199 protein-coding genes, 6 tRNA genes, 1 other RNA gene and 1 pseudogene (1 of these 207 running past the window's edge) are annotated in these 230,686 nt (G+C 37.6%); 95 read left to right on the top strand and 112 right to left on the bottom strand.

The features are described from left to right. Window positions 1–131: 131 nt before the first annotated feature. Complete coding sequence (locus CW736_RS01055) at window positions 132–1,025, bottom strand: hypothetical protein (RefSeq protein WP_101012154.1); 894 nt, start codon at window positions 1,023–1,025, stop codon at window positions 132–134. A 43-nt stretch (window positions 1,026–1,068) separates the two neighbouring features. Here CW736_RS01055 and CW736_RS01060 point away from each other — a divergent pair, with 43 nt between their 5' ends. After that, window positions 1,069–1,425: a TM2 domain-containing protein gene (locus CW736_RS01060; RefSeq protein ID WP_101012155.1), complete on the top strand. Its 357-nt coding sequence runs from the start codon at window positions 1,069–1,071 to the stop codon at window positions 1,423–1,425. A gap of 77 nt (window positions 1,426–1,502) precedes the next feature. Here CW736_RS01060 and aroQ read toward each other — a convergent pair whose 3' ends face one another. Together aroQ and CW736_RS01070 are read right to left on the bottom strand one after the other, a co-directional pair. Beyond that, a complete protein-coding gene (gene aroQ / locus CW736_RS01065) occupies window positions 1,503–1,919 on the bottom strand; it encodes a type II 3-dehydroquinate dehydratase (protein WP_101012156.1) in 417 nt (138 codons plus the stop codon). 97 nt (window positions 1,920–2,016) lie between these two features. Next, window positions 2,017–2,565: a hypothetical protein gene (locus CW736_RS01070; protein WP_101012157.1), complete on the bottom strand. Its 549-nt coding sequence runs from the start codon at window positions 2,563–2,565 to the stop codon at window positions 2,017–2,019. A 182-nt stretch (window positions 2,566–2,747) separates the two neighbouring features. Between CW736_RS01070 and xerD the strand changes: the two genes are divergently transcribed. Beyond that, a complete protein-coding gene (gene xerD, locus CW736_RS01075) occupies window positions 2,748–3,644 on the top strand; it encodes a site-specific tyrosine recombinase XerD (protein WP_101012158.1) in 897 nt (298 codons plus the stop codon). 143 nt (window positions 3,645–3,787) lie between these two features. Beyond that, on the top strand, window positions 3,788–4,735 hold the full coding sequence (locus tag CW736_RS01080; protein WP_101012159.1) for an aldo/keto reductase: 948 nt from the start codon (window positions 3,788–3,790) through the stop codon (window positions 4,733–4,735). Window positions 4,736–5,277: 542 nt separating this feature from the next. Here the strand turns inward: CW736_RS01080 and rny are convergent. The 4 genes from rny to CW736_RS01100 form a co-directional block, all read right to left on the bottom strand. After that, the gene (gene rny / locus CW736_RS01085) at window positions 5,278–6,849 is read right to left on the bottom strand and encodes a ribonuclease Y (protein ID WP_101014977.1); all 1,572 of its coding nucleotides are present in this window, start codon (window positions 6,847–6,849) and stop codon (window positions 5,278–5,280) included. A 46-nt stretch (window positions 6,850–6,895) separates the two neighbouring features. Further along, window positions 6,896–7,006, bottom strand: a non-coding RNA gene (gene ssrS / locus CW736_RS01090) — 6S RNA. A gap of 54 nt (window positions 7,007–7,060) precedes the next feature. Further along, window positions 7,061–7,351 (bottom strand): cell division protein ZapA, encoded by a 291-nt coding sequence (locus tag CW736_RS01095; RefSeq protein ID WP_101012160.1) that lies wholly within the window; start codon window positions 7,349–7,351, stop codon window positions 7,061–7,063. Between the two features lie 2 nt (window positions 7,352–7,353). Then, window positions 7,354–7,641, bottom strand: a complete 288-nt coding sequence (locus CW736_RS01100; RefSeq protein WP_101012161.1) for a hypothetical protein — start codon at window positions 7,639–7,641, stop codon at window positions 7,354–7,356. Between the two features lie 187 nt (window positions 7,642–7,828). Between CW736_RS01100 and CW736_RS01105 the strand changes: the two genes are divergently transcribed. Then, entirely contained in the window at window positions 7,829–9,469 is a 1,641-nt protein-coding gene (locus CW736_RS01105) for a M23 family metallopeptidase (protein ID WP_232735377.1), read from the top strand. A 9-nt stretch (window positions 9,470–9,478) separates the two neighbouring features. Continuing rightward, entirely contained in the window at window positions 9,479–11,971 is a 2,493-nt protein-coding gene (locus CW736_RS01110; protein WP_101012163.1) for a carboxypeptidase-like regulatory domain-containing protein, read from the top strand. A gap of 279 nt (window positions 11,972–12,250) precedes the next feature. On the opposite strand, the gene CW736_RS01115 is transcribed toward CW736_RS01110, so the two are convergent. Continuing rightward, window positions 12,251–13,408: a cysteine desulfurase family protein gene (locus CW736_RS01115; protein WP_101012164.1), complete on the bottom strand. Its 1,158-nt coding sequence runs from the start codon at window positions 13,406–13,408 to the stop codon at window positions 12,251–12,253. Window positions 13,409–13,481: 73 nt separating this feature from the next. Between CW736_RS01115 and CW736_RS01120 the strand changes: the two genes are divergently transcribed. After that, window positions 13,482–14,456: a hypothetical protein gene (locus CW736_RS01120; protein ID WP_101012165.1), complete on the top strand. Its 975-nt coding sequence runs from the start codon at window positions 13,482–13,484 to the stop codon at window positions 14,454–14,456. On the opposite strand, the gene CW736_RS01125 is transcribed toward CW736_RS01120, so the two are convergent. Together CW736_RS01125 and CW736_RS01130 are read right to left on the bottom strand one after the other, a co-directional pair. Continuing rightward, window positions 14,425–14,955, bottom strand: coding sequence for a Smr/MutS family protein (locus CW736_RS01125; protein ID WP_101012166.1), 531 nt, complete (start codon window positions 14,953–14,955; stop codon window positions 14,425–14,427). The two genes, CW736_RS01120 and CW736_RS01125, sit on opposite strands and share 32 nt — an antisense overlap. A 3-nt stretch (window positions 14,956–14,958) precedes the next feature. After that, a complete protein-coding gene (locus CW736_RS01130; protein WP_101012167.1) occupies window positions 14,959–15,174 on the bottom strand; it encodes a hypothetical protein in 216 nt (71 codons plus the stop codon). Window positions 15,175–15,278: 104 nt separating this feature from the next. Between CW736_RS01130 and CW736_RS01135 the strand changes: the two genes are divergently transcribed. The 3 genes from CW736_RS01135 to CW736_RS14240 are packed head-to-tail and all read left to right on the top strand — an operon-like array spanning window position 15,279 to window position 18,006. Beyond that, a complete protein-coding gene (locus CW736_RS01135) occupies window positions 15,279–17,285 on the top strand; it encodes a T9SS type A sorting domain-containing protein (RefSeq protein WP_101012168.1) in 2,007 nt (668 codons plus the stop codon). Between the two features lie 43 nt (window positions 17,286–17,328). Further along, window positions 17,329–17,583, top strand: coding sequence for a DUF2752 domain-containing protein (locus CW736_RS01140; protein WP_157810852.1), 255 nt, complete (start codon window positions 17,329–17,331; stop codon window positions 17,581–17,583). A 60-nt stretch (window positions 17,584–17,643) separates the two neighbouring features. After that, the gene (locus tag CW736_RS14240; protein WP_232735378.1) at window positions 17,644–18,006 is read left to right on the top strand and encodes a CCC motif membrane protein; all 363 of its coding nucleotides are present in this window, start codon (window positions 17,644–17,646) and stop codon (window positions 18,004–18,006) included. Between the two features lie 525 nt (window positions 18,007–18,531). Here CW736_RS14240 and CW736_RS01150 read toward each other — a convergent pair. From CW736_RS01150 to rocD, 3 genes are read right to left on the bottom strand one after another with little or no spacing between them, the layout of a single operon-like run. Continuing rightward, a complete protein-coding gene (locus CW736_RS01150; RefSeq protein ID WP_198519327.1) occupies window positions 18,532–18,870 on the bottom strand; it encodes a DUF2752 domain-containing protein in 339 nt (112 codons plus the stop codon). 34 nt (window positions 18,871–18,904) lie between these two features. Then, window positions 18,905–19,216, bottom strand: a complete 312-nt coding sequence (locus CW736_RS01155; protein ID WP_101012171.1) for a CD225/dispanin family protein — start codon at window positions 19,214–19,216, stop codon at window positions 18,905–18,907. Beyond that, the gene (gene rocD, locus CW736_RS01160; RefSeq protein WP_232735379.1) at window positions 19,217–20,512 is read right to left on the bottom strand and encodes an ornithine--oxo-acid transaminase; all 1,296 of its coding nucleotides are present in this window, start codon (window positions 20,510–20,512) and stop codon (window positions 19,217–19,219) included. 168 nt (window positions 20,513–20,680) lie between these two features. Between rocD and rlmD the strand changes: the two genes are divergently transcribed. The 4 genes from rlmD to CW736_RS01180 are packed head-to-tail and all read left to right on the top strand — an operon-like array spanning window position 20,681 to window position 24,796. Then, window positions 20,681–22,099 carry a 23S rRNA (uracil(1939)-C(5))-methyltransferase RlmD gene (rlmD, locus tag CW736_RS01165; RefSeq protein WP_101012172.1) on the top strand — a complete coding sequence of 473 codons (1,419 nt, stop codon included), beginning with the start codon at window positions 20,681–20,683 and terminating at the stop codon, window positions 22,097–22,099. A 6-nt stretch (window positions 22,100–22,105) separates the two neighbouring features. Then, the gene (locus CW736_RS01170) at window positions 22,106–23,602 is read left to right on the top strand and encodes a TlpA family protein disulfide reductase (RefSeq protein ID WP_101012173.1); all 1,497 of its coding nucleotides are present in this window, start codon (window positions 22,106–22,108) and stop codon (window positions 23,600–23,602) included. 5 nt (window positions 23,603–23,607) lie between these two features. Further along, the gene (locus CW736_RS01175) at window positions 23,608–24,120 is read left to right on the top strand and encodes a DUF6452 family protein (RefSeq protein WP_101012174.1); all 513 of its coding nucleotides are present in this window, start codon (window positions 23,608–23,610) and stop codon (window positions 24,118–24,120) included. Further along, a complete protein-coding gene (locus CW736_RS01180) occupies window positions 24,101–24,796 on the top strand; it encodes a DUF6048 family protein (protein WP_101012175.1) in 696 nt (231 codons plus the stop codon). The genes CW736_RS01175 and CW736_RS01180 overlap by 20 nt, the downstream gene beginning before the upstream one ends. 36 nt (window positions 24,797–24,832) lie before the next feature. Here the strand turns inward: CW736_RS01180 and CW736_RS01185 are convergent, their stop codons facing one another. From CW736_RS01185 to ruvX, 3 genes are all read right to left on the bottom strand, one after another. After that, window positions 24,833–25,228, bottom strand: a complete 396-nt coding sequence (locus CW736_RS01185) for a DUF5606 domain-containing protein (protein ID WP_101012176.1) — start codon at window positions 25,226–25,228, stop codon at window positions 24,833–24,835. Window positions 25,229–25,320: 92 nt separating this feature from the next. Next, window positions 25,321–25,914, bottom strand: coding sequence for a peptide deformylase (def, locus tag CW736_RS01190; protein ID WP_101012177.1), 594 nt, complete (start codon window positions 25,912–25,914; stop codon window positions 25,321–25,323). 123 nt (window positions 25,915–26,037) lie between these two features. Continuing rightward, on the bottom strand, window positions 26,038–26,451 hold the full coding sequence (gene ruvX, locus CW736_RS01195) for a Holliday junction resolvase RuvX (protein ID WP_101012178.1): 414 nt from the start codon (window positions 26,449–26,451) through the stop codon (window positions 26,038–26,040). 102 nt (window positions 26,452–26,553) lie between these two features. Between ruvX and CW736_RS01200 the strand changes: the two genes are divergently transcribed. Both CW736_RS01200 and CW736_RS01205 read left to right on the top strand, forming a co-directional pair. Next, the gene (locus tag CW736_RS01200; protein WP_101012179.1) at window positions 26,554–27,369 is read left to right on the top strand and encodes a 2,3,4,5-tetrahydropyridine-2,6-dicarboxylate N-succinyltransferase; all 816 of its coding nucleotides are present in this window, start codon (window positions 26,554–26,556) and stop codon (window positions 27,367–27,369) included. Then, on the top strand, window positions 27,369–28,433 hold the full coding sequence (locus tag CW736_RS01205; protein WP_232735380.1) for a glycosyltransferase family 9 protein: 1,065 nt from the start codon (window positions 27,369–27,371) through the stop codon (window positions 28,431–28,433). The genes CW736_RS01200 and CW736_RS01205 overlap by 1 nt, the downstream gene beginning before the upstream one ends. Before the next feature lie 65 nt (window positions 28,434–28,498). Here CW736_RS01205 and CW736_RS01210 read toward each other — a convergent pair whose 3' ends face one another. Beyond that, entirely contained in the window at window positions 28,499–29,329 is an 831-nt protein-coding gene (locus CW736_RS01210; RefSeq protein WP_101012180.1) for a glycosyltransferase family 2 protein, read from the bottom strand. Window positions 29,330–29,444: 115 nt separating this feature from the next. Here CW736_RS01210 and CW736_RS01215 point away from each other — a divergent pair, with 115 nt between their 5' ends. Further along, the gene (locus tag CW736_RS01215; RefSeq protein ID WP_101012181.1) at window positions 29,445–30,209 is read left to right on the top strand and encodes a glycosyltransferase family 2 protein; all 765 of its coding nucleotides are present in this window, start codon (window positions 29,445–29,447) and stop codon (window positions 30,207–30,209) included. Here the strand turns inward: CW736_RS01215 and CW736_RS01220 are convergent. Both CW736_RS01220 and CW736_RS01225 read right to left on the bottom strand, forming a co-directional pair. Further along, complete coding sequence (locus CW736_RS01220) at window positions 30,206–31,045, bottom strand: glycosyl transferase (RefSeq protein ID WP_232735381.1); 840 nt, start codon at window positions 31,043–31,045, stop codon at window positions 30,206–30,208. The two genes, CW736_RS01215 and CW736_RS01220, sit on opposite strands and share 4 nt — an antisense overlap. Window positions 31,046–31,198: 153 nt before the next feature. Next, the gene (locus tag CW736_RS01225; protein ID WP_101014981.1) at window positions 31,199–31,963 is read right to left on the bottom strand and encodes a lipopolysaccharide kinase InaA family protein; all 765 of its coding nucleotides are present in this window, start codon (window positions 31,961–31,963) and stop codon (window positions 31,199–31,201) included. 96 nt (window positions 31,964–32,059) lie between these two features. Between CW736_RS01225 and CW736_RS01230 the strand changes: the two genes are divergently transcribed. Further along, window positions 32,060–32,851, top strand: a complete 792-nt coding sequence (locus CW736_RS01230) for a glycosyltransferase family 2 protein (RefSeq protein WP_101012182.1) — start codon at window positions 32,060–32,062, stop codon at window positions 32,849–32,851. A 1-nt stretch (window position 32,852) separates the two neighbouring features. On the opposite strand, the gene CW736_RS01235 is transcribed toward CW736_RS01230, so the two are convergent. Beyond that, window positions 32,853–33,785, bottom strand: a complete 933-nt coding sequence (locus tag CW736_RS01235) for a glycosyltransferase (RefSeq protein WP_101012183.1) — start codon at window positions 33,783–33,785, stop codon at window positions 32,853–32,855. A 115-nt stretch (window positions 33,786–33,900) separates the two neighbouring features. Between CW736_RS01235 and CW736_RS01240 the strand changes: the two genes are divergently transcribed. The 7 genes from CW736_RS01240 (at window position 33,901) to CW736_RS01270 (ending at window position 39,919) form a co-directional block, all read left to right on the top strand. Next, window positions 33,901–34,548, top strand: a complete 648-nt coding sequence (locus CW736_RS01240) for an L-threonylcarbamoyladenylate synthase (RefSeq protein ID WP_232735382.1) — start codon at window positions 33,901–33,903, stop codon at window positions 34,546–34,548. 2 nt (window positions 34,549–34,550) lie between these two features. Then, window positions 34,551–35,978, top strand: coding sequence for a CCA tRNA nucleotidyltransferase (locus CW736_RS01245; protein WP_101012185.1), 1,428 nt, complete (start codon window positions 34,551–34,553; stop codon window positions 35,976–35,978). Window positions 35,979–36,199: 221 nt separating this feature from the next. Continuing rightward, window positions 36,200–36,646: a hypothetical protein gene (locus CW736_RS01250; protein ID WP_101012186.1), complete on the top strand. Its 447-nt coding sequence runs from the start codon at window positions 36,200–36,202 to the stop codon at window positions 36,644–36,646. Between the two features lie 131 nt (window positions 36,647–36,777). After that, complete coding sequence (gene pepT / locus CW736_RS01255; protein WP_101012187.1) at window positions 36,778–38,013, top strand: peptidase T; 1,236 nt, start codon at window positions 36,778–36,780, stop codon at window positions 38,011–38,013. After that, window positions 38,010–38,534, top strand: a complete 525-nt coding sequence (locus tag CW736_RS01260; protein ID WP_101012188.1) for a hypothetical protein — start codon at window positions 38,010–38,012, stop codon at window positions 38,532–38,534. The genes pepT and CW736_RS01260 overlap by 4 nt, the downstream gene beginning before the upstream one ends. A gap of 176 nt (window positions 38,535–38,710) precedes the next feature. Continuing rightward, window positions 38,711–39,319: a hypothetical protein gene (locus CW736_RS01265; protein WP_157810853.1), complete on the top strand. Its 609-nt coding sequence runs from the start codon at window positions 38,711–38,713 to the stop codon at window positions 39,317–39,319. Between the two features lie 108 nt (window positions 39,320–39,427). Next, window positions 39,428–39,919 carry an SRPBCC family protein gene (locus tag CW736_RS01270; protein ID WP_101012190.1) on the top strand — a complete coding sequence of 164 codons (492 nt, stop codon included), beginning with the start codon at window positions 39,428–39,430 and terminating at the stop codon, window positions 39,917–39,919. A gap of 147 nt (window positions 39,920–40,066) precedes the next feature. On the opposite strand, the gene yajC is transcribed toward CW736_RS01270, so the two are convergent. The 4 genes from yajC to CW736_RS01290 form a co-directional block, all read right to left on the bottom strand. Beyond that, a complete protein-coding gene (gene yajC, locus CW736_RS01275; protein WP_101012191.1) occupies window positions 40,067–40,369 on the bottom strand; it encodes a preprotein translocase subunit YajC in 303 nt (100 codons plus the stop codon). Between the two features lie 12 nt (window positions 40,370–40,381). Further along, window positions 40,382–40,855 (bottom strand): DUF1573 domain-containing protein, encoded by a 474-nt coding sequence (locus CW736_RS01280; protein ID WP_101012192.1) that lies wholly within the window; start codon window positions 40,853–40,855, stop codon window positions 40,382–40,384. 82 nt (window positions 40,856–40,937) lie between these two features. Beyond that, complete coding sequence (locus CW736_RS01285; RefSeq protein WP_101012193.1) at window positions 40,938–41,873, bottom strand: transcription antitermination protein NusB; 936 nt, start codon at window positions 41,871–41,873, stop codon at window positions 40,938–40,940. A gap of 130 nt (window positions 41,874–42,003) precedes the next feature. Beyond that, a complete protein-coding gene (locus CW736_RS01290) occupies window positions 42,004–43,107 on the bottom strand; it encodes a Glu/Leu/Phe/Val family dehydrogenase (RefSeq protein ID WP_101012194.1) in 1,104 nt (367 codons plus the stop codon). Window positions 43,108–43,245: 138 nt separating this feature from the next. On the opposite strand from CW736_RS01290, the gene CW736_RS01295 reads away from it, so the two are divergent. The 3 genes from CW736_RS01295 (at window position 43,246) to CW736_RS01305 (ending at window position 48,398) form a co-directional block, all read left to right on the top strand. Continuing rightward, window positions 43,246–45,009, top strand: coding sequence for an ABC transporter ATP-binding protein (locus CW736_RS01295; RefSeq protein WP_101012195.1), 1,764 nt, complete (start codon window positions 43,246–43,248; stop codon window positions 45,007–45,009). Window positions 45,010–45,397: 388 nt separating this feature from the next. After that, window positions 45,398–45,781: a PUR family DNA/RNA-binding protein gene (locus CW736_RS01300; protein WP_101012196.1), complete on the top strand. Its 384-nt coding sequence runs from the start codon at window positions 45,398–45,400 to the stop codon at window positions 45,779–45,781. Between the two features lie 82 nt (window positions 45,782–45,863). Continuing rightward, on the top strand, window positions 45,864–48,398 hold the full coding sequence (locus CW736_RS01305; RefSeq protein ID WP_101012197.1) for a M14 family metallopeptidase: 2,535 nt from the start codon (window positions 45,864–45,866) through the stop codon (window positions 48,396–48,398). Between the two features lie 952 nt (window positions 48,399–49,350). On the opposite strand, the gene CW736_RS01310 is transcribed toward CW736_RS01305, so the two are convergent. Then, window positions 49,351–49,683 carry a tRNA-binding protein gene (locus CW736_RS01310; protein ID WP_101012198.1) on the bottom strand — a complete coding sequence of 111 codons (333 nt, stop codon included), beginning with the start codon at window positions 49,681–49,683 and terminating at the stop codon, window positions 49,351–49,353. After that, on the bottom strand, window positions 49,684–49,983 hold the full coding sequence (locus CW736_RS01315; protein ID WP_101012199.1) for a phosphoribosylpyrophosphate synthetase: 300 nt from the start codon (window positions 49,981–49,983) through the stop codon (window positions 49,684–49,686). It abuts the gene before it with no gap. A gap of 181 nt (window positions 49,984–50,164) precedes the next feature. On the opposite strand from CW736_RS01315, the gene CW736_RS01320 reads away from it, so the two are divergent. The 3 genes from CW736_RS01320 to CW736_RS01330 all read left to right on the top strand — a co-directional run bounded on the left by CW736_RS01320 (window position 50,165) and on the right by CW736_RS01330 (window position 52,214). Continuing rightward, on the top strand, window positions 50,165–50,719 hold the full coding sequence (locus CW736_RS01320; RefSeq protein WP_101014982.1) for a thioredoxin family protein: 555 nt from the start codon (window positions 50,165–50,167) through the stop codon (window positions 50,717–50,719). 69 nt (window positions 50,720–50,788) lie between these two features. Continuing rightward, the gene (gene lgt, locus CW736_RS01325) at window positions 50,789–51,739 is read left to right on the top strand and encodes a prolipoprotein diacylglyceryl transferase (protein WP_101012200.1); all 951 of its coding nucleotides are present in this window, start codon (window positions 50,789–50,791) and stop codon (window positions 51,737–51,739) included. Then, on the top strand, window positions 51,732–52,214 hold the full coding sequence (locus tag CW736_RS01330; protein WP_157810854.1) for a DUF192 domain-containing protein: 483 nt from the start codon (window positions 51,732–51,734) through the stop codon (window positions 52,212–52,214). Before lgt ends, CW736_RS01330 begins: the two co-directional genes overlap by 8 nt. A 126-nt stretch (window positions 52,215–52,340) precedes the next feature. On the opposite strand, the gene CW736_RS01335 is transcribed toward CW736_RS01330, so the two are convergent. From CW736_RS01335 to gyrB, 7 genes are all read right to left on the bottom strand, one after another. After that, window positions 52,341–52,790 carry a hypothetical protein gene (locus CW736_RS01335; protein WP_101012202.1) on the bottom strand — a complete coding sequence of 150 codons (450 nt, stop codon included), beginning with the start codon at window positions 52,788–52,790 and terminating at the stop codon, window positions 52,341–52,343. A 622-nt stretch (window positions 52,791–53,412) separates the two neighbouring features. Then, window positions 53,413–55,806, bottom strand: a complete 2,394-nt coding sequence (locus CW736_RS01340; protein ID WP_101012203.1) for a gliding motility-associated C-terminal domain-containing protein — start codon at window positions 55,804–55,806, stop codon at window positions 53,413–53,415. 210 nt (window positions 55,807–56,016) lie between these two features. Beyond that, on the bottom strand, window positions 56,017–59,082 hold the full coding sequence (gene secDF, locus CW736_RS01345; protein ID WP_101012204.1) for a protein translocase subunit SecDF: 3,066 nt from the start codon (window positions 59,080–59,082) through the stop codon (window positions 56,017–56,019). A gap of 159 nt (window positions 59,083–59,241) precedes the next feature. Beyond that, complete coding sequence (locus tag CW736_RS01350; RefSeq protein WP_101012205.1) at window positions 59,242–59,853, bottom strand: hypothetical protein; 612 nt, start codon at window positions 59,851–59,853, stop codon at window positions 59,242–59,244. Between the two features lie 246 nt (window positions 59,854–60,099). Further along, complete coding sequence (gene mdh, locus CW736_RS01355) at window positions 60,100–61,020, bottom strand: malate dehydrogenase (RefSeq protein ID WP_101012206.1); 921 nt, start codon at window positions 61,018–61,020, stop codon at window positions 60,100–60,102. Between the two features lie 142 nt (window positions 61,021–61,162). After that, window positions 61,163–62,254: a DUF6588 family protein gene (locus CW736_RS01360; protein ID WP_157810855.1), complete on the bottom strand. Its 1,092-nt coding sequence runs from the start codon at window positions 62,252–62,254 to the stop codon at window positions 61,163–61,165. A gap of 150 nt (window positions 62,255–62,404) precedes the next feature. Further along, window positions 62,405–64,342: a DNA topoisomerase (ATP-hydrolyzing) subunit B gene (gene gyrB / locus CW736_RS01365; protein WP_101012208.1), complete on the bottom strand. Its 1,938-nt coding sequence runs from the start codon at window positions 64,340–64,342 to the stop codon at window positions 62,405–62,407. A 170-nt stretch (window positions 64,343–64,512) separates the two neighbouring features. Between gyrB and CW736_RS01370 the strand changes: the two genes are divergently transcribed. Then, window positions 64,513–65,061 (top strand): DUF2911 domain-containing protein, encoded by a 549-nt coding sequence (locus CW736_RS01370; protein ID WP_101012209.1) that lies wholly within the window; start codon window positions 64,513–64,515, stop codon window positions 65,059–65,061. Here the strand turns inward: CW736_RS01370 and CW736_RS01375 are convergent. Then, window positions 65,058–65,723: a 7-carboxy-7-deazaguanine synthase QueE gene (locus tag CW736_RS01375; RefSeq protein WP_232735383.1), complete on the bottom strand. Its 666-nt coding sequence runs from the start codon at window positions 65,721–65,723 to the stop codon at window positions 65,058–65,060. The two genes, CW736_RS01370 and CW736_RS01375, sit on opposite strands and share 4 nt — an antisense overlap. A 101-nt stretch (window positions 65,724–65,824) precedes the next feature. On the opposite strand from CW736_RS01375, the gene CW736_RS01380 reads away from it, so the two are divergent. The 7 genes from CW736_RS01380 (at window position 65,825) to CW736_RS01410 (ending at window position 71,646) form a co-directional block, all read left to right on the top strand. Further along, window positions 65,825–67,342: a helicase HerA-like domain-containing protein gene (locus tag CW736_RS01380; RefSeq protein ID WP_101012211.1), complete on the top strand. Its 1,518-nt coding sequence runs from the start codon at window positions 65,825–65,827 to the stop codon at window positions 67,340–67,342. Between the two features lie 80 nt (window positions 67,343–67,422). Next, window positions 67,423–67,971, top strand: coding sequence for a hypothetical protein (locus CW736_RS01385; protein ID WP_101012212.1), 549 nt, complete (start codon window positions 67,423–67,425; stop codon window positions 67,969–67,971). 10 nt (window positions 67,972–67,981) lie between these two features. After that, on the top strand, window positions 67,982–68,824 hold the full coding sequence (locus CW736_RS01390; RefSeq protein ID WP_232735384.1) for an alpha/beta fold hydrolase: 843 nt from the start codon (window positions 67,982–67,984) through the stop codon (window positions 68,822–68,824). A gap of 95 nt (window positions 68,825–68,919) precedes the next feature. After that, on the top strand, window positions 68,920–69,942 hold the full coding sequence (locus CW736_RS01395; protein WP_101012213.1) for an AI-2E family transporter: 1,023 nt from the start codon (window positions 68,920–68,922) through the stop codon (window positions 69,940–69,942). 62 nt (window positions 69,943–70,004) lie between these two features. After that, window positions 70,005–70,547, top strand: a complete 543-nt coding sequence (locus CW736_RS01400) for a ClpP family protease (protein ID WP_101012214.1) — start codon at window positions 70,005–70,007, stop codon at window positions 70,545–70,547. A 272-nt stretch (window positions 70,548–70,819) separates the two neighbouring features. Further along, window positions 70,820–71,236, top strand: coding sequence for a VOC family protein (locus CW736_RS01405; protein ID WP_101012215.1), 417 nt, complete (start codon window positions 70,820–70,822; stop codon window positions 71,234–71,236). Beyond that, window positions 71,233–71,646 carry a YkvA family protein gene (locus CW736_RS01410; RefSeq protein WP_101012216.1) on the top strand — a complete coding sequence of 138 codons (414 nt, stop codon included), beginning with the start codon at window positions 71,233–71,235 and terminating at the stop codon, window positions 71,644–71,646. Before CW736_RS01405 ends, CW736_RS01410 begins: the two co-directional genes overlap by 4 nt. A gap of 31 nt (window positions 71,647–71,677) precedes the next feature. On the opposite strand, the gene CW736_RS01415 is transcribed toward CW736_RS01410, so the two are convergent. From CW736_RS01415 to CW736_RS01425, 3 genes are all read right to left on the bottom strand, one after another. After that, on the bottom strand, window positions 71,678–73,318 hold the full coding sequence (locus tag CW736_RS01415; protein WP_101012217.1) for an amidohydrolase: 1,641 nt from the start codon (window positions 73,316–73,318) through the stop codon (window positions 71,678–71,680). Between the two features lie 333 nt (window positions 73,319–73,651). Continuing rightward, complete coding sequence (locus CW736_RS01420) at window positions 73,652–75,379, bottom strand: hypothetical protein (RefSeq protein WP_101012218.1); 1,728 nt, start codon at window positions 75,377–75,379, stop codon at window positions 73,652–73,654. A 6-nt stretch (window positions 75,380–75,385) separates the two neighbouring features. Beyond that, the gene (locus tag CW736_RS01425) at window positions 75,386–78,409 is read right to left on the bottom strand and encodes a tetratricopeptide repeat protein (RefSeq protein WP_198519328.1); all 3,024 of its coding nucleotides are present in this window, start codon (window positions 78,407–78,409) and stop codon (window positions 75,386–75,388) included. A gap of 125 nt (window positions 78,410–78,534) precedes the next feature. On the opposite strand from CW736_RS01425, the gene CW736_RS01430 reads away from it, so the two are divergent. From CW736_RS01430 to CW736_RS01440, 3 genes are read left to right on the top strand one after another with little or no spacing between them, the layout of a single operon-like run. Beyond that, entirely contained in the window at window positions 78,535–79,218 is a 684-nt protein-coding gene (locus CW736_RS01430; protein ID WP_101012219.1) for a cell division ATP-binding protein FtsE, read from the top strand. Next, window positions 79,215–80,336, top strand: a complete 1,122-nt coding sequence (locus tag CW736_RS01435) for a glycosyltransferase (protein ID WP_101012220.1) — start codon at window positions 79,215–79,217, stop codon at window positions 80,334–80,336. The genes CW736_RS01430 and CW736_RS01435 overlap by 4 nt, the downstream gene beginning before the upstream one ends. A 20-nt stretch (window positions 80,337–80,356) precedes the next feature. Further along, the gene (locus CW736_RS01440) at window positions 80,357–81,277 is read left to right on the top strand and encodes a glycosyltransferase family 2 protein (RefSeq protein ID WP_262493807.1); all 921 of its coding nucleotides are present in this window, start codon (window positions 80,357–80,359) and stop codon (window positions 81,275–81,277) included. A 17-nt stretch (window positions 81,278–81,294) separates the two neighbouring features. Here CW736_RS01440 and CW736_RS01445 read toward each other — a convergent pair whose 3' ends face one another. Further along, window positions 81,295–81,687 carry a sugar 3,4-ketoisomerase gene (locus CW736_RS01445; protein WP_101012222.1) on the bottom strand — a complete coding sequence of 131 codons (393 nt, stop codon included), beginning with the start codon at window positions 81,685–81,687 and terminating at the stop codon, window positions 81,295–81,297. 15 nt (window positions 81,688–81,702) lie between these two features. Further along, a complete protein-coding gene (locus CW736_RS01450) occupies window positions 81,703–82,518 on the bottom strand; it encodes a glycosyltransferase family 2 protein (RefSeq protein ID WP_101012223.1) in 816 nt (271 codons plus the stop codon). A gap of 31 nt (window positions 82,519–82,549) precedes the next feature. Between CW736_RS01450 and CW736_RS01455 the strand changes: the two genes are divergently transcribed. Next, entirely contained in the window at window positions 82,550–83,695 is a 1,146-nt protein-coding gene (locus CW736_RS01455) for a glycosyltransferase (protein ID WP_101012224.1), read from the top strand. Window positions 83,696–84,009: 314 nt separating this feature from the next. Here CW736_RS01455 and CW736_RS01460 read toward each other — a convergent pair whose 3' ends face one another. From CW736_RS01460 to recR, 4 genes are all read right to left on the bottom strand, one after another. Next, window positions 84,010–84,294 carry a hypothetical protein gene (locus tag CW736_RS01460; RefSeq protein WP_101012225.1) on the bottom strand — a complete coding sequence of 95 codons (285 nt, stop codon included), beginning with the start codon at window positions 84,292–84,294 and terminating at the stop codon, window positions 84,010–84,012. Window positions 84,295–84,538: 244 nt separating this feature from the next. Further along, a complete protein-coding gene (locus tag CW736_RS01465) occupies window positions 84,539–85,864 on the bottom strand; it encodes a dihydrolipoamide acetyltransferase family protein (protein ID WP_101012226.1) in 1,326 nt (441 codons plus the stop codon). Between the two features lie 130 nt (window positions 85,865–85,994). Continuing rightward, window positions 85,995–87,086 (bottom strand): glycosyltransferase family 2 protein, encoded by a 1,092-nt coding sequence (locus CW736_RS01470; protein ID WP_101012227.1) that lies wholly within the window; start codon window positions 87,084–87,086, stop codon window positions 85,995–85,997. Window positions 87,087–87,089: 3 nt separating this feature from the next. Then, the gene (recR, locus tag CW736_RS01475; protein ID WP_101012228.1) at window positions 87,090–87,707 is read right to left on the bottom strand and encodes a recombination mediator RecR; all 618 of its coding nucleotides are present in this window, start codon (window positions 87,705–87,707) and stop codon (window positions 87,090–87,092) included. Window positions 87,708–87,838: 131 nt separating this feature from the next. On the opposite strand from recR, the gene CW736_RS01480 reads away from it, so the two are divergent. Further along, entirely contained in the window at window positions 87,839–88,231 is a 393-nt protein-coding gene (locus tag CW736_RS01480) for a hypothetical protein (protein WP_157810857.1), read from the top strand. A 268-nt stretch (window positions 88,232–88,499) separates the two neighbouring features. On the opposite strand, the gene CW736_RS01485 is transcribed toward CW736_RS01480, so the two are convergent. Then, window positions 88,500–89,039, bottom strand: coding sequence for a DUF1599 domain-containing protein (locus CW736_RS01485; protein WP_101012230.1), 540 nt, complete (start codon window positions 89,037–89,039; stop codon window positions 88,500–88,502). Between the two features lie 218 nt (window positions 89,040–89,257). On the opposite strand from CW736_RS01485, the gene folP reads away from it, so the two are divergent. From folP to CW736_RS01500, 3 genes are read left to right on the top strand one after another with little or no spacing between them, the layout of a single operon-like run. After that, on the top strand, window positions 89,258–90,088 hold the full coding sequence (gene folP / locus CW736_RS01490) for a dihydropteroate synthase (protein ID WP_101012231.1): 831 nt from the start codon (window positions 89,258–89,260) through the stop codon (window positions 90,086–90,088). A gap of 15 nt (window positions 90,089–90,103) precedes the next feature. Next, window positions 90,104–90,880, top strand: a complete 777-nt coding sequence (gene cdaA / locus CW736_RS01495) for a diadenylate cyclase CdaA (protein WP_101012232.1) — start codon at window positions 90,104–90,106, stop codon at window positions 90,878–90,880. Beyond that, window positions 90,880–91,698 (top strand): DUF3667 domain-containing protein, encoded by an 819-nt coding sequence (locus CW736_RS01500; RefSeq protein WP_101012233.1) that lies wholly within the window; start codon window positions 90,880–90,882, stop codon window positions 91,696–91,698. The genes cdaA and CW736_RS01500 overlap by 1 nt, the downstream gene beginning before the upstream one ends. On the opposite strand, the gene CW736_RS01505 is transcribed toward CW736_RS01500, so the two are convergent. Genes CW736_RS01505 through truA form a run of 3 tightly spaced genes read right to left on the bottom strand, consistent with a single transcriptional unit; the run spans window position 91,695 to window position 94,718 of the window. Next, window positions 91,695–93,500, bottom strand: a complete 1,806-nt coding sequence (locus CW736_RS01505) for an ABC transporter ATP-binding protein (protein WP_101012234.1) — start codon at window positions 93,498–93,500, stop codon at window positions 91,695–91,697. The genes CW736_RS01500 and CW736_RS01505 overlap by 4 nt on opposite strands. A 1-nt stretch (window position 93,501) precedes the next feature. Further along, a complete protein-coding gene (locus CW736_RS01510; RefSeq protein WP_101012235.1) occupies window positions 93,502–93,966 on the bottom strand; it encodes a hypothetical protein in 465 nt (154 codons plus the stop codon). Continuing rightward, window positions 93,963–94,718, bottom strand: a complete 756-nt coding sequence (truA, locus tag CW736_RS01515; protein WP_101012236.1) for a tRNA pseudouridine(38-40) synthase TruA — start codon at window positions 94,716–94,718, stop codon at window positions 93,963–93,965. Before truA ends, CW736_RS01510 begins: the two co-directional genes overlap by 4 nt. A gap of 494 nt (window positions 94,719–95,212) precedes the next feature. On the opposite strand from truA, the gene CW736_RS01520 reads away from it, so the two are divergent. Continuing rightward, window positions 95,213–95,701: a metallophosphoesterase family protein gene (locus CW736_RS01520; RefSeq protein ID WP_101012237.1), complete on the top strand. Its 489-nt coding sequence runs from the start codon at window positions 95,213–95,215 to the stop codon at window positions 95,699–95,701. A 180-nt stretch (window positions 95,702–95,881) separates the two neighbouring features. Here CW736_RS01520 and CW736_RS01525 read toward each other — a convergent pair whose 3' ends face one another. Continuing rightward, window positions 95,882–96,292, bottom strand: a complete 411-nt coding sequence (locus CW736_RS01525) for a DUF4293 domain-containing protein (protein ID WP_101012238.1) — start codon at window positions 96,290–96,292, stop codon at window positions 95,882–95,884. Between the two features lie 383 nt (window positions 96,293–96,675). Between CW736_RS01525 and rho the strand changes: the two genes are divergently transcribed. From rho to CW736_RS01545, 4 genes are all read left to right on the top strand, one after another. Further along, on the top strand, window positions 96,676–98,430 hold the full coding sequence (rho, locus tag CW736_RS01530) for a transcription termination factor Rho (RefSeq protein ID WP_101012239.1): 1,755 nt from the start codon (window positions 96,676–96,678) through the stop codon (window positions 98,428–98,430). Between the two features lie 254 nt (window positions 98,431–98,684). Further along, window positions 98,685–99,275 carry a hypothetical protein gene (locus CW736_RS01535; protein ID WP_157810858.1) on the top strand — a complete coding sequence of 197 codons (591 nt, stop codon included), beginning with the start codon at window positions 98,685–98,687 and terminating at the stop codon, window positions 99,273–99,275. Between the two features lie 420 nt (window positions 99,276–99,695). Then, window positions 99,696–100,157 carry a ferritin-like domain-containing protein gene (locus tag CW736_RS01540; protein ID WP_101012241.1) on the top strand — a complete coding sequence of 154 codons (462 nt, stop codon included), beginning with the start codon at window positions 99,696–99,698 and terminating at the stop codon, window positions 100,155–100,157. A gap of 128 nt (window positions 100,158–100,285) precedes the next feature. Further along, entirely contained in the window at window positions 100,286–103,123 is a 2,838-nt protein-coding gene (locus tag CW736_RS01545) for a M16 family metallopeptidase (RefSeq protein WP_101012242.1), read from the top strand. 71 nt (window positions 103,124–103,194) lie between these two features. Here the strand turns inward: CW736_RS01545 and CW736_RS01550 are convergent, their stop codons facing one another. After that, a complete protein-coding gene (locus CW736_RS01550; protein WP_232735438.1) occupies window positions 103,195–103,713 on the bottom strand; it encodes a fasciclin domain-containing protein in 519 nt (172 codons plus the stop codon). 623 nt (window positions 103,714–104,336) lie between these two features. Between CW736_RS01550 and CW736_RS01555 the strand changes: the two genes are divergently transcribed. After that, window positions 104,337–108,527: a reprolysin-like metallopeptidase gene (locus CW736_RS01555; RefSeq protein ID WP_101012243.1), complete on the top strand. Its 4,191-nt coding sequence runs from the start codon at window positions 104,337–104,339 to the stop codon at window positions 108,525–108,527. 344 nt (window positions 108,528–108,871) lie between these two features. Here the strand turns inward: CW736_RS01555 and CW736_RS01560 are convergent, their stop codons facing one another. Beyond that, window positions 108,872–109,696: a hypothetical protein gene (locus tag CW736_RS01560; RefSeq protein ID WP_232735385.1), complete on the bottom strand. Its 825-nt coding sequence runs from the start codon at window positions 109,694–109,696 to the stop codon at window positions 108,872–108,874. Window positions 109,697–109,831: 135 nt separating this feature from the next. Here CW736_RS01560 and acs point away from each other — a divergent pair, with 135 nt between their 5' ends. From acs to CW736_RS01590, 6 genes are all read left to right on the top strand, one after another. Further along, window positions 109,832–111,739, top strand: coding sequence for an acetate--CoA ligase (gene acs / locus CW736_RS01565; protein WP_101012245.1), 1,908 nt, complete (start codon window positions 109,832–109,834; stop codon window positions 111,737–111,739). Window positions 111,740–112,145: 406 nt separating this feature from the next. Next, complete coding sequence (era, locus tag CW736_RS01570) at window positions 112,146–113,036, top strand: GTPase Era (RefSeq protein ID WP_101012246.1); 891 nt, start codon at window positions 112,146–112,148, stop codon at window positions 113,034–113,036. Between the two features lie 370 nt (window positions 113,037–113,406). Further along, on the top strand, window positions 113,407–113,970 hold the full coding sequence (locus tag CW736_RS01575) for an RNA polymerase sigma factor (RefSeq protein ID WP_317044408.1): 564 nt from the start codon (window positions 113,407–113,409) through the stop codon (window positions 113,968–113,970). Beyond that, a complete protein-coding gene (locus tag CW736_RS01580; protein ID WP_101012248.1) occupies window positions 113,960–114,739 on the top strand; it encodes a hypothetical protein in 780 nt (259 codons plus the stop codon). The genes CW736_RS01575 and CW736_RS01580 overlap by 11 nt, the downstream gene beginning before the upstream one ends. Before the next feature lie 77 nt (window positions 114,740–114,816). Beyond that, window positions 114,817–115,938 (top strand): hypothetical protein, encoded by a 1,122-nt coding sequence (locus CW736_RS01585; protein WP_101012249.1) that lies wholly within the window; start codon window positions 114,817–114,819, stop codon window positions 115,936–115,938. 116 nt (window positions 115,939–116,054) lie between these two features. Next, a complete protein-coding gene (locus CW736_RS01590) occupies window positions 116,055–116,828 on the top strand; it encodes a hypothetical protein (protein ID WP_101012250.1) in 774 nt (257 codons plus the stop codon). A gap of 207 nt (window positions 116,829–117,035) precedes the next feature. Here CW736_RS01590 and rpsT read toward each other — a convergent pair whose 3' ends face one another. From rpsT to proS, 3 genes are all read right to left on the bottom strand, one after another. Then, window positions 117,036–117,290, bottom strand: coding sequence for a 30S ribosomal protein S20 (rpsT, locus tag CW736_RS01595; protein ID WP_101012251.1), 255 nt, complete (start codon window positions 117,288–117,290; stop codon window positions 117,036–117,038). A 41-nt stretch (window positions 117,291–117,331) separates the two neighbouring features. After that, a tRNA-Glu gene (locus CW736_RS01600) sits at window positions 117,332–117,403 on the bottom strand. A gap of 83 nt (window positions 117,404–117,486) precedes the next feature. Beyond that, entirely contained in the window at window positions 117,487–118,965 is a 1,479-nt protein-coding gene (gene proS, locus CW736_RS01605) for a proline--tRNA ligase (RefSeq protein ID WP_101012252.1), read from the bottom strand. Between the two features lie 109 nt (window positions 118,966–119,074). Here proS and CW736_RS01610 point away from each other — a divergent pair, with 109 nt between their 5' ends. Together CW736_RS01610 and CW736_RS01615 are read left to right on the top strand one after the other, a co-directional pair. Next, window positions 119,075–120,211 (top strand): hypothetical protein, encoded by a 1,137-nt coding sequence (locus CW736_RS01610; protein ID WP_101014986.1) that lies wholly within the window; start codon window positions 119,075–119,077, stop codon window positions 120,209–120,211. A 22-nt stretch (window positions 120,212–120,233) separates the two neighbouring features. After that, window positions 120,234–121,751: an OmpP1/FadL family transporter gene (locus CW736_RS01615; RefSeq protein ID WP_101012253.1), complete on the top strand. Its 1,518-nt coding sequence runs from the start codon at window positions 120,234–120,236 to the stop codon at window positions 121,749–121,751. Between the two features lie 451 nt (window positions 121,752–122,202). Here the strand turns inward: CW736_RS01615 and CW736_RS01620 are convergent, their stop codons facing one another. After that, on the bottom strand, window positions 122,203–126,753 hold the full coding sequence (locus CW736_RS01620; RefSeq protein ID WP_232735386.1) for a T9SS type B sorting domain-containing protein: 4,551 nt from the start codon (window positions 126,751–126,753) through the stop codon (window positions 122,203–122,205). 182 nt (window positions 126,754–126,935) lie between these two features. On the opposite strand from CW736_RS01620, the gene folE reads away from it, so the two are divergent. The 4 genes from folE (at window position 126,936) to CW736_RS01640 (ending at window position 132,318) form a co-directional block, all read left to right on the top strand. After that, the gene (folE, locus tag CW736_RS01625) at window positions 126,936–127,607 is read left to right on the top strand and encodes a GTP cyclohydrolase I FolE (RefSeq protein ID WP_101014987.1); all 672 of its coding nucleotides are present in this window, start codon (window positions 126,936–126,938) and stop codon (window positions 127,605–127,607) included. A 167-nt stretch (window positions 127,608–127,774) separates the two neighbouring features. Further along, complete coding sequence (gene cysS / locus CW736_RS01630) at window positions 127,775–129,262, top strand: cysteine--tRNA ligase (protein ID WP_101012255.1); 1,488 nt, start codon at window positions 127,775–127,777, stop codon at window positions 129,260–129,262. A gap of 688 nt (window positions 129,263–129,950) precedes the next feature. After that, a complete protein-coding gene (gene yidD / locus CW736_RS01635; protein ID WP_101012256.1) occupies window positions 129,951–130,172 on the top strand; it encodes a membrane protein insertion efficiency factor YidD in 222 nt (73 codons plus the stop codon). A gap of 691 nt (window positions 130,173–130,863) precedes the next feature. Beyond that, complete coding sequence (locus CW736_RS01640; protein ID WP_101012257.1) at window positions 130,864–132,318, top strand: sodium:solute symporter; 1,455 nt, start codon at window positions 130,864–130,866, stop codon at window positions 132,316–132,318. A gap of 1 nt (window position 132,319) precedes the next feature. Here the strand turns inward: CW736_RS01640 and CW736_RS01645 are convergent, their stop codons facing one another. Then, window positions 132,320–132,682, bottom strand: coding sequence for a CoA-binding protein (locus tag CW736_RS01645; protein ID WP_101012258.1), 363 nt, complete (start codon window positions 132,680–132,682; stop codon window positions 132,320–132,322). 553 nt (window positions 132,683–133,235) lie between these two features. Next, window positions 133,236–134,243, bottom strand: a complete 1,008-nt coding sequence (locus tag CW736_RS01650) for a 3-oxoacyl-ACP synthase III family protein (protein WP_101012259.1) — start codon at window positions 134,241–134,243, stop codon at window positions 133,236–133,238. 75 nt (window positions 134,244–134,318) lie between these two features. Between CW736_RS01650 and CW736_RS01655 the strand changes: the two genes are divergently transcribed. The 5 genes from CW736_RS01655 (at window position 134,319) to CW736_RS01675 (ending at window position 138,966) form a co-directional block, all read left to right on the top strand. Then, window positions 134,319–134,921: an alpha-ketoglutarate-dependent dioxygenase AlkB family protein gene (locus CW736_RS01655; protein ID WP_101012260.1), complete on the top strand. Its 603-nt coding sequence runs from the start codon at window positions 134,319–134,321 to the stop codon at window positions 134,919–134,921. 364 nt (window positions 134,922–135,285) lie between these two features. Next, a complete protein-coding gene (locus tag CW736_RS01660) occupies window positions 135,286–135,579 on the top strand; it encodes a TIGR03643 family protein (RefSeq protein WP_101012261.1) in 294 nt (97 codons plus the stop codon). Window positions 135,580–135,784: 205 nt separating this feature from the next. After that, the gene (locus tag CW736_RS01665; protein WP_101012262.1) at window positions 135,785–136,738 is read left to right on the top strand and encodes a serine aminopeptidase domain-containing protein; all 954 of its coding nucleotides are present in this window, start codon (window positions 135,785–135,787) and stop codon (window positions 136,736–136,738) included. Window positions 136,739–136,866: 128 nt separating this feature from the next. Beyond that, complete coding sequence (locus tag CW736_RS01670; RefSeq protein ID WP_101012263.1) at window positions 136,867–138,195, top strand: DUF819 domain-containing protein; 1,329 nt, start codon at window positions 136,867–136,869, stop codon at window positions 138,193–138,195. 60 nt (window positions 138,196–138,255) lie between these two features. Then, on the top strand, window positions 138,256–138,966 hold the full coding sequence (locus CW736_RS01675; RefSeq protein WP_101012264.1) for a DUF4369 domain-containing protein: 711 nt from the start codon (window positions 138,256–138,258) through the stop codon (window positions 138,964–138,966). Here CW736_RS01675 and CW736_RS01680 read toward each other — a convergent pair. From CW736_RS01680 to CW736_RS01695, 4 genes are all read right to left on the bottom strand, one after another. Continuing rightward, complete coding sequence (locus CW736_RS01680; RefSeq protein ID WP_101012265.1) at window positions 138,961–139,224, bottom strand: hypothetical protein; 264 nt, start codon at window positions 139,222–139,224, stop codon at window positions 138,961–138,963. The genes CW736_RS01675 and CW736_RS01680 overlap by 6 nt on opposite strands. Before the next feature lie 191 nt (window positions 139,225–139,415). Next, a complete protein-coding gene (locus CW736_RS01685; protein WP_101012266.1) occupies window positions 139,416–139,826 on the bottom strand; it encodes a 6-pyruvoyl trahydropterin synthase family protein in 411 nt (136 codons plus the stop codon). Then, window positions 139,823–140,335 (bottom strand): isopentenyl-diphosphate Delta-isomerase, encoded by a 513-nt coding sequence (gene idi, locus CW736_RS01690; protein WP_198519362.1) that lies wholly within the window; start codon window positions 140,333–140,335, stop codon window positions 139,823–139,825. Before idi ends, CW736_RS01685 begins: the two co-directional genes overlap by 4 nt. Window positions 140,336–140,485: 150 nt before the next feature. Further along, window positions 140,486–141,502, bottom strand: coding sequence for a LacI family DNA-binding transcriptional regulator (locus CW736_RS01695; protein ID WP_101012268.1), 1,017 nt, complete (start codon window positions 141,500–141,502; stop codon window positions 140,486–140,488). Between the two features lie 45 nt (window positions 141,503–141,547). On the opposite strand from CW736_RS01695, the gene CW736_RS01700 reads away from it, so the two are divergent. Both CW736_RS01700 and CW736_RS01705 read left to right on the top strand, forming a co-directional pair. Then, window positions 141,548–141,772: a hypothetical protein gene (locus CW736_RS01700; RefSeq protein ID WP_157810860.1), complete on the top strand. Its 225-nt coding sequence runs from the start codon at window positions 141,548–141,550 to the stop codon at window positions 141,770–141,772. Window positions 141,773–141,885: 113 nt separating this feature from the next. After that, window positions 141,886–143,496 (top strand): peptide chain release factor 3, encoded by a 1,611-nt coding sequence (locus CW736_RS01705; protein ID WP_101012270.1) that lies wholly within the window; start codon window positions 141,886–141,888, stop codon window positions 143,494–143,496. 266 nt (window positions 143,497–143,762) lie between these two features. On the opposite strand, the gene CW736_RS01710 is transcribed toward CW736_RS01705, so the two are convergent. The 29 genes from CW736_RS01710 to CW736_RS01850 all read right to left on the bottom strand — a co-directional run bounded on the left by CW736_RS01710 (window position 143,763) and on the right by CW736_RS01850 (window position 172,677). After that, window positions 143,763–145,754, bottom strand: coding sequence for an OmpA family protein (locus CW736_RS01710; RefSeq protein WP_101012271.1), 1,992 nt, complete (start codon window positions 145,752–145,754; stop codon window positions 143,763–143,765). A gap of 21 nt (window positions 145,755–145,775) precedes the next feature. Next, window positions 145,776–146,711: a type IX secretion system membrane protein PorP/SprF gene (locus CW736_RS01715; protein ID WP_101012272.1), complete on the bottom strand. Its 936-nt coding sequence runs from the start codon at window positions 146,709–146,711 to the stop codon at window positions 145,776–145,778. A gap of 377 nt (window positions 146,712–147,088) precedes the next feature. Further along, a complete protein-coding gene (locus CW736_RS01720; protein WP_101012273.1) occupies window positions 147,089–147,400 on the bottom strand; it encodes a DUF3467 domain-containing protein in 312 nt (103 codons plus the stop codon). Between the two features lie 5 nt (window positions 147,401–147,405). Further along, on the bottom strand, window positions 147,406–151,713 hold the full coding sequence (gene rpoC / locus CW736_RS01725; RefSeq protein WP_101012274.1) for a DNA-directed RNA polymerase subunit beta': 4,308 nt from the start codon (window positions 151,711–151,713) through the stop codon (window positions 147,406–147,408). A 91-nt stretch (window positions 151,714–151,804) separates the two neighbouring features. Continuing rightward, complete coding sequence (gene rpoB / locus CW736_RS01730) at window positions 151,805–155,614, bottom strand: DNA-directed RNA polymerase subunit beta (RefSeq protein WP_101012275.1); 3,810 nt, start codon at window positions 155,612–155,614, stop codon at window positions 151,805–151,807. Window positions 155,615–155,738: 124 nt separating this feature from the next. Continuing rightward, complete coding sequence (gene rplL / locus CW736_RS01735) at window positions 155,739–156,113, bottom strand: 50S ribosomal protein L7/L12 (RefSeq protein WP_101012276.1); 375 nt, start codon at window positions 156,111–156,113, stop codon at window positions 155,739–155,741. Between the two features lie 55 nt (window positions 156,114–156,168). Continuing rightward, window positions 156,169–156,684, bottom strand: coding sequence for a 50S ribosomal protein L10 (gene rplJ / locus CW736_RS01740; protein ID WP_101012277.1), 516 nt, complete (start codon window positions 156,682–156,684; stop codon window positions 156,169–156,171). A gap of 11 nt (window positions 156,685–156,695) precedes the next feature. Continuing rightward, window positions 156,696–157,394 (bottom strand): 50S ribosomal protein L1, encoded by a 699-nt coding sequence (gene rplA, locus CW736_RS01745; RefSeq protein ID WP_101012278.1) that lies wholly within the window; start codon window positions 157,392–157,394, stop codon window positions 156,696–156,698. 11 nt (window positions 157,395–157,405) lie between these two features. Beyond that, the gene (rplK, locus tag CW736_RS01750; protein ID WP_101012279.1) at window positions 157,406–157,846 is read right to left on the bottom strand and encodes a 50S ribosomal protein L11; all 441 of its coding nucleotides are present in this window, start codon (window positions 157,844–157,846) and stop codon (window positions 157,406–157,408) included. Between the two features lie 70 nt (window positions 157,847–157,916). Next, on the bottom strand, window positions 157,917–158,471 hold the full coding sequence (gene nusG / locus CW736_RS01755) for a transcription termination/antitermination protein NusG (protein ID WP_101012280.1): 555 nt from the start codon (window positions 158,469–158,471) through the stop codon (window positions 157,917–157,919). Window positions 158,472–158,479: 8 nt separating this feature from the next. After that, window positions 158,480–158,677, bottom strand: coding sequence for a preprotein translocase subunit SecE (secE, locus tag CW736_RS01760; RefSeq protein ID WP_101012281.1), 198 nt, complete (start codon window positions 158,675–158,677; stop codon window positions 158,480–158,482). Window positions 158,678–158,753: 76 nt separating this feature from the next. Further along, a tRNA-Trp gene (locus tag CW736_RS01765) sits at window positions 158,754–158,826 on the bottom strand. 101 nt (window positions 158,827–158,927) lie between these two features. Beyond that, window positions 158,928–160,115, bottom strand: a complete 1,188-nt coding sequence (tuf, locus tag CW736_RS01770) for an elongation factor Tu (protein WP_101012282.1) — start codon at window positions 160,113–160,115, stop codon at window positions 158,928–158,930. Between the two features lie 117 nt (window positions 160,116–160,232). Further along, window positions 160,233–160,304 (bottom strand) — tRNA-Thr (locus CW736_RS01775). A 66-nt stretch (window positions 160,305–160,370) separates the two neighbouring features. After that, window positions 160,371–160,443 (bottom strand) — tRNA-Gly (locus tag CW736_RS01780). 64 nt (window positions 160,444–160,507) lie between these two features. Beyond that, window positions 160,508–160,588, bottom strand: a tRNA-Tyr gene (locus tag CW736_RS01785). A gap of 32 nt (window positions 160,589–160,620) precedes the next feature. Beyond that, a tRNA-Thr gene (locus CW736_RS01790) sits at window positions 160,621–160,694 on the bottom strand. A gap of 98 nt (window positions 160,695–160,792) precedes the next feature. Next, complete coding sequence (gene hpf / locus CW736_RS01795; RefSeq protein ID WP_101012283.1) at window positions 160,793–161,092, bottom strand: ribosome hibernation-promoting factor, HPF/YfiA family; 300 nt, start codon at window positions 161,090–161,092, stop codon at window positions 160,793–160,795. A gap of 20 nt (window positions 161,093–161,112) precedes the next feature. Beyond that, window positions 161,113–161,997, bottom strand: coding sequence for a tyrosine-type recombinase/integrase (locus tag CW736_RS01800; protein ID WP_101012284.1), 885 nt, complete (start codon window positions 161,995–161,997; stop codon window positions 161,113–161,115). Window positions 161,998–162,065: 68 nt separating this feature from the next. After that, window positions 162,066–162,260, bottom strand: coding sequence for a 30S ribosomal protein S21 (rpsU, locus tag CW736_RS01805; RefSeq protein ID WP_101012285.1), 195 nt, complete (start codon window positions 162,258–162,260; stop codon window positions 162,066–162,068). Between the two features lie 119 nt (window positions 162,261–162,379). After that, window positions 162,380–163,549, bottom strand: coding sequence for an acyl-CoA dehydrogenase family protein (locus CW736_RS01810; protein WP_101012286.1), 1,170 nt, complete (start codon window positions 163,547–163,549; stop codon window positions 162,380–162,382). A 79-nt stretch (window positions 163,550–163,628) separates the two neighbouring features. Further along, complete coding sequence (locus tag CW736_RS01815; RefSeq protein WP_101012287.1) at window positions 163,629–164,492, bottom strand: helix-hairpin-helix domain-containing protein; 864 nt, start codon at window positions 164,490–164,492, stop codon at window positions 163,629–163,631. A gap of 9 nt (window positions 164,493–164,501) precedes the next feature. Beyond that, window positions 164,502–166,481, bottom strand: a complete 1,980-nt coding sequence (locus tag CW736_RS01820) for an alanine/glycine:cation symporter family protein (protein ID WP_232735387.1) — start codon at window positions 166,479–166,481, stop codon at window positions 164,502–164,504. Between the two features lie 73 nt (window positions 166,482–166,554). Continuing rightward, window positions 166,555–167,565: a potassium channel family protein gene (locus CW736_RS01825; RefSeq protein ID WP_101012289.1), complete on the bottom strand. Its 1,011-nt coding sequence runs from the start codon at window positions 167,563–167,565 to the stop codon at window positions 166,555–166,557. An 11-nt stretch (window positions 167,566–167,576) separates the two neighbouring features. After that, window positions 167,577–167,804 (bottom strand): PspC family transcriptional regulator, encoded by a 228-nt coding sequence (locus tag CW736_RS01830; protein WP_101012290.1) that lies wholly within the window; start codon window positions 167,802–167,804, stop codon window positions 167,577–167,579. A 66-nt stretch (window positions 167,805–167,870) separates the two neighbouring features. Then, window positions 167,871–169,139: a DUF2851 family protein gene (locus CW736_RS01835; protein WP_101012291.1), complete on the bottom strand. Its 1,269-nt coding sequence runs from the start codon at window positions 169,137–169,139 to the stop codon at window positions 167,871–167,873. A gap of 270 nt (window positions 169,140–169,409) precedes the next feature. Next, window positions 169,410–170,426 (bottom strand): PLP-dependent cysteine synthase family protein, encoded by a 1,017-nt coding sequence (locus tag CW736_RS01840; RefSeq protein WP_101012292.1) that lies wholly within the window; start codon window positions 170,424–170,426, stop codon window positions 169,410–169,412. 254 nt (window positions 170,427–170,680) lie between these two features. Then, window positions 170,681–171,763 (bottom strand): amidohydrolase family protein, encoded by a 1,083-nt coding sequence (locus CW736_RS01845; RefSeq protein ID WP_101012293.1) that lies wholly within the window; start codon window positions 171,761–171,763, stop codon window positions 170,681–170,683. A 128-nt stretch (window positions 171,764–171,891) separates the two neighbouring features. Beyond that, window positions 171,892–172,677, bottom strand: coding sequence for an SDR family oxidoreductase (locus CW736_RS01850; RefSeq protein WP_101012294.1), 786 nt, complete (start codon window positions 172,675–172,677; stop codon window positions 171,892–171,894). Between the two features lie 311 nt (window positions 172,678–172,988). Between CW736_RS01850 and map the strand changes: the two genes are divergently transcribed. The 3 genes from map to tnpA all read left to right on the top strand — a co-directional run bounded on the left by map (window position 172,989) and on the right by tnpA (window position 175,268). After that, complete coding sequence (gene map / locus CW736_RS01855) at window positions 172,989–173,798, top strand: type I methionyl aminopeptidase (protein WP_101012295.1); 810 nt, start codon at window positions 172,989–172,991, stop codon at window positions 173,796–173,798. A gap of 166 nt (window positions 173,799–173,964) precedes the next feature. After that, window positions 173,965–174,729: a class I SAM-dependent methyltransferase gene (locus CW736_RS01860; protein WP_101012296.1), complete on the top strand. Its 765-nt coding sequence runs from the start codon at window positions 173,965–173,967 to the stop codon at window positions 174,727–174,729. Between the two features lie 137 nt (window positions 174,730–174,866). Further along, window positions 174,867–175,268, top strand: coding sequence for an IS200/IS605 family transposase (gene tnpA / locus CW736_RS01865; RefSeq protein ID WP_101012297.1), 402 nt, complete (start codon window positions 174,867–174,869; stop codon window positions 175,266–175,268). Window positions 175,269–175,356: 88 nt separating this feature from the next. Here tnpA and CW736_RS01870 read toward each other — a convergent pair whose 3' ends face one another. Continuing rightward, window positions 175,357–176,403: an FAD:protein FMN transferase gene (locus CW736_RS01870; RefSeq protein ID WP_101012298.1), complete on the bottom strand. Its 1,047-nt coding sequence runs from the start codon at window positions 176,401–176,403 to the stop codon at window positions 175,357–175,359. A gap of 131 nt (window positions 176,404–176,534) precedes the next feature. After that, window positions 176,535–176,897 (bottom strand): Na(+)-translocating NADH-quinone reductase subunit F, encoded by a 363-nt coding sequence (locus tag CW736_RS01875; protein ID WP_101012299.1) that lies wholly within the window; start codon window positions 176,895–176,897, stop codon window positions 176,535–176,537. A 123-nt stretch (window positions 176,898–177,020) separates the two neighbouring features. Here CW736_RS01875 and CW736_RS01880 point away from each other — a divergent pair, with 123 nt between their 5' ends. The 4 genes from CW736_RS01880 to CW736_RS01895 all read left to right on the top strand — a co-directional run bounded on the left by CW736_RS01880 (window position 177,021) and on the right by CW736_RS01895 (window position 183,602). Then, window positions 177,021–179,960: a GH92 family glycosyl hydrolase gene (locus CW736_RS01880; protein WP_101012300.1), complete on the top strand. Its 2,940-nt coding sequence runs from the start codon at window positions 177,021–177,023 to the stop codon at window positions 179,958–179,960. Between the two features lie 17 nt (window positions 179,961–179,977). Continuing rightward, window positions 179,978–181,423 (top strand): aldehyde dehydrogenase, encoded by a 1,446-nt coding sequence (locus CW736_RS01885; protein WP_101012301.1) that lies wholly within the window; start codon window positions 179,978–179,980, stop codon window positions 181,421–181,423. Between the two features lie 417 nt (window positions 181,424–181,840). Beyond that, on the top strand, window positions 181,841–182,401 hold the full coding sequence (locus CW736_RS01890) for a transposase (RefSeq protein WP_101012302.1): 561 nt from the start codon (window positions 181,841–181,843) through the stop codon (window positions 182,399–182,401). Next, window positions 182,388–183,602 (top strand): NAD(P)/FAD-dependent oxidoreductase, encoded by a 1,215-nt coding sequence (locus tag CW736_RS01895; protein ID WP_101012303.1) that lies wholly within the window; start codon window positions 182,388–182,390, stop codon window positions 183,600–183,602. The genes CW736_RS01890 and CW736_RS01895 overlap by 14 nt, the downstream gene beginning before the upstream one ends. On the opposite strand, the gene CW736_RS13990 is transcribed toward CW736_RS01895, so the two are convergent. After that, window positions 183,545–183,760, bottom strand: a complete 216-nt coding sequence (locus tag CW736_RS13990) for a hypothetical protein (RefSeq protein ID WP_157810861.1) — start codon at window positions 183,758–183,760, stop codon at window positions 183,545–183,547. The genes CW736_RS01895 and CW736_RS13990 overlap by 58 nt on opposite strands. Window positions 183,761–184,009: 249 nt before the next feature. Between CW736_RS13990 and gpmI the strand changes: the two genes are divergently transcribed. The 4 genes from gpmI to CW736_RS01915 all read left to right on the top strand — a co-directional run bounded on the left by gpmI (window position 184,010) and on the right by CW736_RS01915 (window position 187,647). Beyond that, window positions 184,010–185,524, top strand: a complete 1,515-nt coding sequence (gene gpmI / locus CW736_RS01900) for a 2,3-bisphosphoglycerate-independent phosphoglycerate mutase (protein ID WP_101012304.1) — start codon at window positions 184,010–184,012, stop codon at window positions 185,522–185,524. Between the two features lie 4 nt (window positions 185,525–185,528). Further along, window positions 185,529–186,143, top strand: coding sequence for a thioredoxin family protein (locus tag CW736_RS01905; RefSeq protein WP_101012305.1), 615 nt, complete (start codon window positions 185,529–185,531; stop codon window positions 186,141–186,143). A 77-nt stretch (window positions 186,144–186,220) separates the two neighbouring features. Beyond that, window positions 186,221–187,291 (top strand): hypothetical protein, encoded by a 1,071-nt coding sequence (locus tag CW736_RS01910; RefSeq protein ID WP_101012306.1) that lies wholly within the window; start codon window positions 186,221–186,223, stop codon window positions 187,289–187,291. Then, window positions 187,288–187,647: a cupin domain-containing protein gene (locus tag CW736_RS01915; protein WP_101012307.1), complete on the top strand. Its 360-nt coding sequence runs from the start codon at window positions 187,288–187,290 to the stop codon at window positions 187,645–187,647. Before CW736_RS01910 ends, CW736_RS01915 begins: the two co-directional genes overlap by 4 nt. A gap of 222 nt (window positions 187,648–187,869) precedes the next feature. On the opposite strand, the gene CW736_RS01920 is transcribed toward CW736_RS01915, so the two are convergent. Beyond that, a complete protein-coding gene (locus CW736_RS01920; protein WP_101012308.1) occupies window positions 187,870–189,177 on the bottom strand; it encodes a hydroxymethylglutaryl-CoA reductase, degradative in 1,308 nt (435 codons plus the stop codon). A gap of 131 nt (window positions 189,178–189,308) precedes the next feature. On the opposite strand from CW736_RS01920, the gene CW736_RS01925 reads away from it, so the two are divergent. The 3 genes from CW736_RS01925 to CW736_RS01935 all read left to right on the top strand — a co-directional run bounded on the left by CW736_RS01925 (window position 189,309) and on the right by CW736_RS01935 (window position 193,682). Next, window positions 189,309–191,462, top strand: coding sequence for a S9 family peptidase (locus CW736_RS01925; RefSeq protein ID WP_101012309.1), 2,154 nt, complete (start codon window positions 189,309–189,311; stop codon window positions 191,460–191,462). A gap of 27 nt (window positions 191,463–191,489) precedes the next feature. Beyond that, window positions 191,490–193,034: a peptide MFS transporter gene (locus CW736_RS01930; RefSeq protein WP_101012310.1), complete on the top strand. Its 1,545-nt coding sequence runs from the start codon at window positions 191,490–191,492 to the stop codon at window positions 193,032–193,034. A 123-nt stretch (window positions 193,035–193,157) separates the two neighbouring features. Further along, window positions 193,158–193,682, top strand: coding sequence for a thioredoxin family protein (locus CW736_RS01935; protein WP_101012311.1), 525 nt, complete (start codon window positions 193,158–193,160; stop codon window positions 193,680–193,682). On the opposite strand, the gene CW736_RS01940 is transcribed toward CW736_RS01935, so the two are convergent. From CW736_RS01940 to surE, 5 genes are all read right to left on the bottom strand, one after another. Further along, the gene (locus CW736_RS01940; protein ID WP_101012312.1) at window positions 193,679–195,745 is read right to left on the bottom strand and encodes a ComEC/Rec2 family competence protein; all 2,067 of its coding nucleotides are present in this window, start codon (window positions 195,743–195,745) and stop codon (window positions 193,679–193,681) included. The two genes, CW736_RS01935 and CW736_RS01940, sit on opposite strands and share 4 nt — an antisense overlap. A 22-nt stretch (window positions 195,746–195,767) precedes the next feature. Further along, window positions 195,768–196,487: a C40 family peptidase gene (locus CW736_RS01945; protein WP_232735388.1), complete on the bottom strand. Its 720-nt coding sequence runs from the start codon at window positions 196,485–196,487 to the stop codon at window positions 195,768–195,770. 153 nt (window positions 196,488–196,640) lie between these two features. Continuing rightward, a complete protein-coding gene (lpxB, locus tag CW736_RS01950; protein WP_101012313.1) occupies window positions 196,641–197,765 on the bottom strand; it encodes a lipid-A-disaccharide synthase in 1,125 nt (374 codons plus the stop codon). A 3-nt stretch (window positions 197,766–197,768) separates the two neighbouring features. Then, on the bottom strand, window positions 197,769–198,068 hold the full coding sequence (locus CW736_RS01955; protein WP_232735389.1) for a hypothetical protein: 300 nt from the start codon (window positions 198,066–198,068) through the stop codon (window positions 197,769–197,771). Continuing rightward, on the bottom strand, window positions 198,058–198,840 hold the full coding sequence (gene surE / locus CW736_RS01960; protein WP_101012315.1) for a 5'/3'-nucleotidase SurE: 783 nt from the start codon (window positions 198,838–198,840) through the stop codon (window positions 198,058–198,060). Before surE ends, CW736_RS01955 begins: the two co-directional genes overlap by 11 nt. A gap of 111 nt (window positions 198,841–198,951) precedes the next feature. Here surE and CW736_RS01965 point away from each other — a divergent pair, with 111 nt between their 5' ends. The 3 genes from CW736_RS01965 to CW736_RS01975 are packed head-to-tail and all read left to right on the top strand — an operon-like array spanning window position 198,952 to window position 203,033. Next, window positions 198,952–201,108, top strand: a complete 2,157-nt coding sequence (locus CW736_RS01965) for a carboxy terminal-processing peptidase (RefSeq protein WP_232735390.1) — start codon at window positions 198,952–198,954, stop codon at window positions 201,106–201,108. Further along, window positions 201,108–202,211 (top strand): ABC transporter permease, encoded by a 1,104-nt coding sequence (locus CW736_RS01970; protein WP_101012316.1) that lies wholly within the window; start codon window positions 201,108–201,110, stop codon window positions 202,209–202,211. The genes CW736_RS01965 and CW736_RS01970 overlap by 1 nt, the downstream gene beginning before the upstream one ends. Continuing rightward, a complete protein-coding gene (locus CW736_RS01975; RefSeq protein WP_101012317.1) occupies window positions 202,212–203,033 on the top strand; it encodes a DNA/RNA non-specific endonuclease in 822 nt (273 codons plus the stop codon). Window positions 203,034–203,125: 92 nt separating this feature from the next. On the opposite strand, the gene CW736_RS01980 is transcribed toward CW736_RS01975, so the two are convergent. Beyond that, complete coding sequence (locus CW736_RS01980) at window positions 203,126–204,391, bottom strand: ABC transporter permease (protein ID WP_232735391.1); 1,266 nt, start codon at window positions 204,389–204,391, stop codon at window positions 203,126–203,128. Between the two features lie 7 nt (window positions 204,392–204,398). On the opposite strand from CW736_RS01980, the gene CW736_RS01985 reads away from it, so the two are divergent. After that, window positions 204,399–205,664, top strand: coding sequence for an exo-beta-N-acetylmuramidase NamZ domain-containing protein (locus tag CW736_RS01985; RefSeq protein WP_101012318.1), 1,266 nt, complete (start codon window positions 204,399–204,401; stop codon window positions 205,662–205,664). A gap of 96 nt (window positions 205,665–205,760) precedes the next feature. Here the strand turns inward: CW736_RS01985 and obgE are convergent, their stop codons facing one another. Both obgE and CW736_RS01995 read right to left on the bottom strand, forming a co-directional pair. Continuing rightward, window positions 205,761–206,768, bottom strand: coding sequence for a GTPase ObgE (gene obgE, locus CW736_RS01990; protein ID WP_101012319.1), 1,008 nt, complete (start codon window positions 206,766–206,768; stop codon window positions 205,761–205,763). Window positions 206,769–206,924: 156 nt separating this feature from the next. Further along, entirely contained in the window at window positions 206,925–208,028 is a 1,104-nt protein-coding gene (locus CW736_RS01995; RefSeq protein ID WP_101012320.1) for an adenylate kinase, read from the bottom strand. Window positions 208,029–208,285: 257 nt separating this feature from the next. Here CW736_RS01995 and purK point away from each other — a divergent pair, with 257 nt between their 5' ends. Next, window positions 208,286–209,434 carry a 5-(carboxyamino)imidazole ribonucleotide synthase gene (purK, locus tag CW736_RS02000; protein WP_101012321.1) on the top strand — a complete coding sequence of 383 codons (1,149 nt, stop codon included), beginning with the start codon at window positions 208,286–208,288 and terminating at the stop codon, window positions 209,432–209,434. 427 nt (window positions 209,435–209,861) lie between these two features. Here purK and CW736_RS02005 read toward each other — a convergent pair whose 3' ends face one another. From CW736_RS02005 to CW736_RS02040, 8 genes and pseudogenes are all read right to left on the bottom strand, one after another. After that, window positions 209,862–210,560, bottom strand: coding sequence for a T9SS type A sorting domain-containing protein (locus CW736_RS02005; RefSeq protein ID WP_101012322.1), 699 nt, complete (start codon window positions 210,558–210,560; stop codon window positions 209,862–209,864). A gap of 371 nt (window positions 210,561–210,931) precedes the next feature. Beyond that, a pseudogene (locus CW736_RS14245) lies at window positions 210,932–211,063 on the bottom strand (cation-efflux pump); the annotation flags it as partial. A 71-nt stretch (window positions 211,064–211,134) separates the two neighbouring features. Next, window positions 211,135–211,596 (bottom strand): META domain-containing protein, encoded by a 462-nt coding sequence (locus tag CW736_RS02015; RefSeq protein ID WP_101012323.1) that lies wholly within the window; start codon window positions 211,594–211,596, stop codon window positions 211,135–211,137. A gap of 212 nt (window positions 211,597–211,808) precedes the next feature. After that, complete coding sequence (locus CW736_RS02020; protein ID WP_101012324.1) at window positions 211,809–212,339, bottom strand: acyl-CoA thioesterase; 531 nt, start codon at window positions 212,337–212,339, stop codon at window positions 211,809–211,811. Window positions 212,340–212,541: 202 nt separating this feature from the next. Further along, window positions 212,542–214,485, bottom strand: a complete 1,944-nt coding sequence (locus tag CW736_RS02025) for a S9 family peptidase (protein ID WP_101012325.1) — start codon at window positions 214,483–214,485, stop codon at window positions 212,542–212,544. A 292-nt stretch (window positions 214,486–214,777) separates the two neighbouring features. Next, window positions 214,778–216,121: an HlyD family efflux transporter periplasmic adaptor subunit gene (locus CW736_RS02030; protein ID WP_232735393.1), complete on the bottom strand. Its 1,344-nt coding sequence runs from the start codon at window positions 216,119–216,121 to the stop codon at window positions 214,778–214,780. Between the two features lie 204 nt (window positions 216,122–216,325). Beyond that, a complete protein-coding gene (locus tag CW736_RS02035) occupies window positions 216,326–218,557 on the bottom strand; it encodes a peptidase domain-containing ABC transporter (protein ID WP_101014992.1) in 2,232 nt (743 codons plus the stop codon). Between the two features lie 788 nt (window positions 218,558–219,345). After that, window positions 219,346–219,843, bottom strand: a complete 498-nt coding sequence (locus CW736_RS02040) for a hypothetical protein (protein ID WP_157810863.1) — start codon at window positions 219,841–219,843, stop codon at window positions 219,346–219,348. Window positions 219,844–220,066: 223 nt separating this feature from the next. Between CW736_RS02040 and CW736_RS02045 the strand changes: the two genes are divergently transcribed. The 5 genes from CW736_RS02045 (at window position 220,067) to CW736_RS02065 (ending at window position 226,953) form a co-directional block, all read left to right on the top strand. Next, complete coding sequence (locus CW736_RS02045) at window positions 220,067–222,307, top strand: lantibiotic dehydratase family protein (protein ID WP_101012327.1); 2,241 nt, start codon at window positions 220,067–220,069, stop codon at window positions 222,305–222,307. A gap of 91 nt (window positions 222,308–222,398) precedes the next feature. After that, window positions 222,399–223,241, top strand: a complete 843-nt coding sequence (locus tag CW736_RS02050) for a thiopeptide-type bacteriocin biosynthesis protein (protein ID WP_101012328.1) — start codon at window positions 222,399–222,401, stop codon at window positions 223,239–223,241. Continuing rightward, entirely contained in the window at window positions 223,228–224,940 is a 1,713-nt protein-coding gene (locus CW736_RS02055; protein ID WP_101012329.1) for a helix-turn-helix domain-containing protein, read from the top strand. The genes CW736_RS02050 and CW736_RS02055 overlap by 14 nt, the downstream gene beginning before the upstream one ends. Before the next feature lie 96 nt (window positions 224,941–225,036). After that, window positions 225,037–225,228 carry a hypothetical protein gene (locus tag CW736_RS02060; RefSeq protein ID WP_101012330.1) on the top strand — a complete coding sequence of 64 codons (192 nt, stop codon included), beginning with the start codon at window positions 225,037–225,039 and terminating at the stop codon, window positions 225,226–225,228. Window positions 225,229–225,309: 81 nt separating this feature from the next. After that, window positions 225,310–226,953, top strand: a complete 1,644-nt coding sequence (locus tag CW736_RS02065) for a S8 family serine peptidase (RefSeq protein WP_101012331.1) — start codon at window positions 225,310–225,312, stop codon at window positions 226,951–226,953. Window positions 226,954–227,064: 111 nt separating this feature from the next. On the opposite strand, the gene CW736_RS02070 is transcribed toward CW736_RS02065, so the two are convergent. The 3 genes from CW736_RS02070 to CW736_RS02085 all read right to left on the bottom strand — a co-directional run. Beyond that, window positions 227,065–227,382: a GIY-YIG nuclease family protein gene (locus tag CW736_RS02070; RefSeq protein ID WP_101012332.1), complete on the bottom strand. Its 318-nt coding sequence runs from the start codon at window positions 227,380–227,382 to the stop codon at window positions 227,065–227,067. A gap of 203 nt (window positions 227,383–227,585) precedes the next feature. Then, window positions 227,586–229,430 (bottom strand): hypothetical protein, encoded by a 1,845-nt coding sequence (locus tag CW736_RS02075; protein ID WP_101012333.1) that lies wholly within the window; start codon window positions 229,428–229,430, stop codon window positions 227,586–227,588. 589 nt (window positions 229,431–230,019) lie between these two features. Further along, window positions 230,020–230,686: the 3' portion of a hypothetical protein gene (locus tag CW736_RS02085; protein ID WP_101012335.1), read on the bottom strand. It continues 170 nt past the right edge of the window; 667 of the gene's 837 nt are visible here — the last part of the coding sequence; its start codon lies off the right edge, out of view; it ends in the stop codon at window positions 230,020–230,022.

Genomic DNA, 230,686 nt, shown 5'->3' on the forward strand with positions numbered 1-230,686 from the left:
AATAGGTTTTGTGCGCTATTTCAAAGAAAAGTGAACCTTAAGTAAAATTATAAATCCCCTTTGAAAGAAATTTTCAAAGGGGATTTTATTTGGCCTGATTAAAAGTTATTTCCAATAATTAGCCCTCTTAATTAGAACTTTTTAACCTTTGGCTTTTCCTTATAAAACACAAAAGTCACTTCCTCCCCTAACTGAAGGTTAGAGGCCAGATCAATGATTTCGCCATTTTTTTTCATCAATTGTATTTTGGCCGTGTTAGGTGGTTTTCTACCTAAACTTACCGCCTTAAGTGAAATGGTATTTACAGCATCTATTAAAGTCAGCTCCAATTCTTTCTTTTTTGCTACAGGGCTGTAAGCGCTTAATATCTTGTTTCCGTTAATGGTCAGGTCTATTTGATCACCGTCCACTTCTCCATCATCCCAAATAATTAATTTTAAATATTCTTCTTTCCAGAAAATGTTTAATCGCTCCCCACCTTTCAAATCGTTTTTCGCATACCTATTGAACATTTTATCCATATTGATTTTTTGCTTGACACTATCTGCAATGCGGTCCATACGGTTCACCCGTTTTTGAAATTTATCGGTGCGTTTCTGTATTTTCTCTGCTGCTGTCATGACCAACTGCCCATCAATACAGCTCGTCAAATCGTCGTAATAGCCTTTAAAGGTTCCTTCTATTTCTGAGCGCCCATTTAGTCTTCTCATATTACCGGTAAAATAAACATTGCAAAAATCCAACTGTTTGATATCTGACTTGGTATAGATGATATCCACCTCTCTAAATTCCATTAGGTTCTCTTTATCATCATACCTACCTACTATAGCAGCCTTAGTTTCATGTTGACCATTAAGGTCTGTATAAGAATAACCTTTGATCATTCCGTTCGTCTCTTTAAAGTCTAGTCTATAAGGGATCAAAGAACTATCTGGTAGTTTTAAAAGTCCTAAATATTCATAGGTCTGACCGTAAAGATTAGTCGCACAGAACATTAAATACACGACAAGTAGTTTATATTTCATAAAATAATATATATTTGGTTCAAATATAAACAACTAACTTCTTATGAAAACAAAATTAACTCTAGCTCTTATGAGCGTATTTATGATGGTAAGCAGCTTTGCTTTTGCATCATTTCCTGTAGAAAGACAAGTAACAACTCAAGTGGTCACACTAGAGAACGGTACGAGTATAGAAGAATCTACAGCTACATTAACTTCTCCGGCGGCTGTTGCTTGGTCAGAGGATCAGACTGTTGCTCTACTTTTATGGTTTTTCCTAGGAGGATTTGCAGCACACCGTTGGTTCCTAGGGAGTCCATGGTACTGGAATGTATTGTTCATTTTAACTTTCGGTTTCTTTTTTGTAGGATATGTCATCGATGGAATTGAAATTATAACAGGAAGTTACCCTGGTCTATAATTTTTAAACCATTAAAATTAAAAGCTCGTTTAGAATTTATTCTAAACGAGCTTTTTTTATGATCTCTCATCTGCGGATTAAATAAAACTCTTCAATGCTAGTTCATAACTCTTCAGTCCAAAACCACTGATCACACCCACAGCATGTTTAGAGATATAAGATAGGTGTCTAAATTCCTCTCTATCCATCACGTTAGAAATATGCACTTCTACCACAGGCGTCTTAATTCCAGCTACAGCATCTCCTATACCTACAGACGTATGCGTATAGGCACCGGCATTTAAGATCACAGCCTCAAAACCATCTTCCTCTGCTTGCTGAAGTTTATCGATGATCTCTCCTTCTATATTGGACTGGAAGTAACCCAGCTCTACCTCTTTAAATTGAAATTGTAGTTCTGTAAAATGATCTTCAAAAGTTTTAGAACCGTAAATTTCAGGTTCGCGCTTGCCCAGTAAATTTAAATTAGGACCGTTAAGGAGGAGTATTTTCATGGGTTAAAGATATTGGTTATTCCGCTTTCGCGAAAGCGAGACTTAAAAAAAGCAGCTCCGTTAAGAACTGCTTTTGTGTTATTGAATAAGAGTAGCCTTAGAAGTAAAGAGCAAATCCTACGTTAAATTGAAAAACACCTTGATCAGTGAAATCTTCATTTAATGAATAATTGTATCTTAAACCTGGCTCTATAGAAATAGTATCGCTAACAAACCATGCATAGCCAGCTCCTAAACCTAACCAAAGAGGAGTCTCTCCAATAAAATTCTCAGCACCATCACCAGAAGCTCCTGTGATGTCTAATGTTAATGGAATCAAACTTTTAATGTAATACTTGGCCCCTAAACGGTAAGAAAAAGAACTTGTAGCATCTCCTTGATCTGGACTAAAACCTCCATATCCTAAACCTGCTTTGATTGCAAGATCATCCATTATAAAGTAACCACCATCTAATCCAATATTGTAAGAAGAGCTTCCATCACTTGAAGCAAAATACAAGCCTGTAGTACCCAACATTGCATTTCCAGTGTTAGCTTCTATAAGCCATTTACCCTCACTAGTCGGCCCTCCTGTAGAGTCATCCTGAGCGTTAGACATTCCCAATCCAAAAGCTACAAATGCAGCACTTAATAATAATTTTTTCATAATAAGTTAAATTAGTTCAAAGTAAATTTAGAAAAGCTGTAGGACAATAAATGTTAATTATATCTTAATTTTGTTCCTGTTTATTATACAATCTACTCGTAAACAGCATATTGTATAAGACTTGACTTTTAATAAGAACTCAAGAGCCAAAAGTCTTACTTTATAAATTCTACCTTTACCTCATGAAGTGGAATCAAGCCATAAAAGACTTTGCTATCTATTCTCAGTTAGAAAGAGGATTATCTATCAATACGATAAAAGCTTATAAGAGGGATTTAAAAAAACTCTCCCTATGGCTGGAAGAAAATCAGATGGATGACCTTCCTATTTCTATTTCTCAAGACAGCCTGCGGACTTATATTTATGAATTGGCTAAAAGCGTACAACCCCGTTCTCAAGCCAGAGCTATCAGTAGCTTAAAAGTATTCTTTGAATACCTCATTTTAGAGCGTTACAGAGAAGATCAACCTATGGCGCTCATAGAATCTCCTAAAACAGGTCGCAAACTACCAGACACTCTAAGCACTACAGAAATAGACCTGTTGATCAACAGCATCGATCGCTCTACACCGGAAGGAGAACGCAATCGTGCCATGCTAGAAACTCTTTATGCCTGTGGTTTGCGCGTCAGCGAATTGATCACCCTTAAAATAAGCGATCTATTCTTTAACGAAGGCTTTTTAAAAGTGACGGGTAAAGGAGACAAGCAACGATTTGTTCCTATAGGGACCTACACGATTGAAATTATCGAACTCTACAAAAACGAAGTTCGTAATCATGTTCCCATAAAACCAGAGCATAGCGACACCCTTTTTCTCAATAGAAGAGGCGCTGGACTTACCAGGGCCATGATTTTTCATATCATCAAACAGCAAGCAATCCAAGCTGGAATCAAGAAATCCATAAGCCCGCATACGTTTAGACATAGTTTTGCGACCCATTTGTTAGAAAACGGTGCCGATTTAAGATCCATTCAAATGATGCTAGGTCACGAGAGCATCACTACAACAGAAATTTATATGCATGTGGATCGCGCACATCTTTCTAAAGTGATGCAAAAACACCACCCTAGAGCTTGATCATTGTAAATAGCTTTGTTGCTCGTTAAGAACTGGACACGCACTACTGCCTATTGATTCTACTAAAATTTTGATAAAAGGAGGGCTGTTTTTTGGTATCCGCTTTCGCGAAAGCTAACTTTAACACAAACAAATACGACAGCATGAAAACTTTAAAGTTTAAAAATGGCGACCAAATGGCCGCAATAGGATTAGGAACTTGGAAATCAAAGCCAGGCGAGGTGAAAGCAGCGGTCATCACAGCACTAGAATCTGGATACCGACATATAGACTGCGCAGCCGTCTACGGAAACGAAAAAGAAATAGGAGAAGCCTTTAATGAAGTGTTTTCTAAAGGAACCATCAAAAGAGAAGACGTCTGGATCACTTCTAAGCTTTGGAACAATGCGCATTTAAAACAAGACGTTGCCCCTGCTTTAGAACAGACACTGAATGACCTGCAATTGGATTATCTGGACTTATACCTCATCCACTGGCCAGTAGCTTTTAAACCTGAGGTATCTATGCCAGAAAAACCGGTAGATTATCTTTCTCCAGAAGAGGCGCCTGTTCATGAAACTTGGAATGCTATGCTAGCTCTTAAAAAGGAAGGCAAATCAAAACACATAGGAGTTTCTAATTTTTCTATTAAAAAACTAGACGACCTTCTTTCAAAAACAGATGAAGTTCCTGAAATGAATCAGGTAGAATTGCATCCGTTGTTGCAACAAAACGAACTTTTAGCATATTGCTCTAAAAAAGGAATTCACTTAACGGCTTATTCTCCTTTGGGAAGTGGTGACCGCAGTGAAGGTATGAAGCAAGAAAATGAACCTAATATGCTAGAAAATGACAGCATCAAGTCTATAGCAAACAAGCACAACGCCAGTCCCGGACAAGTATTGATCAACTGGAGTGTCAGCCGTGGCACAGCGGTTATTCCTAAGTCCACTAATGAAGGCCGCATCAAGGAAAACCTGGCATCAGATTCTATAGATTTTGACAAAGAAGATCTCAAACAATTAGCTGACATGGATCAACAGTACCGTTATGTGACTGGAAAGTTTTTTGAAGTTCCAGAAAAAGGCTATGATAATATATATGATGAATAAATGTTAGGCAGTAGGCAGTAGGCAGTAGGCAGTAGGCAGTAGGCAGTAGGCAGTAGGCAGTAGGCAAAAAAGCTCCAAATCAATAAATTGTTTTGGAGCTTTTTTTAATAGTTATATTGAGGTTAATAGGTGTGGTGTGAGACCTTTCTCAAGAACACTTCGGCAGACTTAGCTCAGCGCATTCTACAGTCATCTCCAAGTACCACATACCTACTTAAATTGTTTAAAAAGATATATCAACAATAGGCTATGAACAGTTGAAAGCACCGCTTTCAATGAGCTAACAATAGTTTGGTATTCTTGGGTTGTTGATTTAATACTTTCACGTTACCACAACACCTCTTAACAATGATCTTCATTCTTATAGAAAAAGGTCTCGACTGCCGCTCGACCAAGCATTGTGAATGAGCTTTTTTAAATTAAAACTCTATATGAAAAATAAGTATTCCACATTCAAAGACTTAGAATTGATTAAAAAATAGGCCATAAAAAACTCCCAATAACTAAAGTTATTGGGAGTTTTTATATACAATTCCTTAAAGTTACTTAGCGATATTCACCGCTCTAGTTTCTCTAATTACCGTCACTTTCACTTGACCTGGATAGGTCATATCAGTTTGGATCTTTTGTGATATTTCAAAGGATAGTTGTGCAGCACGATCGTCGTTGATCTTTTCACTTTCTACCATCACTCTTAATTCACGACCTGCTTGAATCGCATAAGCTTTTTCAACACCTTTAAATCCAAAGGCGATGTCTTCTAGGTCTTTTAATCTTTGGATGTAAGAATCCAACACTTGTCTTCTTGCTCCTGGACGTGCACCACTTATGGCATCACATACTTGAACTATAGGAGAAAGTAAAGAAGTCATCTCGATCTCGTCGTGGTGAGCTCCTATTGCGTTGCAAACTTCTGGCTTTTCACCATGCTTTTCAGCCAGTTTCATACCTAGAATAGCGTGAGGAGTTTCATCTTCTGTTTCTGGCACTTTTCCTATATCATGCAACAATCCAGCTCTTTTGGCAAGTTTTGCGTTTAAACCTAGCTCTGCAGCCATAGTTCCACACAATTTTGCTACTTCCCTACTGTGTTGTAATAAGTTCTGACCGTAAGAAGAACGGTATTTCATACGTCCTACCATTTTGATCAATTCTGGATGCAATCCATGAATCCCCAAGTCGATTACCGTACGTTTTCCTACATCAGCAATTTCTTCATCGATTTGCTTTCTGGTTTTTGCAACCACTTCTTCAATACGTGCTGGGTGGATACGACCATCAGTTACTAACTTATGAAGCGATAAACGTGCTACCTCTCTACGTACCGAATCAAAACAAGAAAGAATAATGGCGTCTGGAGTATCGTCTACAATGATCTCCACACCAGTTGCCGCTTCTATCGCACGTATGTTACGTCCTTCACGACCTATGATACGTCCTTTTACATCATCACTTTCTAAGTTAAAAACAGATACACAGTTTTCTACTGCTTCCTCTGTCCCTATGCGTTGAATAGTGTTGATAATTATTTTACGAGCTTCCTGTTGAGCCGTTAATTTTGCCTCTTCAATGGTGGACTGAACGATACCCATGGCTTCGGTCTTTGCTTTGTCTTTTAAAGACTCGACCAGTTGCATTTTTGCATCTTCTCCAGACATCCCGCTGATTACTTCCAGCTGTTTGATTTGAGATTCATGCATCTTATCCACCTCTTCCATGCGCTTGTAAACGGACTCCCGCTTTCCTTCCACGTCATTAAGCTTGCTTTCTAGCGACTGGTTTAACTTTTTACTTTTAGAAAGTTCATTAGAAACGGTAGACTCTTTATCTTTTGTGCGTTTCTCAGCATCTTTCATTTTTTGCTCTCTAGACATGATTTCTTTTTCATGTTTAGACTTCAATTCCATGAATTTCTCTTTACCTCTAAAAAGTTTTTCACTTGAAATTTTTTCTCCTTTTATCTCTGCGTCTTTAAGAATAGACTCTGCATCTTTTTTTGCTGTTGCGATAAGGCTCGATGCCTTCCCTTTTTCAACTATTGATTTTGCTATAAAGAAGCCTATTGCTAGACCTACTACCAGCGCCACTACGGCGTATATAATTGTTTCTGTCATTGGTTTTTGTGTATAAAAAAAACCTGCACAAGTTTGGGTTTTGAATGAACTCCTTATATAAAGTATAAGGTTAACTGGCTGATCAAGGATCCGGCGCATAGGTCCGGCTTGCTTTTACAACCACGACTCACCTTTTTTAAAGAAATACGTGTTGAGTTCACCAAAAAATGTAAACAAGTGCAGGTAGTAACTGTTTGTTATTAAAGAACGGCTATGACAACTGCTTATCTAGCAACAAGTTAAGAACATTTAATTGTTCTTTAGCTTGTTCCACATCGGCACTATCATCTATGGTAATTTGCTCAGATTTTGCAGCAAACTGTAACGCGCACATAGCGAGAAGATCTTGTTTATCTCTCACGGCATAGCTTTGTTCCAGTTGCTTCATCATGACTTCTATACTTTTTGCTGCTTTACGCAAACCTTCTTCTCGAGAAGGATCTATAGTTAGTGGATAAACCCTATCAGCTATTGAAATTTTTATTTTGAGTTTATCTGCCAATGTTATGTCAATTGTGCAATACACTGATCGATCTCTCTAATCAATGCATTTATTTTGAGCTTTGTTTTTGTTTTATATTCATCACTACCCAGCATTGCATTAGCAGTTTTAAGCGCTACATTTCTATCTTCACTTTCCTTAAACGAATTGACAAGCGCATTATTTTCCTTTTCAAGTTCATAAACACGTTGTTCCTTATCACTCATTTGAGCTTTTAATCTAGTATTCTCTGATAGTAAAGACTTGATCTTTAGCTCTATTTCAGTAATTTGAGAAGATAATGTAGGCATACTCACTAATTAATACTGTAGATACAAATCTAGGATTACCATCGGACAAATCAAATAATAATGGAACAAAGTTTGAAAAGCTTTACGTTAATCGATTATCTCATTATATCTTTAACTCATGATTAGACTATTTTTTTACTTTCTGGCTGTTTTTTTATGTGTATTTCGCTTTGGCGAAAGCCAAACCATGAACAATCTACCTCAAAATTATTTTGCAAATCCTCTTGATCTGAACCTGAAACTTAGCGGCACTTTTGGCGAACTGAGATCTAATCATTTTCACAGTGGTCTCGATATCAAAACAAATCAACGCACCGGTGCAAACGTACTTGCGACCGCTTCTGGTTATGTGAGTCGTATTAAAATCGAACGTTATGGTTATGGAAAAGCGCTCTACATCACGCATCCTAATGGATACACCAGCGTTTATGCACATCTTGAAAAATTCTCGCCTCGCATAGAAAACTATGTAAAGAAAAAGCAATACCAAAACGAGTCCTACAGCATACAGTTATTTCCTAAAGATCTCGAATTGAGAGTTGACCAAGGTGAACAGGTTGCTTATAGTGGTAATTCTGGCGGTAGCGGTGGGCCACACCTGCATTTTGAAATTAGAGATAGTGCAGCCAGGCCCATCAACCCTTTGCTGATGGGAATAGAGATTCCAGACACAAAAAGACCTCTTGTAAAACAAATTAAAGCTTATCCTTTAAAGGAAACCTCTACTATAAACGGAAAACACGAAGCTCAACTTTTAAGGTTAATTCCTTTAAAAGGAGGCAAATTTAAAGTAGAGCCTTTTAGTGCTTATGGAGAAATAGGAATAGGTGTCAACACCATCGATCAACAAAATGGAGCAAATAACCAAAACGGAATTTTTCATATGGTAACTCATTGGAACGGTACCCAAATTTTTGAAATCACCTTTGATCGATATGCCTTTAACGAGTCCAGATACATCAATCAAATGATCGATTACGAACATTTTAAAACTACTAAAAGCCGCATCGCTAGATTGTATATTCCTGAGGGAAGCCCGCTTAGTTTATATCAAAACGACGTCAATAAAGGCGTCTTACAACTCTTTGACGCAGGAACTACTCATTCTTACCGCATCGCCATAGAAGACTATAAAAAGAACGCCGTAGAAATAAATATGAGTATTAAAAATGATGCCGGACCAGGCGCCCTGATATCTCCTACTAATGGCCAACTCACCTATGTAGATCACAACATTACTTACAAGGAACAAAAAGGTGCCTTTTCTTTAGTGATTCCCAAAGGAGCACTTTATAAAAGTCTTCTTATGGACATTTCACAAAATGCAGACACCCTTCAGGTTCACAGCGACATTATTCCTCTTCATAAGAACATAGTCATTAGTTATAATATCAGTGCTAAAGAAAACGACAACCTCAAACAGTACTACATAGGTAGAGTAACGGATTGGGGTGCTGTTTATCATGTCAACACAAAAAGAAGAGGAAATATCCTAAGCGCGGCTACCAGAACTCTTGGGACCTACGCTATAAGTAAAGATGACGTACCTCCTACCATCATACCCGTCAACTTTAAAGACAAGCAATGGATTACTAACAATAAAATATTAAGCTTAAAAATAGACGATGCAGAGACTGGAGTAGATGCATATCGAGCCACGGTTAATGGAAAGTTCATTTTAATGGAGTACGATTATAAAACTGGAGTGCTCACACACGATTTTGAAGATGGAGTCGTTACTGATACAGAAAATGAGCTCAAAGTTATCGTTACTGATAATGTAGGAAATAGCACTACATTTGAAGCTACATTTTATCGTAAAAGCTAAACCGACAATTTGAAGAATTTCTTACTATTTATTGCGTTACTCTCGACCTGTTTGCTGTATGCCCAAGAGGCCATCATTCAAGGAATTATCTTAGATGAAAACAACAAGCCCATCGCAGATGTTAACGTAAATGTTTTAGGAACAACTCTAGGAACCGCAAGCGACAATACCGGTTTTTACAGACTCGTTGTCCCCGCAAATCAGAAGATCACTATTGTATTCACTTCCATTTCTTTTAAGTCTGCTACTCAAAATTTTGAATTGGATGGAAAGGCACCGTTTGAATTTAATCCTGTACTAAAAACGGCCATTGAACAAATGGGTACCGTAACTATTAAAAACACCAGAACTAAAGAATTTGCTGGAATTACAAATGTAGACCCTAGGGTAGTGAGGGCAATTCCCGGCGTACAACCTGGTGTAGAAAACCTATTAAAATCACTTCCAGGGGTTTCCTCTAACAATGAATTAAGCACGCAATATGCCGTACGAGGTGGGAATTTTGACGAAAACCTCGTATACATCAATGAAATCGAAGTATACCGACCGTTTTTAATACGCAGTGGCCAGCAAGAAGGATTGAGCATTGTGAATGCTGATTTAGTGCGCAATGTAGATTTCAGTGCGGGTGGTTTTCAATCAAAATACGGTGACAAGTTGAGCTCTGTTCTTGACATTGAATACCGACGCCCAACAGAATTTGGCGCAGGAATAGACGCCAGCTTTTTAGGTGTGAATGCTTATATGGAAGGTACCGCTTTCGCGAAAGCGGCCACCGGAATACTGGGATTGCGGTATAGAAACAACAGTCTATTTGTGAATTCTAGAGAAACAGAGGCTATCACTAGACCCGTTTTTATAGACGCACAAACCTATTTTACTTATCAGGTGAACCCAAAATTTGAGCTGAGCTTTTTAGGAAATATTGCGATCAATAGTTACGAATTTGAACCGCTTACCTCGCAAACTAATTTTGGAACTGTAGATGATGCACAAGCCTTGATCATCAATTACGACGGAAGAGAAAACGATCAGTACGAGACCTATTTTGGCGCAATGAAAGCCAGTTATGATGTCAATAAACTATTGAATTTACGTTTTATAACCAGCCTTTACCACACCCAAGAGCAGGAACATTTTGATATTTTAGGACGCTATCGCATCGGTCGACCCAACACAGATATAGGTGGTGATGACCTAGGAGAAGTTGATTTTACAAGAGCAATAGGTAGTGAGTTGGATCACGGACGTAATGACTTGGATGCGCTTATCCTAAGTCTAGAACACAAAGGAACATTAGTACTTGACAGTGGTAAAAAAGAAAATGACCAGCTGGATTGGGGATTGAAATTTAATACGGAAGACATAAGAGATCGCGTAAGAGAATACACCGTAATTGACAGTGCTGGTTTTAATATCAGGCCACCTTCAGTTCCCGCAAATGACCAGCCTTATTTCTCCTACGTGGCTCCACTAGATGCCTTTGAGGCCGTAAGCGCAGATAATGATGTTCAAGTAACCCGATTACAAGCGTTTGCTCAATACAGCAGTCGTGGGTACTTAGGAGATCATGAGGTTTACTGGAATGCTGGTATGCGTTCGCACACTTGGAACGTCAGTGGAAGCGGTATTACAAGTACGACCCAAACTGTTTTTTCTCCTCGCGGGCAAGTAGCTATAAAGCCTTATTGGACCAACACCAATATGCTTTTTAGATTCTCTTCTGGCCTGTATTACCAACCGCCATTTTACAGAGAATTACGAGACCAACAAGGAGTGGTAAATCCAAGCGTAAAAGCTCAAAAATCAGTACATTTTGTAATGGGAAATGATTGGAGTTTTAACTGGACTCCAGAAGACGGAGAAAAAAGACCTTTTAAATTGACTAGTGAAGCGTATTACAAGAACTTAACTGATGTCAACACCTACACCTTAGAAAATGTAAGGATACGCTACCGCGCAAACAACGATGCAACTGCTTATGCTTACGGTCTGGATGTAAGACTGGCCGGTGAGTTTATCAAAGGAACTGAAAGTTGGATTTCCCTAGGCTATTTAAAAACAGAGGAAAATCTAAATGGACGTGGTTTTATAGCCAGACCTACAGATCAACGACTTAAGGTTGCCTTTCTCTTCCAAGATTACGTCCCTAACATCCCTAATCTCAAAGCATATATCAATATGGTCTATAGCTCTGGGCTCCCTGGTGGATCCCCTAGCTATGCAGATCCTTATGATTTCCAATTCCGTTTAAAAGACTATTTTAGAGCAGATCTAGGTGTTCAATTTGTATTGGTAGACGATAAGAAGAAAGCCAAAGAAGGTAGTTGGTTAGAAAACTTTGATGAACTTTCTATAGGTGCTCAAATCTTTAATATTTTTGATTATGAAAACAATATTTCTAATCTTTGGGTAAGAGATGTAGCTACTAGTGCGCAATATGCCGTTCCTGTAAGACTGACTCCTAGAGTGTTTAATTTAAGGTTGATTGCTAAGTTGTAGGATTAGGTATGTGGTGAAATTAAAAAATCAGATGAGAAAATTGCCTTTTTATTTGTTGATCTTTTTGAGTTGTGTTGTTTAAAAAGGGCCATCTGATTTCACCAAACTAGCTTGTAAGGTTGTGAAAATTGCATTCTTTCTAAAACATAAAATCGCAAGAAGAATTTCTGTAATCTTAAAAACAGACTTACAAAAAACTATAGCGGTTCTTAGTTGGGTCACTGAAAACATCAGTTAAGCCCATGCGATGATAGAAAATGAAAGGTTCCTTAGATAACCTTAGACCACCATTGCTTGCAAATACTCCTTCAACACCCCTACTACATAATCCAGCTCTTCTTTTGTATTGTAAATTGAAAAGCTAAAACGCAAACTAGGCTTGTTCAAATCTTCTTCTGAAAGTACACTGGTCAATACATGAGAACCTTTTTGAGAACCACTCTGGCATGCACTTCCCTTAGAACAGGCAATACCTTTTAAATCCATAGTAAATAAAAGCATCGCCGCTTTATCTGCTGGACATGGTAAACACACGTTCAATAGCGTATAGGTGCTATTTTCATGATCGCTGCAATTCCCATTAAATTTGACTCCTGGTACATGAGCTTCTAGTTGGTTCTTGAAATAGTTTTTAAGATCTAGAACATAAGCGCGATCTTCTTCCAAGTTATCATAAGCCATTTTCATAGCCAGATCCATACCTACAATATTGTGGACACTTTCAGTCCCCGCTCTAATACCTCGTTCTTGAGATCCACCTAAAATAATAGGTTTCAGACCGGTTCCTTTTCTTATAAAAGCAAAGCCTACTCCTTTAGGTCCATGGAATTTATGAGCAGATACCGCAGTAAAATCTACTGGCAACTTAGCCAAATCCATTTCATAATGCCCAACCGATTGTACACAATCGCTATGAAACAGAGCATTGTATTTTTTGCACAACGTCCCTACTCGATCGATGTCTAACTTATTACCGATCTCGTTATTGATGTGCATCAAAGAAACAAGTGTTTTCTTATCGCTAGAAGAAAGTAAGTGTTCCAAATCTATATAATTGGGCGTACCGCACTCTTTTAATTTCACGTGAGCGACTTCAGTTCCGTATTTTTCTGCACAGTAATCTACAATGTAAATGACGGCATGATGTTCTATAGAAGTAGTAATAATACGTTCTACGCCTAGGTCGCGTACACAACTATGAATAGCTAGGTTATCTGCCTCTGTACCACCAGAGGTGAAAATAATTTCAGCTGCGGTGACGTTGAGTTGAGCAGCAATATTTTTACGGGCAGTTTCTACAAGCGACTTTGCACTGCGCCCAAACTTGTGTGTGGAGCTGGGGTTCCCATGCACTTCACTCATTACTTCAGTCATTCTCGTGATGACTTCTGGCCTCATTTGTGTGGTCGCTGCGCTATCTAGATAAACATGTTTCATAAAGGCAAAAGTAAATTATTTACAATAAAAATGAGACTTTAGCGCTTTAATATGATTGACTACTTTTGTAAACATGAAAAAACTGCTGTACCTTATTTTTCCTATAGTTTTAATAGGCTGTGATGATGGAGATATCATTACTAATGACTTTGATTTTGAAGATTCTAGTGTAGAAGCCTGTGACCCTACTCTTGTCTCGGGTAGTGTGAATAATTACGTTTTTTATAAAAACGAAAATACCAACTTTGAAAGCTTGGTACTACAGTTTACTACTGCTGAAGACATCTTAAACGCAGATGGGGAATACGGGCCATTCCAAATAACGTTTAACGGAGCCAACACATTTGAATACCGCAAATTCGATGCTGCCCCAGGATCTAATTATTACTGCAACAGCATACCGCCTAGTTCTCCAAGAGTTACAGAAGTCTACACCGCTATGGCTGGAGATCTTTATATAAATACTGAACCCCGCACTGATGATGACGATGATGGCATTCCAGCCGCTGCAGAAGGAGCAGAATTTATAGATGGTATAATTGACCCGGCGTCCAGTCAAGATAGTGACGGTGACGGAATTCCAGATTACCTGGACATTGATGATGACGGGGATAATGTGCCAACTGATCAAGAAGGTGTTGTTTTAGGAACTAATGGGAGTGTAAATGTCGCCGCTAGTAGGGATACTGACGCAGACGGGACACCAGACTACTTAGATACTGATGATGACGGAGATGGGGTGCTTACGATTAATGAAGATACCAACCGCGATCTAGACCCTACTAATGACATTGCTCTTGGCTCTACCGTACCTAATTACAGAGACCTTTCAATAAATTCACAAGCAAATCCAGTTATTGTGCAATACAGAGAGCACACCATACAACGCATCACCCAATTACGCATCAGTATTACTAATTTGAGTTTACAAAATGACCGAGAAGAAATTGTTTTTGAATCGTACCCATTTGGAGATTTTCTAAAAGAAGCGGTTCAATTGAGTTGCACACCACCCTTTACGGGTTCTGGTGGATGTATATTTCAGTAGCACCGCGACCGTACTTCTGGTAATCGGCATCATAAAACTTAATTTGTCCGTAGCGCTGGAAGAGGTAATTCAACTCTTCTTTGAGCACGCCTTGACCTACTCCATGAATAAATACTAGTTTTGGAATACGGCTTTGTATGGCCCATTCTATTTTATGCCTTGCCGTATCAATTTGAAGATTGAGTTTATCATAAGCGTCCATTCCACGTTCTGACTTTACGAGTTGGTGAATATGTAAATCAACTTCTACTGCTGGAATAAAAGCAGCTTTTTTTCTAGAAACAAATCTTGTTTTTGATTTTTTAGGCGCTGGTTCTTCCTTGCGCACGACATTAGTCACTTTGAAAGACCTGTCTAAAATCAACTCGCTTTGGTGGTAAGTTATTTCAATGCCTTCATCTGTTAAAATGGTTATTTGTTCCGCTTTCGCGAAAGCGACCACTCCACCAAATTCATCATCCAAAACCAACACCCGTTCACCTACATTAAATCCAGACATGTGTTATTCTTCTTCTTCATTTTCTTCATTCAAATGATCGTCTCGATGCTCCGCCCAATGATTGCTCGCCCGGTAAGCGCCAAACATGAGAAACAGGAGCCCAAAAATCTTAAAATAGACGTTTACAGACTCCATAATAACCGAATACCATAAAAATATAGCACCCACTAGTATAAAAAATGCATTTATAAATTGTAATTTGTTGTTCTTAATCGGCATTATATTTATTTGATCTAATTAATGCAGCAAATCTAAAAACTTATCTAAAAATATTAAGGTTTAGCATCGTAAAATTATATTTTTGCAGTGTTAAAGTTCTTACTATGAAGAAAATATTATGTTTATTTTTAGTCGTGTTCGCTATTCAAATGGCAACAGCTCAGCTTTGGGTAGTCGGAGATAATTTTGTTTATTCAAAAGGTACAGATATCTTCGTGAAAGATAAGATTAACCTGGATAGCGATTCCAAAATATATTTAAGAGAGGAAGCTCAATTAATACAAGATAATGATGTAGAAAATGAAGGAGATGGTATTATTTCTGTATTCCAAGAAGGAACCTCTAATGCATTTACTTACAATTACTGGTCTGCACCAGTAGGAAAAACATTAACAACATCTGGTAATGAAGGTTTTTTAAATTCCCAAATCAAATATCCTACTGTAGATACTTCAACCATTACCTCTACTGATTTAACAACCACCGCAGGAATTTCTACAATACTTCCCTACGGCTCAAGCAACGGTGTTACTGATGATGGTAATATAGGTGGTACTCCACTGCGCATTGCTGGAAGATGGTTATGGACATATGATAGTGGTGGCAACCCTCTTACTGGTTATGCAGGATGGACTATTTTTAATGGTAATCAGACTACTCGTACTGGTTATGGTTTTACTATGAAAGGTGTTCAAGGTATGGGGACGTCCCCTAACAATGGCACTTTTAATGGAGCAACTGGTCAACGATATGATTTTAGAGGTCGTCCTAACAATGGTACGATTCTAGTAGGCGTTGGTAATGATAACGGTACTCTTGCTGGTAACCCGTATCCAAGCGCTTTGGATATGAAAAAGTTTATTAAAGAGAATGCTACAGACACAGGACTTAACTCCGTAAAAATGGATCCATGGGTAGAGTTTTGGGAATCACAAGTAGAGACCTCTCACTCCTTAACAAGTTATTTAGGTGGATATTCCAGATACGTACCTATGGGGTTTGATCCTGGAGTATTGAGTGGTTTTGCTACTGAAGGAGTTTATTTAGAAGCTATTTTTAGAAGAACAGATAACAATGGTAACATCATGACCAGCACAGCAACTTCGAGTAGTGGATCTGGACCTCCTCCCCCAATAGGATTTGGAATTGACGGTAAAAGAAGGTTTGCTCCTGTAGGTCAAGGGTTTTTTATATCTAGAACCAACTCTGAAATGGTTTTAACACCGTCCTCTTTTGCACAAGACGAAACACCAAACATTACTAATGGTGTGGCCTTACCAAGTGGTATCATAGGAGAAGAAATTGAGTTTAATAATACTATGCGTGTATTTGAAAAAGAGAATGGGACTAATTCTATTTTCAAATCTGCTCCTGGAAACGCTAGCTCTAATCCGCAGGATGCTTTAATTGCACGTCAAATACCTAAGATGATTTTAAACGTTGTCCCTAACGGGTTATACGCAAGACCACTTACTTTTGCTTTTCACGATAGTACTTCACAAGCATATGATTTTGCTTGGGAAGGACCTATTTCTGGAAGAATAAATACAGATGCTTATATCAAAATAGGTGCTTCTGGTGAGTATGCTCTTTCTTCACAAGCATTTGATGAAGATATGACTTTACCTATAGGAGTTCAGGTAGCTAGCAGCTTTACCGCTCCGATTGATGTGGAATTTGAACTTGCTTTTATGATCAATTTTGATCCTACCAATGTCTATTTACACGATATTCAAACTGGCGTATATCACGACATCAAATCTGGAAACAAAACTTTACTCATTGCACCAGGCCACTACACCAACCGTTTTGAAATAACATTTAAAAACACTTCTGGCACGTTAAGCAATAACAGTCTTGAAGCTACTAACTTTGATGTTTTCCAAAACAATAGAAATAAAGAATTGACTGTTTTAAATCCAGCCTTAGAAGAGATAGCAAATATTTCTTTATACGATCTTGCTGGAAGACAAATATTCTCTAGCCAGCCGTCATCAAATGAGGCTAGTTACAGTTTTGATACTGCCACTTTATCAAGCGCTATTTACATTGCAAGAGTAACTACAACTAATAATAAAGAAACTGCTGTCAAAGTAAGCGTTTCTAACTAATACAATGACAGTGCTCATGACTGATAGCTGGATGCTACCGTGTATGAGTAAACAATTAACGGGAATGGACTGTCCTGGATGTGGAATCCAGCGGTCCATTTCTTTTTTATTACAAGGACATCTATCAGACTCTTTTCTTATGTACCCTGGATTATTTCCTGGTATTTTTTTATTCTTTTTTCTTATATTTGATTGGTTTACAGATGTGAAACATGGTGAACAAATTAAACTCTGGGCCACCATCATCACCATAGGTACTATTCTAACGAGTTTTATAGTTAAAATGCTAATACATTAAAAAATATTGTAACATTGTATACCTATTGTCAACTAACTTAATAATTAAAACCAACCCACCATGCAAAAATTAAACACCACCTTAGTGTACATCTTATCTGTTATCGGATTCTTATGCTGTTGTGTCTACGGTATAGGAACTATTTCAGCTATTATAGCTCTTGTAGTAGCAAACAAAGAACTTGCTAAATACAATGCCAACCCAGATGAGTATATAAACGGTAACGCGATGAAAACAGCAAGGACTGTTGCTATTGTTTCCTTATTTATTTCATTCATTGGTCTTGCATTTGTGATATGGTCATTAGTTAATCCATGTCTGTTTTTTGATTGGTACATAGGTGTATTTGAAGGAATGGAAGGAATGCCAGCAGAATCTATGGAACAAATTTATCAAGCAGCTGAAGAAGCTGGATGTAGATAAATCCTATAAAATCATAATTAAAAAAAAGGGAAAGCTCACGCTTTCCCTTTTTTTTTGTTGATATCCCGAGCTTAATTTGCTTTTAAACACAACTTCAAATTGATGAGAACATCTAGAAACAAAACGCTCCCCAGCTGAGCAAACCCCAGCCCCTATAAACAGAAAACCTAGCCTTGTGTTTTCTCGCACCGAAATCGATTAAAAAACAGCTACAGATTCATAACAGCTTTAGAAAACCTTAATCGCAACGGGGTCATCTAAGGTGTGTTCTGAAAGTCCTACAGAGATAAGTTGAAGTTTTCCTTTCACTGAGTTATTTTACACTGAGAGGAGCTTTCAAGGACTTACATGGGTTAAGTTTACAACTAAGTATACATATCGATACTTTAAGTTACTTACGCAGCGCCAATAAGAATAAGATATAAAGCCACTACATTTAGAAAAGGTCTATTATAGATCAGGAAGAACAGTTAATGACAACTCCTTTATTATAAATAACACTAAGCTTTACAGAGCCCCAACAACTTATAGATTACGCAAAATAGTAAAAACTATAATGACTGCAAATACAGAGAGTACCAGATACTTATTATTAATTACACGTCTAAAAGAATGACCCCTCAAAGAAGGAATCCATTCAAAGACACCTACCAAAATTCCAAAAGGCAGTAAAAAAAACAACAGCGGATTATAATTAAAAGCTTTTTCCAACTCTCCGTTCAATAAAGAATGAACCGCTCGCTGCGATCCACAACCTGGACAGTCATAACCCATTACGTATTTACTGGGACATTGTGGAAAAAAAACCGACTCTTCTGGGTGGTAATTTTTAAACAAAAAAAATGCGGCAGCTGTAAAAATCACAGCGCCGCAAATTAGTAGTATTTTATGATAACTTTTAAAACGAACCATTAGCAAGTGCAGCAAGGATTCCTGTAAAGAAAAAGACTGCAATAACGGCAACACCTGTCGCAACAGCTGCAATCACCCAGTTTTTAGCTTTTCTACTAGAATCTAAAGCACCTTGTATATCTCCCATTCTATGCTTGCTCTCTACTTGCGAACTGTAAATAATAGCAATGATTCCAAAAATCTGGCAACATAATATGGTCACTATAATAGATTCGGCCAACCATGTTTTAGGTGCTGGACCATTATTATTACCTGGATTAAATTGTTGCGAGTGCTGAGGTTGGTTTTGATCTTCCATTTATTCGAATTCTTTAAGTGTTTTAATAATTATTGAAATACACTCATCTAGTTGATCTTTAGTCATCACGAGTGGTGGTGCAAATCTAATAATATTTCCATGAGTAGGTTTAGCAAGCAATCCATTATCTCTTAATCTCAAACAGATGTTCCATGCCGTCTTGCTATCTTCTGTATCGTTGATGACAATAGCGTTCAACAAACCTTTACCTCTCACCAAAATAACCGTATCAGTTGTTTCAATGTACTTATTAATTTCAGCTCTGAAATAGTTTCCTAAAGCACGAGCGTTTTGAATCAAGTGTTCATCCTTCACCACTTCAAGTGCCGCCATTGCTACAGCAGCTGCAACAGGATTACCGCCAAAAGTAGAGCCGTGTTGTCCTGGTTGGATCACATTCATTACTTCATTATCTGCTAAAACAGCACTTACAGGATAAGCGCCACCAGATAATGCTTTCCCTAAAATCAAGATATCAGGACGTGCGTATGTTTTTTCTTGTCGTTCACAATGTGCTTCACAATTACAATCTCCACATACCGCTAGTAAACCACCAGTTCTTGCGATACCGGTTTGGATCTCATCTGCAATGAATAACGCATGGTATTTTTTACATAAATCACGAGAAGATCTCATAAAATCATCATGCGGTGTAAAAACTCCTGCTTCTCCTTGTATAGGCTCAATTAAAAACCCTGCTACATTTTCTTCTTGAAGTGCTTTTTCTAAAGCTTCTGTATCATCGTAAGGGATCTTAATAAATCCAGGTGTGTAAGGACCAAAGTTTTTGCGAGCCCCTTCATCATTTGAGAAGGAAATAATAGTCGTTGTACGACCGTGAAAATTATTTTCACATACAATTATTTTTGCTTCATGCTCCTCTACTCCTTTTTTCTCATAAGCCCATTTACGTGCAATTTTAATAGCCGTTTCCACAGCTTCGGCACCAGTATTCATTGGTAAAACCTTGTCAAAGTGAAAATACTCTGTCATGTACTTTTCGTAGAGTCCCAGTTTATCATTATGAAAAGCTCTTGAAGTAAGCGTCAAAGTTTGCGCTTGTTCATTCATTGCATTTACAATAGCCGGATGACAATGACCTTGGTTGACAGCACTATAAGCACTTAAGAAATCGTAATATCGCTTTCCATCTACATCCCAAACATAAACACCCTCACCTCTTTCCAGTACTACTGGTAAAGGATGGTAATTGTGTGCTCCATGCTGATTTTCTAAATCTATAAAATGTTGTGCTTTGCTCTGTGTATCCTCACTCATATCTGTACTTTTATTCATTTGATGCAATTTAATCATTTCGATCAAAGGATTAAAATAATAAGCTTTAAGAATTTGCGAAATTCTCCATACGAGGCAAACAACTCAACTGTTCAAAGGTTCTATAAAAACCCATAATTATGGTTAGTGTTTGAATATACTGGTATAATTACATTAATTTTGACACCTATGTCAAAACGAAGAAAAAGAGCTCAAAAGTCCTTTGAAAATGTACCTGTAGTAGATGCTGGTGCAAAAGGTAAAAGTGTTGCAAAAACAGAAGAAGGTGAAGTGATTTTCCTTACAGATGCCGTCCCTGGCGATGTGGTTAACATACAAACCTTTAAGAAAAAGAAATCCTTTTACGAAGGGAAAGTAACTAAATTTATTGAATTAAGCGATAGACGTGCAGAGCCTGTTTGCAAGCATTTCAACACCTGTGGAGGCTGTAAATGGCAACACATGACTTATGAAAGTCAGTTGTATTTTAAGCAAAAAGAAGTAACTGAAAATCTTAAAAGAATAGGTCACCTGGAACTTCCAGAAATAACTCCTATTGCTGGTTCTTCAGAACAATACCGCTACCGCAACAAAATGGAGTTCAGCTTTTCTGCAAACCGTTGGTTGACACTAGAAGAGATTCAAAGTGACGTAGAAATTGAAGATAAAAAGGCGCTTGGCTTTCATATTCCTGGAATGTGGGATAAAATCTTGCACCTGGAGGAGTGCCATCTACATCCTCAAATAGGAGAAGATATTAGATTGAGTGTCCACGCTTTCGCGAAAGCGGAAAACATAGCCTACTTCAACCCAAGAGAGAAATCTGGAACATTGCGCACTTTAATGCTACGCATGTCTTCTACCGGAGAAAACATGGTGGTGATCCAGTTTTTTGAAGATAATGAAGTGCAAAGACTCGCCTTATTAAATCATTTAAAGGAATCCTTTCCACAAATTACTTCTTTGCAGTACATCATCAATGAAAAAGCAAATGATACCATTTATGACCAAGACGTCGTTTGTTATCATGGCCGCGATCATATCTATGAAGAAATGGAAGGTTTGCAATTCAAGATCAACGCCAAGTCATTTTATCAGACCAATAGCAAGCAAGCTTATGAACTGTATAAAATCACAAGAGACTTTGCTGGACTTACTGGAAAAGAGTTGGTCTATGATTTGTATACAGGAACAGGGACCATCGCACAATTTGTAGCAAAAGAAGCAAAACACGTTGTAGGAATTGAGGCTATTCCTGTAGCTATAGAAGATGCTAAAACCAATGCAAAGCATAACGGTATAGAAAACACTACCTTCTTTGCTGGCGATATGAAAGAAGTCTTTACTCAAGACTTTATCGATGAGCACGGACAACCCGATGTCATTATTACCGATCCACCACGAGACGGTATGCACAAAGATGTGGTCGCTCAATTAATTAAATTGAGTGCCGCACGCATTGTTTATGTGAGTTGTAACAGTGCAACACAAGCACGTGATCTTGCGTTACTAGATGAGAAATATACCATCGCTAAAGTACAACCGGTAGACATGTTTCCTCAAACACACCATGTGGAGAATGTGGTTCTATTAGAATTAAAAAAATAACAGACAATGAAAAATTTATTCTGGGCTATGACGCTCGTTATCATTTCTAGCTCTTGTAACGAGACTCCAGAAATTGTAAAGCAAGAACAAAAAACAGTAGTTATTTCTGGTCATCTACAACTTACTGATTCCTTAGAATTAGAGAAGATTACGGTCTATGGTTATGATATGATGAGTAAAAAATCTTTCCAAGAAGATGCTCTGGTAAATGAAAATGGCGATTTCACTACTTCCTTCCCTTTATCGTCGGCAAGTGCGCTATCTGTATATGGTAATAACAGTTTTCAAATTATAGCCATTCCTGGAGATAGTATTTTCATCAACTATACAGAAGGTAGAGATGAAGCTGCTTTTAAAAAGAGCATCACATTTAGCGGTAAAACAGCAACCACTCAAAAGACATTTCAAGAATACCTAGCTAGCAATCCACTAAAAACGGAAGCCTTTTATAAGGAAGAAAGCGAACTGGATTACAATGACTTAGAAAAGCTTATAGATGACCATACTAAAAAACTTAAAGACTATTATAAGAACTATCTGGATAATAAAACACTCAACAAGTACCTAAAAGACTACATCGCAACAGATAAGAAGTTTGCTATTATCAATACCAAAATGGATTATGCTTCATTTGCCAATTACTACGGTAAAAAAGTGCCAGAAATGGACAGTCCTTATTATAAAGAGCTCGTTCATTTGCCTGAATTAACCGAGGAGGATATGGTCAATACGAATGCCGCCAATAGTATTCTTTACAACAACCATGCTTTTGCTTCTAGAGAAATAGAAAAAAAATTCCCCGAAGCAACTCCACAAGAAATCAACCAAGTCATCATTGAGAACGCTATTAAGGAGGGAAGTTACCTGAGCCAGCATACGGTTTCCATGCTTGTAATGGGAGATTTAGACGATCACTCCACAAAGCTTTACGAAGAAAATTCTGAACAGCTCATAGATTATTTAAAAAACTCTTCCTTGCTTGCCTCCATTCAACAAGAGTATTTAAAAACTAAAGACCTTGTTGAAAATCCGCAAATTCCTACTGAAGCAGAATTACTAACGTTTAAAAGCGATGATGCTTCAAAATTCATTGATGAGATCATTAGCAATGCTAATGGTAAAGTAATTTATATCGACAACTGGGCTACTTGGTGCGGGCCTTGTAAAGCAGAGTTTAAAGAAGCTTCCCCTGCACTTCACGAGAAGTTTAAGGAAGATGTAGAGTTTGTTTATTTATGTCATGCAAGTAAAGAAAAGGCATATATCCCATCTATTGCAGAGTATCAGATTAAAGGAAAACACTATTTCTTAACGGAAGAACAAGGAAGAATTGTTCAACAACAAATAAATCTAGAAGGTTTTCCTACCTATACTATTTTTGACAAAAAAGGAAACCGCGTTCTTTCTGATTATATTCACAGACCTAGTTATGGACCTACCTCAGATGTTTTAACAAGACTGGTAAATGATAAAAAGGTTGATCTGGCAAATAGCTCTAAGTAATTAAAATGAATAAATACTCCAGCATACTTTTTATCCTTATCACAGTAATTCTGTTAGGCAGCTGTGAAAAAGATGATTTGTGTACGCCAGATCAGGCGGTAACCCCTAGACTGGTTATTGAGTTTAAAGATGTGTTGAATCCACTACAGAATAAGGCCGTAGATCGCATCCAAGCTCAAGAAATAGGAAGTAGTGCTTTTGCCCCTCTTGATACCAGTGGGTCTACCACACTAAGCAATATAGAAACCATCTCTATTCCTTTGCGTACAGATAGTAGCAGGACCAGTTACAACCTAATTCTTACAAAAGATGGCGTTTTCAATTCAGACAACATAGACTTCAACTATATTCTAGAAGAAGCATATGTCAGTAGAGCTTGCGGTTTTAGAGTCGTTTACAATAATCTTGTGGCTATTCAAACAGCAGAAACCTCTGGGATTCAATGGATAGAAAGAGTGATTATAGTAGAAGATAATGTAACTAATAATACAGACGTACATGTTCAAATACTTCATTAACACATTAGTTCTTCTCTCTTGTTTTTTGGGTACCGCTCAAGGCGAAAACGAGATCAAAAATGACAGCGTCACTTATAAACAAGCTTATGGCTTACGTGCTGGTATAGATCTCGCTAGTTTGATAAGAACTGGTATAGATGAAGAATATACTGGTTTTCAAATTCTAGCAGATTACCGAATGTCAAAACGACTATACATCGCTGGTGAAATAGGTAATGAATCCATTGATAGAACCAGTGAACGTGTAGATTATAAAACTTCAGGTTCGTTTATAAAAGCTGGCGTCGATTACAACTTTTATCAAAATTGGCTGGATATGGATAACATGATCTATGGGGGCGCTAGACTAGGTTATGCAAATATGTCACAAACCCTTAATAGATACGACTACAATACAGATAACAACTATTTTCCTGTTTTTACTAATGTAGTTGATAGAGAGTTTTCTGGATTGAATATGGTTTGGTTAGAAATCCAATTAGGATTTAAAGTACAGGTTTTGAATAACCTCTACCTCACTGCAAATCTTCAATTAAAACGAAGACTTTCAGAAAAAACACCAGACAACTTTGACCATTTATACGTACCAGGGTTTGGTAGAACATTTGACACTAACGGCATAGGAGTAGGATATTCCTATGGGATTACCTACCGAATTCCATTTGTTAGAAAGTAGCTCCTATTTCAAAAAAATAAAAAAGCAGCAGGGTCTTTACTCTTCCTCTAAAGCTCCTAAAAGGTCATTATCTTGAAGTAAGTTGTACCACTGTATTACCTTTTTAATATCACTTGCATAAACACGCTCTTCATCATAGTCTGGAAGTACTTCATTAAAATAATTTTCCAGTTCCTTTTTACCTACCTTATGGCTGATCGCCGGACCGTTAGTTTCCTTTTCGGCTATTTTTTTTAAAACCTCTTTTAAAGGCATTTCTTTTGTGTAGGTATATATAGAGATATCTTTAAGCACACTTACATTGTGATTGATGCCTACTATAGAAGTTTTCTTATCTAACAAAGATTCTACTACAAAACCGTTTTTAGCCTTGTTTTTTAACTGGTATAACCCAGGCTTACCTGTTATGGAAAGTATATTTTCTAAACTCATCTTTTTCTTTTTTAGAGGCGCAAATATATATAATTACGCGTAACCTTTACTATTGTGTGATGACTTCAACATTTTTTTTGTGAAGTCGTTTGTTATTGTCTTCTTCCTTTTACATCTGGAAAACGCATGCGATAATCCACATTAGTTTTTCCTTTAGAAATATTAGAAAGCCTGCCTTTTATCAAACGCTTTTTAAGGCTTGAAATTTTATCTGTAAACAAAATACCTTCTATATGATCGTACTCGTGTTGTATGACACGAGCTATTAGTCCCTGATAGGTATCTGTTTGTCCTTCAAAGTTTTCATCTAAGTACCTTATCACCACTTCTTCCTGACGATAAACGTCTTCCCTTACATTAGGGATACTCAAACAACCCTCATTAAAAGCCCACTCTTCTCCATTCTCTTCAATGATCTCTGCATTGATAAATGCCTTTTTAAATCCGACGAGTTGTTCTGATTCTTCTTTAGTAAGTTCTGAATCGTCGGCAAAAGGGGTGGTGTCTACTAGAAAAAGTCTAATAGGCAAGCCCACTTGTGGTGCAGCAAGTCCAACTCCGCTAGCATTGTACATGGTTTCCCACATATTTTCAAGAATCTCTTTGAATTGTGGGTGCTCTGGAGTAATATCCTTTGCTTTTTTTCTTAAAACTGGATCGCCGTAAGCGACTACTGGTAAAATCATGTTCTTGAATGATTAAAGTTTAATGCCTATTGATGAATAATAAACATAATTTATTTTCTTTTTAAAACTATTGATGCCCTTCTGATCAATGTGATTAAAACAAGACTTGGGGCTTTATAGCTTTTATCTATTTCGATCCATATAACTCTGTAAAATTATAGTCGCTGCTATTTCATCTACCAGTGCTTTATTCTGTCGTTGCTTCTTTTTAAGCCCCCCTGTGCGCATGGCGGCATGAGCCATTTTTGATGTGAAGCGTTCGTCTTCACGTTCTATTTTTACATTAGGAAACAATTCTTGTAATTGTAACGTGTATGTTCTCAACCAAGGGCCTAGTTCACTATCGGTGTAATCCATTTGTTTAGGTTCCCCTAAAACTATAGCTTCTACCTCTTCTTTACCCAGGTAATCCAGAAGAAAAGCGGTCAAATCACGAGTAGCTACAGTGGTGAGTCCAGAGGCAATAATTTGCATAGGATCAGTTACTGCTATTCCTGTTCTTTTTTTACCGTAATCTATTGCTAGTAATCTTGCCATATATATTGCAAAAATAATCAAATGAAAAAGGATGTACTAATATGCCAGCTCCAAACTACCAATTCAAAAACTTTGCCACTATATTTGTAAAAACAATAGATCGTGGATCAATTAAGAATTGTAATAGAAAACGCATGGGAAGATCGTTCCCAATTAGAAAATAGGGTAACTCAAACCGCTATTAGAGAAGTGGTGGATATGTTAGATCGCGGCACACTACGTGTTGCAGAACCTACAGAAAACGGATGGATTGTAAACGAATGGATCAAGAAAGCTGTCGTCCTATACTTCCCTATTCAGAAAATGGAAACCATAGAATGTGGCCCATTTGAATACCACGATAAAATACCACTAAAAACAGGTTATAAGAGCAAAGGAATACGCGTTGTGCCCAATGCTGTAGCAAGACATGGTGCTTATATCTCAAAAGGGGTGATCATGATGCCTTCTTATATCAATATAGGTGCCCACGTAGAAGAAGGAACCATGGTTGATACTTGGGCGACCGTAGGAAGTTGTGCCCAGATAGGTAAAAACGTGCATTTAAGTGGTGGCGTAGGAATAGGTGGTGTTTTAGAACCTCTTCAAGCAGCCCCTGTAATTATAGAAGATAATGCATTCATAGGCTCTCGATGTATAGTCGTAGAAGGTATTCATGTAGAGTCAGAAGCTGTTTTAGGTGCCAATGTCGTACTCACAGCAAGTACCAAAATAATAGATGTCACTGGCGATAAGCCTGTTCAATATAAAGGTCGTGTACCAGCAAGGTCTGTAGTCATACCTGGTAGTTATGCTAAGGAGTTTCCGGCAGGAACTTATAACGTTCCCTGTGCATTAATAATAGGACAACGCAAAGAGAGCACTAATAAAAAGACGTCCCTTAACGATGCTTTACGTGAGTATAACGTAGCCGTTTAGTGAAGATATTGCTCCTTCAATATCAAATGCTGGGTGATGTGCTTACAAGCACCATCATTGCAGATCAGCTCAAGATTACCTATCCTGACGCTCATCTGGATTACCTCATCATAGCACATGCTGATGCTTTGGTAAAACACCACCCAGCTATCGACGGACTTATTAAAGTCTCCAAGTCAGATTTTGAGAAAATGAGTTTTATCCTCTCGCTTTCGCGGAAGCTAAAACACAAAAAATACGACCTTCTTATAGATGCTTATGGTAAAAACAATAGCGCCTTACTATCCCTCTTATCAGGAGCAAAACAAAGAATAGGTTATAAGAAATGGTTTTCTAGTCTGGCCTATACAGATGCTGTAAAAAACAATCCTGACCCTTCTATCTACAAAACTGGTCTGGCATTAGGAAGCCGAATGCTACTCACTACACCTCTTACCAAAGAGGTGAAATGGCATTTAAAACCTAAAATCTACCTCACCAATCTAGAAAAAGAAGAAGGGAAAAAATGGCTTCACAAACAAGGTGTTGACCTAGAACAACCCCTCACAATGGTAAGTGTTTTAGGAAGTAGTAAGAATAAAACCTTACCCTATTCCTACATGGCCAAGGTCCTTGATAAATTTGTAGCTACTACCGAGTCGCAATTACTTTTTAATTATATCCCAAGTCAAAGAAAAGAGGCTCAGGCTATTTTTAGTGCTTGCTCTACGACAACACAACAACATATTTTTATCAATGCTTTTGCACCTAGCATCAGAGATTTTCTAAAAATATTATCCCATTGTACCGGCATCATAGGAAATGAAGGAGGCGCAATAAATATGGGAAAGGCACTTGACATCCCTACATTCACCGTTTTTAGCCCATGGGTTAATAAGACCTCTTGGAATGTCAATGAAGATGGTAAAAAGCATATCTCTGTGCACTTACAAGATTACCAACCAGAATTATACGGCGACTTGTCACCTAAACAAATGAAGGCTCAAGCCATGGAGTTGTATGAAGAATTTTCTCCTAAATTAATGTTTGGGGATTTAGATCAGTTTGTTCAAGAGAATTATTGAACTTCAATTATTTCAACCCTTTAAAAAGATCCCCTTTGAGAACTTTAAATGAGTTTTAAAAAAAATTACTTCTCTTCCTTCACAATTCCAAAGGGAGTAAAATCCTTTTTCTTGCCTCTTGTCACCTTTCTAATGACTTTATTCTTGTCAATAGAATCTTGGTTCTTATATCCACGAGCGTGATCCAAGTGCAAACAGATGGCGCTGTACCTTATTTGCTTGGACTTAATTCCATAATTAAATAAGCGTTCTCCTAATTCACGATCTTGACCTCCGTACTGCATGCGTTCATCAAAACCATTGACCGCTTTAAGGTCTTTTAACCAGCCACTGGAATTATGCCCATTCCAACTTGCATTTGTAGGGGTGAGATTTTCCATAATCATTGCCGTTACAAACCCGGAAGTAAGTTTTTGATTTTTATAAGAAGCAGGTAATCCATTTCTTTTCAGCCACTCTGAGTCAAAACAACGTTGGGTCGCAATATCTTCTTCTGTGATTTTTTCTGAGAGCTCAAGTGGTAACTTGTAATAGCCTCCAGAAAGGAAATGTCCTGACTCACGGCGCTCATAGTGTATTTGAAGAAAGTCTTCTCTTGCTATACAATCCCCATCAGACATAACCACATACTCTGAATTACAAGCCATAAGCGCTTTATTCAAGATCATACTTTTCTGAAAACCGTTATCTTCATGCCATACATGAATAATTTTTTTAGCGCTTTTCTCTTTATAGTTCTTGATAAACTCTTTGGTTTCTTCAGTAGAGCCATCATCTGCGATAACAATTTCAAACTGTCTAAAAATCTGATGCTCATAACTCCACAAGGTTTTTTCTAACCATGGAATAGAATTATATGTACTTATTACAACTGATATGGATGGGTCTTTGATCATAGAACAATACTAGTAAATCATGTTTGTACAAATTTAATGATATAAGCTGGGTAATTAAGATAACAAAGTTATTTTTGCCGCTCTTTGATTTTTATCATGTAGATTAGTCACCATAATGTTAAAACATCCCATCACAGCAATAATTCCTGCCTATAACGAAGCCCACAATATTGTTGAGGTTCTAAAAAGTGTAGATTTTTGCGACGAAATTATATTAGTAGATAGCAATAGCAGCGATAATACGGTAGAGCTAGCAAAGCCCTATTTTAATAAGTTACTTACTAGAGAATACATTCACAGCGCCTCCCAAAAAAACTGGGCCATTCCGCAAGCGACTAATGAATGGATACTCCTGGTAGATGCAGATGAGCGTGTTACACCAGCTTTAAAAGAAGAAATTATCCAGCTTATCCCTAACCTAGATACTAACGGCCATGCTGGTTACTGGATGGGAAGACGTAATTTCTTCATGGGAAAACAGGTGCGTTACAGCGGCTGGAAAAATGACAAAGTAATACGTCTTTTTAAAAAGTCAAAATGTAAGTACATAGATAAACATGTCCACTCTGAAATCAAAGCAGATGGTACTGTAGGCTGGTTGGAAAATAAACTATTGCATTACAAGTACGTCAGTATAGATCATCACGTAAGTAAACTACAACGTTATGCTAGTTTACAAGCCCGCGACTTTGATCAAAAGGTAGGTAAGATCACTTTATTTCATGTCGTTGTTAAACCTTTTTGGGGCTTTTTCAAACATTACATTATTCAACTCGGGTTCCTAGACGGTTTTGTAGGTTTTTCTATTGCTTATTTAAGGAGCTATGGAATTTTTATGAGGTACGTAAAACTATGGTTGTTGCGCAGAGGTATTGATTAAGCGAGCAACTGTTCAATTTTATCTTCAGACAACTGGTAATGTGAGCAAATTTGCTCCCATTGGACTCTGTTAAAATCTTGCCCTTTATTTACATTTTTTAGTGCCACAAACTGCGTTCCCATTATAGGTACCGGCACTTCTGGCCTCTTATTATTTTGTAGAGATAAGGTTCCATTTAAAATAGCCATGGCCTTGAACCATAAGTCGTCTGCTTTAGGAGCTAGCTTTGTGAAAAGAGCTACATCTTGAACATCTTGATGTAAACTACCCGAAGGATAGAGTACGCAAAAAGCACCTACCGGCATATTGTGAGGCCCCTGCTCTGGAGGGTCAACCACAAATGGCCATTTCCTATAAGAAGTAATTTTACCGTTTTCATAAGTCATTTGACGGCATCTATTGCCTATAATTTGATCTGGAAACTTCAAATGCTCCTCATAAATAATTTTAAGCGTATCTGACTGATAAATAACATCGTCATCGCAAGTAACAATAGCTTTATCTGGAAATGCCTCCAGACTGTGAATTAATTTTCTATGAGAAAAACCATAAGGAGAATACCTGATTTGAAATAGCTCCCCCTGTAACTTTGAAAGCCTATTAGGGATCTGATTTTTTAAATCCTCCTGAAGCCACAGCACAATCAGTTCTGGCTGGTATTGCTGCTGCATCATGCTGCGTACAGTAATATGAAGTGTTCTTAGCCGACTAGGAATAGAAGTCAACGAAACTATTACCGGAATCTTTTTAACAGGTGCAGCTCCTAATTTTGATTTAGGGATCGCAAGCATTTTAAAACTTGCGCTTATGGATTTAGGAATTTCAGACAACTTCATAAGGAACTCATTTAAACTTTATATGTTGATGCAAAAATTATTACTTTTCCAATTAAATGAAGCCTTTTTTGAACCACATCGCAAAACTAAGGGGTTAGAAAAAGCAGAGGTTTAAGTCTAAAAAGTGAATTTTTTTAGCTTATCGAAAACCTTTCAACGCGTTCTATTAAAAATACCTTTTAATTTATGCTTCACGCGTTTCTTTTTATGAAAAGCTTTTTGAAATTCTATTGTGTATTTCCACATAGTCTCTATAGTTGTATGAGCGTCTTCATCAGAAAGTCGAGCATAAGCTGTCCCCATAACTTCATACATCCATTTTTTAGGAGACAGACGTTCAAAGTTTTTAAGTCTATCCTCGTAAGGAATATTATAAAACTTCATCCTATTGAGGTCTACTAAAGAAAAATGATAATTATTTCCGTCCTTCTTTATGAGCGTATTTCCTGGTGAATGATCTAAAAAATAAATTCCAGCGTCATGCATGTCGAACATAAATTTTGAAAACTGCTGCAGTATATTCACTTTATCTTGTAACTCCTCATCGTTCGTGATCTCCCGGTAGGTAAAATCATGCGCTGCATAAGCGCTGACATAGTAACTCTCCTGCAAGCCTACACCACTGAATTGCTCTAAATAAGCAATAGGTGACGGGGTTCCTATATTGTTTTTTACTAGATATTGTGCGTTGTAATAAGACCTGGCAGCCTTTGATTTTCTGAAAAACCTGTAGGCTATCTTGTTAATGAAATTAGGCGTTTTAAAGGATTTAACTACAAGCTTTCTATCATCGTAAGTAACAATTTTTATTTTATTGCGATCATCTCCTAACTGCTGGGTTGATTGATGAAATAAATGGAGTATTTCTTGAAACCGCTTTCGCGAAAGCGTGTTACTTACAAAGTTTTCTCTACTCATTTTATTTTTATCATTTTCAGACTGCAAAGAAACGGAAAAACCAGCAAATGGACAGAATTACTTAATATTGCAGTATACCAATTTTATATTTTTCAAATGTCTATAACATGTTCCCTAGTAACTCCTACTTACAACTGGCCTGAAGCGCTAGAATTGCTGCTATTAAGCATTAAAAGACAAAGTGTATTACCAGACGAAGTCATCATCGCAGACGATGGCTCTACTGAAAAGACCCTGGAATTGATTAAAGAATATCAAAAAGATTTTCCAGTTCCACTTATACATGTCTGGCATGAAGATCAAGGCAATCGTAAGCCAGCTATCATGAATAAAGCAATCGCAAAGGCAAAGTATGATTATATTCTAGAGATAGATGGTGATATTATTTTGCATAAGAACTTCGTTAAAGATCATCTTTCTATGGCTGAAGAAGGAGTTTACCTCTTCGGTAGCCGTGTCAATATTCAAGAGAAACATCTAGAAGACTTGTTTAAGAAGAAACAAATCGATTTTAACTACTTCTCTAAAGGTATTAAAAAACGCAATAGAACGCTGCGCATACCTTTCATAGCAAACAGAGCAAAAAAAGAAACAAAAAGGTCTGGTAAATTACGAGGCTGCAACATGTCCTTTTGGCGAGCAGACTTTATCGCTGTAAATGGTTTTAATGAAGAGTTAGTTGGATGGGGAATTGACGACAGCGAACTCATACAACGCATGATGAACAACGGTGTTCTAGGAAAGCGTATCAAACATAAAGGCATTGTTTATCACATCTACCATAAAGAACAAGACAAAAGTCAAGTGCATTTAAATTTGGAGATAGAAAAACAAATGGAAAGTTCTGGAACTACTTATGCCAGCAAAGGCGTAGATCAATATTTATAAGTTATTTTTCTTGAAGAACTTGTTTGCACCGCAAGGACTGATTTAAAGACCCACCCCTAAGTAAGGCAGTAAACAACTTTCGCTTTTTGGAACTGAATGGGCTGGTCAATAAATATTTGATCGTATAAAAATAAAGTAAAAAGCCATGGGCTAGTCGACCGTGATGTTTTTTAGTGAGGTATAATAGAGATAGTTTTTGCTCTATTTTTATATTTATATTTTTATCCGTAGACTTTCCTTGATAATGGATGTATGCTTGATCTGGATAATGATAAGTCTTCTCACCTAAGCAGGTAGCAATCCTTCTGCATAAATCGCTTTCTTCATAGTATAAGAATAACGCGGTATCAAGCCCTCCTACTTGATTAAAAGAACTCGCTTTTACAAACATAAAACTACCTGGTACATAACCACAGCTTACCGGATGTAAGTATATCTTTTTACGTTTTGGGTATTTTTTTGGATTGATCCACTCTAATACGTCCCTTTTCAATAACTGCCGCATAGGAGTGGCATGATGGTCTATAGAAGAGATTCTACCTCCATTCTCGCTCATCATTTGCGGTCCACATACACCAGCATCTGGCGTCGTATCCATGAATAATTTCAAATCAAAGAGCGTGTTTTCTTGAGTAAACAAGGTGTCATTATTAATAAATGCGTAATACTTAGAAGGAGAAGCAAAGTTGACACCTAACATATTACCGGCACCAAAACCAGTATTGATCCTACTTCGGTAAATCTTTATGGCGCTAGACTTCAATTGCTCTAAAGAAGTCTTAAGCAGTTCATAGTCTTCATATGCTGAACCATTGTCCACTACTATTATTTCATAAACAACAGTATCATTTGTTTTTTCAAGCAGCGATCTAATGGCCGCAACAGTAAATGTGGCACTATTATAATTGACATATATGCAACTAACATCTAGCATCTGGTAGGATTATTTAAGGTTCAAAGTTACGTGTTCAAATTCTATTTAAAAACAATAGTTTTAAGTTCGCTATAAAAAGCCGCTAATACAACTAGAAAAGTTAATTTTGCAACCTATGGCATACAGTGAAAGAAATAAAAACAGAAGAGACCAAGTTAGAGGTCGTAAGCCTAGTAAGGAGAAGCAAATCGAAGTAGAATTACCTCGAGAAGCCATCAACCTTGCAGTAACTCAATTGAAAAAGGGAAATACCATCATTTACCCTACAGACACCATCTATGGACTAGGTTGTGACGCTACTAACTACGACGCTATTGAAAGGCTAAATGAAATAAAGGGACGTGATATATCTACGCCCCTTATTGTTCTTGTAGATAGTTTCCAGATGCTGGATTCTATTATAGAAGATGTCCCAGACATGGCATGGGAAGTTCTTAAAGTGAATAAAAAACCACTTACCATTATCTACGACAGACCTAAAAACGTGGCAGAAAATGTAATTGCTCAAGACGGGACACTTGCCGTAAGAGTAACTAACGATCCATTGTGCAGGTCTATTATCAAGAAATTACGTAAACCTATCGTTTCTACCAGCGCAAATTTGAGCAAACACAAATCTCCTATTCATTTTGCTGATATAGGAGAAGAGCTACTTAAAAGAGTAGATCACGTCATGGACATTCCTCTCGTTCATAAAAACATCAAACCATCTTCTATCATGAAGATTTCCAACAATGGAATTATAGAAATCATACGCGAGTAAGCATGGATCAAAAAACACATTATCCTGAAGCGATTCAAGAAAACGTTTTTAGAACCTTGAGTCAAGCAGCAGAAGAACTCGAACTACCCGCTTATGTCATAGGTGGGTACGTCAGAGATTTTTTCTTAAAACGCGGTCAAAAAAAAGACATAGATGTAGTTGCGATAGGAAGTGGAATTTCACTTGCTCGTAAAGTAGAAGAGCTTTTACCACACAGTACAAAGGTGTCTATATTCAAGAATTTTGGTACCGCTATGGTAAAAACAGATGAGCTTGAGTTAGAATTTGTAGGTGCTCGTAAAGAAAGTTATGATAGAGGGAGCCGCAAACCAGTCGTTGAAGATGGCTCCTTAGAAGATGATCAAAACCGCCGTGATTTTACCATCAATGCCATGGCTTTTTCCTTAAATAAAAATAGTTATGGAGCCTTACTCGATCCTTTTAACGGGATGGGTGATCTCGATAAAAAAATAATACGTACCCCCCTAGATCCAGATATTACTTATAGCGATGATCCTTTGAGAATGTTGCGTGCCATAAGGTTTGCAGCACAACTCAACTTTAAAATAGAAGAAGGATCCTTTGAGAGCATCAAACGCAATGCCCACCGACTAAAAATTATCTCTAACGAGCGCATCGTTACTGAACTGCATAAAATCATGATGTGTGACGAGCCTTCTTTTGGCTTTTTACTATTAGAAAAGACAGGATTACTTCAGTTGATCATGCCAGAATTAATTGCTTTAAAAGGGATTGAAGAAGTAGAAGGACAGAAGCATAAAGATAACTTCTATCACACCCTGGAAGTCGTAGACAACATCTCTCGCAATACAGAAGACCTGTGGTTGCGCTGGTCGGCATTACTGCATGATATAGGAAAAGCACCAACTAAAAAATTCAGTAAAAAAGTAGGATGGACCTTTCATGGACACGAATTCAAAGGTTCAAAAATGGTATACCACCTTTTCAAAAGGTTAAAAATGCCTTTAAATGATAAGATGAAATTTGTACAGCTCATGGTACGCATGTCCTCAAGACCTATAGCGGTAATTGACGAAAGCGCTACAGACAGCGCTGTAAGAAGATTGGTCCATGATGCTGGAGAACACATAGAAGGTCTCATGACTTTGTGCGAGGCAGATATTACGACTAAGAATCCGCGTAGGTTCCAACAATATCATCATAACTTTAAACAAGTTAGAGATAAAATTGTAGAAGTAGAAGAACGAGATCATGTGCGTAATTTCCAGCCACCAGTGACCGGAGAAGAAATCATGAAAGCTTTTGATTTAAAACCATGTCGAGAGATAGGGCAAATCAAAATGGCAATTAAAGACTCCATTCTAGACGGAGTGATTCCTAACGAACACGATGCCGCTTACGAATTCATGATCAAAAAAGGGAAAAGTCTTGGCTTAACACCTCAGTAACTGAACGTATTTATAACCTGTCTTTTAAACACTATTTTTAAATGACTTTATAAATACCGTTATGGACAACTTGAAAATTATTTTAATGGTATTTCTTACAAAGCAATTGTTAGCCTACCATTAAAAGTTACTAACCTTTTTGATTTTAAGTAAAAAACGAGTTTCGGTAATCTAACTCGTTTTTTTTGTTCAACCCATCTTCATAAGTTATCTTTAGTGCTATGAAAAAAATATTTTTTCTTTTTTTACTCGTACTTATAAGCAGTATTTCTTGTGGACAAGAGTTGAACGGCGACGAATTAAAAGGTTTTAATTTATTTTTAATGCCAGCCCCGCAAATTAATATAACCTTAAGTCTGGACAGCAATAATATTGTTGATCCTAATACTGGTTTTTCTATTACACCAGGTGCCCAAACCATAGATATGATGGCAGTATATCAAGATATGAACTCCTTACAACCTAAACCTTATACCCCTAACTCCAACACAGATTTTGGGAGACTGCGTTTTAAAAGCGATAGCAAAGGCGTTAACTTATCTATCAACAATAACGACCGTTTTGCCAGAGAGTTCAGATCTACCAACCCAGCCTTTTTTGAAGCCAATAGAAATACAGCTCTTCACCGAGCTTATAATCCGTTGTCGGTTCATAATAATAATTGGTAACCGATCTGTATAGCACTTCCTTTTCGATCTATTTACCTTGATGATGTTAGCATATTTCAAGGTGTTTTTAATAATTCCGCTTTCGCGAAAGCGGAACCAACAACTATCTTTACACCACCTAATTAGAAGCCATGAAAAAGCAAGATATTCTTGAACGTTTTATCAGTTATATCAGCATAGATACAGAGTCTGATCCAATGAGCGACGCCACTCCTAGCAGCGAAAAACAATGGGAGCTTGCACGTAAATTACATCGAGAACTCCTGGACATGGGAATGAGCAATGTAAGTATTGATGAGAATGCCTACATCATGGCGACCCTGCCGTCTAATGTGGATCATAAAACACCTACCATAGGGTTTATATCTCATTTTGATAGCACTCCAGACTATACAGGTAAGGATATCAAGCCGCAAATAATTGAAGATTACGATGGTGGCGACATCCTTCTTAGAGGTTCTGATCTTGTGCTTTCACCAGATTATTTTGAAGATCTAAAACAATACAAAGGACAGACCCTTGTCACTACAGATGGAACGACCCTTCTTGCGGCAGATGATAAAGCTGGAATAACAGAAATCATGACGGCGATGAAGCATTTGATCGAGAATCCGCATATCAAACACGGTACTTTAAAAGTAGGTTTTACTCCTGATGAGGAGATAGGCCGTGGTGCGCACAAGTTTGATGTAGAAAAATTTGGTGCCGACTGGGCGTATACCATGGATGGAAGTCAAATAGGTGAATTAGAATATGAAAACTTTAATGCAGCTGGCGCTGTAGTTACTTTTTACGGTAAAATTGTACATCCTGGCTATGCAAAAGGAAAGATGATCAACTCCATGTATGTGGCACAAGATTTTATAGATTCTCTACCTAGAATGGAAACTCCTGAACATACAGAAGAATATCAAGGATTCTTTCACTTGCATGACATGAAAGGAGCGGTTGAGAAAACAGAATTGCACTATATTATTAGAGATCACGATAAAGAACACTTTGAAGCTCGTAAAGAAGTGATGCATAAACTGGTCCATGCTCTTAATGAACAGTACGATCGCAAGGCCGTAAGTATTGAAATAAAAGACCAATATTTTAATATGCGTGAAAAAATAGCCCCTGTAATGCATATTGTAGATGTAGCAGAACAGGCAATGAAAGATATAGGGATTGTTCCACTTATCAAACCTATACGTGGTGGCACTGATGGATCTCAATTGAGTTATATGGGTTTGCCTTGCCCTAATATTTTTGCAGGAGGTCACAATTTCCACGGACCGTATGAATACATACCTGTAGAAAGTATGATCAAAGCGACCGAAGTGATTATACGTATTGCTGAGCTTGTAGGTGAAGAGAAAGTATGAAAAGTTTACAACTAGAACAGTCCTTCAGTGGACATCAAAAAGTCATGATAGGATTAGGAACCATTACATTCTGTATCAAATCATTTAACGCACTTAATAATTTGGACTATACGGCTCCAGCATGGATAAATGCATTGCCTTTTATTTTGATAAGTATTCTATTCATAGGAATCTTCTTTTTACAAAACGGCTTTATCGCTTATGGGAATGACAAAGTAGCGCGTGCCTGGTTTTGGTATACGCTTCCCGTTTGGAAGAAAGAAATTGATCAAAAAAAGTATCCAATAATCAGTACATTAAAAATGGGTAAGAAACAAAAATTAGGATTTACCCTTGCTGTGAACCCAGATCTTGCTGTTGACTATTCTTCCTATGACATTACTTCTTTAAATTACAACCACACTATTAAAGACAGACATGTGATTTTAAAACAAGAGCATCAGGCAAAGAATGCCATTCTATTTTTATTGAATCACAGTATATTAAAAGAAGAATTTTACAGTCCTGATTTTAGCAGATAGCTGGCTTTATACAACAGTTGTAACAAGCTACAGTTTCCAACATTATGTTGCAACTACCTGATCGACAAAATGTTGTTTTTGAAAATATAATACGATAATTTGAGGAAATAAATTATTATATCACGCAACTATTTTATCTTTCATGCATCTTAATCCAACAAATAGATACTATGAATATGAAAAAAATCCTAATAGTCGTAGCAGCTTTCCTGATGACAGCAACGGCTTATGCCCAAGAAAAAGAACCCCTTGAAGAAACTGATAGTCAGAAACGACTCAATCAATTCAACGAAGTTAAAAAGCATGAAGTCAGTCTTGATGTTGTTGCAGCTATAGCCGGTTTAGGAATTAACCCTAGATATGAATACGTATTAGGAAGGTACTCTGGTGTAGGAGTAGATCTTAACATTGGAATTTTGGATGACGCTGATGGTTTTAATTATTACGAGACTTTCAGTATCACGCCTTATTACAGGCAGTACTTTTTCTCAAAAGAAGACTATGGTGCCAAAGGTTTTTATGGAGAAGGATTTGCAAAAGTTTTTACCTTTGAAGATGGTTACTTTGAAATAGATCTTTTTGGATCTGGCCGTAATGTGACGGAGTCTTATACCGAAGCTGCTCTAGGCGTAGGAATAGGATGGAAATGGGTGAGTGATAGTGGCTTTCTTATTGACCTAGGCTTTGGTATAGGTCGTAATTTAGGTCTTGCAAACGATCCACAAGGATATGATTTACCCGAAGTAACTGGACGTGGTGGTGTCAACTTCGGTTGGAGGTTTTAACCCTTAAAACCTATTACTTTATAAAACATAAAACGAGCCTCGAGGCTCGTTTTTACTTTACTTTTGTACACGGTTATCATCATAACTTATTTTACCTATAAAAAAATAATGCCAAAACTACACCTAGAAACAACTATTAACGCACCTATAGAAAGGGTCTTTGATCTAGCAAGAAGCATTGATTTGCACCTGCTCTCTCTAAAACACACTCATGAAAAAGCAGTGGCTGGAAGAATGACTGGTCTGGTAGAAAAAGGGGAAACAGTCACTTGGAGAGCTAGGCACCTGGGAGTTACTCAAGAACTCACAAGCCTCATCACAGATGTGGAACCACATCATTATTTTGCAGACGAATTGGTAAAAGGAGCTTTTCAACATTTTAAACACGAACACTTTTTTGAGCAACTGGAAGATGGTCGTACGTTGATGAAAGATATATTTGATTACAGGTCACCACTAGGTGTTTTAGGAAAACTAGCTGACGTTCTTTTTCTAGAAAAGTACATGACCAAGTTGTTAGAACAAAGAAATAGCAGTTTAAAGGAGATTGCTGAGAATCAGAGGTGGAAAGAACTTCCTGGGATGGAACAGCATTTATAAAACTTTCTAATTTAGTAAAAGCAAACCATATCCAATACATGAATATACCGCAAACCTAAAAGCGCATCTGCTATGCAGCAGATGAACGATTCAACACAAAAAAAGCCCTTGATTTCTCAAGGGCTTTGTAAATAAATAGTGCTATTCTTAATTTTCTTTAGCGACCACGGTCTCATTCAGTTTCTTAGAAAGCTCTGCTGAAATAGAACTTCTTTCAAAAGTCATCTTACCAGCTCCAGTTTCTATTAACACAGTTCCTTTATCAGCATTGATCTGATTTACTTTACCGTGAATTCCACTGGTGGTGATTACTTTATAACCAACTTTGAGTGAGTCTGCAAACTCTTTTTCTTCCTTACGCTTCTTGGATTGTGGTCTCATTATTAAAAAATAAAAGACGACAATGATAAGCAGGTAAGGAGCAAAATTTAATATCGTATTAGTGTCCATTAAAACAGTTACTTATGCGTTAGGAGCAGCAGCTCGCGCCTTAGGAGTTACAAAACCTTTGATACGGATAGATTCCGTTCCAGACTCTGTATTTGCCTTAATAGTTACCGTCTTCGTTTGCGCGTTAGGCTTTCCATTAGTATTGAATTTTACTAACATACTACCTACAGCACCTGGAGCGATAGGCTCTTTAGACCAAGTAGGAACAGTACATCCACAAGATCCTTTTGCATTTACTACAATAAGTGGAGCATTACCTGTATTGGTAAATTTGTATTCATGCTCTACTACAGCGCCTTCCTCTACAGTACCGAAATCATATTCAGTCTCCATAAAAGTCATTTCTGGAAAATTACCAGCAACTTCTTTGTTTGCTGCAGCTGCAGTAAGGTTTTCTTGATCAATTGAAGCAGATTCTGCTTTCTCGTTACAGCTTGTTAAAGCCATTGTAGCAACAGCAGCTACCATTAAAACTAATTTTTTCATCTTATTTTTATTTAATATTACTTATAAATGTTCAACAAATGTAATTAAAAACATTCTTGAAACCAACGTCATTAACAATAGGTTACATCAATCCTCTCCCCATTTTATTTAATTCATCACTTTTCTCAAATTCTTTCAAAAGATTATCGAGAATTCCGTTGATGAAAGTGGCGCTTTTAGGCGTACTGTAATCTTTTGCTATTTCAAGGTATTCATTAAGGGTTACCTTCACTGGAATATCTGAAAAATAAAGAAACTCAGCCTGTGCCATCATGATCAGCACCAAATCAATTTGAGCGATACGCTCGGTATCCCAATTAGGCGTTTTACCTACTATACGGCCAGAAAGTTCATCTATATTAAGAATCGTTTTTCTAAAAAGACTCATGGTAAACTTAGCATCTGAATCATCCTTGAATAGTGCCGGTAGCACCACATCCTTAGCAGGCTTCACTTTACGTAAAAACTGAATAATAGTCGAGTTGATCAAAGGATAGTCATCTGTCCAAGTGATGTTGACATCTTCTAGATAATCCATCAATTCATCGCTAGGGGCAATGATATCTTCATAGATATATGTCAAGAATTTTAAATCCTTTTTTACCGACGGCTCGTCGTCCATCGCATACACCACAAAGGTTTTACTTTCTTGAATTTTGTTGTATAGATTTTCAACATACTTAGAATCCAAATGCCATGGATTTAAGTTGCGTTGTTTTAACGCATCTTTTAAAGCCTCACTTTCTCTCAGTTTCAAGAGGATTTTATTATCGATAAACTGTCTTGAAGGGTTGTGTTCTACACTTTTAGAAATACGTTGCTGCTTTTTGGTATGCTTATCTACAGCAACTTCATGAATCTTCACTAGTAATTGCGCCATATAAAGGAACAAGGTGTACGATTGCGTCATACTGGAGTTGATAAACTTTTCAAGATCTTTAAGATCGTCTGGGCGTTGACGTTGAAAAGAAAAAACTGCTTGCATGACTTTGATGCGTAACTGTCTTCTGGTAAGCATAAGAACGATTTGTTTGTTTACTTAAGCGGGCTATCTGATAGGTTAGCTTTCGCGAAAGCGGAGTTATAATAACTTAAACCTGGTTTCTATTTCTAAAAACCAGGCAAAAATACTGTTTTAAAATGGACTACTATCCCTGATGTTCGTGTTTTCTAGCTGCAATACGTGCCTGAGCAATTTCTAAAGCAGCTTTATGTGTAGTAACACCAGATTCTTTAGCTCTGTTGAGAATTTCTATAGTTGTTGTGTATATATTCTCTGTTTTTCTCATGATTTCTGTACGGTCATAACCTTCCAGCTCTGCGTACACATTGATGATCCCGCCCGCATTTATTAAAAAATCAGGAGCATAAACAATACCTCTTTTTTGTAAAAGAGTCCCATGCTTCACCTCATCTGCTAACTGATTATTTGCTGCACCTGCGATGATGGACGCGGTAAGTTTATTAATGGTTTGATCATTTATCGTGGCTCCTAAAGCACATGGAGCATAAATATCCATATTCTCAGAATATAAGTCGTTTCCACCATAGATAGTGGCACCGTATTTATCGCGTACTTCTTCCAGTCTTTCTTGATTAAGATCTGCAATAACAACTTCTGCTCCTTCTTGTGTCAGATACTCTACCAGTGTTTCTCCTACATTACCTATTCCTTCTACATAGATTTTTTTATCTTCTAGAACATCGCTTCCATACTTAAAGTGAGCGGCTGCTTTCATTCCCATAAAAACACCATAAGCCGTAATAGGAGAAGGGTTTCCAGCCCCACCTTTATCCTGAGAGATACCAGTGACATATGGTGTTACCTCACGCACGGTGTCCATATCTTCGGTAGTCATTCCTACATCTTCAGCCGTGATGTAACGACCACTTAAAGAATGTACAAATTCACCAAATTTACGCATCAACTCGGGTGTTTTTTGAGTTTTTGCATCACCTATGATGACCGCTTTTCCTCCACCTAAATTTAATCCAGTTATAGCACTTTTAAAGGTCATGCCTCGAGAAAGCCTCAACACATCATTAAGTGCCGCCCATTCATTTTCATATTGCCACATACGTGTACCACCTAATGCTGGACCTAATACTGTATTATGAATACTGATGATGGCTTTCAATCCTGTATCTTTGTCGTTGCAAAAAACGATTTGCTCGTGATCATCAAATGAAACCTGACCGAAGACAGGATCTTGACGAATTAATTTATCTAATGAGTCAAATTCTTGAGACATAAAAAAAGTGTTTATGAGCTTTTCTATTTGTTATTAAAAAGCTTGCAAAAATAACCTCATTTTAGGGATTTAGCAATTTACCATGCTTAATTTACCCCCCAAATAAAAAATAATTTCTCAAAGGAAATTCGATCGTAAATGAAAGAACTTAAAAAACTCAATGTACTCTTTGTCAAATACAAATGGCAACTTATAGGCGGGATTATTGTAACCATCATATCTCGCGTCCTTTCTCTTTTTTTACCGAAGTATGTGGGTAAAATTATTAATCTATTGAATGATTATGATAAAGGCAACATCACTGATAAACAAATGCTACAAGATGACCTGACCTTGTACATCCTTATTATCATAGGAACTACCTTACTTGCCGCCATACTTACTTTTGTCATGCGTCAGTTGATCATTGTAGTTTCTAGACACCTGGAATACGATCTAAAAAACATCGTCTACCAGCAATACCAGAGACTTTCTTTGGGTTTTTACAAACAGAATCGCACAGGAGATTTAATGAATCGCATCAGTGAAGATGTCTCCAAAGTACGCATGTACATGGGACCAGCGATTATGTACAGCATCAATATGTTAACGCTATTTGCTGTTGTTATCCCTGCGATGATCGACACCGCTCCTACCCTTGCTATATATACGATTATTCCTTTACCAATACTTTCTGTGGCGATATACGTGATTAGTCGAGAGATCAACAAGCGTTCTACCTTAGTACAAGAATATCTTTCTAATTTAAATACGATATCTCAAGAATCTTTTAGTGGTATTTCTGTCATCAAAGCTTACAACCTCGCTCCACAAATGACAGAGCAGTTTACAAAAGTGGCTAATGACAGTAAGGATAAAAACATTGATCTTGCCCGCATACAAGCTTTATTCTTCCCATTAATGGTACTCCTTATAGGTTTGAGCAATATTATGGTCATCTACATAGGAGGAAAACAAGTCATTGATGGTACCATTGACGTAGGAACCATTCCAGAATTCTTGATCTATGTCAACATGCTTACCTGGCCCGTTGCTGTCGTAGGTTGGGTAACCAATATGATACAGCAGGCAGAAGCCTCTCAAAGAAGAATCAACGAATTCTTAGATATTGATCCAGCCATAAAAAATCTTAATGAATCAGAAACTCCAATTCAAGGAACGATCACTTTTGAAAAAGTGAACCTCACTTATGACGATACCAACATACACGCTTTAAAGGATATTTCTTTTGAAATAGAAGCAGGAAAAACACTAGCTATTCTCGGTAAAACAGGAAGTGGAAAATCGACTATTTTAGAACTCATAGGCAGACTTTACGATATTGATAATGGTTCCTTAAAAATAGACGGTAAAGAAATCAATAGTTTAAACTTAGATAACTTGAGGTCTGCAATAGGTTATGTACCTCAAGATGCTTTCTTATTTTCTGATACGATAGGTAACAACATCGCTTTTGGTAAAAAAGATGCCGCTCAAGAAGAAATAGTAGCTGCTGCAAAGAATGCAGTAGTCCATAAAAATATTACCGATTTCACTAAAGGTTATGAAACCGTTTTAGGAGAACGAGGTATTACTTTAAGCGGCGGACAAAAACAACGGGTCTCCATCGCAAGAGCCATTATCAAGGAACCACAAATTTTATTGTTTGACGATTGTTTAAGCGCAGTAGACACAGAAACAGAAGAAAAAATCCTGAATAACCTTAAAAAAATCACTCACAACACCACTACTATTATAGTGAGTCACAGAGTAAGTAGTGCCAAAAACGCCGATCACATTATCGTACTCGATGAGGGTAACATTATTGAACGAGGAAGTCACGAGTCTCTCTTAAATGACAAAGGTTATTATGCAGAGCTTTTTGCTAATCAAATGTTAGAGGAAGAAGGGAACATCGATTAACGATTATAGGTTTTTAGCTCTTAGTAATAGACTCTGAAAATCGGTAATGGGAAAATTAAAAAATCATATTGGTAAATTTTTTGCCCCTCCTTGTTAGGTCCTACTCATTTCATTCAAGTCCTCCATAAAAAGGTGTTTTCCAATCGCAAGGCCTTCTTACAGCAGGTGATCGCGACACTTCTTTCATTTCCCCAGAGTGGAGTAAGCATGTAATAGCTATTTTCCAGAGTGTCACTGAGAATTTAAACCAGTTGGATACAGAAAATACAATCAGCCACTTGGATAACAGACTGTAATACAGTATTTTACTACATTAAAGCTTTATAAACTTTTCTTTTTGTCTTTTTTTTCTATTTTTGAACATATCTAACCCTACTTTAAAAGAATTATGAGCGATAGAGATTACCAAGAACAAGAAGAGATTTTTTCAAAAGTAGTGCGAGCAGGAAGGCGTACTTATTTCTTTGATGTAAGAGCTACAAAAGCAGATGACTATTACCTAACCATTACAGAAAGTAAAAAATTCACTAATGACGACGGTAGTTTCTATTTTAAGAAACATAAAATTTACTTGTACAAAGAAGATTTTCAAGAGTTCGGTGATACCTTAAAGGAAATCACAGACTTTATTATAGATAAAAAAGGAGATGAGGTTATTTCTGACCGTCATCAGACAGACTTTAAAAAGGAAGAAGCTCAACCAGCGCAAGATGACGCTGCAGCGCCTAACGATCCAGCAAGTTTTACAAATATCAATTTTGAAGATATCTAGTAATTAAATGTTCTATGCCTAAAGCCTTTCTACGTGAAGGGCTTTTTTTTTATTTTTATACTCTTACCATTAAAACCGTATTATGAAAAAAGTGATGTTGCTTTTGTTGGTTCTCACTTTTTGTTGTTCCGCTTTCGCGAAAGCCCAACAACAAAAAGAGCTGCCAGTACAAACCTTAATAGACCCTAGTCTTAATTATTACCTACCAGAAGGTGTTTCCTACAACCCTGAGATTCCAACACCACAAGAAATCATAGGTTTCGTTCCTGGAAAATGGCACGTGAGTCATGACAAACTGGTACAATACATGCAAGTTCTTGCAGAAAAGTCTGATCGTTTTACGATTGAAAATCGTGGGACCACCTATGAGGACAGACCGCTTTACTTACTTACAGTGACCAGTCCAGAAAACCATAAAAATATTGATCAAATAAGAACAGATCATATTGCTGCGACCAATAAAGAAAACGCAGATAACACCAACGCTCCTATAGTGGTATACCAAGGATTTTCTATTCATGGTAATGAACCTAGTGGCGCTAACGCATCATTACTTCTCGCCTATCATCTAGCCGCTGCACAAGGTCCAGAAATGGAAGCCTTGTTAAAAAACACCGTCATTCTTCTGGACCCTAGTTTAAATCCAGATGGATTGCAACGTTTTGCCAGTTGGGTAAATCAACATAAGAGTAAGAATGTAAATCCAGACACTTACGATAGAGAATATAATGAAGTATGGCCGGGTGGACGTACCAATCATTATTGGTTTGATATGAATCGCGACTGGTTGCCTGTGCAATTACCAGAATCGCAAGCGCGTATAGAAACTTTTCATAAATGGTTGCCTAACATTTTGACAGACCATCATGAAATGGGAACCAACTCTACCTTCTTTTTCCAACCAGGAATCCCATCCAGAACACACCCACTGACTCCCGCGATGAATCAAAAGCTAACCCGTCAAATAGGTAATTACCTCGCTGAAGGTTTTGATGAGATAGGCTCGCTGTATTACACAGAAGAAGATTACGACGATTTCTATTATGGTAAAGGATCTACTTTTCCAGATATCAATGGTTCTATAGGAATTCTTTTTGAGCAAGCCAGTTCTCGTGGTCATGCTCAGAATTCTGATAATGGCGTTCTTACTTTTCCGTTTACCATAAGAAACCAGTTTACGGCAGCTTTAAGTACTCTAAAAGCGGCAACCGGCATGCGTAAAGAACTACTGGATTATCAAGCTCAATTTTACAAAGACGCTAGAAAGGAAGTTTCTAATGAAGCCATCATCTTTGGTGATCATACAGATGCTGGCCGTACCGATGCCCTTGCAGAAATATTATCAAGACATAAAATAGAAGTGCGCTCATTAAAAAATGACGTTTCTAAAAATGGCAAAACCTATAAAAAAGGATATGCTTACCTAGTTCCTAAAAACCAAAAAAACTCTCGTCTGATCAACGCGATGTTTGAAAAGAGAACAACGTTTCAAGACAGCTTGTTTTATGATATCAGTGCGTGGACATTCCCGCTGGCTTTTGATATGGATTATGATGAAAATGCCGACTTGAGCAATGGCATTACAAGGAACTCCAATACTGGTATAAACCAAATAGAAATTTCTGACTATGCCTATTTAATGCCTTGGAATGAATACTACACACCTAAAGCTTTAAATACATTGCTATCAAAGGATATCAGAGCTAAAGTAGCTATGAAGCCTTTTTCCCTAAACGGTAAACAATATGATTATGGCACCATACTTATTCCAGTTCAGAATCAAAAAATGAACACTTCAGAATTGCGTGATGTTCTCGGGGATATTTCGACTGATGCTAAAGTTGATTTTTACGGAGTCCCAACAGGGCTCACCGAAGGAATTGATTTAGGCTCACGTCAATTCAGAGCCCTTACCCAACCTAAAATCGCCTTGTTAGTAGGTGAAGGTATCAACCCTTCTGATGCCGGTGAGATCTGGCATTTGATGGACCAGAAATACGATATTCCTATAACTAAAATTGATCTTCAAGACATTAATCGCAAGGATTTGAGTCGATACAATACGATTATCGTTCCTGCTACTTACGGTAGCCCAGAAAATGAAGTAATCGATCAACTGAAAGAATGGACACGTGCTGGAGGTACTTTAATAGGTTATCGCAGTGCATTAAGCTGGATGAGTAGTTCCAAATTGCTACCCCTTAGCTTCAAAAAAACAGAAAACCCCGTTGAAAACATCACTTTTGAACAGCGTAGCGACCATAGCGGTGCACAAAGAATAGGTGGAGCTATTTTTGAAACAAAACTAGACCGCTCTCATCCTATAGCTTTTGGGTTTAAAGATGATCAGTTGCCTATGTTTAGAAACACTACGCTGTTTGTAGAATCTCACAAAGACAGTTACCGCAACCCTATCAAATACACAAGCGATCCTTTAATGAGTGGTTATATCTCTGATATTAATTTAGAGGCATTAAGAAGCACAGTGCCATTTCAACATAATAATTATGGCCGTGGAAATGTGATTGGTTTTACTGATAACACGCAGTTTAGAGCTTTCTGGTATGGAACTAACAAGTTGTTGATGAATGCTATTTTCTTTGCTAAAGAGATGTAAGATTAGGTGATTAGGTGATTAGGTGATTAGGTGATTAGGTGATTAGGTGATTAGGTGATTAGGTGATTAGGTGATTAGGTGATTAGGTGATTAGGTGATTAGGTGATTAGGTGATTAGGTGATTAGGTGATTAGGTGATTAGGTGATTAGGTGATTAGGTGATTAGGTGATTAGGTGATTAGGTGATTAGGTGATTAGGTGATTAGGTGATTAGGTGATTAGGTGATTAGGTGATTAGGTGATTAGGTGATTAGGTGATTAGGTGATTAGGTGATTAGGTGATTAGGTGATTAGGTGATTAGGTGATTAGGTGATTAGGTGATTAGGTGATTAGGTGATTAGGTGATTAGGTGATTAGGTGATTAGGTGATTAGGTGATTAGGTGAAAATTAAAAATGATAAGAAATACGACAAATATTTCAATCTTTTTATAAATAATCATTCTCTACTAAGCCAGTGCTCGACCCAGCATTTGGAAAGTAATTGGTTATTCAAGTTCAAATTCGAGTTCGATTTCATTTTACCGCTTCTTTCCCCGTCCCTAAAGGTGGAAGCTATTCTTTTATTCAATTGTCATTCCGCTGCAGAGCGGTATCGGATGTTACTATCTCTATCTCATCAACACCCGCAACACCCATCCCAACCTTCCCTCAAGGGAAGGAGTTTTACTCCTTTTCAAGTTCAGGTTCGAGTTCGAATTCGAGTTCGAGTTCAAGTTCAACTTGAATTTGATTTTGATTTTAGTTTTGTTTTATTTTCCGCTTCTTTCCCCGTCCCTAAAGGGTGGAAGCTATTCTTTTATTCAATTGTCATTCCGCTGCAGAGCGGTATCGGATGTTACTATCTCTATCTCATCAACACCGCAACACCCATCCCAACCTTCCTCAAGGGAAGGAGTTTTACTCCTTTTCAAGTTCAGGTTCGAGTTCGATTTCGAGTTCAAATTCAAACTCTACCCTACTCGATCTCCATTCTTTGCATTTGCCTCAGGTTGTAAAAGAATGACATCTTTGTCCTCACCTACTATTCCCAACACCAAGCACTCGCTCATAAAGTTGGCGATCTGCTTTTTGGGAAAATTCACTACCGCGATGACTTGTTTGCCTACCAATTCTTTTTTATCGTATCGTTTAGTGATTTGAGCGCTAGTTCTTTTAATACCTAAAGGGCCGAAATCTATTTGGAGCTGGTAAGCCGGGTTTCTGGCTTCAGGAAAATTACCCACCGTTAAAACCGTACCTACTCTCATATCTATGTTCTCAAAATCATTCCAAGAGATATCCATCTATTTCATCTGGAGTTTTTGGATCATCACAGGAGAGATGTATTGGTCTGCTCCATATGCGTTTACTAGCAATCCTTTTTCTCCTGTTTTACATTCTAAAACATAAAGAATAGAGTTATCGCCAGCACTGCTCATGCCTTCAAATCGGTAAAACTTCACCACTTCAATTTCGCCAGCTTTCCATTGCATTTTCAAATCCTTAGAATGCACCCCATCTTCTACTAGGTCAAAATTGATGTTGTAACCCTCGTTTTGTAAAGCTGCTATTGCTGTTGAAAGCGTATCGTATCCCTCTTTCATAATGTTTTATTTTAAAGTTAAGAAAATAATACCAATTCTCATAAGCTTTAAAAAAACATTGGCAAGCTCAGGAGCTCTTAAAAAATGTTGCTTTTCTTACTTAAAATAGAAAATGATATTGCTCTCGCTTTCGCGAAAGCGTAACAAATCTCATACCTTTACTACTTATAAAGAAAACATTATGTCCTTAACTCCTTCTACCATGCTGCCACTAGGAACGAAAGCTCCTGATTTCAATTTATTAGATACCGTAAGTAGCCAAATGCGGAATCTCAACGAGCTCAAAGGCTCTAAAGGAACTGTAGTGATGTTTATATGCAATCACTGTCCGTTTGTACTTCATATAAACGAAGAGTTGGTAAGAGTAGCTAATGATTACCGTGTGACTGGATTCCATTTCATTGCTATCTCTAGTAATGATGCCGTGAATTATCCACAAGATGGACCTGAGTTCATGAGGCAAAATGCTGATGACCATGACTATCCTTTTCCTTATTTATACGACGCCACCCAAGAAGTAGCTAAAGCTTATGACGCGGCCTGCACTCCAGATCTTTATCTGTTTGACGCAAGTTTACAATTGGTTTACAGAGGACAACTCGATGACTCTAGACCAGGTAATGGCGTACCGTTAACTGGAAGATCCTTAAGAGAGGCCATGGATGCTTTACTAGGAAATAAACAAGTACCACAACCACAAAAACCAAGTATGGGTTGCAATATCAAATGGAAATAATTGACCAGTTATCTGCTCGATATTTAAAGGGATAAGCAGTAATTTAGCAACTTATCAAAATTACCATATATGTTTTCACTTAAAGTGGTTTGGAATCCATTAGAAGGGCTTGATATAGGCTCTTTCACCTTGCATTTTTACAGCCTTTCATACGTTATTGCTTTTATCTTAGGATGGTACCTTATAAAACCCATCTTCAAAAGAGATGGTGTCAGTATGGAAAAACTGGATCCATTATTTATGTATACAGTAATAGGTATGCTCGTAGGTGCTAGACTGGGTCATTATTTATTTTATGAACCTGCTACCTTTTTTTCAAATCCATTGCGAGTTTTTCTTCCTTTTAGAACAGATCCATTTGAATGGACCGGTTTTGCTGGTATGGCCAGCCATGGTGCTGCCATAGGAGTGATCATTGCAATGTTTTTTTACAGCCGCAAACACTTAAAAAAGAACATCCTATGGATCCTAGACCGTATTGTGATACCCAGCGCTATAGGTGGGACTTTTGTGCGATTAGGAAATTTAATGAATAGTGAAATCAATGGTAAACCTAGCGGTGACTTTTTTGCCGGGTTTAAATTTGTACGAGACCTAAGCGATGACAGTGTTCGAGGGGCATTGCAACAAACAGGTATCACAGACCCAGACAAAGCTATTGATGCGTTAGTAAACGATCCTCAATATGCAGAATTGCTTGCGAGTATTCCATATAAACATCCTGCGCAATTGTATGAAGCCATTTGTTATATAGGTGTATTTATCATTCTATACTTGGTGTATTGGAAATCAGAAAAGCGCCATAAACCAGGTTACTTGGTAGGACTATTTTTTGTACTCCTTTTTATGGTCAGATTACTCATAGAAAACATCAAAGAAGCACAAACAGCAACTGATGGTTTTGAATTTATAGGGATTCACTTTAATACCGGACAATTGTTAAGTGTACCCTTTATTTTATTAGGATTGTTCTTAATGTTTCGTCCAGATGGAATGTTTGAAAAGAAGACCAATGCGTAAGTTTATTTTAGTTTGGCTGGCTTTAGGTTGTTTGTTCACTGGTTGTAAACCCAATCAAGAAGAAGATATGCGTTCCAAAGACTGGTCTTTTAAGCCTGAAGCGATGCTACAATTAATTGCTACAACTACCGACACCTTAAAAGAATTACAAGTGGAGCTTGCCGATACAGATTATTCCATACAACTAGGAATGATGTATCGAGAAGAACTTACAGAAGATCAGGGAATGCTATTTGTATTTGAAGAAGCCAGCCCTCAGTTTTTTTACATGAAGAATACAGAGGTGCCTCTAGACATTATCTATATTACAGCAAATAAGCGCGTGGATAGCTACTCCTTAAATGCACAACCCAAAGATGAAACTTTGCTAAAAAGCAAAGGTGCAGCAAAGTATGTCCTTGAAGTCAAAGCTGGAATGGTAGAGCAATGGGGTTTAAAAGAAGGTGATCTTGTAGACTGGAATAAGAACAATTAATTGAGTTGATTGTTAAATTCAAGAAAGCCGTTTCTGGCTTTCCTTTTTTCATACTTCATACTTATTATTTAGATCACGAGCGAGACGCTCGCGCCAGCTAGGGGTGATGTGGAAACTCACACTCTTCTATAATTTTTGTTGATCTCTCTCATCTATATGTTCATAAAAGATTTTATCATAGATTCTTGGCTCATAGCTTTCCAATTTATTCGTCAATTTACTAAAATAAATTATTCTCTTATTTTGCATATCCACCTCAATTGTATCACCAATTGTTAATAAAGCTGTGGGTTGATATAATTCTGCTTTTTTATTCTTAATCAATAACAAATATTCATCCAATCGATTTCTAGGATCATAAAATTCCATATTGCTTTGAACAATATTTATTCGAACAATACCATAACCGTGATATTGAGGGAATAATGGGCTATACAGATCATAAACAACTCCTTTGAGCTTCAATTCACTTATTTCAGAGTAATTTTCTCCACTCAAAGGCTGATGAGGATTGGAAGTGTGTTTACAAGAAAGTAACAGAAAAAAGGGAACTAAATAACATAATCTTAACTTCATAATTTTGATCTTAAAGTTTCAGCATATTGATAAAAGGCTTGTGTCCACCTGTATTTAAATTCATTTTGGGTATTGATCACTCGATCAACAACACTTCGTTGTTTAGTTGGCTTACTAATGTTTAATAACATGTACAAACCTTTACCAACTCTATAAGAAAGAGCTCTCACTTCACCTCCAAGCCACCTTCAAGACCAAAGTATATCGCCGGCTAAATTTAAGAAAAATTGACACCTATTACCATATGCATCTGTAAGAGCCTTTGTAGTTCCAAAATGATCAGGAGGGTATAAATAGATAGAAACCTCTGCCGGTACGCTTTTTTACTCGTACTCGGTGCTAGTTGCAAACTAGCACTAGCGCCTGTTTATACTAGCTGTGAAGGTCACGAGCGAGACGCTCGCGCCAGCTGGATACTGTTAGCTGTGAAACCGTATGTGAACTTTCTCAATCTTCTGACATTGAACTAAAGGTAAGTATCGATAAAAGATAAATCGAATATGGTAAAGTGTATAGTTGTAACTAGTTTTAAAACAAAAAAATGCCTCTCTATACGAGAGGCATTTTTTATGAAATGAAGTTGTTGGTATAGATCCCGCTTTTGCGAAAGCGGAACAACTACTTAATAATTGATATACACCCACCTAGCGACATCCTCTGTATCTGGATCATTGAACTTGATCACATAAAAGTAAGTCCCAGTAGGTAATAACCCGTCTCCAGAATTAAGACCTGAATTAGGAATACCAGCAAACTCTACATAATTGCTTGCCCTTGTTTCATAAACTACAGAACCTAGTCTGTTAAAAATCTTCAATTCAAAGTTTGCAAATTGGTCAATTCCAGGAATGGAGAAGGTATCGTTGATCCCGTCATTATTAGGAGAAAAGCCTTCTGGCACTAGCACCTCACAACTTTCTACTACCAGATTAAAAGTACCTGTATCATAACAATCTGCATCTTGAGTATTGGAAACTCTTACATAAATGGTTTCCCCCATAGATTCAAAAGCTTCTGGAGTGGAGATGGCGTTTGTGTTAGCATCTGCATCTGATTGATTAAGGAAATAACCTACTGTAAATTCTGTTGGATCTTGTGATCCTAATATAGCGGCTTCTTGAGAAGTCAGATCAAAATTTTCTCTTCCATCAAGGTTAGTAGGATCATCACAAGCTTCTATGTCTGCAACTGTATTGTATTGTGCCGTAGAATAAAACACATTTAATTCTACTACGATAAAACAACCTGATGCTACTTCTTCTACTCTTACAAACAGCGTTTCATCAGCGCTGACATCATAAGCAGCAGGAGTAAGGACAGGATTCAAAGCAGCGTTAGCATCTGCTGTAGAATTAAAGGTGGTTAACGTATACAAAGTATCATCTAATCCATTGAGAATTTGCGTGTCTCTTAACGTTAGATCCACCGTTACAGCACCAGTTGATTGACATACAATAATATCATTAGGTAGTGCGGCTGTAATCTCTGGAGAGACATCGATACATACGGTTTCTACATAAGTACAACCAAAGTTATCAGTAAAACTAAAGTTATAACAGTTCTGACCTGCAGTAGTAGGAGTAACCGTGATTACAGTTCCATTAGTTGCCGTAATATCTCCATTAGCTTCCCATTCTTCTATGACTTCCCCTGGCTCATAACTTCCTGCGGTAGGTATAATAGCAGGGTTAAAGTTAATTCCCCATTCAAAAATGTAACCATTATCAATGTTGAGATTATCAATAATATCTAAACACCACAGTCCATTTAGTGGCGTTCCTATAAAATTAGCAAATGGATCTTCTGGTAGGTAATCTCCAGCAGGCATAGGTGTTCCACCAGCAACACCTGCTGTACTACCATCTAGAGTTGCCGTAGCGGTTCCTCCCTCAGTGAAATTGTATAAAAATCCAACTCCTGGGGTGTTAGAACCATCATCGAGAGCTTGTCCTAAAAATCTTCCTCCACCAGAGTTAGGATAAGTTAAAAAATTGACCTCCGTTCCATCTGGAGCGGTCAGTGTAATATCAAGGTCACCCATATAAGAATGTTCCATGTTGATAAATACGCTAGCCAAATCTGAAGCACTTTGAAAAGTAGTACCTACATTAAAACCAGATACATCAATACAAGTTTGATAAGCCACTCCACTTCCATCAGGAAGAAAAGTTTGTCCAGTTATAGGAGGGGCAACATCTGCAAAGAATTCTGTTGTTTCAACCATTCCTGTGATATCTGTGGATTCTCCAAAGCAAATAGAAGTATCAGCCGCTTGTGTTCCTGTAAAATCTGGAGTAGTAGAAACCTGTATAAGCACGTCGCTAGACTCACCAATGGATCGGTCTCTACAGCCAGTAGGATCTGTAGCAACAAAGTCTACTCGATAAATCCCTGGACCAGTATAAGTTTCTGAGGCAGTAAGTCCATTTACTATTGATCCGTCCGAGAGAACAAATTGATAAGTGGCACCAGTACTGTCAGCACTAAAATTTGCACTACCAGTGAAGTTCACTGTTTCTCCTTGACATATTCTAATCACGTTATCTATATCTGGAGCGGGAACAGAGACTACAGAAGATGTGATGGTCTGACAGTTATCGATACAAGCAACCGTCGCTTCCCATCCAGCACCTACATTAGTAGAATCTGATCTAAATCTAAAAGTGATACACCCAGAAGTATTTGCAGCACTTGCTAAAACGATTCCAGGAGAGTTAGCTCCTAAATAAACTCCAACTAATGGTGCCGTGGTATCGTCACCATCGTAAACGAATAATATATCTCCTGATGCTAAAGCAAAGGAATTAAAGCTAACCTGCATGTCATCTGTAGCAAATGGGGAACAAAAGGTTATAATAGCATCTTCACTGTTCGTGTAATCGCCTGTAAGACCGCCAGAATCAGTAAAACTACCACTACAGGTAGTGAAGTTACCATCTGTCATGGCAAATTCTTGGGCCGTAACTACTACTGTAAAGAAGAGTATACTTATACAGCTAAGGATAAAATTTTTCATAAGTAAATTGTTTGCATTTTTGGATATCGTTAGAACTACCTGCAAAATAATCAAATTCATTAACTCCTTATTAAGATTTTAAACTTTCTATGAACCGATTGTTCAACAAAAAGCTTTTTTTAGTTAAACTGTGTGCTTTATTCGTTTTACGGCATAAAAAAACCGCTTGACATGTCAAGCGGTTTTATAATTAGCATGAAAATTAAGCTATTAAGCTTCTTCTTCTTCTTTAAGCTCCTTAGGAGTTAGTTTTCCTTTTGATTTTTTCATCGTATCATACATTACTGGAGTTGCAATAAATACAGAAGAATAAGTACCTACAACAACACCGATGATCAATGCTAGCATAAATCCTTTTATAGACTCTCCACCAAACAAGAATATGGCAAAAAGTACAATTAAGGTCGTCAAAGAAGTGTTTAACGTACGAGAGATCGTACTGCTTATTGCTGCATTAACTGTTCTTGGAAAATCCCAATTGGTGCGCTCGTTAATGAATTCGCGAATTCTATCAAACACAACTACCGTATCGTTTAATGAATACCCAATAACTGTTAAGATGGCAGCAATAAATGCTTGATCTATCTCCATGTTAAAAGGTAAGATCTTATATAATAAAGAAAAAGCTCCTAACACAATAATCACGTCATGAAAAACAGCAGCTACCGCTCCTAAAGAGAATTGCCACTTACGGAAACGAATTAAGATATAAAGGAATACCACTATCAGTGATCCTAAAATCGCATATAGTGACCCTGTAAGAATATCATCTGCAATCGTAGCTCCTACTTGGAAAGAAGATCTTAAACCGTATTGTTTATTTTCATCACTTACATCTACAAACTGAGCCTGTGTCATGTCTGCTGGTAAATAAGGCTTCAATACTTGATATAATTTATCTTCAATTTCCTGACTTACTTCACTATCATCTCGCTCAATACCGTATTTAGTACTAATTTTCAATTGATTATCAGATCCATAAGTTTTTGCTTCTGCACTACCGAAGATATCATCAGCACTTAATTGCTTGGTGATCTCTGTAGCACTAACATCTTGAGCAAAGCCTACAATAGCGGTACGACCACCTGTAAAGTCAATACCTAGATTGAGCCTATTAATAGCAAGGGAAGCCAAACTACCTGAAATTAAAATAGCAGAAAGGATGTAAGCCATTTTTCTCCTCTTCAAGAAATCAATATTGACATTCCTAAACCACTTTTTGGTCATCGCAGTTGAAAAACCTATCACTTTACCATTGCTCACATAACCATCTACAAATAATCTAGTAATAAAAATGGCTGTAAATAGTGACGTAAGTATACCTATCATTAAGGTAGTAGCAAAACCTTGAATAGGTCCTGTTCCAAAAATGTAAAGAATAACTGCTGTTAAAAATGTAGTCACGTTTGCGTCAAGAATAGAGCTCAGCGCATTATTAAATCCATCCCTGATGCTGTCTGCTTGTGACTTGCCTTTTGCCAGCTCTTCTCGTATCCTTTCAAAAATAAGAACGTTAGCATCTACCGATATACCTATTGTTAATACAATACCCGCAATACCAGGTAAGGTAAGAACTGCTTTTAAAGATGCCAATGCACCAAATATGAATAGAAGGTTGACAAGAAGTGCAATATCTGCATAAACTCCAGCACGACCATAATAGAAAATCATCCATACCAATACTAAAAGAAGCGCGATAGCAAATGACCATAAACCGCTGTCAATAGCTTCTTGACCTAAGGATGGTCCGATCACGTCACTCTGAATAATCTCTGCCTTTGCAGGTAATTTACCAGCTCTAAGAACCGTAGCAAGATCTTTTGCTTCATCAATAGAGAAGTTTCCAGAAATCTGTGTTTGCCCACCAGAAATTGGTCCGTTAGTAACCGAAGGTGCACTGTAAACCGTATTGTCAAGAACTACAGAAACTTGAGATTGATTCTGATATGCTTCAGCAGTCATATCTTCCCAAATTTTAGCTCCTTCACCGTTCATAGACATACTTACTACAGGAAGTCCAGAGTTACCGTATTGCTGACTTGCATCAGTAATTACTCCTCCAGAAAGAGGCGCCTCATTTTGAGCATTTCCTTTTAACGCATAAAGCTCTACAACCTCATATCCTAATGCAGGTTCAAGAAAGGGTAAGCTCCATGCAAATTTTACATTGCGTTGTTCGGTACTTAATTTACCTCTAGTTTGAGGATCGTTTAAATATGAGTCTATTAAGTCTTTATCGCTTTCTTTAAAAGACATTAAACCACCTTGACCTTGAGCAGGTTGAATTCTACCAAAGATAGGGTTGCTATCAAAGTTGGCAGTTTCCGTAAGATCTCCAGAAGCATCAGTAACATCATCTTGGTTTAATAAATCTCCAAGACCAGATGCTGCAGTATCATTGGCAACTTCAGTTTGTGTAGCAACATCGTCTGTTACTTCTTCTTCAGTAGCAGCTTCATTCTCAGCAACTAATTTTGTTGCCCAATACGTATTTGCAGCTGTCAAGTAAGAAGCAATGTCTTGAGACTTGAACACATGCCAAAATTCTAATTGTGCCGCTTTAGTAAGAATGTCCTTAATACGCTTTACATCTGTTTCTCCTGGCAATTCAATAAGAATACGACCTGACTGACCTAGTTGTTGTAGGTTAGGTTGTGTCGTACCAAATTTATCAATACGCTTTCTCAATACATCAAAAGCACTAGTCATGTAATCTTTAAGCTCTTCTCTTAAGATAGGCTCCACTTGATCATTTGCCATGTCAAACTCAATACCACGAGTTTGCATTTCTTGATTGGCAAAAATATCTGGAGAAGCTAGTTGTGCTCCTTCGATGCTATTAAATTCTTCAATGAAATAATTGAAATAGTCATCCTGACCATCTTTCATTCTTTCATCAGCTGCATCTAAAGCTCTATTAAAAGCTGGATCTGTAGAGTCATCTGCCATTCCCGTTAATAGGTCACGTACAGAAACTTGAAGAATAACATTGATACCCCCTTTAAGGTCAAGACCTTTTTTAAGCTCCTGACCTTTAGCATCAGAATAGTTGGTAAAACCGCCCCATACCTCTTTAGAGGCTACAGAGTCTAAATATTGTTTTTGAGCAGCGCTCCTTAATGAAGCTGCATTTTCTGCATCTTCACTTACCATCGAACTTGCATAAGTATCTGCATCACTTTCTACTTTATTAGTGATGAAGGTGTAAGTAAGCTGGTAAATACTAGCTATTGCAAAAATGATCGCGAAAAAACGGATCAGTCCTTTATTTTGCATGATTTTGTTGTTTTTAAGTTAAAATTAAAAGTTGGCAAATATGAGATTTACCTTTTATATGGACAATGCATTTGTCCATAAATAATTAAAATAGATGTCTTGTTATAATGACATCCTTGTAGACCTACACATTTTGATAAGAAAATGCTTATGCGAGAATTAAGAAAGTGGCCCAGCGCGCACTTCAGGAATATTAAAAGAAGAATTATTAAAAGCAAGCAACACTTGATCACTTACTTTTTGTGCCACTGTTACTATGTGGTTATGACGGCAAGTGGAAACCGTTTGTAAGGTATAAAAATGTACTTGTGAACCTCGGTTGTAATCTTGCTTGAGTTCAAAGTATGATTTCCCATCGGGATGCATTCCAGAAACCAGATCATCACTAATTACATAAATGTCAATTTGATAATCTAATAAGCTTTTCTCTAGAGGAGTATCGCTACTGCTCTCTTTAAGTCGTAAGGAGGTGGTAAGATCGTTGGTACGGCTTAAAATAAACAAATGATCGGTAACGCTTTGTAAAGCGAGGTCACTGTAATAGGTTACTTTTAAGGAGCCTGGCACAGCTTCTGTAACGATCACATTTTGTGCCCCTATACCTAACAACTGGGTTTTAATGGAAGCAACTGCTTTCTCCAACTGTACAGCGCTATTGGTATGTGAAAAAGTAACTACAATTTCTTGATTAGGCAGGTCATTACTTTGTTGTTCTACAACAAAATAAGAAGCTATAGCGATTAAAGCGCCTATGTACCATTTAAATTTCACCAGACAAATATAAAGAATAAACGCAGTATATCCTTAAGAGCTTTTGATTAAAAAGAAAGAAGTTTACATAGGTTTATTGCACATCAAAGGAATCTTTAGTGATAAGTTTTATTTGTAAGTGTTCCGCTTTCGCGAAAGCGGAATAACAACCACACCTCAACACAGCTGAAATACCTCTATAAAAAAGGACATAAAAAAACCGTCAGGACGAAGTCGCGACGGTTCTTAATGTTTATGATATCATCTCTAGATCAAAGCGTTAGTTGCTTTTACACCTATAGCACTATCTTGCATAGCAGCGTTTTCTGCATCAGTTAATTTGATTTCAACGATTTTTTCAATACCGTTTCTACCTAAAACTACAGGCACCCCTATACAAAGGTCTGAAAGGCCGTATTCGCCGTCTAGCAATGTACTACATGGAAAAATCTTTTTCTGGTCACAAGCAATTGCTTGTACTATTCCAGAGACAGCAGCTCCAGGAGCATACCAAGCACTAGTCCCTAATAATCCCGTAAGAGTTGCTCCACCTACTTTAGTATCTTGAAGTACTTGATCTAGTCTTTCTTCAGATAAAAATTCACTTGCTGGAACTGAGTTGCGAGTCGCGAGTCGAGTTAAAGGAACCATTCCTTTATCAGAGTGACCACCTATTACCATTCCATCTACGTCAGAAATGGGTGCTTCAAGAGCTTCAGCAAGACGGTATTTAAAACGAGCACTATCTAAGGCTCCACCCATACCTATGATACGGCTCTTAGGAAGACCTGTTACTTTATGTACTAGATAAGTCATCGTATCCATTGGGTTAGAAACCACAATGAGAATTACGTTAGGAGAATGCTCCACTAGACTAGTTGATACCGATTTTACAATACCTGCGTTGATACCTATCAATTCTTCACGAGTCATACCTGGTTTACGAGGAATCCCTGATGTGATCACGGCGATATCGCTACCAGCAGTTTTTGAGTAATCATTTGTCGCTCCAGTAATTTTAGTGTCAAAGCCGTTTAATGATGCAGTTTGCATCAAGTCCATCGCTTTCCCTTCGGCAAAACCTTCTTTGATATCAACTAATACTACTTCACTTGCAAAATTTTTGATTGCAATATACTCTGCACAACTAGCGCCTACTGCGCCTGCTCCTACTACGGTAACTTTCATGTTATTTAGATTTTATTTTTAGTATGGTTTTAAGCCCTTAAGGCTATAGCAAAAATAAACAAAACGTCCATGATTTAAGGTAAAGTAACCTTAAAACTATAGACGTTGAGATTTCAAAGATGAGAAAACAAGTTATCTGCTATTAAATTCTAAAAAATATAGAGGCACTTGCCGTATTGTACTCCCCAAAGGTATAATCGGCAGTGAGATTGAAGGCCCCCAAAGTAAGTTTTGCTCCTATAGTTCCCAGCACACCGCTTACATCTGTTTGCAAGGACAAAGGATCTTCAACAGTTGACGCGATGGGAAATATGACCGTATTGGATCTAAAGGTATAGGTCCCCTTTAAATCTGTTGTAGAATTTCCTGCTACATAATTTAATCCTCCGTAGAAGTTGATCACTTTAAAATTAGTACTTGCTATAACCGCTACATTATACGCATTTGTCTTCGTTTCTATCAATTGATCTCTTCCTTCTACTACGGCGCCATCTTCAAAGTCATAACTAGCATCAAGTCTGGTAAAAGCCCCTAAAATTGAAACAGAAACAGGCAAGTTATTCGTACCGTTTTCATCATCAAAAAGTTTTGTAAATTCCCATTGTAATCCAGCGCCATAAAGGCCTGTCTTCACCTCATCGGTCTCTATCTTTGGAATAAACCTAGCTTTTACTTCTAGTCCAGCTCCTAAGCCTACGCCAACTTGAAAAAATGCTGAAGGAACTACATCCAGTCCCGTGCTTCCAATTCCTTGAGCCAGTGTAATGATATCTTCTTGCAGCAATAGGTTGGTATTTGATTCGGTACTTCTTATTATCAAGCTTTGTTCAGGATTATTTTCTCCTAATACGGTTGCAATTAATCGCGGCGTAGTACTTCCATCTCCAAAAGTCACCGATATATTTGCTGGCGGATTATTCGTATTATCATAGCTGGTTTGAATAATACGCTCGTATTCTAATGGATCCAGAACAAAAGATTTCTTTTCATCTGGAGCAAAGGTCCCTTGTACTTTAATTTGCAGCTTTAACTTACCTGCCTTTAAAACCTTTCCACTTTCATACCATCCAGAAGCTAGATTGTAGGTAAATGCTTCAGAAGCTGGTGCAGTATAGGAATTTGCATATTTATCTGCAGCTTCCAATCCAGCTGCCAGAATATCTGAAAAACCATTTTGTGCGTTAGTTAGATAACTGCCAAAAATCATTAGGAATAAGAGAATTATTCTTTTCATGTGTATGGGTTTATATGACACCTACGTATAATATTAAGGCTTGGATTTTTAAAGTTATATTAAAAATTCCTAATACAACCACCATCTTAAATTTAAAGCATAAAAAAGTCCTTGATAAACAAGGACATTTTTAATACTCAGAAGCAATATTTATGCATCAATGTTTGCGTAAATCGCATTCTTTTCAATAAACTCTCTACGAGGCGGCACTTCATCACCCATTAACATGGAGAACACACGATCAGCCTCTGCTGGACTATCGATTGTAATTTGACGTAGCGTTCTAAATTCAGGATTCATAGTAGTATCCCAAAGTTGATCTGCATTCATCTCCCCAAGACCTTTATAACGCTGTATAGATGCTGCACCACCGAAACTTTCTGCTATTTCGTCACGATCTTTATCTGACCATGCATAACGTTTTTTAGCACCTTTTTTAACTAGGTATAAAGGCGGCGTTGCGATATAGATGTAACCAAGCTCTACTAATTCCTTCATATAACGGAAGAAAAACGTCAGAATCAAGGTTGCAATGTGTGAACCATCAATATCGGCATCACACATAATTACTATTTTATGGTAACGCAGCTTATTTAGATTCAATGCTTTAGAATCTTCTTCAGTTCCTATAGTTACTCCTAAAGCCGTATAAATATTACGAATCTCTTCATTTTCAAAAACCTTGTGTTGCATGGCTTTTTCCACATTAAGAATTTTACCTCTTAAAGGAAGAATAGCTTGAAACTCCCTGTCACGACCTTGCTTAGCTGTTCCACCGGCAGAATCTCCCTCGACAAGAAACACTTCACAAAGTGTAGGATCTGTTTCAGAACAGTCAGAAAGTTTTCCTGGCAACCCACCACCGCTCATCACGGTTTTACGTTGCACCATTTCACGAGCTTTACGAGCTGCGTGGCGCGCTGTAGCGGCAAGAATTACTTTTTGAACGATGGTCTTAGCATCATTAGGATGCTCTTCTAGGTAATCTTCCAACATTTGAGAAACCGCTTGAGAAACCGCACTAGTCACCTCACGGTTTCCTAATTTAGTCTTCGTCTGTCCTTCAAATTGAGGCTCTTGTACTTTTACAGAAATAATTGCTGTAAGACCTTCACGGAAATCATCTCCAGAAATATCAAATTTCAATTTGTCCAACAGTCCTGAACCATCTGCATATTTCTTTAGTGTAGATGTAAGTCCACGACGGAAACCAGCTAAATGTGTTCCCCCTTCGTGGGTATTGATATTGTTGACATAAGAATGTAAGTTCTCAGAGTAGCTGTCGTTATAAATCATCGCTACTTCTACAGGAATACCATTCTTTTCTCCTTCCATAGAGATAACATCCTCAATAATAGGACTACGCGTATCATCTAGGAAACGTATAAACTCTTTAAGACCTTCTTCAGACTGAAAAAGCTCTGTGATGTTGTTTCCTTCTTCGTCTTGTCTTCTAGCGTCCGTTAGAACAATCTTGATTCCTTTATTCAAGAAAGAAAGCTCACGTAATCTATTAGCTAGTGTATCGTAATTAAATTCTATGGTTTGCTGAAATATAGAAGTATCAGGAATAAAAGTGATATCAGTTCCTCTTTTATCAGTAGTTCCTACAGCTCTTACAGGATACATGGCTTTACCGCGCTCGTATTCCTGTTCCCAAATTTGACCATCTCGGTAAACAGTTGCTTTTAAGTGATCAGAAAGCGCATTTACACAACTCACACCTACACCGTGAAGTCCACCAGAAACTTTATAAGAATCTTTATCAAACTTCCCTCCTGCACCGATTTTTGTCATCACTACTTGCAACGCAGACACACCTTCTTTCTTGTGCATGTCAACAGGTATTCCACGACCATCATCAGTTACGGTAACACTGTTGTTTTCATTAATTTGAACAGTGATATTATCACAATGTCCAGCAAGGGCTTCATCTATAGAGTTGTCTACTACCTCGTAAACTAAATGATGTAAACCTCTTATTCCTACATCTCCGATATACATCGATGGACGCATGCGCACATGCTCCATTCCTTCTAGTGCTTGAATCTGGTCAGCACCATAACTTTTCTTATTGTCTTCGCTCATAAATATGTATGATTTTCACTCTGATATGGGTATTACACAAATATAAGAAACCCCTAATGTTTATAGGGCTTTACCTCAAAAATACACTCTTAAGTTATTAACAAATTATTAATAGGCTTGTGGTGTGAATAGTACTTATTTTATATCTTTAACACTCCAATGACTCCCACATGAAAAAGCAACTTCTTTTTTTATTCTTTCTATGCTCTTCATTCCTCCTGTTTTCACAGAATGACGACTCCCTCACTTTCTCAAAATTAGACAAAAGCCCACTGGATGTTGTGATGTATCGAGATACAAATAAAGCAGCTGTTGCTAGAGTTATTTATAGCCGTCCTTCAAAACAAGATCGAGAAATCTTTGGAAAACTAGTGCCGTTTAACGCAGTTTGGAGAACTGGAGCAAATGAAGCAACAGAAATTGCTTTTTACCAAGATGTGAAAATCAACAATAAGTTAGTAAAAGCCGGTAGTTATTCTCTTTATACGATTCCTGGTGAGGAAGAATGGAAGTTCATACTCAACACGGCTACTACACAATCAGGATTAGAATACGACCCCTCTAAAAACTTACTAACGGCAACAATGGACCTGCTTCCATCTCCACAAAAAATAGAATCTTTTTCTATCAGTTTTGTGGAGCAACAAAATGGAGGGTTACTTTTTTTAGGATGGGATGATACTATAGCAAGCATTGCATTTACAATGGTCACTCCCTAAGGAATGTTCAAATATTTATGGGTCTGTAAAGAAACTTGCCATTCTGGATTTTCCATTACAAATTCTGTAATTAACGGAATCATCTTTTCACGCACCGACCACTCTGGCTGTAAAAAAAGCTTGCATTGAGAAGATACTTTTTCAGATTCCGCTTTCGCGAAAGCGAGATCATGACGATTAAAAACGATTACTTTAAGCTCGTGTGCTGATAGATAGACTTCTTGCAACGGCATTTTTGCTTTCTTAGGAGATAAACAAATCCAGTCCCACTGACCAGTAAGCGGATATGCGCCACTGGTTTCTATATGAATATCAAGACCCGCATTTTTCAAACCTGTAGTAAGGGGTTCCATGTTCCAAGTAAGCGGTTCTCCACCTGTCACTACAATTGTTTTACTGTATTTAGCTGCGTTAGCAACTATGTGATCTACTCCAGTAGGCGGGTGCTTTTCTGGCGCCCAACTTTCCTTCACATCGCACCAGTGACAACCAACATCACAACCACCTACTCTAATAAAGTAAGCGGCACGACCCGTGTGATATCCTTCACCTTGAATCGTGTAAAATTCTTCCATCAATGGCAACATGGTGCCTTTTTCTACTTGTTGCTGTAGGGTTTTTTCTAGCATGCGGCAAAGATACGTTTTAGCAGTTGTTTTCATTAAACTTCAACCGGTTTAAAACTATTTTAACGGGTGGCAAACATCCTAAATTTAAAATATGTGATCAATTCTGTACTTTTACGGTATTAAAAAACAGTTGAATGTCAAAAAAAGAAGCATTTTTCAAACACATTTCAGAAGGTTATGCTCCTAAAGGAGCTGCTATTATTTTGGGAGCTGCCATGCTCGATGGTGAAACCTTGACCAACGCTCATGTCAAGATCCCTTTAAAAACTATGAACCGTCACGGCCTTATCGCTGGTGCTACTGGAACTGGAAAAACAAAAACACTTCAAATTATTGCAGAGCAACTGTCGCAACATGGAGTACCTTCTTTATTAATGGATATAAAAGGAGACCTTTCGGGTATTGCAGCTCCAAGTCCAGGGCACGCTAAAATCGATGAGCGTCATGAAAAAATAGGATTAGATTTTAAAAAACGAAAATCCCCAGTGGAAATCTTGACCATTTCTGAGCAAGATGGAATAAAAATGAGAGCTACCGTGAGCGAGTTTGGTCCGGTATTACTATCTAGAATTCTCGATGTTACAGAAACACAAGCTGGAATTATCTCTGTGGTGTTTAAATATTGTGATGATAACAAAATGCCTTTACTGGATCTAGAAGATTTAAAAAAGGTATTGCAATACGCTACAGGAGCAGGGAAAGATGAGTTTCAATCGGCTTATGGGCGTATTTCCACTTCTTCTACAGGAGCCATTCTAAGAAAACTTATTGAACTGGAACAGCAAGGTGCGCAACGATTTTTTGGTGAACGCAGTTTTGAAGTAAAAGACTTGGTCCGAAAAGATCGGGAAGGCCACGGGTATGTAAATATCATAAGGCTGACTGACATTCAAGACCGCCCTAAGCTGTTCTCTACATTTATGCTGAGTCTGCTGGCCGAAATTTATTCTACCTTTCCAGAGAAAGGAGATAGCGATAAACCAGAGTTGGTACTTTTTATTGATGAAGCACATTTGATATTTGACAACGCCAGCAAAGCTTTATTAAATCAAATAGAAAGCATCGTAAAATTGATACGCTCTAAAGGAATAGGTATTTACTTCGTCACTCAAAACCCAACTGATATTCCAGAAGGTGTATTGGGTCAATTGGGTCTTAAAGTGCAACATGCCTTAAGAGCTTTTACCGCAAAAGACAGGAAAGCGATAAAACTAACGGCACAAAATTATCCTGAAACTGATTATTACGATACAGCCGAAATACTGACGTCACTAGGAATAGGAGAAGCCCTAATAAGCGCTCTAGATGAAAAAGGAAGACCAAGCCCACTTGCCGCAACCATGCTGCGTGCTCCAGAAAGCCGCATGGACATCCTTACCCATAGAGAACTAAGTGACCTTATTGCAGACTCAGAGCTTACCGATAAATACAATGAAGAAATAGACAGGGAGAGTGCTGAGGAGATTTTACAAGAAAAAATTGATAAAGCAAACGAAGAAGAAATAAGAGAAAAGGCAGCTAAAGAAAAAGCTAAAACCAACAGCTCATCTCGCTCCACTAGGAGTTCGCGTCAGCACCCTATTATCAAGGTGCTTACCAGTGCTTCTTTTATAAGAGGCGTTATGGGAATTCTAGGTAAAGCTTTGAAATAGTTGGAACAATAACAAAATAGTTAAACCAAAACTCGTGTAATTTGCGCAGCAATTGTAATTTTACACCTTTAAACAATAATATGAAGAAAGTAATCGCATTAGTAGCAGTAATCATTGTATTAGCTAGTTGCTCTAAAAGTCAGGATCCATTTGAATGGAATAAAGACCGTGTAGGCCATCTTACTAAAGGCATGAAAGTATTCCAACTGGATAGTCTTTATGCCAATGACAGTATCGTAAGACAATTAAAAGGCGATGAGTTTAGTAATGGGGCCAATCTGATCGAAATCTATGAAAAAGGTGGTGCTCATTTATTAACCCTTACTCCTAGTGAAGCTCTAGACAGCACAGCAACTATAGAAAACGTAATTATACGTGATGAGCGATTTACCACTATAAAAGGAATCACTAAAAACAGCAGTTACAAAGACATCAGTGCTGCCTACAAAATCAGTAGTGTAGATAACATGATCGATGATGCAGTCGTTTGGGTAAACGATGAGAATTTCTACTTCTCTATTTCTAAAGATAATTTACCTACCGATGTGAAATTTGACATCAGTGCTTCTATTGAAAAAACAATGATTCCAGAAGACGCAACACCTCAGTACATGTTTGTATCTTGGTAAGTTCTACTCCATGAAAAAAATATTTCAAAAAGCCATACCTAAACTGTATGGCTTTTATTTTAATACGTTACACCTATTCTCTAAAGAAAAGGCAGCAGCTGTTGCTCTTAAAGTTTTTAGCACTCCACGAAAGGGAAAGGTCCTGGACCACCAAAAAGATTTTCTTTCTACGGCAAGAACTCAGCAAATAGCCTTTGAAGACGGATTATTTATGTTGTACCACTGGAAAGGAACTGGGCCAACGGTCTTACTCAATCACGGTTGGGAATCCAACAGCTTTAGATGGAAATATCTTGTTGATCCTTTACGTAAATTAGACTACAACATCATTAGTATTGATGCTCCAGCACATGGAAATAGTGACGGGACTTTATTTACGGCTGTAAAGTATTCTAGGATCATCAAGACTACGATTGAATTATATGAACCACAAATAGTAATTGCTCATAGCGTAGGAGCCATGGCTACCATTTTTCAAGAGTCAAAAAACTCACATGCCTCTATAAAAAAATTAATCCTGCTGGGAAGCCCTAATAGACTAGAAGTAATCATGAAAGGTTATCAAGTCCTTGTAAGTTTTAATGATGCAGTCTACAAAAGCTTGAACCATTTACTAAAAAATAATTTTGGCTATTATATAAAAGACTTTAATGCCTCAGACTTTGCAAAAAAGGTGGCTATTCCAACATTAGTTGTTCATAACCCCAATGATCTTATTGTTCCTTTTGAGGCAATGAAAGAAATTGCATCAGCAATGCCTAATGCGATAACACACACCTCAGAAACTGGTGGTCACAGCTTATACACTCAAGAGGTTGTCGATGAAATAGTTAAGTTTTTAAAGAAGCCATAACTCCATTTGAATAAGTTCATTTATTATTCTTAATTCCTTAACTTTATGCTTATGAAGCTTAGAGCTTATCGAGGCCTTGCATAATCAACAACTATATGACTAGTCAGATACCTACTAACAAAACACGTCAGCTATTCATTCTGTTAGTTATTCTATGTATTCTTATCCTTATAGGAAAAGAATTAACTCCCTATTTAGGAGGGGTTTTAGGAGCTATCACCCTTTATGTATTATTAGAACCTTTACAAAAATGGCTGGAAGAAAGAAAATGGAAACCCGCTTTTGCCTCCTCTCTTCTGACCTCTTTATCCTTTGCAGTTATTCTATTACCCATTGCTGGAATAGCAGTAATGATGAGCGCAAAAGTAAAAACCACGTTAAAAAACAGCACTAATATAATAGATTCGGTTAAAACAGAAGTAGCTAAAACAGGAGACCTGATCGGTATTAATTTATCACAAAATATAAATTCTAGCGATGCGAGCAGCTGGATCTCTAAAAACATTCAGAACCTAGCAAGCTCCAGTCTAACGATGTTTATTTCTGCAGGAATCATGCTCTTCCTTTTATATTTCATGTTAGTCGAACGTGAAAAATGGCTCAAGGCAGCTGTTACTTACATGCCTCTAAATGAAAAAAATCTAAATATTATAGGAAGGGAAAGTATTGATTTGGTCAAATCTAATGCGATAGGAATTCCTTTAGTTGCTTTACTTCAAGGCGTAGTTGCCTTAGTGGGTTATTTTATTTTTGGTGTAGAAAACCCTTTCTTTTGGTTTTTCATTACAACCATAGGTAGTATGATCCCTATTGTAGGAACTGCAATAGGGATTTTACCAGTTTGCATATTATTGTTTTCTCAAGGGCATACCAGCGCGGCTATTGGGATTTTAATTTATGGACTGGTAGTGGTGGGGTCTACAGATAACCTCTTTAGGCTTGTTGTTCAAAAACGCCTTGCAGACGTGCATCCTCTAGTAACTCTTATTGGAGTTGTAGTAGGGGTACCTCTTTTCGGCTTTATAGGTCTTATTTTTGGACCGCTTCTGGTAAGTTTACTTTTACTATTAGTGAAAATATACAAAAATGAATATGGCCAACAAGAAGAGACGATATAGTCTTGTTAAATCATCTGTTTATTTTTTAAGTTTCCTTATTTTTAACCCCTAATAAAAATTGAATGAGTAAAGAATTAAAACTCCAAGATAAAATAGACCAAATTTACATAGAGCAACGCAAATTGTTCATTTGGGGAATGGTAGATGAGAAGACAGCCAGACACTGTGTTGATAGATTGTTATATCTAGATTCATTAAACAATGAAGAAATCACTTTTGTGATCAATAGCCCTGGTGGTTATGTCACTGCTGGATTTTCTATTTATGACACGATGAAAGAAATTAAGAGCCCTATAAGTACGGTATGTAGCGGACTTGCTGCTTCTATGGGATCCATATTGCTTTCTGGTGGTGAAAAAGGACGTCGATTGATTCAAAAACACGGTCGTGTCATGATACACCAGCCTAGTGGTGGTGCTCGTGGAACCAGCGCAGATATTGAAATTACCGCACATGAAATTCTTAAAACTAAAGAATTAAGTGCGCAATTACTTGCTGATAACTGTGGACAGACCTTTGATAAGGTAATGAAAGATTTTAATCGCGATTACTGGTTAGGAGCTGATGAAGCTGTTGCTTACGGAATCGTAGATGGTATTATATAAATAAAACATTACATATTCTAATGAGCCAGCTTATCTTTAAGCTGGCTTTTTATTTTAAAAAAAGTAATGATTAGAAACTTTGTTAATGCCTATTTCAGGACCCTATCCATTCTTTTTTTGGTCTTACTCTTTGGTTTTGGCTTATGTAGTAGAGGATAGAATGATTATTTAAGGTCATTAATACCACTAGCAGCTTATGAAATTTTACCTGTTCTTATAGGCAATATAGTTGTTGCAATTATTTATTTTTATATTCAGAAAAAAGAAATTAAATGAAACTAACTCCTTTCCACCTCGCCATTCCTGTTAAAGAAATCACGACCACTCGTGAATTTTATCGCGATACCTTAGGCTGCAAAGAAGGTCGCAGCTCTGATCATTGGGTAGACTTTGATTTTTTTGGACATCAACTTGTTATTCATGTGACCGAAGAAGCTCAAAAAGCGGCTGTAAATGCCGTAGATGGAAAAGCTGTTCCTGTTCCACATTTTGGTGTGGTTCTCGAGTGGGATATTTTTCACGCTTTCGCGAAAGCGGTAAAAGAAAAAGAAATTACTTTTATAATTGAACCGTACATACGATTTGAAGGACTGCCCGGCGAGCAGGCTACTATGTTCTTCCAAGATCCTAGCGGTAATTCATTAGAATTCAAATCTTTCAAGGACTTTAATCAAATATTTGCAACATGAGATTATTTAGAAAAAAAACAAGCCTACCAGACGAAGAATACACCCTTGACGCTGTAGATCAAACTACTCTAGCCGACGTAGATGATGCCATCGAAAAAGAAGAAAGCATCTCCAGCAAGATTGCCCATTCTGGCTTTCTAAAAAAATATGTCAAGCTCGCGCAAATCATGTTCATGATGATCAAAGATTTCCGAAAAGGAGTTTATAATAAAATCCCTTGGTTTACCATCGCTGCCATAACAACAGCACTATTGTATGTTTTTATGCCTATTGATTTGATTCCAGACTTTATTCCAGGGTTGGGTTTTATAGATGACCTCACCGTCTTGACTTTTGTAACCGGATGGATAGAGACCGATTTACACAAATACCTAGACTGGAAACTTAAAGAGAATAGCCCAACTGAATAATACCCAATACAACTGATTAAGATTGACGGTATTACTTAGCAGCATAGACAAGTTCGCCGTTAGAGTAAGTTGCGCGAACTTTCATTTGCGGTATTTTTTCTACCTCCACAGTCATTAAATCCTGATCCAATAGTATAAAATCGGCTGCTTTTCCTATTTCTAAGCTGCCTTTTTCCTTTTCTTCAAAATTAGAATAAGCCGCCCAAATGGTCATTCCTCTTAAGGCTTCTTCTCTAGAAAGTGCTTGATCTGCGAGGAACCCATTATCTGGATAACCGCTGGTATCTTTTCTAGAAACAGCTGCATAAAAGGTCAAAAATGGATTTACTTGTTCCACTGGATAATCTGTTCCTAATGCCAGCATTTTAGATTGTTGAAGTAGTTTCTTATAAGCATAAGCACCTTTGATGCGCTCTTCTCCTACTCGATCTTCTGCCCAATACATATCGCTGGTAGCGTGCGTAGGTTGAACTGAAGGTAAAATGTTTTCTTCATCAAACAAATCAAAGTCTGCAGGATCGACAATTTGTGCGTGTTCTACTCTCCATCTCCTGTTCTTTTGACCGCTTAACAAGTCTTTATAGGTTTTCAATACCACGTAGTTAGCGCTATCTCCTATAGCGTGCGTATTCATTTGATAATCTGTTGCAGCAATACGCTTTGCAATCCCTTCAATATCTTCTACGCTGCTCAACAAAGCGCCAAAATGATCCTGTCTGTCTGAATAAGATTCTTTCATGGCAGCACCACGACTTCCCAATGCACCGTCTGCATAAAACTTTACAGATCGCACATTTAATCGATCTGTTTTTACAATGCCTTTATTTAAATAATAATCAAGGTTCTCAGGAGTATTGCTGATCATCGCATAAACTTTCATCTTTAAAACTTTTGCTTGTTGAAGGCTGTCTATTAACTCAATGGTGGACCTCATCAATCCAGCATCATCTACTGTAGTAATCCCGTAACTGAAATTGATATCCTGCGCATCCATTAAAGCTTTTATATCTTCTTCAACGCTTGCAACAGGAAAAATATCTCTAACCAGTTTCATAGGGTTATCGACAAGAATTCCAGTTAGTTTTCCTTCCTTCTGTTCTATATCACCGCCAGAAAACGAGGTGTTGGTATCAATTCCAGCCATTTTTAAGGCCGTTTCGTTTACAATCATGGCGTGTCCATCGATTCTAGTTATGGCCACCGGAGTGTCTGGAAAGAGTTCGTTGAGTTCTTTATTAGTTGGGTATTCTTTAATCTCCCAATCGTTTTGATCCCAACCTCTACCTATAATAAAAGCTTTATTATTTGCTTTTTGAAATTCCTGAATTTTGTCCAGCACTTCTTGATAACTCTTAGTCTCCACTAGATCTACTCGTTGTACTTGCTGACCTAACCTGTAAAAGTGACAATGCGCATCTATCAATCCTGGATACATAAATTTTCCAGAAGCATCGACCGTTTTAGAAGCGATCAAATTTTGTTTGGCCAGCTCTTCTTGCGAGCCCATAAAAATGATTTTACCGTCTTTAACGGCTATTGCTGTAGCTTTAGAAAATGCATCATCTACGCTGTAAATCGTTGCGTTTTCAATTATAAGATCGGCAGTAGGTTGTGGTTCTTCTTGACAAGAAACCGTCAACATAATAACTAAGAGGAATAGAATTTTTTTCATGGTCTAAAAATAAGGCGTAAATTTTATTAAAGCAATTATTAGAAAAGTTTGTGCTTCTAATCAAAAACACATTTTAACCACTCCTTCCTCTAGTAACAGCATCTGACTGGTGTAGTTTTACAGAACGAAAGGAATGTATAGATGAGCAAAACAAAGGCTAATGAGTTTTGATCGCAAAGGTTTTGCAATTTTCGAATCTAGTGCGATTTCAAGAGGTAAGGTTGAAGTCTGCCCTTGGGAATAAAGCGGCATAAAAAAACTCACTACAAGTTTCTAGAGTGAGTTTTATATGGATTTACTTTTTATTTATTCCGCTTTCGCGAAAGCGAAACTTTAAAAATCAAATTTATAAACGGCTCCTCCCATAATCTGTAAATTCTGAACTGGATAGTCTAAATAATATTCATAGTTACCACCGGTTAGATTCTGACCTCGTAAGAATGCCGTTAATTTAGGATTGATCTTGTAATTGATATCTAGATTAAGGTCTATAAAAGAGTCCAAAGTTTCAGCTCCTACCCCGTTCCTAAAAGCCTCTCTTTGTCCTACAAAATATAGGGTTGTACCTATATTCCATTGATCAGTGATCTGGTAATTACCTACGAGATCTGCGGTGAATTCTGGCAAGTGAGACGCCACATTGTTAAAGGAATCGCCATTCTCTACTTCATAACTAAAACCGGTAGCGTTTAACGTCAGGTTGAAAGCTGTATTTACATCAAAACTTAAGCTGGCTCCGTATTGAGCTGTATTCAAATCAGCATATTGTGTGTAGAACACATTCCCATGTTGATAAGCTTCCACTCCTGTAGTGAATGTTGCTCCCGCATCTTTATTATAAAAATACCTGTCGTTTTCAATTTTATAACCACCGAATACTTGGTAACCAAAATTCTCTGAGAGTTTTCCTTTAAAACCTAATTGCGCATCTACTAATCTGTTGGTTGGGGCAACGTTAACTGCTGGTGCGAGAAACACATTCTCATTTGCAAATTGTTGAAGGGAGTTCATATCCAGTCCACCACCAATGGTCACATAAGGGATAAACATTTCTTCTACTACTATATAACTAGCAACAACATCTGGATAGACATATACATCACTTTCAGAAGCTTCGTTATTGTTTAGATAATTCACTGTTGCTCCTAACTTTACTTTATAGTTATCTCCATAAAGATGGATGGCTGGATTCAATCCCGCTTTTAAATAAGAATAGTTTTCTGGAGCTGGAATCAATCCTTGCGTATCAAAACTACCGCTCAAATAATCTACCTCTACTCCAAGGGCAACTTCAGTTTCCATAATATCAAAACCTAATTGAGGTAACGCACTAACACGTATCTCACTAGCGTCATAACTAGAAGTCGTTCCTCTTAGGTTGACATCGATATCCTTAAATACACCCTCAAAGAAAGTAGCCTTACCACCAAGACCGTAAGACAAATAGTTAAACCCTACATCCGTATCTTCTGTAAGTGGGTTGGTCGTATTCTCGTAATCTCCATACAAGTTAGCTCCTTGATACCTTGCACCAGCAGTAATTCCCCAGCTCATATCTCTGTTGCGCATCCCATAAGAAACATCTAGTGAGGTATCTGAATAAGAATCATCTGCAATAGCCTCATCTATACCCCCTTGAGAAGAGATGTGATTGAAGAAAACACCTAGATCGCTGTCTTTATCTACTTCAAAGTTAGCAGCAAATTCGCCCAATACATTTACATAATTACCAAGACCTAGTCTCGCGTAATTTTTAAAGTATTTAGCTCTCTTAGTAGGCTTTAATCTAGAAAGATTTCCTTTTGCAGGCGTAAAAGTACTGGCTACAGGAACTGAAAAGATACTATAGGTGACTGGTTGCTTTTTCACCTTAGTAGTGTCGCTAAAAGCAGGGTTGCTTTTTACTTTAAAAGCATCACTAATAGACGGATCATAAGGTTTAACAAGTGTGATCGTCCCACCGTTTAATCTATTTTCCTCTTCCTCTGTTGTTTGTGCTATTGCGATTGTTGCACTTAAAGCAATAGCAGCAAGAATGGTGTTTTTTATATTGAAATTCATTATTTGCTAGTTTTGACCTGTCGGTACGACAGATGAATTTGTTTTTGCAGCTTCAGTTTTGATTTTGGCAAGCTCATTTTGTGCTGTTACGACAACATCGGGATATTGCTTAAAATTGGCGATAACAGCATCAAGGATAGTGGTTGCATTAAGCGTTTGGTTCAGTGCGTAGTAGCTTTGCGCCATGAGCACCAAGCCTTTTGCACTCCATAATTTATAACCTCCATAGTTTTTACTCAATCCGTTTACCGTAGTAATTACAGCTTCGTGTTTTCCTTCTTTGTTTTCAAAATAAGCTTTGTAATAGGTAGCCTCTGCAGCAAGACTTCCAGTAGCCGTCTGTCTTACTTTTTCATAACCAGCTTTTGCTGCTGCCTCATTTCCTTGTTTCCAAGAAGATCGAGCGATGATGATCTCTGCATCAGACCTTACATTGTTTTCAATACTGGAATCGCTCAAGACTTTATTAGCATAGGTAACAGCATCTCCATACTTTTCTGTTTCATAATACGCCTTCATCAAGTTAGATTGTGCATAAATCACATTTTGAGGGAAGTCTGCTAATTGTTCGAGTTGCTTTAATACCGGAATCGCTTTTACGTAATCTTTTGTTCCCAAGTGTATTTCACTAAGTCTCGCTAGTGCTTGCTCGGTAAACTCGCTGCGCTCTTTACTGGTGACGTAGTCATAATGAACAATGCTTTCTGCCTTTTTATCTTGAGAAAATTGTGCCTGTGCCAGATAGAAATGAGCTTTTAAAGCATACTTCCCATTAGGAAATTGCTGTAAGTACTTTTTCATTTCCCGAGCCGTGCCGCTCATATCTCCTTGAATAAATGGCTGCTCTGCACTTTCATAAGCAGTATCATCCAGCTCATTATCAGTTATCTCTACTCCATCGAGACCTCTTACCCATACCGCATAATCATTTGTACGTCCTTGATCAATGTACACTTGTCTAGAACTACTGATGGCTTGTATTGCTTGTGGTGTGCCTGCATACTTCTCAGCAACTTGTTGGAACACCGTTAAGGAAACTTCTAATTTACCCTCATTATACAATTGCAATCCTTTACGCATCATCGCTTGTGAGGTGTAACTGCTGTTAGGATACTCACTGATGAGTTTGTCATAGGCAAGTACTCCTTTAACTGCTTGGTTGGTATTGATGTAGGTATTCCCTAATTCATACATGACATCATCCCGATAGCTCGAAGTTCTAAATTTGGTAATGAATTCTTCCAAATCTTCAATTTTGCGTTCATTCCTTTGAACAAAACCATAGGAAATTGCTTTTTGAAAAGCAGCATAGTCTGCATTGAAACCATTCATCTCTATTGCTTTATTATAAGCTTCCATGCCCGGCCAGTAATTCTTCGTTACAAAGTTAGCATCTCCTATTCTTAGGTAAGCATCGTTTAGACGCACACGATTATTTTTGGTTGAAGCTTGTTGGATATAATCTGTGAAAGAACTGATGGCTTCTTCATATTTTTTAAGCTTGAATTGGGTATACCCCATATCATAATTATATAAATCGTCTTCTTCTATAGAAGTGCGCATAGAACTCACCTTATTAAAATTGTCATACGCACCTACAAAGTCATTTAATTCATACATACTTTCCGCTTTCCAGAAAGCAGCCTTTTTCTTCAGTTCTGGGTCACTAATATATTCAACCGCCTTGTTCAGATTTGTTAACGCATCTCTATATGCACCAGCGGCATATAAATTAAGCCCATGGAATAAGGCTACTTTAGCATAAACCGCCTGGTTACCTTTTATTCTTCCGTCTTCTAATAACTTAAGAGCTTCTTCATAATTTTTTGAAGAGAAGTAAGAATCAATAAGAAACGCATTCATTTCTTCCTTTTTAACGCTATTAGGATAGGTCTCTAAATACGCAAGAATGACACCAGGCACACTATCGTAAGGGTTACCGTTTTCATAACTCAGCTTTGCGTAATTATAAGAAGCATCTTGAGAGATTTGATCATCAAGACCCATCTCACTTGCCTTTTTAAAAGCATTGAGCGCATCTTCATTACGGTTCAATTTGATATAGCTTTGCCCCAAATGATAGTAAGCGTTTTGAGCGGTAGCATTTACACCGTCTATGATCTTATTAAAAGTTTCTACGGCTTTCTCAAAGTCACCTTCCTTGTAATACGCGTATCCTAACTGATAGTAATCGTTATTATTCCAGCGCCCACGCACCCCTTTGTACTCTATGAGATAAGGTAGTGCCTCTTCATACTTTTCCTGATTAAAAAGTGACTGACCTATAATTCGGTTCAATTCTGATTGCTCGTTGCGATTAGATTTAGGCAATTGTGACTTTGCCAGCTCAATGGCTTTATCAAATCTTCCTAACTTATAATTTAAATCTGCTTGATAGTAAGAAAGTTTCTCATCTGTTTCTGGAGAAGATCCTACTTCATCAAAAAGATCACTTGCCTCTTGCAACTCGTCACTTTCATAAGCGATATACCCGAGATAATATTTTGCTTTGCTTCCATACTCGGGATCATCACTCACACGATTTAAGAACGGCTTGGCCTCATCATACTTTCTGGACTGCACTAAAGTGTAACCTGTATTAAAATAATAAGGATTGATTTGCTTTCGCGAAAGCGTTCCCGTATCCACCTTTTGATACCATGTAGCCGCTTTTCTATAATTACCATTATCAAAATAATAATCTGCCACATCTATAACCGCAGAGTTTCTCTTAGTTGAAGTAGGGTATTCTTCTACAAAACGCTCCACCAACTGGTCGGCATTACGCTGGTTGAGTCGTACAGCACAATTTGCTATATAGTAGGAAGCGTTACCTTTAACCACCTCATCTTTAGAAGACTGCATTGCTTTTTCAAAAAGTCGTTGTGCAGCGAGGTATTGATCTTCCTGATAAAGATCCAAGGCTTGATTGTAAGTCGCGAGATCATCAGTAAATATTTTGGACTGTTGTGCGTTAGTAATCGTAGTGAAGCTCAATACAAACAACAGTGCCATTGCTAGTTTTCTCATAATAAGAAGGATTCTAATTGTTAAAGTAAAATTATGATTTCCTGAGATAGAACGACTTAAAAGCTCATTAATTATTCATAATCTTATCCACATCTTGATTAACTTTACATCAAATTAACTTTTTTATGCCCAGTCACGTTTTATCATTAAGTAAAGTAGATGTTTTCCAGAAGGATAACCTCATTCTTAAAAATGTCAATTTAGAAATCGAGAAAGGTGAATTTGTTTACTTGATAGGTAAAACCGGTAGCGGTAAGAGCTCTTTAATGAAGACTTTATACGGTGATATCCCTCTTCAAAAAGGAGAAGGTATGATTGTTGATTTTGATTTAGCCCGCTTGCGCGAAAAGGAAATCCCACACCTGCGTCGCAAACTAGGCGTTGTTTTCCAAGACTTTAAGCTATTATCTGATCGCACTATCAACAATAATTTAAAGTTTGTTCTCGAGGCAACTGGATGGAAAGGAAAGAAAGAAATGATGATGCGCATAGAACAAGTTCTCGATAAAGTAGGGATGAAAACTAAAGGTTTTAAATACCCTCACGAACTTTCTGGTGGTGAACAGCAACGCGTAGCAATAGCTAGAGCATTACTCAACGAACCAGAATTAATCATTGCAGACGAGCCTACTGGAAATCTAGACCCACAAACCAGTGTGGAAATCATGGAGGTTTTACAACAAATCAATAAGAACGGAAATACAATTCTTATGGCTACTCACGATTATGCATTAATTCTTAAATATCCTTCTAAAACACTGAAGTGTGACGACGGAGAAATATTTGAGGTAGTACAAAAAGCCGTTTGAAACGCGAGCTGCATATCGTAAGTTTTGATATTCCGCTTCCAGCAAATTACGGGGGTGTTATCGATGTTTTTTATAAAATAAAGGCATTGTACGAGCAAGGGATTGAAATTACCCTGCACTGTTATCAATACAGTGACAGATCCCCTCAAGAAGAGCTTAACCACTACTGCAAGGAAGTTTTTTACTACCGCCGTAAAATAGGTTTCTACGGTATTTCTGCCAGCTTACCTTATATTGTTTATTCCAGAAGAAGTAAAAAACTACTTCATCGATTACAAAAGACATATGCTCCTATTTTATTTGAAGGCTTGCATACTTGTTATTACTTAAATCACAAGTCTTTAAAGAGTCATTTTAAAATAGTGAGATGTCATAATATCGAGCATGAATATTATAAAAAACTAGCTGAACACACTTCAAAGACAAAAAAAATCTATTTCCAAACAGAGAGCGATCGATTGCAACGCTATGAGACTGTTTTAGAAAATGCTCAAGTTTTAGCCACTATATCAGATGATGATCAAATTTATTTTGAGGCTAGATATGTGCAACCAGAAGTAAAAAAGGTGAATGCTTTTCATACGGATCAAGAAGTGACGAGTCTTTTAGGAAATGGAGATTACAGCTTATTTCATGGAAGTTTGAACGTGAGTGAAAACGACCATAGCGCTAGGTTTTTAATAGAGCATATTTTCAATGATTTGGATAATCAATTAATTATTGCCGGAAAAGAACCCTCTTTTGAACTACAAAAGCTCTGTGCTAAAAAAGATAATGTTACTTTAGTAAGCGATCCAGACTGGGACCAGTTAAACAACCTTATTGCAAACGCACATATTCATTTGATGCACGCGTCTCAAAAAAGCGGTTTAAAACTAAAATTATTAAAAGCATTATTCTCGGGAAGGCATGTGATTGCAAATAAAGACATGGCAACTGAAAAATCTATTTTTGATCATGTCGTTATAGCCAACTCTAATAAACAGTGGAAAGACGCCGTTTTAAAATTAATGAAGAAAAATTTCGACGAAGACCTATTAAAAGAACGTACCGCAACAATGATTGAATTTAAAAATGACAAAAGCCTGCACCTCCTAATAGACTCCATAACATTCTAACTATCAAAATACTCGTTCACATACCCCTTTATAATAAAGCAGCAACTGTATTGCAAGCTATAAATAGCGTATTGAGCCAGGAGTATACTAATTTTGATCTTTTAATCATCAATGATGGATCCACAGATCAAAGCTTAGAACTTGTGGAACATATGGAAAGTGACCGAGTTTTAATTCGCTCTCAAGAAAATCAAGGTGTAAGTACTACTCGTAATAACGCCTTACAATTTGCACGAGAAAACAATTACGACAGTATCGCTTTTTTAGACGCAGACGATTATTGGAGGCCCGATCACCTTTCCTTATTGGCCCTTCTATTTACCAAATTCCCAGCAGCTCAAGCTGTCGCTTCAAATTACAAATTAAAAAGATCTAATAACATATTAGAAACTAAGTGGAGTCATTTTGAAAATGAAAATGAACAGCTATTAGAACATTTTTTTGAACACAATTTCTTGAATAGTATTTTCACTTGTTCTACTTTAATGATCAAAACCGAAGCTATTGAAAAAGTAGGATTATTTAATAAGAGGTTGACTCATTTTGAAGACATCGACTGGTTTGTAAGGATAGGTATGAATTTGAACGTCGCTTTCAGTTTTCAAGTAACCGCGATTATCGATGAGTCTGCTGAAAATCGCTCTGATCAGACAGATATGAAAAACAGAGCATTACCTGACTTTTCATCTTATGAGGACGAAATTAAAAAACACAAAGGACTAGAAAAATACTTGGACTTGAATCGTTTTTCTATTGCACTCGCCTATAGAATGGAAAATGATATCAGAAATGCTACTTTGTACCAGCAAAAAATCAATTTAAAAAATTTAAGTACCAAACAACAAAAGCTCCTGCTAATGAGCAGGCTGCAGCTTAAATCCTTAAAACGCACCCAGAAGATTTTGGGAAATCTGGGATTGCATCTACGAGCTGGTGACTGATACCAGTAACATCAACTTTAAGATGACTTCGAATAGAAGACCTCTTTATCTCTGATATAATCTACCTCCTCAAATTCGTGAGAAGCCAGGACAAGACACATAGCTCCACTAGAAAAGTCAGACAGCTCTCTCCATATCATCGTTGGGATTAACAACCCCTTATTGGGCTTATTCAACCTGACGGTTTGCTTCTCCTTTCCATTATCTAATTCTACGGTAAAACTACCAGAAACGGCTATTAACAACTCCATACACTCTTTATGCGCATGGCCCCCACGATGGGAGTCGCTAGGAACGTCGTACAAATAATAAACACGCTGGATTTTATACGGAATAGTATCTTTTTCCAGTACGGCTAGATTACCTCTCGGATCTGTTATTTTAGGAATGTCTATGATTTTGTAATCCATTAATTTAAAGATTTGTTAATTTGATGATTTGAAATAATCCTGAGCTCCGTCTTGAAAAGTTTTTGTTTTATGTTTTAACTCAAAAAAAGAAGCTGCCAAGCCTTTTCTAAACAAAAAGAAACCATACTTCCATTTCATAAAAGTAATATTTCTTTTTAAGTAAGCTGCCAGGGCACCTCTTGCATAGATCAAACGATCACTAGTTACTTCCTCGCTAGAGTTCAGTGCTTTGTGTTTTACAATTGTTTTATTGACAAAATAAGGGGCTGAACCTTGACAAATCCCCTCCTTTAAAAACACAAAATTCTCGCTATCTTGAAATTGCGCCCCTAAACCAAATCTCTCGTCAAATCTTAATTTTTCACCTACCAAAGCTCTTTTAAACGTGATTTCTGGGGATAAAACACTACGCAAACTTCTGCTGTTGTGAGTTTGCTCTTTTAATGGATAATCCCAATACGGCTGCCCATTTTCAATAACTTCTGTTTGAAATGTGATGATGCTGTTCGGCACACTATTATGTGCATTTATAATATGTTTTATCGCATCTGGCATAACAATACAATCATCATCTAGAATCCAGCACAAGTCTTTATTACTGTTATCGATGGCAAGATTCCGACTTTTACTCAATCCGAATTGATTAACATTCATCACTTTGATATGTTCCCAGTCAGAGATTGCAGCATTTGCGTCTGTTTGATTGACCACAAGTATACTTGCCTTAACATCGGCAAGAGGTTGTTGAAACATGGATTCTAGAAAAGACAAGTCGCTGCGATTCATAGTCGCAATGAGAATTTCTAAATCTGTATTTTTATAACTGGGCAACTGCTTATCTTTACCTCAAAGATACTTCTATATGCGCATATTGCTGGTAGGTGAATACAGCGGTTTTCATAATGCCTTAAAACATGGACTACAACAATTAGGTCACGAAGTCACCCTTGTGGGCGATGGCGATGGGTTCAAACGCTTTCCTGTAGACATAGAAGTAGGCAGTTCCTATTTTGAACAAAGCTGGTTGCATCGCAAAATAAAAGTAGGCTGGTGGAAACTCACGGGTCGTAATTTAGAAGATCGCTTGAAGTTAGCCCGCTTTCGCGAAAGCGAGAACCGCTTGAAAAACCACGACATTATACAGTTTATTAACTCTAATCCATTTGGGTGCGAGCCTGATATAGAGAAAGTAATGATCGATTTCCTAATTGAACATAATACGTCATCATTTCTTATAGCTTGCGGCGATGATTATGAATATGCCAAATACCTGACCGAAGAACACCTAGGTTACAGCATCCTAGAAGTTGTAAAAAAGGATCCCAAAAATAAAAAAGAGCTCTTTCATACCTATAAATATTTGGGAGACGGCTATAGAGATAATTATTACAACATCTTAAAAGCATCAGAGAAAATCATTCCTAGTAATGTAGATTATGCGATGGCTTTAAAGAACCAAGAAAAAGCTACAGCGATCATTCCTGCTGCTATTAACTGTTCTAAATTCCAGTTACAACTCAACGAAAACATAGACTGTATCCATATTTTTATGGGGATTAACCGTGGAAATTATTGGAAAAAAGGAATCAATTATTTTGAGGAAGCACTAGAAATCATCCAAAAAAAATACGGAAACAAGGTGCAGGTTACTATAGCAGAAAGCCTTCCTTATCAAGAATACATCACAAGTTATAAGAGCGCACATATTTTACTGGATCAAGTACTTTGCTATGATCAAGGTTATAATGCACTAGAGGCAATGGCTCAAGGTAAGGCGGTCTTTTCTGGAGGTAGTGAGTTCTTTTTAAAAGCGCATCATTTAGATGCTATTCCCGTAATCGATGCACAACCAGATGTGACTTATTTAGTAGATCAACTGTCTTTGCTCATCGAGCAACCAGAAAAAATTCTTCAAATAGGAAGAGCCGCTAGAAAGCATGTGCTAGAACATCACGACAGTATCAAGATCGCAAATGCCTATGAACAACATTACCTTAACAGCTTTTAAATCAATTGATTACCTTCCCTATATGAATTAAATAAACCTTTATTTCTATGTGCACAATTATAAAGACATACGAGTGCCTTATAAGATAATGGACCTGCCGCTAGGTTGGTCATTAATATATTGTTTTGAAAGAAGGCTTTCCACCAGCGATCGTATAAAAGGCAGATCTCAATAAACAGCACACTACTCATAGTGATGTAGATAAGATGAAGCCTGTTCTAGCCTTTCTTTGAAGAAAATAAAAATAGTTAGTTGTGTGGATTATTTCCTGTAAGGTGTGAAAATCGAAATTTAATTCCGATTTCAGTATCGTACTACCTGTTTTTCCACTGTATATCCATACCAGAAAAGTCTTCACTGGTTTTTTGCTTAGCTTGTTTAGGAATCAAAAACTCAAACTCTAGTGCTACTTCAAGACCATCATCTAGATAGAACAACATAGTTTCTTCTCCTTCGTAATCACAAATCACAATAGCATGAATTTCATGAACCGCAAAGTATTCATCCTTTATTTCTTGAGGTTCTACAAACTCAAAAGAATGCAATACTTGTGCTCCTTTGAAATAATCTAATTGATCTAAGTAGAGGTCTTTTTCCATATCGCAAAGGTAAGATTTTAAGAGGTTGAAAAAGCTTGTTTAACTTAGAATCGACTGATATGCATTTATATTAATTCTTAACTGGCAAAGGCCAGTATACTAAATGGGTAAAATATAAAGACTTTATTGCGCTAGGTGTCCTCTTATTCTCTAGTAAAAAAGTAAGCCTAATAACTATCTGTCATAAAAAAAGCCAGTTCACAAGAACTGGCTTTAAATGTATACTGGATGTTCTTCTATTTTATTATACCGTACGGTTTACATCAAAAGCTTCTAGTAATTTTGCTACTCGTTGTACAAATTGTCCACCTAGTGCTCCGTTTACTACTCTATGATCGTAACTATGGGACAAGAACATTTTCATTCTTATACCTATAAAGTCTCCTTCTGGAGTTTCTACTACTGCAGGAACTTTTCTTATGGCTCCAAGAGCTAAGATTCCAACTTGTGGCTGATTGATTATAGGAGTTCCTAATACAGATCCAAAAGTACCTACATTAGTTACCGTATACGTTCCGCCTTGAGTATCGTCTGGTTTTAATTTACCTGTTCTTGATCTGTTTGCAAGATCATTTACTGATTTTGCCATTCCTACCAGGTTCAATTGATCTGCATTTTTGATCACAGGAACAATTAAGTTACCATTTGGTAAGGCAGCTGCCATCCCTAAATTGATATTTTTACGCTTGATGATTCTATCCCCATCAAGAGCGACATTCATCATTGGGAATTCTTTTAAAGCTTGGGCCACTGCTTCCATAAAAATAGGCGTAAAGGTCAAGTTTTCACCCTCTCTTTGTTTGAAGCCATCCTTATGTTTCTTTCTCCAGTTCCAGATGTTAGTAACATCACATTCTATAAAACTTTGAACATGCGCACTCGTTTGTACCGATGCTACCATGTGATGAGCGATGAGTTTCCCCATACGTGTCATTTCAATGATCTCATCTTCTCCATTAACAGAAACAGGAGCTGCAGTAGGAGCTTGTTTAGGAGCCGCAGCAGGTGATGCTGGAGATGCAGGGGCTGTAGAAGTAGTTGCTACTTTACCCGATTTCTTATCGGCTACATACTTTAAAATATCGTCTTTAGTAACACGACCATCTTTTCCTGTACCAGAAATAGCCTCTAATTCTGAAAGAGAGATTTGTTCTTGTTTGGCGATATTTTTTACAAGTGGCGAGTAAAAGGCATCACTATCTTCATAGTTCACACTTTCGGTCACTTGTTTGATTTGGTTTTCTACCTCAGCAGCAGCAGTGGTTACTTCTGGGGTGCTAGATGCTGATTCAGATGTTGCAGCAGCAGGAGCGTCTCCAGCGTCTTCTCCATCTATTTCTATAACAGCAATTGTCTGTCCCACCTGCACAAGGTCATCTACTTGAAATAATATTTCTACCAAGGTACCATTTACCTCGCTAGGCACTTCACTATCTACCTTATCAGTAGCTATTTCCAATACAGGCTCATCCATCTCGATGGTGTCGCCTACATTTTTAAGCCATGAAGTAATGGTAGCCTCTGCCACAGATTCTCCCATTTTAGGTAATTTCAATTCAAATTTTGCCATAACTTATCAGGTACTATAACGTTTTCAATTATTTTCAAAAGTACAAATTAAAGACTTTACAATTGCGAATTACTCATTGATATAGCAATATTTTAAGATTCGTTATCGATAGTCTAATGAATCTGCTTATCTATTGCATATTTTTTACCTCTCCACGGGAGGTATTGCTATCACTTCCTATATAAAAATCTCTTTTTTGTGATATAAATCTATAACTAAGCTTGGTGTTTTCAGACATGTACTCCATGATAGCTGTTATTTCTAAACTTTTCAAATCCCACCAAATTTGAAATCCTGTCACTTCCATACTTTTTAACTGCTCAAAGCTCCTACATGTCGTTTTATCTAATTGATAAGTATCGTCATCAGTAACTAAAACCACCTCTGTAAAGTTATTCCTGTTGGAGTTTTCTGAGTTCCTATTGAAAGTAATCATTCCTTTAATCAATAGATCAACGGCTTTTTTCTCTACTGCCGATTGCCTGAAATATTTATCATAAAACAACCCCATCGCACCATAAAACCTCTGGAGATACACCTTGTCCTTTACCGTGCTTTCTCCTTTGAAGTGAATCACTTTTTGATTTCCTAAGTAATAATTTTCATAGCCTTTTTGCAAGGCCGTATAACTCAAATCGATATCCTCACCATACATAAAATAACGCTCGTCAAAGCCACCACAATCATCATAGACTTTCTTATCACAAAACATAAAGGCTCCTACCAGCACGTCCACTTTTCCTCGCTGGTTTTGCTCGACTTCATGATAATAATAACCGCTGTTGTTACCCAATATTTTTTGCCTAGCCACCTTGGGTGTAGGAATGTGTCTTTTACTTTCTGGCAAGTAGGCTCCAGTTCCGTCTATAAGTTGGGTGCCTATAAAGCCTGCTTTGGGTTCCGCTTTCGCGAAAGCTAAACATTCTTCAAAAACCTTCTCCCCTACTATTGTATCTGGATTTAAAATACAGAGGTAAGTCCCTTGGGCTTGTGCTACGGCTATATTATTTCCTTTAGAAAAACCGTAATTCTCATCGTTTGCCATCACTTTTACACGACCTGAATAGACAGATGCTAACATCTCTAAACTGGAGTCTATAGAGTTATTGTCGGCAACGATGATTTCTGCATCTATGTTTTTTGTTGCTTTTAAAACGCTATAAATACACAGCTCTAAAAAAGCTGCAGTATTGTAATTGAGTATGACTATGGATAATTCCAAAGGCTAGTTTTTAAGCGAATTCTCGTAAGGAACCCGGTGCAAAATACTCCTTCCCAGGGTTACCTCATCAGCAAATTCCAGCTCGTCCCCTACGGCTATTCCTCTAGCGATGGTAGAAGTATTGACTTCTAGTCCATCGAGCTGTTTGAAAATATAAAAGTTAGTAGTGTCGCCTTCTATAGTGGGACTGAGTGCAAAAATTATTTCAGTAACTCCCGCATTCTTTACACGTTCTACCAGCGATCTTACTTTAAGGTCTTGCGGACCTATACCGTCCATAGGGCTTATTTTACCACCTAAAACATGATACAAACCTCGGTACTGACTCGTGTTTTCTATCGCCATCACATCTCTTATATCTTCTACCACACAAACGATGGTTTGATCGCGGCTATGACTGGCACAAATTTCGCAAATCTCTACATCGCTTACATTATGACACTGTTTGCAAAAGTTCAAATCGTGACGCATTCTTAACAATGCTTGAGAAAGCGCGTCTGTATTTTGTTCTGGCTGTCGCATGAGATGCAATACCAGTCGCAAAGCCGTGCGCTTGCCTATTCCTGGCAATTGTGATACTTGATCAACGGCTTCTTCTAAGATTTTGGAGGAAAAATTCATGAGTTGTAAATATAGAAAAGAGAATCCAGTGACAAGCCGTGAGTTGTGGATTTTTGAGTTATCTTATACCTTTTACACGCAACCATTTTATATTGCTTACATCTATACATAGAACTAAGAAAGATACAGGTATGAGACTCCGAATAGTAATGCTCATCTTTTTTACCGCCGTTATTCTAGGTTGCTCAAATAATGAAGAAGAAACAACTGCAGATTTAGAACTATACAACGACGGCACTATAAAAATATACTTGCTCAACATTACCGACAGCAGGTGTCCTAGTGACGCCATTTGTGTATGGCAGGGAAATGCCGAAGTCTTTTTAAGAATAGAAGACCCTACTACTTCCATAAATTATTCTCTGAACACTGCAGGGATCAACAACCCAAGCTTATCAGTATCTTATCCCAATGAAATTAACCTTCTCCAAAAGAATATTGTTTTGCAGGACGTGCAACCTGTGCCCCTTTCTAATACCACTTATCTGCTAAGTGATTACACAGTGACTCTTGATGTGAATTAAGAGGTGTTTTGATTATTCCAACCAAATCCAATTTTAACAAGAATGACAGACGAGACTGTCTTTACTCTTGTGCAAACACCCTTTGTCCTGCGTACATTTCTCGCAAGTGAATAATTAAGAGTAGGCTGTTAGATTTGTTTATATCAACTATATCTTTCAACCGTGAGAACATTTAAATATTATATAAATACAATACGAACACGTCTAATATTTTAGATCAATTCTCAAAAGAAGTTCCATAGCAATCGCTACCGCAATTTTACGATATTTAAGCTTTGCTCAAATGAATCATCGCAAAAACGGCGTAATTGATCATGTCTTGGTAATTCGCATCTATTCCTTCTGAGACTAGTGTCGCGCCTTTGTTATCCTCAATTTGTTTTACTCGTAGTAATTTTTGAAGAATTAAATCGGTTAAGGAGCTTACTCGCATATCTCTCCACGCCTCACCATAATCATGGTTTTTATCCATCATGAGTTGTTTAGTAACCGCCACATGATCATCGTACTGTTCCAGCGATTCTTCTAAAGATAAATCAGGTTGCTCTGACACTCCTTTATCTAATTGAATAAGCGCCATAATAGAATAATTGATGATCCCAATGAACTCGCTTTCTTGTCCTTCGTCTACTTTTGATTCGGCAAGAGTTTGTAAACCTCTTATGCGTTGTGCTTTGATAAAGATCTGATCGGTAAGTGATGGCAAACGCAATATGCGCCATGCGCTACCATAATCCTTCATTTTTTTAGAAAACAAATCACGACATTGTGTGATTACGGCATCATATTGCTGGCTGGTTTGCGACATAAGGGCTATAAATTTTGCGTAAATTTCGCCTTTAAAACTCAATAATCCCCATTGAAGTGATTTATACTTTTACTATTTGCTAAAAAAGGAACCTTTTTCGCCGCTTTTTTGTCATTTATAAAACTCATAGCGGTGCTATGCTTATTTAAAAAGACTTCAAATGAACAAAAAATGTTTAATTTTCGCTTTCCTATTAAAAGAATAAATCCCTTCATTTCATGGCAACTATAAATTGTGCAGGCGCACTTATCGACCTTTCTACCCCTCATGTGATGGGCATTGTCAACTGTACTCCCGACTCTTTTTACGATGGTGGAAAGCTTAAAAACGATGCCGCTATTTTGAACCAAGTAGAAAAAATGCTGGAAGATGGCGCCACATTTATAGATGTAGGTGGTTACAGCTCTAGACCTGACGGTACTGATATTTCTGTGAATGAAGAGTTGTCCAGAGTGTTACCCGTTCTTGATTTGATTACTTCTCGTTTTAAGGTTAAAGGTTTGAGTTGTGACAGCTTTCGCGAAAGCGTTATAGAAAAAGCTCTTCAACACGGTGCCAGTATCGTAAACGATATAAGCGCCGGTCTTTTATCGGAACCAATGCTTCAAACAGTGGGAAATGCAAAAGTTCCTTACATCATGATGCATATGCGTGGCACACCACAAACCATGAAAGCCATGACTAGTTATGAAAATATGACCGTAGAAATCAATCATTATTTTTCGGAGCGTATTGCTGCTGCAAGAGCTTGCGGCATCAACGACATTATCATTGATCCAGGTTTTGGCTTTGCAAAAACTCGTGAACAGAATTTTAAACTCTTATCTGATCTCGAGCTGTTACACGCACATCAAGTGCCTATTCTCGCAGGAGTCTCTCGTAAATCTATGATTTATAAAACCTTGGACATTACGGCACAAGAAGCCTTAAACGGCACCACAGCACTTCACATGGCTTGTTTACTAAAAGGTGCTAAAATCTTACGAGTTCACGATGTAAAAGAAGCTGTGGAAACTATACAACTGTATAAGGAGATACCGATAAATTAATTCTATTTTAGCTACATGGAACTTCCAGGATTTAGAATAATAGATTTAATAGACATATTGCTGGTCGCAGCAGTAGTTTTCTACCTCTACCGATTAGTTAAAGGAACTGCGGCGCTCAATATTTTTATAGGAATTTTTATCATCTACTTGATTTACCAACTGACTGTTTTTATGAAAATGGAAATGTTAAGCCAGGCTTTAGGCGCGGTTACTGGTGCTGGAGTAGTGGCCTTGATTGTCGTTTTCCAACAAGAAATAAGGCGCTTCTTATTGATGTTGGGTTCCACACAATTTACCTCTCGAAAACGGTTTTTTAAACAGTTGCGTATTTTTCAAGAAGAGCAGGATAACAACCATATAGTGGTTAATGAAATAGTAAAAGCTTGTGAGAAAATGAGCCTTACTAAAACAGGCGCTTTGATAGGTATTAAAAGAGATGGTTCTTTAGAATTTGTAAAAAACACTGGCGATCAACAGGATATTTTAGTCAACTCTTCTATCATACAAAGTATCTTTTATAAAAACAGCACCCTTCATGATGGAGCTGTGATCATAGAAGGAAACAAAATTACAGCGACTCGTGTTATTCTACCAGTTTCTGAAAACAGAAAAATACCTCAGCGTTTTGGCTTGCGACACAGAGCAGCTTTAGGCCTTACAGAACGCAGCAGCGCTATTGCGTTGATCGTAAGTGAAGAGACAGGACAAATCTCTTTAGTTCACGAAGGCGAGTTTGAAACCTTTACAGACACCAAACAACTTGCTGCCAAAATAAAATCCCATCTCGCTTAATGGAACGCCATTGTAAAAACTGTAGTGAATTGATTTATGCTGGAAAGAATTTCTGTTCTGGCTGCGGCGCAAAATGGCTGGAGAATCGCATAACGATCAAACAGGTAACTCGAGACTTTAGTGATCTATACTTAGGAATAGATACTAAATTTGCACGTACACTTATAGACCTTTTTAACCGACCCGAAGCCGTAATTACAGGTTATATGAATGGGCGTCGTGTTAATTATATGGACGCCATGCGCTATTTATTATTAGCTCTATTCGTGACAGGTATCTATACTTTTGTTCTTAAAAACACAGGTGCTTTTGATAATATTATCGCTTCTCAAGAAGCTGCATATGAGCAGTTGAACTACAGTGATGAGCAACTAGCAATGACTAAAAAGTTCAATGAGGAATACGGTCAATATTTCTTTGATTTCCAAGGATTCTTTTTATTGCTGACCATTCCGTTTTTGGCATTAGCTGCTAGAATTACCTTTTGGGGCAAGACGTATTTTAATTTTACAGAGCAAATGGTGTTCTATATGTATACCTATGGGCAATCTGTTATTGTAACCACGCCATTTACTATACTTATCATTTTGATATTCCCTAAGGCTGTTCTGTATTTAGGATTTGTAAGTTTCCCATTGATATACCTCTATAACATGTATTGTTATAAAAGGTGTTTTAAGCTAGACATTAAGACTACAATTTTAAAAACGTTGATTTCGTTTTTTGTTATATTGGGTTTATTTATGGCTATAATTTTTGTAGGTTTTATTATAGGAATTATAATTGGCATACTACTTAAAGCAACAGGACTTATTTAAGCCACCTCTTGCTTTAAAAACTGCACCTCGTATAGATTTTTATAATACCCATTTTCTTTTTCAAGAAGCTCATTGTGCGTGCCCATTTCTACGATCTCCCCTGCGTCCAACACAATAATTTTATCTGCTTTTTTTATGGTTGCCAGTCGGTGAGCGATAACTATGGAGGTACGTCCTTCGGTAATGATATCGGTAGCATCTTGGATCAATTGCTCACTATAAGAGTCTACAGAACTTGTGGCTTCATCAAGAATTAAAACGCTAGGATTAGACACATAAGCTCTTAGAAAAGCAATCAACTGACGCTGTCCAGAACTCAACATCACTCCTCGTTCCTTCACGTTGTATTGATAGCCATTAGGCAAGGTCATGATAAATTTATGAACCCCTATTTTCTTTGCAGCTTGTATCACATCTTCTTCCGTTATTTCTGGATTTTGAAGTGTAATATTGTTTAAAACAGTATCTGCAAACAAGAAAACGTCTTGCAGCACCACAGCTATTTGTGACCTGAGTGATGCTAATTGGTACGCTTTCGCGGAAGCGGAATCAATTAAAATCTCTCCACTGTTAATTTCATAGAAACGAGATAACAAATTGATGATCGTAGATTTCCCTGCTCCAGTGGCGCCGACTATAGCGACCGTTTCTCCTGCAGCTACATTAAAACTCAGGTTTTTCAAGACCAACTCATTTTCTACATAACCAAAATCTACATTTTTAAATTCGATGTTCCCTTGAAGATCTGAAGCGATCAATTCCCCATTATCTTCTATTTGAGATGTGGTATCCAAGATTCCAAAAACACGATTTGCAGCCACCATTCCCATTTGTAGGGTATTGAATTTATCGGCAATCTGTCGTAAAGGTCTAAAAAGCTTTTGAGAAAGATCAATAAACATCACGATGGTACCTATCTCTATCATTTTCACTTCAGCACCTATATTCATCACCACACCTATATATACGATAAGACCAATGGTGATACTAGAAGCCATCTCTGCAATAGGAAAGAAAATGGAGTTGTACCAAACCGTCTTTACCCAGGCAACTCTATGTTTGTTATTGATCTCTTTAAACTGCTCGTACTCCACTTTTTCACGGTTGAAGATTTGTACAATCTTCATTCCCGTCACTCGTTCTTGAACAAAAGAATTGAGATTACTTACTTGACTGCGCACTTCCTCAAAGGCTACTTTCATTGCTTTTTGAAAAACTCTAGTAGCATAAAGAATGAACGGCATAACAATCAATGCTATCAACGTGAGTGTCCAACTAGAATAAGCCATAAAAATAAGGACAACTACCATTTTTAATAAGTCTGAGATGATCACAAATAGTCCCTGAGAAAAAATACTAGCAATAGTTTCAATATCACTCACCGCTCTAGTCACTAATTTCCCTACAGCACTTTTATCAAAATACTGCATTTTGAACCCCATCATGTGATTGAAAAGCTTCAACCTTAAATCTCTAATCACTTGCTGTCCCAACCAGTTAGCATAATAGATAAAACTGAGTTGTAAAAGCACTTCTGCTACAAGAACTGCAATCATCAATACCATGAGCCCTATAAAACCGCCATATTCTATACCCATAATGGTGTTGAGCCCATCAAATTCTCTCGTGATAATGTGATTATCTATTGCAACCTTAATTAAATAAGGCATTCCTATGGCAACAATAGCTATCAAAATGGCACTAAGGGCCACAAAGTAATAGGTAAGTCGGTAGGGTCTTGTAAAAGACAGTAGCCTTTTAAAAACCCCTAAGTTAAAAGCGTTACCTGAAGTTGATGCCATATTATTTTAATAAATGCGCGATTTTTAAACGCAATTCTTCTTCTTTTTGAGTGCCGATAACATACTGCTTATCGGCAGTTTTGATATGTATTCCCTTAGAACCTCTAACATTGTAAATCGTCCCATAACTGGTCCATATTCTAATCCCCCAACCGCCTACAAATCCATAATCGACAATTTGTGCTTGTTGTAAACCATCCCAAAAAAATTCTCTTTTTAAAAATGGAAAAAAGGAAACCCTTATTTTCTCATCAGTGATGGTTGTGGTCATTTTAGATGTTAAAAATAAAACCAAAATACCTACGACTAGGACACTTGTGATAATTTTATCAATAGTCCATTGATCTACAAAACTTTCTGACCAATTAAAAAAGGATACTGGAATCAACAATAGACCTAGAACAATTATCCAAAGCCACCACTGGTCAAATTTTTGAGTTTCTTGAAATAGGATCTTATCTTTCATAAAAACAGCTCTTTAGGATAATGGATTTGTGTCAAAAACAAGCCTTCAGCAGGAGCACTTGCACCGGCTTGACCTCGGTCTTTTGACTCAATAATTTTATGCATGTCTTCTACAGTCTTTTTACCATAGCCTATATCTAATAAAGTCCCTACAATTGCCCTTACCATGTTGCGTAAGAATCGGTTTGCTGTGATATGAAAAATTACTTTATGCTCTTGGAATTCAAAATGAGCTTCGGTAAGATCACATATAAAAGTTTTTACATCTGTATTGGTCCTAGAAAAACATTCAAAATCTTTGTATTGAGGTAGGATTGCAGCAGCTTGTTGCATCAGTTCAAAGTCTGGCTTTCTAAAAAGCACGTATGCCTGGCGCACTTGAAACGGATCTGGTCGCAATAAAAAATGATATTCGTAAGAACGCTTATAGGCATGAAAACGAGCATGAGCATTCTCAGTGACAGGTTTGATATTGTATACGGCGATATCTTTAGGTATCCATCTGTTCAATCGGTACACTAAATGTTTTAAATCTATTTCACCTGCAACATCAAAATGAGCAATCATACAGGCTGCATGAACTCCAGCATCAGTTCTTCCAGCACCTTGAACGACTATTTTTTCACGTAACATTTTTTGCAAGCCATCTTCCAGTACTTCTTGCACAGAAATACTTTGCGGCTGTCTCTGCCATCCATGATAGGCAGTACCGTCGTAAGCCAGCTCTATAAAATATCTTGATTTTTCTTGCATTGGGACAAAGATAAGATTTAAGACCGCTGCGCTGAAAGAATATAGAATCAAGATTAATTTATGATGGAGATTTTAATGAATATCCGGTAAATTATAGCACTGCGCCATATATATGGCGACAACAGGCTTTTTTGCATTCTCATATGCGGACTGAAGTCCGCACCTTTGAACCGAGCAGTCTGTTGTTATCTTAACTCAACAACTCACAAACTCACAGCTCAAAGCTCAAAGCTCAAAGACTCATCAACTCACAGCTCACAATCTCACCATTCCAAATGCGGACTGAAGTCCGCCGCTCGGAACAAGGCCGCTTGTCGGTCGTCAGTCGTCACGAGAGTTCCCAAAGGAAACGCGAGCAGTCTGTTGTCATTTTCACTCACAAGACTCACAGCTCAAAGCTCAAAGCTCACAGACTCACAGACTCACAGCTCACCAACTCAAAAACTCACCAACTCACTGCTCACAAACTCAAAGACTATATTTACCTTTGTACCATGAAAATCCTACTCCTTTCTGACACCCACAGTCACCTAGATGATTTTATAATCAAATACGTCAACCAAGCCGATGAAGTATGGCATGCTGGAGATATAGGCGATTTAAAAGTTACCGATCAAATAGCAGCGCTAAAACCCTTAAGAGCCGTTTACGGCAATATTGATGATGACCAAGCACGAATGCAATTCCCTTTAAACAATAGATTTAATTGTGAAGGAATGGATATTTGGATCACTCATATAGGTGGCTATCCTGGAAGGTACAACCAGCGTGTACGATCTGAGATTTACAGCAACCCACCAGATCTATTTATTTGTGGCCACTCACATATTCTTAAAGTGATCAATGACAAAAAGATCAATTGCCTACACATGAATCCGGGGGCGATAGGAATGCACGGTTTTCATAAAAAACGCACGATGTTAAGATTTGAAATCAATGATGGAAAGATTAGTGATCTTGAAGTGGTGGAGAAAGATCGATAGGTCAGCTTATGCTATTACTCCAGTAGAAATCATTATCTATTTACTGAATTTTAATCAAAATTTAGATAAAAGTCTCGCTTTGGCGAAAGCGAAACAGCGCAAAAAAACTCTATAAAAAACAAAAACCTGCAAGGTGGCGCCTCGCAGGTTTTCTCACTAATATTACTAAGATTATTCTGTTTATCGCAATCGATCAGCAGATTTTACGAGTTGTTCATCCTTTCTTATTGCCTTGTTAGCCAAGACGATTAAAACGATAGATAGGATAGGAATGAACATCCCAATGCCTTTCTCTGAAACCGCCGTTTCTCCAGACATCATTAGCGATTGATATACATAAACTCCTAGTATAAAAAGATTCAATAACAAATTTAAACGGTTCACAACAGTCTGTAATTGCCTGTTTCTAAAAAGAAACACCGCGATCACGGACATTAATGCGCTTCCCATAAAGATACCAAAATACAAACTTTCATCCATACCTACAAACTCATTTCCTTCTCCATTTAAAAAATACTCCACAACCCAAATGAGTACGCCAGAAACCAGCGCGGCAAGAAGTAAATAAAAAGTTTGTATGCGTTGTATCATTTCATGCTATTTTCAAAAGCAAAGCAAAAATAGAACTTAATACTAAATAAAGTCCCAAATATCAGATCAAATTAATTGGAAATTTCATTTTATGAAGGGATAAAACTCCACCCCAACTTGACTTCTACGGCGCACTGGATAAATCACTAGGCTTGGACTTTCTACCCCATCAAAAGAATTATAGGCCCTATTTATTATCAAGCATTTTTAAAATGATTTACTATAACACGTTAAAAAAACAACACATATTAATTTTTTAATGTATCATTGCAATGCAGATAAGCTAACTCACTCTTTATAGGTTATCTAGCAGTTTAAAATTTTTCTGATAAATTTTAAACTTAAATTTCTCCTGATAACAATTTTACATTTCAATTCTATACATGTTTCAAATAGCTGATTTAAAATCTAAAAAACTTCCTGAATTACAGGATATCGCAAAAGGACTAAATGTTCCGAAATTCAAACAACTGCGAAAACTAGATCTAGTTTACAAAATTCTTGACTTACAAGCTTCCAACCCAGAAGTAGTTAAAAACTTAGATCCTGAAGTCACCACTCCAGTAGCAATCACTGCTCCTGAAACTTCAGATAACAAAACCAACATTCCTCCTACTAGCGATGTTCTTAAAAAAGAACCGCAAAAAAGAGAACCAAAACCTAGCAACGAGAAAGCTCCTAGAAGTGAAAGCTCTGGAACAGACGAGACGAGCAAGGATAAAAATGACAGAAAACCTCGCGAACCTAGACCGAGGAAAGAAACAAACAAGCCGAATCCGCGTAGACCTCGTAACGAGAAAAACGATACAACTGACAATAAGAACGAGAGTAACGAGTCAGAGGATAGTAAAAATGGTAACCGCAAGGATAATCGCAACGATAATAACAGCGATAAAAATGACAGCCGTACGAGCAGCAGCAGCCGTCAAAAAAATCCGCGAAGTAATAGCAATACCAACCAGAGTAACGTGCCAAAAGGTAATAAGGACACTCGCAATCGTTACCGTGACCCAGATTTTGAATTTGACGGTATTATAGAAAGTGAAGGTGTTCTAGACATGATGCCAGACGGTTATGGATTCCTACGCAGTAGTGACTATAATTACCTAGCTAGTCCTGATGACATTTATGTATCCCAATCACAAATCAGACTTTTTGGATTAAAAACTGGAGATACGGTTTTAGGAATGGTACGCCCACCTAAAGAAGGAGAAAAATACTTTCCTTTAATTAAAATATCACAAATCAATGGACTTGATCCTAAGGTAATAAGAGACCGTGTCGCTTTTGAACACTTGACACCTCTTTTTCCAGATGAGAAGTTTAACCTTGCCGACAGACGCGCTAGTATTTCTACTCGTGTTATGGATCTTTTTGCTCCTATAGGTAAAGGACAACGAGGTATGATTGTCGCACAACCTAAAACAGGTAAAACAATGTTGCTCAAGGATATTGCAAATGCTATCGCTGCAAATAATCCTGAAGTGTACCAATTAATCCTTTTGATCGATGAGCGTCCTGAAGAGGTAACTGACATGCAACGTAACGTTGATGGAGAAGTAATTGCCTCTACATTTGATAAAGAAGCACACGACCATGTAAAAGTGGCTAACATTGTTCTTGAAAAAGCAAAACGTATGGTAGAATGTGGTCACGATGTAGTGATCTTACTAGATTCTATTACAAGACTTGCGCGTGCCTACAACACGGTACAACCCGCAAGTGGTAAAGTTCTATCTGGTGGTGTAGATGCAAATGCATTACACAAACCTAAGCGCTTCTTTGGAGCGGCTCGTAACATTGAAGGTGGTGGATCACTATCTATCATTGCAACAGCACTAACAGAGACAGGCTCTAAAATGGACGAGGTCATCTTTGAAGAATTCAAAGGAACCGGTAACATGGAATTACAACTGGATAGAAACATATCTAACCGTCGGGTATTCCCTGCCATCGACCTTACCTCATCTTCCACACGTCGCGATGACTTATTGCTCGATGAAAAAACGATGAAACACATGTGGATTTTACGCAAGTATCTCGCTGATATGAATCCAGTAGAAGCTATGGAGTTTATCTCACAAAAAATGAAGAAAACTCGTAATAACGAGGAGTTCCTTGCTACTATGAATGAATAGTGCCACAATATAAATGATAATGCCCTGCTTTTTGTGGGGCATTTTTTGTTTTTTTAAGCCTCTTGTTGTTATTAAGTTAGCTCAAGGCGAAAGCGGAATTACAATAAACTACATAGAAAGCAGTAACTTTACTATCTGATATTAACTAAAACTAAACCAACGTTGATCGCTGCCCACTAAGATTTGAGATGCATAAAACCTCAGATCACACCATGAGTAAAGCTTCTCATCGTCCTTCTAATACATCGTATCTAATGAAGACTCTTTTTTTATCACTGACCATTGTTTCTTGCTTTATTACACAAGCTCAAAACCAAGAAACCACAGCTAACACCATAGATGTGCAGTTCAAAAACCTTATTGAAGAATCTAATGATTTCCAAGAGTACAAGGTCATAGAGCAAGCACAAATCAATCAGCTGCGTAAGAATACCAACGAGCATATTCAAAAATTAAACGAGAACATCTCTTCATTAGAGGCTTCTATCACCACTAAAGACAATAAGATTGGATCTCTAGAAAAAGAACTTGCTGAAGCAAATAAGGAGCTTTCCAAGGTAAAAGCAGAGAGAAACTCGATGAATTTTCTTGGAATCCAAACCAACAAAGGAGTTTACAATACTATTGTATGGGCAATTGTCGGTGTTTTAGGATTCTTATTTGTTTTGATGAGCATGCGATTTAAAAGTAGTAATGCTACTACAAAAGCAGCAAAAAACGAACTTAAATTAGTAGAAGATGAGCTAGAGGACTTACGTCACAAATCTATAGAAAAAGTGCAAAAACTAGGAAGAGAACTCCAAGATGAGCGCAATAAACTCTCCAAACTAAAAGGAGAAAAATAATTTGATTACAAAGCATTTGGAAAGCGACTATATATTAAATACAGTCGCTTTTTTTTATGACATTAATTCTCACTAGTTTGTCTTTGCAATCAGCTAAGCAATACCTCTATTTAAACTTCTTTTTGCAATTCTCTTATCTTAACAACCCCACACAAGAAAGTATAGGATTAAGTAAGCAGGCTAAAGGAAGGCGATACACTTCTCCTAAGCAGAGAAGCCCTCATGATGTGCTATCAACTCCAAATTAAAATTTTATTTAGCAAATCATAGGTCCCGATATTTTTTAAAAGAAAATGAAATCTTATCTACGCAGCTTGCCTGCGTATCATAAGGGATACTAATTGTTAAACCTATATCAACTCACAGTTATTTAAGAAGATCAAAAAAGCAGTTTCTTATTTTCTTTTTAAAATAAGGAATATGACAACTGTAAAAACTAAAAAATACCTCAACGCCTTATTAGAGAAAACCTACGATGCACAACGTGGCTACTCAAATGCTGCCGAAGTAACTAACCACGTACAATTAAAAAGATGGCTCGCACAACAAGGGGTAAGACGTACTGAATTTGCTGCCGTGCTCACCGGAGAAATGAAAAGAATCAACAAAACACCCGAATTGGACGGTTCTTTCACTGGAGATATGCATAGAGGATGGATGAATATCAAAGTTGCCTTAAGTTTACATAAAGACGAGTCTATTTTAGAAGAGTGTCTCACTGGAGAAAAATATGCCTTTCAAGAATACGGTAAAGTTTTAGAAAACAAAGACGAATTACCTCCTAGCGTTGTTTCCATACTTCAATCACAAAAAGATGAAATACAATCTACAGTAAATGAAATCATGTCTTTAGAAGATGTAGCGCATAAGCAACATCTGTAAAATTACCCTAGACAAAACTACTACACCAGCGATTTTTTCATGCCTCATTATACCGTTTTAACATATTTTAACATTTACTGGTTTAATACAATAAGTAACTTGTGTTTTAAACCCAAATCATAGTATTCATGAATTTAGTTAAGTTTCTAGCATCGGCGGTTGTAGTAATCGCTTTTATCTCTTGTAACAATGATTCACAAGAAACGCAAACAGGTAAAAACAGCTTCACCACTGAAATCTCAATACCATTTGAGAAACATACCTTAGATAATGGTTTAACAGTTCTTTTTCACGAAGACAAATCAGACCCCGTTGTTGCTGTAGCCCTAACTGCTCATGTAGGAAGTGCAAGGGAAAAAGAAGGTAAAACTGGTTTTGCACATCTTTTTGAACATCTATTATTCTTAGAGTCAGAAAACTTAGGCAAAGGCGGTCTCGATGCTATGAGCGCAAGAATAGGTGGCGCCGGCGCAAATGGATCTACCAGCCGCGATGTAACTAATTATTACCAAACTGTTCCTAAAGATGCTTTAGAAAAAATGATCTGGGCCGAAGCAGATAAATTAGGTTACTTTATAAATACCGTGACTGATCCAGTTCTTGCAAAGGAAAAACAAGTCGTAAAAAATGAAAAAAGACAAAGCGTAGACAACAACGCTTACGGTCATGAATCTTACGTAGTAGGTAAAAACCTATATCCTGAAGGACATCCATACAATTGGCAAGTGATAGGTTCTTTAGACGATTTACAAAACGCATCTCTTCAAGATGTAAAGGATTTTTATAATGACTGGTACACGCCTAACAATGCTGTTCTTACAATCGCAGGAGATTTTGATAAAGATCAAGCTTTAAAATGGGTAGAAAAGTATTTTGGCGAAATTAAAAGAGGTAAAGAAGTAGAAAAAACTAAAGTTGCACCCGTACAACTCGTTAGCAACAAGAATCTTTACTACGAAGATAATTTTGCGCAAACGCCTCGTCTAGGAATGACCTGGCCTACAGTTCCTAATTACCACAAAGATTCTTATGCACTAAAAGTGTTAGGGACTTATTTATCTAACGGTAAAAAAGCGCCTTTGAATGAAGTAGTTGTTGAAGGGGATCAAGTGGCAGACCAAGCTTATGCCTATAATTATACATCAGAGCTTGCTGGCCAATTTAGTGTTGTTGCAAGAGCATATGATGGCGTTGATCTCGACAGTGTTTTGACCAGCGTAACTAAAGCAATGGCCCTATTTGAAAAAAATGGTATATCACAAAATGATTTGGACCGTATTAAAACTGGGGAAGAAACTGATTTTTACCAAGGGCTCTCCAGTGTGTTAGGGAAAGGTTTTCAATTGACTCAATATCAAATTCTCGCTGGTGATGCAGGATTTTTAACTGAGGATGTGAAAAATATGCAAGCAGTTACAGTAGAAGATGTCAAAAATGTTTATAAAAAATATATCAAAGGACAGCACTATGTGATGACCAGCTTTGTACCTAAAGGCAGTACTGCTCTAGCGGTAAGAGGTGCTCAAATGGCTCAAGTAATAGAAGAGCAAATCGTAGAAGGTGCAGAAGAATCTTTTGATGCAAGCATCGCAGCCGAATATGAACCTACACCATCCAGTTTTGATAGAACAATAGAACCCGCATACGGCTCCACACCTACTCTAGCCATTCCTAAAGTATACCGAGAAAAATTAAGCTCAGGTATTAAAGTATTGGGAATTGAAGACAATGAAGTGCCTTTGGTACAATTACAATTGGAGATCAAAGGCGGTATGCTATTAGAAAGCACCGACAAAATAGGTGTATCTGGAATGCTAGCTGATTTAATGAATAAGGGAACAGTAACAAAAACACCTGCTGAATTAGAAGATGCCATCGACCAGTTAGGAGCCTCTATTAATGTAAGGTCAAGTAATCAAAGTATTTCTGTTAGTGCCAGTTCTTTATCTCGTAATTATGAGGAAGTGATGAAACTTGTAAATGAAGTATTGTTAGAACCTCGTTGGGATGAAGTTGAATTTGATTTGATCAAACAACAAACTTTGAGTCAGATCCAACAACAAAAAGCAAGTCCTAGAGCTATAGCTGGGAATCAATTTGATAAGCTTGTTTATGGAAAAGACCACATCTTAGCTCAAAATAATTTAGGAACTGCAGAAAGCGTTGAAAAGATTACTATTGAGGACCTCAAATCCTATTATAACAATTATATCACGCCACAGCTAACAAGTTTCAAAGTAGTGGGAGACATCACAAAAGGAGATGTGACTTCATCTCTTCAAACATTAAATGAAAAATGGGCTAAAAAGGATGTCCATATTCCTGAAATAGCTCCCATACAAACACCTGTTTCCTCTAAGGTTTATTTCTATGATGTTCCTAATGCCAAGCAATCCATATTGAGTTTTGGCCATTCAAGTATTCCATCGACCCATCAGGACTATTATAAAGTAGAGGTGTTGAATTATCGTCTAGGCGGTGGTGGCTTTGCTTCACAATTGACACAAGAATTGCGTGAGGGAAAAGGATATACTTACGGAATAAGATCCGAGTATAGCGGCTCTCCTATTGCCGGTGTATTTAATATAAGTAGTGGCGTACGCTCTAACGTAACCTATGAATCTACTGCTTTAGTAAAAGAAATTCTTTCTAATTATGGAGCTAACTTTACACAAGAAGATCTAGAAATTACTAAAAGCTATATGATCAAATCTAGCGCAAGAGCCTTTGAATCTCAAGGAGCTAAATTAAGAATGCTTTCTAACATTGAAGAAGATCAACTACCGGCAGATTATGCATTAAGAAGACAGGAAGTAGTTAAAACCCTGAATTTGGAAGACATCAAAAATCTGGCTCAAGAGTATATACATCCCGAACAAATGATTTACTTGATTGTAGGAGATAAAGCAACACAATTTGATAAACTAGAAAAATTAGGTTTTGGAAAACCTATTTTACTGAATTAAAAGATAATATTTAGCATAAAAAAAATGGCTTTCCTTTAAAAGAAAGCCATTTTTAATTTAGAATTTTCTAATTATTTAGAAGGTAGTAATACTTTGTCTATTACATGTACTACTCCGTTAGACTGTTTTACATCAGCTATTGCAACTGTTGCTGTTGCCCCTGTAGCGTCTTTGATCATTACTTTTCCATCAACTAGCATTGCAGTTAAGGTTGCTCCATTTACTGTAGCAAAAGTTGTTTTCCCTTTTCCTTCTTCGATCATTTTTAAAAGATCTCCAGCCATTATATTTCCAGAAACCACATGATAAGTAAGTATACCGCTTAAAGTTGCTTTATTTTCAGGTTTTAGAAGTGTTTCCACTGTTCCTTCTGGTAGCGCACTAAAGGCATCATTTGTTGGAGCAAAAACCGTAAATGGTCCTTCACTACTTAAAGTCTCTACTAATCCAGCGGCTTGGACTGCTGCTACTAATGTAGAAAGATCTTTACTTGTTGATGCGTTTTCTACGATAGTCATATCAGGATACATCATAGCACCATTAATATTTATTGCCGTAGCATCTCTTTTCACTTTCTCCTCTTCCAGCATCTTCAAAGAATCAGCTTCTTTCTCAGCCATTTCTTGTTCCATTTTCATTTTTTCAGCTTCCATTTCAGCAGCTTCATCTTTACATGACACCATTAATAAGGATGCGGTCATAGCAATTATTCCGATTGATTTGATAAATTTCATAATATTATATTTATTTAATTGACTCTAAATTAACGAAATAGAAATGATTAAAAAGCCAAAGTAATATTACTTTATCAATTGATTATAATAAGATTAACAGTATATAAACGAGTTCTGTAAAAACAGCCTTAAGAGTTGAACAAAAAAGCCGATAAGATGAATACAGACCTTTTATTTGTAAAGTAGTCCTAATTAAAAATAATCAACAACTCCCTAATTTCTTCTTTTAATTAATTGACCATGTTAGATTTGCCAGACCACTTTAAAGAGAGGTCTGTTTTTAAGTAGTCTATAACTCACCTTTGTTTATTGATAATTCTACTGGCCTATTCATTATGTATATCGCTCTTTTAAGATGTCTGCAGATATAGAATAATATATCATCGATTACTATGGTTTTATGATGCGAAAAAATAAAATAAATGTTTTTTAAAGCTTAATATCATATATTACACCTTTTTTAAATCTAACCTGACGTTATGCCTTCGAAAGCTCTAATTGCCTTATCCATCTTTTTATTTCCCATTGTACTATTTGCACAAAAAAATAATTTTTGGGAAATGACCGATATCAATGATCTAAAAAAAGAAGGTGTCATTGAATATTCAGCTAGCGTAGAAAATCCTATTTATTTCAAATTAGACAAGGCTTTAATGTCGGCATATCTATCAAATGCCCCAGATCGATACAATCAATCAAAATCTACGGTTTTAATTAGTATTCCAAATCCTGATGGTAAGTTTGATACGTTTAGAATTTTTGCTGCCCAAACTATGGCCCCTGAATTAGCAAAAAAATATTCAGAAATAAAAAGTTATGTTGGTTACAATATATCCAATAAATCACATGCAGCAAGAATAACCATCACTCCACAAGGATTTTATGCGACAACTGTGGGTTCTGAACACCGGACAACCCTCATCAATCCTTATCTGAAAAATTCCAACCAGTATATAGTTTTTAGTAGTAAAGATGCTGTATTGAAAGAAAAGGCAGCTTTTGAATGCCAAGTAGAAGGTCTTTCTAAAAATACTATTGAAAAACCTAGCTCTGCTAACGCAAAATTTATAAACGATGGAAAATTAAGAAAGTTTAGATTTGCAGTAGCCACCACTGTAGAATATTCAGATTATCAAATCTTACAAGCAGGTTTAACAGCAGGGAGCACAGATGCGGCAGCTAGGAATGCAGTTCAAGCTGCAATTGTGGTATCCATTGATCGAGTTAACCAGATCTTTGAAAGAGATTTAGGCATAACACTAGAGTTAATTGCAAATAATGACCAACTTATCTCTCTTGGCAGTGCAGCTTCTGACCCTTATACTAACAGTAGTTTAAGTACTTTGCTTGATGAGAATAAAACAAATATTGATACTGTAATTGGTTTAACCAATTATGATATTGGTCACATCCTTTGTACGACAGGAGGCGGCCTTGCTCAGACACCTGCTGCTTGCCTTAGTGGAAAAGCTAGAGGTGCTACTGGTCTTTCAACTCCGGTTGGTGAATATTTTAACATAAGCATACTTTCTCACGAATTAGGGCATCAGTTTGGGGCCAATCATACACAAAATAATAATGTCAATCGAAACAACAATACAGCTGTTGAGCCTGGTTCTGGAAGTACTATCATGAGCTATGCAGGTGTCGCTGCTCCAAATGTTCAAGGTCAAAGTGATGCTATGTTTCATTACATCAGCATTAATGAGATAAGTAATAGATTTGGAGGTTCTACTGGTATCTGTGCACAAGAAGTCACTATAGCTAATCAAGCCCCATTAGTGCAAGCTTTACCTAATTACACTATTCCTAAAAGCACCCCTTTTGCACTTGAAGCAGTAGCTTCTGATGCCAATGGGGATGCGTTAACCTATAGCTGGGATCAGATAGACAATGAAATTGCACCAATGCCACCAGTATCTACTTCCTCTGGGGGGCCTAGTTTTAGAACCTTTCTACCTTCCAACAGTCCTATTCGTTATTTCCCTGCTATGAGCACTTTGCTAACCAACTCTTATTCAAACACTTGGGAAGTTTTACCAAGTGTTGCTAGATCTTTAAATTTCGGAGTTATTGTAAGAGATAACAATGCTTTAGGAGGACAAGTTTCACATCAAACCACTACACTTTCAGTTGATGATACAGCAGGACCATTTAGAGTAACTTCTCAAAGTGCAACAGGTGACGCTTGGATTGCTAATAGCACAAAAACCGTTACTTGGGATGTAGCTAATACCGATGATCCAGCTGGCATTAATGCTCAAAATGTAGATATTTTACTTTCTACAGATGCAGGACAAACCTACACCACTCTTTTGATTGGCAATACACCAAATGATGGTAGTCAAGATATTACTGTTCCAGATGTAGTTTCAACAAGTGCTCGGCTTATGGTTAAAGCTTCTGATAACATCTTTTTTGATATTAACTCAGAATCTTTTAGTATAGGTACAGAGTTAGAACTTGATTATTGTAATGCTAGGGCAACTCAAGTAGCTCCTACCGCCACTTATACAAATATAAATAGAGTTGTTTTTAACACGATTAATAATGGTCCAACTGGACATTCGGGATATTCTGATTTTACAAATTTATATACTCCTGTATCGAGAGGTAATAGTTACCCTATTGAAGTAAGTGAAAATCCAGGACCATACAGTAGCGATCGCTTATTAGTTTGGATTGATTTTAATAAAGATGGTGTTTTTGCAGACCCTGGAGAGAAAGTTTTAGACACCTCTGGTAATAATTTCGGGGGTAGTTTTGGCACTTTTGGAGGAAATATAAACATACCTACTAATGCATCTCTAGGTAAAACAAGAATGCGAATTCGTATGAATAATACAGCAGGTACATCCAATATTACACCTTGCGGTAATAGTACTCTCGGAGAGGTAGAAGATTACACCGTGGTCATTTATGACGACTATGTGTATTACGATAATGCTTGGACGCCTACTAACCCTAGCGGGGTATCCACTGCTACAGACAACGTGCTCGTAGTAAATGGCTCACCTACCCTAACAGGAACAACAACAAGTAATACACTCACCATATTACCTTTTAAGACCTTAAATATAGAAGGAGTTTTGGATGTCAATGGTGATATCGATAATGATGGTCAACTCATTTTCAAAAGCAACGCTACTTCGACTGGTCAGTTGGATACGTTTACAGGAACAATTTCTGGCACAGGCAATGTCACTGTGGAGCGCTTTATACCTGCTGGAGACAATAATAAACGAGCATTTCGATTGCTAACTTCGACCGTATCTTCCAGTAATTCCATTAAAATGAACTGGCAAGAAGGAGAAAACAACACTTCTGCTACTAACTTGAATCCGAATCCAGGCTATGGAACACAAATCTCTGGCTCCATTACAGGAGCAAATGGTTTTGACGCTACCGGCTCTGGAAATCCATCATTATTTACATTTGACCCTATTGGACAAACTTGGGGGGCTATAAACAATACAGATATGAACACACTCGTTGCGGGTGCTCCTTATCTATTAATGGTAAGAGGTGATAGAAGTATAGATCTAACTAGTAATACGAGTACCCCAACTAACACGACTTTACGCGCTACCGGCACCTTGAGAACCGGCTCCGTAAATGCAGCTCCTTCCATGGCTGGAGGAGCTGGTGGGTTTAGCTTCATAGGCAACCCCTATCAAGCTGTAGTAGATTACGGCAGTCTTACTACAACTAACTTGACCGACTTTATTTATGTTTGGGATGCCTCCATTGCGGGTTCCAATGGTAGAGGAGGTTATGTAACTGTAGAGGTTTCGTCAAATAGTATTGTGCCGGGTCCAAGCAGTTCAGACGCCACTAAATATATTGCTCCAGGACAAGCCTTTTTTGTTCAAAATAAGGCTGCAGGAAATGGAAGCATCACCTTTGAAGAAGCACATAAAGCTACTACACAGGCTCAGGTAAGCATTTTCAATACGAATACAGATTTTTATATCAACTCTCGATTGTATAAATCAATAGATTTACAGAATGCTGCTATGGAAAGTGATGCCATAGGATTGCGCTTTAGTGATAATTTTACAACACTAGGAAGCGATGAAGATGCTAGCAAACTTTATAATCTTGATGAAAATTACGCCATTTCAAACAATGGACACAAAGCAATTGATAAGCAAGACCTGCCTGTTGATGGTCATGTAGTTGAATTGTATACTACGGGCTACACCACGACAAATTACAGCCTCAGCTTTGATTTAGGTAACCAGCCGCAAGACGTTAGAGTACGTTTAAATGATAATCACCTCAACACCCAAACTCAATTGGTCAACAATACCCTTTATGACTTTACAGTCGATAGTACCATCCCTGAAAGCATAGCAACTAACAGGTTCAGCTTACATTTTGAATACACGACTTTGGGAATTGGAGACCATAACTTTGGCGAAGGCTTTAGCCTGTATCCCAACCCTACCAATACGGGGCAATTCACTATCAATGCTGTTGGTTTGGCTGGACAATTTGTGGCTATTAAAATATACAATATGCTGGGTCAGGATGTTTTTACAAGCAACTCCACTGTCGCAGCTAACGATGAAATAAAGGTCAACGCTTCCTCATTATCTAATGGAATGTATATGGTTGAACTTGATCAAGGTGGTAGAAAAATGACAACTAAGTTACTCATCAAATAATATAGATTCTGTCTGATCCTAACTCATTAGGTTCAGATCATGGGAAGAGTAAATAAGCAACTTAAACCTTAACAATGTAGATCTACATTGTTAAGGTTTTTTTGATTTGTATTAATTTCACTAGGGCTTTTCTAATCTATTAAAAGAATGCAAGTATGTGGTGCTTAAAACAACCCGACAGAAAAAGACAGAAAAACTTGTGCTCCTGGGTGTAATATTGAATCACTGCTGATTTAAGTACAGTTGAATTTCCGTCTCTATGAGCTGTATTCAAAAGGCAAGAATTATAAGACTAATATGGTTTGTTATAGGTCTGCTTTCGCGAAAGCGAAACACACATCCAATTAAAAAATCTTAAAACGAACTCCAAAAACCATATTCACCTGATAAAACCAGAAACTCTGACTGGCAGAATCGGCTTCATCCATGGTAGTCCTGATGTTAGGCATATTGATATACCCCCCTTTTAACTCACTTTGAACAAAGAAATATTTGAGAAAAGCAACCTGAATACCACCTACAGCATTGATTCCGTAACCAGAAATATGAAAATCATCATAGCGTTGTTTATCGAGTAATCGTGTGTTAGTTTTAGGAAATAAAAACCCAGATTCCAGACCAAATAAGGTGTTCAACTCCAAGCTTTTGTATTGGAATAAATCATCATGACGTCTTAATCCTACATTGATATAATTGAGTCCGTCGGTATGTTCAAAGCTTAGAAAACTAGGTTCTAAAACTATAGAATCATTATTGTAAACACCATTGTATAAAGAATTGGTGTCGTTAATCTCTCCGTTTATGGTAACCGTTTGATTTTCTGCTACCACATATTTCATATGGTCCACCCCTAAAGATAAGCTGTAATTTTCTTTGAAATAATAGCCCATCCTGAAATTGTATTGAGGGATGGTCATTGAAGTAGGGTTTAGATATTTTCCAGGTTCAAAATCACTCTGCCTATCATAAGCCGTTACATTATCTAAGGTGAAATTATATCCTTCTCCTTTAAATGTAATATCACTGCTGCTGTAATCCGAAAGATTCCAACCCCAGTAAACGTAGAAGTCTCCTTTCTTGATGCTTGCTGTAGTAGAAGGCAACCTATCCTGTGCATTCATGCTAAAAACAACAGAAAATAAAAAAAACAAGTAGATAATTCTATGCAAGACTTTTATTTTGAGATGGTAAAAGTAGTCTTAATTACTTGCTGTGAATCAAAATAAAAATATAATAGTGATATAACCTGGTAATTTGAGCAGGGTGTCAATTTATATTTTAAATTTATTGTTCAATTTACAATTATGAGTAACTACCATATCAAACACTTAGAAGAATACTGGCAAGTTTATAGAAAATCGGTAAGCCATCCAGAACATTTTTGGGAAGAAGTAGCTGAAGAACATTTTCTTTGGCGCAAACGCTGGGATAAGGTGCTGGAATGGGACTTTAATACACCTATTGTAAAATGGTTTCAAGGAGCACAACTCAACATCACTGAAAATTGTTTGGACCGCCACCTTACGACTCGTGGTGATAAAACTGCACTGCTTTTTGAACCTAATGATCCTAAAGAAGCCGCACAACACATTACGTATAAAGAATTGCACAAACGGGTATGCCAATTTGCTAACCTGCTCAAATCACAAGGCATTAGAAAAGGGGACAGAGTCTGTATTTATTTACCAATGATTCCAGAGCTACCTATCGCAATGCTAGCCTGTGCAAGAATAGGCGCGGTACATTCTATGGTTTTTGCAGGTTTCAGTGCTACTGCTCTGGCCACTCGCATCAACGATTGTGACTGTAAAATGGTTATTTGCAGCGATGGTAGTTATCGAGGTGCTAAAACGCTAGATCTCAAATCAATCGTAGATGAAGCCCTAGAAGAATGTGAGATAGCATCTGTTTTAGTGGTAAAAAGAACTGGAAATGACGTGCAGATGAAAAGTGGTCGCGACCATTGGATAGCTCCATTATTAGAAAACATAAGTGGGGAGTGCCCCGTAGAAATTATGGAAGCTGAAGATCCTTTATTTATACTCTATACTTCTGGATCTACTGGAAAACCTAAAGGGATGCTACACACCACTGCTGGTTATATGGTTTATACCGCTTACACCTTTAAGAATGTGTTTCAATATCGAGAAAATGATATTTATTGGTGTACGGCAGACATAGGCTGGATTACCGGTCACAGTTATATTGTATATGGACCTCTTTGTAATGGAGCTACTTCAGTTATGTTTGAAGGAGTGCCCTCCTATCCAAACTTTGGAAGATTCTGGGATATTGTTGACAAACACAAAGTCAATCAGTTTTATACCGCTCCGACAGTCATAAGAGCACTCGCTAAAGAAAACGTATCTCATGTCACTTCTCATGACTTGAGCTCTTTAAAAGTTTTAGGTACAGTAGGAGAGCCTATCAATGAAGAAGCTTGGCACTGGTATAATGAAAATGTAGGTAAAAAGAAAAGCCCCATTGCAGACACCTGGTTCCAGACAGAAACTGGGGGTATTATGATCAGTCCTATTCCTTACTCTACTCCTACCATACCTACATTTGCGACCTTACCTCTTCCTGGTGTGCAACTCGCATTGATGGATGATAATGGAAAAGAAATTCAAGGCAACCAAGTAGAAGGTAAATTGTGTATCAAATTCCCATGGCCATCCATGGCGCGTACCATTTATGGGGATCACAACCGGTATAGAGAAACCTACTTTAGTGCTTATGACAATATGTACTTTACTGGTGATGGAGCATTGCGTGATGCCGTAGGCTATTATAGAATTACAGGTCGTGTAGACGATGTCATTATTGTAAGTGGTCACAACCTAGGAACAGCGCCTATAGAAGATGCTATTAATGAACATCCTGCTGTGGCAGAAAGTGCTATTGTAGGCTATCCTCACGATATCAAAGGAAATGCACTTTACGGTTATGTGACCTTAAAAGAAACTGGAGCAGACAGAAATCAAGACAACCTGCGCAAAGAAATCAACGATTTAATTACTTCGAGAATAGGCCCCATTGCAAAGCTAGAGGTTATTCAATTTACCGATGGACTTCCTAAGACACGCAGTGGTAAAATCATGCGACGTATCTTGAGAAAGATAGCTCATAAAGAATCTGATCAATTAGGAGATATTTCTACTTTACTAAATCCTGAAGTGGTGGAAAGTGTGATCAAAGGTTCATTAGCTTAAAACCGTAGGCCTTTCTGATGTTGACATAAAAATAGAAATTGACACCGCTTGTTGCAGTTCCATGGCAAAACAAAAGCCCAAAACATAGATCAGTGAAATAAAGGAGGGAGCTATAATGGGATGTATTTGTACCGCTTTCGCGAAAGCGGAATTTCAACAAACCTCATCTTAGTTAAAGAGTACATCTCATTATCACACCCCAGTTAGATGGATCAATTAGTGCCTTTAAGAGAAATTATAACCGAGTAGCCTAATTCATGAATCTGTAAACTAAAGTCAATCCATAGATTTAGTAAGAAAGCTGAATCTTAAAAATACGCGCCATACATTCAAAATCCTAGCGCCTCTTCTGTAAAAACTAAGGAAGAGAATTTCTCCATGTGACCCTAAAGACTATCTTTGTAAAATGGAACATAAAGCAGGATTTGTAAACATAGTCGGTAACCCTAACGTAGGTAAAAGCACGCTGATGAACTCGCTGGTAGGAGAACGCCTTTCTATCATCACTTCAAAAGCACAAACGACCCGTCACCGTATTCTAGGAATTGTTAACGGGGAAGATTTTCAAGCGGTTATAAGCGACACTCCTGGTATCATAAAACCAGCATACAAACTTCAAGAAAGTATGATGGAGTTCGTTAAAAATGCCTTTGAAGATGCAGATTGTATTCTTTATATGGTAGAACTGGGCGAGAAAGAATTAAAAAACGAAGCCTTTGAAAAACGCTTGACCTTTGCAGAAGTTCCTGTATTTGTCTTGGTCAATAAAATAGATAAAGGAGATCCCGCTCAACTTGAAGAAGCAGTAGCTCACTGGAAAGAACGATTGCCTAAGGCAGAAATTTTTGCCGTAAGTGCCTTGATGAATTTTGGAGTGCCAGAATTATTATCCCGTATCGTAGAAGTCTTACCTGTTTCTCCAGCTTTCTATCCTAAAGATACCTTAACCGACAAGCCAGAACGATTTTTTGTAAACGAGAGTATTAGAGAGAAAATCTTAATTCACTATAAGAAAGAGATTCCCTATTCCGTAGAAATAGATACCGAAGAATTTTTTGAGGATGAAAAAATCATTAGAATACGCTCTGTGATTATGGTTGAACGGGAAACTCAAAAAGGAATCATTATAGGTCATAAAGGAACGGCCCTAAAACGCGTAGGAACGGAAGCTAGAAAAGATTTACAAAAATTCTTCGGCAAGCAGGTGCACATAGAATTGTATGTAAAGGTGAATAAAAACTGGCGTAGTGATGAAAAGCAGTTAAGACGCTTTGGTTATAAAGGAGATAACAAATAGCCCTTAAAAAGACGGAAGAACCTAGATACTAGGTCTCAAAATTATAGCAATGCTTCTTTTCATTTAACTGAGAAGAAGCATTTTTTTTGTGCGTTCCGCTTTCGCGAAAGCGGAATGTAAACAAATTGGTATAACAGCATTATACCATACCGTGCCATGAAATTTATCACCGCCTACCAAGTCACACATGGCACATCTCAAATACCTAAAAACTATTTTTTAGTCCATTACAGTGTCCTCTATATTCTATTCTCTTTCAAAGCAGCGATCTATTATCATTTATCGGACATAAGTGCTTTTTTTAAACTTTCTAGGCAACTTTTTTAAAACAGGCTCGTCTATATAAATAGAAAGCATGTAAATTGTGAGAGTGATACAACTTTATACCAACGAGAAAAAGCTGATTCAAAAAGCTGCAAAAGGCGATAGAAAGTCGCAGAAGCATCTTTTTGACAAGCATGCACCCAAAATGTTGAGCGTGTGCCGCCAGTATATCTCGCCAGTAGAAATAGCAGAAGAAATCATGTTGAATGGATTTTTCAAAATTTTTACAAAACTGGACAGCTTTTCTCATGAAGGAAGTTTTGAAGGTTGGGTGCGCAGGATCATGACAAGAGAATGTATTGATCATTTGAGAAAAAAGGATGTTTTTAAGTTTAAAGATGAAATTGACGAAGAAAAAATAGGATGTGATGAAGATGGTCAGGAAGATGAAGCTGATTTACCTCTTCATTTAATTCAAGAATGTATTGATAATTTACCCAATGGTTACCAAAGTGTTTTTGTTATGTTCGCCATAGATAGTATGAAACACAAAGAAATAGCCCAATTTTTAAATATCTCGGAGAACACCAGCAAAACTCAATATCGCAAAGCAAGATTAATGCTCCAAGAACAAGTACAACAAATTAGAAAGCAACGCTATGAAGCTTAATAACATAAAAGACTCTTTTGAAAATCGCAAGATTGAACCTAGCGCAAGCGCTTGGGATCAACTCGCTTCTCGATTAGATCAAGAAGAGAAAAAAGATAAGAAGCCAGTGATTTATTGGTTGAGTGCCATTGCTGCTGCTCTAGTTTTTGGATTCTTCTTATATCCATTAGTTACTAACCAAATCGATAAAACAGAAAAACAAAACGAAATAGTGGTTGAAGATAAGAACACTACTATAGAAGCAAATAGTTTTCAAAATAAGGAGGTAGTCACACAGGACATAATTATAACAGAAAATGAGATCGCATTAGTAGAAAATGGGAACACTAAAAAAAATATTTCATCTGAAAAGAACACCACTAGAAAAAAATCCAACTTTAATGATTCTAAAGCAAAATTTACTAAAAACAAGACAAGTACCAACTCAGAAATAGCAGCCGCAGATTTAGCCCCAACAGCTAAGGAAAAAGCAAAAAACAACTATATCCCAGAAGACAATTCCATTGATCCAGCAATTGCAAATGCAATAACTCAAAATAAAACTCAACCGTTAACTGCCGAGCAAGAAATGGAGTTACTTCTAAGTAAAGCACTCGAGAATACTCGTTTAAATAAGGTTGCTGTAGAAGAAGTAAATATAGATCGATTATTACGAGAAACAGAATGGGACATCGAGGCAGATCGACGCAATAGAGTAAATGACATCATCTACGATCAATTGGGTAAATTGAAATCAGAGGCCTTTGCCCTCGTAGGAGCCAACAAATAAAACAAAAACATCATCTATTTACAACAAGCTGTTTAAAACACACGGACAGCACTCTCTATGCTTAAAAACCACTTATCATGAAAAAGAATACACTATTTATTACACTCATCTTAGCACTACTATCTAACTTTCTTTCTTACGGACAAGAAAAACAACAACCTGTAAAAACAGACACTGTAAATGGTAAAGTCATAAAATACATGAATCTAAGCAAAGATGCTTATCAGAACATGCAAGCGAGTAAAAGTAGAATCATCAGTCATTTAGAGGAAGAACATCGTTTGTTTGTTTCTGATTTAAAAACAGAGCTCAAGGAATATATAATTCGTTTAAATAAAAGCATAGCAGATGGAGATTTAGGACAGGGGAAAGCAGATCAACTAAAAACGGAATATGCCGAAAATATAGCGATGCAGATCGCGGCACACCGCAAAAAAATTGATGGGGAAATTGAGTTTACTAAAATCAGAACTTCTATCAGTTCAGATGATATCGGAGCGTCAAGCATCGAAATATCAACTGAAAAAGGAATTGAAATTAATATTGGAACTTTTCACAAAAATAAAAAAGAGATCTTGACTACTTCCGGTTTTACGCTAGGTGCTGGATTTAACTTTATGAATGGAGAAGGTTTAGGGATTAAGGATTTTAGTTATGAAAATAATAATTATTTCTCGCTAGGCTATCAGTGGCAAACGGCCATTAGTAAAAATCATAAATGGAGAATGAACTATGGGGTGACCTATCAATCTCAGAAAACCGAATTAAATGGAAACAGAATCTTTTCTCCTAATACAGATAATACACAAGTAGTAGGAATAGGTTTTGATGTAAAAGACGCAAAATTCCGTCAAGATCAGTTGGTCTTTCCTTTCCAGTTAGAATATGGCGGGAATTCCAAAAAAGAATATGAAGATGGAAGAATAAGATACAATCAGTGGAATAAGTGGAAAGTAGGAATAGGAGGCTTTGTTGGTTTCAACATGAGCTCCAGGCTTAAATTAAGATACGAAGAAAACGGCAGAGACATAAAACAAGCAACCGTAAACGCCTTTGACACAAATCCATTTGTATACGGTATAGATGCTTATGTAGGTAGAGATAATTTTACTTTCTTCGGGCGTATGAATCTCAATAACGTTTTTAAAAGCGACTCTGTTGATGCGCAGTATGTGAGTTTTGGAATACGTTTACAATAGCATTATCTAAATGAGCCCTTAAAGCTCTTGAGAAATCAAGGGCTTTTTTTTATGGTTAAAAATTAGTTAAGCAACTTAGTAAGATAAGCCGGAGTGGTATTTTTAAAAGAAAAATTATGAAAACACTAATTCCTTTGTTAGTAATATTAGCTTGTTCTTTGAGTTTTGCTCAAGAAGTAGAAGAAACAAAAGAACTGGAAAAAGCTCCTGTTGATTTCTTAAATCTATTTGATTCTGATCGCAGAGAAAAGGAGTTGGTACGAACGACAACTAGTCTCGTACTAGCTGCTGGATTTAATCAAGCCCTAGGAGATGGCAATGGTATCGGAGACGCCTATCGTTTTTGGGGTTCTGGTACGTTTGAAATTGGACTCGAATTTGCGACACGTTTGCATCCAGAAAATGATCACATTAGATTTAATTATGGTCTTGCGATGCGCATGAACAACTTATACATCAATGACAATAAAGAATTTTCAACCATCAATAGCGTCACTACCTTAGAACCTATAGGCTTTGATGTAGATCAATCCACCTTCACGCAAATTAATATAGTAGCGCCGTTTCATTTAGAATTCGGCCCACGTAAACTTCAGACGTATAAAGACGGTATAAAAAGATATCGTGATGATGATGCCTTTGTTTTTGGAATAGGTGGTTATTTAGGTTTTGTTTCCACCTCTTCACAAGCCATTAAATTTGATAGAGAAGGTCGTGGCGTGACTCAAACAATCACAAATGACTATGAAGTAAATAACTTCCTATACGGTCTTAGCGCTTATGCTGGATGGGATCACTTACAGCTATTTGCTACTTATGGTCTTAATGATATTTTTAAGGATTCTCCTTTACAAGAAAGAATGCTCTCTTTTGGAATACGCCTCAGGTAGCAGGTTACTTCTTTTACATTTTAAAGCTCTTAGTTTTCTAGGAGCTTTTTATTTTGCTACCCGTTTAATTTTAAAATGTAGTGATCCTAAATTGGTATAATACTGCTTTCGCGAAAGCGGAACATACATTCAACTCTATCAAAATAGCAAACATAAAAAAGCCTTTCAGAAAACTGAAAGGCTTTTAAAATACTTTAATTTTTCTAATTATGCCATAGCATTCACATGCTTGGTTAATTTAGATTTTAAATTTCCAGCTTTATTCCAGTGGATAACATTTTTCTTAGCAAGCTTATCAACCATAGAGTAAACATCAACAAGGAGCTTTTCAGCTGCAGACTTATCTTCAGTTTCCTTTAATTTTTTGATTGCATTACGCGTAGTTTTGTGCTGGTATTTATTTCTAATCCTTGCAACTTCGTTTCTACGTATTCTCTTTAAAGCACTTTTGTGATTTGCCATATCTTATAAAACTTGATCTAGTTAAAGATCGATTTAAATTGTAGCCCGTAGGGGAATCGAACCCCTCTTACATGGATGAAAACCATGCGTCCTAGCCGATAGACGAACGGGCCATTATTTTTGCTCGTTTAAGCGGTTGCAAAAATAAACACTTTTTTTAATTCTACAACAAAGAATAGAAAAAATATTAAAAAAATTAATAAGCCTTAGCAAACAACACCCTCTTATTAGACTTTTCACCCGTTAGCACACACTTTCCTTCTTCTTCCACCGCATCCATAGGTATGCATCTAATACTAGCCTTGGTGAGTTCCTTTATCTTATCTTCAGTAGCTGCTGTTCCATCCCAGTGAGCAGAGAGGAATCCGCCCTTAGTTTTTAAAACTTCTTTAAATTCTTCAAAACTGTTTACTTCCGTAGTGTGAGTGTCTCTATAGTTCATAGCCTTATCGTGCAGTGATTTTTGAATCTCCTCCAATAGTTCTTTTACTTTATCTGCAATTCCAATTATAGAAGTAGTTTCTTTAGAAAGAGTATCTCGACGTGCAAGTTCCACCGTTCCATTTTCTAGATCTCTAGCACCTATAGCTATTCTTAATGGAACTCCTTGCAATTCATGTTGAGCAAACTTTGCCCCTGGTCTAAGCGTGTCTCGTGAATCAAATTTTACAGAAACCCCTAGAGCTCGCAATTCCTTAATAATGCCGTTAACCACTTCTGTTATCGCTTCTAGTTGCTCATCGGTCTTGAAAATAGGAACAATTACCACTTGATTGGGCGCAAGATTAGGAGGTAATATCAAACCTTGATCATCACTGTGGGTCATTATTAATGCACCCATAAGACGTGTTGAAACACCCCAAGAAGTTGCCCATACATATTCTTGCTTCCCTTCTTTTGAGGTGAATTTCACATCAAAAGCTTTTGCAAAATTCTGTCCTAAAAAGTGACTGGTCCCCGCCTGCAAAGCTTTTCCATCTTGCATTAAAGCCTCGATGCAATAAGTCTCTTCTGCCCCTGCAAATCGCTCACTCTCTGTTTTTAACCCTTTAATCACAGGGATAGCCATAAAGTTCTCAGCAAAGTCTGCATAGATATCATTCATTTGTTCAGCCTCTGCTAAAGCTTCTTTCTTTGTAGCGTGAGCGGTATGCCCCTCTTGCCACAAAAACTCTGCAGTACGTAAGAAAAGTCTAGTTCTCATCTCCCATCTTACCACATTAGCCCATTGATTGATTAATAGTGGTAAATCTCTGTAAGACTGAATCCAGCCTTTATAGGTATTCCATATAATCGCTTCGCTTGTAGGCCTAACCACCAGCTCTTCTTCTAGTTTTGCATTAGGGTCTACTCGTAGTTTTCCCGGGTTGTCTGGATCGCTTTGTAGTCTGTAATGAGTTACAACAGCACATTCTTTAGCAAATCCCTCTGCATTCTTTTCTTCTGCTTCAAAGAGACTTTTAGGCACTAATAAAGGGAAATAGGCGTTTTGATGCCCAGTTTCCTTAAACATGCGATCTAACTCTGCCTGCATTTTCTCCCAAATTGCATATCCATAAGGCTTTATAACCATACAGCCGCGTACGGCACTATTTTCTGCTAGATCTGCTTGTACAACGAGTTCATTGTACCACTTAGAGTAATCATCACTTCTACTTGTAAGGTTTTTGCCCATAATAATGTGTTTGGCATAAAACTTGCTTCTTTTATTAGAAGTTTGTTAAATGCTTTTAATGCTTGACAAAACTACTTATTTTTATCAAATGCTATCAAATAAATACGTAATGAAAAATTTAAACTTTAAAAAGCCTGCTTTTTATAAAATAGCAGCATTCGTTATAATCGCTACAGCATTCATCTCGTGCGGCTCTTATCAAAGTGTTTCATACAATGACGGTATATATGGCGATAATCAAGAAAGCTATCCAGCTGAAGAAATACAGCCACAAGATACGTACTCCGATAATTCTTCTGCTTACTATGAGTCTCTTTTTCAACAAGGAGCAGAAAGTCACGGAAATAACTTTGCAGCCGACAGTGTCTTTACAGACGTAGAATCCTACTCTAATAGCAGTTATGATGCCTCCGATCCAGATTATACCGCGAGTTATGGTGGTGGAGAAGCTGGTTGGGGCACCAACCCTAGTCAAGTTATCGTTAATTACTATGATAATGGCTTTGGATGGAACAATGGCTTTTACGGTAATGGCTTTTACGGCAACGGTTTTGGATGGAACAATGGCTTTTACGGTAATGGCTTTTACGGCAACGGTTTTGGATGGAACAATGGCTTTTACGGTAATGGTTTTGGATGGAATAGTTGGGCTTGGAATGCTGGTTTCGGATGGAACAACGGATTTTATGGCAATGGCTTTGGATGGAACAATTGGGGTTGGAACGGTAACTATGGTAACCGATTTGGCGGAAACTACGGTCGAAATAACATAAACGGTTATGCTTATCAAAATACAGGAAGAACTTCAAGAGGACAGGCTCTTAATTACAATACAAGAGGAAGATCTGCAGACAGTGGAAGAAGCTCTTATTATGGAAGAACTGACGGAACTAACGGCAGATCTTCTGCAACTACAAGAAGTCTAGGTAGAAATACTAGAGCTACTAATGGAAGGAATTCTTCTAGAGCGAGAACTACAAGAAGCACTACAACACGTAGATCTTCTTCAAATGCAAGAGGCTCACGTTCTACAGGAAACAACAGGTCTGGTACTATGAGGTCTTCTGGATCTTCATCTTCTAGGTCTTCTGGTACCATGAGGTCTTCTGGATCCTCATCTTCTAGGTCTTCTGGAACTATGAGATCTTCTGGATCAAGATCATCATCTGGTTCAAGATCATCTGGTTCCGGATCAAGATCATCAGGCTCAGGGTCATCAGGTAGGTCTTCGGGTGGAAGAGGTTAATTGTTAATCATATACTTTGAAAATGAAAAATATTTTAATTTTAAGCGCGCTATTTGCTAGCGCGCTTTTCAGTAACGCACAATCCGTTAGTGACGGATTGCTTTACACAGGACAAGATTTAAATGGAACAGCTCGTTATAGAGGTTTAAGCGGCGCTTTTGGAGCCTTAGGAGGCGATTTAAGCGCTATAGGATCTAATCCTGCTAGTTCTGTAGTCTTTACTAATAACTATGCCGCTGTCTCGCTAGGAATACTAGGCAGTGATAATACTTCTAATTATTTTGGAACCAACACCATAACAGAAACTTCTGACGTTACTATCAATCAGGCTGGTGGCGTTTTAGTATTTGAAGGTCCTGAAAACAAAACAGTTTCTAAGTTTGCAATGAGTTTGAACTACGACATGACTAGAAATTTTGATAACTCTGTAAACGCGAGAGGAACGAGTCCTATTTCTATATCCCAATACTTTTTGAACAACGCAAATGGAATAGCTTTAGATAATTTTATCGTAAGGACAGGAGATGGTGAGACAGTAGGTGATCTCTATCAGTTTTTAGGGCAAGATTTTGGTTTTGGTGCACAGCAAGGATTTTTAGGTTATGAATCTTTTCTTATCGATTCTACTGATGATAGTGACCTGGACAACACCAACTACGTTAGCAATACAGGTACTGGAAGTTTTAATCAGGATTATCTTGTTCAAACTTCTGGTTACAGCAGTAAATTTAGTTTTAACGGTGCTTTAGAACTCAATAAGAAATGGAATTTAGGAATCAATCTGAATTCACATGTAATCAGTATGGAGCGATTCACCAGTATAGAGGAAAGCAATTCCAATACAGATGCTAGCATAACCGATGTGAGGTTTGACAACACCCTTTTTACCGAGGCTAACGGCTTCTCTTTGCAATTAGGACTCATAGGAAAGCTTACTGAAAATTTAAGAATAGGTGCCACCTATGAATCCCCTACTTGGTATACGGTTGAAGAGTCACAAATTCAGGAAATCATTACACGAGGAACTAACAGTTCGGAAGTTGCAAGAGTACGACCTGATGTACTCAACATATTTGCTCCTTACCAACTCAGATCTCCAGGAAGTGTAACAGGTAGCATCGCTTATATTTTTGGTAAAAGCGGATTGTTAAGCCTGGATTATACGTCCAAAGATTACAGTCAGATGCGATTTAGCCCTGATAACAGTGATCTTTTTAGAAATAACAATCAAATCATAAATGAAAGTTTAGAACGAGCTGCCAGTATCAGAATAGGTGGAGAGTACCGTGTTCAAAACTGGACGCTTAGAGCAGGATACCGAATGGAAGAATCTCCTTATGCAAATAAAAACATCATGGACGACCTCACGGGTTACAGTTTAGGATTTGGCTATACTTGGGGGAAAACCATCCTAGACATCTCCTACGATCATTCAGAAAGAGATTATTCGCAACAATTGTTTGATACTGGTCTCAACACCTCAGCAGGAGTTTTTAACGAGATGGACAACATTGTTTTTACTTTAGGTTTTAACCTGTAAAAGACAATTAACAGCTATTTACAACTCAAAATGCACTAAATAATTAGTGCTTATTTCGCTTTCGCGAAAGCGAAAACACAACAAAGCACTTACTTCGGTAGGTGCTTTGTTATATGATTATCTTACTAATAGAAAAAAGAATAGATTTCAATCCTGCCTTTTTCAAAAAAAGAGACCAACACTCTTAAAACAAAATCTAAAACACTCCATACACAGGCCGTGTCAAAAGTATTCTTTTGTATACGCTGATCAACAAAATAACCCCTTACAGCGACCATTATAATATTTAAATAGAACTACCAATTACAGCCTACTATAAACAAGTAGTATAGTAAAACAGTTTGCAAACCTGTTGGTGTTTTATAGAAGCAAGCCCATCCCTTTTATTTCTTGAATAAAAAAAGCACACCGATTAAGATGTGCTTTATAATATATAAGTATGATAAGGTTTTTATCTCTTCATAGCAAAGTGGCCCGAAGCTTCTCTTTGCTGACCGTCAAAAGCATATTCTATCCTGAACCAGTAGTCACTACTTGGCAAGGCCTGTCCATTATAAGTTCCATCCCATCCAGGTCCATCAACATCGAGTTGCTTGATGAGTTTCCCATAACGGTCAAATATATAAAGCCTTGTTCCTGGCAAGCGATCACCGCCTATAATGTTCCAAGTATCGTGAATCCCATCTGCATTAGGGGTGAAATAATCTGGATAGCCAAAAACAAATATATCCACAACAATCTCCCCACAACCACTTCTCTCTGCAATAGTAACCGTGTGCGCACCAGGAGTAACATCGTTAAATGTTCCGTTATTCACATAAGGTCCATCATCTAGACGGTACCAATACTGATCTGGCCCTTGTGCCCTTACAATTACCTGATGGTCTTTATCAAACGGATCTGTTGTAATGTCTATATCATACACTTCTGGCACACTGGAGACTCTCACGTTAGTCGTTATAGAAATGGAACAACCTGTAGCAATCCGAGTAGCTGTCAGTTGATAATCCCCGCCTTCTGCAACGTCTATAGAAGCCGTTGAAACAGGTAGTAAAGCACCATTTAATGTCCATTCATAAGAATACTCCGTATCGTTAAGACCTGTATCTAGAGTTACTGGACCATTGACAAGGTTATTGTTTTCATCTAGACATAGAATGTATTGATCTAACAAAGAAGGTGTTGGTAACCCATGAAACACCAGATCTAAAGTCGTAAAACTAAAACAGTTGGTATTATCGTCATCTACCCTAACAATTAAAGTAGTGTTGGAGGAATAGGTAAAATCGTTTGTAATACCATTCACTTGACTATCTGCATCCGTCTGATTTAGATAATATACTACGGTAGATCCAGCTTGCCCAGTGGTAACCTGCGCATCAGCAAGGCTAACATCTATGGTTGCATTACCAGAACCATCGTCACAAGCCTCTAAAGCTGTAGGAGTAACTGCTATAGGTGCATCTACTGGCTCAATCACAAAGTCTCCTATAGAGAAACATGCAGAACTTGTAAACTCTAGTCTGTAATAAATAGTTTGAGGAGCAATCGTGTTATCATAGCTGGCAGTATCCAATGGGTTAGAGCCAGAAAGTGCATCTGCTGGTGAATCATAGTAACTAACTGTGGTTCCTGTTTGCCCATTAATAACCTGCGCATTTGCATCTCCTAAAGTAAAAGAAGCAACGCCATCACCATCTTCATCACACTCTTCAATAGTAAAAGATGGAACAGAGGCAGGTACTGGACTTACGATCAAATCAAAAGTAGTTGTATCAGAACAGTTGGTGGTATTGTTTTCAACACGTATGCTTATCGCTTCTGGACTTGAAGTGTTGGAGTAAGGAGATGTAATTACACCAGTTGCATTGCTATACACGATGGTATAATCGGCTGGATTTAATCCATTTAAAATAATCGCATCGTTTTGAGTTAAATCAAATGATTCTGCGCCATCTCCACTAGGATCGTCGCATAAGGTAAGATCAGGAGCCGTTGTTATAGCCGGAGTCTCATTAATGGTCAAGTCAAAAGTCGTTGTATTAAAACAACTCATGTTATTTACATTTTCAATTCGCACATAAATGGTCTGCGGATTTGAAGTATTTGTATAACTAGTGGTGTCTAAAGTATTCGTTCCAGCATCAGCATTTGCTTGAGAATCGTGATAGGAAATCGCATACAACAAAGGATCTTGAGCGAGTAGAACTTGAGAAGAGTAGCTGCTAAAAGTAAATACATCTTGCTCATCATTACTAGGGTCGTCACAAACGATCACTTCTGCAACTGGATTTGCAATAGGAGTAGCGTTAATGATGAGATCAAAAGAGCCAGAATCATAACAATCTGTTGCTGTACTATTTTCAATTCTTACAAATACGGTTTCTGTACCTGTTGTTGTATTGGTATAAGTTGAAGGATTTACAATAGCATTAATACCAGCAGCTGCATCTGTTGGAGAGTTGTAAAAAGTAATAGTGTTATCAGTGGCTAATTGGGCACCTAATACAGATGGGTTTTGAGAAGTAAGATCAAATACGTCAAACCCGTCATTACTGATATCGTCACAAACCACTATATCATTTGCTCCTGTAAACACGGCTATTCGATTCACTACCAGATCAAACATCGTGGTGGAAGAACACATTAAAGAAGTATTATCGGTGACACGGGCATAAATAGTTTGTGGGCTAGCGGTGTTAGCATATCCGGCTGCGTTTAGTGGCGCTGCACCGTTAATCGCGTCTAGCTGTGTAAGGTGATAAGTCACTGTAGCCGTCTGTCCGTTTAAGATAGCTGCATTTTGATCACTCAACACAAAAACCTCTGTGCCATCATTGCTTAAATCATCACAAGTCACCATATCCATAGGCGTATTTGCCACAGGAATAAGTGCTGCGGTAAGTGAAAATGGATTGATAGAACTACAACTAGGATCTGCTGTACTTACTATTCTTACATAAATAGTAACTGTACCGACTGCAAGATCAAAGGAAGTTGGGTTTAAAATAGGGTTGGTCTCGTTTTGAGCATCCATTAAACTAGTGTAGTAGGTAGTCGTAAAATTCGAACCACCAGAACCGCCACCACCACCGCTACCTAGTGCCGCTGATACATAGGCATCAAGATCAAAGTTCACTATAGGGCCGCATTGCTCAAAATCAGGTATCACAAACGTACTAAAGTCGATGACATCAACTACAAAACTATCTACCAATATGCAATTTGACGTGGTATTGGTAATCGCAGAAAAAACAGTCATAGGCGGCATGCTTATAGGGTAAGCCGTTGGATTCCCTATTGCTCCTACTCCATTCTCAGCATCAGTTTGTGAAGTGTGGTACGTGACCACATGATCTCCAGCAGGAAGCCCGTTTAAAATTACAGCATCGTTTTGAGTTAAATCTACCGTAGTGGTACCCGTGGTATTACAAAGGATGATATCGTTAGGCGCGGCAGCTAATATCTCTGGTGCCACATCTATACACACTTGTTCTGTATACGTACATCCGTGATTATCTGTCATCTCATATGTATAACAGTTTTGTCCAGCAACAGATGGAGTTATGGTCACTGTATTTCCTACTGTACTCGTAATATCTGGGCTCGCCTGCCATGCTTCAGTAGTAATTACCGGTGTAAAAGAGAGATCTGCAGGAATAATTGCCGGATTAAAATTCAATCCCCAAAAAAAGATATAACCGTTATCAGATCCCAAATTATCCGTTATAGTGATACACCACTGACCATTTATAGGAGAACCGATAAATGTACTGTAAGGATCCACAGGCAAATAGTCTCCCGCTGGGATCGTTCCTCCAGGATTGGCAGTAACGTATTGAGTCCAAGTCTGTGTAGCGGTTTCTGTAAACACATAATCAAATCCAGCACCTGGATTCCTGTTAGCATCATCATCTATAGGTATACCTAGAAAAGCACCACCTCCACTAGAGTACTGATGTAAATCTACTTCAGATCCATTAGGAGCGGTTATAGTGAGTTGTAAGTCGCCTAAATAAGAATGCTCCATATTCAAGAAAATATTTACGATATCACTTGCACTGGTTATTACGGTTCCTGGAGCAAAAAGGTCTACATCAATACAAGTGGTATAACTCACACCGCTACCGTCAGGTAAAAAAGTTTGGCCTGTTACGGGAGGAGAAACTGGAATTAAAAATTCTTGAGTAGTTGCAACTCCTGTTAAAGTAGTAGATTCTCCAAAACACAGCTGCGTATCTGCTGCCATCGTCCCTGTAAAATCAGGATCTGAAGACACCTGTACGACCAGATCTATTTCATCCCTATCAGAACAACCTGCAGCATCAGTAACTCTAAACTTAGTCTGATAGATACCTGTCATCGAGTAGGTTTCAGTTTGTACTTGACCAGAATTAAATCCTGCTCCATTAGCTAGATCCCATTCATAAGTAGCCCCAACACCATCAACGCCAAAAGTAGCCTGGCCGTCAAAAGTGACTGTATCGCCTTGACACACTCTTAAAATACCGTCTGTATCTATTGGTGGTGTAGTAGTAATGTTAGTAACAATAGACTGGCATGGGTCAAAGCAACGTCTTGCCGCTCTCCATCCACTAGCATTACCAGAGCCGTTAGAAATAAATTGTACGGTAAGGCATCCCGAAGGGTTTCCAGCACTGGCCTGAAAAACACCTGGAGGAACATTTGTATTTGTAATCGTTGCTAACAGCGGTGCAGCTGTACTGTCCCCATCATAAATAGTGAGCACATCGTTGAGCTCCAAATCCATAACAACAAAATCTAGAATCATGCGATCTGTTGGAATAATTGGACAAAAGAGAGCCACCCCATTAAAATTATCAGAATAATTCACATTACCACCGTCGTCATTGAAGGTAGAGGTCGCGCAACCAGTATATCTGGTAGGGTTAGCAGGACCACTACCTATCATATTTATATTAACCTGAGCTACTGACAGATAAGAGACGAGAAAGGATAATACAAGGAGAAATCTTTTCATTATTTTAATTTTGAATATTAAGGGGCTAAATTCTAATTAACAAATATGAGAAATTTTGTTAACTCTTACTTAACGTTTACTACCTATTTTCTGTCTAATTCATACAAAACAATGCAGTTATGCCTTACAGTTTGTAAATTTGCACGAAAATTAAAATGCCCCCTACTAATCGTAGTCCTTATATGAAAATTGAAGATATCATAGAAAATATAGAAGATAACGATCACCTCTCTTCTAACGAGCAAACTCCTTTACGTTCAGATGCATTTGAATTAAGCGATGCTGATAAAATCGAGTCTATAAAAAAAGACGTTCATCACATTCTAGAAACTCTAGGGATGGACATGACAGACGACAGTCTAAAGGGAACACCTAATCGAGTGGCAAAAATGTTTGTCAACGAGGTTTTTGGCGGTTTACGTCCCGATAAAAAACCTAATGCCAGTACTTTTGAAAATAAGTACAAGTACAATGAAATGCTGGTAGAAAAAGATATTGTTGTTTACTCCACCTGTGAACATCATTTGCTGCCTATAGTAGGTCGAGCACACGTAGCTTATATTTCTAACGGTAGCGTGGTTGGACTTTCAAAGATGAATCGCATCGTAGATTATTATGCAAAACGCCCTCAAGTTCAGGAACGTTTAAACATTCAGATCGTACGTGAATTGCAAAAAGTAATGAATACAGAAGATGTAGCCTGTATTATTGATGCAAAGCACTTGTGCGTCAACAGTCGTGGTATCAGAGATATCGATAGCAGCACGGTGACTGGAGAATTTGGCGGTAAATTTAAGGACCCGATTGTAAAAAGAGAATTTCTCGATTACATACAGATGAAGACTAAATTCTAGATTTCTACTCTCCATCTTTGTAAAATAGCAAAATCTCAACCAGCAGTTTGCTACACGGAGTTTTTAAACTCTATTTTTGAAGGAGATAGAAGGTAGTTCCGCTTTCGCGAAAGCGAGATCATTACCAACAAATGAAACCAATACATAGCATACTACAAAATTAAACCATGGCTAGATATCAAGATAATGAACTGAAAATCTACAACTCTATAAAAGGAGAAAAGGAAGTTTTTACCTCTATTGTTGAGGGACGCATAGGAATGTACGTTTGTGGACCTACGGTTTACAGCAATGTGCATTTAGGAAACTGCCGCACGTTTATCAGTTTTGACATGATATTTAGGTACCTAAAACATTTGGGATATAAAGTACGTTATGTGCGTAATATCACAGATGCCGGACACCTTACTGACGATTCTGATGAAGGAGAGGATAAGATTTCTAAAAAAGCCAGACTTGAAAAAATCGAGCCTATGGAAGTGGTGCAGCAATACACGCTGGACTTTCATACGGTTATGAGTCAGTTCAATGCATTTCCACCTAGTATTGAACCTACAGCTACTGGTCATATTGTAGAGCAAATCGAGATCATAAAAACCATTTTGCAAAATGGATATGCATATGAAAAGAACGGCTCTATTTATTTTGATGTAGTAAAATTTAATGAAGATCATCACTACGGTAAACTGAGCGGTCGCAACCTAGAAGACATGATGGCCAATTCTCGAGAACTGGCTGCACAAAGCGATAAAGCAAATCCCGCCGACTTTGCGCTGTGGAAAAAAGCGAGCCCCCAACACATCATGAGATGGCCTAGTCCTTGGGGCGATGGTTTTCCAGGATGGCATTTAGAATGTACGGTGATGAGCTCCAAATATCTTGGGGAAACTTTTGATATACACGGTGGCGGTATGGACCTCAAATTCCCACACCACGAGTGCGAAATCGCTCAAGGAGAAGCTGCTCACGGACACAGTCCTGTCAATTACTGGATGCATGCCAATATGCTGACTCTTAATGGTCAGAAAATGTCTAAATCTACCGGAAATAGCATTTTACCAGTAGAGCTTTTTACAGGAGATAATGATTTTATGCAAAAAGCTTTTGCTCCTAGCGTTGTGCGTTTCTTTATGATGCAGGCGCATTATAGATCTATTTTAGACTTTAGTAATGACGCTATTCTAGCTGCCGAAAAAGGTTTTAACCGACTTACAGAAGCTATGAAAGTAATGGAGAATCTGTCTGTTTCTAAAACCTCTTCTATTGATATCTCTTCATGGAAAGCAAAATGTTATGCTGCGATGAATGACGATTTCAACACCCCTATTCTTATTGCAGAGCTTTTTGATGCTGTAAAAATGATTCATTCTATCCAGGATGGAAATGCAACGATTACTACAAGCGATCTCAAGGAGCTTCAAGAAACAATGAATGGCTTTTACTTTGATGTTTTGGGATTACAAAATGCAAAGGAAGAAGGAAGTAGTTCCTTAAACAAAGGGTTGGACGGAGCCATGAAGCTTATTATTGACTTAAGAGCTACCGCAAGAGCTAATAAAGACTGGAGCACCAGCGATAAAATAAGAGACGAGCTCACTGCTGCTGGAATCCAATTAAAGGATGGTGCTGATGGGACTATTTATAGTCTGGAATAATTGCTGAGTTCTGAGTTTTGTAAGTTTGAAAAAAAGCTGAATAAATAAAAGTTTATTATTATTTCTTTTGAGAAAGATTATGGAGGTCCTACTAAATTTGAACAAGTAATTAGTATCATTCATAGCTGTATCAGGACAAATTTTTAAGGATGACAATGCTAGAAACTAACCGAATTCATTCGGTTATATAAAAGAAGGCCGCAGGCGACAGCATTCATTCTTAGCGGCGAAATTTATTCCGCCATATGGTGATGATGATATATTAATAGATTAATGGCATCCTGGAAACCAACCGAATTCATTCGGTTATATAAAAGAAGGCCGCAGGCGCCACAGTTCATTCGTAGCGGCGCAATTTATTCCGCCATAAGGTGATGATGATATATTAATAGATTAATGGCATCCTGGAAACCAACCGAATTCATTCGGTTATATAAAAGAAGGCCGCAGGCGCCACAGTTCATTCGTAGCGGCGCAATTTATTCTGCCATAAGGTGATGATGATATATTAATAGATTAATGGCATCCTGGAAACCAACCGAATTCATTCGGTTATATAAAAGAAGGCCGTAGGCGACACAGTTCATTCGTAGCGGCGGAATTTATTCTGTCGGACAGATAATTAAGATCCTGGATTCATTTAAACAAGTAAATTAGAATCAAGTCGAAAACAATTTTTTCAACATTTATGAAAAAAATACTGGCCTACCCATTTTTGTTGATCATCAGGTTTTATCAGTCGGTGATATCACCTTTTACACCTGCAAGCTGCAGATACTCACCTACTTGTTCTCAATATTCTAAAGAAGCACTCCTCAAACACGGTGCTTTTAAGGGCGGCTGGCTGGCCCTAAAACGTATTTTTAGTTGTCATCCATTAGGTGGCAAAGGTTATGATCCTGTACCTTAAGAAAATTATGTGTTTTCAAGTTCGAAGTTCCTAATCCATATCATCCATCTATTGTTAGTTGGAGCGAGAGCCCACCGAAGTGCCGAAAACGTCTCTATATTTATAGACTCTGTGCTATTTAAAAGGTTTCGAGTATATGTACGTTAAGCATTTCCTTTAAGCCGGGATTTCGACTATAGTTCGACTGAGAATTTTTGATGTTAGAAAAGGCTAGAAAGAAACTTGTGCTAAAATTTGCTCAATGAGCCATGAAGTATTTAGTCTAATCATAAAATGATCGATTTTAAATCGTTCTCGACTATCGCTCGAACTGACATCTTCGTCTTTTTAATTTTTATTTTACCTGTATTCTTCATTTTACTTTTATTTTTATTTTTTATCATTAGTGTCCGATAAATTTTTTCCAATACCATTAAACATGCTGCCATTGAAGAGTTTCAAAAGAAACATTTATACAACCACCATGCTTTTGTCGTTCTTCATTATTTATGAAATGAATGCGCTTAGAATAGGAATATATCAAATGATGATTACTGTTTTTCAGTTAGTTATAGTGTAATCTATATGCTATAATCTTAGAGCGCAGCGATCTATGATCTTTTCTCGGACATTAGTGATTTTTTATTCAAGTTCAAGTTCAAGTTCAAGTTCGTCTTCATCTTCCTTACCTTAGCGTCAAAAATTAAGAGCCTTGACTTCTACTCAAATCCTCATTACCATAGCCTGCTATTTTGCTGTTCTTGTTGCGATATCTTTTATAGTAGGTCGCACGAGCGACAGTGCTACTTTTTTTAGAGGCAATCGTTCTTCCCCTTGGTTTATTGTGGCTTTTGGAATGATAGGTGCGTCGCTAAGCGGGGTAACTTTTATCTCCGTTCCAGGAGCGGTAGAAGAAGGTGCAATGAATTACTTTCAGGTTGTCCTAGGTTATATAGTAGGATATCTGGTGATCGGGACGGTGCTTTTACCGCTCTATTACCGTATAAATCTCACTTCGATTTACTCTTACCTCCATGATAGATACGGAAGTGCAGCACAATACACCGGTTCTAGTTTCTTTATTCTTTCTCGTGTTGTAGGCGCCAGTTTTAGACTGTATTTAGTCGCTGGAGTATTGCAAGAATTTGTTTTTGAAAGTATGGGTGTGGAGTTTTGGCAAACGGTAACACTTACGGTAATCCTTATCTGGTTGTACACCTTTAAATCTGGAATCAAAACTATTGTTTGGACAGATACCTTACAGACTTTGTTTATGTTGATCGCCGTAGGAGTAAGTATTTACTATATTTCTGACAGTTTGAATCTTAACGGTATTGGCGAGATTACAGGTTTTATATCTGATAGTGAGCTTTCCCAAATCTTCTTTTTTGACGACTGGAAAAGTGGTCAATATTTCTTCAAACAATTTTTTGCGGGAGCCTTTATCGCTATTGTCATGACAGGACTGGATCAAGATATGATGCAAAAAAACCTCACCTGTCGCAGTCTTGGTGACGCTCAAAAGAACATGTTTTGGTTTACTATTGTGTTGACCTTCGTAAATCTTGTATTCTTAGGATTGGGTGTATTATTAACCGCTTTCGCGAAAGCGGAACACTTAACAGCCACAAAAGACAAGTTGTTTGCTGCCATAGCACTAGATAGCAATATGGGAATAGGAATTGGACTCGTTTTTATTCTTGGACTAGTCGCAGCAGCATATTCTAGTGCAGACAGTGCGCTTACTTCTTTAACAACTTCTTTCTCTGTAGATATTTTACGACTAGAACAAAATTATGAAGAGAAGAAACAAAATTGGATGCGTAAGCTGGTTCATGTAGGATTTTCTCTGTTGTTGATCCTAGTCATTGTGAGTTTTAAATATGTGATCAAGGACGATAGTGTGATCAATAAACTTTTTGTCTTTGCAGGATATACCTATGGCCCGTTATTGGGATTATTTGCTTTTGGAATTTTGACTCAACTAAAAGTACATCATTACGCAACTCCTGTTATCGCAATTGTTTCCCCTTTTCTAGCATTTGGAATCAGCTCAGCCGCCAACTACTTTTTCGAATTTGAATTTGGTTTTTTTATACTGCTTCTCAATGGTTTTATTACCTTTTTAGGCTTGCTCATGGCATCCATTTTTAGCAATCAAGAATAGATCAATATTGATGCGTTCCTAACAAGACTAACGTACAAGCCACTTCGCTTTGAATATTGTTCTCCTTTAAAAGTTTATAAAATTCTGGGTTCTCAGTTCCTGGATTAAAAATGACTCGTTCTGGACGCAGACTGATGATGTAATCGTAATACTCGCTCTGTCTTTTAGGATTCAAATAAAGTGTTACCGTATTGATTCCCTGAAATGGAATAAGCTCTTTGTGAATTCTTACATCGTCTACCATTCCTTCTCGCATTCCAATAGCGACCGTATCTGTATTGAACTTGCGCAATCTATAAATCGCTACGTTAGAATAACGTTCCTCTTTGAGCGATGCTCCTAATACTAAAGTTTTTTTAGACATCTTTTATGACTTTACATGTAACAATATACGAAAATCATCGTCTTCTATACGAAGGACTTCATAAAGCCTTCTGATTTATTTGGTTTATTGAATTTTTATGAAAAAGAGAAATTCAACTGTTTATGCCTTTTAGGTTTTAAAATTAGATTCCTAAAAGACGAACATAATCGTATAGTTCATAATTAATGGTTAGTGTTATTATACGATTTAGAAATCCCGAGCTTGCAGGCTCGGGGTTTTGTTTTTGTAACACTTCCTATCATTCATAACTGCAGAATTAAGATCTTGTTTCACAATCCCAATCAACCATTCACAGGTGCGACATATAGATTATGTTTTACAATCCTAATACACCACCCATTCATAGGTGCGACATATAGATTATGTTTTACAATCCCAATCAACCATTCACAGGTGCGACATATAGATTATGTTTTACAATCCCAATCAACCACCCATTCACAGGTGCAACATATAAATTTTGTTTCACAATCCCAATCAACCATTCATTCACAGGTGCGGACTTAAGTCCGCACCTATGAATGGGATCGTATTACCATTTTATAACCGCACTCGCCCAAGTAAATCCACTGCCAAAAGCAGCAAGAACAACCGTGTCGCCTTCTTTTACTTTACCTTCTTCCCAAGCTTCACAAAGCGCTATAGGAATAGAAGCGGCTGTAGTATTACCGTATTTCTGGATATTATTATACACCTTATCGTCAGTCAGCTGGAATTTTCTTTGAATAAATTGAGAGATACGCAAATTAGCTTGGTGCGGTACAAGCATATCTATATCACTTACTTCAAGACCATTGGCTTTAAGACCTTCCATGATTACTTCAGAAAAACGAACGACTGCATTCTTAAACACAAACTGTCCATTCATATAAGGATAATATGGAATGTCTTCTTGAGGATTCTCCTCTATTAATTGTGGAACCCAGTGATTTGTTGAAGGACCCTTTAAGGACAACTCCAAAGCGTGTTTACCCTCACTGTGTAAATGCGTGGAGAGTATTCCATGACCTTCTTTTTCAGATCTTGAAACTACCGCTGCTCCTGCTCCATCTCCAAATATAACCGACACATTTCTACCACGAGTGGTAAAATCGAGTCCGCCACTGTGGTTTTCAGAACCTATGACCAAAACATTTTTATACATACCCGTTTTTATAAACTGATCTGCAACAGAAAGTGCGTAGATAAAACCACTACATTGATTTCTCACATCCAGTGCTGGACAGGTATGGATACCCATTAAATCCTGCACTTGCACTCCACAACCTGGGAAATAATAATCTGGTGACAGGGTCGCAAAAACAATTAATTCTATATCGTCTTTGGAAACATTAGCGCGTTCCAGCGCGATCTCAGCAGCTTTAACGCCCATAACCGCAGTAGAATTACCATCCCCTTTTTTGATGTGACGACGTTCTTTGATACCTGTGCGTTCCTGAATCCAGGCATCATTAGTATCCATAATTTTAGAAAGATCGTCATTAGTGACAACGTTCTCCGGAACATATTTACCCATTCCAGTTATGCGAGAAGTATACATAAATTATTTTTAATTGTATGCAAGATACGTGACAGCAGTAGTATCTTGCTAGAGTTACCTCATAATTTGATATGCATGCATAATAAGTTGTTTCCAGACACATTTCCAGATATCCCAGATGCTACAGTGCGTTATGAGGCTGCTTTTTACGCTTTCGCGAAAGCGGAACATCTAAAAGCCACATTACTAGAAGAAACCCCGTGGAAACAAAATAAAATACAGCTGTTTGGCAAGCTGCACGACGAGCCGAGGCTCACCCAATTATATGGAGACCCCGATATCGCATACGGCTACAGCGGCATTGATTTTAAAGCATTAGCATGGACTGATACTTTAAAACAGATCAAAGATGATGTCGAAAAAGCAGCAGGAACCACCTTTAATATTTGCCTCATCAATCAATACCGCGATGGCCAAGACTCCAATGGCTGGCATGCCGATAATGAAGCCGAACTTGGTAAAAACCCAGTCATTGCCTCCATTAGCTTAGGACAAGAACGCTTCTTTCATTTAAAACACCATACCAATAAAGACTGGCGATTTAAGTTTTTACTAGAGCATGGCAGCCTTTTACTTATGAAAGGTCAAACACAACATACCTATAAACATCAAATCGCTAAAACAAAAAGAGCCATCGACTTGCGTATTAATTTGACATTTAGAAAAGTGATTCAGTAGGCAGTGGGCAGGTTGATTTCGTGCCTGCGCCATGAAGTGTGAATAGGCAGTCTTTTAATAATAATAATGATAAAATCTATTCATTAAATGCAATTTGCATTATATTGATAAGCATATGAGTTCAAGTTCTCTAACAAGTTTATAATGAAATTTGTTAGAAATTTAAACTCCAAAAATGCAGTGATTTAAACCTTCCAATGCTTGGTTGAGCGATAGTCGAAACCTTTTTACTTAGAACATATTCTAACATAACTAAATGTGTGGAGTTGATAGTTTAAACAAGCTATTTGTTAATTCAGTTATAAAAACTTCTCTTAATTAATTGAAATTTGTAATCATTGCAAAATAGAACGACTGTATAAAAATGGCAAAAGCAAAAGATATTCTTAAAAATCTTGATGAACGCGCAATAGACCGCATCGTAGAAATGGGCTGGGAAGACCGCACCCCTTTTGACGCGATCGAGGCACAGTTTGGTGTTACAGAAAGTCAAGTCATCAAGATCATGCGTAACGAAATGAAAGAAAGCAGCTTTAGAATGTGGAGACAGCGCGTTCAAGGTCGCTCCACAAAGCATCGTGCACAAAGAGATCCTGAAATGAGCCGCTTTAAATGTTCTATGCAACGCGCTACTGGAAACAAGATTGCTAAACGCTAAAAACACACTCAAGACGGCTAGCGCTTTTAACACAGCCATAAAACAAGCCCAAGTATCATTAAAACTGGCGAGTTATAAATATATATTTCCGACTAGATCATTAATTTCTATTCCATAATTCAGTCCATTGAAATGGATCACTTTATTTTACATTGGCATACCTATTTCATAGATTTGAACGTTTTAAATAGTTCTATATCAAATCATGAAAAAATTTCTATTCCTCTTATTTTTTTTACCGCTTGCAAGTATTGCCCAAGATGCTTTTTCTAAAAGTAAAGCGCAACAACCTGCCGAAGATCTCACTGAGGTAAACATCAATGAGAATATTCAGGGTACGCTCCTTATTCCTGATACTTTTGAAAAAGTACCGCTTGTCATCATCATAGGCGATCAAGGTGCGATGGATCGCAATGGTAACGAACGCAGAACTAGAAGTAACGCCTACCAGCAACTCGCCGACTCCCTTCTTATTAAAGGAATAGCTACTTATAAATACGACAAACGTATTTTAACCCAAATCAAAAATCGCATACCCAGTGACAAAACACTTTTTGGCGATTATATTATAGATGCCAAAGAAAGTGTGTTTTTCTTCAAAGATGACAGTAGATTTTCTAAGATTTTTATTGCTGGCCACGGGCAAGGTTCTTTAGTAGCAATGCTGGCTGTAGATAAAGATGTAGATGGTTTTATCTCACTTAATGGCGCGGCACAATCCATAGATGCATTAATAGTGCAACAAATTGCAAAAGAAATCCCTGGCCTGGATAAAGTGGCTGCAGCAACTTTTGAAAAAGTAAAAAACTCTAAAGAACCTATTGAAGCTATTGAACGAGATTTATACACCGTCATAGGCCCACAAATCCAACCATTTATGAAATCCTGGATGCAATACCAGCCTGTTGACGAAATTAAAAAACTACAAATCCCTATACTCCTTATCAATGGCTCAAAAAACAGACAGGTAGACCCTTCTGAAGCTGTATTATTAAAAAAAGCCGTTCCTAATGCTCAACTAGAACTTATAGAGCATATGAATCACGTTTTTAAAATAGTTGGCGAGGATGAAATTGTGGCTTCAAAAAGCTATGTAGATCCTAATTTCCCTTTGAGCAGTGAATTAGTAAAACTGATAATTGATTTTGTAAAGAATTGATTTAGTTCATTCCTTTTTCATTATTCCCCATCGCGTTCGCGTCTTTCTGTCCTGCAGTTAAGAAAGCGAAACGATTTCCATCAACCTCACATAAAATCGTATTTTGCGGCTGTTAAACACCTTCCCTTATGATTTTTAAAGATGCAGTAGAAGCAGTAAAAGACACCACGCCCGTTATCACTCAGGATACCGTTGTTTTTGGTTTACTAATGATTTCGTTGGCTGCGGTTTTTTATACATCATCTCAAAAGAAAGGGTTTTGGTCTGTTTTTTATAAGTTCATTCCCGCACTTTTAATGTGCTATTTGATTCCGTCTATTTTAAGCTCTACGGGCTTGATTTCCCCAGACTGGACCAGTGTAGGTGCAGACGGTATTGTTACCGAGTCAAGCTCCTCTTTATACTTTATGGCTTCTCGTTATTTATTGCCCGCCGCACTAGTACTCATGACACTCTCGATTGATTTAAAAGCGGTTTTCAATCTTGGGCCTAAAGCTTTGATTATGTTTTTGACAGGATCTGTAGGAATTATTATAGGAGGACCTATAGCTATCTTAGTTATAGGTACTATTTCTCCAGAAACCGTGGGCGGTGAAGGTTATGGCGCCGTATGGCGAGGACTTTCTACCTTAGCTGGGAGCTGGATAGGCGGCGGCGCAAATCAGACTGCCATGCTAGAAGTATATCAATTTGATCAATCAAAATACGGGGGAATGGTTCTCGTTGATATAGTCGTTGCTAACTTATGGATGGCCCTATTACTTCTAGGAATAGGATCAAGCGCAAAATTTGACAAATGGTTTGGAGCAGATTCCAGTTCTATCGAAAAGCTCAAAAAAAAGGTCTCTGAATATTCTGAAAGCGTAAAAAGGGAAGCTACTTTTACAGATATCATGGTGATGTTAGGTGTTGGTTTTGGAGCTGTAGGAATCGCTCATTTTGGAGCTGATTTTATTTCAACATCATTAGATGGCAATCAAGCTATTGCAGGTAATATTTATTTAAGTTTCTTAACCAGTCAGTTCTTTTGGCTTATTTCTATAGCTACCCTTTTAGGGATTATATGCTCCTTTACACCATTGAAGAAATATGAAGGGACTGGCGCCAGTCGGATAGGAAGTATTTTTATCTATATTTTAGTCGCAACCATAGGAATGAAGATGGACCTCAGGCAGGTAGTAGATAACCCTTGGTTATTAGGTGTTGGTTTAGTCTGGATGGCTATTCATGCAGGACTTTTAATACTGGTCGCTAAATTAATCAAAGCACCTTATTTTTTCCTTGCTGTGGGAAGTCAGGCTAACGTAGGTGGTGCAGCGAGTGCCCCTGTGGTAGCAGCAGAATTCCATCCTTCATTAACAAGTGTTGGAGTTTTACTAGCTGTTTTTGGTTATGTGGTCGGAACCGTAGGTGCCATTGCGTGTACCGTGTTGATGCAATTAGCAGCCACTTCCTAGCAAGTTTTATTGCCGTATGTTAAACTTATGACGCATATTTGCAACCATTAAATTTTTACCATGAAAAAAGTGCTTTTCCTTCTTATAGGCCTCACATTTATGAGCTCTTGTAGTAATTCTAATTCCAATAATTTCTCTGTCTCTGGAACAGTAGACGGTATAAAAGTTGGTAAGATTTACCTACAGCGTTTACAAGATTCTATTTTGATTGATGTAGACTCTGCCCTATTTAATGGGAATTCTAATTATACCTTAATGACCGATCTGGATCAAACAGAAATCATGTACTTGCATCTAGATGTAAAAGACGGAACCGAATTTAATGACAAGTTATTATTCTTTGCAGAAGACACTACCATGACCATTAATTCTTCTTGGGATAAATTTGTAAAGAATGCGGTAATATCAGGATCAAAAAATCAAGATGTTTATACCATATATAAACAGAATAGTGATCGCCTTAATAAAGTATACACGGACTTGGTAAAAAGAAGCCTATCTCTTACTGATGAGACTAGAACGCTAGCAATATCGGATTCTATCAATACTGCTTATGACAAATATTTAAGAAAAAAAGTATTGTATGCTATCAACTATGCACAATTACATAAAGAAAAAGAAGTGGCTCCTTATATTTTAGTTAGTGAAGCTGGCGAGGCTAATCCTATTTTATTAGACAGTGTCTATCAAAAGATGCCAAAAAAAATTCAGACAACTGTTTATGGAAAACAACTGTCTGAATTAATTAAAAGTTATAAAAGTAACTTATAGAGCGTTTACTCTATCTATAAGTCCTTTTCCTTTAGTTTCTAAATCAGCTTTTACTGCTTTAAGATGTGCTTTGCGACTTTCTACTTTGCGGTTGTTTACACGCGAGATCAACTCGTCAAAAGTTGATATGGAGTCGTCTACAATTTTTTCAAATTCAGCTGTTTTCTCTGGATTTACTACTTGAGAAACAAGTGCTGCTTCAATGATATCTCCTAATACGTAATTAATGTCTTGTTTAAGATCTTTAATACTTGCCATAATAATTTTAATTTATTGCAAAAATAGTGAATAAAAGCCTTATTCATTCACATAGATCTACATTAGAAAGCTTTGGGCTTTTTAAATAAGAGCAGTTTGATCATATTCCACCTACTTACAAGAGGTACACCATCAAGTGCATTCTAGTTTTGTAACAAGTTTAAAGAATATAATTACTGCAATACTTTATGCTATTCTCCTCTGTAAACTACAAAATTGCGTTCTGTTTCAAAGAGCTTGATCTCTAGATCGTATTTAGGATCCAGTTTTGCCTTGATTTTATTGTAAATAACAAAAGCTATATTTTCTGCCGTGGGATTGAGGTTGGCAAATTCTGGAACTTGTTCATTCAGGTTCTTATGATCAAAGGCATTTTCCACCTCTTCTTTGATGATGTCCTTAAGGATTTTAAGATCAATCAAGTATCCCGTCTCAGGATCTACTTCACCGGTAACACCTACTTCTAAATCATAATTATGACCATGAAAATAAGGGTTGTTACACAAACCAAAAATTTGTGCGTTTTTTTCATCACTCCAATCTTTGCGGTGCAAACGGTGAGCAGCATTAAAATGAGCCTTTCTATATGCGGTTAATCTCATGATATATGGGTATAATATTTTTCAAAAATAATTTTGAACCACTCGGTATAAATTTCTGGCTGCTGTATCATATCTTCTTTGATATCTAGAGCCGTCATCCATTTATAAGAAGCAACTTCTTCTGGGTTGATTTGAGGAGCGTCGTTGAAATGCCCTATCATCACATGATCAAATTCATGCTCTGTAAGTCCATTATCAAAAGGTGCTATATAAATAAAATGAAACAGTTCTTCAAGCTCTGTCACAAATCCCATTTCTTCCATGAGCCTGCGCTTTCCTGCTGCTATGTTAGTTTCACCTTCTCGTTGATGGCTGCAACAGGTATTGGTCCATAAACCAGGGGAATGATATTTTCCCAAGGCTCGCTGCTGAAGCATAATTTCATTTTTGTCATTTACTACAAAAACAGAAAACGCCCTGTGCAGTAAAGCCTTTTCATGCGCTTCAATTTTTTCCATAAGACCAACTTGCTCATCGTTCTCGTTTACTAATATTACTTGTTCGATAATTTCTAAAATTTATTCAACAAAAATACAAAAGGAAACCAATTGATTCCTTAAAGATTTACTAAGTAGTTCAACAGCACCTTTCATTACAAAATGAGTCAGCTGATATTGCTTTTGCTCAGCTTTATTTCTTTGAAATGCACTTATAAAGTATTAGTTAGGTAAGGTGGTGCCTCTTAGTTCGATGGTAAAATCCACAGTGGCGGTAGTCGTATGCCCTTTGGTTTTATTCTCCAAGCGCTCCACAAGCATGCGTACCGATTGTTGACCAATCTCCTCGGCATGTTGAGTTACTGTAGAGAGTTGTGGGTAGGATAGATGCGAAATCTCATCTGAACTGAATCCTAAAACAGATAAGTCTTTAGGAATTTTTCTTCCTAGACGTTGCGCAATGTTGACAGACATTATTCCAGAAACATTATCGATACAAAGAAGTCCGTCCATGTCTTGATGCTCTGTAAATATTTTTTCTAATTGATCATTTAACAGCGCCTCATTACTGTCTATATTGATAACTAAGGCTTCCCCTTTGTAGGAGTCGTGTTGTTCTAATGCTTTTTTATAACCCAATACTCTGAGTTTACCTACGCTTAATCCTCCTAAGCTATTGATCAAAACAATTTTCTTACGACCTTCATTTATCAAAACCTCTGTCCCTTTATAGGCCGCATTAAAATCATCAATAATCACTTTATCACATTCTACATCGTTTGCTACTCGATCAAACATAACAATAGGCACATCTTGATTAATGGTTTCTTTTAAGTGTTTTACTTCACCGTTAGATTGGGTTTCCTCTGCTATGGACATGATGAACCCATCTACACTGCCGTTTGCTAATAAATGGAGGCTGTTATTTTCCTTTTCAAAAGATTCATTTGACAAACAAGTGATGATGTTATACCCTAATGCGGTTGATTCTTGCTCAATCCCATAAAGTATACGAGCAAAAAACGCATTCAATATATCTGGAATAATAACACCTATGGTTTTAGTCTTTCTATTTTTAAGACTTAAAGCGAGTGTATTAGGTCTGTAATTAAGTTCTTTTGCAATTTCTTTGACACGCGCGATGGTATCCTTGCTTATCTCTGGACTGTCCTTTAATGCTTTAGAAACGGTAGAGACAGAAACTCCAAGTGTAGCTGCAAGATCTTTAAGCGTAATCATATTTTATTGTTTAAAAGTGGATCAAATGATAAGGTCTACAAACCTATGTCTGAATCTCCTTATAATAAAAGCAATTTAGTCATTACTGATCGACTTTTAAAACTTTGTTTTTTAATAATTGTACCTACTGAAAAGAACTCTGTTAAAGTGGGATGGTTGTTCCGCTTTCGCGAAAGCGAGAAAACAACAGTTGTAAGGGCACTTCATTTACTTAAGTCAGAGAACTCCATACTTTCAAAGGTAGTTTTAGCAAAAGAACAAACACCTTAAAGAGATACAAAGCAAATTACCACATCAATACGGTGATTTAACAACCTGATATGCAAAATTCTATTCTATAGTAAATACATTGTTCTATTTTTGCAACCTGATTAATTAGACACATGAAATTTACAGAAGAGATCGCAAGGAGAAGGACCTTCGGTATTGTATCGCATCCAGATGCAGGAAAAACAACACTAACAGAGAAACTATTGTTATATGGTGGAGCTATTCAAGAAGCTGGAGCGGTAAAAAGCAATAAGATTAAAAAAGGAGCCGCAAGTGATTTTATGGAAATAGAACGTCAGCGGGGTATATCTGTGGCTACCTCTGTACTGGCTTTTGAATATAAGGGCAATAAGATTAATATTCTCGATACTCCTGGACACAAAGATTTTGCTGAAGACACGTTTAGAACACTTACCGCAGTAGACAGTGTGATCGTTGTGGTAGATGTGGCAAAAGGTGTAGAGGAACAGACTGAAAAGCTGGTGAAAGTATGTAGAATGCGCCAAATTCCTATTATCGTTTTTATCAATAAAATGGATCGTGAAGGTAAAGATGCCTTTGATCTTATGGATGAAATAGAGCAAAAACTGGGACTGCGAGTGACGCCATTGAGCTTTCCTATAGGAATGGGTTATGATCTCAAAGGGATTTATAACATCCATAAGAAAAATATCAATTTATTTACGGGTGCTTCTTCTAAGGATATTCATGACACCACTGCAATCAACGATTTAAACGACTCCAATCTGGATGAGCTTATAGGAGAAAAAGCTGCTGGTACTTTAAGAGAAGAACTGGAACTGGTTAATGGCATCTATCCCGAGTTTAATAGACAAGAATATTTAAATGGAGAGTTACAACCTATATTTTTTGGTAGTGCGCTGCATAATTTTGGAGTAAAGGAACTACTGGACGGTTTTATAGAAATCGCTCCTGCCCCTCGTCCTAAAAAAGCCGAAGAACGCCTTGTAAAACCAGAGGAAAAAGATTTCAGCGGTTTTGTGTTTAAAATTCATGCCAATATGGATCCTAGACATAGAGATAGGCTGGCATTTATAAAGGTGGTGAGCGGTACATTTGAACGCAATAAAGCCTACAAGCACGTAAGGTTGGATAAGAATTTAAAATTCTCTAGTCCAAACGCCTTTTTTGCAGAGAAAAAAGAAATAGTTGACGAATCGTTCCCTGGAGATATTGTAGGCTTGCACGATACGGGTAACTTTAAAATAGGCGACACGCTTACCTCAGGTGAGGAACTTCATTACAAAGGAATTCCCGCCTTTTCACCAGAGCATTTTAGATATATTAACAATGCAGACCCTATGAAGTCTAAACAGCTGGCAAAAGGTATCGACCAGCTTATGGATGAAGGTGTAGCGCAGCTATTTACCTTGGAACTTAACGGTCGCAAAGTAATAGGTACGGTAGGTGCTCTTCAGTTTGAAGTGATTCAATACCGACTGGAACATGAATATGGAGCAAAGTGTTCTTATGAAAACCTCAATGTACACAAAGCTTGCTGGGTAGACGAATCTGTAGCAAAACCAGAGGAGTTTACTGACTTTAAAAGAGTAAAGTCTAAGTTTTTATGCATAGATAAAAGAGGACAGTTGGTCTTTCTTGCTGACTCCTCATTTTCCTTGCAAATGACGCAACAAAAATACCCGAGTATCAAGTTTCATTTCATTTCAGAATTTGAGCCTGCTGCAAATGAAGAGGCGTAATCATTGTCCCGCTCTATTAACTAATTTAACGTGTTCCAGAGAGCATCATTCCTTTAAATAGGTTGTTTTAAAAACAGCAGCTAGCCAAGTTTACATCCTGAGATTTGGATAGAAAACAAAGGCCTTTTAAGACGGTTATGACCTTAGTTTGATTTGAACAATTCCTATTTTTCATCTCATTTAATCAGTTTGGAAAAAACAATAATGATCACACTAAAAAAGGCGCTTCTCCTGCATTGGAGTTAAGGGCCTTTTTTAATAATGTATTAATCGCAATCCTTGAACTTCTCCAAACCAGAAACAATAAACTCTGATCTACGGTTCAATTGATGCTCCTCGCTAGAACATGCTACACCGTTAGCACACTGATTGAGCAATCTTATTTCCCCGTAGCCTTTTGCCGTTAAACGAGAAGCATCAATGCCTTTTGATATCAGCCAGTTGCGTGTGCTTTGTGCTCTTCTATCTGACAGCACTTCGTTGTATTGATCTGGCGCTCTACTATCGGTATGAGAGCGTATCTCAACACTAACTTGGGGATATAACTCCATAAAAGCTTTGATTTTAGACAACTCATAAGCGGCATCTGCCCTAATATTAAACTTGTCAAAATCAAAATATATTTGCTCAATATCTAGTAATGGCCCTATGTCGTCACAATCTACCACAGGGATGCGATTGAGTTCAATTTCTAGAGAAATATCTATAAGCCCCGAACTTGTCGGAGTAGCAATAACCTCTTCGTCTGAGGTATAGTTATCCTTTACTACTCGTAGGACATATGGTTGATCACAATCTAATTTAAAAGTGTAAGTTCCATCATCACTAGTAACTTGTCGATCAATCTTATTATTTTCCATATCCAAAAGCACTACGGTCGCGTCTTTAACAGGATTACCAATTTTTTTATCAATTATATTGCCCGTAACAAGTATTTCACATTTCGCCCTAAGATCTTCTAACTGCAGGAATCTATAAATATCATCATCTCCAGAACCACCAGGTCTGTTGGAGCTGAAGTATCCTATTTTAGTATCATCGTTTACAATAAAACCAAAATCATCGTATGTTGTGTTGATCGGCTTACCGATGTTAACCACCTCACCCGTGCTACCGTCAGGACTTATAGAACTAGCAAAAACGTCCAATCCTCCTAATCCTTGATGGCCTGAAGAGGAAAAATACAAGATGTTTGTTTTACTAATAAAAGGAAAGGTTTCCCTAGCTAGCGTATTGATGTTTTTAAGGTTTCTAGGCGCACTAAATGACCCATCTCCCATGATATCTACCACCCAAATATCTGACCTTGTAAATTCATTTTCGAGATCATATCCCATACTTCCAGGCATATCGCTGGAAAAATATAATTGTTTGCCATCTGGACTTAAAGCGGGGTGCGCAACAGAATATTCGTCGTTATTAAAAGGAAGTTGTTCTGGTTTTGACCAAGTACCTTTATTCTTATAAGATCTAAATATTTTTAATTTATTAATCCCCTTTTTATCTTGAAGGTACACGCCATTATCATAATTGTTGCGCGTAAAATACATGGTCTGTCCATCGGAAGTAAAGACAGGGGTGCTTTCATGATATTTGGTATTGATCACACTAGACATAGGCTTAGGCTTACTCAATACACCATTTTCATCAGTATCGGCAGTATATAATTGCAAGAAAGGTTGGTTATTCCAAGTGTGTCTTTCCCTTATTATGGATCCAGAATCCCTCGCTGTGGCATAAACTACTTGATTGTTTGAAGTATAAAATGCAGGTCCAAAATCAGCTGTATAGGAGTTGATCTCCTTGGCGTTTTTTATTTCAAACCTACCCGATTGAAGCTCTATAATTTCAAGGTAATTAGGTTCTTCTTTTAATATTTTTGATCTGGTGTCAAAACCTTTAGAACTACTAAACTTAGCCATGAATAAATCTGACTCATCGTATTTATTCACTGTTTTTAATGTTTGCGCATATCTAAAAAAATATGCTGGAGTCACTGTATCCTCAAATTGTGTAAAAAGCTTTGCGTACCATTTATGAGCTTGCTTTAAATCGTCATTAAAATAGTAAGTGTCTCCTAGTTTTGCCAGTATTTCGTAGGTGACATAACCATCCTCAACTAATTTCAAATAAATCTTTTGAGCCTCGATAAATGCAAAGGCATTGTATTTATTATTTCCCTTTTCTAACTGATATGTCTGTGCATGTCCCGCAACACAGGAGACAAGAAGTATAAATAAAATCAGTCTTTTAAACATGTTAAAATTCTATATGGATTATTAGAAGAACCGTGGTGTAATGATACGTTCGTAATTATTGAACAATTCAAATCTTAGGAATAATTCATAGCTACCGTCATTAAAAATAGCATTTCCTAATGCCGTCGTCTCCCGATCATATGCAAAGCCTATCATCATTTGATCACTTATCTGAAACCCTACAAGACCTGTCACAGCCGCACTCCACCGGTAAGCTACTCCTAAAGTTAACCTATCATTGAATAAAAAATTTGCTGAAAGATCTATTTGTACGGGCGCCCCTTGAACGAGCTTCAACATCGTAGCTGGCTTGAACTTGACATCCTCATTTAAATCAAACACATAACCCGCTGTCGCAAATAAGTGAATTCGTTCTTGTGCTATATAAGTCGTACTGCGGTTGTTTTCAGTACCGTCAAAGTGATCTGTCTGTAAGAGGTTAGGGCTGCTTAATCCCAAATAAAGCTTCTCTGTATGGTAATACAAGCCCAGACCTAGAGTAGGCGAAAGTTTATTATCTATATTCTCTGACAGTCTAGGATCTCCCAAGTCAAAAGGGTTGAGCCTTCTATAATCTACATTTAAAACATGAATACCTCCTTTTATTCCAAAACTCAATCTGGCCTGATCACCAACTAGCAGGGTATAACTAAAGTCTGCAGCTACGTAAGTCTCATCTGAGGGACCTATTTCATCATTCACTATACTCAATCCTATACCTACCCGACTATTGGAAAGAGGTGTATGAAAAGACAAGGTTTGAGTATGTGGCGCGCCATCGAGTCCTACCCATTGACTTCTGTGAAGACCGACAATACTTGCCACTCCTCGATTTCCAGCATAGGCAGGATTCACCACTATAGGATTGTACATATACTGACTGTACTGTGGATCTTGTTGTGCCGTCACCGCTTTCGCGAAAGCGAAAAATAATAAACAACTTACTAGTTTCTTCATGCAAGAGATGATTACAAACAAGTTCTGTCTAAAAATTAAAACTTGATTTAATATCTATTAATAGATAAAAGTACAGCTTTATTGATGGTCTGATGTTAACCGTCCAGATATTCTATGACTTAGAGGTATACCGACAGGGCAAATCATTTTGTGTGGTTAGATTTGATGGCATGGGCCAAGCGCGTTTTGAAAGAGGTTGAAACGCTATTTTAGACAAGAACGAAGGCATAAACCGATCTTGAGGACCTATTGATACGACAAATGCTTTGAGGCCTTAGAGGGCTTGTATGAAAGGGGTGCTACTTGATGTTTTCGCCTTAGGTGTATTGTATTTTTTAAATAAAAAAAGCCTAATGATAAATCATCAGGCTTTAATATTATGCTTGACCAGTTGGGCCAAAATTTAAAGGAACGGGCGGTTGTTCATAATCCTTAATATCTCCATGAGCTTGCTCAAACTTTCTTACATTTTCATGTAGTGCTTTTGCCAGTCGCTTAGCGTGTTGAGGAGTTAATATTATTCTGGACTTCACCTTTGACTTAGGGTTTCCAGGCATAATATTTACAAAGTCTACAACAAATTCAGAAACCGAATGGTTGATGATTGCAAGGTTACTGTATTGTCCCTCTGCAACTTCACCATCAATCTCAATATTGATTTTATGGTCAGGATTTTGATCTTTTGCCATTACTATTAGTTATAATTTACTTTAGGCTCTTCTTTTTGGTGAAGAAGTTTTTCAAACTCTTCTTTAGAACCTACTATGATATCTTCATAGTTACGCATTCCAGTACCTGCAGGTATTCTGTGACCTACAATTACATTTTCTTTAAGACCTTCTAACGTATCTACTTTACCTGCTACTGCAGCCTCGTTCAATACTTTAGTCGTCTCTTGGAAAGATGCTGCACTAATGAATGACTTCGTTTGAAGCGATGCACGAGTAATACCTTGAAGAACTGGCTCAGCAGTTGCAGGCATTACGTCACGAGCAGTTGCAAGAGCTTTATCTTCTCTACGTAATATAGAGTTTTCATCTCTTAACTCTCTAGAAGTAATAATTTGTCCCTCTTTTAAGTTTACAGAATCTCCAGCACTTTCAACTACTTTCTTACCATAAAGTCTATCGTTTTGCAAGATAAAATCTTCCTTGTGAACCAATTGATTCTCTAAGAACATACCATCACCAGAATCAACGATTCTTACCTTTCTCATCATTTGACGAACTACAACTTCAAAGTGCTTATCGTTAATCTTTACACCTTGTAATCTGTACACCTCTTGAACTTCATTTACTAAGTACTGTTGAACAGCACTTGGTCCTTTAATTGCAAGAATATCTTTAGGAGTAATAGACCCGTCGGATAATGGCATACCCGCTCTAACATAATCATTTTCTTGTACAAGAATTTGATTAGATAGTTTCACTAGGTATTTCTTCACTTCATCAGTTTTAGAAGTCACGATGATTTCACGGTTACCACGTTTGATTTTACCGAAAGAAACAACACCATCAATCTCACTTACTACAGCAGGATTAGAAGGATTACGTGCTTCAAACAATTCTGTTACACGTGGAAGACCTCCAGTAATATCACCTGCTTTAGCAGATTTACGTGGAATCTTTACCAATACTTTACCAACTTTGATCTTTTCATCATCGTTGATCATCAAGTGAGCACCTACTGGTAAGTTATAAGAAATAACATTATCTCCTTTACTGTCTAAAATATGCAGCGTAGGAATCAATTTCTTATCTCTAGAGTCAGAAATTACTTTCTCCTCATATCCAGTTTGTTCATCACTTTCTACTTGGAAAGTAACACCTTGTATGATATTTTCAAATTTGATCTTACCTGCAAATTCAGAAATAATAACACCGTTAAAAGGATCCCACTTCGCGAGAAGATCTCCTTTTTTAACCTTAGTTCCTCGCTTCACATAAAGCTCACAACCGTAAGGGATGTTATTTGAATTCAGTAGCATTCCAGTTTTTTCGTGTAGCAATTTAGATTCTGCCGTACGAGATATTACTACCTCTACTGGTTTGCCTTCACTGTTTTCACCTTTAACTGTTTTAAGATCTTCAATCTCAAGAATACCGTCATTCTTTGCAACAATAGAGCTGTCTTCAGATACGTTACCTGCTACCCCTCCTACGTGGAAAGTTCTCAAGGTAAGTTGTGTACCTGGTTCTCCAATAGACTGCGCAGCAATTACACCTACAGCTTCACCTCTCATAACAAGACGGTTAGTAGCAAGGTTACGTCCGTAACATTTAGTACAAACACCTTTTGCAGCTTCACAAGTAAGAGCAGATCTTACTTCTACTGATTCCAGATCAGAAGCTTCAATGATGTCTGCGATTTTTTCTACGATCAGTTCACCAGCAGCAATAATTACTTCTTGCGTCGCAGGATCAATAACGTCATGTAATGCAGTTCGACCTAGAACTCTCGCTCCCAGTTTCTCCATTACTTCTTCATTCTTCTTCAATGCAGAAACTTCAATACCTCTTAAGGTTTCACAATCTTCATGATTTACGATCACATCTTGAGCAACATCGTGTAAACGACGTGTCAAGTAACCTGCATCTGCCGTTTTAAGGGCGGTATCTGCAAGTCCTTTACGTGCACCGTGAGTTGAGATAAAGTATTCAAGAATTGAAAGTCCTTCTTTAAAGTTAGAAAGAATTGGGTTTTCAATAATTGCACCACCACCGTCATTGGATTTCTTAGGCTTTGCCATAAGTCCACGCATACCGGTAAGCTGTCTGATCTGTTCTTTAGATCCACGGGCTCCAGAATCAAGCATCATAAACACAGAGTTGAACCCTTGTTGGTCTTCTCTAATGTTTTTCATTGACAATTCAGTAAGCTGCGCGTTAGTGGCAGTCCACACATCAATTACTTGATTATATCTTTCGTTTTGGGTAATAAGACCCATACCGTAGTTACCACGTATCGCATCCACTTTAGTGTTTGCTGCATCGATCATCGATTGCTTTTCTACAGGGATCATGATATCTCCAAGAGAGAATGATAATCCACCACGAAATGCAAATCCATAACCTAGATCTTTAATTTCATCAAGGAAAGCAGCTGTTCTAGGAACATCTGTAACCTTTAATATCTCTCCGATAATATCTCTAAGAGCTTTCTTAGTTAATACCTCATTGATGTATCCAGCTTCATCCGGCACCTTTTGATTAAAAATCACACGACCAGCAGTAGTTTCAATGATCTGAGTTTTGTAAGAACCGTCTTCTTGAAGAAGATTGATTCTACATTTTACAGGAGCATTAATATCTACACGCTTTTCATTAAAAGCAATTACTAATTCTTCAGGTCCGTAAAAAGTAAGTCCTTCACCTTTAACAATGTGTCCAGGTTCAGATCTACGAAGTTTGGTCATATAATAAAGACCCAATACCATATCCTGAGAAGGTACCGCAATTGGGCTACCGTTTGCAGGGTTCAGAATATTGTGTGAAGCCAGCATTAATAACTGACATTCTAATATTGCTTCAGGACCTAACGGAAGGTGAACGGCCATTTGATCACCATCAAAATCGGCGTTAAATGCCGTACATACTAATGGGTGTAACTGGATCGCTTTTCCTTCAATAAGTTTAGGTTGAAATGCTTGTATACCTAATCTGTGAAGTGTAGGAGCACGGTTCAACATTACTGGGTGTCCTTTTAGAACGTTTTCCAGAATATCCCAAACCACTGGTTCCTTCTTATCTATAATTTTCTTAGCAGACTTTACCGTCTTAACGATACCGCGCTCAATGAGTTTACGGATAACAAAAGGCTTATAAAGCTCTGCAGCCATGTCCTTAGGTATACCACACTCATATAATTTAAGCTCTGGTCCAACAACAATTACCGAACGAGCAGAATAATCTACACGCTTACCAAGTAAGTTCTGACGGAAACGTCCTTGCTTTCCTTTTAAGGAATCAGAAAGGGATTTCAATGGTCTGTTAGAATCGGTCTTGACAGCACTAGATTTTCTTGTATTATCAAGAAGTGAATCTACTGCTTCCTGTAACATACGTTTCTCGTTACGAAGGATAACCTCAGGAGCTTTAATCTCCATCAATCGCTTCAAACGGTTGTTACGTATGATCACACGACGGTATAAATCATTTAAATCAGACGTTGCAAAACGACCCCCGTCAAGTGGTACTAATGGACGTAATTCTGGCGGAATTACTGGAACCACTTTCATGACCATCCATTCTGGTTTGTTTTCTCGTCGCTCATTAGAATCTTTAAGAGCCTCCACAACTTGCAGACGTTTTAAAGCTTCAGTCTTACGTTGTTTAGACGTCTCATTATTTGCTTTGTGTCTCAGGTCATATGATAGCGCATCTAAATCGATACGTTTAAGTAAATCGATCAAACACTCAGCACCCATCTTAGCGATGAATTTGTTAGGATCTGAATCTTCTAAATACATGTTTTCCGGTGGAAGCGTATCTAAGATATCTAGGTATTCTTCTTCTGTAAGGAAATCTAAATTACGAACTTCTTCGCCTTCAGCATTCTTTGCGATACCTGGTTGAATCACCACATATCTTTCGTAATAGATGATCATGTCCAGCTTCTTTGAAGGAAGCCCTAGTAGGTAACCAATTTTGTTTGGCAAACTACGGAAATACCAAATGTGGGCCACTGGCACAACAAGATTGATATGTCCTATACGATCACGTCTTACTTTTTTCTCTGTAACCTCTACACCACATCGGTCACAAACGATTCCTTTATAACGTATACGTTTATATTTTCCACAAGCACATTCATAATCCTTTACAGGACCGAATATACGCTCACAAAAAAGCCCATCCCTTTCAGGTTTGTGCGTACGATAGTTAATCGTTTCTGGTTTTAACACCTCACCTCTTGACTCAGCAAGAATAGATTCTGGAGATGCAAGACCGATTGAAATTTTTGAAAATTTCTTTTGTGTTGGGTTGTCTTTATGTCTAGCCATAATAATGGTACTATTTTAAGTTAAAGTAGCGAGGTTGGTGGATCATTTCGCTTTCGCGAAAGCGAAACAAACATCCAACCTCACAGAAAAATTAATCCTCCAGTCTTAGATCTAGTCCTAGACCTTTCAACTCGTGCATCAATACGTTAAATGATTCTGGAAGACCAGGCTCTGGCATAGGCTCACCTTTTACGATAGCTTCGTAAGTTTTGGCGCGTCCTATAACGTCATCTGATTTTACAGTTAAAATTTCACGTAAAGTACTAGAAGCACCATAGGCTTCCAGTGCCCATACCTCCATCTCTCCAAATCGCTGACCACCAAATTGTGCTTTACCACCGAGTGGCTGCTGTGTGATTAACGAATATGGACCGATAGAACGCGCGTGCATCTTATCATCTACCATGTGTCCTAGTTTAAGCATGTAGATAATACCTACTGTTGCAGGTTGATCAAAACGCTCACCAGTACCACCGTCAAATAAATACGTATGTCCGAAACGTGGAATACCTGCCTCATCGGTGTAACCATTGATCTGATCTAATGTAGCACCATCAAAGATAGGAGTGGCAAATTTCTTGCCTAATTTCTCTCCTGCCCATCCTAGTACGGTTTCATAAATCTGTCCAATGTTCATACGAGAAGGTACACCAAGCGGATTCAATACGATATCTACCGGAGTTCCATCTTCAAGGAAAGGCATGTCTTCCTGACGTACAATACGTGCAACGATACCTTTGTTACCATGTCGTCCTGCCATCTTATCTCCTACTTTAAGTTTACGCTTCTTAGCGATGTAAACTTTAGCAAGTTTGATAATACCAGCTGGAAGTTCATCTCCTACAGAGATGGTAAACTTCTCACGCCTTAATGATCCTTGTAGATCATTTTCTTTAATCTTATAATTGTGAAGTAAGTCGGCAACCATATCATTCACCTCATTACCTGTAGTCCAAGTTCCTGAAGTTAAATGTGTAAAGTCATCTACGGAGTTCAACATTTTAAGAGTGTATTTTTTACCTTTTGGAAGAACTTCTTCCCCAAGATCGTTAAATACACCTTGTGATGTTTTACCACTTACAATTTCAAATAATTTTTCAATTAGACGCTCTTGAAGACCGTCAAATTTACCTTGATAATCTTGCTCTAATCGAGCAATATCTTCTTTGTCTTGAGCTCTTTTTCTCTTATCCTTAACGGCACGAGAGAATAATTTCTTATCGATAACAACACCTCTTAGCGATGGAGAAGCTTTTAAAGAAGCATCTTTTACATCACCAGCTTTATCACCGAAAATCGCTCTAAGAAGTTTTTCTTCTGGAGTAGGATCACTTTCTCCTTTAGGAGTAATTTTACCTATTAATATATCTCCAGGCTTCACTTCTGCTCCAACACGTATCATTCCGTGTTCATCAAGATCAGCAGTAGCTTCCTCACTTACGTTAGGAATATCTGCAGTAAGTTCTTCGTTACCTAATTTAGTATCTCTAACTTCAAGAGAATACTCATCTACGTGAATAGAAGTAAAGATATCTTCACGAACTACTTTTTCAGAAATTACGATTGCATCCTCAAAGTTGTAACCTTTCCATGGCATAAATGCCACTTTCATGTTACGACCTAAAGCAAGTTCACCCGCTTCAGTCGCATAACCTTGACAAAGTACTTGTCCTTTATCAACTCGATCGCCTTTTTGAACGATAGGTTTCAAGGTAATACTAGTACCTTGATTCGTCTTACGGAATTTAATCAAATTGTAAGAAGTGTCTTCTGGCTCAAAGCTTACCAAAGCCTCACGTTCTGTACGATCATATCTGATCACTACTTTTTGTGAATCTACATATACTACTTCACCATCACCTTCTGCATTGATCAATACTCTTGAATCTGAAGCAACTTGTCTTTCCAGACCTGTTCCTACAATAGGAGCATCTACTCTAAGTAGCGGCACTGCTTGACGCATCATGTTAGATCCCATCAGTGCACGGTTAGCATCATCATGTTCCAAGAAAGGAATTAAGGATGCAGATATGGATGCAATCTGGTTAGGAGCAACATCAGCATAGACAACATCAGTAGCATTTATTACCGGGAAGTCACCTTCCATACGTGCAATTACCTTTTCTTGATCTATCTTACCATTAGTAAGGGGTAAGTTAGCTTGTGCAATATGCAAGCCTTCTTCTTCTTCTGCACTTAGATAAGTAGGTTGGTCTTGTAAATTCACAACACCATTAGTTACTTTTCTATATGGAGTCTCAATGAATCCCATTCCATTCACTTTTGCAAATACTGCTAGTGAAGAGATCAAACCAATATTCGGTCCTTCAGGTGTTTCAATTGGACAAAGTCTTCCGTAGTGCGTATAGTGTACATCTCGTACTTCAAATCCTGCTCTTTCTCTTGAAAGTCCACCAGGTCCTAGTGCTGATAATCTACGTTTGTGGGTAATCTCTGCTAATGGATTTGTTTGATCCATAAATTGAGATAACTGGTTGGTACCAAAGAAAGAATTAATAACAGAAGACAAGGTCTTTGCATTAATAAGGTCAATAGGTGTAAACACCTCGTTATCTCTTACGTTCATACGCTCGCGTATAGTACGAGCCATACGAGCAAGTCCTACACCAAATTGTTGAGACAACTGCTCACCAACGGTACGTACACGACGGTTAGACAAGTGATCAATATCATCAATCTCTGCTTTAGAGTTGATCAACATGATCAAGTGCTTTATAATGGTGATGATATCTTCTTTGGTAAGCACTTGCTTATCCATTGGAATATCAAGACCCAATTTTTTATTCATTCGGTAACGACCTACCTCACCTAAATTATATCTCTGATCAGAGAAAAATAATTTATCAATGATTCCACGAGCTGTTTCTTCATCTGGCGGCTCAGCGTTACGTAATTGTCTATATATGTGTTCTACCGCTTCTTTTTCAGAATTAGTAGGATCTTTTTGTAACGTATTGTGAATTATGGCATAATCAGCTGACATATTATCTTCTTTGTGAAGAAGAATGGTCTTAGCTTGAGATTCAATAATCTCATCGATGTGCTCTTTTTCAAGAATGGTATCGCGATCAAGAACGATTTCATTACGTTCGATAGAAACTACTTCACCAGTATCTTCATCGACGAAATCTTCATGCCATGTTCTAAGTACACGAGCGGCAAGTTTGCGTCCTAGGTACTTTTTAAGTCCTGTTTTACTCGCTTTCACTTCTTCAGCAAGATCAAAGATTCCTAGGATATCCTTATCTCTTTCAAAACCGATAGCACGGAAAAGTGTAGTTACAGGTAATTTCTTTTTACGATCTATATAAGCGTACATTACGCTGTTAATATCTGTCGCAAATTCTATCCATGACCCTTTAAAAGGGATAACACGAGCAGAGTATAATTTAGTTCCATTTGCATGGAATGACTGTCCAAAAAAGACACCCGGAGATCTGTGTAACTGAGATACAACAACACGCTCTGCACCGTTGATACAAAAAGTACCAGATGGAGTCATGTAAGGAATAGTACCTAGATAAACATCTTGAACAATGGTTTCAAAATCTTCGTGTTCTGGATCAGTACAATATAATTTTAAGCGCGATTTAAGAGGCACGCTGTAGGTAAGTCCACGCTCTATACATTCTTGAATAGAATAACGAGGGGGATCTACGAAGTAATCGAGAAATTCCAACACGAACTGATTACGAGTATCAGTGATAGGAAAATTTTCCATGAAGGTATTATAAAGGCCTTCTACTTCTCTTTTGTCAGATTTAGTCTCTAACTGAAAAAAGTCCTGAAAGGATTTTATTTGGATATCCAGCAGGTCAGGATATTCTGCCTTATTAGTTACCGTTGAAAAATTAATTCTTTCTGTGTTTGTTGCTAGCATCAATGCACGGTATTAAGTGATTAAAAAAAGCGTTATCGACGACGTCTCATCTTTATACGCAAAATGGTCTAGGCCTGTGAGCGCCGCTCACAGGTCTAAACCTTTATTGTTTAGGTAAGAAGAATTACTTCAACTCCACCTCAGCACCAGCTGCTTCTAGCTGAGCTTTAAGCGCTTCTGCTTCGTCTTTAGAAACACCTTCTTTAATTGGAGATGGTGCATCGTCAACAAGTGCTTTAGCATCTTTCAATCCTGCTCCTGTAAGTTCTTTTACAAGTTTCACAACAGCTAGTTTAGCACCACCTGCAGCTTTAAGGATTACATCAAATTCTGTTTGCTCTTCAGCAGCGTCTCCACCACCTGCAGCTGGTCCAACCATAGCAACTGCCGCTGCTGCTGGTTCAATACCATACTCATCCTTAAGGATGTCTGCTAATTCGTTTACTTCTTTAACAGTTAAATTAACTAACTGCTCAGCGAAATCTTTTAAATCTGCCATTTTTCTATCGTTTTAATAAAATTTATAAATAATTAATTGCGTACTAAATTGGGTTCTATCTTTCAGATAGAGTTTTAAGTATTCCTGCGAGTTTACCACCACCTGATTGAAGTGCTGATATCACATTTTTAGCAGGACTTTGAAGTAGACCGATGATATCACCAATCATTTCTTCTTTAGACTTGATATTGCTTAATGCATTGATCTTATCATCACCTACATAAATTGCTTCTTCAATATAAGCTCCTTTAAGCACAGGCTTGTCAGACTTCTTTCTGAAGTTTTCGATAACCCTAGCTGGTGCATTTGCAACTTCAGAAAGCATGATGGATGTATTACCTTTTAATAAATCAGGTAACTCACCAAAGTCTTTATCTGAAGCTTGCATAGCCTTAGCCAGAAGAGTATTCTTAACTACTGACATGGTTATATTAGCTTTGAAACAAGCTCTACGTAAATTTGATGTATCTGAAGCATTTAAGCCAGATATGTCTGCTAGGTATATAGTTGAATTCTCACCTAACGTAGCAGTCAAATCTTGAATAACATTTGCTTTTTGTTCTCTTGTCATGATCTAGATTTTTAGTCTTCTGCAAAACGTTTAGTGTCTATCTCAATACTAGGACTCATCGTACTAGAAATGAAGATACTTTTGATATAAATACCTTTAGACGTTGTCGGTTTTAATTTAACTAGTGTATTGATTAATTCTCTTGCATTACCTGCAATCTTCTCCGCATCAAAAGATGCTTTTCCAACTGCTGCATGTATAATACCAGTCTTATCCACTTTAAAGTCGATTTTACCAGCTTTAACTTCCTTAACCGCTTTTGCTACATCCATAGTAACTGTTCCAGTTTTAGGGTTAGGCATTAAACCTCTAGGACCTAGTATACGACCTAATGGACCTAATTTTCCCATAACACTAGGCATGGTAATAATTACATCTACATCAGTCCATCCACCTTTGATCTTATCGAGGTATTCATCAAGACCTACATAGTCAGCACCAGCTTCAGTAGCTTCCGCTTCCTTATCTGGAGTAACTAACGCAAGTACTTTAACGTCTTTACCTGTACCATGAGGTAATGTAACAACACCTCTAACCATTTGGTTAGCTTTACGTGGATCTACATTTAACCTTACAGCTAGATCTACAGAAGCATCAAACTTTGTGCTTGTTACTTCCTTTACTAATTTAGAGGCATCAGCAACAGAATAAGTTTGTAACCTATCTATTTTTACTTGATTCTCTTTTTGATTTTTTGTTAATTTTGCCATTGTTACAGGTTTTAAGCCGGTGCGTTTCCACCTTTAACGTTCACACCCATTGACTTAGCAGTACCAGCTACCATTCGCATAGCGCTATCTACTGTAAATGCATTGAGGTCTGGCATCTTATCCATTGCGATCAAACGAATTTGATCCCAACTGACAGTTCCAACTTTCTTACGGTTAGGTTCTCCACTTCCGCCTTTAAGCTTTAACGCTTCAAGGATTTGTACTGCTGCTGGAGGTGTTTTAATTACAAAATCGAAGGACTTATCCTTAAACACCGTAATCGCTACAGGTAATATTTTACCCGCTTTATCCTGAGTTCTAGCATTAAACTGCTTACAGAACTCCATGATATTCACACCAGCCGCACCAAGTGCAGGTCCTACAGGAGGAGATGGGTTTGCTGCACCACCTTTAACTTGTAGTTTTACAACCTTAGATACTTCTTTAGCCATTTCTAATTAATTTCACTTATTTAATGATAATAAAGTGGAAGCCTTATTTATCACCTATAAATTGTAACATTTATACTTTCTCTACTTGCATATAACTAAGCTCCAAAGGAGTCTTACGGCCAAATATTTTAACCATAACTTCTAGTTTACGCTTTTCTTCGTTTACTGTTTCAATAGTACCGTTAAATCCATTAAATGGACCGTCTACTACTTTTACTGTTTCACCACTCTTAAAAGGAATAGCTATATTATCAGTTTGCTCGGCAAGTTCATCAACTTTACCTAACATTCTGTTTACTTCAGCCCTTCTTAAAGGTACCGGTTCTCCACCTTTAGTTTCACCTAAAAAACCGATTACACCGTTCACAGATTTAATAATATGAGGCACTTCACCTTCTAATCGGGCTTGTACCATAATATACCCAGGAAAATAAACACGTTCCTTGTGATATTTCTTACCATCTCTAATCTGAACCACCTTCTCAGTAGGAACTAGAATTTGCGTTAAATAATCCCCAAGATTATGGTGAGCAATTTCTGACTCTATATAATCCTTGATCTTATTTTCTTGGCCGCTTACAGAACGAACAACATACCATTTCATTAAATCCTTCTCTTCTGACATAGCGATTATTAATTTTGCTTAATCCAACTAAAATAATTCTCAATAGCAGCACTGAAAACATAATCAATACCCGCTACAATTAGCGCAAAAATAATAGAGAATACAGCAACTGTAACTGTTAACTTTTGCGTTTCAGCCCAAGTAGGCCAAGTAACGTGATTCGTTAACTCATTATAAGACTCTTTTACGTATGTTATCAAACTCATAATAGTGATGTTCTGAACGTCAAACTTAAAACATCAATAAAAAACTTGTTGTTTAAAGCCAACTATATTTATAATGCACGGGCTGAGAGACTCGAACTCACGACACCTGGTTTTGGAGACCAGTGCTCTACCAACTGAGCTAAGCCCGCAAAAAAATCACCCTAAAAAGAACGATTTATTGCCTTCCCCATATAAAGGGAAAGTATCCTATCTAAAAATAGATAGGATACTTAATATAATCAATTAGAAATTAATCTAAAATCTCAGTAACCTGACCTGCTCCAACAGTTCTACCACCTTCACGGATAGCAAAACGAAGTCCTAGGCTCAATGCAATAGGCTGGATAAGTTCAACATTAATTGTCAAGTTATCACCTGGCATTACCATCTCAACACCATCAGGAAGTGAGATGTTACCTGTTACGTCAGTTGTACGTACATAAAACTGAGGACGGTAGTTATTGTGAAATGGAGTGTGACGTCCACCTTCTTCTTTCTTAAGGATATAAACCTCTGCTTTAAATCTTGCGTGAGGAGTTACAGATCCTGGCTTAGTAATTACCATACCACGAGAAATTTGAGACTTCTCAATACCTCTTAACAAGATACCTGCGTTATCTCCTGCTTCACCTCTATCAAGGATCTGACGGAACATTTCAATACCTGTTATGGTAGAAGTCAACTTCTGTGCACCCATTCCAATAATCTCAACAGGATCTCCAGTGTTAGCTACACCAGTCTCAATACGACCAGTTGCAACAGTACCACGACCTGTAATAGAGAATACATCTTCTATAGGCATAAGGAAAGGCTTGTCCATTTCACGTACTGGCTCTTCGATCCAGCTATCAACAGCAGCCATCAATTCAAGTACAGAATCAACCCATTTTTGTTCTCCATTAAGCGCTCCAAGAGCAGAACCAGAAATAACAGGACCATTGTCACCATCATATTCATAGAAACTTAATAGATCACGTACTTCCATATCCACTAATTCAAGAAGCTCTTCATCATCTACCATATCCACTTTGTTAAGGAATACAACCATACGAGGAATACCTACCTGACGTCCAAGAAGGATGTGCTCACGTGTCTGTGGCATAGGACCATCAGTAGCAGCAACAACAAGAATAGCACCATCCATTTGAGCAGCACCAGTAACCATGTTCTTTACATAATCGGCGTGACCAGGACAATCTACGTGTGCGTAATGTCTGTTTTCTGTTTGATACTCTACGTGTGAAGAGTTAATTGTAATACCACGCTCTTTTTCTTCAGGAGCGTTGTCAATTTGATCAAAACTTGTCGCCTTAGAGAAACCAGCATCAGCAAGCACTTTAGTAATTGCTGCAGTAAGTGTAGTTTTACCGTGGTCAACGTGACCAATAGTTCCTACATTCAGGTGGGGTTTCGAACGATCGTACGTTTCTTTAGCCATAATTTATAATCTTAGTTTATATTAGTGTTCAATTTTAAAATAAGACAGACACGGAGCTAAAACCAAATCAGTCTATACTAGTAATGGCCTCTGTTGAGACCTATTTTTATTTAACAGAGCCAATGATGAGATTTGAACTCATGACCTCTTCCTTACCAAGGAAACGCTCTACCCCTGAGCTACACCGGCAAAACCCTTATTATAAGGAAATGGACAAATTGACTTTAAACCCAATAAAAATAGAGTTTAATCTAGAGCGAGAGACCAGGTTCGAACTGGCGACATTCAGCTTGGAAGGCTGACGCTCTACCAACTGAGCTACTCTCGCATTTATTAGTTTTACAACTAAAAGGTATTCATTATTTCAAATTATCTTCCCAGATAATATCAAGTGGGGAGAGCAGGATTCGAACCTGCGAAGGTTTCCCAACGGAGTTACAGTCCGTCCTCGTTGGCCGCTTGAGTATCTCCCCTAAAAGTCTTTTAAGACCTCACTATTTTAAAGAGCCGATGGAGGGACTCGAACCCACGACCTGCTGATTACAAATCAGCTGCTCTAGCCAGCTGAGCTACATCGGCTTTTATACTTTTTTAGCCATAAAAAAAGCCCGCTATTTCTAACGGACTGCAAATGTAAGCCTATTTTTTAATTACCAAAATATTTTTTAATATTTTTTTCAGTGCGCAGCTAACTTTTCTTTTCTTTTTATCAATTGACGCTCTAAAGAAGCCACGCATTCATCTATACACTGCTCAAAAGTTTTACAAGTCTTCTTTACTACCATATCATCTCCCGGAACAAAAAGTCTTATCTCAGCTATTTTATTTTCTGGAGCAGAGGTCTTTTGCACCTTTAAATATACATCTGCATTAATAATTTTACTGTAGAACTGTTCCAGCTTATCTAATTTGTTTTGAGAGAAACTGATGAGCTTTAAATCTGCATCAAAATTGACTGCTTGCATGTTTACCTTCATAATACATAGTTTTAGATTAATTATTTTTTGGACCTAGGATGCGCATTACCATAAACACCCTTTAATGTCGCCATACTAGAATGCGTATAAATTTGTGTTGATGATAAACTAGCGTGACCTAGCAATTCTTTAACAGCGTTTAAATCTGCCCCACGGTCTAGTAAATGAGTTGCAAATGTATGTCTCAATACGTGTGGGCTTATTTTTACCTTCAAAGAAACCTTACTAAAATATGATTTTATCACTCGATAAACAAGACTTGGGTACATTTTAACTCCTTTAAGAGTTGTGAATAGCTCATCTGTTACTGGTTGCGCTATAGACTGGCGCAAGACTACATACTGTTCGATATGATCTTTTATCGAATAAACTAAGGGCACTATCCGCTCTTTATTCCTTTTACCTAACACTTTAATCGTGTTACCAGAGACATCGACATCCTTGAGCTTTATATTGATCAACTCTTCTCTTCTTATGCCTGTCGCGTAAAAGAGTTCGATGATTAAAAAGTCTCGTGACTCCACAAAACTAGTGGTGTCGTAGGGTGAATCTAGTAATTTCAAAACCTCTTCTGTTGAGAAAGGTATTTGTATCTTTTTAGAAATTTTAAGGCTCTTATAAGAGGCCGCAGGACTTGAAGTTATCTCACCCACTTTAAGCAGAAATTTAAAATATGACTTTAAGGAAGACATCTTTCTATTCACTGTACGATTAGAACCTCCGTTCTCTAGCAAGCTAGTAACCCAACCCCTAATCAAACTGTAGTTCACCTCATTTATCTCCTGCACCCCTTCTTCTCTCAGGAAAGAATTAAATTGATTTAAATCCTTTTCATAAGCTAAGATGGTATGAGAAGAATAATTTTTCTCAAGTTGAAGATATTCTATATATGAGGTAAGATCCATAAAAAAACCGCTAATTGTAAATGTATAAATTTACAACTAGCGGTATGATATTCTAAAGGAAAAATTCTCTAGAGGTTTTCTGCGTCACGAAGTCCTTGAATGTAAGAAGCTTTAATGTTTTGAGCACGTTTTGCAACAGATGGTTTAGTAAACTGCTGTCTTCTACGTAGTTCGCGCATTTTTCCTGTACGATCAAATTTTCTTTTGAAACGCTTTAGAGCTCTGTCGATATTTTCTCCGTCTTTAACTGGTATTATTAACATAGTGTCATCACCTCCTTTCTTTGGGATCGCAAAAGTACATATTATTTTACAATCTCAAAGATATTTATTTAAATTGATATGTGTGTTATTTTCGCTTTCGCGAAAGCGGAACACTTAGACTACTTTGCAGCAGGTTTATAATCCTTACCGTCAAGAGTCATTTTTGCGATAATCTCCCGCATAATCTCACTCGTTCCACCACCTATAGGCCCTAAACGACTATCACGTGACATTCTAGCCAGTGGGTATTCTTCTATATAACCGTAACCACCTAGGTACTGAAGGCATTTATAAATAACTTCGTCTGCAATTTTTGTAGAAAGAAGCTTAGACATGCTTGCCTCTTTTACAGGGTAGAGCCCTTTATCCAGCTCTTCTGCAATGGAATAATTAAAGCATTTTGACATTTCTACCTCGCTCATCATGTCTGCAAGGTTATGACGTAAGGCTTGATAAGTGTCTAGTGACTTACCAAATGCGGTACGATCCTTCATATAACCAATGGTGTACTCAAGGGCATATTCTGCGCGGGCATGAGAATTAATCCCCATGATCAAACGCTCTAATGCAAAATGTTGCATGATGTAAGGAAAGCCTTTCCCTTCTTCTCCCATCAGGTTCTCAACAGGGATACGCACATTATCAAATCCTATTTCTGCTGTATCACTTGCTCTCCATCCTAGTTTATTCAACTTAGTCGCACTGATACCTGGTGTCTCGCGATCCATTACAAAAATAGAGATGCCTCTACCTTTTGCTTCTAAATCTGTTTTTGCAGCGATCACTAGGTAATCACTGTAAACACCGTTTGTTATAAAAGTTTTTGAACCGTTAATTACGTAATGATCGCCATCTTTTACGGCTGTAGTTCTCATTCCCGCTACATCACTACCTCCAAAAGGCTCTGTAATACCTAGACATCCTATTTTCTCACCCGTAAGTGTAGGAACTAGATATTCTTGCTTGATGCGCTCGTCACCTTCTTTCAATAAATGTTGAGCTCCTAAAAATGCCTGTACCCACATTGCAGCGGCAAAGCCACCAGAATTGATACGTTGCATTTCTTCTAGAAAAATAACCGTGTAGAAAAAATCTAAATCAAGACCTCCATACTCTTCAGGATAGTAAAGACCGAAATACCCCATCTCTCCCATTTTCTGAAAAATCTCCCGATCTATATGACCGGTTTCTTCCCATCTTTCAATATGAGGAACGGCTTCTTTGTTTAAGAAATCTCTAAAGCTTTGTCTGAAGGCTTCATGCTCCTCAGTAAAATATTTTGAATACATACAGTTGTTACAATATAATTATTGAAAAACATTTAAAATCAAATTTTAAATGTGAAATTCTCAGTTAAGACTGATTTTATCAATCTAATGACAAATATAGCTGAATTAAACCTAATTTTTCCTGCGGAAACCTAGATGTTAACATGACTTTATCCCAACTTTTAAAACCATCCCTTAAAGTTCTCTGCTCCACAAGCTTTTCTACTAGATAGTCGTCAAAATATGGAATAGATAACAACTCTTCTTCAGTAGCCGTGTTCAATGCTATTTTTAAAAACCCTGATGGCGGGGTCACATAGAAATGCTTTTTTAACTGAATCATGGTCGAGTCCGTAAGTCCGTAAACACCTCTTACCTGTGAGATATCGATAAATCCCTTGAGGCGTCCCCTTTCTTGCAGTATCCTGCTAGATAGCGCTGGGCCTATACCGTATACTTTTTTGAGCTCCTCCTGACTTGCCGCATTAATATCTTTTGCCACCACTTTGCGACCCTGAAGCCATGTGTTGTCGTTTTTGTAAGAGTTCTCAGGCCTGGTCACCCAATCTGGAAATTTAAAATAAGGAGCTATGCTATCCAACCACTGATTGCTTACTTGTGTGACTTGCTGGAAATCTTTCCTAGAATTGATAAATTTTCCGCTTTCGCGAAAGCGGTGCAATCGATCTATTTCTTCTACATTAAGACCTAGTTTATAACCTCTATAATCTGTAATATAATTGGGATTGAAAGGATAAATGGTATCTCTCCTTCTTTGTTGTACTGCTGCAAGAGAGTCTACTTTACTCTGATAGGTCGTTGTATCTTTTAAACTCAAGACTTCTTTAGGCTTTTGTTTTACGTAAATAAAAACAGCCAGCACGACAATTAAAAGTAGCATTAACACAAAAATCCCTCTTTGCTGTTTTCTATCAAATGCAAAGAGGGATTTAAAATTTTTCATTATATATACTTAATCGAGAGCTTCTCGTTTCAATTTGATTGCGTTCATATACTTAGTCATTTCTTTCTTGACCTTAGGCGCAAGAAGTACAATACCTATCATGTTAGGAACCATCATAGAAAAGATCATCGCATCAGAGAATCCGATCACGTTTCCTAAACTAGCAGCAGAACCTATTACTACAAATATACAGAACAAGATTTTGTAGGTATACTCCGTTCTAGTCGTTCTTCCAAATAGGTAAGCCCAAGCTTGGTATCCGTAATAAGACCAAGAAATCATAGTTGAAAATGCAAATAATACCACTGCAAGAGTAAGTACATAAGGGAACCAACTAATCACCGATGCAAAAGCATCAGATGTTAAAAGGATCGCATCAGCATCTGCAAGTCCAGCATTTTCTGGATTAACGTTACCTGTAATAATCAAAACTACTGCGGTCATGGTACAAACCACTACCGTATCAATGAACGGCTCTAGCAAGGCTACCAGACCTTCACTTGCAGGATATTTGGTACGTACTGCAGAGTGTGCAATGGATGCAGATCCTACACCAGCCTCATTTGAAAAGGCTGCTCTTCTAAAACCTTGTACTAAAACTCCTATCGCACCACCGGCAACTCCTTCTGGACTAAATGCTCCATCAATGATTTGCATAAAGGCATCACCTATCATGTCATATCTTGCAATAATTACCCAAAGGGCAGCTCCTACATAAGTCACTACCATAAAAGGAACGATCTTATCGGTAACCTTAGCAATAGACTTAATACCTCCTATGATAACAATTCCAACAAATATGGCCATCAAAAGTCCAAAGACCCAACGGTAACCATACATAAAGGATTCGGTTCCACCAGTTATATTTTCTACCATTTGCGCAGCTTGGTTAGCTTGGAACATGTTACCACCTCCAAAAGAACCACCTATACACATAATGGCAAACAAAACAGCAAGTACTTTACCTAGACCCGCTAGACCCATAGACTTAAGTCCTTTGGTAAGGTAGTACATAGGCCCTCCGTAAATAGTTCCATCAGGACCTACATCGCGGTATTTTACACCTAACGTACATTCTACAAATTTAGAAGCCATCCCTAAGAATCCTGCAATGATCATCCAGAAAGTTGCTCCTGCACCACCTACAGAAACTGCAATCGCAACTCCAGCAATATTACCTAACCCAACCGTAGCAGAAAGTGCAGCGGTCAAAGCCTGAAAGTGAGTAACCTCTCCATCAGAGCTCTCGTCTCTAATAGTATCCTTGATGTCACCATCAACGGTAATTTCATCGCTCACTTCCTTTAAGTGCTCTTCTAGGCTGTCTACTTTATTTATGTCGACACCATTTGCAATACCATCTTCTCCGTAAAGCATTTCAGCACCGTGTTTCTCAATATCTTCATATTTACCACGTACCACTTGGATAGCTCTCCATACTCCTGAAAAGTTGACGAATTTAAAATATACTGTAAAGAATAAAGCTCCTAAGATTAATGGGAACAATACCCAGTAGATTCTTGTAAAAGGAGCATAAGCAGTTACTTCAACTTTATCCCTAAAGGACACATCAGCTTTAGCAATCTTAAAAACACCTCCAGTAACGATAATTTTATTATTTGGAGTTTTAAATTTTAGCTCTTCTGCCACCTGTTCTCCAGGAAGAGAAATACTACTTACCCTCAAACTGTCTTGTATCAATTCATACTGAACACCGCTATCGGAATTATAAGTAGGAATAGCATCAGGGTCTCCTGCGTCTATAATGGACAATCGGTCAAAAACATCCAACTCGATCGTCATGTCATGTTGAACAGATCCAAATGGAATTTGATAAAAAACGCCGCTAACGTAGTCACCAGTAGCCCAACCGAAGGCATCGTCTATCTTTTCATCTATTCCTTTTTCATCCTTTTGCTCTTGCGCAAAAACAGCTGTTGATAGCATAATAGCTAGCAATGACAAGAAAATTCTGTTTAGATTTTTCATCAATTATTATTTGGGTTAATATTAAGGCGGCAAGATGCACAAAAATCTTGCTGTTTGAAAGTTTTGGGACTATTTATGTAACCTCATTGTTAATTCTGTAGACTCTTTGCAACTTTTGAATTTGCTTTGTATTCCCAACAACAATAATCTTAGAACCTGGTGCTAGTTGCATTTTAGGATCTGGATTTACCGTATAATTACCGTCGGGCGCTTTGTACCCTATGATCGTACATCCTGTTTCCTTTCTTAAATTCAGATCTATAATGTTGCATTCTCTTATTTCGTCAAACATTTGCTCGTAAGAAATCTGTTCTAAATTCACTCCTTCACTACCTCCATAACTGAGATTATCCCAGAATTCGATCAAATCTGGACTCACAATTAAGGAAGCCATGTGCTGTCCACCTATAGTATCTGGAAGAATTACATTATCAGCTCCAGCGAGCTTTAATTTTTTATAAGAGTTCTCTTCACTCGCGCGCGAGATGATCTTAAGGTCCTTATTGAGCTGTCTTGCGCTGAGAACTATAAATAAATTATCTGTGTCTTTTGGCAATGCAGTGATCAAAGTAGAAGCTCTTTCTATACCCGCATTTATTAACACATCATCTTCATTGGCATTCCCTCTAAAAAAGTTTTGCTCGTCAAGAGACGCATCATCTATAACCTGTTGATCTTTTTCTATAATAATAAAATCTCTTTTATAATCTTGTAATTTTTGAACAGCCTGCTTTCCATTACGACCATATCCACAAACGATAATGTGATTTTCCATAGATTCTAAATGTTTAATTTTTCTTTTCTTCCTGAGGTCTGCCTGATTATCCCGAGATAACAAATATTCTGAAATAGCAGATACCGCGTAACCTACGACAATAACACTAATGAGAATAAAGAAGACTGTGAATAATTTAGCTGCTTGAGAGGGCTCTGCTATTTCCCTGTAACCTACGGTCGTGATCGTGATTACGGTCATATACAAGGCATCTATCCATGATAGCTCCATGGATAATTTAAAGCCCAAAACTCCTGCAAAAAGCACGAGAAACAATAAAGCAATTGCTATTCTAAGTTTACTAGGCACAAATTATAAGGTTAAAGGTCAAAAACAGAGCTGCGTTTTGTATAAACCAGGTCTTTGATTTTGATCCAAAAAGCCATAATCAAATACACTGCAAAACCAGCACCTAATGTCGCAAAGGTAAAATAGATAAAAGTGATGCGCACACTGCGAGCTTTCATCCCTAGTTTTTCCGCCACACGAGTAGATACGTAAAAACCGTATTTTTCCATGATAGTGCGCAAGTATGTAACTATTCCCATTGTGTAAATTTAGGCAATAGCTTTGATACTTTATAGGTCTTATTCAAGATTTAGAAAGTGACTCGATTAAGGGCGCAGTAATGCGACTCCTATATCGCAGCTCAAGCATTTATTCACATCACAGTAATTGGGCTTTAGCTGTAATAAAGATTGTGTTTGCAAGGCGTTTTCTACCTTAAAAAGCTTTCTAAAACCAGTTGTAATCGTATTCTTCTCTGGTTTCAATTGGTACATTAATTCCAGCAACTCTTCTGTGATATCTTTTGCGATAGCTCTGGCATGCATAAATTTTATAGGTACGATACAGTTGATAATTAATAAATCGATAAAATCTGTAGTAAGTACTTTTTCTCTTTCTTCGGTTTTTTTATCAAATACATGATGCGTATCCCAATACTTAGCTGCTTTTACTTCAAAAAGTTGGTGGATTTCTGTTCTGGATTTAGCAAGAAGAAGGGCTCCAAAAAGAACTGGATTTTTTTGATACAATCTCGCGAGCTGTGAAATCCTGATGGTAGGATAATTAGCCGGACGCAGCCTAAAGAATTTCATAGGGGTTAAAGAGGCTTTTAAGTTGTGTTTCGCTTTCGCGAAAGCGTACTCATCAGCCAACTCTTTATAATAAGGATCTTTTTTACTTTCCTGCAACAAGCCTGCCTGACCTAATAAGGCGGCTTCTAACTGGAATGCATCTTTTGCTAATTTGCGTACCACGGCCTGATCCATACTACTGGCGAGCTGTTCAAAGGCATCGGCATTTATGTTTGTGCCAAAACTTCTCGACAGCAACTGAAAAAAAGCAGCTTCCCAATCGTTATTATTTTGGTCCAACATGTGTTTTATACGATCAGACTTCTGCGCTAATCTCTCAAAAAATAACTTTTCTAACCACAAGTCTCGCTTAAAAGAATCTATACGGGAAAACTGACTTTCACAGTTGATGAATTGGTTGTTTTTTACGGCAAAAAGTTGGTTGTAGGACTGCACTAAATCTGGAGTAACGTACTGCGATACTTCCAATACAGGGATGTTGATTCCATCTCTTCTCGTAATTTCTGCATCATGCATCCAGACAACATGCAGAATAACGTTATCATAAGCCGGATCATCGTCATGACCGTGAAGATACCAGTCACTTGCTTTGATGTGCATCTCTATATTGCCAGCCCAATCCTGACCATCAATTTCTACACGACCGTTAAAGAAGTCTGGTCCAGAAAAGAAATTATGTGTTCCCAGAGATTTTATTTTCACCTGTTTCCCCTCAGTAGTAAGCAGTTCCTGACCGCTTAACTTCTTAAATTTCCAGAGGTAATGTATAAAATCTTCTTGCATACGGAAAGATAGAAATAAAATATAACATCTTAATAATCAGAGTTTATACACCTTTTTAAAATTTAAAGTAGAAAAACAAAAAATCCAACATCCTTTGGCCTTTCCGACTACATTACTGCAGGCTTCCCCTTATCTGCATCAATTCATAAATGGTACAGACTAAAAAAACCTCAAAAGCGATACGGTTTTGAGGTTTTTTTTAGCTTTAATAGCTATATCTGTGTGGAAATACTGAATATTTAATTTCTAAACACCCCAGCACTTCGTGTTTTATTCATCGTCTGGATGGTACGTCCCATCTTCTTTTAACCAGCCTTTAGAACGCATCCAGTCGTCATTAAAAAACTTACCTACATAGCGACTTCCATGATCATGATAGAGAATCACTACGACGTCGTCTTTGGTAAAACCTACTTCTTCGTGAATTTGTTTTAATCCTTTGATGGCAGCTCCGGCACTGTTTCCTAAAAACATTCCTTCTTCTTTTGCCAGTCTCCTTGTATAAACCGCAGCATCTTTATCGGTTACTTTAGTAAAGCCGTCGATGATTTCAAAACGAACATTGAGCGGCAAAATATCTTCCCCTATTCCTTCTGTTACATAAGAATGAATCTCGTTCTCATCAAAAATTCCCGTCTCATGATATTTTTTAAACACAGAACCATAAGTATCAATTCCCCAAATCTTAATGTTAGGATTCTTCAATTTAAGATAAGAGCCTACTCCAGAGATCGTACCTCCAGTTCCTACACCTACCACAAAATGAGTGATCTTCCCTTCTGTTTGCTCCCATATTTCAGGACCAGTACTTTGGAAGTGGGCTTTACAATTGGAGGGGTTATCGTATTGATTCACATACCAAGAGTTAGGTATTTCTTCACTCAATCGCTTGCTAGTTGAATAATAAGATTGTGGATCGTCAGGAGCTACGTCTGTAGGACACACATAAACCTCAGCACCTACTGCTCTCAAAATATCCATTTTTTCATTAGACTGTTTATCACTCAGTACACAGATTAACTTATATCCTTTTATGATTGCAGCAAGAGCAAGTCCCATTCCAGTATTACCACTAGTTCCTTCAATGATGGTTCCACCAGGTTTCAAACGACCGTCTGCCTCAGCATCTTCGACCATCAGTAACCCCATTCTATCCTTTACAGAGTTACCTGGATTAAAAGTCTCGTATTTTGCGAGTACTAAAGCTGGAATATCTTCTACCAGTTTGTTCATTTTAACAAGTGGCGTATTACCTATAGTACCTAATATATTTTCTGCGTAATTCATGTAACCTAATTAGACTGCAAAAATAGGATTTTAGAAGTGTATGAATTAAAAATATCTCTTAATCTCCCAGAATATTTTAATTATTCTGATTTCTGGTGTTTTATTTATAAAAAATGGAATTTGATGTGGCACTTTCTTTCACCGAGTTTACCTACACCGAATAGTTCAATAACTTCGACATCAACGGATCAAAGTATTCCAATGCCCAATTGATGCGGTTTCAAACCATCTTGAATCTTTATAGATCCAAAAATTTAAGACCTAACACGTTCATAAAAAGTCTTTTTTGCCTCTTGATCATTTCCGAAAAGCCATTGCACTACATTCTCATCCCACATATCATCGGCCTCCTCTGAAGTAATGATGTCGCGTTCCATAGCGAGGTCTATTATTTTGCCAGGATAACTGCTCTGTTTTTCACTATCCATCTCTCCAAGCGGGTAGGGGTCATCGAGACCAACAAGAACCTGCTTTGAACCTTGATTTTCAACTAAAAGATGTAAGGAACCCGTATCATGAACAAGCGTATCAAAGAAAATATTAGGATGCCCCACTGATTTTCTAGGATGTGTTTTCCCTTCAAATAAATCTGGTCGCCCATCAAAGCCTTGAATTCGACGTCCTAAATTCATTTGTGCCAGTTGTCCACCATGCGCAAAACACACCCGCATTCCTGGATATTTTTGAGCATACCCGTTTAAAGTTAGAAAGTGATACGCATCTGCACATTGAGCCAGCATCCAGATCAAATGAAAACGCCAAGAGGTGTTTTGAAGTTTAATAAATTTCTCTCCATCATAAGGATGTATTTCTACAGCGAGATTTAACTCGCTGGCCAACTCAAAAATAGGCTCGTTTTCTTCATCAAAAATGCACCTCCATTGACCTATGGTATCCATATAATGAGTAGGTAAACAAAGTAGTTTCATCCCTAATACCTTTACACAGCGCTCCATTTCCCATAATGCGCCACGCACATAGCCTGGATGTACCACAAAACCACTGGTAAATTTTGAAGGGTGATCACGTTGCACTCCAGCGTTAAAGTCATTTTGAAAACGCAGGGCTTGTTTCATCTCCTCTAGACGCAAGCCATTTCCGTATAATTGACTCAAATTGAGCACAACAGCATGATCTATCTTATACTTATCCATCCACTCCAACTTTTCATCTAGAAAGAAACTAGAGTCGGTTACTGGACGTGACCAGTCTTTTTGTAACATATTTTTACGCTCAGGATCCACCCAAAAAATCCCCTTTTCTCGCATGAAATCCGGAATCTGCTCCGGATAAGGAAGTAAATGTGAGTGACCGTTGATACGTAGTTTTTTATTCATTTTTAAGTACTTAGTTACTATTAAGTTTTATTCCCCAACTGTACTGCGGTCGTCTCAAAAAGAGAAGACTATTCAACATGATTCGACTAAAAATTCAAATTATGATTTTACTTTTATTTTTATTCTTGTTAAAGACTCTTCGTTCTTCCACCGTCTACTGGCAAGTTGACACCGTTGATATATCCAGCTTTGTCACTGGCTAAAAATGTAATCGCATTAGCTACTTCTTCTGGCTCGGCAAATCTTCTTGCAGGCACATGACCTTTCATGATTTCGGCAGCTTGTTCTTCACTCTGCCCAGCTCTTGAAGCTTTTCCCGAAATAATTTTATCCAATCTATCGGTTGCGGTAAAACCAGGTAATATGTTATTTACAGTAATGCCGTGAGGGCCCAACTCGGTCGCTAGTGTTTTTGCCCAGCTGGCCACTGCTCCACGTATCACGTTAGAAACACCTAAGAATTCGATAGGCGCTTTTACACTGGTAGAAATCACATTGATCACCCTTCCATAACCGGCCTCTTTCATTCCTGGAGCACAAGCTTGAATCAATACCTGATTGCATTTTACATGTTGTGTAAAAGCTTGTTCTAAGGCATCGACTTCTGCATCGATTAAGAATCCTGGTGCAGGGCCGCCTGTGTTATTGATGATGATGTGGATGGGGTTCGCTTTCGCGAAAGCGGAAACCACAGCTCCCACTTCCTTATAATTAGAAAAATCAGCAACCAAATACGTATGGTCATCGCGCTGGCTTTTATCTAATTCATTGAGAACTTCCTGAAGTTTATTTGGATTGCGCGCCAGTAAAATTACGCGAGCACCTGCCTGAGCAAACTGTATGGCTGTTGCTCTTCCTATTCCTGTACTGCTCCCACAAACCAGAGCAGTTTTATTTTTTAAGTCAATGTTCATCTAGCGAATTTAAGAAAAATAGAAAGAAGTTTAAGAATAGAAAACAGCCTTTGTCTTGCAATGTTTCAATAATAGGCAAGTCCCATTGTCCTGCGGACATTTCCCCAAAGGAAAAAGCTCCAAGTTCTAGATCTATAGATAATCAAATAATACGTATATGAACGATTCCAAGCGATTCCGCTCTAAAGTGCAATGAGCATTTAATAAATGAATCATTCCTTCTGTTTACTACAATCAAATTTTCTGGGATCACAACCTACTTTAAAGACAAATGAAAGTATAATAACTACCTTTGTTGCTTTCTATAAAATATGATCGTAACAAAGAATAAAGAAGAGCTAGAAATCATGCGTCGTGCGGCGTTAATGGTAAGTAAAACCTTAGGGATGATTGCTGCCGAAATCAAGCCAGGAGTCACTACACTAAGACTAGATACTCTTGCAGAACAATACATACGTGACAATGGCGCCATCCCTGGCTTTAAAGGATTGTATGATTGTCCGAGCACATTGCTTATTTCTCCTAATGAAGAAGTTGTTCACGGAATTCCTAAAGAAGTAGCAATCAAAGAAGGTGATGTACTTTCTATAGATTGTGGTGCCATCGTAGATGGTTTTTATGGTGATCATGCCTATACCTTTGCCGTGGGAGAAGTACCTCAAGAAACGATTGATCTTCTCGATAGAACAAAAAACTCTTTATACGTAGGAATCGAAAAATTCAGAACTGGAAACCGAGTTGGTGATGTAGGTTATGCGATTCAGGAGTATTGTGAATCTTTTGGTTACGGAATCGTACGTGAACTCGTAGGTCATGGACTGGGAAAAGTGATGCATGAGGATCCACAAATGCCTAATTACGGAAAACGTGGTCGAGGTAAGAAATTTGTAGAAGGAATGACCGTGGCTATAGAACCTATGATCAACTTAGGAACTAAAGACATCAAGCATTATCCCGACGGCTGGACGATCAAAACCAAAGACATGAAACCTAGCGCACATTTTGAGCACAATATAGCTATAGTAGATGGCGAGCCTCGCTTGTTGAGTACCTTTGATTATATCTATGAAGTGCTAGGAATAACTTCTAATGAAGAAGACCCCTACCGCTGGAAAGAGTAAAAATAAAATCAAAAGTAAAATCAAAATCAAGTAGAAAGCCCAACACTTTTTGATTAAGAAAAGAAAAACTCACCCTTTAGGGTTGGGGAAAAAGACCTTAGAGTTAAACTAAAGTGCAGATAGAACAAGCAGATTCAGCATCAAGTGCGGAATGACAAGATTAAACATGAAAAAACTCTTTAAATTCTTTCTCAACCTCATCCCCAGACCTTGGCTTATAAGTGCCAGTTATTATGTGCGTCCATTGATCACCTGGTGGTATCGTGGCGAGCAATATGAAGACCCTATTGATGGAAAGACCTTTAAAAGTTTCTTGCCTTATGGCTATGAAAAGGTGCGGGAGAATGTGCTTTCTCCATCCACACTTTCATTAGAGCGCCATCGACTGCTTTGGCTGTACCTGAAGCACAAAACCGATTTACTTAGTAGACCACAAAAGTTGTTGCATTTTGCTCCAGAGCAATGTTTTTATAAACGCTTTCGCCAAAGCAAGACCATCAACTACACCACCACCGACCTTAATTCGCCACTTGCTGATGTGTCTGCCGATATCTGTAATCTGCCATTTGCTGATAATGAATTTGATTTTATTCTTTGCAATCACGTCTTAGAACATATTCCAGACGATTTTAAAGCGATGCAAGAAATCTTTAGAGTTCTTAAACCTGGTGGGAAGGCGATTCTACAAATACCATTAGACAATGATCGCGATCTAACATTTGAAGATGATTCTATCACCGATCCTAAAAAACGCGCTCGTATTTTTGGACAATACGACCATGTGCGTGTTTATGGAATGGATTATTTTGACCGGTTAGAAAAAGCAGGTTTTACAGTTGCCGCAGTGGATTACACCAAAGAACTAGGGGCTCAACAAGTAGACCGTTACCGACTTGCCGCTGGGGAGTTGATTCCTGTGGTGAGTAAATAAACCTTATTTCTTAAATTAAAATATGATGCTGGAAGAACAGGTTTTCCCTAAGGGTAATATTAATTCTACCCTTAGGGAAAACAAAGCCTTGATATGCTCTTACCTTCACTTTAAAAAATAATATGTAATTTTATTTCGTGTCTAGAAATAATCTACAACTATACATCCATCTAGTTTTTGTGACCAATTATCGTGATTACTTAATAACTGACAGATTTGAAAAACAGTTGCATCAATTTTTATGGAATAAGCCATTAGAGCTAGAACTAACGCCGCTAATGATAAATGGAATGCAAGATCATATACATTTACTTTTAAAAATTACATCGACAATAACCATAGCATCTGTGGTTAAAAATTTAAAAGCACCCAGTTCTAGGTTTTTGAACGAGTTAACTCAAAGTGACTTTTTTGAATGGTCTAGAGGATATGGAGCTTTTACAGTGAGTAAAAAAGATGTAAGCTTTATTGCAGAATATATTAGAAATCAAAAAACACATCATGATAAAGGAACCGTAAATCCTGAATTAGAAAATTAAGCGCTTTTTTACTTTCCAAAGGGTAGAATTAATTCTACCCTTTGGAAAGCGGCATATTTACGCTTTACAAAGTTAAATAGGTTAAAATCTACCCAGCCTTTTTTACAAACCTCTCAAAACCTGGTGTGGTTTCAAACCTCAATAAACCACTCCTATCCATATACATAATAAGCACCTCCAGGTCTGGTAAATCCTGAAGCAACTCTTTAGACTTCTCTAGTGGCATAGCCATAAAAGCAGTCGCAAAACCGTCAGCTAGTGTGCAGTTTTTTGCGATCACATTAACGCCTAGAACCTCACTGGGTTGCGCCATACCTGTCAACGGGTTTACCGTGTGCACAAACTCTTGACCGCTTTCTGGATCTATTTTGAACTTGCGGTAATTACCGCTTCCAGCCATGGCTTTATCTGATAATTCCACCACAGTGATGTACTGGCGTTGCATAGGTTTTTGATTGGGATCGTCTATACCAACAGACCATTTTCCATTGCGCTCTAGATTCATTCCTTTGGTAACTACCTCTCCACCTACTTCTACCAAATAATTTTTAACTCCCATTTGATCTAGTAATCTGGCCATGTAATCCACCAATGTTCCTTTTGCGATAGCGTTAAATTCTAGGTACATTCCCTTTTGATCAGATTTAATGTAAAAAGAATCTTTTACTTGAGAAGGAAGCAATTGCATTTTGTAAAAACCTACCAGTTGCTTGAGGCTGTCGATTTGCTTTTGAGAAGGTATTCTTTCCTGTGTACCGTCAGCGCCAAAACCATAAGCATTCACTAGATTCCCAACCGTGGGGTCAAAATAACCACCTGTCTTGCGATATACTTCTTGCGCTTGTTCAAATACTTCTTTAAAAGGCTTGCCCACGAGAACGCCGTCTTCTCCTGCATTTATTCTATTGATCAACGAGCCTTTTACCCACGTACTCATTGAATTATTGAACATATCGATGATGCTATCCACTTCTGCTTTTACTTGTATTTCTTCGTCTGCAAATAACTTTATAGAATAGGTGGTTCCTATCGCATTGCCCACAAATTGTTGTGCTTCTGGAACAAACACATCAGCCTCTTTTTCTTTACAGGAAAAAAGCAAAAGTGACGCTGCGATAACTAAACAAAATCTCATATTATATCTTTTAAGTTTCAAAAAAACCTTCTTCACCTACTCGTAAAGATGTTTATACTATATTCTTTAAGCGACTGGTGTTGAGCAAGAGCCGCTGTCGCAGTAAGCAGACCTTATTCTAAGCCGCAAGGCTACTTGATTTCTATCAATCCTGCAAAATTCACCACATAATCATCCTCGTGGTGCACCGGCATTTCATAATCTCGAGAATTAGCTAGACCTACTCCAGCATAATAGGTAGTGGCTTTGTATTTATCTCCATGATCGCGCATCATGTGGAGTAATTTCTCATCATAATGTACTGGGTTTTCAGGGTAGGTCACCGCACGCACCACCACAAAATGTAAAAATTTGTCTTTTAATGCCACAAACTGCGGGTCCTTTTTAGGTTTAGAATTGATGGATAAAAACTCAAATCCCAACTCTTCCATTTCTTTTCCTACGATATTCATCGCCAATTGGTGTAATTCCTGTTCTGATAGTGGTGTAAGCATCCTACAAAGATAAAGTTCATAGTTTAATTAAGAGTTAAAGTTATGCCGCTTTCGCGAAAGCGGTATTAAAGTAAACTAAGAAAAACCTTTTCCATATCTTTAGCCTTATACGTGTACAGCCCTATGAAAACTATATTTTACTGCTTTTTAATTTTTATAACAGCAACAATTTCCAGCTGCACGACAGATGCTAAGATCGACTCCTCCCCTGCCATCGCAGACCGACCACTGACCGAATATGTCAATACGTTTATAGGAACTGGCGGCCATGGGCATACCTATCCTGGAGCAACTATGCCTTTTGGTATGATGCAATTGAGCCCTGACACCCGTCTTGACGGTTGGGATGGCTGTAGCGGTTATCACTACAGTGACGATGTGATTTACGGGTTTTCACACACCCATTTAAGCGGCACTGGTGTGAGCGATTATGGAGATATTCTTCTCATGCCTACCGACAAAGCCGTCTACAATAACGGCGCCGATGGTAAGGAAGGCTACTCCTCTAAATTCTCTCATGATAAGGAGAAAGCCAGCCCTGGGTATTATGAAGTGCATCTGGACGATACCGATATCGATGTGCGATTAACGGTTACCGAACGAGCAGGAATGCATGAATATCAATTCCCTTCTTCAAAGAATCAATTTGTGATGCTGGATTTAGAGCATAGAGATAAATTATTACAGCACGATTTACAATTGATATCAGAAACTGAAATTATTGGGAAGCGTTTTTCTAGCGCTTGGGCAACAGAGCAAATGTTATTTTTCTACATAACAACCTCGCACCCTATTAAAAACTGGAATACAAAACAGGAGGTAACGCCTAAAAAATTAGCTCTAAATTTTGACAACCCTAACAATGAGCCCGTCAGCATTAAAATAGGAATTAGTGCAGTAGATGAAGCTGGAGCAAAACAAAATCTAGAAACCGAAATAGGCAACAAAGATTTTGAAACCATTAAAAAGCAAGCTAACCACTCTTGGGAAAAGCAACTGAATAAAATTGTAATAGAAGATGACAATTACGATAACAAAGTCAACTTTTACAGTGCTTTATACCATACCATGATAGCTCCTAATTTGTATCAAGATGTGGATGGACGTTATCGCGGTATGGATCTAGAAATTCATAAAACTAAAGACTTCGATTACTACACGGTTTTCTCCATGTGGGACACCTACAGAGCGGCTCACCCTTTGTACACCATTATAGAACAAGAACGCACCAACGATTTTATCCATACACTAACGGCCAAATACGATGAAGGTGGTATTCTTCCTATTTGGGATTTAAGTGGCAATTATACCGGTTGTATGATAGGTTATCACGCCATTCCCATCATTGCAGATGCTTATTTAAAAGGAATCAGAGATTACGACGTAGACAAAGCTTTTGAAGCCATGCTTCACAGTGCTAATCAAGATAAACTAGGCTTAGAATCTTATAAAAAATACGGCTTTATTCCTGTAGAACTAGAAAGCGAGTCGGTTTCTAAAACACTAGAATATGCCTATGACGACTGGACCATCGCACAAATGGCCAAGGCTATGGGCAATGAAGAAAAGTACGCTGAATTTACTCGCAGAGCACAAAATTATAAGAACATGTACAATCCGGCTACTGGGTTTTTACAAGGTCGTTACCGCAATACATGGTTTGCTCCTTTTAAACCAGAAGAGGTCAATTTCAATTATACAGAAGCAAATGCCTGGCAGTACAGTTTGTACACGCCACAAGATATTTCTGGTCATATCGATCTGATGGGAGGTGATGCCGCTTATGAAAAGCACCTCGATCATATGTTTACTGCAAAAATGGAAACCTCTGGCCGCCATCAAGCCGATATTACCGGATTGATAGGTCAATACGCTCATGGAAATGAACCCAGTCATCACATGGCCTATTTGTATAACTTTATAGGCAAACCTCATAAAACTCAAGAAAAAGTCCATGAAATTCTCACCACTTTGTACCACAACGCACCAGATGGCGTATCTGGAAATGAAGACTGTGGACAGATGAGCGCTTGGTATGTGATGAGTGCACTAGGATTTTATCCGGTGACTCCAGGAAGCAACCAGTATATTATTGGAACGCCATTATTTGACAAAGCGACTATTAACCTAGAAAATGGCGAGCAGGTTACTTTGATTAAAAATGGAGTTGGGAAGTATATAGAAAGTATTGATTATGATAGTGCCTCTTTAGCAAAAGCAGAACCAATTTCAAGTTCCTTTTTAACCCATGACATCATCACCGAATCTGGAACGCTCGTCTACAACATGAGTGCACAACCTACATCTTGGGCAACAGCAGTGGAAGACCGACCAGTAAGTGCTATTACTGAAGAACTCATTACCGCAGTGCCTTATATAGAATCTGGAGCTATTTCTTTTTCTGATACAACCACAATTACGCTGAACACCATTGACGCCGATGCCGAGATATTTTACAGCATCAATGGAAGCGAATTTGAATTATACGAAAGCCCTATACCTATTTCAGAACCTATAATCCTCTCGGTTAATGCAGTAAAGGATGACAAAATAAGTCATACCCTTACTACCGAATTTTACAAATACGACAAGAATATGTCCATCGTCTTAGAGCACACCTATGCAAACGAATACAGTGCTGGCGGCAACGATGCCTTGATAGACGGGATGAAAGGAACCCAAGATTTCCGTTCTGGATCCTGGCAAGGAACACAAAAAGAAGATGTGGTAGCTACAGTAGATTTAGGAAGTTCCAAAGAGGTACAACAAGTCCGTACCAGTTTCTTAAAAGACCAACGCAGCTGGATTTTCTATCCTAAGAAAGTCATCTTTGAACTCTATGATGAGAATAAAAAACTCCTCAAAACAGTATCAGAAAAACTACCTGAAACTGGCAAAGAAGAAATCGTTGCGATTCATAATGTCAACTTGAAGACCGCAGTAAAAAATGTGCGTTTTGTAAAAATGCGAGCCCTTACTTATGGTAAATTACCAGAATGGCATTTGGGGCATCCTTATGATGGCAATGCTTGGATTTTTGTGGACGAAATAACAGTGAAATAATTAAGAGTTAAGAAAAAATGGACATAAAAAATTTCATCAATAATGAAGAGCAAATCCCTTTATCAGGATTTTGGTTGGATAATTATGAACCTGCATCAGGAACTATTTATGGGGAGATACCCAATTCTAACGAAGATGATGTGGAGAAAGCTTATCAAGCCGCAAAAGCAGCTTTTCCATCTTGGTCGAACACATCAATTGATGAGCGCTCTAAAATCATGTTGCGCATCGCAGACTTGATAGAAGAAAATCTAGGAGCTCTCGCTGCAGCAGAATCTCGTGATAATGGGAAACCTGTATGGCTGGCTCAAGCTGTTGACATACCGCGAGCGTCTTCTAATTTTAGATTCTATGGTCATGCCATTACTCAATATGCTACTAAAGCTCATGAAAGTGTTGGCAAGAACACCATGAATTATACAATACGCAAACCTATAGGTGTCGTAGGTTGTATCTCCCCGTGGAATTTACCTCTGTATTTATTTACCTGGAAAATTGCTCCAGCCATCGCCGCTGGAAATTGTGTGGTAGCTAAGCCTAGTGAAGTGACGCCTGCCACCGCTTATTTATTGGGTGAAATCGTTGAAAAAGCTGGTTTGCCTGCTGGAGTTCTCAACATCGTTCATGGAAATGGAGCGAGCTGTGGTCAAGCAATTGTCGCGCATCCAGATATCAAAGCCATCAGTTTTACTGGAGGGACCACAACTGGCGCGCACATTGCAAGAACTGCTGCACCTATGTTTAAGAAACTTTCTTTGGAATTGGGAGGTAAGAACCCCAACCTCATTTTCGCTGACTGTGATTATGATAAAATGCTAGATACCACAGTGCGTTCCTCCTTTGCAAATCAAGGTCAGATCTGTCTTTGCGGCAGCCGTATTTTTGTGCAGCAGGAGATTTATGAGCGGTTTAAAACAGACTTTGTTGATCGTGTGAAGAACCTGAGAGTTGGTCATCCAGACCAGTCTAGCACCAAAGTAGGTGCCTTGGTCAGTGCTGGTCATAGAGAAAAGATTGAAGAGTACCTCGCTTTCGCGAAAGCGGAACCAGAAAACTACCGCATCTTAACCGGCGGAAACCGTGTCATCGTAAAAGAATATGAAAAGGGTTATTACCTAGAACCCACCGTAATCGAAGTGTCCTCCAACGACTGCAAACTGAATCAAGAAGAGATCTTCGGACCGGTGGTGACCATCATGCCATTTACCGACGAAGCTCACGCACTAGAACTCGCAAACGGCACTAAATACGGACTCAGCGCGACTTTGTGGACCAACGATTTATCCAGAACCATGAGAATGACGCAAGAAATCGAAGCCGGAATAGTATGGGTCAACACCTGGCTGAATAGGGATTTGCGCACCCCTTTTGGCGGCGTAAAAGACAGCGGCGTAGGTCGTGAAGGTGGCTTTGAAGCTTTGGACTTCTTTACCGAACCTAAGAATGTTTGTATTGAGTATTAAAATATCCTTCTGATCCAGATGATGCCAATACAGATAGTTGAAAGGTCAATTCTCCTTTCTAGAAGCTGCTAACACCAATAGTTGGCATGTCGGGTCTTAATTATCCTTTTTAAATTAGAAACTAACATGCCAAGTATTCTTCTTTCTTGGCATGTTTGGTTGACATCGAAAAGCCTAAAAATAAACTCGTACACGGTTTCAAAATTTAAAGTAACCCTTTTTTAAAATCAGCTCCCCGATTTGATCCAGACGATGCCAATACAGATAGTTGAAAGGTCAATTCTCCTTTCTAGAAGCTGCTAACATAAGTAGTTGGCAGGTCGGGTCTCCACAATTTCTTTTAAATTAGAAACTAACATGCCAAGTATTCTTCTTGGCATGTTTGGTTGACTTAAAAGATGTTCTTACCTTGTTATTATGAACGATAGAATCGAAGGAGATAAATATTACCATATTTTTAATCAAGCAAATGGCATGATTGATATTTTTAAGGAATCTCGTAATTATCCTTTCTTTATCGATAAAATGGAAAAACACCTGTCACCAGTTTGCGAGATTATCGCTTTTTGTTTGATGAAAAACCATTTTCATCTCGTTGTTAAAACAAAAGAAATAGAAGAAACTCAAATTTCAAGAGCCTTTGCAAATTTATTTATAGGTTATGCAAAAGCATATAACAAAGCCTATAATCGTTCGGGAAGTTTATTTAAAAAGCCTTTTAAGAGGAAACTTATAGCATCAGAAACCTATTTGAAAAATGTTATTTTATATGTGCATTCCAATCCAGTTAAGGATGGATTTGTAGAAGACATCATTAGTTATCCTTGGTCTTCTTACAATGAAATTTTAGATGATTTAGCCACATTTATAGATCGTGACTTTGTTCTAGAATTGTTTGATGATTCCACTAACTTTGTTGCCGCTCATAGAGCTTATCAATTAAACACCTCTTTCACTCCTACTTTTGAACAAAACTAACTACAACACCATAATCATAGGCGGCGGCGCAGCTGGATTTTTTACCGCCATCAATCTGGCAGAGCAGACCAGCAATCATTCTATTGCGATATTGGAACGCGGAAAAGACGTACTCCAAAAAGTGCGTATTTCAGGCGGTGGAAGATGCAATGTCACGCATGCTGAGTTTGAACCAAAACCTCTATCCCGTAATTACCCAAGAGGAGAGAAAGAACTATTAGGTCCATTTCACAGTTTTATGACAGGTGATACCATCGCTTGGTTTGAAGAGCGTGGCGTAGAATTAAAAATCGAAGAAGATGGACGTATGTTTCCGGTTTCTAATTCTTCACAGACCATTATCGACTGCTTTATCTCGCTAGCACGAAAACACAACATAGATATTCTTACCAGCAATAATGTGGCCTCTATCGAGAAAACAGATTCTTGGAAATTACATACTAAAACAGATACGTTCTCTTGTGAACATCTAGTGGTCACCGCAGGAAGTAGTCCAAAAGTTTGGGAAATGATGCGTCAACTAGATCATACGATTGTAAATGCAGTCCCTTCCCTTTTCACCTTCAATATAGTTGATAAAAAAATAATCGAGTTGGCAGGAATAGCGGTAGAAGCTCGAGTAGAAATACCTCAATTACAGCTAGAATCTCAAGGACCTTTATTGATTACCCACTGGGGATTTTCGGGGCCGGCCATTTTAAAAATGAGTGCTTGGGGAGCAAGAGAACTGCATGAATCAGATTATAAATTTGATTTGGTGGTGAATTGGTTGAATTATATTTCTGCTCAAGACTGTTTTGAAACTTTAGCCGCGAGAAGAAAAGACAGCAAAAAGCAAGTAGGTAACGAGTGGCTGTTTGATCTACCTAAACGACTTTGGAAATATTTAGTAGAAAGCATCAGTCTTACAGAAAAAAACTGGGCCGATTGTTCCAATACGGACCTTCATAATCTCGCGACAGTATTAACAGCAAGCACCTTTGCTATCAATGGAAAAAGCACTTTTAAAGAAGAGTTTGTCACTGCTGGCGGTGTGGATTTAAAAGAAGTGAACTTCAAGTCTTTTTCTTCCAAAAAACAAGATAATTTGTACCTCGCAGGAGAAATCCTAAATATAGATGCCATTACTGGCGGCTTTAATTTTCAAAATGCCTGGACCGGTGGCTGGATGATTGCAAGGGCAATAGGCAGTAGGCAGTAGGCAGTAGGCAGTAGGCAGTAGGCAGTAGGCAGTAGGCAGTAGGCAGTAGGCAGTAGGCAGTAGGCAGTAGGCAGTAGGCAGTAGGCAGTAGGCAGTAGGCAGTAGGCAGTAGGCAGTAGGCAGTAGGCAGTAGGCAGTAGGCAGTAGGCAGTAGGCAAAATCGCTTTGACTTTTTTTTAAAAAAAAGTCAAAGCGATTTTTATGTGTTTATGAAAAGAAAAACGGTGCTTATAAATTTCACTGCTTTTATGAACTATTCTTTAGTGATCTTTCTCTATGGAACGCTGTGACTGATGCTATAAAATAAAATCTCGCAATCGCTTTCGTAGAAAAATATTCAATCAATTCTGTTATTTAGAGCTAAAAAGCTGTGGTTTTCTTAATTTAGGAGTTCAAATTTTGACACATTGAATAAGCAAACGATTTTAATGATTCTCGACGGTTGGGGAATCACACAAGACCCAAAAGTAAGTGCTATTGCGCAAGCAAACACTCCTTTTATAGATAGCCTATATAAGAAATACCCTCACGCCACCTTGCGTACTGACGGTGAGCACGTAGGACTTCCTGAAGGACAAATGGGAAATAGCGAGGTAGGTCACATGAACCTCGGTGCGGGTAGAATTGTCTATCAAGATCTTGCCAAAATCAATAAAGCCATAAAAGACGACACGCTTAAGGAAGAGAAAGTGCTGGTGGATGCTCTCGCTTTCGCGAAAGCGAACTCTAAAAAAGTACATTTCTTAGGATTGTTATCTGATGGTGGTGTTCATGCCCATATCAATCATTTAAAAGCATTGCTAGATATAGCGAGCGACCATGAAGTGGAAGAGGTTTTTATCCACGCATTTACTGATGGCCGAGATGTAGATCCTAAATCTGGCGCTGGTCATGTGGAAGACTTGATGAATTACATAAGCGGTACCAATGCACAGTTAGCATCTGTTACTGGACGTTATTTTGCCATGGACAGAGACCAACGTTGGGAACGTGTAAAGAAAGCTTATGATGTGATCGTGCACGGTATGGGTCTTCCTACACATGATCCTGTTGTCGCGATAAAAGAGAATTATAAAAAGGGTGTTACTGATGAGTTTATAGAACCTATAGTCGTGCTCAACGGCACTGAGCCTGCAGGTTTAGTAGAAGAAGGCGATGTGGTTATTTTCTTTAATTATAGAACTGACAGAGGCCGCGAACTAACTCAAATGTTATCCCAAAAAGATTTTCATGAGCAAAATACACATGCGCTGGATCTGTACTATGTCACCATGACTAAATATGATGAAAGCTACAAAAACATCAAGATCATCTTTGAAAAAGACAACCTTAAAAACACATTAGGAGAAGTCCTTTCTGCTGCTGGGAAAAAACAAATACGTATTGCAGAAACAGAAAAGTACCCCCATGTGACCTTTTTCTTTAATGGTGGTCAAGAAGAACATTTTCCTGGAGAAAGCCGGTTGATGTGTAACTCTCCTAAAGTAGCTACTTATGACTTGCAACCTGAAATGTCTATAGATTGCGTAACTAGCAGTATCATTCCAGAAATTAATAAAAAAACAGCCGATTTTATATGCCTTAATTTTGCCAATCCAGATATGGTTGGACATACCGGCTCTATGGAAGCAGCGGTAAAAGCATGTGAGGCTGTAGATGCTGCAGCAAACGAAGTCATTACTGCTGCCATTGAAAACGATTACACAGTGATCGTTATAGCAGACCACGGAAATTGCGAGGTAATGCTCAACCCCGATGGATCTGTAAATACAGCACACACCACTAATCCTGTTCCTATTATTATAGTCGATAAAGATATTAAAGAAGTAAAAGACGGGATTCTAGGGGACATCGCTCCTACTGTATTAAAGTTAATAGGTGTACAACAACCAAGTGAAATGACACAAAAATCATTAATTTAGTAACATGAAAAAGATATATATACTCATTGCCGCAGTAACACTTGCTGCTTGTGGAACTCAAAAGGTTGCCACAGAAAAAACAAGTGCTAATACGACTACCAATACAGAGGAGAAAATAAATAATGCCAGTCAGACAGATGGCAGCATAGACATAGGTGCTTCTTATGCAAAAGATGCGTCTGGAAATCTAACTGGAGTTGTTCAAAAAGATGCTTTTATGCAAGCACCTTTTAACTCTTGGTTCAATAATAGAATGGAGACTTATGCGGCCGATCAAGAAACGATAGACGCACTTAAATTAGCTCTTAAAGATGTAGAAATAAGAGCTTATATGGGTACTTGGTGCGGTGATTCCAAAAGAGAAACTCCTCAGTTTTATAATATCCTTGAGGCAGCCTACTTTGATATGGATCAACTTACCATGATCACTGTGGATCGTTCTAAAAAAAGACCTATAAACTTAGTTTCTGACTACAACATCCAGCGCGTACCTACCTTTATCTTTTACCGCAACGGGACTGAAATAGGCCGCTATGTAGAACGCCCTAGAGAATCTCTAGAAAAAGACATGTTGAAGATTGTTACTGGTCAAGAATACAAGCATTCTTACGATAACTAGAACGAACAATTTTATAATTTAAAACGAGGGATTCCCATTCCTCGTTTTTTTTATATATTCCGTATAAATTAACCAACTTGAACCTTCACTTTTCAAATCGCTATGTGCTCAACGCAACGCTCATTATTTGCTGGCTAGCCACCGCTTTTATAGGTTTTAATGGTTTTTTTAAATCTCATGATTTACTGACAGTTTCTTTATTTAATTATCACATTCCGGACGCATTGACTTTTTTACTAGCTGTAATGATGTTCTCATTACCAGTTACAGGACTATTTATTAATGTAAGAATAGCCAAGTGGCTGCTTGTTATTTCAGTCTTTTTATACCTAGTCCTTATTGTCTTCGACTTGCACAGATTGACTCCATACATGATTGTCTATCTAGGTGTATTTGCGGCACTTATTTTACTCAAATACGACTCCAGCATTCTATACACCGCATTACTGATCATCGCTTCTGGAATTTATATATTTAGCGGTTTACACAAACTCAACATAGGTTTTGTCATAGATATTGCACCACGCTTTTGGTTGTATTCCTTGCCATTTAATTACACTAATACCATAGGATATGGTTTTGCCATCATAGAAATAGTTGCTGGATTATTACTGCTGTTACCGCTTACGCGAAAACTTGCTTGCATCCCACTCCTCCTACTACACACTCTGATTATATGGAAACTAGGACCGTGGAAACTGGACTGGAACTCGATCGTATTGCCGTGGAATTTCTTGATGATCGTGATCTTAATTTACCTGTTTAGAAAAAGTGCTTTATCGACATTTAGAATAGGTTCTGCTCAACCCATTATGATTGTTTTAGGAGTTTTCTTTTGGTTGTTGCCAGCACTTTCACAAATCATATGGATTCCTGAGAACTTGAGCATGATGCTTTATTCGGGGAAATCAAAAAGTGGTTATCTCGTACTGAATGATCATATGGATCGGTTATCATCCTACGACCGCATTCCTGAAAAAGAAAAAATGCTCATCAGCCTGCAACGTCTTTCCATGGAAGAACGCGGTATTGCCATACATCCAGAACTAAAGATTTACGATAAAATATTAGAAAACTTCAAGTCCAAAATCCCGCAAACAGACCGTATTTATTATATAGATCCCAATAAAATAGCCGAAAAACTATGAACGCCATCAATCTTAAAGAAAAGCTGAGTTTATTCAAAGAGCAGTGGACTCCTAAAATTATAGGGGAGCTCAACGGTCAACAGGTAAAACTAGCCAAACTTCAGGGCGAGTTTGTCTGGCACGATCACAAAAATGAAGATGAATTGTTTTACGTCATCAAAGGTCAATTACTTATAGAACTAAAAGATAAAACCATCACTTTAAATGAAGGGGACCTTTACATCGTACCCCGCGGTGTAGCACACAAACCTATCGCTCACGAAGAAGTTCATGTCATGCTATTTGAACCTGCAATGATCAAACATACCGGTGACGTACAACATGAGTTTACTAAAGAAAAACTGGACTGGATTTGATCAATTCGAACTCGAACTCGAACTCGAAAGTGAACATCGAATTAAAGAACATAGATCAAAGAATAATCATTAACGAATTTGAATGGGTTATTCGCTGGAAAACCTATAAATAATTAAATCGAGATCAAATTACACCAAAACCATTTTACAACGACCTGACTTTTTAAAGTCATTTTCTATCTGAATTCAAGTTTGATTTTGACTTTCTTTTTGATTTTACTTTTACTTACGCAGCAAGGTTAAACTCTCTCTTAAACTAGAAAAACTAGGTGTTTTATCAGTGTATTCTTGACGCAATACTTTCTTTTCTTCATCTGTAGCTCCTATTTGTTCCAGCATATTGACCAGGTGCATTTTCATGTGTCCGGCTTGTATCCCTGTAGTTACTAAAGAATGTAAGGCAGCAAAGTTTTGAGCGAGCCCTGCAACCGCAGTTACCTTCATCAAATACTCAGCAGTAGGATTTCCTAAAATTTGTATGGCGAGTTTGGATAGTGGATGTAGGGATGTAAGCCCACCAACAGTTCCCAAAGCCAGTGGAAAATCAGCTTCAAAGATAAAGCTGTCGTTTTCTATTCGCGCACGAGTAAGACTTCGGTATTGTCCATCTCTAGAAGCAAAAGCATGCACTCCAGCCTCAACGGCTCTAAAATCATTTCCTGTAGCAATGACTACCGCATCAATGCCATTCATGATTCCTTTGTTATGGGTTACCGCACGATAAGGTTCTACGGTGGCAATGTCCACAGCACGGACAAATTTTCTGGCAAACTCTGCCCCAGTCACTCCATTAATAGTTCCTATCTCCTCTATTTTACAGGACACCGATACGTTTACAAGACAGTCGGGAACGTAATTGCTCAAGATGCTCATGATCACCTCTGGCACATCGCTTGAGAAGCCTTGAAATTCGGCCGCTTTTTGTCTTAAAGTCGTTGACAGTTGCTCGAGTGTGGTGTTGATAAAGTTAGCACCCATGGCATCACGGGTTTCAAAGGTGGCATGCAACTGGTAATAGCCTTCGAGGCTTTTGGTTTTATCTACTAAGCTCAATTCTTGAATACCGCCACCACGTTTTTTCATCGAGGCGTTGATTTGTTCTAGGGATTCTAATAATTCCGCTTTCGCGAAAGCGTAAAAAGCATCCATCTCACTGCCCAAACCATGATACATCAAATGTACTTGTCCAGATTTAAGAGTGCCTTTGATCTGTGTTTTAAAACCACCGCGATCCAGCCAAAACTTAGCGGCTTTACTCGCTGCAGCCACCACACTACTTTCTTCAATCGCCATGGGAATGGTGACCAATTCCTGATCGATTAAAAAATTAGGCGCAAGACCAAATGGAAAAAAGTAGTTGGTTACTGTATTTTCACTAAAACCGTCGTGAAGATCCTGTAATTTTTGATCTTCATTCCAGTATTGAATAAGCGTTTGTCGAGCCGTAGCGCTATCATCAAGGTGATGGGAAACCAGCCAATCTATCTTTTGAGATTTAGAAAGTTTTGAAAATCCAGTAACAGGTTGCATACATATAAAAATTGAGTCGCAAAGATACAATCGGTTAGGGAGAATTTACTCCTACAGGATAATCGCCTAAACCGTAGCTTTATTGGGATATTTTTAGTAAAATTGAGGTCACACGTAATTAAAACTAAGGAATGATTAAAAACTGCATGCTTTTATTGGCTTTTATATTTGTAAGTCAAAGCATTACCGCTCAGAAAAACATTAGTGTTGAAGATATTTATAAAGGAGAATTCCGCACAGAAGGGCTTCAATCTTTAGCCTCATTAAACAACGGGACTGAATATTTAGTTCTTAACTACAATAGAGACCAGACGCAAACCATAGATAAATACAGTTATCTCACTGGAGAAAAAACAGCAACCCTAGTTAATAGCGCAGACATCAAGCTTCCTATCAGTAATTATATTTTAAGCAGTGATGAGAAGCAAATGATGATCATTTCTGAAAGCAACCAAATCTTCAGACGCAGTTCCTATGATAAGGTGCATGTTTTGGACCTAGAAACTAAAAAACTGACTTCTTTAAGTGACGAGTTCGTTAGAAGCCCTTCTTTCTCTCCAGATGGTAAGAAAGTAGCTTATGTTTTTGAAAACAATATCTACTATAAGGACTTGACAACAGGAGTATTAGTTCAAGTGACTCAGGATGGTGTCACTAATGAATTAATTAATGGAGTTACAGACTGGGTATATGAAGAAGAATTTGCTTTTGTAAAGGCCTATGAGTGGAGTCCTAATAGTGAGCAGATTGCTTTTATCTCTTTTGACGAAAGTGATGTTCCTGAATTTTCTATGGATATTTACGGAAAGGATTTGTATCAGTACCCTGAAGTATTTAAATATCCAAAAGCTGGAGAAAACAATGCCGTTGTCGCATTGCACCAGTTTACTTTAGCTACAGGAACAAGACAAGAAGTTTCTTTAGGACGTAATGAAGAATTTTATATAGCCAGAATCAATTACTCTCCTAATGGCCAACTTGCTGCCCAATTATTGAACAGACATCAAGATGTTTTGGATTTCTTTTACGTTAACCCTGATGGAACATCAAAAATCGCTTTTACTGAAAAGGATACGGCGTATATAGATGTTACTGACGACCTTACTTTCTTAAAAGATGGCAGCTTTTTATGGACCAGTGAAAAAGACAACTGGAGGCATATTTATCTATACGATGCCGATGGTAAAGAAAAACGCCAAATCACAAAAGGAAACTGGGACGTTACTTCTTATTATGGTTATGATGACAATTCAAAAAGCGTTTACTTTCAAAGCACAGAAGATGGCTCTATCAATAGAGGCATTTATTCCATCTCTTTAAAAGGAAAGAAAAAGAAAAAACTCTCTTCTGAAACAGGTACCAACTCTGCTTCATTTAGTAAAAACTTTACCTATTATATCAATACATTTTCAAGTGCTACTGCTCCACCTGTATACACATTGAATAATGCAGAGGATGGCAAATTAGTGCGAGAGATCAAAAACAACAATAATCTTCAACTCAAATTGAAGGATTATATAGTAGCCCAAAAAGAATTTTCTACCATTAACATCAATGGCAATGATTTGAACATGTGGACTATGAAGCCTCAAGGCTTTGATCCTAACAAAACCTATCCGTTATTCATGACACAATACAGCGGTCCTGGCTCACAATCTGTAGCTAACGGCTGGTACGGTGCAAATGACTATTGGTACAGTATGCTAGCTAATCAAGGTTACATAGTCGTATGTATAGATGGACGTGGAACTGGATTCAAAGGAGCCGACTTTAAAAAAGTGACTCAAAAAGAATTGGGAAAATATGAAGTAGAAGATCAAATCGCAGCTGCTAAGAAATTAGGTGCTATGAATCACATCGATGCGAGCCGCGTAGGAATTTGGGGCTGGAGTTATGGTGGGTTTATGAGTTCTAATTGCTTATTAAAGGGTAATGATACTTTTAGCATGGCAATAGCTGTGGCACCGGTAACTAACTGGAGGTTCTACGATTCGATTTATACCGAACGATACATGACGACTCCACAAGAGAATGCCAGTGGTTATGATGAAAACAGCCCGATCAATCACGTAGATAAATTAAAAGGGAAGTACCTTTTAATTCACGGTAGTGCTGATGATAATGTACATGTTCAAAACACCATGAGAATGGTAGAAGCATTGGTGCAAGCTAACAAGCAATTTGACTGGGCCATCTACCCAGACAAAAATCATGGGATTTATGGTGGGAACACCAGAATCCACTTGTACAACAAGATGACCAATTTTATTAAAGAGAATTTATAATCACAACCCCCAACTAACCCCAATTATATGTCAAATGCAATTAAACAAAAAGAACTATTCGGTCATCCAGTAGGTCTGTACATTTTATTTCTTACAGAAATGTGGGAGCGCTTTTCTTATTATGGAATGCGTGCCATACTCGTATTATATTTAACGAGCGAGACCCTTTCTGACAATCCAGGTTTAGGCTGGACAGATGGGAGAGCACTTGCTTTATACGGATGGTATACGATGTTAGTTTATGTAGCGTCCATACCTGGTGGAATAATAGCAGATAAAATAATAGGTCAGAAACGATCTGTCCTTTATGGAGGTTTATTGTTATGTGCAGGACATGGTGTTTTATCTATTGAGCAAAACTGGGCCTTTTATACAGGACTAGCTCTCATTGTTGCTGGTGTTGGTCTTTTAAAACCAAACATTTCCACTCTTGTAGGTGGTTTGTACGAACCAGGAGACGATAGAAGAGATAAAGGATTTAGTATTTTTTATATTGGAATTAATGTAGGGGCTGCTGCGGCGTCCATTATTGTTGGTTTAGTAGCCAAATCATACGGATGGCATGCTGGTTTTGGATTAGCTGCTATTGGTATGGCATTAGGTCAAGTGGTGTATATGTTTGGTCAAAAGCACTTGAGCCACGTGGGTAACAAACCCGCAAAAGCTGTGAAAAATGACGGTAACGTCTCCATTGCACAACTGTTTAAAAATATGATAAGCAACAAAGGATCGCTAGCTGCATGGGTTCTTTTAACTATCGCCTCATTAGCCGCTCTTTTTATGTGGGACTGGGCTTATGGACTGTTGTTCTTGTTTTTATCTTTTGTCGTTGGTATGATGATGGCTATTTTTCAAGATCTAGACACTCAAATTGACAAAGACCGCTATGTGGTCTTATTGCTTTCATTTTTAATTGTAATTGTTTTTTGGGGCGCCTTTGAGCAAGCCGGAGGATTAATGAATCTATATACGCAAACCAAGACAGATCGATTCTTTTTAGGATGGGAAGTTCCTAGTGCGTTGATGCAAGCATTTAACCCTATGTACATTATCATTTTTGCAATACCTGTGGCAAGTGCCTGGATATGGTGGAAAAACCGTGGTAACGAAGCTTCTTCATTATTTAAAATGGCTTTTGGAGTTATTGTGATGGGACTTGGATTTGTTTTTATGATAGGTGCCTCTTTACAATATGAAGAATTAGGAGAATCGGCATTGTATTGGCTTGCCTTAGCCTACTTACTTCACACGTTAGGAGAATTATGTGCTTCTCCGGTAGCCTTATCTTTTATCACAAAATTAGCTCCCATAAGATATGGAGCACTGATGATGGGTGTGTATTTTGCAGCAACAGGATTAGGAAATAAAGTAGCAGGAATTATAGGGGAAAGCGCAGAAGGAGCAGGTGAGTTAACCGTATTTACAAGCATCACTGTTTTCTGTGTTGTTTTTGGCTTACTAGTAATCGCTTTGCTTAAACCTTTAAAGCGCTTAACCCACGGAGCAGAAGATAAAAACAAAGAGCAACTCGAACAAGAAGGCTATGAACTTGCTGACACTGAAATCAACTAAAAATCCTGTTTTAATAAATAATAAACACGGATATATAGAATGTCATTTGAATATTATATTTTTAACAAAAAACACACTACTTCGGTGTGTTTTTTGCTTTAATAGAAGTTGTAAATTTGTTTTATGAAATTATTCACTATAGTATTTCTGTTTATTTCGGCTTTTGGCTTTTCTCAAGTCAACTGGATGAGTATGAATGATGCCCTTGCTGCACAGAAAAAAGAACCTCGTAAAATTTTGATGAAATCCTACACAGACTGGTGTCCTAATTGTAAATGGATGGATAAGTACGCTTTCGCGAAAGCAGATATCGCCACATACATCAACGAGAACTATTACCCCGTAAAATTTAATGCCGAAGGAAGTGAAGTGATCAACTACAAAGGTGCTACCTACGCTAATCCGCTTAAAAAGCGCAACGATCGCGCGCAACATCAATTTGCTGAATTTATAAGAATATTTGAATATCCTACACTGGTATTTTTTGATGAAAAAGGAACCATTATCAATCCAGTTCCTGGCAAATTAGATGCTAAAAAGTTGGAAATCTACATCACCATGCTCGCAGACGAGACTTATAAGTCCATCAACACGGGGAAAAAATGGAACGATTACCAGCGTGATTTTAAATACAAACTACAAGATTAATCGACTGCTACCGCTCCTTCTTCATAGGTGTTTAAAAACCTAATGTTCCTTTGATCACAAGTGACTTTCCAAGCCTCTATTAAATGGCGATAATTAGAACCGTCAGCGATAATCATTTTCGGTTGGGTGTCTAGAATAAGACGTTCGATGTTTATTTTGGGCGAGTGCGACAGCAAGACGTTAGCGTTCTTAATAGAAGTATCATAGACTCCATTTTCAGATATCACCACCAATTGTGCGTCTTTATAATGTACCATACTTTGTAAATCGGCTATAGAGAGTTTCTTGCCTCGATGATTTTCTATGTTTTTTAATCGCTCCAAACTAATAACCGCTCTTGTAGTATCCATGACATGTAAATCAGTAAGCAGTAGGGCTTGATCCTTATTGCTCAGACTGACCGCACTTCCTGTGGCTTGATGCAGTACTAAAAACTGCTCTTCACTGAAGGTATACTTTTCAAAAGCATGTATCCCTATCCAGAGTATTACAGATGCGAGACTGAGATGCAGCATCCAGTTGGGCTTTTTTAAGTAAAAACGTTCCTTTTTACTTCTTTTAAAATAAGGAACTACAAACAAAACCAAACCAAACAGAGCTGTATATATCAAAATGGTTTCCCACCAGGTGATGTAGATGTCTGTTATGATAAATGCATCCCAAGAGCTGATTGCAGCAACGGTTTCCATTATAAATTCCAGTAGTACATTTATAGCAGTCGTTAGCCAGTCGGTAGGAAGCCCGATCAACAATAAAAGAATCAACAACAACGCAGCACCTATAATGAATGGCAATAAGGGCAGCAGTAGCAGGTTACCAAGAATAAACAAGCCTGGAAACTGATGAAAATAAAACAGGCTCACTCCTGCTACTCCTATTTGAGCTGCAATAGTAACGGTACATATGCTCCAGAAAAAATCTTTGACCTTATTGGGCCAAGTCCATAATCCAGCCAGTACAGGCTGTATCAATACAATAGAAAATACCGCCATATAACTCAACTGAAAACCCACCTGAAACAGCAATCGTGGATCATAAACCAATAACACAAAAGCAGATAAGGTCAAACTGTGATAAACCGATCCTTTGCGTTTGAGGTTCATACCTATGGCCACAAAAGAAAACATAGTTACTGCTCGCATGATGGATGGTGACATTCCGGTGAGTAGAGCAAAGCACCATAGAAGAACAATAAGAACAGCACTTTGAATCCAGCGACCGTATTTGAGTCGCAAGATACTTTGAGTGAGAAATCTTAGAATCAATAGAATGATTCCAACATGCAAACCACTTAAAGCGAGAATATGTATCACCCCTGCATCTCTAAAGCTTTTGGTGAGCTCGGGATCAACATTCTGTCGTTGTCCTAAAACCAAAGCTTCTATCATCGCACGAGGACGCTCTTTTAAACTGGATGCCGTTAGTTCCTTTAGAATGGTATTTCTGACACCCAAGAGCACATCTGCTCTTTCAGGACCCCTCTCATCACTCCATATACGAGTTGGATCTGCATAAATCTGACCATAGACATCAATAGACTTCAAATAGGCTCTGTAATCAAAATCACCTGGGTTACGTGCAAATGCTGGTAAACCTATATGCTCATAAACCACTAGCCTATCGCCTACCTGGTAACCTAAACTGTCAGATCTTTTAAATAACACCAATGCTTTTCCTGAAACCTCTTGCTGCCCCAAAAACAATACCTCAGCATAAAAACGATCATTAAATGTATTGGAAGTCAATCGTTGTTTTAGCTCAAGAGAAATAACTTGGTCTTCACCTTGTACCCGCTTATTAATAAAATGATTACTTGTTAGCTGATTACGGTACTGCAGATGAATTCCTCCTAGAAAAAAGAAAAAGCAGTAAACAGCTACTGCAAAGAATGTTTTTGAAAAAAATGAATACTTGTTGATGAGCAAGGAAAATAAGGCGATCAAAAAAGATATGCCCAAGCAGTATAGATAAGCCTCTGCAGGGAATTCTATACCCCTAGAAAAAATAATTCCTGCGATAAGAAAAAATAAAATTCTATAAAATGGATAATCAAGCCAGCGCATGATTAAATATACCTAATCTATTTTAATCGATTCTTCCAGCTCTTAAGAAAGCATCTATCCAATAGGCTTCGTTCAAAGTAGACGTCATCACACCTCTCGATGTAGTGGAATGTATGAATTCAATTTCTCCAGGAGTTACTCTTGTAATCAGTGCAACATGATTGACCTGTCGCTTGTTTTTACCAGTGGCAAAGAATAGAAAATCTCCCTTCCTCACCTGATCCAGATCCAGCGCATCAGCTTTTAAATAAATAGAACGGCTGCTCCGCGGTATACTTTTGCCAGCTTCTTCAAAAGCCGTAGAAATCAAACCACTGCAATCCATTCCTTTTGCAGTAGTGCCTCCATAACGGTATTTCACTCCTTTATATCGCATCGCATTTTCCACTATTTGGTCTATAAAAGGAGTGCTTTCTGCATAGGGCTTGTCATTTGATTCTACCTCCAGTTGCACTTCTTCTATTTCCTCTATCTCCGTTTCGTCGCCATATGTTGTAGGGCTTTTATAAACACCGGCTCTCGGTGCCTTTACAGCTTCCTTTTTAGTTGTAATTACGCTAGGCCTAGAACTTCCACAAGAAGTTAGTCCTAAGGAAAGCAGTAAGACTACTGACGATAAAACTATAGAAACAGATTTTTTATTGCTGTTGTTTTGCTTTCTATTTGTTCCGCTTTCGCGAAAGCGGAATAAAAAAAAACTGATGCCATACTTGCGATAAGAAAGTGGAATGATTAAACGCATACTACCCGTTAAATTTCAAAATATTGTGTATAAAATTAGAATTCCTTTTAGGTCCAACCAAAGTAAAACATACCAGCATAACATCTGTTAGAATTCTATATTTATGGAGAATAAGACAGAAAAGAACTGATTTGTAAACGACATATAGATATTTTATTGTTGTAATTTCTTTATATCTGCATATATCATACCAGCGGTATTCTCACTGGCTCCAATGCCCCCTAACTTTTTTTCCAATTCATAATAATCTGCAAAAATGCGGTTGCGCTGCGTAGGATTGAGGATTAGATCCAATTCTTTTTGCAGTGTTTTCTTGTTGAAGTGCGACTGTATCAACTCCGTAACTACTGGTTGATCCATGATAAGGTTTACCAGTGATATGTAATCCAGTTTGACAATACGTTTAGCAATGTTATAGCTTATGGAACTTCCCTTATAACAAACTACTTGAGGCACTTTAAAAAGTGCGGTTTCCAGCGTTGCCGTTCCTGAGGTAACTAATGCCGCATGGCATAAACTCATCAAATCATAGGTGCGGTTCATGACTAAAGTTACCGGATAGTCCTTGAGGTAACCGCTATAAAAAGACTCGTCCTGACCTGGTGCTCCAGCGATAATGAATTGGTAACCTGGATAACGATCTACCATTTCCAGCATGACGCTCAACATTTTTTTAATTTCTTGTTTACGACTTCCTGGCAACAGTGCAATTAAGGGTCTGTCATCCAGGTGGTAAGTAGCAAGGAATTTAATATGATCTACGGTCTTTCTTTGCGCGATGGCATCAATTAAGGGATGCCCTACAAAGTGAACTGGGAATTGATGTTTTTGCTCGTAAAAATCCTTTTCAAATGGTAAAATCACATACATCTGATCAACATCCCTTTTGATGGCTTTGATGCGACCTTCTTTCCATGCCCATATTTGTGGAGAAATATAATAATGATTTCGGTAGCCTTTGATTTTGGCCCATTTCATGATCCTAAAATTGAACCCCGGATAATCGATATAGATCATCGCATCTGGCTGAAAATCTTCAATATCTTCCTTGCAAATTCTGATGTTTTTAAGAATGGCTTTTAAATTGCTCAACACTTCTACAAAGCCCATAAAGGCGAGCTCTTTATAATGTTTTACAAGGCTTCCACCTTCGGCCTGCATTAAATCGCCACCCCAAAACCGAAACTCTGCCTCTGGATCTTTGTTTTTGAGTTCTTTCATGAGCAACGCCCCATGAAGGTCACCACTCGCCTCACCTGCAATCAAATAATATTTCATAAGCTAGAATTCAAAATATAAAACTGCCAGTGCAGCAAGAATGGTAGCCAGTAATACCCCACGAGCTTCATATGGCTGCACGGGTTTTTTAAATTTCCCAATAGTTGAAGTGAGGAAAAAGAAAAATACCACTAAATTAAGTACGGCCCCTAAACCTATAAGCCCTCCTAAGAAACCTTGGCTATACCCTTCTTTGATGATGTACTCAAAGCCCTTATCTGTTGCAAAATAAACGTACAGATAAGTTCCTATGGTATTGGCAATAAGCCCAAATATAAATCCTTTTAAAATCTTAATTACCAAAATCCCATGTATTTAGTTCGCTTATATAGTGATGTGCGGTAAGATCATATTGGGTAGGAACAATAGAAATGTAATTATGAGCCAGTGCCCATTCATCGGTATCTTCACCTTTATCGTCATTAACAAATTTACCGGTAAGCCAGTAGTAGTCCTTACCATTTGGATTCGTGCGCTTGTCAAATTCTTCCACCCAATAAGCATTTGCCTGACGGCATATTTTTACTCCTTTGATTTCCTCTTTGGTAGCTTTTGGAATATTGACATTAAAAATGACTCCTTTTGCCATTCCTTTCTCTAGAACTTGCTCAATAATTTGTTTTACATACTCCCGAGATGAAGAGAAGTCTGCATCATGAGAATAATCACATAGAGAAAATCCTATGGCTGGAATTCCTTCTATACCTGCCTCCATGGCAGCACTCATCGTACCGCTATAAATCACGTTGATCGCGCTATTACTTCCGTGATTGATACCACTAAGGCATAGATCTGGTTTGCGATCGAGTATTTCATGACTTGCCATTTTCACACAATCTACAGGTGTACCGCTCGTCGTATATTCCTTATGGTCGTAATCGTGTTGTAAAAACTCCTTCACATAAAGCGTGTCGTTGATGGTTATCGCATGACCCATGGCACTTTGCGGGCTATCTGGAGCCACCACGACTACATCACCTAGCTCTCTAGCGATACTTATTAATGTTCTGATTCCTTTTGCGGTAATACCATCATCGTTAGTAACTAGAATGAGTGGTTTCTTTTTATTTTCCATAAGATATTTAAGGTGGTTAAAATTAAGTAAATTAGCCGTACCATGTAAGATTCTTACCTTACTTTAACCTTCTTAAATTGGCACGGTTTTTACATGCATAGAAAGAGACAAATGAAAATCCTTATGAATTTCCTAAAAAACAATTTTATACTGGCAGTTTTTACCCTACTTGTAGCAACAGCTAGCTGTAGTTTTACTAACGATACGGTAGACCCTGGAGATAAAGAAAAAGAACAGTTGCTGGTCAACTTGATTTCCCATGTTTTAAAAAGAAATCACTTTTCTCCAGCAGACTTAACAGATGAATTCTCAAAAGATATTTTTGATAATTACGTCAAAGACCTTGATCCTGGAAAAAGATATTTCCTAGAAAGTGACTATAAAGAATTTCAAGCCTATGAATATTTGATTGATGATCAAATACGTGATAGTAAAGTAGATTTATTCAATCTTACTTATGAAAGACTGCTGCAACGTCAAGAAGAATCTCAAAAGATATTTACAGAATTAATTAAGAAACCATTTGATTTTTCCATTGATGAAAGCATCAATACGGATTATGATAAAATCCCTTATTCAAAAAATAAAAAAGAATTAAAAGACCACTGGAGAAAACTTTTAAAGCTATCTGCTTTAGGAACTTATTACGATAAGGTGGAAGAACAAAAAGAAAATCCAGAAGAAGAGCAAAAGAGTCTTGTGGAATTAGAAAAAGAAACCAGAGCAGAGATTAAGAAATCAATGCTAGAGAACTTTGACCTCACTGACGATGTAGAGCGGTTGGACTATTTCTCTGTTTTTGTAAATACCATCACCACACATTTTGATCCTCACACTAATTTTTTCCCACCACAAACCAAAGATCGTTTTGACACCTCTATGAGTGGAAAGTTAGAAGGAATAGGAGCTAGACTTCAAAAGAAGATGGATTACATCAGTGTGTTAGAAATCATTTCTGGTGGACCGGCATGGAAAAGTGAACTGATTGAAGTAGGAGATAAAATCCTTAAGGTTGCTCAAGAAAACGACACTATGGCTACATCTATTGTAGGTATGAGAATAGGAGATGCGGTAGAACTGATCAAAGGACCTAAAGGAAGTAAAGTAATTCTAACGCTTAAAAAAGTAGACGGCTCTATTGAAGATATAACTCTTACAAGGGATATCGTTCAAATAGAAGAAACTTTTGCTAAGTCGGTTATAGGAAAAGACGATGCTTTTAGATTTGGGTTTATCAATTTACCTAAATTTTATTTTGACATGGAAGACCCTAGTGGGCGTGCTGCTGGTAATGATGTCTCTCAAGAAATTAAAAGGCTCAAGACCGAAGGTATGGACGGACTTATCATAGACCTGAGAAATAACGGCGGCGGTTCTTTAAGAGAGGTGATTGAAATGGCAGGATTATTTGTCGATAAAGGACCTGTAGTACAAGTTGCTTTAAAAGACAAAAGAACACGAACTTTAAGAGATAGCGACAGCGGTGAAATTCTCTGGGAAGGACCTTTAGTTATTATGGTCAATGAATTCAGTGCGAGTGCTAGTGAAATTCTTGCTGCTGCTTTACAAGATTATGACCGTGCAGTGATTATAGGAAGTAAGCAAACCTTTGGAAAAGGAACGGTACAGAATTTTGAAGACTTGAACCAATGGGTACGTAATAATGAATACGGAGACTTAGGAGCTATCAAGTTAACCACCCAAAAATTCTATAGAATTAATGGTGGGAGCACACAACTCGAAGGGGTGAAAAGTGATGTGGTAACCCCTGGAAGATACAGTTATATTTTAGTAGGAGAACGCGACGAGCAGTACCCTCTTCCTTATGATGAAATCCCAAAGGCTGAATATGACAAATTTACTGGTTATGCAAATCTATCCGAGTCCATTAAAAAGGCTCAGAAAAGAGTTGATGCAAATCCAAATTTTAAGCTATTGGATGAAAACGCAAAATGGTTGAGCAATCAAAGAGAAGATAATAACATTACTTTAAATTTTACCGCTTACAAAGAGCGTTTAGACCGCCTTGAAAAAGAAACAGAAAAATTTGAATCTTTATCTGACTATAAGAACACTTTAGATTTTGACATGCTCGCCTATGAGAAAGCATTAGTTAAAACTGACAGTGCTTTAGGAGACAAACGTGAAGCATGGATAAAGAATCTTAAAAAAGATGTTTATGTGGAAGAAGCTGTAAATGTTCTTAAGGATCTGCGCATGAATAATATCAAAAATGACAACAAGACTAAATGGAGTGTTAAGGACTAATGTCTTTTAAAACCACATCATTAAGTTCTCTAGCGCTCCAGAAGTTTAAAAAAAACTTCTGGGGCGTTTTGAGTTTTCTTATTATTCTATTTTATGCATTAGTTGCCATATTTGCATACGTCATAGCTCCAGACGATACGCAATACGCAAACCAAATGCACATTTCTATACATTCCCAACCACCAGGTTTTACTGTGGATATGTTAGCTCTTCCCTCAACTACCGCCGAAACTAGTTTTTGGGACTGGTGGAATGGAAAAAAATCTACCCTGCAAGAAATCCCTTATGCCGATTTAAAAATCGAGAAGGGCACTATTTTCTACCGGCCTTTTGATGTGGACGGTAAGGAACTCTCTTTTGTAGATGCAAATTTTAGCGTTGATAAGGATCTGGAATTGTCTCGCTTTCGCGAAAGCTACACCTCACAAAAAACATTTCTATTAGGTACCGACAAATATGGTCGTGATCTATTAAGTCGCATGATGATAGGGACGAGAATAAGTATCTCTATTGGTTTTGTAGCGGTGTTGATCTCCTTACTTATAGGTGTTTTTTTAGGAGCTATTTCAGGGTATTACGGCGGTAAAATAGATGCTGCCATCATGTGGCTGATCAATGTAACCTGGTCCATACCTACTTTACTGATGGTTATCGCTATTAGCATCGCATTAGGAAAAGGCTTTCTCACTGTTTTTATTGCAGTAGGGCTTACCATGTGGGTAGAAGTGGCACGTGTGGTGCGTGGACAGATGATTGTAGCCAAAGAATACCAATACGTAACCGCAGCAAAAGCTTTAGGCTTTGATAATTTTAGAATTATCACCCGACATATTTTACCTAACATCATGGCACCAGTCATTGTCATTAGTGCAGCAAATTTTGCAGCTTCCATACTTATAGAAAGTGGCTTGAGCTTTCTAGGATTAGGCGCACAACCACCAATGCCCAGTTGGGGCAGTATGATTAAAGATCATTATCAGTACATCATTCTTGACAAGGCTTATCTTGCCATAGTGCCAGGAATCGCAATCATGACTTTAGTAATGGCATTTATGCTCTTAGGAAATGCACTGCGAGACGCACTGGATGTAAAAACAAGTTAAATGAGAAAATACGTTTACCCATTAATCATTCTTGTCTGCGCAGCAGCTTACTATTTTTATGAGAATAAAGCTGTTAGCATCTATTCAAAAGAAAACCGCTCTCCAGAAGAACTTCTGAATGCTGATGTAAATGGTCGTGGGGCTAACTCCTTATCTCGAAAAGATTTCTTGCCCACATCTAAAAACCAAATTGTAAATCACCACACCTACAGTCTTTCTTATAACGAACAACACGAGCAAGCCGAATGGACGGCACATGTTTTAAGAGCTTCAGACATAATCAGTAGGGATTATAAAAGACCTTATTTTGAAATTGATGATCAAGTAACCACCGGTGCCGCTCACTGGCGCAATTACAAAAAGAGTGGTTATGACAAAGGACATCTCGTTCCTGCCGGCGATAGAAAATCAACCCAAGCCGCTTATGACGAAACTTTTTTAACCTCTAACATAAGTCCGCAGAGGCATGATTTTAATGCGGGTATCTGGAATACATTAGAACAAAAAACCAGGTATTATGCCCAGCGTTATGAGGAGCTTTATGTGATTACCGGTCCTGTCTTAAAAGAAGGTTTAAAATCTATAGGCACAGAAAAGGTATCGGTTCCAGAACAGTATTATAAAATCCTATATCGCTACGATGCTAATGGAGGTAAAATGCTCGCTTTTTTAATGCCGCATCAAGACACTAATACATCGATCTATGATTTTATCAGCAGTGTGGATGAGATCGAGAGATTAACTGGTACTGATTTTTTTTACCAACTTCCTGATGCTATTGAAAATCGATTAGAAGCTGGAAAAAGTGCTAAGGGCTGGTAGTCCTATTGTTATTGATGGTATGCTTTGATAGCAACAGCAGCTATATCATTTGTTGATTTAACAATAACCGCAGGATCCAACCATTAGATAAGTTACTCAAATCGCATCGCCTTTACAGGGCTGATTTTACTGACGATCAAAGTAGGAATAATTAAAGCGATTAGACATACTACAAAAGTTCCTAAATTCAAGGCGATCACTTGCCACCACGAGATATAAACTGGCATCTCCGTCACATGGTAAGACTGAGGATCTAAGGTCAACGGACTGAAATAGAATTGAATTCCTATCAACCCTAAACCGATGACATTTCCTATCAACAGTCCTTTGAACACCAGATTCATGGCGTTATAAAGAAAGATCTTGCGCACCGTCCAGTTAGAGGCCCCTAAAGATTTGAGAACCCCAATCATGTTAGTACGGTCCAGAATAAGAACCAGTAATGCGGTAATCATATTTATAATTCCTACGATAAGAATGATCCCTATTATTCCAAAAATATTCCCATCTAATAATGCCAACCATTGAAAAATTGCTGGTAGTTCTTGTTCAATGGTTCTTGCGTTTAATTCTGAAGGCGTATTCAATTGGATCGCTCTTCCCACTTCATTAAGTCGATCAAAATCATTGATGAATATTTCAAACTTTCCTATCTGGTCGGCGTCCCATTTATTGATGCGCTGTATATTTCTAATATCTCCTATAATAAATTTAGAATCGTATTCTTCTAGTCCACTATCATAAATTCCTGAAACACTAAAAGCTCTTCCTATAGGTTCCTGACCGTTAGCTTTCATAAAGTAAGTTGGTGCCTTGTCCCCTACTTTTAGTTGTAAACGAGCAGCGATATCATCAGAAATAAGAATATCAAACGAAGTTTGCTCCTGGGCCACATCTGGCAATTTACCTTCTACTAAGAAGTCTTGTAAATAGTTCCAATCGTAATCACTTCCTACCCCTTTGAGAATGATCCCTTCAAAATCGGTTGCGGTACGTATCATTCCGCCTTTTGTAGCTACTGCTTGAATATGGGTAACTTCTGGTACAGCGGTAAAATCTGGATAGAAATCCTGATGACTAGAGATGGGTTTTATGGTCGTTATAGAGTTATTACGGTCATAAAACGACACACTTACATGACCATTAAAGGCACTTACCTTCTCTTTTATCTTTTTTTGAAGGCCCACGCCAGTGGCAATAGCTATTAGCATCACAATAATACCTATTGCAATTGCTGCTACTGCAATTTTTATAATCGGCGCACTTACGCTATTTTTATAACTTGTACTACTCTGTACCCTTTTAGCAATGAAATACTCTAGATTCACATTTTTTGATTCAATATTCAAATATACCATAATAGCTATGGTTGTAGGAATGACTTCCTGTAATTCTAAAACCAATGGTAACAATACCGCTACTTCTCCTCAAGAGGAAAAATTTGTTCTTGAAAAATACCAAGGCCAAAGGCTTCTCGTAGAAACCAATGATAACGAACCTATTCCGGCGGCTTATCTATTGGGAGAGTGGATTGAAAAACTCAAAGGAAAAAGAATTGCCTTAGTGGGAAATCAAACCAGTGTCGTAAAAACTGAAGATACCGTTATTTCTAAAGAATGGGATACTAGAGATAAATTGCGTTACGCACATCTCGTCGACACCTTACTAGCTCATGGAATAGACATCAAACGTGTTTTTGCTCCAGAGCACGGTTTTAGAGGCACTGAAGATGCTGGTGCCAGCATCAAAGATGGACTAGATGAACAAACCGGCATTCCTATCATTTCTCTTTATGGCAAAAACAAAAAGCCGTTTAAAGAACAACTGGAAGATGTAGATATCGTTTTATTTGACATTCAAGATGTGGGCGCTAGGTTCTACACCTATATATCTACCCTTCATTATGTAATGCAAGCTTGTGCAGAGTACGACAGCAAGCTCATTATCTTGGACCGTCCTAACCCTAACGGGCATTACATCGACGGCCCTATTCTAGAAAAAAAACATCAAAGCTTTGTGGGCATGCACCCAGTTCCTGTGGTACACGGTATGACTATAGGGGAATATGCGATGATGATTAATGGCGAAAACTGGCTGGGTAACAACCTACAAACTGACCTAGAAATTATCAAATGCAAGAATTATACGCATGCTACTCCCTACAGCATCCCTATCAAGCCATCTCCCAATTTACCTAACGATCAAGCTATAAATCTGTATCCTAGCCTTTGCTTTTTTGAAGGAACTGAAGTAAGTGTAGGACGTGGAACAGAAATGCAATTTCAAGTGTACGGGTCTCCTTCCTTAGGAAAATATACGGGCTTTTCCTTTACTCCAACGCCTAATGAAGGTTCTAAAAGACCTCCATTTAACGGGAAGAAATGCTTTGGAGTAGATCTTAGAGATTATAAAAAACTAGATCATTTAGAGTTGGACTTTTTAGTAGACGCTTTCGCGAAAGCGCCATCAAAACAAAACTTCTTTAACCCATTTTTTACCAAACTCGCTGGAACGACCCTCTTACAAGCTCAGATCGAAAAAGGTATGAGCGCACAAGAAATTGCAGCTACATGGGAGAAAGGACTTGAAAACTACCGAAAAATTAGATCAAAATACTTGCTGTACGAGTAATTCAAAGCTCTGGCTTAAAGCCTCTTTGTGATCAAAAGTAAAAAAGCCTGAATGTAGATACATTCAGGCTTTTTTAATAGTTCCTACGACAAATGCCTACTCATTCAGCATCTCCCACAAACGATCTTTCAATTCCATCAAGTTGATCTGAGATACAGAAGAAATAAACATATAAGGTGCCCCATTAAAAGCGCCTTCTTCATCGAGTCCTTCCCGCATTTGCTCGATCAATTCTTCATCCAGCATATCGCATTTAGAAATCACAACAAATCGCTCTTTATCCAGCATTTCTGGATTGTATTTTCTCAATTCGTTGACCAAAATATCATATTCAGCACTGATGTCATCAGAATCTGCTGGTACGAGAAATAACAAGGTAGAGTTACGTTCTATGTGTCTTAAAAAGCGGTGTCCTATTCCTTTACCTTCGGCAGCTCCTTCTATAATTCCAGGAATATCTGCAATAACAAAACTTTTAAAGTCTCGGTATTCTACAATTCCTAGATTGGGTTTTAGAGTGGTGAACTCATAGTTGGCAATCTTGGGCTTTGCTGAGGTAAGTACCGACAGCAAAGTTGATTTTCCAGCATTAGGAAATCCTACCAGACCTACATCAGCTAAGATCTTGAGCTCAAAAGTCACATCTAAGGCATTTCCATCCATCCCAGTTTGTGCATAACGAGGTGTTTGTCTAGTGGACGATTTGAAGTGCCAGTTACCACGACCACCTTTACCACCTTCACAGATGATGAATTCTTCTCCGTCTTCTAAGATTTCATGAACTATTTGACCAGTCTCTGTATCCTTGATGACCGTTCCTAAAGGAAGTTCGATAAAGATATCATCTCCATCTAATCCAGACCTGCGTTGCTTTGCTCCGTTTCCTCCTTGACCCCCTTTAAAGTGTCGTTTGTATTTAAAATGGTAAAGAGTCCAAAGATTCTTATTTCCTTTCAGGATAATATGCGCCCCGCGACCGCCATCACCGCCGTCAGGACCACCTTTCTCTACATATTTTTCTCTATGCAAGTGGGTACTTCCTTTACCGCCACGGCCAGATTCTACAGTTACTTTTGTATAATCTACAAAATTTCCTTCAGTCATAATTCCATTTTCAGTTGTCTGTTAGCGTTTCTTTGTTAACCGTTAACAGTCATTTTTACTATTTAAAATAATCTTTTGCCCTAATCCTTGTCGACAAAGCTTGTGCTCCAATCTGTTCAGTGCTAGAACTCCTATTTAAATTTCAAGTTCGAGTTCTTAAAGCTTATCAAACTCAACGCTCAAACGCTCTGTGATGGCGTCCATATCTCCTACTCCATCAACACCATAATATTTATTTTGTGCTGCGTAATAGTCTTTTAAAGGTGCGGTTTGTTGGTAATATACCGAGATACGGTCTTTGATCACCCCTTCATTAGCATCATCTGGGCGGCCGCTTTCTTTACCTCTTTCTAACAAACGTTCTACAAGAACCTCATCAGCCACTTCTAGAGCTACCATACCGTCAATTTTCTCGTTTTTTGAAGCTAATAATTGGTCCAATGCTTTTGCTTGTGCCTCTGTTCTTGGAAAACCGTCAAAAATAAAACCAGCAGCATCTGGTGTTTTTTCCACCTCAGCATTGAGCATTTTAATGGTCACCTCATCTGGAACTAGATTCCCTTTGTCCATAAAGGACTTTGCTAGTGTCCCTAATTCGGTGCCGTTTTTTATATTGTAACGGAACACGTCTCCTGTAGAGATGTGAACCAGTCCGTATTTATCTTTTAATCGAGTGGCCTGAGTTCCTTTTCCTGCTCCCGGAGGACCGAATAAAACGATGTTCTTCATGCGTTGTGTTTGTACGTAAAGTTCGGGCAAATTGCGCCCTAAATTATTATAATCCATGCCGTATCCCACGACAAATTTGTTTTCAATATTCTTTCCTACATAATCGATTTTTAACTCTCGATCATATACCTCAGGCTTAAAAAACAGCGTGGCTATTTTTAGGTCTTGAGGCTGGTATTGTTGTAGCTTTCGCGAAAGCGTCTCTATAGTCAACCCACTGTCCACTATGTCCTCCACGATGACAACGGTCCTCCCGACTAGATCAATATCCAGCTGGTCACCCAGTTCTACGACACCAGAGGAACTGGTTCCTTCATAGCTTTTGGCCCTTAAGAAGCTCACCTCACAATCGTGATGAAACTTACGAGTAAGATCTGCCAATACCATATAACTTCCGTTCAGAATCCCTAAAAAAATAGGGTTTTTACCCGCGAGATCTCTGTTGATCTGGTAGGCGAGGTTATCAATGGCAGCAGCTATTTCCAGCGCACTCAAAAAGGGTTTAAAATAAAGATCGTGGATCTTAATCACTACAAATACATTTTTTGCAAAGATAATGATTAGTAAACAGTATGCAGCAGGTGTTTACCTTAGATATCGGCACCTTTACATGGATGACATCAGTATAAAAACGAGTTGATTAGAGAACTCCATAGCTGTTCTTATTTAAGAACAACAAACCGCTTATATAGGAGTAATAGACCTGTTGCTCCTGCCAATTGATGTGCGAATTCAAATTCGAGTTCCAATTCAAGTTTCATTTGACTTTAACCGCTTATTTTTGAAAGATGAAACAGACACAATTCTCTTCAGATTTTACATTAGGAATTTTAGGCGGCGGTCAATTGGGCAAAATGATGCTTTACACCACCAGAAAGTGGGACATCACTACTTATGTCATGGATAAAGACGACAGCGCACCAGCTTTTCAGGGCTGCGATGTGTTCTTTGAAGGAGATATTATGGAGTATGAAGCGGTTATGGAATTTGGCGAGCAAGTAGATGTACTGACTATAGAAATAGAGAATGTAAATGTACAAGCCCTACAGGATCTAGAAGATAAAGGAATTGCTGTTTCTCCTAGTGCAAAAGTCCTCAACCTGATACGGAATAAAGCACGCCAAAAATCTTTTTACCAAGATCAAAACATCCCTACTGCAGCTTTTGAAGTCTATCCAAAACCACGCTTAGATCACGATAGAACCTATCCATTTATCTGGAAAAGTGCCGAAGGTGGTTACGACGGTAAAGGAGTAAAAGTGATTAGAAAAGCAAGCGATTTAAAGGATGTACCTCAAGTAGAATGTATCTATGAAGACATGGTAGATTTTGATCTGGAACTTGCGGTTATCGTTGCCCGCAATGCCCGTGGTGAAATGAAAACCTACCCAGTAGTAGAGATGGAATTCCACCCCGAAGCCAATCAGGTAGAATATGTCATCTGTCCGGCACGTATTGATAGCGGTATTTCTGATCGAGCAAGAGAACTGGCATTACAAGTTTCTGAAGCCTATGAGCATGTAGGCTTACTGGCTGTGGAACTGTTCCTTACTAAATCTGGCGAACTTCTAGTAAATGAAGTCGCTCCACGACCACATAACTCTGGTCATTACAGTATAGAAGGTGCGATCACTGACCAGTTTGAGCAACACATCAGGTGTGTCTGTAATTTGCCATTAGGCGCAACCGACAATACGGTGGCCAGTGTGATGGTGAATCTGGTAGGAGAAGAAGGTCATACAGGTGATGTGATTTACGACGGTATAGAAGATATTCTCGCTTTACCAGGGGTAACCCCTCATATTTACGGTAAAAAAGAAACCCGCCCTTATAGAAAAATGGGACATGTAACTGTTGTTGCAGATGACGTGATCAAAGCGCGCGAACTTGCTGAGATTGTCAAGAGCCGTATAAAAGTAGTAGCCGCGTCTGTTTAAGATAACCTAAACAGCTTTTCTAATCCAGTAGGAGATTTGCTCCAAGAGTAACTATTCACTTGTTACACCTGTTTATACATTAAAAGAAGGGCACGCGCACCTTTGCCCCGGTAAGTACACGCGCTCTGTTACCGTTCTGCTTATACCAGTACACACCTAAGAGACTCTGGTCAGCTATCTAGACCTTAAGGTTTGATAACAGACCGACACTTAACATAGATGCGGTGCGTTATAGACACTGGTTATTTTGATTTTATATATTTAATCAACTGTGACAAATAGCTTCCAATAAATGCGGAAGGGAGCGTGATAAACAGCGTTATTATTAATTCAAAAGGAAAAAGCTTATGTGTGCTCGAATCCTGAATAATACCAAACCCTATTCGACCAATAATACCCAATAGTACTCCGGCGGCAATTAATAAGGCTATTTCTTTAAGAATCTAAGTGTGTTCCCATTTTTAATTTTTAAAAAATACAAACCATTATTAAGCTCTGTGATATCTATCAGTTCCTCATTAGAAATGGTTCCTTTGCTCATTAGAGCGCCTGTGATAGAATAGATGGTATAATTTTCTAAATTAGTTAATCCCGTTATTTTAACATGCTTGTTTGCGGGGTTTGGAAACAATTTTATTTTTTCTTTAAACTCAAATTCACTGCTACTCAAACTTTGGTCTGTTGATCGTTCATAACTAAAACCTCCTCCTGCACCTCCAGATTGCCAAGAAGTAAATTTTAGATCTATATAAATATCATCTGTAATTAAATGCAAAACCATATCTTGATTTACTAAACTAGGCGGGTTACTTCCACTTGAATCTTCCCAGTTTTGAAAGGTCAACATGGCACTGTTGGAAGCTATCCCAATAGCCCATTCGGTATCTGCTGGACTAAAAAAGTCAGTGTAATTGGTTTCAGAAGCAATATTGAAGACTCCTTGATTGTTAGCCCTAGTAATCCAAACATTATTGTTGATCCTATCTTGATTGGTTGCTAAAAGCCAGTCTGCATTGTTTGCTTTTGTAAAAGTTATCCTAGCGCCAGTCCAAGTCGTTTGAGCCTTTAATTGAGTAATGCTCATTACTAACATCACTGCGGTGATCAAAATGTAATTTTTCTTCATGATACTATGTATTTAAAGGTTATTGTTCATTTTTTTTAGAGGTATTGTCCAGTAATAGCAGCCCAACTTGAAACCGCCTATTCATCCACCTACCCTAATTTTATTTTGTTTTTATTATTTTATAATTACAGCTTTAGTCTAAATCAATCACAACCAATCTCGTATGTTGGCCTTTTATTCATTCGGTACGACATGTTAAAAAACCTTCCCCAAATTCGGTACACACCTAAGTAAAATAGTCTTATAAATGGTGTGCTATATCTTGCTCCTGCTTTACAGAAGTTCATCCCTCTACTATTGCCCTTATATCCATATGGCATTTCATTCCTGCTTTTCAGATAAAATATTACTCTGTCCCAACTAGTCCTTTGACTTTTATCGGCAGGACGTTTTGCATTTTTCAAACCAAATAAAACATGCAGAGAAGAGAAAACTTCGGTTGATGATTCTATTGCGTCTGCAATGAGCGCATATGCATTGCCAAAGCATGCTGCTAACCCTTTCCTGAAGATAAACTAGTATTCCAAAATATGTGACCCGTATTGTAATTTACTCGTTGTTCAAAATCAGGTATTTAATTTTGCTCCAAGGTTAGGTAATCGGCACCCCCATTTCCACCACTAATGTCTATAAGTTCTATTTTTGTGGATGATTGTGATATAAAATCCCAATCATCATTTAAATCCTCAAAATCAATTATTAAGTTGAAATTGATGTTAAAGTCTAAATCCTCTTGACTATCGTCAGCACTATTACTATCTGTTATACTCCAGCTACCCACATAGTTATTAGTTCCATTGTTTGCATTTACCACCCCTGAACTGTTAAATGTAAATAGGTAGCCTGTAAAATGATTGGTTTCATCTGTGCCTGAATCTATAAATCTTGTTACACGCCAAGTGCCGCTTTGAAGATTACTTTGGACTTCAGCTTGAATTATATTATTTGGACTGTCATCGTCCGTATTGCAAGAAACGATTGTAAATAGGATGAATAGACAAGCCAAAATGGAAGTTTTAATGTGTTTCGTCTTCATAGTAAATTATTTTTACGGTAAAGGTTTTGACTCAATTTTTTTACTGGTTGCAGGCCTAAATTTGTATTTTAATTATTACGTGCTGGTACAACTAATTTAATAAATAAAAACCAAATAAAAAAACTGTATCTCGATAGCTATCAGTACTCGTAAGTAAGTTAAAGCCCGCCATTAATTTTACCAGTCTCCAGTTGGGTTTCTTTGTAGCGATGCTAAGAACCTTTGATTATTTCGTAATCATTTTTGAACATGCTCAACACTTCTAAGGAAGGGGTCATTTCGGTGGTTGGCACACCACTATCAGCAATGATGTTTCTCATATTTTGCGCCTTCTTATTTTTCCAAAAAGCGAGTTTTGTAAATCCAATAGCATAGACTTCTCCATTTTGTTGGAATGTTTGACGGTGGTAGACCCATTTATCATCCCAGCCTTCGACCGCAAGAGTTAAGGTATAGGTAGACCAGATCTTCAGGGGCTTCTTATAAATCAATTTTTGCGAACCAATGACTGGAAACATTCCTTTTTTAAAGGTGTTGTCATATAGTTTTGACCTGAATAAGATTTCTAATCTTATAAAATCCATAAAGTAAAAATATTTTGAGTTGGCCATATACTTTAAGGATTCGCAATCCAAGATACCGACTCTTTTAGTCCGTGTAAAATCGGACTCTAAATCCACTTTTTTCCAAAAAAACGTGGAACCAATAAAAATATAAAGAACATGTATCCAATAGTAAATCATAGCGCAGGGGTAAATTGAGTATTAAAGGAATCGAGGGGCACATAGCACAGAGCTTGTAAAAAGATCCTCACTATTCCTATCAACAGGAAGCTTTACAATATCCTTTACAAGCTCTATTCTATACACGTCTCAAGTTCCATTCCTATAGTTAGTAAAGGAACTAGTTAAAGGTATTCAATTTTATTCCAACCGGCGACTGTTTTTACAAACCTTCCATTTCAGTGCTTTTTGGCGGACCATCAATTGGCTCATTTTCCTTTTTCAGATAGGTATCTAAAAACTTTAGAATGCTGCTATAGGCTTCTATTTGATTTTCCTTTTTAACAAAACCATGACCTTCATCTTCAAACAAGACATATTCTACTGGAACACCATTTTTTCTAACCCCAGCAACAATCTCATCACTCTCTACTTGTAAGACTCTTGGATCTTGAGAACCTTGTAAAACAATTAATGGTTTGGTTACTTTATCGGTATGAAATAAAGGCGAGATGCGTTTTAATCTAACAGAATCTACCGAAAAAGGATCCCCCAATTCGAGGTATAAAGATTTTCTTTGGGACTCCCAATAAGGAGGAATGCTCTTTAATGTTCTTATCCAGTTCGTGACACCAAAAAGGTTGACACCTACATCAAATTCTTCTGGAGTGTAAGTTAATGCCGCCATAGTCATGTATCCACCATAAGAACCTCCTATAATACCTATTTTATCGGCGTCAATTGCTGTTTGTGAAGCCAACCAGTTTTTACCTTCTACACAGTCTTGCAAATCTTTTTCACCGTGATTAAGATCATCCATTTGATAAAATGTTTTTCCGTAACCACTACTACCTCGATTATTAACCGCTAAAACCGCATAACCATGATTGACCATATATTGAATAAGTGAATTAAAGCCTTGACGGGTTTGTCCACCAGGACCTCCATGAACCATAACCATTGCGGGCACTTTTTTTTCTGAAGACGCTTGAAGTGGCAAGTAATAAATCGCAGGGATTTCAACACCATCAAAGGATTTAAAACGAATCACTTTTGCGGTCACTAAATCTTCCACATCTATAGCGTCATTAAGAACATCAGTTAGTTGGTACTGTTCTTTAGTTTCTATATTATAGGTATATAAGTCTGATGGCACATTAGAACCGCCAACATACATACGCATCCATTTTTCGTCATTGCTAAAACCTACACTAGTGATGCTCTTATCTTTAAAATCTGGCAAATCTATAGGCTTCATCGTTTGAGCATCTACAACTTCAATGGCATTTTTACCATCCTCATTGACATAAACAACCCTATAACTTCCTTCAGAAGTAAAACCACTACCCATGATATCCCATGATTTTTCCAGCACTTTTTGCTTTTCTTGAGAAGCTAAATCATAAGACATTAAATAGGAGAATTCACTGCCATCATCTGTGGTATAATAGAATTTAGAATTGTCATTGGAAAAATCTTGAAATGAATTTTTACTTTGGTAGGAATTAATTTTAATCATTTCTTCTGTCTTAACATCATAAAGAAACAAGTCGCTATCATTGGTATTTAAGGATTTTCTCAGTGCAAAATAATTCTCATCAGTAGACATTCCTGAAAAGTTGAGCCCACTATCATCTTGATAAATCATTTCAGAAGAAAAGTCATCAATGGACATTTTATACACGTCAAAATATCTTGGATTCCTTTTGTTAGAGCCAAAATACAAATACTGTTCGTCTTTTGACCAGCCATAAAAACTGGCTTTAGCACCTTTTGCTGGGGTAATATCTGTTACAACACCATCTAAATCTCTAACGAACAGATGGTCTATTTCATCACCATTACCGTCGGCACTCCATAGCATTCTATTGTCATTTGGAAAATAAGATTCTGCTATTATGGAGGTGCTGTCTGAAGCTGTAATCGCTGTCATTTCTCCGCCTTTAGCAGGAATAGTATACACATTATTAATTCCAGAACGGTTGCTGGTAATAAGTAAACTGCTGTTATCTGCTGAAAAACTTCCTCCACCTACAGCTTCATTATCCATGAATTGTTCAATGGTATACTGCTTAATATCTCGATCCACCGTCGCTTTGTCTGTGGAGTCTTCTTTACAAGAAAAAAGCAGTACCAATAAGCAACATCCTAAAAGCTTTGTTTTCATAATAATAGTATTTAATTAGTTCATTAAAAATACACTATTTCAATGAATAACTGATTTTCAAGCTTTTAAAAGGCAGCGCCTATAAGATGAGGCACCTCATTATGAGTTGATGAGCAACTGATGGAACAAGAAAAGACCAATAGAAACTCCATAGGAGCATCTGTGCTTGTCTGAATTTTTAAGTAAGCCCAACTCCTTGCCGAAAAGCTCCACTTGTCCTTCCCACTTCAACTGACATGCTTTTCCAAACCCAGTAAAATTCTACATTTACTAATCCCTCATCTTTCATTTTTCATCCAGTTTCTTCCATTCCAGATCTGGAAAACAATTCTTTAAACTGGTAAAAGAAGCGTTCCAGAAGTCGCGAGTCTTCGGTAACCGTTTCAGCTACGACCTTGGTTTCTTGATACAGCTTGATTTCATTTTGATACGAAGTGATTAAGCTGTCGGACAAGGCTACTTGCACATAGTAAAAACCATTTTTATCAGGCACTTGAGAGATGCTGCTTACTTTTCCTTCTACCACTCCAAACTCTGCTTCAGGAAAGTTTTGCAGCTTGAGGTAGGTTTTTTGACCCACTTTCAATTTTCCAGAATTCCATACCGGTGTTTTTAATACTGCGATATAGGATTGATACTCTTTTGGAAACACGGTGAATAAAAGGTCGCCTTGTACCACTTGCTGGTTTTCGCTCCAGTTTTGAGTAAAGCCCAACCTGCCCTTTAAAGTCGCTCTTAAAATGTACAGTTGTTCGTAATTACGCACAGCCTTTTTGAGTTGAGTAAAGGATTGGATCACTGATTTATACAATTGCAACTCTTCTTTGGTACGGTTGATTTTAATACCTTCTAGCGAGCTGGAGGTATTGCTCAACTGGTTCCTGAGCTGGGAGATACTCGCATCAACACTTTGATAAGCCCTTCTATTTTGCGCATATTCCAATTGTTTTAACTCGTACTCTTGGGCCGACACCACTCCTTTTTCAAAAAGTGCTTTGCTGCGATCCAGTTCTTTCTTTTTAAAGTCTAATTCTGTTTTTTGTATCCGCTTTCGCGAAAGCGTATTTCTCAACTGCACCTGTAACTGCATTCTAGTAGATCGATTTGCTATAGCATCGTTGTCAAAGGGTTGCAACTCCTTATTGAGCTGGTACTGCATATAGGCATTTTCAAAAGCAGCAAAAGGCGCTTCAAGGTCACCCAAAAACAGAATGGGCAAACTATCTAAAGGAAATTGGAAGTACTTTTTATCATAAGACACTGTATCCAGCACCTGTTCTAACCAGAGTACATCTTTATAATTTGCAGCATTTTGAAGCACCGCTAGCAGCTCGCCAGTTTCAACTTCTTGGTCATTGACCACTAACAAATGTTGAATCATGGAGTTGATCTTGCTGTATTCTTTTTGTGGTGGCACTTGGGTGGTGATGATACCTTGTGACACGATAATATCTGGATACTTGACCCACCAAGAAATAAATAAAAGCAGTACGATCAGAATTAAAAACAAGGCGTTCCCATACCTGAGCATACTGCTAGGCACCTTAGTGAGTATTTCCTGTACTTCCTCACTTCGCAATTCTATGTCTTTTAATTGGTCTGGCATATTAATTTTCCGCGCAAGCGGAAATCTCATTTAATTTGTCAAGCCGTTTCATAACGGCTTTGCTATATTTTATCTTTATTTTTATTAAAACCGAAACCTTTTCCCCTGCCCTGAAGGGTGAGGTTTCTACATTGTTATAAATCCATATTCCATATTCTCTAATCGGTATTTAGTATTTAAAAAACCCATCTGTCCTGCGGACATCTTCCCTTTGGGAAGGTTTAGGGATGGGCTTTAACTTCCTAACTCCAACTGATTCTTAACCAGGTGATAGTAGTCGCCTTTTAAAGCAATCAAACTTTCATGAGTACCTTGTTCTGCTATTTTTCCTTGATCTAAAACTACGATTTGATCTGCATTTTTTACGGTACTCAGTCGGTGAGCAATGACCAATACGGTTTTGTTTTTGAAAAAAATGTTGAGTTTGTCCATGATCACTTTTTCGTTATTGGCGTCTAGTGCGCTGGTAGCCTCGTCAAAAAACAGGAAATCCGGATTTTTATATACTGCTCTAGCTATTAGTAAACGTTGTTTCTGTCCTGTACTGAGTCCGATACCTTCCATACCTATTTGGGTGTTGTAGGAAAGCGGTAAGGACTCTATATATTCTTTAATGTTTGCTACGTCTATGGCGTGTGCTAATTTTTTCTTATCGATATAATCATCCCCCACGGCAATGTTATGAGCAATACTGTCATTAAAAATATAACCTTCTTGCAGGACGACACCGCAACTTTCTCGCCAGGCACTTTGCGAGATATTCTTCAAGTTGTGCTGTCCTACTTTAATCTTTCCTTCCAAAGGATCGTAGAATTTGAGCAGCATTTTCATTAAAGTGGTTTTACCGCTACCGCTAACCCCAACAATTGCAGTTACTTTATTAGCTGGAATAGTTAGATTCAATTCTTGCAATACCAGCTGTTCACTTCCAATATAGCGGTAGGACAAGTTTTCTAAGCTGATGTCTTCATCTGTGGAGTAGTCACTTATTTTTTGAGCCGGATCTGACTCTTCATCTTCTTTATTATGGATCTCCCCTAATCGTTCTAAAGAGATTTTGGCATCTTGCCATTCTTTAATAAAACCGATCAATTGCCCTATGGGTGCATTGAGTTGGCCGACTATATAACTGATGGCAAGCATCATCCCTAAAGTAATGTCCCCCGAAATTACCAAAGTAGCCGATAATACTGTAATGATAATATTCTTCAACTCATTAATGAATCCAGATCCTACCGACTGGTATTGCTCTAGTGCCAGCCCTTCCACGGCAACTTTATACAATCGAGCTTGTGTAAATTCCCAGTTCCAGCGCTTGCGTTTCTCTGCATTGTGCAGTTTGATATCTTGCATGCCATTGATGATTTCGATGACCTTGCTTTGCTCCTGACTGACTTGTGCAAAGCGCTTATAATCGAGGTCTTTGCGTTTCTTTAAAAAAATGACAATCCATAAAAAATACAGCAGGCTACCCAATGCAAATACCCCAAAAATACTAAGGTTGTAATACAGCAACACGATAGAAAAAACCACCAAATTTACCATAGAAAATAACACGTCTAGTGATGATGTGGTGAGAATACGCTCCACACGCCTATGATCATTGATGCGCTGTAATATATCTCCTGTTACTCTCGAATCAAAAAAAGCAATAGGCAATTTCATTAACTTGATAAAAAAGTCAGATACGAGTGAAATATTAATTCGCGTGCTGATATGCAACAAAATCCAACTGCGCACCACCTGAATAGCGGTGCGACCAATAAATAACGCCAATTGAGCAAAAAGCACTAAATAAATAAATGGAACATCTTGGTTTTTAATTCCTATGTCAACAATGCTTTGGGTTAAGAAAGGAAAGATCAATTGCAATATACTGGCAGCTATCAAGCCTAAAACCAGTTGCCATAAATACTTTTTGTATTTAAAAACATATCGGGACAGTATGGAGAAACCAAATTCCTTTTTCTCATCCCCAGCATTTTCTTGTTCATATAAAGCAGGCGTAGGCTCTAGTAATAAGGCGATTCCTTCTTCTGTTTCCCTACTTGCATCTTTACCTATCCAATGGTCTAGGAATTCTCTTTGGGTGTATTTTAAAAGACCGTGTGCTGGGTCTGAGATGTGGTAAATATTCCCATCTTCCGTCTTCCCAAAGGGAAGAAACTTTTTAGATGCAGACACTTTATAAAGCACCACGTAATGATTCTTATTCCAGTGAAGTATACAAGGTAGTGGTGCTTCTTCTAATTTTTGAGCATCGATTTTTACGCCTAAGGATCTAAAGCCTATCGCTTCAGCCGCATTGCTTACACCTTGTAAATTACTTCCTGTTCTTATGGTCTCAGAAAGTATTCTTAAGCGTTGTATGTTTATGGATTGTTGATAATGTCTGGCTATGATTTTAAGGCAGGTGGGACCACAGTCTTTTTGGTCTAATTGTTTATAGTGTGTAAAATTTTTAATCATTTTCTTTAACTAAGTCCTTTAAACCTAAATATTTTATCTCTTTTAATTTGTCAAGCCGTTGCATAAAGGCGTTGCTATTTTCTATTCCAATTTCAATATTTCTTTACCAATCACCAATCTTGTAACAATGCTTTAGAACCGGCAGTTTCCGCATCAAGTGCGGAAATTCATGATTTTTACTTACATACTTCTATATTATTTATACAAAACCCATCTGTCCTGCGGACATCTTCCCTAAGGGAAGAGTTTTATTTTTAAATCTCTTTTAATTTGTCAAGCCGTTGCATAAAGGCTTTGCTATATTTTATCTTTATTTTTATTTTTATTAAAACCGAAACCTTTTCCCCTGCCCTGAAGGGTGAGGTTTCTACATTGTTATAAATCCATATTCCATATTCTCTAATCGGTATTTAGTATTTAAAAAACCCATCTGTCCTGCGAACATCTTCCCTAAGGGAAGGTTTAGGGATGAGCTTTAACTTCCCAACTCCAACTGATTATTAACCAGGTGATAGTAGTCGCCTTTTAAAGAGCGTAAGCATGCCTCTTCATAACAGCCAACTTATTATTGTATATCAAGTATTTTAGTTACTTTTATATTGGAATAACATTTATGTTGTTTTGGTTTTAGCGAACCTGTGAGGGCCTTTACTTAGTAGAGGCTCTTACTTTTTAAAGTTTTTAAGTCGGTGTCAATTAATTTTAATTATTCATAGACATTCTGATAAATCGAAGAACTTATAAGTCCTGGAAAAGAAAGAGCTCCCCATCTCATCTGCTTTTTTTTATAAATGATACCTTACAAGTACTCCTGCATTCACAATACCTCCCAACGGAATAGCACTATAAGTAGAGACTAATCTCAATCCATAGTTCAGTTTGTATGCAGTTCTAAATACTGTCTGAACTCCTAAATCCAATCCAAAACCTTTATTTTTCTCTAGAATTATATCTTCACTAAAATGCAAATAAGAGAAGCCCGTGATAGCTTCAAACTTGAAGTTGTCAAAATTCCCAAAAGCGTAGTTTATCTGAAGCCCAAACTTGCCCAAATCATAGCTCCTTGAATCTTTGTTATCCATAGCAGCTTGAGATGCTGATACCCCTATTGAAATATCCTGATGAATACGATAGCTAAATTGCCCTCCATAATTCAATCCACCATCTTCTCTAACCAATTGCTGATTTAAATGTATATCAACAAAAAATACCGATTGAGAATACGTAGTCACTGCTAACATAAAAGCAACAAGTAAGGTGGTATAAAATCTGACAGAATTCATTGATGGTCTGGTTGAGTGTTGGACATTATTACTTTTGTTTATGATTGTAAATGTAAGGGCATGATGCGCTAATATGCAAATTCTTATTGTCGACATTCATGAATAACGAGTCTTTTTTAATGATTTTAAAGTACTAAAATCATAAAAAAGGATTAGATGACGTATTAATTAAGCCAATTTGTTATACATAATGTAATTCTATATATTTGTTAAAATATTCTTAATGAAATTGAGGGAGCCGTATAAAAATAGTTACCAAATCCTAACTCAGTATGTTCTGAGAACCCCATTAGCGCCATTTAATTTCTATCAAAACACCCTAAGTAAAGACTTATCATCAGACTCGATTTTTCATCAAGTTCTTAAAAACCCTGTTCTAAGAGAAGGGATTTACTTGGCTTCACCAGAGTTATATGCTCAGATTATAAAATGGGAAAAAGGCTTTTTAAAAGATGCCAAGAAAATAGAACGATTAAAGGTTGCAATTTTAAAATACACTACAAGAATCACGACACGATGCACGCCTTTTGGGCTTTTTGCTTCTTGTTCTTCAGGCAGCTTTGGAGAAGCTACTAAAGTTATCTTACAGGATCAAAGTACCTACAAGCGCTGTACAAGATTTGACACCACTTTTCTAGCACAACTCTCTCAGATTTTACTAGAAGATAAAGCACTTCAATCAGAATTACTGTTTTACCCTAATACGAGTTTATATAAGATCAACGACCATTACAGGTATGTAGAATACCGTATCCATCATAAGAGAAGATCCTATTCTCTTGAAGGCATCATAAAGACCGATGTATTAGAATTGATTATAGCACAAGCACAATCAGGTAAAACCATAAAAGAGCTGGCAATTTTATTAGTAGATGAAGATATTAACTTACAAGAAGCTATAGATTTTATAGAACAACTGATCCATCATCAAATACTAGTTTCAGAATTAGAAATCACTCTAACTGGAGAAGATTATTTGACCCGTTTAATGGATCGATTAAAGAAATTACCCGCCTCTAAAGGCACTTATAAAAAACTATTAGAACTTCAAAAAAGCTTAAACAGACTGGATCATACAATAGGTAATACCATAGAACATTATAAAAAACCTATAAAAATCGCTCAAGAATTAGTGCCAGACCTGGATACCAAATATTTATTCCAGACCGATTGTTTTTCTATATCACATCACAATAGTTTGAGCAAGGACATAAAAAAACAACTTCACAAAGCCTTCTTATTATTCAATAAATTAACAGTGGCATCTACTGGGAGGAATTTAGTTGACTTTAAAACTAACTTTACCAAACGTTTTGAAGAGTCAGAAGTCCCCTTGCATCTAGTACTTGATGCAGAAACTGGAATAGGTTATGGTTCCAAAAAAGAAGACAGCAACTCCATACTAGATGATCTTCAAGTAGGCCATACAAAACCAAAACGCTACCAGCACATAATATGGACCGATATAGATCATATAATCCATAAAAAATTGATAACTGCAACCCAGCAAAACAACTATGTTCTTTCATTAAAAGAGGAAGATTTTAAAGACATAACAGTTAATTTCTCCGATTTACCAGACACCCTATCTTCTATTATAGAGGTCTATAAGGAAGACCAACTGTTTATAAAAGGAGCTGGAGGTAGTAGTGCTGTGAATTTGTTAGGCAGGTTTAGTCATGGAACACAAGAATTATTAGATCAGGTACATCATATAGTAGGTATAGAAAAGCAAATCAACAAAGATGCGATACTGGCAGAGATTGTTCATTTGCCAGAAGCGAGAACAGGTAACATATTACAACGCCCTCGTTTTAGAAATTATGAAATCCCATACTTAGGAAAATCCAGTGTGCCAGAAGAATTTCAAATTCCCATAGAAGATTTATTCATATCGGTAAAGAATAAAAAGATTGTTTTAAGATCCAAAAGACTCAACAAACAGATCATCCCTAGGTTGGGGAACGCCCATAATTACAGTGGTAGTTCTTTACCTATTTATCAGTTTCTCTGTGAGTTGCAAAGTGAAAACAAGCGCTCTTGGATAGGTTTTGAATGGAACGAGATTCATAAAAATCTGAGCTTTTTACCTAGAGTCACTTGTGAAAATATGATTTTTTCAAAAGCGAGATGGAATATAGAAACAGCCACTTTTAAAGCTATTTTAAAAGAACAGGACATCATGAAAGCCATAAGCAAATGGCAATCTTCCTTACAGCTACCAGATCAAGTAGAGCTTATAGAAGGAGATAATAAATTGTTGATCTATTTAAAGAGCAAAGCTTCTGTAAACATGCTGTTGCATACTGTTAAAAGTAAATCGAATTTTAGACTAGAGGAATTTCTGTTTGAAGAAAAAGCTGTGGTAAATGATCAAAAAGGAAACTCCTATTGCAATCAATTTGTAGTATCCTTTTATAATAAGGACCAACTAAAACGAATGGATTATGATGGAGAACATTAATTATAACTGTTCCGCTTTCGCGAAAGCGAAACATCATAAACAATAGAGCATCAAAACTAAAAAAGCAACCCATTTCTTGCACCAGCCTATAATGACAGAAAAAACCGTAGATAAAACATTTTCAATAGGTACAGAATGGATCTATTACAAAATATACTGCGGTGTAAAAACAGCCGATGAGGTATTGCTACAAGTCATAAAACCAATTTGCACCAACCTGTTAAAAGATAAATGTATAGATAAATGGTTTTTTATAAGGTATGCTGATCCAGACCCCCATTTAAGACTGAGGTTCCACATCACTTGTGAAGAAAGCATCTCTAAAATCATACTTATGATGCGTGACTCTTTAGATCTGTATTTAGAGAATAGACAAATATGGGACGTACAACTGGCAACCTATCAAAGAGAATTAGAGCGGTATGGAACACATACTATGACAAGTGCTGAATCTGTGTTTTTTTATGATAGTGAGCAAGTCCTATGTATGATAGAACAATCTACAAATGATGAAGAACGATTGGTGCACGCATTTCATTGGGTAGAAGAACTCATAGGTTTATTCCAATTAGCGGACATAGCGCAAATCGCTTTTTTAGACCGTATGCAGCTACAGTTTAAAGAGGAGTTTGAAGTAAAAAAACAGACGACTAAACAGTTGAACTTAAAATATAAGAATCTAGAGAAACGCTTGTTCCAGAGCTCTTCCATAAGGGCTAAACAGGAGGTATTATTAAGTGCCGTCATAAAAAGCATTCGAGATGCAGAGAAAAATAATCTTTTAGATGTATCTTTAGAAGACTTGATTTCCAGCTATATACATATGAGCATCAATAGGATTTTTAGATCACAACAACGATTACACGAGATGCTTATCTACAGTTTTCTATACAAAAAACACAAATCTAAAATGGCAAGGTATGGGAAATTATAATATAACAATTCTAGCGATTTTATGTTTTTGTTGTTCTTTTATAGCCATGGGGCAAAAAGTTGTAGATACTTTGAGGGATAAAACATATAATGAATTATTTACCCTGATAAACCATGCGAAGAAATTTGAGGAATTTAATTTGCTTTCAGATGCTTTAATTAAAAAAGCAAAAAATGAAGATAATACTGAATATTTAATTGGCGGCTATAATGTGAAGGCTTATATATATAATGACTATACAATGATTAAGTACTGTGATAGCATTATTGAGCTCTCAAAACCTGATATGAAAGACTCATATTTAATGCAAGCATATAAATTAAAAGGAGGTTACTATTTTAACTTAAAGAACTACCCTAAGGCGCTTGATAACTACCTGAAAGTTTCTTTTTATGCACAAAAGTTAAACAATTCAAAGTACATTTTTAAATCAAAATATGATTTAGGAATATTAAAAAGAAAAATCAATGAAAAAGAAGAAGCGTTGAAGCTTTATAAAGAGGTTTATCATTATCACCTTCTAAATAAAAAGACGAATCTGGACACAATAAATTACTTAAGTACGATTACCGCCATTGCTAATATTTATAATGATATGCAGCAAGGCGATTCATCATCCTTTTATAATAAGTTAGGAATGAAAGTAGCTGCAAAATACGGTAAGGAATCTTATGTAAAACACTTCTCTTTAAACGAAGGAGTTTCGCTTTATTATAAAGGACAATTTCCCGCGGCTATAGATAGTCTTGAGAAGCATACACCCTATTATGAAAATAAAGAAGACACAAACAATTTACCTTATGCTTATTATTACTCTGGTAAATCACATCAAGAATTGGGTAATGAAAAAGCAGCTATAAGATACCATAAAAAGGTAGATAGCCTTTTTAAAAAAAATGAAGCGGTATATAATATATCTAGAAAATCCTATGAAGAACTTATTAAGCATTATAGGAAAGAGAAAGACCTAAAAAACCAATTATACTATATCAATCAATTGATAAAAGTAGATAGTTTGTTACACGAGGAAGAACTGTATTTAAGTAAAGGAATCTTTAAAGAATATGATATTCCGCAATTAGAGTCAGAAAAAGAAATGATTCTGCAACAAATGGGCGAAAAGGACTTATTGTTTAAAAAAATAATTCTCGCTTTTACCATCCTACTAGCAATCAGCTTGATAGTTCTTATCTTTCAGTATTATAAAAAAACGGTCTATAAAAAGAAGTTTGACCAAATAATGACTGGAGTAGAAGATCAAAAACTCACAGAAGTTAGTGATGACAAAGACAAAGAACTAAACACCGCCAACACTATAGCAGAACTAGAGATCTCTCAAGAGATCATAAATGGCATTCTATTGGGGCTTCAACAATTTGAAAATCAACAAAAGTATCTATTACTAAATCTCACCCTTAATTCACTAGCAAAAGAGTTAGAAACGAACAGCAACTACCTATCTAAGGTCATCAACCATTATAAAAAACGCTCCTTTTCTAATTATTTAAACTTATTACGCGTCAACTATTTTATTGACTTAGCAAAAAGAGATCCTAACATTAGGAAGTTTACGATAAAAGCTATCGCTAACGAAGTAGGCTTTAGCAACTCCGAATCTTTTTCTAAAGCGTTTTATAAGCATAAAGGAATTAAGCCTTCCTATTTCCTTAAAGAGTTAGAAAACAGCCAACAAACTTAGTCGATATTCATGAATATCGACTAATATCGAGGTTTTAGTTTATAAATACCATCTTTTATTATGTTCATTTGTATGAATCATTTAAATACCTACATCATGAAAAAAAGTAAATTAAGTATCCGAAAGTTTAAAATTGCTACCTTGAACGATCCTTCAAAAATAATGGGAGGAACAGGAACAGGTGCTGACGATGGAGGCACAAATACAGGTAATACCAATGATGGAAAAGAAAGGTGTTTGTTAACATCACTCATAAAAATGCCTGACAATTCAATTGTAAAAAGTTGAATTTTTAAATTGAAATATTAAAAAACACGCCTTGTTAAAGGCGTGTTATTACCAATAATTATATTAGCAAATACCTGTATTATGAAAGATAATTTAGTTTTCGTTTTAATCTTAATAATTAGTGTCTCTTGTAAAACAAAACAAACGTTTGAACCAGTGCATAGTCCTGTAATTAACATACAGGAAATAAAATTAGATGATTTCAAAAACTGGCACTTTAAAGACCTACAATTAGATACGGTTCCAGGTATAAGTTTAAATAGAGCTTATGACAGTCTTTTAACCAAAGACAGAAAGGATCATAAAACAATAGTAGCTGTAATTGACAATGAAACAGATATCAATCATAAGGATCTAGCTCACCAAATATGGGTCAACAAAAAGGAAATTGCAGATAATCAAATTGACGATGATAATAATGGTTATGTTGATGATATCCATGGATGGAATTTCCTAGGGAATGCTCAAGGTGAAAACAATAAATATGTCAATTTTGAATCTACTAGAATTCTAAGAAAATTAACTCCTTACTTTAAGGATAAAGACACAACAAATCTTAATCCCAATGACGCTAAACTTTTTTCATATTATCAAAAGGTTAAAAAAAGACATGAGGTGAGATTAAAATATTTTTTAGCAGAGAAAGACAATTACGATCGCTTATATGATTTTTATTTTGCTGCTGTAAAAGAAATAGCTCCCTATTTTAAGAATAGACCTTATACTTTAGAGGCTATAGATAGTTTAAAGCAATCTAAATCAACCAATATTGATGACTTCCATTTTCTTGTCATGACAGATTGTTTAAAAAATAATATTGACGATTCGTTGGTTCTAAAAGAAAAAAAACATGCCACCAATATGGTTGAAAAATTATTGGTCATAGAATACAATGACCGTGAAATTCAAGGTGATAATCCTGATGACATTACGGATACTATTTATGGCAACAACTTGATGAGCAACAATGTTGAGTTTTTAAATCACGGCACCAAAATGTCTGGTATCATCACTGGAATTTCTAGAAACAATGAAGTTGAAATTATGCCTTTAGCTATTTCGGCCTATGGCGACGAACATGACAAGGATATTGCTCTGTCGATCAGATATGCTGTAGATAACGGGGCTAAGGTTATAAACATGAGCTTTTGGAAAGAATTCTCTCTGTATGAAAATTGGGTTCTAGATGCTATAAAATATGCCGATCAAAATGATGTTCTTATAATCTCCATTGCCGGTAATGACGGCCTTAATTTAAATCAAAATGTAAAATATCCTAACGATAAATTAACTGATGGCACCGAGGTTTCTGATAATTTTATTCTGGTAGGAGCAAGTAACCATAACCTCAATAAAGGATTTGTACCTGGCTATTCCAATTACGGGACCATAGATGTAGACCTATTTGCTCCTGGAAATGAAATTTACACAACTTCTCCTAATAATACATATGTAAATAATTCGGGAGGCACATCGTCATCAGCAGCAGTCACGTCTGGAGTAGCCGCATTGATACGTTCTTATTACCCTGACCTTACCGCATCAGAGGTCAAGCACATTCTTATGGATTCTGGTGTAGAATATACCCTTGAGGTTGCCACACCTACTGAAGAAGATCCAGAAAAAACCACCCCTTTTAATCAGCTGTCTAAATCTGGTAAAGTACTTAATGCTTATAACGCATTGCTTATGGCAGAGCGTATTTCTAAAGGGAAGAGGAAATAAAAATACGCTCAATAACGGTCCCTTTCAGAAGATTGCTGCGTTGCACTCGCAATGACGGTCCTTTCAGGAGATTGCCGCGTTGCACTGGCCTCGCAATGGCAGTTGATTGGGTCATTGCGAGGTACTTTCGCCGAAGCAATCTCTTGCTTGTGCAGTTAAATCGCTCCATGCGCTATTCTCCTTCTCTATTAATGCTATTTTCTTGGCTCTACTGCCTGCTTTTAATTGTTTCTCTCTTCCAATGGCATCTCCTATCATTTGAAAGGCTTCATAGTACACCAACTTGTCTAAATTATACCTCGCTGTAAATGATTTTTTATGGTGTTTCTCTTTATGTTGTTGAATGCGCTGCGTTAAATTACTAGTGATACCTACATACAATGTGGTATTATTTTTATTAGTGAGTATGTAGATATAGCCAGGTTTCATTTTTTATTTCTGTCATTGCGAGCCTCCATTTCGTCATTGCGAGCGAAGCGAAGCAATCTGTTTAATGTGCGTCCCGCACTTCAGGAGCATGGTGTGTATTTAAGAACCACATCTATCCCCTAACCAACCCAATCAGCATCTGTGAGAATTTTAATAAGTAAACGAGAACAAGCATTTTTTAAACACATTGTTAGCAACTGGCTTTATTTACTTAGAGCCTTTAAAATTCTTTCTTCGTTAATTACGATATCTCTAAATAATACGTGTGGAAATTCCTCATATTTTGAAGATTTAAATGCTTCGTGTATTTTGGAAAGAGTAGAAGCTGTCAATAAAGATAGATTCATTTCCGTATCCATTTCGCAGTCATAGACAAAATCGTCACTAAATTCAGGTGCTACAAGTAAAATTTTAACTATTCGCAAGTTGTTTCTTAATGCTAAATTTTGATATGATTTGAGTTGTCTTGAAACAGAACTAAATTTGTTGTAACCCTTTTCCTTACTTGTTTTACATTCAACTATTATAATTTCATTTTTACCTAAATTCAAAAGAATATCCATCATATCCTTTTGTGTGTTCAGTTGATTTTTAAACTTTTCATCTACGTTAAAAGCTAAACCTTTAAAGATAATTTTAGTCAATTCTTCAAACTTAAGTCCAAGCTCACTTTCCTTGATTAAGATTCCGTTTTCTTTTAGCAGATTCAAATTTCTGTAAGCAACATTTTCATAATTTTCTAAGTAAAGATTTTCAACATCTTTGTAGTGGTCAAGAATATTTAGAGTATCGTCTCCACGCAGTTTTATTCCGTTGCCTTTTATGAATTTTGTCAAGTCAGGCTTTTCAAGTAAATCCAAAATATCACGAGGTTTTATATTGAAATCTAATAAGTAACTTGCTGTTAGAACATATTCGTCTTGAAGTTCAAATTGCTCCTTTAAGTCCTTATTTAGATTTGGTGACGATATGTTTAACTCTGTTAACATTTTGTCGAAACCATCAAGCGAGATTCCAACCTTTTCGTCTTTCTCTACATTTTCAAAATATTCAATTAAGCTGCTTATTTTATCTTCTAAGGTACTCCCTTTTAAATTTTGAATATTTAAGCTCTTTTCACAAAGTTCGTTGAGTGTTTTTTTCTTTTCAGTTAGGGTAATTCCATCTTTATATATGTCGTTGAAAAGTAACTCTGTGAAGGAAATTCCTTCTTTAATTATTTTCTCAATTTTTTGAGAGGCAGATAATTTTCTGTCAATATTGTGATTTTTGGCTATTTGGTTAATTATTGGCTCCCTAAGAAGTTTTAAAGTTCTTCGGTAAAATTTGTCGGCTACTTCTTTTTGCCTCACTTTCCTTAAAAGTCTTACCATTTCGTCTGCGACATAAATTGTATTTTCTTTTTTTGAATAAAACACAATCCCAAGATTTTTGAGATTATTAATTACATCTTGTATTTCAACTTTTTTAACAGGTAATATAGAATAATTTATTAGCTTAATTTCTTCTTGAGACAACCCTATTTGTTTCGCTAAAGTTAAAATGATAGATAATTCGTCAGATGTTATTTTGGCTTCTCGGTTATTTGCAATGTCGTTTGTATAAGCTACAGATAAACAAGCCTTATAAATTTTATAATCTCTTTTTCTTAAATCACTCAGTTCAGACTTTTCATTTTCTAATTCCGTGTTAAGTGTTTTAATCTTGGTTTTTAGGTTCTTGATTTCATTTTCATACAATCTTGAAAACCAATCTTGTCGCATTATACAATTTCCGTCACGAATAATAATGTCAATCAGTATGTCTAATTGTGAATTAGCTTCTTGAAATTCGCATTTGATGTGGTCGATGAATTCTGTAGATATTAATTCAAATATGTTAGAAATATTTTGATTGTCGACTGTTTTTAAACTCTTGTCAGACGAACTCAATATTTTCTCAATTCCCTTTGCGTTTTTAGGATGTTTTGAGATTATATTATCTATTATTTTAATAAATGAGTTCTTTTCTAGAGAACCAAGCTTGTCTAATATTTTTTCTAACTTCATATTCCTTTGTTTTGTTCTTTTTGTTCATGATATTGTTTTAGATGGTTGCTAACTAGTTCTACCAACTCAAATATCATCTATAGCCCATAAAGATATGGGATAAAAGCATACTTCTAGTCGTGCAGGTGGTGTGGTTTTTAAAAGCCTCCTGTTTTCCTTTTGTTGCTGGTTGGTAAGGGGTATAAATCTATTTCAAAATGTGGTAGGAATCTTACGGTTTACCGTAATCTGTGTAAAGATTGTTGGGTAACAACACCCACTAAAGAAGATCCTGAAAAAACCACCCCTTTTAATCAGCTGTCCAAATCTGGTAAAGTGCTCAATGCTTATAACGCATTGCTTATGGCAGAGCGTATTTCTAAAGGGAAGAGGAAATAAAAATACGCGCAATAACGATCCCTTTCAGGAGATTGCTGCGTTGCACTGGCAATGACGGTTGCTTTCAGGAGATTGCTGCGTTGCACTCGCAATGACTATACAAACAGTTGCTGCTATAGCCTTTTTTTATAGGTGTGGTGTGGGTGTATTGAAGTAGTTGAGGACTGGCAATGCCTTTTATAGGGTGTTGGGAAATAGCTTCTTATAATGCCTAATTTTCTAAATAAATAAACCTATTAACACTTAAAGAAACAGGTGTAATATCTAAAGTTTGTTGACTTCCTGTATTGTTTAAATTGTCTGTAGTAATAACATGATCATGGTCTCCTATAGTTCCTACAGATCTAATTACTGCCCAATCATTTACATTAATATTCGTGTCAGTATTACCACCAGCACTATAACTTCCTATTATATCCAGATCAGCATGATCTCCTTCTGTATTTGTAGAACCTCCTAAAGTAAATAAAGGCAACTGGCTTCTAGCTATTGATCTGTTATTACTTCCGCTTACACTCCCTAATGCTGCACCATTTTGAGATAGATAAGCGTTGTCTGCATTAGGTAAAAGTGATCCTATACCTAAGGCAGTGGCTTGGACTTGTTGGGTGACAGTTAAGGTAGCTTTTGCTCTGCCATCTAACCTGATCCATCCATCGTGGTCCGTTAGTTGAATCCCGGATTTTATATCTCCCGAAGAATTATTGCTACCCATTTTTCCCCACATATTACCATTAAAATAATAAAAACCTACTTCTGTAACATTTCTTGTTTGGGTATTAGTAGCTCCGCTTAAATCTGAAACATAGATTATTATCCCCATTTGGTGCGCACCATAGCCAGTTTTAGCAATAAGCTCCGAACGTAATAATCTTGGA

Origin of the sequence: Nonlabens sp. MB-3u-79 (assembly GCF_002831625.1) — a bacterium.
Taxonomy (GTDB): domain Bacteria; phylum Bacteroidota; class Bacteroidia; order Flavobacteriales; family Flavobacteriaceae; genus Nonlabens.

Coding starts and splice junctions, on each gene's coding strand:
- CW736_RS01105 (WP_232735377.1), top strand. CDS start 7,829: ATGAACAATCTACCTCAAAATTATTTTGCAAATCCTCTTGATCTGAAC.
- rocD (WP_232735379.1), bottom strand. CDS start 20,512: ATGAATAAAAGTACAGATATGAGTGAGGATACACAGAGCAAAGCACAA.
- CW736_RS01810 (WP_101012286.1), bottom strand. CDS start 163,549: ATGTATTCAAAATATTTTACTGAGGAGCATGAAGCCTTCAGACAAAGC.
- CW736_RS01445 (WP_101012222.1), bottom strand. CDS start 81,687: ATGGATTACAAAATCATAGACATTCCTAAAATAACAGATCCGAGAGGT.
- CW736_RS01555 (WP_101012243.1), top strand. CDS start 104,337: ATGCCTTCGAAAGCTCTAATTGCCTTATCCATCTTTTTATTTCCCATT.
- rplL (WP_101012276.1), bottom strand. CDS start 156,113: ATGGCAGATTTAAAAGATTTCGCTGAGCAGTTAGTTAATTTAACTGTT.
- CW736_RS01305 (WP_101012197.1), top strand. CDS start 45,864: ATGAAAAAAGTGATGTTGCTTTTGTTGGTTCTCACTTTTTGTTGTTCC.
- rny (WP_101014977.1), bottom strand. CDS start 6,849: ATGACAGAAACAATTATATACGCCGTAGTGGCGCTGGTAGTAGGTCTA.
- CW736_RS01885 (WP_101012301.1), top strand. CDS start 179,978: ATGGACATAAAAAATTTCATCAATAATGAAGAGCAAATCCCTTTATCA.
- rpsU (WP_101012285.1), bottom strand. CDS start 162,260: ATGTTAATAATACCAGTTAAAGACGGAGAAAATATCGACAGAGCTCTA.
- yidD (WP_101012256.1), top strand. CDS start 129,951: ATGAAAAAAATACTGGCCTACCCATTTTTGTTGATCATCAGGTTTTAT.
- CW736_RS01395 (WP_101012213.1), top strand. CDS start 68,920: ATGACTAGTCAGATACCTACTAACAAAACACGTCAGCTATTCATTCTG.
- yajC (WP_101012191.1), bottom strand. CDS start 40,369: ATGGACACTAATACGATATTAAATTTTGCTCCTTACCTGCTTATCATT.
- CW736_RS01130 (WP_101012167.1), bottom strand. CDS start 15,174: ATGCCGATTAAGAACAACAAATTACAATTTATAAATGCATTTTTTATA.
- CW736_RS01830 (WP_101012290.1), bottom strand. CDS start 167,804: ATGGGAATAGTTACATACTTGCGCACTATCATGGAAAAATACGGTTTT.
- lgt (WP_101012200.1), top strand. CDS start 50,789: ATGTTTTCACTTAAAGTGGTTTGGAATCCATTAGAAGGGCTTGATATA.
- rlmD (WP_101012172.1), top strand. CDS start 20,681: ATGTCAAAACGAAGAAAAAGAGCTCAAAAGTCCTTTGAAAATGTACCT.
- CW736_RS01155 (WP_101012171.1), bottom strand. CDS start 19,216: ATGGAAGATCAAAACCAACCTCAGCACTCGCAACAATTTAATCCAGGT.
- CW736_RS01140 (WP_157810852.1), top strand. CDS start 17,329: ATGAGTAAACAATTAACGGGAATGGACTGTCCTGGATGTGGAATCCAG.
- CW736_RS01375 (WP_232735383.1), bottom strand. CDS start 65,723: ATGAAAACAACTGCTAAAACGTATCTTTGCCGCATGCTAGAAAAAACC.
- CW736_RS01080 (WP_101012159.1), top strand. CDS start 3,788: ATGAAAACTTTAAAGTTTAAAAATGGCGACCAAATGGCCGCAATAGGA.
- CW736_RS01100 (WP_101012161.1), bottom strand. CDS start 7,641: ATGCCTACATTATCTTCTCAAATTACTGAAATAGAGCTAAAGATCAAG.
- CW736_RS01700 (WP_157810860.1), top strand. CDS start 141,548: ATGTCTGAATCTCCTTATAATAAAAGCAATTTAGTCATTACTGATCGA.
- CW736_RS01620 (WP_232735386.1), bottom strand. CDS start 126,753: ATGAAAAGATTTCTCCTTGTATTATCCTTTCTCGTCTCTTATCTGTCA.
- CW736_RS01405 (WP_101012215.1), top strand. CDS start 70,820: ATGAAACTAACTCCTTTCCACCTCGCCATTCCTGTTAAAGAAATCACG.
- tuf (WP_101012282.1), bottom strand. CDS start 160,115: ATGGCTAAAGAAACGTACGATCGTTCGAAACCCCACCTGAATGTAGGA.
- CW736_RS01215 (WP_101012181.1), top strand. CDS start 29,445: ATGTTAAAACATCCCATCACAGCAATAATTCCTGCCTATAACGAAGCC.
- CW736_RS01270 (WP_101012190.1), top strand. CDS start 39,428: ATGCCAAAACTACACCTAGAAACAACTATTAACGCACCTATAGAAAGG.
- CW736_RS01315 (WP_101012199.1), bottom strand. CDS start 49,983: ATGAAAGAGGGATACGATACGCTTTCAACAGCAATAGCAGCTTTACAA.
- CW736_RS01340 (WP_101012203.1), bottom strand. CDS start 55,806: ATGAAAAATTTTATCCTTAGCTGTATAAGTATACTCTTCTTTACAGTA.
- CW736_RS01260 (WP_101012188.1), top strand. CDS start 38,010: ATGAAAAGTTTACAACTAGAACAGTCCTTCAGTGGACATCAAAAAGTC.
- CW736_RS01125 (WP_101012166.1), bottom strand. CDS start 14,955: ATGTCTGGATTTAATGTAGGTGAACGGGTGTTGGTTTTGGATGATGAA.
- CW736_RS01430 (WP_101012219.1), top strand. CDS start 78,535: ATGCCCAGTCACGTTTTATCATTAAGTAAAGTAGATGTTTTCCAGAAG.
- era (WP_101012246.1), top strand. CDS start 112,146: ATGGAACATAAAGCAGGATTTGTAAACATAGTCGGTAACCCTAACGTA.
- CW736_RS01290 (WP_101012194.1), bottom strand. CDS start 43,107: ATGTCTCAAGAATTTGACTCATTAGATAAATTAATTCGTCAAGATCCT.
- rpsT (WP_101012251.1), bottom strand. CDS start 117,290: ATGGCAAATCACAAAAGTGCTTTAAAGAGAATACGTAGAAACGAAGTT.
- CW736_RS01580 (WP_101012248.1), top strand. CDS start 113,960: ATGAAGCTTAATAACATAAAAGACTCTTTTGAAAATCGCAAGATTGAA.
- CW736_RS01520 (WP_101012237.1), top strand. CDS start 95,213: ATGAAAATCCTACTCCTTTCTGACACCCACAGTCACCTAGATGATTTT.
- CW736_RS01540 (WP_101012241.1), top strand. CDS start 99,696: ATGACAACTGTAAAAACTAAAAAATACCTCAACGCCTTATTAGAGAAA.
- map (WP_101012295.1), top strand. CDS start 172,989: ATGATCGTAACAAAGAATAAAGAAGAGCTAGAAATCATGCGTCGTGCG.
- CW736_RS01670 (WP_101012263.1), top strand. CDS start 136,867: ATGATTTTTAAAGATGCAGTAGAAGCAGTAAAAGACACCACGCCCGTT.
- CW736_RS01655 (WP_101012260.1), top strand. CDS start 134,319: ATGCATAATAAGTTGTTTCCAGACACATTTCCAGATATCCCAGATGCT.
- CW736_RS01695 (WP_101012268.1), bottom strand. CDS start 141,502: ATGATTACGCTTAAAGATCTTGCAGCTACACTTGGAGTTTCTGTCTCT.
- CW736_RS01280 (WP_101012192.1), bottom strand. CDS start 40,855: ATGAAAAAATTAGTTTTAATGGTAGCTGCTGTTGCTACAATGGCTTTA.
- CW736_RS01295 (WP_101012195.1), top strand. CDS start 43,246: ATGAAAGAACTTAAAAAACTCAATGTACTCTTTGTCAAATACAAATGG.
- CW736_RS01820 (WP_232735387.1), bottom strand. CDS start 166,481: ATGAAAAATCTAAACAGAATTTTCTTGTCATTGCTAGCTATTATGCTA.
- CW736_RS02020 (WP_101012324.1), bottom strand. CDS start 212,339: ATGATTTACTATTGGATACATGTTCTTTATATTTTTATTGGTTCCACG.
- CW736_RS01330 (WP_157810854.1), top strand. CDS start 51,732: ATGCGTAAGTTTATTTTAGTTTGGCTGGCTTTAGGTTGTTTGTTCACT.
- CW736_RS01170 (WP_101012173.1), top strand. CDS start 22,106: ATGAAAAATTTATTCTGGGCTATGACGCTCGTTATCATTTCTAGCTCT.
- CW736_RS01060 (WP_101012155.1), top strand. CDS start 1,069: ATGAAAACAAAATTAACTCTAGCTCTTATGAGCGTATTTATGATGGTA.
- CW736_RS01335 (WP_101012202.1), bottom strand. CDS start 52,790: ATGAAGTTAAGATTATGTTATTTAGTTCCCTTTTTTCTGTTACTTTCT.
- CW736_RS01500 (WP_101012233.1), top strand. CDS start 90,880: ATGGAACGCCATTGTAAAAACTGTAGTGAATTGATTTATGCTGGAAAG.
- CW736_RS01840 (WP_101012292.1), bottom strand. CDS start 170,426: ATGAATTACGCAGAAAATATATTAGGTACTATAGGTAATACGCCACTT.
- CW736_RS01420 (WP_101012218.1), bottom strand. CDS start 75,379: ATGAATTTCAATATAAAAAACACCATTCTTGCTGCTATTGCTTTAAGT.
- CW736_RS01675 (WP_101012264.1), top strand. CDS start 138,256: ATGAAAAAAGTGCTTTTCCTTCTTATAGGCCTCACATTTATGAGCTCT.
- xerD (WP_101012158.1), top strand. CDS start 2,748: ATGAAGTGGAATCAAGCCATAAAAGACTTTGCTATCTATTCTCAGTTA.
- rplK (WP_101012279.1), bottom strand. CDS start 157,846: ATGGCTAAAGAAGTATCTAAGGTTGTAAAACTACAAGTTAAAGGTGGT.
- CW736_RS01285 (WP_101012193.1), bottom strand. CDS start 41,873: ATGCTTACCAGAAGACAGTTACGCATCAAAGTCATGCAAGCAGTTTTT.
- CW736_RS02070 (WP_101012332.1), bottom strand. CDS start 227,382: ATGAAACCTGGCTATATCTACATACTCACTAATAAAAATAATACCACA.
- CW736_RS01715 (WP_101012272.1), bottom strand. CDS start 146,711: ATGAAGAAACTAGTAAGTTGTTTATTATTTTTCGCTTTCGCGAAAGCG.
- CW736_RS01850 (WP_101012294.1), bottom strand. CDS start 172,677: ATGAACATTGACTTAAAAAATAAAACTGCTCTGGTTTGTGGGAGCAGT.
- CW736_RS01970 (WP_101012316.1), top strand. CDS start 201,108: ATGTCTTTTAAAACCACATCATTAAGTTCTCTAGCGCTCCAGAAGTTT.
- CW736_RS01410 (WP_101012216.1), top strand. CDS start 71,233: ATGAGATTATTTAGAAAAAAAACAAGCCTACCAGACGAAGAATACACC.
- rplA (WP_101012278.1), bottom strand. CDS start 157,394: ATGGCAAAATTAACAAAAAATCAAAAAGAGAATCAAGTAAAAATAGAT.
- CW736_RS01380 (WP_101012211.1), top strand. CDS start 65,825: ATGTCAAAAAAAGAAGCATTTTTCAAACACATTTCAGAAGGTTATGCT.
- CW736_RS02040 (WP_157810863.1), bottom strand. CDS start 219,843: ATGAATTCTGTCAGATTTTATACCACCTTACTTGTTGCTTTTATGTTA.
- CW736_RS02005 (WP_101012322.1), bottom strand. CDS start 210,560: ATGAAGAAAAATTACATTTTGATCACCGCAGTGATGTTAGTAATGAGC.
- CW736_RS01465 (WP_101012226.1), bottom strand. CDS start 85,864: ATGGCAAAATTTGAATTGAAATTACCTAAAATGGGAGAATCTGTGGCA.
- CW736_RS01915 (WP_101012307.1), top strand. CDS start 187,288: ATGAACGCCATCAATCTTAAAGAAAAGCTGAGTTTATTCAAAGAGCAG.
- CW736_RS01400 (WP_101012214.1), top strand. CDS start 70,005: ATGAGTAAAGAATTAAAACTCCAAGATAAAATAGACCAAATTTACATA.
- secDF (WP_101012204.1), bottom strand. CDS start 59,082: ATGCAAAATAAAGGACTGATCCGTTTTTTCGCGATCATTTTTGCAATA.
- CW736_RS01645 (WP_101012258.1), bottom strand. CDS start 132,682: ATGTCTAAAAAAACTTTAGTATTAGGAGCATCGCTCAAAGAGGAACGT.
- pepT (WP_101012187.1), top strand. CDS start 36,778: ATGAAAAAGCAAGATATTCTTGAACGTTTTATCAGTTATATCAGCATA.
- CW736_RS01455 (WP_101012224.1), top strand. CDS start 82,550: ATGCGCATATTGCTGGTAGGTGAATACAGCGGTTTTCATAATGCCTTA.
- CW736_RS01705 (WP_101012270.1), top strand. CDS start 141,886: ATGAAATTTACAGAAGAGATCGCAAGGAGAAGGACCTTCGGTATTGTA.
- def (WP_101012177.1), bottom strand. CDS start 25,914: ATGATTTTACCAGTAGTCGCTTACGGCGATCCAGTTTTAAGAAAAAAA.
- CW736_RS01115 (WP_101012164.1), bottom strand. CDS start 13,408: ATGAAACATGTTTATCTAGATAGCGCAGCGACCACACAAATGAGGCCA.
- folE (WP_101014987.1), top strand. CDS start 126,936: ATGAAAATTGAAGATATCATAGAAAATATAGAAGATAACGATCACCTC.
- CW736_RS01360 (WP_157810855.1), bottom strand. CDS start 62,254: ATGAAAAGAATAATTCTCTTATTCCTAATGATTTTTGGCAGTTATCTA.
- CW736_RS01135 (WP_101012168.1), top strand. CDS start 15,279: ATGAAGAAAATATTATGTTTATTTTTAGTCGTGTTCGCTATTCAAATG.
- CW736_RS01300 (WP_101012196.1), top strand. CDS start 45,398: ATGAGCGATAGAGATTACCAAGAACAAGAAGAGATTTTTTCAAAAGTA.
- CW736_RS01905 (WP_101012305.1), top strand. CDS start 185,529: ATGAAAAAGATATATATACTCATTGCCGCAGTAACACTTGCTGCTTGT.
- cdaA (WP_101012232.1), top strand. CDS start 90,104: ATGGAACTTCCAGGATTTAGAATAATAGATTTAATAGACATATTGCTG.
- CW736_RS01615 (WP_101012253.1), top strand. CDS start 120,234: ATGAAAAATATTTTAATTTTAAGCGCGCTATTTGCTAGCGCGCTTTTC.
- CW736_RS01415 (WP_101012217.1), bottom strand. CDS start 73,318: ATGAAAAAAATTCTATTCCTCTTAGTTATTATGTTGACGGTTTCTTGT.
- CW736_RS02045 (WP_101012327.1), top strand. CDS start 220,067: ATGAAATTGAGGGAGCCGTATAAAAATAGTTACCAAATCCTAACTCAG.
- surE (WP_101012315.1), bottom strand. CDS start 198,840: ATGGAAAATAAAAAGAAACCACTCATTCTAGTTACTAACGATGATGGT.
- rho (WP_101012239.1), top strand. CDS start 96,676: ATGTTTCAAATAGCTGATTTAAAATCTAAAAAACTTCCTGAATTACAG.
- CW736_RS02055 (WP_101012329.1), top strand. CDS start 223,228: ATGGGAAATTATAATATAACAATTCTAGCGATTTTATGTTTTTGTTGT.
- lpxB (WP_101012313.1), bottom strand. CDS start 197,765: ATGAAATATTATTTGATTGCAGGTGAGGCGAGTGGTGACCTTCATGGG.
- CW736_RS01180 (WP_101012175.1), top strand. CDS start 24,101: ATGTTCAAATACTTCATTAACACATTAGTTCTTCTCTCTTGTTTTTTG.
- CW736_RS01310 (WP_101012198.1), bottom strand. CDS start 49,683: ATGGATATCTCTTGGAATGATTTTGAGAACATAGATATGAGAGTAGGT.
- CW736_RS01185 (WP_101012176.1), bottom strand. CDS start 25,228: ATGAGTTTAGAAAATATACTTTCCATAACAGGTAAGCCTGGGTTATAC.
- mdh (WP_101012206.1), bottom strand. CDS start 61,020: ATGAAAGTTACCGTAGTAGGAGCAGGCGCAGTAGGCGCTAGTTGTGCA.
- obgE (WP_101012319.1), bottom strand. CDS start 206,768: ATGACTGAAGGAAATTTTGTAGATTATACAAAAGTAACTGTAGAATCT.
- aroQ (WP_101012156.1), bottom strand. CDS start 1,919: ATGAAAATACTCCTCCTTAACGGTCCTAATTTAAATTTACTGGGCAAG.
- CW736_RS02015 (WP_101012323.1), bottom strand. CDS start 211,596: ATGAAGACGAAACACATTAAAACTTCCATTTTGGCTTGTCTATTCATC.
- CW736_RS01460 (WP_101012225.1), bottom strand. CDS start 84,294: ATGGAAAAAGACCTCTACTTAGATCAATTAGATTATTTCAAAGGAGCA.
- rpoB (WP_101012275.1), bottom strand. CDS start 155,614: ATGCTAGCAACAAACACAGAAAGAATTAATTTTTCAACGGTAACTAAT.
- CW736_RS01680 (WP_101012265.1), bottom strand. CDS start 139,224: ATGGCAAGTATTAAAGATCTTAAACAAGACATTAATTACGTATTAGGA.
- CW736_RS01985 (WP_101012318.1), top strand. CDS start 204,399: ATGGTTGTAGGAATGACTTCCTGTAATTCTAAAACCAATGGTAACAAT.
- truA (WP_101012236.1), bottom strand. CDS start 94,718: ATGCAAGAAAAATCAAGATATTTTATAGAGCTGGCTTACGACGGTACT.
- CW736_RS01660 (WP_101012261.1), top strand. CDS start 135,286: ATGGCAAAAGCAAAAGATATTCTTAAAAATCTTGATGAACGCGCAATA.
- CW736_RS01320 (WP_101014982.1), top strand. CDS start 50,165: ATGTCCTTAACTCCTTCTACCATGCTGCCACTAGGAACGAAAGCTCCT.
- rpoC (WP_101012274.1), bottom strand. CDS start 151,713: ATGGCTAGACATAAAGACAACCCAACACAAAAGAAATTTTCAAAAATT.
- CW736_RS01070 (WP_101012157.1), bottom strand. CDS start 2,565: ATGAAAAAATTATTATTAAGTGCTGCATTTGTAGCTTTTGGATTGGGA.
- CW736_RS01720 (WP_101012273.1), bottom strand. CDS start 147,400: ATGGCAAAAGATCAAAATCCTGACCATAAAATCAATATTGAGATTGAT.
- CW736_RS02025 (WP_101012325.1), bottom strand. CDS start 214,485: ATGAAAACAAAGCTTTTAGGATGTTGCTTATTGGTACTGCTTTTTTCT.
- CW736_RS01210 (WP_101012180.1), bottom strand. CDS start 29,329: ATGATCAAAGACCCATCCATATCAGTTGTAATAAGTACATATAATTCT.
- folP (WP_101012231.1), top strand. CDS start 89,258: ATGGCAACTATAAATTGTGCAGGCGCACTTATCGACCTTTCTACCCCT.
- CW736_RS01240 (WP_232735382.1), top strand. CDS start 33,901: ATGGCATACAGTGAAAGAAATAAAAACAGAAGAGACCAAGTTAGAGGT.
- CW736_RS02065 (WP_101012331.1), top strand. CDS start 225,310: ATGAAAGATAATTTAGTTTTCGTTTTAATCTTAATAATTAGTGTCTCT.
- CW736_RS01590 (WP_101012250.1), top strand. CDS start 116,055: ATGAAAACACTAATTCCTTTGTTAGTAATATTAGCTTGTTCTTTGAGT.
- CW736_RS01220 (WP_232735381.1), bottom strand. CDS start 31,045: ATGAAGTTGTCTGAAATTCCTAAATCCATAAGCGCAAGTTTTAAAATG.
- CW736_RS01505 (WP_101012234.1), bottom strand. CDS start 93,500: ATGGCATCAACTTCAGGTAACGCTTTTAACTTAGGGGTTTTTAAAAGG.
- recR (WP_101012228.1), bottom strand. CDS start 87,707: ATGAATTTTTCCTCCAAAATCTTAGAAGAAGCCGTTGATCAAGTATCA.
- CW736_RS01385 (WP_101012212.1), top strand. CDS start 67,423: ATGAAGAAAGTAATCGCATTAGTAGCAGTAATCATTGTATTAGCTAGT.
- CW736_RS01845 (WP_101012293.1), bottom strand. CDS start 171,763: ATGAATAAAAAACTACGTATCAACGGTCACTCACATTTACTTCCTTAT.
- CW736_RS01870 (WP_101012298.1), bottom strand. CDS start 176,403: ATGAGATTTTGTTTAGTTATCGCAGCGTCACTTTTGCTTTTTTCCTGT.
- CW736_RS01835 (WP_101012291.1), bottom strand. CDS start 169,139: ATGCAAGAAGATTTTATACATTACCTCTGGAAATTTAAGAAGTTAAGC.
- rplJ (WP_101012277.1), bottom strand. CDS start 156,684: ATGACAAGAGAACAAAAAGCAAATGTTATTCAAGATTTGACTGCTACG.
- CW736_RS01940 (WP_101012312.1), bottom strand. CDS start 195,745: ATGCGCTGGCTTGATTATCCATTTTATAGAATTTTATTTTTTCTTATC.
- purK (WP_101012321.1), top strand. CDS start 208,286: ATGAAACAGACACAATTCTCTTCAGATTTTACATTAGGAATTTTAGGC.
- CW736_RS01235 (WP_101012183.1), bottom strand. CDS start 33,785: ATGCTAGATGTTAGTTGCATATATGTCAATTATAATAGTGCCACATTT.
- gyrB (WP_101012208.1), bottom strand. CDS start 64,342: ATGAGCGAAGACAATAAGAAAAGTTATGGTGCTGACCAGATTCAAGCA.
- acs (WP_101012245.1), top strand. CDS start 109,832: ATGAGTAACTACCATATCAAACACTTAGAAGAATACTGGCAAGTTTAT.
- CW736_RS01665 (WP_101012262.1), top strand. CDS start 135,785: ATGAAAAAATTTCTATTCCTCTTATTTTTTTTACCGCTTGCAAGTATT.
- CW736_RS01650 (WP_101012259.1), bottom strand. CDS start 134,243: ATGTATACTTCTCGCATAACTGGAATGGGTAAATATGTTCCGGAGAAC.
- CW736_RS01485 (WP_101012230.1), bottom strand. CDS start 89,039: ATGTCGCAAACCAGCCAGCAATATGATGCCGTAATCACACAATGTCGT.
- CW736_RS01370 (WP_101012209.1), top strand. CDS start 64,513: ATGAAAAAGCAACTTCTTTTTTTATTCTTTCTATGCTCTTCATTCCTC.
- CW736_RS02075 (WP_101012333.1), bottom strand. CDS start 229,430: ATGAAGTTAGAAAAAATATTAGACAAGCTTGGTTCTCTAGAAAAGAAC.
- proS (WP_101012252.1), bottom strand. CDS start 118,965: ATGGGCAAAAACCTTACAAGTAGAAGTGATGATTACTCTAAGTGGTAC.
- CW736_RS01610 (WP_101014986.1), top strand. CDS start 119,075: ATGAAAAATTTAAACTTTAAAAAGCCTGCTTTTTATAAAATAGCAGCA.
- CW736_RS01225 (WP_101014981.1), bottom strand. CDS start 31,963: ATGAGTAGAGAAAACTTTGTAAGTAACACGCTTTCGCGAAAGCGGTTT.
- CW736_RS01230 (WP_101012182.1), top strand. CDS start 32,060: ATGTCTATAACATGTTCCCTAGTAACTCCTACTTACAACTGGCCTGAA.
- CW736_RS01550 (WP_232735438.1), bottom strand. CDS start 103,713: ATGCTGGAAGAGGAGAAAGTGAAAAGAGATGCTACGGCAATAAATATT.
- CW736_RS01935 (WP_101012311.1), top strand. CDS start 193,158: ATGAAATTATTCACTATAGTATTTCTGTTTATTTCGGCTTTTGGCTTT.
- cysS (WP_101012255.1), top strand. CDS start 127,775: ATGGCTAGATATCAAGATAATGAACTGAAAATCTACAACTCTATAAAA.
- CW736_RS01175 (WP_101012174.1), top strand. CDS start 23,608: ATGAATAAATACTCCAGCATACTTTTTATCCTTATCACAGTAATTCTG.
- CW736_RS01860 (WP_101012296.1), top strand. CDS start 173,965: ATGAAAAAACTCTTTAAATTCTTTCTCAACCTCATCCCCAGACCTTGG.
- CW736_RS01920 (WP_101012308.1), bottom strand. CDS start 189,177: ATGCAACCTGTTACTGGATTTTCAAAACTTTCTAAATCTCAAAAGATA.
- CW736_RS01390 (WP_232735384.1), top strand. CDS start 67,982: ATGAAAAAAATATTTCAAAAAGCCATACCTAAACTGTATGGCTTTTAT.
- CW736_RS01975 (WP_101012317.1), top strand. CDS start 202,212: ATGAGAAAATACGTTTACCCATTAATCATTCTTGTCTGCGCAGCAGCT.
- CW736_RS01880 (WP_101012300.1), top strand. CDS start 177,021: ATGAAAACTATATTTTACTGCTTTTTAATTTTTATAACAGCAACAATT.
- CW736_RS01425 (WP_198519328.1), bottom strand. CDS start 78,409: ATGAGAAAACTAGCAATGGCACTGTTGTTTGTATTGAGCTTCACTACG.
- hpf (WP_101012283.1), bottom strand. CDS start 161,092: ATGAAGGTAAACATGCAAGCAGTCAATTTTGATGCAGATTTAAAGCTC.
- CW736_RS01890 (WP_101012302.1), top strand. CDS start 181,841: ATGAACGATAGAATCGAAGGAGATAAATATTACCATATTTTTAATCAA.
- secE (WP_101012281.1), bottom strand. CDS start 158,677: ATGAGTTTGATAACATACGTAAAAGAGTCTTATAATGAGTTAACGAAT.
- CW736_RS01965 (WP_232735390.1), top strand. CDS start 198,952: ATGAAAATCCTTATGAATTTCCTAAAAAACAATTTTATACTGGCAGTT.
- CW736_RS01525 (WP_101012238.1), bottom strand. CDS start 96,292: ATGATACAACGCATACAAACTTTTTATTTACTTCTTGCCGCGCTGGTT.
- CW736_RS01535 (WP_157810858.1), top strand. CDS start 98,685: ATGAAGACTCTTTTTTTATCACTGACCATTGTTTCTTGCTTTATTACA.
- CW736_RS01875 (WP_101012299.1), bottom strand. CDS start 176,897: ATGCTTACACCACTATCAGAACAGGAATTACACCAATTGGCGATGAAT.
- ruvX (WP_101012178.1), bottom strand. CDS start 26,451: ATGGCAAGATTACTAGCAATAGATTACGGTAAAAAAAGAACAGGAATA.
- CW736_RS01800 (WP_101012284.1), bottom strand. CDS start 161,997: ATGGATCTTACCTCATATATAGAATATCTTCAACTTGAGAAAAATTAT.
- CW736_RS01930 (WP_101012310.1), top strand. CDS start 191,490: ATGTCAAATGCAATTAAACAAAAAGAACTATTCGGTCATCCAGTAGGT.
- nusG (WP_101012280.1), bottom strand. CDS start 158,471: ATGTCAGAAGAGAAGGATTTAATGAAATGGTATGTTGTTCGTTCTGTA.
- CW736_RS01815 (WP_101012287.1), bottom strand. CDS start 164,492: ATGAAAAATTTTAAATCCCTCTTTGCATTTGATAGAAAACAGCAAAGA.
- CW736_RS01710 (WP_101012271.1), bottom strand. CDS start 145,754: ATGTTTAAAAGACTGATTTTATTTATACTTCTTGTCTCCTGTGTTGCG.
- CW736_RS02060 (WP_101012330.1), top strand. CDS start 225,037: ATGAAAAAAAGTAAATTAAGTATCCGAAAGTTTAAAATTGCTACCTTG.
- CW736_RS01585 (WP_101012249.1), top strand. CDS start 114,817: ATGAAAAAGAATACACTATTTATTACACTCATCTTAGCACTACTATCT.
- CW736_RS01265 (WP_157810853.1), top strand. CDS start 38,711: ATGAAAAAAATCCTAATAGTCGTAGCAGCTTTCCTGATGACAGCAACG.
- CW736_RS02030 (WP_232735393.1), bottom strand. CDS start 216,121: ATGAGATTTCCGCTTGCGCGGAAAATTAATATGCCAGACCAATTAAAA.
- CW736_RS02050 (WP_101012328.1), top strand. CDS start 222,399: ATGACAGAAAAAACCGTAGATAAAACATTTTCAATAGGTACAGAATGG.
- CW736_RS01510 (WP_101012235.1), bottom strand. CDS start 93,966: ATGAAAGATAAGATCCTATTTCAAGAAACTCAAAAATTTGACCAGTGG.
- CW736_RS01945 (WP_232735388.1), bottom strand. CDS start 196,487: ATGCGTTTAATCATTCCACTTTCTTATCGCAAGTATGGCATCAGTTTT.
- CW736_RS01925 (WP_101012309.1), top strand. CDS start 189,309: ATGATTAAAAACTGCATGCTTTTATTGGCTTTTATATTTGTAAGTCAA.
- CW736_RS14240 (WP_232735378.1), top strand. CDS start 17,644: ATGCAAAAATTAAACACCACCTTAGTGTACATCTTATCTGTTATCGGA.
- CW736_RS01245 (WP_101012185.1), top strand. CDS start 34,551: ATGGATCAAAAAACACATTATCCTGAAGCGATTCAAGAAAACGTTTTT.
- CW736_RS01685 (WP_101012266.1), bottom strand. CDS start 139,826: ATGAGATTAACCGCATATAGAAAGGCTCATTTTAATGCTGCTCACCGT.
- CW736_RS01480 (WP_157810857.1), top strand. CDS start 87,839: ATGAGACTCCGAATAGTAATGCTCATCTTTTTTACCGCCGTTATTCTA.
- CW736_RS01545 (WP_101012242.1), top strand. CDS start 100,286: ATGAATTTAGTTAAGTTTCTAGCATCGGCGGTTGTAGTAATCGCTTTT.
- CW736_RS01250 (WP_101012186.1), top strand. CDS start 36,200: ATGAAAAAAATATTTTTTCTTTTTTTACTCGTACTTATAAGCAGTATT.
- CW736_RS01980 (WP_232735391.1), bottom strand. CDS start 204,391: ATGGTATATTTGAATATTGAATCAAAAAATGTGAATCTAGAGTATTTC.
- CW736_RS01055 (WP_101012154.1), bottom strand. CDS start 1,025: ATGAAATATAAACTACTTGTCGTGTATTTAATGTTCTGTGCGACTAAT.
- CW736_RS01120 (WP_101012165.1), top strand. CDS start 13,482: ATGAAAAAACTGCTGTACCTTATTTTTCCTATAGTTTTAATAGGCTGT.